This window comes from Roseobacter weihaiensis, from assembly GCF_020622345.1.
Classification (GTDB): domain Bacteria; phylum Pseudomonadota; class Alphaproteobacteria; order Rhodobacterales; family Rhodobacteraceae; genus Roseobacter; species Roseobacter weihaiensis.
The window spans coordinates 1-174,217 of record NZ_JACNMO010000011.1 but is presented as its reverse complement, the minus strand read 5'-3'; the positions used below and the strand labels follow the sequence as shown (position 1 = coordinate 174,217).

Below are 174,217 nucleotides of genomic sequence, written 5' to 3'. Positions count from 1 at the left end.
TCCACGTCCTTCACCTGCGTGAACCGCCGCATCCACGCCACACGATCCCCCTGCGCACCCCAAAAACCCTCAGAATCCGTCAGCGAGGTGGCGTACATCTCCTCATACTGATGCGCATTAACGTGGGGGGTATGTTTCGTGGTCATTTCGATCTCCTCCAATCGGTGACAAGGCAATCCTGTCGTTGGCCAGCAAAATTATTGCGTGGGTCTTTAGTTGAAGAAATGTTTACGACAGAATTGAAAAGAAATAACTATATATCTGATAAAACTAATTTATTTTGTAAAATTATTTTGCGATCATTTTAATTTTTGTAAACTTCAAGTGCGACAACACGCCAAAAGTTAACGAGTCCAATATATTGCCAGTCAAAGAGTGAAAGATAGTTGCGCGGCACTCGGGTCGCTGTTAGCGCCGGTCATCACAGGGCGCATTTCGCTTTTTGGTAGAAATTGGGCGAAGCCTGCACGTGCAACCGTGGCGTGTTGACGAGATCGGAGGCGGCGACTCACCTGTTTCAGGAGCCGTATTCTCATGAGTTTACACCGCCATCACATACATTGCGCCACAGCCCGCGCTTCTTTGCTGGTCTGAGCAACGCAGGCGGTAGAGCCTCCGTGTAAACCCGCAGACCACACGTATCGTCTTGGCGTGTTTCAGCGCCCAAAACCTGCGGTCGCATCTGAAAGGTAAGGATTTGTTAGCTTTGATTTACAGGCGTTTTGGATCGAAACGCTCTCATAACTATTTTGTGAAAACGATGTTTTTGCTAAGGCTTCGTGCGGAAGACCCGTAAATGCTAAAAGTGTGTAAAGTCATTTAGTTGGAGAGATCATTGAAACGTCGTCAGTTTTTGCAAGGTTCTGCATGTGGAATTGTGTTGTGTGGCGCTGCTGGGGCAGGGGCGGCCATTCCGACCACTTTGCCCGATTACAATATGCCGGAAGAGTTTTTGCCCCGTGAAGTGCGCATCAAGAATGAGCTCGCACCCTATGAAATTCACGTCGATCCGGGCCAGTACGCGCTTTATTGGACGCTGCCCAAGAAAATGGCCATCCGCTATGCGGTGGGGATCGGGCGAACGGATCTTTATGAGGCGGGGGAGTTCTACATCGGCGCCAAGAAAGAATGGCCCGGTTGGACACCAACGCCGGACATGATCGAACGCGACCCCGAAAGCTACGCCAGATTTGCGGACGGCATGCCGGGAGGGATCAACAACCCGCTGGGATCGCGGGGCCTCTATCTGTTTACGCGGGGGCGGGGCGACACATTTTTGCGTATCCACGGCACGAATGAGCCAAAAACCATCGGTCGGCGTGTATCCAACGGATGTGCGCGGCTCATAAACGATCAGATGATCGAGCTTTACGACCGCGTGCCGATGAACACCCGCGTGGTGCTTTACCCGATTGGTCAGGGATAATCAGGGGCACATGATCTGACAGATCGGGCAGCGATTGCACCGCTGCCCGTTTTACGTTTAGGTGCGCGGGCTGGACGTCTGCCAGCATCCAGACACAGGAAACCGCATCGTGACATCGACCGACGCTGACAGCCCGCGGGGCTTTGGGTTCGCGGTTTCAGCCTATTTTCTGTGGGGCTTTCTGCCCATCTACATGAAGGCGCTGTCCCATATCTCGCCGTTTGAAGTCCTGGCGCACCGGGTTCTGTGGTCGGTGCCCATTGCCGCTGTCGCCCTTATCGCCTTGCGGCGGACAAAAGAGCTTCGTGCGGCGCTGCTCTCTCCTGGGACGCTGGCGATGGGCTGCGTGACGGCCACCCTGATATCCATCAACTGGGGCGTCTATATCTGGGCGATCGTCTCCGGGCATGCCCTTGATGCGGCTTTGGGGTACTATATAAACCCGCTCTTCAGTGTTTTTCTGGGCGCCTTGCTCTTGGGCGAACGGCTCAACAGGCTGAAATGGGCGGCGATCCTGCTGGCGCTTGCGGCGGTGGTGATCCTGACGGTGGAGAGCGGGTCGGTGCCTTTGGTCGCCATTGCACTCACGGTTTCATGGGGTTTTTACGCCTATTTCAAAAAGTCGCTGCCCGTTGGGCCCAATCAGGGGTTCCTGCTTGAGGTGCTGCTGCTCACGCCACCGGCGGTCTTTTACGTGGTGTTTCTTGGTCTGCAGGACGGTGGCCATTTCATGACCGGAGAGGCCACTGACACCTGGTTGCTGCTGGGCTGCGGGCTGGTCACGGCGATCCCCTTGATGCTCTACGCAAACGGGGCAAAACTGCTGCGGCTGTCGACCATTGGCATGTTGCAGTACATTGCGCCCACGATGATCTTTCTGATCGCCGTCTTTGTTTTTGGAGAGCCTTTCGGACAGGCGCGCATGATCGCCTTTCCCCTCATCTGGCTGGCGCTTGTTTTGTATTCCTATGCGCTGTGGCGCGATGCGAAAGAGGTGCGCCGCACTGCGCGCCCGTGATCTAGGATAGGTCACGCAGGAGCGTCTGCGACGGCTGACCCGTCACGGGCAACCCGCGGTTCGCCTGGTAGGCGCGGATGGCACTCTCGGTGTTCGGGCCAATCACGCCATCGGCTCCTTGGGTATCAAATCCGCGCGCCGTCAGACCGCGTTGCAGCGCAATCCGATCGTCTTTCGTCAACCCATTGGCATCGGGCGGAAAGGGGGTGCGCAGGGGGCCGGCGCCCGCGATGCGGTCCGCCAGATGGCCGACACCAATCGCATAGGCGTCGGAGTTGTTGTAGCGTTTGAGAACCCGGAAGTTTTGCGTGACGGCAAATCGCGGCCCGTTTGCCTGGGGCTGAATGATCGTCCCCGCGCCCGCGCTGCCGACAACCTCGCTTCCCCAGCGCTGCCCCCGCACCCATCCGTTCCGCGCCAGATAGGCAGCGGCAGAGGCCAGCGCGTCGCTGGGGTCCTCCGACCAGATGTCACGCCGCCCGTCACCGGTGAAATCCACAGCAAAGGACTGGTAGGAGGTGGGGATGAATTGCGTGTGCCCCATGGCCCCCGCCCAGCTGCCGACAAGCCGGTCCGGGGTAATGTCACCGCTTTGCACGATCCTGAGGGCGGCCAGCAACTGGCTTTCGAAAAACGCCCCGCGCCGCCCGTCATAGGCCAGGGTCGACGTGGCCGAAATAACCGGCACATCGCCGCGCCGCTCACCGTAGAAGCTCTCGAGCCCCCAGATCGCCGCGATGATCTCGGCATCGACGCCATAGGTTGTTTCCAGGGCCGTGAAGACGTCGCGATAGCGGGCAAAGGCCGCCCGCCCCTTGCTCACCCTTTCATCCGAGACCGCGATGGACAGATAGTCTTCGAGTGATCTTTTGAATTCGGTCTGGTTGCGATCCCGCCGGACGACGCCGGGCAGATACCCTGTGCCGCGGAACGCCCGCGTGAGGGTATCCTGGGATATGCCTCGCGCTCTTGCGCGCCCCTGAAAGCTGTTGACCCAAGCGCTGTAGGCCTGATTTGCAACCGGCTTGAGGTCGTCCGGCAGGGCAGAACTGCGAGGGCTGACCAACGGGCTGCTTGCACAGGCAGACAGTCCGAACGCAAGGGCACCCATCCCAAAGTGGCGGCGTGTTATATGCATGAAGGGCTCCTGTTTGGCGCGTGGTTGCACTCTTTGACATAAGGCGTATCACAGCGTTCCGGCACAGGGCAGACTGAAAAGCGATGCAGTCAGTCAAACGCGCTGATGACCGCCGACACAAAGAAACGCGGACATGCATGGGCTTGGGGGGCCGGATGCCGGGTGTTGAGAGGTCCTAGCCGACCCCTTGCCGGATGCGTACGAGCCGTTGAACACCCATGTCCTTCAAATCGAATTGACGCCCCTTGACGCTTGGCTGTGTCCATGCCCCTTGTTTCTAATGCCCAGATATTTACCACTGATTTTCAAATGATTACGAAAGGAGCTGTGCCCCGAATGAGGCTGGTCTGCACGTCAGATCCGCCCCATATTGGCCGGCAGGACCGAGCCGCAAAGGAGCGTTTATGACCACGCCTTACTATGCCCCGAAAGGCGGGCACCCCGGTCAGAGCCAGCTTTTGACGGACCGCGCTGTTTTCACGGAAAGCTATGCGGTAATTCCGAAAGGCGTGATGCAGGACATCGTCGTCAGCTATCTGCCGTTCTGGGGCGACACACGGCTCTGGGTGCTGGCCAGACCGCTAAGTGGTTTTTCCGAGACCTTTTCCCATTACATCATGGAAGTCGCACCGGGCGGCGGTTCGGACGCCCCTGAGGGCGACGGCGGTGCTCAGGCGGTGCTGTTTGTCGTTGAGGGTGTGGCGTCTTTGACGGTGGGGGGGGCAGCCCACCGGCTTGAGCCGGGCGGATATGCCTATCTGCCCCCCGGCGCGGACTGGTCTTTGCACAATACCTCGGAGCAGATGCTGCGCTTTCACTGGATCAGAAAGGCCTATGTGCCCGTTACGGGGATTGCGCCTCCCGATGTGGTGATCGCGCGGGAGCAGGATATCGCCCCGGATGTCATGCCTGATACAGACGGCAAATGGGCCACCACGCGCTTTGTTGACGTCAAGGACATGCGTCATGACATGCATGTCACGATCGTGACGTTTGAACCCGGCGGTGTCATCCCGTTTTTGGAAACGCACGTGATGGAACACGGTCTCTATGTGCTCGAAGGCAAGGCGGCCTACCGGCTCAACACCGATTGGGTCGAGGTCGAGGCGGGGGATTACATCTGGCTCAGGGCGTTCTGTCCACAGGCCTGCTATGCAGGCGGGCCGGGCAAGTTCCGCTATCTGCTCTACAAGGACGTCAATCGTCATATGTCTCTTGCCCCGGTGATCGGGACCTAGAGGGCCGTAAACTCAGGGTTTTGCTGACACGAAGGGCCCGATCTGCGGATCGGACCCTTTCGCGGCATGGCCTTTGGTTTCAGCGGCGGTCGCGGCCGGGCAAAGACCCTTCGCCGTGACCCGAGAGGCCGCCTGAGACCTCTTCGGTTGCGGTGTCGGACAACTCTTCGGGCAGGATCAGATTGAGCACGATGGCGATCAGGGCGGCCGGCAGGATGCCGGAGGTCGCCAGCACCTTGGCGGTCTCGGGCAGGTGTTGCAGCGCACCCGGTTCCAGTTGCAAACCAAGACCGAGGCTCAGAGAGATGGCAAAGATCACCATGTTGCGCCGGTTCCAATGCACGTCCGACAGCATCGAGACGCCAGCCGCCACCACCATGCCGAACATCACGATCACCCCGCCGCCCAGCACTTCGATGGGGATGGAGGAGATCACCGCGCCGATCTTGGGGATTAGCCCGCAGAGGATGAGGAAAAGCGCCCCGATCGTCACCACACCCCGGCTCATCACGCCGGTCATCGCGATCAGGCCCACATTCTGGCTGAACGACGTGTTGGGCAGCGCCCCGAAAAAGCCCGATATCGCCGTGCCGACGCCGTCGGCGAAGGTCGCGCCCTGAATCTCGCGGTCGGTGGCTTCGCGCCCCGCCCCGCCCTTGGTGATGCCGGAGACATCGCCCACGGTTTCAACGGCGGAGACGAAAGACATCAGGCAAAACCCGAGGACGGCGGCCACGGTGAACTCAACACCGAAATGCAGCGGGTTGGGCAGGGCAAAGGAGGACGCCGTGCCCACGTTGCCGAGGCTGACCTCGCCCAACACAAAGGCAAAGGCGTATCCTGCCAGAAGGCCGATGAGCACGGCAGAAACAGACAGCATGCCGCGCGCAAAGAACTTCAGCCCGAGCGTGACGAGGATGACCACAACGGCCATGCTCCAGTTGATCAGCGAGCCGTAGGCCGGTGTCCCGATGGCAGGGACACCACCGGCGGCGTATTGCACGCCGACTTTCACGAGCGCCAGACCGATCATGGTTACCACCAGCCCGGTCACCAAGGGGGGTAGGGCAAAACGTAACCTGCCGATGAAAAGGCCGAGGAAAGCGTGGAAAAACCCGCCGGCGATGACGCCGCCCATCAAAACGGCAACCGCCTCGACGCCTTTGCCCGCCACCAGCGGGATCATGATCGGAATGAAGGCAAAAGAGGTGCCCTGCACGATGGGCAGGCGGGCGCCTACCGGGCCAAACCCGATGGACTGAAAGAGCGTGGCGATGCCTGCAAAGAACATCGACATCTGGATCATGTAGATCATCTGGGGAAAGTCGGGGCTGTTCGAGCCAAACCCGAAGCCCGCGGCACCGCAGACGATGATGGCCGGGGTCACGTTCGAGACAAACATCGCCAAGACGTGCTGGACGCCCAGCGGGACTGCTTTGACAAGTGGCGGGGTGTAATTGGGATCGCGGAGCTGCCCGGGTGTTCCAATGGATGTGTCAGCCATCTTGTGTCCTTCCTTCTGAAAGATGAGGCCGGTTTATGGGCCGGTGGAAGCAGATTGGTTCGTGATCGTGAACGGGGTTTCAAACCAGTGTTCTTCGAAGTTCGGGCCCGCGCCGATCCGGTCGACGATGGCAAAAAGCCCCGGCGCCTTCAGCGGCGTCAGCACGCCGTGCCACGTGCCCTTGTGGTAGTTCACGCCCTGTCCCGGCGCGGTCATGAAGGCCCTTGGCCGACCCGGTGCATCGTTTTCATCGGGGGCCACGACCACGACAAAGGGATCAAGGCTCATGGGCAGAAAGGCCTGACTGCCCAGCGGGTGCCGTTCCACCATGTCGAGCAGGATCGGCAAGGAGCGCGGTTCGGCCTGAAAGAGGCTGATCCCGGCGCGACCGTCGGTGATCTCGATCCGGGCGCGGTCGTGGAACCGTTTGCAGAGCCCCTGATTGATCATCTTATCCGGCGGGCCTGATACATCCAGCAGATCTCCGAAAGGTGCGAAAGCCTTGGCCGTCAGCGTCTCAAGAACGAGTGTCCCGCTCATGGGCCCAGTTTCTCGATCAGGCGCACTTCGGCGATGCGTTCGACCTGTCGGCAGGCCTCGGCAAATTCTGTGTCGCGGTCATTGTCGAGACGGCGCTGAAACGCCTCAAGGATTGAGGTCTTGCTGTTGTCCCGCACCGCAATGATGAAGGGAAAGCCGAACTTGGCCGTATAGGCATCGTTGAGCGCTGTGAACTGCGCGCGCTCGGCATCGGTCAGCGCGTCGAGCCCGGCCGATGCCTGCTCCGCCGTGGAGGCCGTCGTCAGCCGTTTTGCCGCCGCCAGCTTGCCCGCCAGGTCGGGGTGGGCGGTGAGCACGGCAAGGCGTTTTTCGACGGGGGCGGCCCGGAAGATACGGGTCAGTGCCTGATGCACGCCTGTCGCCCCATCATGCGTTGGGCCCAATTCCCGCCGATGGGCGGCCTCCGCAATCCAGGGGCTGTGCTCAAAGATGCCGCCGAATTCGGCGACGAAGGTCTCGCGGTCCATCTCGGACGGGCGCAGCTCTGTCCTGGGTGGATGGTGCCTGGCCCAATGCTCTGCAATTTCCAGCCGGGTGGCAAACCAGACGTCCTCATGGGATTTGAAGTGGTCGATCACGCGCTGTAGTGCGGCGGCCCGTCCAGGGCGCCCGGTGAGGCGGCAATGCAAACCGATGGACAGCATCTTGGGCAGCCCGGCCTGCCCTTCGGCGTAAAGCGTATCAAAGCTGTCTTTGAGGTAGTCTTCGAACTGGCCGCCATTGGTGAAACCGGCCTGGATTGCAAAGCGCATGTCGTTGCAATCGAGCGTGTAGGGCACGATGAGCTGATCGCGCTCGTCAAACTGCATCCAATAGGGCAGATCGTCGGCGTAGCTGTCGGCCACATAGGCAAACTGCCCCGTCTCCGCCGCCAGCCGCACGGTGTTGCTGGAACAGCGCCCGGTGTACCATCCGCGCGGCGCTGTCCCGACAACTTCGGTGTGCAATGTGATCGCCTTTGCGATCTGGCGGCGCTCTTCCTCCTCTGGCATGTCCTTGTGCTCGATCCACTTGAGCCCATGGCTTGCAATCTCCCAACCGGCGGCGGTCATGGCGGCCACCTGCTGAGGTGCGCGGGCGAGCGCCGTGGCGACGCCGTAGACGGTCACCGGCAGGTCCCGAAGCATCCGGTGCAGTCGCCAGAATCCGGCACGTGCGCCATATTCATAAAGCGATTCCATGTTCCAGTGCCGTTGACCGGGCCAGGGCTGCGCACCGGTGATTTCCGACAGGAAAGCTTCGGACGCGGGATCGCCGTGCAGGATGTTGTTCTCGCCGCCCTCTTCGTAGTTGAGCACGATCTGGACAGCAATTCTTGCGTTTCCGGGCCATTGCGCCCTGGGCGGCTTGGCACCATATCCGGTCATATCTCGGGGGTAGCGGGTCAAGCGATGTTCCTTTGCATGTCGCCCTTTAGCAGTAATCCAAAACAATCCGTTTGTTTTTCAAAAAAACCCAAAAGGAGTGTCTTGGCGCAGATCCTTTGCCTATACCGCGACAGTCTGCCTATAAAACCAGCATAGAAAAACGAGAGGCGCTATGACCGGCTATTTGACAACTCATGTGCTCGATACGGCACGCGGCTGCCCGGCAGAGGGGCTGCGCATTGACCTTTTCCGGGTCGCCGGAGACGAGCGCCAGCATCTCAAGACGCTGGTCACCAATGCCGACGGCCGCACGGACGCGCCAATCCTGTCCGCCGAGGTGTTCGAGACCGGCGTTTATGAGCTGGTCTTTCATGCAGGTGACTACCTCGATGCCTGTGGTATGCCGCCCGAAAGCCCCCGGTTTCTGGATGTGGTCCCGCTGCGGTTCGGGGTGTCAGCGGCGGCGCATTATCACGTCCCGCTTTTGCTGTCGCCCTTTGGCTATTCCACCTATCGCGGCAGCTAGGGCGGCAGTGCCTCGCCGCGGACGGCCCGCGCGATGCGGTCAATCACAAAATCCATGAAGAGCCGGGTCTTGGGGTCCTGACGCCTTCGATGGGTGAAAAGGCAGGCCATCTGGATCGGCTCCGGCGGGGTCTTTGTGGCCACGGGGACAAGCCGCCCGGCCTCGATATGCGCGCTCACTTCAAAGACCGGTTTCATCGCGATCCCCTGGCCGGACAGCGCCCAGTCGGTCAGCACATCGCCGTCGTCGGATTCGTAACGCCCGGTGACCGCGAACCGCTTGGGGCCATCTTGCGTTTGCAGCCGCCATTGGAATTCGGTCGCGCCGGGAAAGCGCAGGTTCAGACATTCATGGTGGCCTGTGACCAGCGCCTCCCCACACTCAGGGTGCCCACGCGCTGCGATATAGGCGGGGGCAGCGCAGAGCACGCGCGGTACATCGGCGATTTTCCGAATGCGCAGAGTGCTGTCTTCGGGCTGGCCCAGAAAAAACGCAAGATCAAGGCCCTCGGTCGTCAGATCAACCTTGCGATCCGTGAGCCTGAGCCGGATGCTGACCTCCGGGTATTCTTGCAAGAACGCGGGCACCTGTGGCGCGATCAGCCGCCGCCCGACCCCTAACGGGGCCGCGACATAGAGCGCCCCTCGGGGGTTTTCGGTGATATTGACCACCTGTGCCTCGGCGTTTTCGACCGATTCGAGGATCTGGCAGGCCCCGCCGTAAAACGCCTTACCCTGTTCAGTGGGCGTCAGGCTGCGTGTCGTGCGTTGGAACAGGCGCACGCTCAAACGGTCCTCAAGCTGCGATATCCGGGATGAGGTCACGGCTGGAGAGATCCGTAAATCCCGCCCCGCAGCGGACATGCTGCCTAATTCATAGACACGCACAAAGGTGCGAATGTTATCCAGATAAGACATTGTTCCGATTTTTTTGAGGCTGCTTGATAATTAATGACAATACCAGAACAATATCCTGCCGCCTAGACTGGCGGCATCGTTGAAACGTCGGAGGTGAGCCGTGTACGACCTGGCAATCGTTTGGGACTGGATCGCGTTTTCGGTTCGCTGGCTGCATGTCGTCACCGCCATGGCGTGGATCGGGGCATCGTTTTACTTCATCGCGCTGGATCTGGGGTTGAGAAAAGCCGCCAATTTGCCCGCCGGCTGCCACGGCGAAGAATGGCAGGTGCATGGGGGTGGTTTCTATCACATCCAAAAATATCTCGTGGCCCCCGAAAACATGCCCGAGCACCTGATCTGGCACAAATGGCAAAGCTATATCACCTGGTTGTCGGGGGCGGCGCTGCTGATGATCGTCTATTGGGTCGGCGGGGAGCTCTACTTGCTGGACCCGACGAGGGCGGATCTGGCGCTCTGGCAGGGTATTGTGATCTCCGGCGGGTCGCTGGCTGTCGGGTGGTTGCTCTATGATGCGCTCTGCCGGTCGAAACTGGGCGACAGCCCCACCCCCCTGATGCTGCTGCTTTTCGTGATCCTCGTGGTGATGGCCTGGGGGTACAATCAGATTTTCACAGGCCGGGCGGCGCTGTTGCACCTTGGGGCCTTTACCGCCACGATCATGACGGCCAACGTGTTCTTCATCATCATGCCGAACCAGCGCATCGTGGTCAAAGACCTCAAGCAAGGCCGTACGCCCGATGCCAAATACGGCAAGATTGCCAAGCTGCGCTCCACCCATAACAACTATCTCACGCTGCCGGTGATCTTCCTGATGCTGAGCAATCATTATCCGCTGTCCTTTGGCACCGAATATGCCTGGATCATCGCCAGCCTGATCTTCCTCACCGGGGTCACGATCCGACATTACTTCAATACCCTGCACGCCACCGGCGCCGGGCCGCATTGGACCTGGGGTGTGACGGTTCTGCTCATGCTGGTGATTGCCTGGCTGTCGACCGTCCCCGGGCATGAAACATGGGAAGAAGCCGAGACGCGCCCGCTGACATCCTACGAGCAGCGGTTCGCCGCCGCGCAAGGGTTTGCGGAGGTCTATGACACCGTGGTTGGAAACTGTTCGATGTGTCATGCGCGTGAGCCGGTCTGGGAAAACATGCAGTGGGCCCCAAAGGGGGTCTATCTGGAGACCGAAGCTGATGTGGCGCGGCAGGCCAGCCAGATCTATCTGCAAGCAGGTGTATCGCATGCCATGCCGCCTCCGAATGCGATCCGGATGGAGCCGGAGGCGCGCGCGGCCATTGTTGCCTGGGTGCGCGACGCACGTGCTGACTGACGCCCGGAGGGCTGACTGCGCGATGATATAGCCCTTGGCGAAGCCCGCATCCTGCCTGTAGGGTGCGCCAAACGGGGCGGGCCCAAAGGGTGCAAAAGCCGCAGAAGGCGCCATATCCCGCAACGCATTGAGGACCGCAGGTGCTGAGATTTCACAACAAGCACGCCAGCTTTGAAAAGCGCAACAAGCTGATTGCCGACCGCTTGCCGCACCGAAATTCATGGGTGCTGGATGTGGGCTCCAATACCGGGTTCACGACAAAATACCTCGGTGAGCTTGGGCATTTCGCCATTGGTGTCGAAAAGATGCAGGAGGAGTTCAACGCCGCACGCAAGATTCAGGGCGACACCTCGGCTTTCATGCGCGTGGGCGTTTCACCCGCCTTTTTTGAAAACAGCCCGCAGTGGAGCGCCATTCTGCTCTTGAGCGTACTGCACCGCATCTACGCCTTCGATGGAGAAGAGGTCATGCGATCCGTTCTGTCCGAATGCGGCAGGAAAACCGATACCCTCTTTATCGAAGGCAGCACGCGGCATGCGCGCTACAAGGATCAGGGACAGCCCGCCCCCGATTTCACCGAGCACGATGTGGAGGCGGCGGCGGCCTGGCATGAGGCGCTTTTTGCCTCTGTGCTGGGGGAGGATTGGACCGTTGAGGCAAAAGATGTGCTGGAGCATACCCGCAAGGAACCGCACCGCATCCTTTACCACCTGTGTAAAAAAAAAGCCTGACCGCGCCTGAGCGGAAGGGGGAGGCGCCTGCTTTGGTGCCGGGCCAGATCGTAGAGATGGACCCCGCCGCCATCGGATTCATTCAATTCCCGGAGTGGCACAAAGTAAGGCCGGGCGCTGCCGTGTCAGATCAGGGTTGGATCAGCGGGGATTGGGATGCGATCAGCGAAAAGGCCTGTTTTTGGGGCGCGCGTTATGAGGGCGGCAGGGGCCAGAGTACGGCCATGGTCCCGCTGGAGAATTATCACTTCCTGACCGCCCTAAGGGAGCATTTCCATCACGGCAAGGACTGGCGGGAGACGGCTTGGTATGCTTGGATGGTGGCCAAGGGACCCAGCCGCTACAACGCGGAGGACAAGGTCATACGGCGGCTGCGTTTTCTCGATCAGCTTTATGCGGACTGCCTGGCTGGGCGTTACCGGATGGACGCAAAGGATCCCCCATTGGTGAACATCGGACGGGAGGGGCGCATCGCGCTGGATGACGGTCGGCACCGGATTTGTGTGGCCAAAGTGGCTGGTCTTGGCCGGATCACCGTCAAGATTAACGTGGTGCACAACGATCTGAAGCCCAAGTGAGCATGGTGCGCCCGGAGCCGTAAAGACCCCGGCGCAGCCTCTGCACAGGGGTCTTAGCGTGCTTTTGAACGGCTTACATCGCCGTGTCTGGTTTGACGGAAAAGAACATGGTCTCACCGGAATGGTCGTCGACACCGTCATTGTCCATCGACACCCAGAATGTGCCGTCCTCCATGATCGCCAGGCCTTCGCTCTTGTCCAGAACATAGCCGCCCGTAGAGGTCAGATAGGGGATCAGATCTACGACCAGCTCATGCGTCACCACCGGCAAGGGGCCACCCAAAGCGGCGGGCTGCATTTCGTCCATCGCGACGCGGGTGATGATCTTGGTCACGGCGGCTTGACCGATCTGGTTGTCGCGCTCGATCAGGTAGATGTGATCGCCATGGGCCACGATCTCCGACAGGCCGACCCATCCGGTTTCGGGGACGGTGGTCTGATAATGCACGGCCCCCCATTCTTCGGTTTCGATGTTGTAGGCCACCAGTTTCACGGTGTTTTCCGGGTCATCCTGCCAGCTGCGCTGCACGGCCATCCAGAGTGTGTCGCCCACGCGGGTGATGCCTTCGAAGCCAAAGCGGCGTTCGACGGCCTGCAATTCTGCGGGCAGCGTCACGTAGTCGGTGATCTCCCCGCTGGCATCCACATGGTAGAGCGCATGGGGCACCAGCCGATCCGTGCGCCCTTCCGAGGCGATCCAGAAACCGCCCGCGCCATCGAGCGTGATGCCTTCCATATCAAGAAGCTGCGCCGGCTGGCCGCCGCGTGTCACCGGGGTGGCCTTGATGATGCGCGCCGGTTGCTGGCTGGGATCGATGGTAAAGATCGTCGGCTGCAGGGCATAAAAGCTGTCGTTGACCGCATAGATCAACCCGCTTTCGTCCTCCGCCACCATGCCGGAGATCGCCCCCCAACCGGTCAGGTTTTCCATCCCGGCGGAGGTCAGATGCGGGTAGGCAGCGGGGGCGTCCTGGTATTCGTAGATCATCACGTGGCTGCCGGCCGCGCCGTCTTGCCGACCGTCGACCTCATTGGCCGAGACGAGCAGACCGCGCGCGGGGATGGCCACATAACCCTCCGGGCCGATGCCCGAGGGCAGCAGTTGCTCCAGCACCGGGCTGGTCGGATCGGTGACGTCGTAGACGCCCACAATCGATGCCCGCTCGGCCCCGACAAAGACGTAGGGCGTGTCGCCATAGACCCCGAAGGTCACGGATTCCGGTTCCACGCCTTTGTTGGCTGACCTGCTTTCTGGATAGTGGCCGATCTCGACAATCGCATGCTCGAAGGAGACGCCGCTCTCGTAGACAACCGTGCCGTCCTGATGGAAGATCGTCCAGCCGCGGCTGCCGCCATCCATGTCTCCTTCGTTTGCGGTGGCAAAGTGATCGGCATCGATCCACGTGACCGCGTCGGGCTCGCGAACACGGCCCGGCTGGCGGGCCTCGAAGGTCAGCGCCCCCTCTTCATCAACGTCAATGCCCTCCAGATCCACCGACCCGGCAGAGAAATGGCTGAGCACCTCGCCTGCTGCGGAGAGCACAACCATGTGGTTGTTTTCCTGCAGCGTGACCACGATCTCACGCTCCGCATTGATGGAGACATATTCGGGCTCGGGGTCTTCGGGGGCAACCTCCGCCAGACCGGTGATATCTGCCGCAACAATGCCATCGCAGTCCAGACTGTTGTCGCTTATGGGCACGATGCTGACAAAGCCGCCGGGCATCTGGCCGACGCGGCCGTCACCGAGATCCTCATCGCGCTCATTCTCGATGGCGATCGCCACAAAGCTGCCATCGGGGGCGACGGCCACACTGTCGGGCTGCCCGCCCAGTTCACAGGCCGCCAGAACGGTTCTGGTGTTCATATCGATGGCCAGAAGCCGCCCGGAGGTGTTGATGTAATCCTCCGAGGTATTCACCCCGGCAAAGGCGGTCTGACCGATCACGGCAACAGATGTGGGCTCGCCCGGCATGTCAAAGACACCTGCGGCTGTCGGGTTGGCGGGGTCGGTGATGTCGATAAACCCCAATACCTCCGCCGGGCTGTCGGTGTAGACCAGTGTCATGCCATCCGCCGAGGTCGCGATGATCTCGGAGGAGGTTTCTGCGGCCTCCGGTGTATTCTGGGCCACTGGAAATGACGCGATGCGGTTGAAATTCATCTCTGCCAGGTCGGGGCCAGAGACAAGGGCCATGGCCGTGCTCAGCATCAGCAGGCGGTGCGACATAAGGAAATCTCCATCTGTTAAATTACCTCTGTCTGCCGTGGCGCAACGCCATGACATTTCTGCAAAGCTTCTGTGACAAGCTGGTGAAAAGTCCCTTCAGATGGTGCAGATGCGCATCCGGGTGCCAGATGGGCCGATTGGCCCCTTTCCAGGGTCTGACGCACAACACGCGCCTGACGCAGTGCATTTTAGATATGGCGGGGTGTTGGCAATTCGGCTACCATTTCGATCATGAACTGGCGTGCCGCTGTCCCTGTCTTAAAGCTTTTCACTGTCCTCGCTCTTGTCTTTGCGATGAGCGGTGTGGGCTTTGCGCATCGCACCGCCGTGCAAGAACTGGACCCCGCGTTGCAGGCCTACGTTCAGGCGGGTGGCGCGCTCTCTGATCTTTGCGGCGATCTTGCCGACGGCGGGACAGGCCCTGGCATTTGCGAAGCCTGTCTGCTCGTCAGCTCGGCGATGTTGCCGGCGTACACCAGCCTTGAGCGCACCCAGCCCATGGCCCGCCCAGCAGCTGCCGGACCCAGTGCTCCAAGGGTCTCGCTGTCCTTTTTGCTGGATCACGCGCATGCGTCGCGGGCCCCCCCGACGACCTGAGCCGCAGAGAATTTTTCACACTTTTCGTTGACCAGCTTAGCTCTGGTTCATCCAAGCATGGAGAAATGCTATGAAACGCACAGTTTTTGCGTTTTGTGCTGCACTGACGTGTGCAGGCACATCCCTCGTGGCCCACGAGTTCACATCGGGCACCCTAACCATCGACCATCCAATGGCCTTTGAAACCGCCCGGACCGCGATGTCGGCGGGTGGCTACATGACGATCACCAACAGCGGCACCGAAGCCGACCAACTGGTGGGCGTCGAGGCGGATTTTCCAAAGGTCATGCTGCACACCACCGAGGAAAAAGACGGCATTGCCCGGATGATGCATGTCCACACCATTGAAATCCCCGCAGGCGAGACCGTGGCCCTGGAGCCCGGCGGGCTGCATGTCATGTTCATGGGGCTGAACGGTGACCCCTTCGAGGTCGGCGAAGAGATCCCCGCAACGCTGATGTTCGAGCGGGCAGGCCCCGTCGAGGTCGTCTTCAAAGTGGAGGCGCGGGGCGCGGACGGCGCGGGCGACATCGACCATTCCAATCACGGTGTGGGTCAATCTGACCCCGCCGCGACAAACTAGAGGGCTCGGACCATGGTCTCGATTGACCCGACCCAAAATCCGCCCGCGACCGACAGCACTGGCCTGCAGAAGCTCTATTTTGCGGCCTGGCGCTGGCACTTCTACGCCGGCCTCTTCGTGATCCCGTTCTTTGCGCTTCTGGCCGTGACCGGCATGATGATGCTGTGGATCGCCTTCATCGATGGCCGCGACGGGGAACGTATTCCGGTTGTGCCGCAAGAGACTGCGCTGGCTGTCTCCATTCAGGCAGAAGCGGCCCTTGCGGCGGTGCCGGGCGGCACGCTGATCCAGTATGTGTCGCCCCGGCATGCGGATCTCGCCGCGATCTTCCGGGTGGACGTTGAGGAGGATGCCGTCATGGTGGCCCTGGACCCCTATACGGCTGAAGTCCTGCAGGCCTATCCCCGGCGGAGCGGGTGGTATGATTTCGCAGACGGGCTGCACAGTGATCTGATGCTGGGGGTGACCGGGGACCGCATGCTTGAAATTGCCGCCTCGCTCGGGCTCGTGCTGATCGCGACAGGCCTCTATCTATGGTGGCCGCGCGGGCAGGGTTGGCGTGCGGTGCTCTGGCCGCGCTTTGGTCCCGGACGCGCCCTGTGGAAGTCACTGCACGGGTTTCTGGGGTTCTGGCTCTCGCTGTTTCTGGTATTTTTCCTGATCTCCGGGCTGTCCTGGGCGGGGATCTGGGGCGGCAAGATGGTACAGGCCTGGAGCCAGTTTCCCGCCGAGAAATGGGACAACGTTCCGCTGTCGGACGAGACCCACGCCAGCATGAACCACAACCGCAAGGAGGTCCCTTGGGTGCTTGAGCAAACGCCGATGCCTGCCTCGGGCAGCCTGTCTGGCGTGGCGGTGCTGGAGGCCGGAACGCCGCTGACCCTCGACACCATCGATGCGCTGGCCCGCCAGATTGGCTTTGACGGGCGCTATCAGCTCAACCTGCCAGGGTCCGACGCCGGGGTCTGGACCATGAGCCGCGATTCCATGAGCAACGACAGCGTCAACCCGATGTCGGATCGCACGGTGCATGTGGATCAGTTCACTGGCAAGATTCTGGCCGATGTGCGCTACGAGGATTATTCATGGGCGGGCAAAGCCATGGCCGTGGGGATTGCACTGCACATGGGCACGCTGGGGCTGTGGAGCGTACTTGCCAACACGCTGGTTTGCCTGTCGGTGCTTTTTCTTTGCGTAAGCTCCGTGGTGATGTGGTGGAAACGGCGTCCCGAAGGGGCGGGTCGGCTGGCCGCGCCGCCGATGCCAAAGGAAATGCCGGTATGGCAGGGGGCCGTGCTCGTGGGCCTTGCCATCTCACTGGCCTTCCCGATGGCGGGGATCACCCTGCTGGCGGTGCTCGCGTTCGATACCTTGGTGCTCTCGCGGCTACCGAGGCTACGCCGTGCCTTGACCTGAGGTCTGCCGGGCCTGTCGCTGTCCCGGGGTTTTCTCCGGGCGGCGACGGATCACACCTTCAGGTTCAGCAGGCCCTCGACATCGGCGTGCTGCCGCAGATGTTCTGCCAGCCCGTCGAGGGTACGGTCCACGCTCTGCGCATAGGTCACCTGCTGTTTCACGCCAAATTCGGCCAACCAGAGCGCGCGAAACGCATCATCACTGAACATCCCGTGCAGATAGGTGCCGCTGACCCGGCCGTCGGGGCTGATGGCCCCGTCAAAGCGGGGTCCGACCTGGGCAAAGGGCCGGCTGCAATCGGCGCCTTCGGTCTGGCCCAGATGTATCTCGTAGCCGGTGAAGCCCTGACCGCTGGCGCAATGCGTGGCCGACGTGGGGCGGACCTGCTTGTCGGATGTCATCACCGTAGTGACGTCCAGAAACCCCAGCCCCGCATCCGTACCGGGGGGGCCTTCGATCCCGTCAGGATCTGCGACGGAAGTGCCGAGCATCTGGTAGCCGCCGCACAGCCCCAGCACGTGGCCGCCGCGGCGCAGATGCGCCTTGATATCCACATCCCATCCCTGCTGTTTGAGAAACCTCAGATCGCCCCGCGTCGATTTGCTGCCCGGCAGGATGACCACATCCGTATCGCCCGGCAGCGCCTGGCCCGCGCGGAGCATGGTCACGCGCACGCCGGGTTCCTGCACCAGCGGGTCGAGGTCATCGAAATTGGCGATCCGGGCCAGTTGCAGGCAGACGACATGCAACCCGTCTTTCCGCGCTTGGGTGCCGATGTCATAGGCGTCCTCGGCAGGCAGCTTCCAGGCCGTGTCAAACCAGGGGATCACGCCAAACCCCGGCCAGTCGGTCTGGTCCTGAATGAAGGCGTAGCCATCGTCAAAGAGGCTGGAATCACCCCGAAACTTGTTGATGAGGAAGCCCTGAACCAGTGCCGCATCCTCGGGCGTCAGCACCGCCTGCGTGCCCACGATCTGGGCAATGACACCGCCCCGGTTGATGTCACCACAGAGCACCACGGGCACCCCTGCCGCCTGCGCAAAGCCCATGTTGGCGATGTCGCCCGCGCGCAGGTTGACCTCGGCCGGGCTGCCAGCTCCCTCGACGATCACCAGATCGTGGCGGGCTTTGAGCCGCTCAAAGCTCTCCAGCACATGGGTCATAAGCTGCGGCTTGAGCTTGGCATAATCGCGTGCCCGGGCCGTTGCGAAACGCTTGCCTTGCACGATGACCTGCGATCCGGTCTCGGATTCGGGCTTGAGCAGGACGGGGTTCATATCCGTATGCGGCTTCAGACCGGCGGCCAGCGCCTGCAGCGCCTGCGCGCGCCCGATCTCGCCCCCATCCGGTGTGGCGGCGGCATTGTTGGACATGTTCTGCGGCTTGAACGGCGCGACCGACAGCCCCTGTTGTCTTGCCGCCCGGCAGAGCCCCGCCACCAGCACCGATTTGCCCACGTCAGAGCCGGTGCCCTGCAGCATGATCGCGCGGGTCATGAGGCCGGGGCGCTCAAAACTCGACGCCTTTCTGCGCCTTCACCCCGTCGCGGAAAGGATGTTTCACGAGGCTCATTTCCGTCACCAGATCCGCCGCCTCGATCAATTCCGGCTTGGCATTGCGCCCGGTCAGACAGACATGGGTCATACGGGGCTTTTCGTGCAGCAGAAAATCGACCACCTCGTCGATATCAAGGTAGTCGTAGCGCAGCGCGATGTTGATCTCATCAAGCAACACGAACTGGATTTCGGGGTCGAGGATCTGTTCCCTGGCGATCTTCCAGCCGTTCTGGGCCGCGGCGATGTCCCGCTCGCGGTCCTGCGTCTCCCAGGTGAAACCTTCGCCGGAGACGAAAAAGCGACACTCCTCGGCAAACCGTCCCCGCAAGAACGACTTCTCGCCCGTGTCCCAGTTGCCCTTGATGAACTGGACCACGGCACAGGGCATCTGATGCGCGATGCACCGCATGACCATGCCAAACCCCGAAGAGGATTTCCCCTTGCCCGCGCCGGTATGCACCATGATGAGCCCTTTTTCCTCGGTCTTGGTCTCCATCATCTTGTCGCGCGCGGCTTTGATCTTGCGCATCTTTTCGGCGTGGCGGGCGTTCTCGTCGGTCATGGGATGATCCTAACTGTGGGTTCGCCCTCAAAATGCATGCGCGCCGGGCAGCGTCAACCATTGACATCTGCCGCCGTGGCTGAACAATGCCTGCACGATTTGATGGTTGCCTTGGTTCGATCCCAAGGCGCAAAAGGGAACGCGGTGCAATGCCGCGGCTGCCCCCGCAACTGTAAGCGGAGAGCGCACCTGCACCATGCCACTGGTCCGATCCTTGGGCCGGGAAGGCGCAGATGGGCCGTGACCCGTGAGCCAGGAGACCTGCCATCCTGAAACGCAATGCTGGCCCGGGCGGGGTGTCCCGGAGGAGAGAGAGACGATGTTACTTGATGCTGTATCCACGGCAGCCCGCCTGGTGAATTCGGGGGTGCTGCATGCCTGAGCAAACCGAGATTCTGGTCTGTATCAAATGCAAACGCGGCACCGAGGTCACCGAGGAGGGTGAGCGCCCCGGTGCCCATCTGTTCGAGACCCTCAAGGCGCGCGCTCTGCCGCAGGGCGTTGCCGTACGCGCCGTCGAATGCCTGCAAAACTGCGATTACGGATGCTCGGTCGCCTTGCGCGGCGGGGCGCAAAAGTGGACCTATGTGTACGGAAATCTGCACGAGGTGTCGCATCTGGACACGCTGATCGAAGGCGCGGGTCTTTATCATCAGACCGCGGATGGTCTGATCCCGTGGCGCACGCGCCCGGAGCATTTCAAACGCAACTGTATCGCGCGCATTCCGCCGCAGGAGGACACCCCCAATGACTGATCTGGCAAAACTCCCCGTCACTGTTGTCACGGGTTTTCTGGGATCCGGCAAGACGACACTGATCTCTCATCTCATTCAGAACCCCGGTGGCAAGCGGCTGGCCGTTGTCGTCAACGAGTTCGGCGATGTGGGTGTGGACGGCGAAATACTCAAGGGCTGTGCGATCCCCGACTGCCCGGCGGAAAACATCATGGAGCTGGCCAACGGCTGCATTTGTTGCACTGTGGCGGATGATTTCATCCCCACGATCGAGGCGTTGATGGCGCTGGACCCGCGCCCCGAGCATATCCTGATCGAAACTTCCGGGCTGGCCCTGCCCAAACCGCTGCTCAAGGCGTTTGACTGGCCCGATATCCGCTCGAAAATCACCGTTGATGCCGTGATCGCACTGGCAGATGCCGAGGCCGTGGCGGCGGGCCGGTTTGCCATGGATGTGGCCAAGGTGGACGCGCAGCGGCTGGCGGATGACAGCATTGATCATGAAACGCCCCTGTCCGAGGTCTTTGGCGATCAGATTTCCTGTGCCGATATCATCCTGCTGACCAAGCCGGATTTGGCCGGGCCAGAGGGCTTGGCCAGGGCCAAGGCGGTGATTGCCGCCGAAAGCCCTCGGCCCATCCCGGTGGTCGAGGTTGCGGAAGGTCAGGTCGACCCGCGTGTCATTCTGGGGCTCGAGGCCGCTGCCGAAGACGATATGGACGCGCGCCCGTCGCATCACGATGGCCATGACGATCACGAACATGACGATTTTGAATCCGTGGTGATCGACATCCCGGAATTCACCGATCCTTTGGATCTTGTGGACCGGATCGAGCATCTGGCCAAGAGCCAGAACATCCTGCGGGTCAAGGGATATGCCTGCGTGGCCGGTAAACCCCTGCGCCTGCTGGTGCAGGCCGTGGGCGCGCGGGTGCGGCATCAGTACGACCGGCCCTGGGGCGCGGGTGAGCCGCGCGCCGGGCGGTTGGTCGTGATTGCGGAGCATGACGATATCGACGTCGAAGCGATCCGCTCCGTGCTGGCCCCCGCGCGGGAAGCGGCCGAGTAAGATCTCATGCATGTCGTCTTTCGCGAAAGCCACGGTCTGGAAGAGACCGAGACACCAACCGATCTGGGGCAAAGCCCGGCGGATCTGGTGGTGCTCAGCCTCTCGGATTCAGACCTCGGGGCTTTGGCGGAGGCCTGGCACAAGGGCGGCGGACCGGATGGCAAACTGCCGGGTCTCAGGCTGGCCAATATCGCGGCCCTCAAGCATCCGCTGTCGGTTGATACCTACGTGGAGCAAACCCTCAGTGGCACGCGCGGCATCCTGATCCGTCTCATTGGCGGGGTGCCCTACTGGCCCTACGGGCTGCAACAGATCGAAGCCTTGGCGCGGCAGCAAGGCATTGCCCTTGCCGTGCTGCCCGCAGACGGTCGGGTGGACCCCAGCCTGGATGCGGTCTCTACGCTGCCGGTCTCGACCCTGCGCCGGTTGCAGCACCTTTGCGACACCGGCGGGGTGGTGGCCTGGCAGGCGGCGCTGGCACAGATGGCGCTGGCGTCTGGCCTCTATGCCGGTCCGGTCAAGGGCGCCAAGAAACTGCCCTTTGTCGGCGGCTGGACGCCCGAACATGGGGTGAGCTGCCCGGTCCTTGCGGGCGGCCAAGTCAAGCCCCTGATTGCCGTGGTGTTCTACCGCTCCTATCTGGTGGCCGCAGACCTTGCCCCCATCAAGGCAATGTTTTCGGCCCTGCGCCAGCGGGGTTTCGAGGTCATGGGCCTCTTTGCACCCTCGCTCAAGGCACCGGGGGCCACGGAATGGCTGGCGCGCCAGCTCCGCCATCTGGATCCTGCGGCCATCGTGAATGCGACATCTTTTTCCGGGCAGGGGGCGCAAGGGGCCTCGCCGCTGGACGCCCCCGGCGTGCCGGTTTTCCAGATCGCGCTGGCAACATCCGGAGAGGCGGCCTGGGCCGCGGCGGATCGCGGCTTGTCACCTGCCGATCTGGCGATGCATGTGGTGCTGCCGGAGGTGGATGGTCGGCTCTTTGCCGGGGTCGCGTCCTTCAAGGAGCCGCAGGCGCGCGATCCGCATCTTGAGTTTTCCCGCTACGTCCACACCCCGCATCATGAGCGGATCGCGGCGGCAGCCGACCGCATCGCCGCCTGGCATCGCCTGTCCGTCACGCCGGTCTCTGAACGGCGGGTAGCGCTGGTGCTTTCCACCTATCCGGGGCGGGATTGGAACCTCGCGCATGCGGTGGGGCTGGACGCCATCGCCTCGGCAGATGCCATTCTCGATGATCTGAAGATGGCAGGCTATGATACCGGCGGCACGATCGCAGGCGATGACCTACAAGCCGCGGCAACGCCCTTGCCACTGGCGGACTACAAACGCGCCCTGGCTGCGCTTCCCGCCGCTGCGCAGGCCGATCTGATCGCCGCCTGGGGGCACCCGGAAGCGGATGCGGCATTTGAACAGGGCAGTCTCGCGCTGCCGGTCCTTGCCCGTGGCAAGGTGCTTGTCGCGCTCCAGCCGGAGCGTGGTACGCCAAAACTGCGGGACGCAGAATACCATGATCTGGCACGGGTGCCGCGTCACGGCTACGTGGCCTTTTATCTATGGCTGCAGCGCCAGGTCGATGTGATCGTGCATATCGGCGCGCATGGCACATTGGAGTGGCTGCCGGGCAAATCCGTTGCACTCTCCAAAAGCTGCTGGCCGGATCTGCTCACCGGCGCGAGCCCGGTGATCTATCCGTTTATTGTCAACGATCCCGGCGAGGCCGCGCAGGCCAAACGCCGCATCGGCGCAATGACCCTGGGGCACATCCCGCCACCGATGCGGCAGGCCGCAACGCCCGAAAGGCTGACCCGGCTGGAGGCGCTGCTCGATGAGTTCTCCAACGCGGACGGGCTTGACCCGCGTCGGCGCGACCGCTTGCAGGAAGATATCCGACAGGAGGCGCAGGCCCTGGGTGTCGAAAACGAGTTGGGGTTGGCGGGCGTGTCCTGTGCCGCCGAGGCGATCACCCGCATCGACCGTTTTGTCTGCGACGTCAAGGACAGCCAGTTCGGTGACGGGTTGCACATCTGGGGACGCGCCCCCGCCGGTCAGACACCTTTTGATGCGCAGGCCTCTTCGCAGGCGGAACGCCTGGCGCTGCTGGATGCGCTGGATGGCAAGCGGATTGAGGGCGGCCCCTCGGGGTCCCCTTACCGCGGGCGGCAGGACGTGCTGCCCACGGGCCGTAACCTCTACACCGTCGATCAGCGGGCTGTCCCGACACGGGCGGCTTACGCCCAGGGGCAGCGGCTGGCCGATGACTTCGTGCGCCGGTATCTGCAGGACGAGGGCGACTGGCCCCGCAGCCTCGTGGTCGATCTCTGGGGCTCTGCCACGATGCGCACGGCCGGCGAGGAGTTTGCCATGGCGCTCAGCCTGCTGGGGGTGCGCCCACGGTGGGATGCAAAATCCGAAAGGGTTTCGGGGATCGAAGTGCTGCCGATCACCGAACTGGACCGCCCGCGTCTGGACGTGACCCTTCGCGTCTCGGGGCTTTTCCGCGATGTCTTTCCAACCCTGACGGCCCTCTTTGCTCAGGCGGTGCGGGCGCTGGCAGCGCGCGACGAGGCCCCCGACTGGAACCCCTATGTCGGCCAGTCAGGTGCGAGGGTCTTTGGCCCCGCGCCGGGCCATTTCGGGGTCTCGATGGGCGCGCATATCGGTGACTATTCTGAGGATGCCCGCAAGGCGGCGGGGGAGGCGTGGCTGGCGGCGTCAAGCTGGGCTGTGGACGGGGATAACGCCGTGCAGGACGCGGCAGGTTTGCGCGCGCGAGTGGTCGGTGCCAAGGCCTTCCTGCACCTTCAGGATTTGCCGGAAACCGATGTGCTGCTGGCCGAAGATTACGCCACTCATGAGGCGGGCTTCGCTGCGGCCCAAGCGGTTACGGGCGGGCGCGCCGGGCTCTATCATCTTGACGCCACGGATTTCGACGCGCCGCGCACCCGCAGCCTGACCGAAGAAATCGCGCGGGTCGTACACGGGCGCGCGGTGCAGCCCGACTGGATTGCGGGCATGCGGCGGCACGGGTTCCGTGGCGCGGCGGAGATCGCCTCAACCCTGGAGAACATGGCGGCTTTTGCGCAGCTCGCGCAGGTGGTCCCGGACCATCTCTTTGATCTTTATTACGATGCAACCCTGGGTGATGCCGAGGTCGCAGCCTTTCTGGCCGATGCCAACCCGGAAGCCCATGCCGCCATGCGCGACCGCTTTGCCGCGCTGCATGCGGCCGGGCTCTGGACATCGCGGCGCAATTCCATCCTTGCCTCGCTGGAGGCGGCAGAATGACCGCCACACCTACGGTCAAGGGCTGGTGCCCCGGTGCGCATCGCCCGATGATGTCGGGGGATGGTCTGATCGTCCGGGTCCGGCCTCACATGAGCCGGTTTGACCGGACACAGGCGCTGACCCTGTGCCACCTGTCGCAGACCTATGGCAATGGCATTATCGATCTGACCTCCCGCGCCAATCTGCAATTACGCGGGGTGCGCGCGGCCGGGCATCCCGATTTGCTTGAGGCGCTGATGGCGGCGGGGCTGCTGGACGCCACCCCGGCGCAGGAGGCCCGGCGCAACATCCTCACCACACCCCAGTGGGGTCAGGACGACCTGACTGCGTGGCTCTACAAGGTTTTGTTGGCCAGTCTTGCAACGCTTCCGGACCTGCCCGCAAAAATGGGCATCGCGCTTGATACCGGCGCGCAGCCCCTGCTGGCAAAGGCGTCGGCGGATTTCCGGTTCGAACGCGGGCAGGAGGTCGGGCTGATCCTGCGGGCGGATGGCGCGGACACGGGCGTGGCCGTCACCGAGGACACAGCGCCCGAGATGTTGCGGGCGCTGGCGCTGTGGTTTGTGGACACGGGCGGCGCGCGCGCGGGCCGCATGGCGCGCCATCTTGCAACCCAAGATTTGCCCACCCGATTTCAGGGGGCGCGGCCGCGCGCGCCGGGCGCGATGCTGCAACCCGGAGTCCACGCGATCGGGGCGGTCTACGGTGTGCCCTTCGGGGCCATAGATGCCGCCGCGCTGGCACATCTGATATCGGAGGGTGCGGGGACCGGCCTCCGGCTGACGCCATGGCGGTTGTTTGTGCTTGAAGGGGCCGCGCCGCAACGGGTCGAGGCATTTGTTTGCGACCCCGGGGATGCCACCCTGCGGGTGCATGCCTGCCCGGGACTGCCCAAGTGTAGCCAAGGGCAGGCCGAGACCCGTGCGCTTGCCCTGTCGCTTTCAGGCAAGATGCCTACGGGGCAGACACTGCATGTCTCGGGATGTGCCAAAGGATGCGCGCATCCCGGTTCCGCCGATCTCACACTGGTCGGTGCCGATGGCTACTTTGACCTTGTGCGCAACGGCACAGCGTGGGATGCGCCATCCGTCCGAGGTCTGTCTCGTGACGATATTGCGAAAGAGATTGCCCGGTAGCTATGCCTTACGAATACGAAAAAGACGGTGCCGCCATCTATCTGGAAAGCTTTGCCACCATTCGGGCCGAGGCGGCGCTGGCTGGATTTGCGCCAGACGCGGAACAGGTGGTGGTGCGGATGATCCATGCGGCGGGGATGGTGGGGCTCGAACGCCATGTCAGGGTCGCACCCGGCATGGTGGCGGCGGCACGGGCGGCGCTTGAAAACGGCGCGCCGATTTTCTGCGATGCCCATATGGTCAGCGAAGGTGTCACGCGCAAGCGCCTGCCTGCCGAGAATGAGGTGATCTGCACGTTGCGCGACCCGCGTGTGCCGCAGCTGGCGGCTGATCTGGGAACCACCCGGTCGGCGGCGGCGCTTGAGTTGTGGCGCGACCGACTGGAGGGGTCGCTGGTGGCCATCGGGAACGCGCCGACCGCGCTGTTCCACCTGCTGGAGATGCTCGAAGACCCTGCCTGCCCGCGCCCCGCCGCCATCATCGGCTGCCCGGTGGGTTTCGTGGGCGCGCGCGAAAGCAAGGAGGCGCTGTGGGCGGCCAATCCCGCCCCGTCGATCATCGTGAAGGGCAGGCTGGGCGGCAGCGCCATCACGGTCGCCGCGATGAATGCGATAGCGAGTCGGACCGAATGACCGCGAAGCTCTATGGAGTGGGGTTGGGGCCCGGCGACCCGGACCTGATGAGCGTGAAGGCGAACCGCCTGGTGCGCAATACCCGCGACATCGCCTTTTTCCGCAAGGCGGGCCGGTCGGGGCGGGCCTGCAAGATCGTCGAGGGGATGATGCCCGAAGACGCCGCCATCTTTGCGATGGAATATCCCGTCACCACCGAAATCCCGCTGACCGATCCTCGGTATAACGAGGTGCTCTCGGCGTTTTACGCTGACTGCACCGCCCATCTCGAAGCCTTGGTGCGCAGTGGCAGGGATACGGTTGTTCTGTGCGAAGGAGACCCGTTCTTCTACGGCTCTTTCATGCATCTCTACACACGCCTCAAGGACCGTATTCCGGTCGAAGTTGTCCCGGCGATCACCGGCATGTCCGCCGCCTGGACAGCCTCGGGCGCGCCGATCACCTGGGGGGACGATATCCTCTCAACCGTGATGGGCACCCTGAGTGAGGACGCGCTCACCCGCGCCATGACGGAGGCGGATGCGCTGGTCGTCATGAAGATCGGGCGCAACCTGCCCAAGGTGCGCCGCGCTTTGGCCGCCGCGGGCAAGGCAGATCGTGCGGTGCTGGTGAAATACGCCAGCATGGAAGGGCAAGAAGTCTGCCGTCTTGCCGATTGCGATGCCGAAACGCTGCCTTATTTCTCGATCATCTTGGTCCATGGGCAGGGCCGCAGACCATGAAAGGGTGGCTTGCCATCGCAGGATTGGGGCCGGGGGCTGACGTCCTCGTGACCCCTCAGGTGACCGAGGCCATAGAGCAGGCCACCGATGTCGTCGGCTATATTCCCTATGTGCGCCGCATCTCCCCGCGTCCGGGGCTGACGCTGCATGAAAGCGACAACCGGGTGGAGCTTGAACGGGCCAGACACGCCCTGCAGATGGCAGAGGCGGGGCGGCAGGTTCTGGTGGTCAGCTCAGGCGATCCGGGTGTCTTTGCCATGGCTTCCGCGGTTTTTGAAGCGGTGGAGGCCGGGCCTGCCATCTGGCGCGCCCTTGATATCCGGGTGCTGCCGGGCATCACCGCGATGCTGGCTGCCGCCGCGCAGGCGGGTGCGCCGCTTGGGCATGACTTCTGCACGATCAACCTGAGTGACAACCTCAAACCCTGGTCGGTGATCGAAAAGCGCCTGCGGCTGGCCGCCGAGGCGGATTTCGCCATGGCGTTCTACAACCCACGTTCCCGCGCCCGGCCCGAGGGGTTTGGGCGCGCCCTGGATGTTCTGCGCGAGACCTGCGAGCCTGAACGTCTGGTGATCTTTGCCCGTGCCGTCTCGACCCCGGATCAGCATATGTGCGTCGCGACCCTTGCGGAGGCGACCCCCGAGATGGCCGATATGCGCACCGTTGTTCTGGTGGGATCGTCGCTGACCCGTCGGATCGAGCGCGAAGGCGACCCCATCGTCTACACGCCCAGATCGGTGCATGTATGAGCCAGCCACCGCAAAACGGCCTTGGGTGTTGCGACTTCCATCCGGTCCGGCAGGGCCGGGCGGTCGATCATGATGACCGGCAGCTTCAGCGCGCGGGCTGCCGCTATTTTGGCGTAGGCTCCGGTGCCACCTGCATTTTTCGACACGACGATCTCGATGCGGTGGTGTTGCATCAGGGCGCTGTCCTCGGCCTCCCGGAAAGGGCCGCGCGAGACGAGAACCTCGGTCCGGGGCAGCGGCAACGCGGTCTTTGGCGGATCGACCAGCCGCAACAGGTAGAAATGCTGCGGATTGGGCGCGAAGGCTGCCAGATGCATGCGCCCGACGGCGAGCATGACCCGCGCGGCGGGACGCTGCAGCGCCTCAACAGCCCCGGCGATATCCGCAACAGAATGCCAGATATCGCCGGTTTGCGGTACCCATGCCGGACGGGTCAAGGCCACCAGCGGCAGATCCAGTGCCTTGGTCGCAGCCACCGCGTGTCGGCTCATCTGCGCGGCAAAGGGGTGTGTGGCGTCCACCACATGGGTGATGCTCTGATCTTTCAGGAAGCTCATCAGTCCGGCCACCCCGCCAAAACCGCCAATCCGCTGCGGCAGCGGCTGGCGCACCGGGCGGTCCACACGACCGGCAAAGGACACGATACCGCGAAGACCCGCGTCGGCCACCGTTTTGGCCAGAGCCGTGGCTTCGGTGGTGCCGCCCAGTATCAGCAGGTTCGGCGTCATGGCTGAGGCCCCTTGGATCACGATCATCGGTCTGGGCGAAGATGGACCGGATGGCCTGTCCGGTGCAAGCCGCAAGGCGCTGGAGGCGGCAGAGGTGATCATGGGGTCCAAAAGGCATCTGTCTTTGCTGTCGGATGTGCGCGTCCCGCAGATCGCATGGCCGGTGCCCTTTGCCGATGGGATCGCGCGTCTGAAGACCCTCAAGGGACAAAGGGTGGCTGTCCTGGCATCCGGTGATCCGTTCTGGTTCGGGGCGGGCAGTGTGATTGCGCGTCATTTCGCGCCCTCCGACTGGCGGGCCTTTCCGGGACGGTCCACCTTTTCGCTGGCGGCAAGCAGGCTGGGCTGGGCACTGGAAAAAGTCGTGTGCCTCGGTCTGCATGCATTGCCACTCACGCAACTGCGGCCGCATCTGGCGGCGGGCAGGCAGATGCTGGTGCTGCTGCGCAACGGAGAGGCCGTTCAGGAACTGGCAGACTATCTGGAACAACAGGGCTTTGGACAAAGCACACTGACGGCCTTCGAAGCGCTCGGCGGGCTGCGCGAAAAGGTGACACGCCTGAGGGTGCAGGACGCGGACCAGCACAGCTTTGCGCACCCGGTCTGTGTCGCGGTGGAGGTGGCAGGCATCGGGCCGGCGCTGCCCTGTGCATCAGGTCTGGAGGATCGGCTTTTTGAAAGCGACGGCGTGATGACCAAGCGCCCCGTGCGCGCGATCACCCTGTCAAGCCTGGCGCCCAAACCGGGAGAGCTTTTATGGGACATCGGTGCGGGCTCGGGCTCGGTCGCGATTGAATGGCTGCTCTCGCACCCCGCGTGTCGGGCCATTGCCATCGAGCCCCGCGCCGACCGTGTGGCGCTCATCAAGTCCAATGCCCAGAACCTCGGCGCCGACCGGCTTGAGGTCGTCGTGGGGCAGGCGCCTGACGTTCTGGCGGGGCTCGCGGTTCCCGATGCGGTTTTCATCGGCGGCGGAGTATCCGAGGAGATGATCGGAGCGCTGAGCGCCTGTCTGTCTGCCGGAACCCGTGTGGTGGCAAATGCCGTGACACTTGAGGGCGAAGCGCTGTTGACGCAGCTTCAGACCGACCGGGGTGGGGGTTTGATGCGGATAGAGATTGCAACCGGACACCCGCTCGGGTCAAAACGGGGCTGGAAGCCTGCCTATCCTGTGGTGCAATGGAGCGGGGTGCTGTGATTGTCGCGGGCTTTGGATTTCGGCGCTCGGTCACCCGGGACAGTCTTGAAGATGCGTTCAGTCTGGCCTGCGCCGGGCTGCAACCGGATGGCGTTGCGACAGTTGAGGGGAAAGCCGTGGAAGATGTGTTTGTTGCCTTTGCAAAAGGGCACGACCTGGCGATGCTGGCCGTGACGCCCGCGGCCTTGGCAGCGCAGCAGACCGTGACGCAATCCGACGCGTCTCGGGCCGCCCACGGCACGGGGTCCGTCGCCGAAGCAGCAGCGCTGGCCGCCGCAGGCGCGCGGGCCCAGTTGCTTGTCATGCGGGTCATATCCACAGATGGTCGGGCGACCTGTGCCCTGGCCCAAGGAGAGGACAGATGACGGTTCATTTCATCGGCGCGGGGCCAGGGGCGGCGGATCTGTTGACGCTGCGGGGGAGGGACCTGATTGCGTCCTGTCCGGTGTGCCTTTATGCCGGATCGCTGGTGCCCGAGGCGGTACTGGCGCATTGCCCCAAAGACGCCCGTATCGTGAACACCGCGCCGATGGACCTTGATGCGATCCTCTCAGAGATCGCAGCGGCAACGGCGCAGGGGCAGGATGTGGCCCGCCTGCACTCGGGTGATCTGTCCGTCTGGTCCGCGATGGGCGAACAGATCAGACGGCTCAAGGCCCTGGACATCCCCTATACCGTCACCCCCGGTGTGCCGTCATTTGCCGCTGCCGCGGCCAGCCTGGGGCAGGAGCTGACCTTGCCGGGGCTCTCGCAGTCGGTTGTGCTGACCCGCACGCAAGGCCGCGCCTCCACCATGCCGGAGAGGGAAACGCTCGCCAATTTCGGCGCGACAGGCGCGACCTTGGCCTTGCATCTGTCGATCGGCAATCTGGCGCGGGTGGTTGAAGACCTTACGCCGCACTACGGTGCGGATTGCCCGGTGGCCGTTGTCTTTCGGGCAACCTGGCCTGATGAAAAGATCATACGCGCCACGCTTTGCACCATTGAGGTCGCGTTGGATCCCACAATTGCCCGCACCGCGCTGATTTTCGTGGGGCCGTCGCTCGCGGGCGAAGGCTTTGCCGATAGTAAGCTCTATGCGGCGGAGTATGACCGGCGGTACCGTCCGCAAACAGCGGATAGCCCCTGGTCTGAATGGAGGCATGGCGATGATTGAGACGCCCCCCGGTGTTCTGATTTCCGCGCCCTCTTCGGGGACCGGCAAAACCACAGTCATGTTGGGGCTGTTGCGCGCGCTGCGGGATGAGGGGTTGGTCGTGCAGCCCTATAAATCGGGGCCCGATTATATTGACCCGGCCTTTCATCGGGCGGCCTGCGGGCGGGCTTCGTTCAATATCGACACCTGGGCGATGGATGACAGGCTGCTGAATGGCATCGCCGCGCAGATGAACGGTGCGGATATCTGTATCGCGGAAGGGTCGATGGGGCTTTACGATGGCGTCGCGACAAAAGGTCAGACCGGCTTTGGCTCCAGTGCCGAGACCGCCAGACGGCTTGGCTGGCCGGTGGTGCTGGTTGTGGATGTGGGCGGACAGGCGCAATCGGCTGCCGCCACCGCTTTGGGGTTTCAGACCTATGCGCCCGATCTGCCTTTTGCGGGGGTTATCCTGAATCGGGTCGCAAGCCCCAGACACGAGCGTCTGGCGCGTCTGGGGATGGATCAGGCGGGGATCACGGTTCTGGGCGTTTTGCCCCGGCGCGGTGATCTGACGCTGCCGGAGCGGCACCTTGGTCTCATTCAGGCGGTCGAGCATCCAGACCTTGAAAGCGCCATCGCGGGCTATGCCGATTTCCTGCGCGAGCATGTCGATCTGGCCGCGATCCGGGCCGCTGCCAATTCTGTGCGCGGGGGGCAGACCGGCAGCTTGCCCTCCCCGCCTGCGCAACGGATTGCCCTGGCGCAGGATGCTGCGTTTTCCTTTACCTATCCGCATTTGCTCAAGGGGTGGCGCGACGCGGGGGCCGAGATCAGCCCGTTTTCCCCCTTGGCGGATGAGGTGCCGGACCCGACAGCAGATCTGGTCTGGTTGCCGGGGGGGTATCCTGAATTGCACGCAGGCAGGCTGGCCGCTGCGCAGTGTTTTCTGACCGCTTTGCGGCGTCATGCCGAGGCAAGACCCGTCCATGGGGAATGCGGCGGGTACATGGCGCTCGGGGAGGCGCTCATCGACAAGCAAGGCCACCGGCATGCGATGGCGGGCCTGCTCGGACTGGTCACGTCCTACGAAAAGCGCAAGTTTCACCTTGGCTACCGCCGCGCAGTCCTTGGGGCGGCCATGCCGGGATTTGACGCAGGCCAGGCGCTGCGGGGGCATGAGTTCCACTACTCCACGATTCTGGCGCAACCGGACGCGCCACTGGCGGAAGTCTTTGACGCCGACGGCCAGCCTGTGCCCGAGACTGGCTCTCATCGCGGCAAGGTCACGGGCACCTTTTTCCACCTGATAACGCCGGAGGCGGCATGAGCGGCTTTGTCTCCTTTGTCGGCTCCGGGCCGGGCGACCCGGACCTGCTGACGCTCAAGGCGGTGGACCGTCTGAAAAGGGCGGATGCGGTTCTCTTTGATGATCTGTCCTCCGGGCCGATCCTGAAGCATGCCCGCCAAGGGGCGGACCTGGTGGGCGTTGGCAAGCGGGCGGGGCACCCGTCGCCGCGCCAGCATCATGTGAGCCGCCTGCTGGTCGACTACGCGCAGGCCGGCGGGCGTATCGTTCGGTTGAAATCCGGCGATAGCGGCCTTTTCGGGCGTCTGGAGGAAGAGCTTGTGGCACTGCGCGAGGCGGGCATCGACTACGAGATCATTCCCGGCGTGCCCTCGGCCATCGCGGCGGCGGCGGCCTGCGGTATACCGCTGACGCGCCGTCTGACCGCGCGCCGGGTACAGTTTGTGACGGGGCACGATGCAAACGGAGACCTGCCGCAGGACATAGACCTCGCCGCGCTGGCGGATGCGACCGCCTGCACCGTGATCTTTATGGGCAAACGGACCTTTCCGGCACTTGCCGCCAGCCTGATCGCACGAGGGTTGCCCTCCGACACGCCTGCCATACTGGCCGAAGCGGTCGGCACGGATGAACAGCAGGTGACCCGCAGTACGGTCGGGGGCTTGTCCGCCACCTTGTCGCAGCAGATCGGATCAAAACCGGCGCTGATCCTTTACGGCCCTTTGGCAGAGGCCTGACCGCACCATGATCGAACAGCTCTGGCTCATCGGGATCGGCACCGGATCACCTGAACATATCACGCGGGAGGGGGCAAAGGCGCTCCGAGAGGCCGCTGCTGTTCTGTTGCCGCGCAAGGGGCCGGGCAAGGATGATCTGGCCACGCTGCGGCTGAACATCCTGCAAGATGTCGGCTCGCCAGCGCAGGTGCTGGATTTTGACATGCCGGTGCGGGACGAGACGCTGCCCTATCAGGCCCGCGTTGCCAAATGGCATGACGAAATTGCGCAGATTTGGGAAAGCACGCTGGCGGCGGCAGAGGTCGAAGGGCCGGTTGCCCTGCTGGTCTGGGGAGACCCCGGCCTTTATGACAGCACCTTGCGGATAGCGGGTCGGTTGTCGCCGAAACCTGCGCTGCGGGTGGTGCCGGGGATCACGGCACTACAGGCGCTGACGGCAGCGCATGCGGTGCCTTTCAATACCATCGACGGCAGTGTCTGTGTTACGACCGGCCAACAGTTGCGGGAAAACGGGATGCCTGCCGGGGTGGAGACGGTCCTGGTGATGCTTGACGGGCAATGCAGTTTCCAATCGCTGGAGGAGCGACCGCTTTACATCTGGTGGGGGGCTTTCCTCGGCATGGAGGAACAGCTTCTCAGGGCCGGGCCGCTCCATGAGGTCGGGTCCGGGATCGTCAAGCTGCGCGCCGAGGCTCGCGCTACGCATGGCTGGATCATGGATACATACATGCTGCGGCGGACCCCGGACTGACGCGCGGCGGCAGCCCCCCTCAACAGACCAACAAGAAGCCCCAACCGACGGACCGGGCCCAAGCCGAAGCGCGCGCGTCGAGGCCGGCGCAGGGGGTTTTAGCGCAAAGGCCGACCTATTTTTCGAAGACCATCCGCACTGTCACCGGTGCGACCCGCGTGATGCTGGGCAGGCTGGCCAGCTCCATCAGTTTGTCGATGCCCGGATCAATGCCGAGATCCGCCGTGGACAGCATGATCAAATCCGCGGTTGTCACCAGCACGCGGTCCTCAGCCAGACGCGCCACAAGCAGGTTCGCGTCCACATAGCTCTCAATGCCCCCAAAGGTGAGCGTACCTTCCATCTCGACGACCTTGGTGTCCCCGACCTCTATCCCGGTCACGGCGTCCAGATCCACCTGGCCGGTCAATACTGCCTCGGCTTCACCGTCCTGAAACACATGCTCCATCATCCGTTCATTGCGGATGTCGATGTAAGTTTCGACCGAGGTTACATCGATGGAGATTGAAATCTCGCCTGCGTCAGAGACAGTGCCGGACACGCTTTGGAATTGGTGAACCTCGCCCGTATCATCGCTTTTGATCGAACCGAAAGCGACGATGGATGCCTCATCAACGGACGTCCAACCGGTATCGCTGCCCGCAAGAGCAAACGTCGTCATCAAGGCTGTGGCACATAGAAAAGTGGTTATGAATTTCATTGTCGTTCCTCCCGAACAGTTGAGAACATCTCGTCCCGATCAGGACACCGTATCGCAAATGGAGACCAGAAGAGGCTTTTCTTTGCCACCTGTCCCCGCCTCTACAGCGGGGCAACCAGGCCGGGCTCATGCGAAAACATCTGTCCTTGCGTGAAAGATGTAGGGCGTCAGCGACATTTGGCGATGGGGGCGGCTCAGCTTTGCTGAGAGTCGCGCGCCTTGACCGAGCGTCGGAGCAGGCGCAGATCAACAGCCACAAGGGCCGTGACCAGCAGCAGGCTGCAACAGATAACCCATTTCGACAGATTGCCCATTGTGCCTTCGATCTGGAGGGCATGGATCACGGTCGACACGATCACGATGCTGCCGATGCCGTGGTGAATGACCTTCCACAAAGAATAGTCCAGCCCCAATCTGCGGCGGGCTGCCGCCAGCAGAGCGACGAAAACAGTGCCCCACATTGCGATGACGCCAAAGACCGAAAACGGTGTGGGCGATCTCAGAAAGAGCGCATCCAAGGTGTCCGGGGGGCTGGTCAGATACAGCCCGCCGACATGGACGAAAATCGCGATAACGATGCCCAGACCGACCCGGCGATGCCACCGGCGCGCTTGCATCCGCGCCAGTCCCGGCAGGTAGTGACCGGCCAGAAGGGGCTGAACCAGAAAGAGGCCGAGGCAGAGGATGCCTGCAAAACCGCTTGCGATATAGGCAAACTCTCTGCTTGGCAGATAAGGGCTCAGAGCGGCGACCAACATCGGGGTGATGACCAGCCCGGCAAGCCCGAGCCAGACGGCTGCCGTCACCAAACGCCCTTGAGGTTTCCGCATGTGGTCTAGGCGGGCGCCAGGTTGAAATCCGCTTGCAGGGATGTGTCACTGGCGCTTGGCATGACCGGGCGCAGGAAAACGGTCTCGAAGTCGTCATCATCATAGGCCAGATGGGCGTGCGGCTGGCCGAAATTCGGGACGATCTGCTCCATCTCCAGGGAATAGGACCCATCCGCCTGTGTCAGGACACTGCCGTGATTGCGCGGTTCTCGTTCGCCCCCCAGCGTTGTTGCGGCCCAGATCTGGATGCGGACGCCCTCCAGCGGCTCACCTGTCCCCGCGCGGCGGACGATCCCGGACATCTGAAAGCCCGAGCCGAGCCGGTCGACCAATGGCGCATTGGGTCTGTAGTTGTTGCTGCCGCCACGCATCGTCTGTGTTGGCGCAAAGCTCTGTGCCATCGCGGGGACACCGCCCGCCATCAATCCAAGGCCTGCAACCCCATATGAAGCCGTTCTCAGAAAGGACCGACGATTGTAGAAAGGTATTTTCATTTCCAATTCTCCTAATCTGTCTTCTTGCGGTTTCGGCTTTTGTCGATTGCGCGACTTTGTCAGCCTTGGATAAAACGTCCGGTTTGGTCTTTGGGGTGTGCGGCCCGTTGTGCATCCAACCTATGGCCATTGTCCGTTTTTTCCAACCGATCCTGCCCAATTTATCGTGAGCTCGGGCTTTGAAGGGGCTGCCGCGCTGGTCGATCGACTAAATCTTCCGCCGCGCTCTGTGTTGCGGATCGGGGCGCAGGCCTCGCCAAGAGGAGGTCAAAAAGCAAAACAGGCTGGCGTTCTGGGGCCATAGCGCGGGGCTGCAACTCCGCCAGGCCGACAAACTTGACGAGAAACCGTGCTGCAATTGACCAAGTGAGCCTGATAACTCTATACTAGAGCTATGCATGCTCTCACACATCAAAGTGGGGCGCACGCGCGGAACTGATTTTGCGAGGCAAATAGGTTGGCAAATTATTCATTTTGGGTTCTGGGTGAATCCAATATTTCGTTTACAGGTGGTGCCGAATTGGATGGCATCTTTCAGGGTGACGGTCGCAATATTGTCGGGGAGACAATGACGATCAATTCAACCAATTCCACCGAAGTTTTCATCCGCGATGCAGGAACTGAAACCAAGTTTGCCGACAATGACAGGCAGCAGAGATTGGATGGCGACACGACCATCGACGGCGTGACCTTTCGCGACAATACGATTGTCGAAGCCGAATATCAGTTTGTGGTGCAAGACGACAGAACGGGTCAGCAGTTTAAGATGCTCGCGGTCAATTTTGTCAATTCTTCCCGGACTTATGCCACGGATGAGGCGATCGCTTTTATCACAACGCCGCCCCCGGTGGGGGTCCCGCTGCGCGTTATCAGCGCAGAAGAGGGCCCGAAAAATAGTGGTCCGGACGCGATCGATGAAAGCCTGATCGTGCCTATTTGTTTTGCCGGGGGGACAGAAATTGAAACCGCGCGTGGGATAATCGGGATCGAGAACCTGCTGGCCGGAGATCATGTCGTGACCCTGGAGGGTAGGTTGAGTCTGCTGAAAAAGGTCTTCCGAACCCGCATCTGCCGGGCGCAGCTTGCGGAAAACCCCAAGCTTCGACCGGTTCGGATCGTGGCCGGTGCCTTGGGGCGCGGATTGCCGACGCGCGATCTGGTCGTCTCGCGCCAGCATCGGATGATGCTTTCTTCCGAGATTGCCCGACGCATGTTCGGTGCGCGCGATGTGCTAATTCCCGCGATCATGCTGACGCAGATCCCCGGTATTTTTGTGGAGGATGAGGCAGACTACGTTGATTACTTCCACCTCTTGTTTGACAGGCACGAAGTGATTTTCGCAAATGGAGCGCCCTCCGAAACGCTCTTTACCGGTCCGGAGGCGTTAAAATCTGTCTCTCCGCAAGCGCGGGATGAGATTTTGTCAATGTTTCCTGAACTGGCGCAGCCTGGCTACACACCAACGCCCGCGCTGCCGATCCCGGGGGCACAGCAGCAAAAGCAGCTCGTCGCAAGGCATTTGAAAAACCGCCGACAGTTGTTGGCGAGTTTTGCAGCCTGAGGATGCATGGCCTGCCCTGTCGCCTAGAATCCCAAAGCTGGCGGTCTGAGGCTCCCTCCTATTCGTTTCTTATCCGGCCAAAAGTAGACATGCGATTGATATGATCAAGTCGCTCAAGGTTGACGACGGTAGAGAGCATCAACCTGTCCTGGCTCCAGTCTGCTGGGCGCTGGATGGCCACTGCAAAGAGCGCAATTGCCGTGACCAGGGGCAGGACCAGCGCCAGAAAGACAATACGGGGGTGGGCGAGCTGCCGGGTGTTGAGAAGCGATAGAATGCGATTTTCCAGAAAGCTCCTTTTGCCCTCTCGCAAGGCGGACCTGTCGGCCGTGACCAGTGTTACCTTGGGGACGGCGATGACAAAATCCCGGTCTCGCCGCAGGGTTTTCTGACAGACCGACAACAGCGTGTCGCAGTAAACCCGAATGTCGATCAGGCCCCGTCCAAGGACCGCACTGTCGCAATTGAACTCGCGCAACTCTTCAACCTGCCGCTTCCAGGCGTGGTAGGCGGGGTTGAGAAAGAAAAAGGGTTTCAGCGCCTCCAGCAGAATTTCCCATTCCAGATCGCCCTGCCGGATATGTTGAAACTCATGCGCGATGGACACCTTCAACTCATGATCGTTCGCCAGCATATGAGAGGGCAACACAACGTAGTAGGTCCACAGACCACGTGTCGAAAAGGGCACCATTGTTCGGTCGGAAAGGCAAAGGCTGATGCGGCCAAACCGACGCCAGGCATAGCTGCCCGCCACAATCCTGTGCAGACAGAATACGGAAAAGAACAGCCGCACGGTGCCAATGGCAAAGCCAGCCAGAAAGGTGCCGATGACAGCCCAGGCCAGCCAGCCCACCCCGCTGACCACATTCAGCGTGAAGGTATTGCGCAGCGCGACCAGCTCTTCAAAGGCCGAGGCTTTCATTTCAAACCCGCCGTTCAGGTAGTAGGACACGACAAAGTCCGACAGATTGAGGTTGAGGCCCTTGGCAAGCCCGGCACTTTGCAGGCTGCCGAACGCTGCGGCGATCAGCGGCGCGCAAACGATGGTGACAAAGACGGTATTGAGCAGTTTGAGCTGCGTCGCAAATGCGTTCTTGAGCCCTATCCGGGCCAAGGTCACACGGGCCGCGACCCAGATGACATAGGCAAAGCAGAACAGGATATTGGCATTGATGAACGCATCGAGAACGGCATCAACCGGTATCATTTTTCAACCTCCGATCAACCAGTGCCCGGATTTGCCCCAATGCCTCTTCTGTCAGCTCATCGTCATTGACCAGACGCGCCACCAGCGAGGCGGGCGTGTCATCAAAGAGCTTCATTGAGAGATCTTTTAGTGAGCGGGATTGATAGGTGTCCTTGGCCAGAGACGGTTTGTAGACATGCTGCTTGCCGGATTTTCGACTGGTGACGAATCCTTTTTGTTCCAGGATGCGCAGGATGGTTGCAGCAGAGGTATAGGCCAGATTGCGGTCTTCGGGGAGTTGACTGAGCACATCGCGCACTGTTCCCTCCCCGAGGGCCCAGAGTTCGTTCATGAACTCCAGTTCAACTTCCGTCAGAAGCTCTCTTTTCTTTCTCTCTCTCATTCCCATTCCGTCCCCGGGCACCGCTCACTGGTTAACCCTGCTGAGTAAATACTATGACCGACAAGGTCCAAAGGCTTTTCTTACACCTTTCGGAAACAAAAGATCGCCCAGCACACGGATATGCCCAAGGGCCACCAGAGCGGCTGACCAATCAGCCCAAGCCAGGCCAGAAAGATATAGGCCGTGCCCAGCAGTGAGATAAAGAGCCGGTCGCCACGCGTGGTGGTCAGCCCCAGAATGCCGCGCCGCTCATCGCCGCCGGGGCGGCGTATCTCCAGAATGGTGAGGATGGCCATGGCGCCAAAAATCCCGCAAAAGAGCAGGAAGGTCGCCGGCGTCCACGCCATCCAGAACGCAGGCCAGAGGGGCTCTGTCCAGGAAAAGCCGGTTTCTTCTTCCTGTTGGGCGACATTTCCCCAGCCCTGTGCAAGGGCGGGAGTGGTCCAGAGGAGGCTGAGGGCCGCGAGAAGTCTTTTCATCACACCCTCCCCAGGGCAAAGCCCTTGGCGATGTAGTTGCGGACAAAGTAGATCACGATGGCACCGGGGATGATCGTCAGTGTCCCGGCGGCGGCCAGCAGGCCCAGTTCATACCCGGCCGATGATGCGGTTTTGGTCATCGTCGCGGCGATGGGCTTGGCCGCCACGGCGGTGAGGGTCTTGGCCAGCAACAGCTCCACCCAGGAGAACATAAAGCAGAAGAAGGCCGCGACCCCGACCCCGGCCTTGATCGTCGGCAGGAAGATCGTGACGAAAAACCGCGGGAAGGAATAACCGTCGACATAAGCCGTCTCGTCGAGCTCTTTCGGTACACCGCCCATGAACCCCTCAAGAATCCAGACGGCGAGCGGAATGTTAAAGAGGCAATGTGCCAGCGCCACCGCCAGATGCGTGTCAAAGAGCCCGACCGAGGAGTAAAGCTGAAAGAACGGCAGCGCGAAGACCGCCGCCGGGGCCATGCGGTTGGTCAGCAGCCAGAAAAACAGCTGCTTGTCGCCCAGAAACCGATAGCGCGAGAAGGCATAGGCTGCGGGCAGGGCCACGCAGATCGAGATCACCGTGTTCAGCGAGACGTAGATGATCGAGTTGATATAGCCCCAGTACCACGTCGGATCGGTAAAGATGACACGGTAATTGTCCAGCGTCACCGTCTCGGGAAAGAGGCTGAAGCCCGCCAGGATATCATTCGTGGTCTTGAAGCTCATGGCCACCAGCCAGTAGATCGGCAGCATCAGGAAGATGATGTAGAAAATGGGAATAAGCGCGCGTTTTCTCATTTCTGATCGTCCTTGGTCATGAGGGTGTAAAAGAGCCACGAGACCAGCAGCGTGATGGCAAAGTAGATCAGCGACATCGCGGCAGCAGGCCCGAGGTCGAACTGACCCAGCGCGATCTTGACCAGATCAATCGACAGCAATGTGGTCGAGTTGCCCGGCCCTCCACCGGTGAGCACGAAGGGTTCGGTGTAGATGTTGAAGCTGTCCATGAAGCGCAGCAGGATGGCGATGGTCAGCACGGTTTTCATCTTGGGCAGCTGGATGTAGCGGAATACTTTCCAGGGGCTGGCCCCATCGATTTTCGCAGCCTGATAGTAGGCATCCGGGATCGAGACGAGGCCCGCGTAACACAGCAGCACCACAAGCGACGTCCAGTGCCAGACATCCATTACGATGATGGTGATCCAGGCGGCCAGCGGGTCCTGGGTCATGTCGTAGCGCACGCCCAGCACGTCGTTCATGAAGTACCCCAGCATGCCCACCTTGGGCAGGGCAAAGATGTTCCACATCGCCCCCACGACGTTCCACGGGATCAGCATGGGCAGGGCCATCAACACAAGGCAGACCGACACCCAGATGCCTTTGCGTGGCATTGCAAGTGCGATGATGATCCCAAGCGGGATCTCAATTGCGAGGATCATACCGGTAAAGAGGAACTGCCGCCCCAAAGCGGCGTGAAACCGATCCGAGCGGAGGATCTGTTCGAACCAGTCCAGCCCCTGCCAGAAAAAGAGGTTGTTGCCGAAGGTCTCCTGCACCGAATAGTTGACGACCGTCATGATCGGCACCAGCGCATTGAAGGCCACAAGAAACAGCACGGGCAGCACGAAGAACCATGCCTTTTGATTTTCGGTCTTCATCTGCTTGCCTCCGTTGCGATCCAGCCGTCGCGGTAGAGCCGGGTCTGGTCGGTGCGAAAAGCCAGATGCACCGTGTCGCCCTGGGGCGGGACCTCGCCCTCGACGATGGCCTTGACGGGTGTGTTGCCGACCATCGCCTCGACCACCGCGTGTCGGCCCACGTCGGAGACCTTGCGCACCTGTGCGGGCAGGCCGGCGTCGGAGAGCGAGACGAACTCGGGACGGATGCCCACTTCGGTGTGGCCGCCGGTGCCTTTGACAGCCCCTTCAAAGGCGATCTGATGCCCCTCGAACAGGATCACGCCCTCCAGCTCCAGAGCGGGCAGTACATTCATGCCGGGTGAGCCGATGAAGTGGCCCACAAACGTATGCTGAGGGCGCTCGAAAAGCTCCACGGGGGTGCCGATCTGCACGATCTCGCCGTCTTGCATGACGACCACCTGATCTGCAAAGGTCAGGGCTTCGGTCTGGTCGTGGGTGACATAGATCATCGTCGCGCGCACCCGCTGGTGCAGTTCTTTCAACTTTGAGCGCAGCTTCCACTTGAGGTGCGGGTCGATCACGGTGAGCGGTTCGTCGAACATCACCACATTCACGTCGTCGCGCACCAACCCGCGCCCCATGGAAATCTTTTGCTTATTGTCAGGTGACAGATGTGCCGCGCGGGTGTCGAGCATCTCTTGCACATCCAGCATCTCGGCGATTTCGGCGACGCGCTCGGCGATCTTGGCCTCGGCCACGCCGCGGTTGCGCAGGGGAAAGGCGAGGTTGTCGCGCACGGTCATCGTGTCGTAGATCACCGGAAACTGAAACACCTGCGCGATGTTGCGCTGGTCGGGGGGCAGGTCGGTCACGTCGCGGTCATCAAACAGGATGCGCCCCTCGGAAGGGACCAGCAGGCCGGAGATGATGTTGAGCAAGGTGGATTTGCCACAGCCTGACGGCCCCAGCAAAGCGTAAGCCCCGCCGTCCTGCCAATCGAGGTCGATTTCCTTGAGGGCATAGTCTTCGGGACCTGCGGGAGAGGGCAGGTAGGAATGGCGCAGGTTGGAAAGCGTGATTTTAGCCATCAGGCGACAAGGCTCCCGTCAGGTGCGAAGTAAAAGGCCTTGCTGGCGTCCATGAAGAAAAGATGCTCTTCGCCGACTTCGTAAGGATGCACCCCGTGGGCCAGCGACACCCAGCCATCCTCGCCCATCTGGAAATGTGCGCTGGATTCCGACCCAGACAGTTCCGTGACCTGGACAATGCCGTTCAGGCGGACATCCTCGGCAGATCCTTCGACCGGTGAGACGTGATGCGGTCTGATGGCCACGGTATAAGGGCCATCGGGCAGGTTCGCGGCCTCTCCGGCCATGGGCCAGCTTACGCCGGTTTTGAGCTTTGCTTCACGACCGGTCTTGGTGATGGTGGCGGAGTTGATGGGCGGGTCCGAGAACACGCGCGCCGCCGTCAGCGTGGCGGGCTTGCGGTAAATCTCCGCCGTTGTGCCGAACTGGGTAACATGGCCGTTGTCCATCAGGGCGGTCTCGCCCCCCAACAGCAGCGCCTCTTCGGGCTCCGAGGTGGCATAGACCACCACGGTGCCGCGCCCGGCGAAAAGCTCGGGCAACTGTTCGCGCAATTCCTCGCGCAGCTTGTAATCCAGGTTTGCCAGCGGTTCATCAAGGAACACGGCCCGGCTTTCCTTGGCGATTGCGCGGGCCAGCGCGCAGCGCTGTTGCTGCCCACCGCTGAGCTCCTGCGGGCGGCGGTGGAGCATCGGTTTCAGTTGCAGGATATCGGCGGCTTCTTCGACGCGGCCCTCGATCTCGGATCGGGCCATGCCTGCGACCTTCAGGGGGGAAGCAATGTTGTCAAAGACGGTCATATGCGGATAATTCACGAAGAACTGATGCACGAGGCCGATGTTGCGCTTTTGCGTCGACTGGCGGGTGACATCCTCGCCGTCCATCAGGATCTTGCCGGAGGCCATCGGGTCAAGCCCGGCCATCAGTTTGATAAGAGAGGTCTTGCCCGCCCCGGTCTGTCCCAGCAGCACGTTGAAATTCCCGGTTTTCAAGACCAGCGATGTCGGTTTGATATGCGTGATGCCACGCACCACTTTTGTGGCGTCTACCAGTTCGATACTCATGGTGTCCCCAGCCTCGGGCCGTTGGAGTCAAAGCGGCGAATGCACTGCTTTGACCGGGTTTTGTGGCCCCGCGGTTCAGCGGGGCCACAGGTCAGTTTACTGGTTCCAGCGCGCGACCAGATCGTCGTAGTTGACGGTCTCGCCCTGTGGTTTTTCGTTCTCCAGCTTAGGCTTGGCACCGCCATTGGCGAACCAGAACTCCGCATCCTGCTCTTCGTTCAGGCGCGGGCCGCAGCCGCCATAGACGTTTGCCGCCAGATCCGCCTGCTCCATCCGGGCCATGGTAATGTCCATCTCCTCGGCCAGACGATCCATCGCTTCCTGCGGTGTGAAGGCACCGGAGTTCACATCACCGATCTGCTGCCACCAGATTTGCGCCAGCTTTGGATAGTCCGGCACGTTGATGCCCGTGGGGGACCACGCCACGCGATCGGGTGAGCGGTAGAACTCCACCAGACCGCCGAGTTTGGGCGCGCGTTCGGTAAAGCTCTCATGGTTGACGGTACTGTCGCGGATAAAGGTCAGACCGACGTGGGATTTTTTCACGTCAACCGTCTTGGACGTGACGAACTGTGCGTAAAGCCAGGCGGCTTGCGCGCGGTCCGACGGTGTCGATTTCAGGAAGGTCCAGGAGCCCACGTCCTGGTATCCGACCTTCTGGCCTTCTTCCCAGTAGGGGCCATGGGGCGAGGGAGCCATGCGCCACAGTGGATTGCCATCGGCATCAACTGTGTTGTTGCCTTCGGACTGCGGCTTGACCATGTCGGCGGTAAAGGCGGTGTACCAGAAGATCTGCTGGGCCACGTTGCCTTGCGCCAATGCGGGCAGGGACTGGTAAAAGTCATAGCTCGCAGCACCCGGAGGGGCGTAGTTGCGCAACCATTCATCCCACTTGCGGATCGCATAGACCGCTGCCGGGCCGTTCGCCGCGCCGCCGCGGGTGACGCTCGCGCCCGCCGGGTTGCACGAACCGGCCTCCATGCGGATGCCCCATTCGTCGATTGGCACACCGTTGGGTTCGCCCTTGGAGCCGGTGCCCGCCATCGACAGCCAGGCATCGGTCATCCGCCAGCCCAGGTCAGGCGCGCGTTTGCCGTAATCCATATGGCCATAGATCGTGACGCCATCGATTTCCTTGACGTCGTTGGAGAAGAAATCGGCGATATCCTCGTAAGCGGACCAGTTGATCGGGACGCCTAGCTCGTAGCCGTATTTGTCACGAAAGGCGGCCTTGTACTCTTCGTTGTCAAACCAGTCCTTGCGAAACCAGTAGAGGTTGGCAAATTGCTGATCGGGCAGTTGATAGAGGTTGCCATCGGGACCGGTCGTGAACTGAATGCCCATGAAATCGTCCAGATCCAGGGTCGGAGACGTGGTTGCAGCCCACTCACCGGCCATCTGCTCTGTCAGGTTGTAGGCCAGCTGCAACCGCGAGTGCGTGCCGATCAGATCGGAGTCGTTCACATACCCATCATAGAGGTTGCGCTGCGTCTGCATCTGCGTCTGCACCGCCTGAACAACCTCGCCTTCACCGAGGATCTGATGATTCACCTTGATGCCGGTGATCTCTTCAAAGGCTTTCGTGAGCACTTCCGATTCGTAGCCATGGGTCGGAATACCTTCCGACAACACATTGATTTCCATGCCGCTGAAGGGCTCGGCCGCTTCAATGAACCATTCCATCTCGGCCAGCTGCTCCTCCTTGGACAGCGTTGACGGCTGGAATTCCTGGTCAATCCATTTCTGAGCTGCTGCCGTGTCGGCAATAGCAAACCCAGACCCCGCGATGACGGCCGCAGCCGCAGTCGCGGAGAGCAGATACTTGCGCATCATTTCTCCTCCCAAATTTTTTGTCAGCCGACTTTCGCCGACGGCTTCACGCTAGCGTGAGAATTGCGAAGGTGTCAAACTAATTTATTAGTAGAATGATAAGCATATGTTTTATATAATTTATTGCGCGGTTTTCGCTTTTAAAAATCTGTTTCAGGAAATGCCTGAGGTCAAAGCTCGATACGCTTTGGGCGCAGGCGTTTTCCTGCTGACCGACACAGAGCCGTCAATAGGATCGGTGCGTACTAACGGTTGGTCGGGTGCGAAACCGTGCTGCCGGGGATCAGGCGGAACCCGATGTCCTTGCAGGGGTCTACAGGCTCATTCGAGAGCCGGGCGATCATCATCTCTGCGGCTGTCTGGCCCAGTTTCAGATGCGGGACATGCATGGAGGTCAACCGTTGATCCAAGACGGAGGCGATTGGCAAATCCCCCCAGCCGGCAATGCCGATGTCCTGAGGGACGCGCATCCCTTGAGCCGTGCAGTATTGAAGGCCGCCAAAGGCCATCGCATCGTTCTGATAGAAGATACATTCGATCCCGCTGCCCGCGGCCAAAAGCTGTTCTGTCCCGTAATAGCCCGGGTAATAGGTCGCCGTGTCATGCAGGCAGAGCTGCTTGGCGACCTGCCCGCCGCCGCCTTCCACCGCCTTGCAGAACCCGTCCAGCCGGGTTGTTGCGGCGCTGGCCGTGTCGTGTGACGTGCCCACATACCCGATCTTGGAGTAGCCGCAGCCGATCAGAAACCGGCCCATGTCAAAGCCGCTGTCAAAGTGGTTGATCCCAACACTCAGATCGAGCGGGCTGGAGTTCAGATCCCAGATTTCGACAATCGGGATACCCGCATTGCGCAGCATTTCGGTCGCGCGCTTGGAATGATATCGCCCGGTCAGGATGAGCCCCGCCGGTTGCCAGGACAGCACGGTGCGGATCCAGCTTTCTTCTTCCTCTTGCGTATGTTGCGTAAGACCCAGCACCGACTGATAGTCGAAAGAGCCGAGCTTGCGATCAATGCCCTCAAGCACATGCGCAAAGACTTCATTGCCGAGATCGGGAATGGACACCCCGACGAAGGTGGAGGTTTTGTCCCCCGCAAACACGGTCGCGAGACGATTCGGCAGATAGCCCAATTCGTCGACTTTTTGCATCACCAGTGTGCGTGTCTGCTCGGAATACCCACCCTCACCCCGCAAAACCCGGCTTGCGGTCATCTTCGACACACCCGCCGCCCTTGCCACCTGAAGCAAGCTTACCTTGTTGTTTTTGATTAGCTTTTCTTTCAAGGCAGGATCCTTACGTTACGGGTAACTTAGGGCTTGACAGGTGGCGTTCTTGGGACAAGCATTAGCGTAACGTTACGGGTAACTCAACTGCCCGGACGAGGGAGGGATTTCGCGATGCAGAACCTGACATCAGGTCTGTTTTTCGACGGCATAGATAAACATTTTGGCGGCACCTATGCGCTAAAGGACGTCTCGCTGTCGGTCGGGCGTGGTGAGATTGTCGCGCTTTTGGGCGAGAATGGCGCTGGAAAATCCACCCTCATCAAGGTTCTGGGCGGCATTCACGCACCGGACAAGGGGCGTGTCATGATCGACGGTGCGGCTTACCAGCATCGCCCTGCCGGATTTGGTGAGCGGCAGAAAGTGGCCTTTATCCATCAGGACCTGGGGTTGATCGAATGGATGACGGTGGCCGAGAACATCGCGCTGGCGCTGGGGTTTTCACGCAGGAAGGGGTTGATCCGCTGGGCTGACGTGGAGAAATTTGCCAACCGGGCGCTGGCCAAGGTGGATTGCGCCTTTGATCCGACAACCCGTGTCGAGGATTTGTCCCGGACCGAAAAATCTCTGGTCGCCATTGCCCGTGCATTGGCGGTCGATAGTGAATTCCTGGTACTGGATGAGCCAACCGCCTCACTGCCTGCTGATGAAGTGGAGCGTCTTTTTGCGGCCATTCGCCCCCTTCGGGACAGAGGAGTTGGCATGATTTACGTCAGTCACCGGCTCGATGAGATTTTTCAGATCGCCGACCGTGTGGCGGTGCTGCGCGACGGTGAAATGGTCGGGGTGCGCAGCATTGAACACACCACCCCCGAAGAGCTGGTCCAAAAGATCGTTGGGCGCAAAACCCGCAGCACGGTGAAGGCTGCGGAGGCACCGGGTCCTGTCGTCCTCAGCCTCGAGGGTTTCCATGTCGGGTCGGTCGGCCCCATGGATTTCGAACTGCATCGCAATGAAATCGTCGGCCTTGTGGGGCTGCGCGGGGCAGGGCACGAAGTGATTTCACGCGCTTTGTTCGGACTGGCGCGCTTTGAGGGGCGGGTCATGTTGGATGGTGTGTCGCCCAGGCTGACCTCTCCGCAGCAGGCGTTGGCCTCCGGGGTCGGTTTGGTGGCCAAGGACCGCACTGAGGAATCCGTCGCGATGAGCCTGTCGATCCGGGAAAACACTTTTCTCAACCCCAAGGGCATCGGACGAGCCTTGTTGGATTTGCTGTCCCCGAAGACCGAAGCCGATCAGGCGGCAGCAATCGGAGCAGAGCTCGGTCTCTCGCCAAACGACCCCAGCCTCGCGATCGAAGCGCTGTCGGGTGGCAATCAGCAGAAAGTCGTGATCGGGCGCTGGCTGGCCACCAACCGCCGCCTGCTGCTCTGCGAAGACCCCACCGCTGGGGTGGATGTCGGGGCCAAGGCCGAAATCTATGCCTTGCTGAACCGGGCCTTGGCCAAGGGCGTGGGGATCCTCCTCATCTCCACCGATTTTGAAGAGATCGCAACGATCTGCCATCGCGCCATCGTGTTCAGCCAGGGCGCGATTGTTGACGAGGTCAGCGGCACGCGGCTGACCACGGAAAACCTCATCCAATCGGCCTCTGCCGGAAACATTGCCGACAAAAAGGACGCGCCTCATGCAATCGCTTGACTCCGGTGCGCTGGAACCCACCAAGGCAGAGCTCAAGGGGCTCTCGTTTGGCCGTCGGCTCCTGCGTTTTATCCCGGTCTACGGCTTGGTCATTCTCACGGTTCTGCTGATTGCGCTGTTCTCGATCCTGCTGCCGAACACCTTCCCCACAATGTTGAACCTGCGGTCCATCGTGTCCGACAAGGCGATCATTGCCTTGCTGTCTCTGGGCGCGATGATCCCCATGGCGGCAGGGCGTATCGATCTGACGGTCGGCTACGGCATCGTGTTGTGGCATATTCTGGCGATCAGCCTGCAAACGCTTTTTGGCATGCCGTGGCCCTTGGCGGTGATGCTTGTGCTCTTGCTAGGGGCGCTGTCGGGCTTTCTCAATGGCCTGCTGGTCGAAGTTGCCAAGATCGACAGCTTCATCGCCACTTTGGGCACCGGCACCGTGCTCTATGCGCTGGCGCTGTGGCACACCGGCGGGCGGCAGATGGTCGGGGTCTTGCCCGACGGGTTCTACGCGCTCAACAATACCTTCGTTTTCGGCCTGCCGATCACCGGATATTACCTGATGGCGATCACCGTGATGATGTGGATCGTTTTGGAATACACGCCCGTTGGTCGCTACCTCTATGCCATCGGTGCGAACCAGCGGGCAGCGCAACTGAATGGAATCCCGACCCGCAAGTTCGTGATCGGCGCCTTTGTAGCCTCCGGCACGATGACGGCGCTGGCCGGGGTTTTGCTGGCGGCCAAGCTGCGCATCGGGCAGGCGTCGGTGGGTCTGGAATTCCTGCTGCCCGCGCTGGTGGGGGCGTTTCTGGGCTCCACCACGATCAAGCCGGGGCGGGTCAATGTCTGGGGCACCATTGTCGGTGTCGCGATCCTCGCGGTGGGGATTTCCGGCATCCAGCAGTTTGGCGGCTCGTTCTGGGTTGAGCCGCTGTTCAACGGGGTGACCTTGCTGATTGCCATCGGCATCGCAGGCTACGCCCAACGCAGAAAAGGCGCTGAAAAGCGCTGACGCATTTTACATCCACGGGAGGATTCACATGCTTAAACGAACATTTCTAGGTGCTTTGCTGGCGAGCACCACGCTGGCGGTCACACCGGGTCTGGCGGGGACCGCCTGGGACGGTCCGACCACCGGACCGGCCGCCGCCGAGGGCAAGTCCATCGTCGTTGTGGCGGGCGATCTCAAGAATGGCGGTATTCTGGGTGTTACCACGGGCGTGGAGGAGGCCGCAGCCACCATCGGCTGGGATTTGCGGGTGCTGGACGGCGCAGGCTCGATCCAGGGGCGCACGGCGGCCATCGGCCAAGCCCTGGCCTTGCAGGCGGACGGCATCGTGATCAACGGCTTTGACGCGGTCGAGCAGCAGGCCGCCCTTGAGGGGGTGGTGAGCGCGGGTATTCCCATGGTCGCCTGGCATTCCGGCCCCAAAATCGGCTGCGATGCACCGGGAGGTATCTTTGCCAATGTCTCAACCGATGCGATGACCGTTTCGGAAGTTGCCGCCGAGTGGGCGCTTGAGGATGGTGGCAAGGATATCGGGGTGGTGATCTTTACCGATTCCACCTATCAGATTGCCATCGACAAGGCCGACCGGCTGAAGGAAACCGTGGAGGCGGCGGGCGGCAAGGTCCTTGAATATGTGGATACGCCGATTGCCGATACCTCGACCCGCATGGGGCCTTTGACGACAAGCCTGTTGCAGAAATACGGCGACAGCTGGACCCACGCGCTGGCGATCAATGATCTCTACTTTGATTTCATGGGGCCCTCGCTTGCGGCCGCTGGCCTCTCGCCCGACAAGGGGCCGAAAGCGGGCTCCGCCGGAGACGGCTCCGAGGCCGCCTTTCAGCGGATCCGCTCCGGCGGCTATCAGTCGATCACCGTGGCAGAGCCGCTCAACCTGCAGGGCTGGCAGCTTGTCGATGAGCTGAACCGCGCGATGCAGGGTGAGCCCTGCTCCGGGTATATTACGTCGCCAGCGCTTGTGACCTCTGGCGGGCTGGAAAAGCTGGGCGAGAGCAACGCATTCGATCCCGACATCCCCTACCGCGCCGCCTATTCGGCGATCTGGGGAAAATAACGCTTCCTCCCAGGGGCCGGCGGGAGGGCTATCTTGGCGCCCCCCGCCGGTTTCATGATCCGTCCCTCTTGTGGGCCGCGATTGTGACCTCTTGGGCAACACCATTCTGAAAGGGCGATACGATGAGCGAGCCATTGGTCAAAATGCGCGGCATAACAAAACGCTTCGGGGGCGTGACCGCGTTGATAGACGTCGATCTGGAGGCCTATGCAGGCGAAGTCCTCGCCATTGTCGGGGACAATGGCGCGGGCAAGTCCACCCTGATAAAAATCCTTACAGGGGTCTATCAGCCCACCGAGGGCGAGATGTTTCTTGACGGTCTGAAAGTCGCCTTCTCCAGCCATGCCGACGCCATCGATATGGGGATCGATGCGGTCTACCAGACCCTGGCCCTGGCCGACCATCTGGACCCGGCCGCCAATATGTTTCTGGGCAATGAACTGACCCGCACGGTGCTGGGCATGACCTTTCTGGACAACAAGCGCATGCGGTCCGAGACCGAGCGGGTGCTGATGGAACGGCTGGGCGTGAGGCTCAAGTCACTGGATGCCCCCACAGAAAGCCTGTCGGGCGGCCAACGGCAGGCGGTCGCTATCGCGCGCGCCGTCTACCATGAGGGGTTGCGCGTGCTGGTCATGGACGAGCCGACCGCCGCCCTTGGCCCACAGGAGACCGCCCGCACCCTCAAACTCATCCAGACCCTGAAAGCGCAGGGGCTGGCGGTGATCCTGATCAGCCACTCGCTTGATGATGTCTTCGAGGTCTCCGACCGCATTCACGTCCAGCGACGCGGCCAGCGGGTCGGGGTGGTGGAGACCGCCAGCAGCAATACGCAAGAGGTCCTTGGCCTCATTGTCGGTGCCGAGGAGGCCGCCTGATGAACACAACCACACAAACCCGCACGACGACCGAGCGGCTGGAGCCCTATATCGCCATCATCGGCCCGATGGTGATGATCCTTGCGATCCTGCTCTTTATGGGCGTCGCCGAGCCCGCGCGCTATTTCCGGGCCACCAACCTGAACCTGATCCTGCTCGATGCAGCACTTTACATGCCCATGGCCATGGCGATGACCTTTGTCATCACCCAGCGCGGCATCGATCTGTCCATCGGGTCAATTGCCGCGCTCTCGGGTATCATGATGGCCTTTCTGATCAAGCAATACGGGTTTTCGGTCTATGTCGCGGTGCCCATTGCGCTGCTGTTGGGCGCCCTGATGGGGCTTATCAACGGTCTCATCATCACGCGCTTCAACGTACCTGATCTCATCGGGACACTTGCGATGGATCTGGTCTATCGCGGGCTCGCGCTGGTGCTGGCCAAGGGGCTGGTGCTGGCGCGGTTCCCGGATTTTCTGACCGACATCGGTCGGGGGCAGATCCCGGGCTTTGTCCCCATTCCCGTTCTGATCGGGATCGCCACGATGATCGCAGGCTATGTGCTGCTGACCCGCACCTATTTCGGGCGCTATACCATTGCGATTGGCTCGAACCCCGAAGCCGCAGAACTGACCGGCATCGCGGTCAAGCGCCACAAAGTCTATGCCTATGTGCTCTGCGGGGCCTGTGCCGCGCTGGGAGGCATCCTGCTCACAGGCAAGCTGAACGCGATTCAGGCCACTTCGGCCCCCTATTTCAACCTGCATGTCATCGCGGCAGTTGTGGTGGGCGGTACATCGCTTTTCGGGGGGCGGGCGTCGATGCTGGGGTCCTTTGCGGGCGTGCTGCTCTTGTCGATGATGATCAACGCGCTGGTGACCCTGCGGATCGAGTTTTTCTGGCAGTCCGTGGCCTCGGGCGTGGTGATTGTCAGTTCAGTCGCGCTCTATACCTGGATGCAGAAGAAGGACCGCGATGGGGCCGGGGGCTGGCTTGCCGGTCTCAAGACGCCCGATGGCCAGAAGATGATGCGCTTTAGTGCGGCACTCATAGGTCTGCTCATTGCCCTTTTGGCACTGGGGGGCTTGTTCGCCGGAACGACCAATCCAAGCGGTTGACCGGTTTTTGTGAGGCCACCGGAGCGGGCGTTTCAGCTCTGCGCTTTCCGGTGGCCTCATATTTTTGAAAGGGAGGAACTAACATGAAATACCTGATGACAACCGGACTGGTCGCAAGCCTTGCGCTGGCCGGCAGCGCCTTTGCCGACGGGCATCTGCCGCTGAAAGAACTGCCTGACATCGCGGACCGCAACTACTGGGTCCCCGATGAAGTCAACGCCGAAGGCAAACTGGAAGCGCTGCAAAGCGTTGTCGGCGCGGCGGCCGAGCCCTATGCGGGAACGCTGGAAAACCCGCTGCAAATCGCCCTGATCTACCCGTCCGCCGATACGTCGGATTTCTGGGCGCGCAATTATCTGGCGCTGACCAAACGGCTGGAGGAGTTGGGGATCGCTTTTGAAACCACCGAATTTGCCTCTCGGCAGATCGAACATTCATTGCAGGCGACCTATGCCAATCAGGTGGCGCAGGACGCGGACCTCTACGACTATGTCATCTTCGGCCCGTCGGAGCTGGAAATTCAGGCGGACAACATCGACAAGCTGTCGGGCAATGATGGCTTCACCACCTATGTCTGGGCGTTTCACACCCCGCTCAAGGATCTGGAGAATCAGCCTGATGTGTGGTTTGACTTCTCCTCTGCTGCGGGCGCGCTGGTGATGTGCGACTACATGCTGGACCGCTTGGGCGAGGGTAAGACCATGGCGCTGAACCGCGGCATTCCGGGGATCACGGACAACCAGCGCTCGGGGGATTTCAAGACCTGCATCGAAGAGAAGGGGGGCTGGACTACGGCCTATGAACACTATGGCGAGTATCAGCGCGAGGGTGGCTTTGAAGGGACCTCGCTGATCCTGCAGGCCTATCCGGAAGCGGAGATCATCCACAACGCCAACACAGCTATGGCAATGGGGTCTGTCGAGGCTCAGATCGCCATGGGCAAGGAAAAGGACGTCTTTTCCACCGGCTGGGGCGGCACCGGGCTGGAGCTTGAGGCCATCCGGCGCGGAGAGCTCAATGCCACCCCGATGCGGATGGGCGACGATGTGGGCGCGGCCACGGCCGAGGCGATCCGGGCGGATCTGGAAGGGCGCGCGGATGAATTGCCGCTGGTCTTTCTGGGCCGCATCACGGTGGCCCACGATCAGATGAGTGTCGAGGACATTGACGCATTGGAGCAGGAAGCCTTCCGTTTTTCCGGCGTCGGCGCGTTGTCGCGATAAAACCTGCAAGAGGTGCCACCCGCCGTGGCACCTCTTGATTACACGCTCGGGTTCCAGCAAGGTGTTACCGATAACACTTCTGGAGCATATGTGGCCGATACCCGGAAACCTCAGGTAACGATGCGCGACGTGGCGCGGGCTGCGGGTGTGTCGCGTATGACGGTCTCACGGGCGCTCAGGCAGGACAGCCCCGTTTCAAAGGAAACCCGCGACCGCATCCTCAAGGTCGTGCGCGACATGAATTACGTGCCCGACCAGATGGCGGGCAGCCTGACCACCAAGCGGTCCGGGTTCGTCGCCGTTCTGGTGCCCTCGCTCAACAATCTGCATTTTGCCGAGACTGTTCAGGCCCTGACCGAGGAGCTGGAAAAGATCGGCCAGCAGATCCTGCTCGGTTACACCGATTACTCCACCGCCCGTGAAGAAACCCTGGTCGAGACCATGCTGCGGCGCAGGCCGGAGGCGATCGTGCTCTCTTACGATGGGCATTCCCCGCGCACGATCGAGCTGCTCAAGGATGCCGCCGTGCCGGTCATTGAACTGTGGGAACGCCCCGAGACGCCCATCGGGCACACCATCGGCTTTTCCAACTGCGAAGCGGCAGCGGATATGACGCGCGCGCTGATTGCCAAAGGCTATCGCAACATCGCCTTTCTGGGGGAGGCAGAGGACGCCTGGACGCGCGGCGCGGCGCGGCGCCGAGGGTTTGTTCAGGCGATGGCGGCGGCGGGATTGCCGGCGCACCGGGTGCTGAAGATCGGCAAGCCGCCGCTCTCCATTGAGGATGGTGCCGCGGCGGGCAAGGCGCTTTTGGCACAGTATCCCGAGACAGATTGCATCTTCTGCGTCTCTGATGCGCCCGCGTTCGGCATACTGTCGGCGCTGCGCGCGATGGGCAAATCGGTGCCCGAAGATATCGGGGTTGCGGGCTTTGGCAACTTTGAGGTGTCGCGCTTTTCCACCCCGACCATCACCACCGTAAAGGTGGATCCGCGACGCATCGGGCAGTCGACAGGGCATCTGATCGCGGACCTTCTGTCAGGGGAGGGCAGCCTGAAACCGCGACATGTGACCGTTGATGCCGATCTGAGCTTCCGCGACAGCACCCGATAAAGGCGCCGTTAGGGGCGTCATAAACGCCCGAGATATTTCTTGTGTTACCGGTCACAAATGTTACTGTGACCGGTAACACGGGGGAATGGGAGGCCGCCATGCCAACAATTCAGCTGGATAACCTCATCAAAAGATACGGTGAGGTGGAGGTGCTGCACGGCATTGAGCTTGAGATGGCGGATAACGAGTTCACCGTGCTGGTCGGCCCCTCCGGTTGCGGGAAATCCACGACATTGCGCATGGTCGCGGGACTGGAAGATGTCACCGAAGGCGAGATTTACGTCGATGGCAAGCCCGTCAGCCATCTTGAACCCAAAGATCGTGATCTGGCGATGGTTTTTCAGGATTACGCGCTCTATCCGCATATGAACGTGGCGCAGAATATCTCCTTTGCGCTGCGGCTGGCCCGCCGTCCCAAGGCGGAGGTTCACGCCAAGGTCAAAGAGGTTGCCGATATGGTCGGCCTGACCGACTTCCTGCACCGCAAACCGGGGGCTTTATCGGGCGGGCAACGCCAGCGGGTCGCCATGGCGCGGGCGCTGGCAAAGGACAGCGGCATCTTTCTTTTTGACGAGCCGCTCTCCAATCTTGACGCCAAGCTGCGGGGTCAACTGCGGGCAGAGCTTGCGTTGATGAGCCAGCGGGTCGAGAAAAACATGATCTACGTGACCCATGACCAGATCGAAGCCATGACTCTGGCGGACCGGATTGTCGTGATGCACGGCGGGTACATTCAGCAACAGGGCTCCCCCGAAGCGTTGTTCAAAAGGCCGGTCAACAAATTCGTCGCAGGCTTTCTGGGCATGCCGCCGATGAACTTTCTGAACGGGGAGATCAAAGAGGAAGCGGGTGACGTTTTCGTCAAAGGCAACGGTTTTTCCCTGCGGTTGCAGGATGAAAAGGCGCAAGCCGCCAAGGCACATCGCGTGCGGGAGGTTGTTTTGGGGGTCCGGCCGTCGGATTTGGTTTTCGACGCGGAGGCTCCAAGCGATCAGGCGCTGACCCTCGATGTGATGGTGTCGGAATACGTCGGCGCGCAATCTGTATTGCTGTGCCAATGCGGGGCGGATCAAGTCACGGTCGAGATGAACTCCGAGACACCAATGGCGCTGGGGCAAACCTTGCGGTTCCGGATCACGCCGAACCGGGTGCATCTGTTTGATCGCGAAAGCGAAGACGCGATCCAAAGCAAATAAGTCAATCAATGGGAGGAATACATGTCTAAATCATTCAAGGTGACGGCGTTGGCAAGTGCCACAGCCGTCCTGATGGCGGGGACGGCACTGGCCAATCCTTATGCGGAGTACGAGGGCACGACACTGATTGTGAACTTCCCCGCGCATCCGCATTACGATGCGGCCATCAAGGTGCTGCCGGAGTTTATCAGGGAAACCGGGATCGAGGTAGAGGTCGACCAGTTACCCTACCTCAAGATGCGTGAACGTCAGACGCTTGAGCTGGCGCAGGATGAGGGCGAATATGACCTGATCTCCTACGTTGTGTTCTCAAAGGCAGACTATGTCTTTGCCGACCAGCTGGAAAACCTCGCCAGATATTTCATGGACCCAAAGCTGGCGGACCCCAATTATGACGCCGAAGACCTGATCGACGGCTATGTGCAGAATATCGGCGTGGCGGGGGGCGAGAAAGGCTACCTGCCGGGACCCACGGGGTCGCTTTTCGGCATTCCCTTCGGGTCGGAGACCTCGGTGCTGGCCTACCGCAAGGACATCTTTGAAAAGCACGGGCTGGCCGAGCCTGAGACCTATGAGCAACTGCTCGAAGCGGCCTGCAAGATCCCCGAGCTTGAGCCCGGTATGGGGGGCATGGCCTCGCGCGCGGCCTCGGGCCATCAGGCCAGCCACGCATTCCTGCTGCATCTGGCCCCGCTGGGCGGACGTGTCTTTGACGAGGCCTGGAACCCGATCATCAACAATGAGGCCGGTGTCGAAGCGGCCAATGCGCTGAAAACTATCGTTGAATGCGGCCCGGAGGGCGCGATGAGCTTTGGCCCCTCAGAGGCGGCGGCGTCCTTCTCAAATGGTCAGTCGGCGATGTTCCTTGATTCCATCGCCTTCATGCCCGGTTTCGAGAACCCGGACCGGTCCAGTGTGGTGGGCAAGGTGGGTTATGCGATGCACCCCAAGGGCGTGCGCCGGGGCAGCCAGACCGGCGGCTTTGGCATCGCGATTCCCAAGAATGCCGAAAACAAGGAGGCGGCTTTTCTGCTGATGCAGTGGCTCACATCAAAAAAGGGTGATCTCATGGTGGCGATGGAAGGCGGCAACCCTTCGCGGTTCTCGACCTATCAGGATGCCGGCCTGAACGAGAAATTCCCCTTTTCGGCCACCTTTGGGGAAGCGTTGAAATATGCCGACCCGGACTGGCGTCCGATCATCCCGGTCTGGGGCAAGATCAACGCGGACATCGGGACAACCATGTCCAAGGTGCTGACCGAGGGCCTCGATATCCAGGAAGCGCTGGACGGCGTGGCAGACCGGACCCGCGCCGTGATGGAAGAGGCGGGCTACTACACCTGGCAGTAACCCTGCCGTTGATCGGGGCACCCGTCGTGCGTGCCCCGGTCCCCTCGCTGGTCCAGCAATGAAAGAGAGTGTGAGCCCATGCGCATCGCCGTGGCCAACCGCCTGACCCCTTATCTCTTTATGGCACCTGCCGTCGTCATCATGGCCATCGCCCTGATGTACCCGCTGGGCTACATGATCTGGGGCAGCTTTCGCGACTGGTCTCCCAGCCAGACCATCGGCGAGGCCGAGTTTGTCGGGCTCAAGAACTACGTCACACTCTGGGGCGATCCGAATTTCTGGGAAAGCCTGTCGGTCACGCTGACTTTCGCCTTCTTTGTGGTGACGCTGGAGATGCTGATCGGTGTCGGGCTGGCGTTGCTGCTGGATCGCAATATTCGCGGTATGTCCGTGCTGCGGACGCTGTTCATCCTGCCGATGATGATCGCGCCTGTCGTGGTGGGCCTGATGTGGCGCTACATGTACCACCCGACGGTCGGCACCTTCAATCGCATGCTCGACAGCCTCGGCCTGCCAACGGTGGATTGGCTGGGCAATCACGCGCTGATGTCCGTCATCATCGCCGACATCTGGCAGTGGACACCGTTTATCTTCATTCTGGCGCTGGCCGCCCTGCAATCGCTGCCGCGCTCGGCGCTGGAGGCCGCTCGCATTGACGGTGCCACCGCCTGGCAGCAGATCTGGCACATCAAACTGCCGCTGATGATGCCGGTGCTGATCGTGACAGGTCTCTTGCGCCTGATCGACGCGTTCAAGGTGCTTGAGGTTATTCTGGTCATGACCGAAGGCGGCCCGGGCCTCTCGACCGAGATCCTCGCCCTGCGCATCTCTCGCACCGCCACCGAGTTCCGCGAGCTGGGCGTGGCGGCGGCGATGTCGAACTACCTGCTGATCCTGCTACTGGCGCTGACGCTCGCGATGTTTGCCTTTACCCGCCTTCAGGAAGCACGCGCCGCCCGCATCCGCGCCGCCGTCGAGGAGGAAAGCTGATGTCGCAGGCGCATGAAAAGCAAAATCCGGCCTTCTATGCCATCATTGCGCTTTTGGTGTTCATGTCGGTGGGGCCGGTTCTGTTGATGTTCGTCAACAGCTTCAAGCTCGACGTGGACATCATCTCGGGCACGACGGGGCTGATCTTTCTGCCGACCATCCAGAACTATGAGACAGCCCTTTGCGACATCCTTTGGTACGAGCCGGAGCATCTGGATTTCTGCGCCTTGAAATTCGGGGGCGCCTTCATCAACTCGCTGATCATCGCGCTGATCTCAACGCTGCTGACATTGGTGATCGGCTGCATGGCCGCCTACGCGCTGGTGCGGTTTCGGTTCATGGGACGGGACACGGTGTCGCTGACCACGCTGATGGTCCGCATGGTGCCGCCGGCGGTGCTCTTGGTTCCGGTCTTTGGTCTGTGGAACAACGAGTTCTGCCTGGACCGCGACGGCCTCATCGGCGGCTTTATCCGTGACACCTTTGGTGGCCGCGGCGATGTATGCCTCGCTGGAACCCATTCCGGCATCATTCTGGTCTATGTGGCGATGAACCTGCCCTTTGTCATCTGGATCTTGCAGAGCTTTATCGTGCAGGTGCCCCGCAGCCTGGAAGAGGCCGCCCGCGTCGATGGCGCGGGCCCGTTTCAGGTGTTCTTCAAGGTTGTCCTGCCGCTCATCAAGCCGGGTCTGGCGGCAGCGGCGATCTTTACCTTCCGGATTGCTTGGAACGAATACCTGCTGGCCTCTGCCCTCTCAGACCGCAACACAAGAACGGTACCCATTCTGATCGTGAACAACATGAGCGAGTTCAACGTCGAATGGGGGGTCATCATGGCCACGGGCATGTTGCTGGCCATCCCGCCCATCATCTTTACCCTGTTTGCCTCGCGCCAGATCATCACCGGCATGACCGCAGGTGCGGTAAAGGGCTGATATGTGGGAGTGGTTGCTTTCCCCCATCGACGCCCAACGCGCACATGACGTGGGGTTTGCGGTGTCATGGCATGCGCGCTCCATGGTGTTGGCATGGGGCGTCATCGCACCGCTTGCCGTTATCATCGCGCGTTACTTCAAGGTGTTGCCGGGCCAGGACTGGCCGCGCGTGCTGGATGTGCAGCTTTGGTGGCAGGTGCATTGGAAAGGGCAGGTTCTGGTCGTCGTGTTGTCGGCGATCGGTCTGGTGTTGGTGCTGCCTCCTGATCTGTCGCAGATGAGCCTGCACAACGGGTTGGGCTACGGCGTGCTGGCCGGGCTGGCCGTACAGGTGCTTCTGGGCATTTTTCGCGGCACCAAAGGCGGGCCGTCCGCTCCGGCACCGGATGGCAGCCTGCACGGTGATCACTATGACATGACCCTCTGGCGGCGCGTGTTCGAAGCGCTCCACAAGGCCATCGGGTACGGCGTGCTGCTTTTGGCTGCGGTCACAATTCTACTCGGTCTCTGGAAAGCGAACGCGCCCAACTGGATGTGGGTGATGCTGGCGCTCTGGTGGCCTGCGCTGGTCATTGTCTTTATCAGCTTGCAAAGACGCGGCATGGCGGTGGATACCTATCAGGCGATCTGGGGCCCGGACCCTGATCTGCCAGGCAACCGGCTGTCCCATCCGGGGTGGGGCGTGCGCAGAGATGGACCTTCACAGGAGAGAAAAGATGTACGGCATTCTCGACGGCACGGGATTTGAAGCGCTTGATCCGCAGTTCAACGACTGTCTGATCGGTCATGCCAGGGTCGAGCGGTTGTGGACCGGGGCGCGCTGGTCTGAAGGCCCTGTGTGGTTTGCGCCCGGCCGCTACCTGCTCTGGTCTGACATCCCCAACAACCGGATGCTGCGGTTTGACGAAACTGACGGATCGGTATCGACCTTCCGCCAGCCTTCGCAGAACGCCAATGGCCATACCGTCGACCGGCAGGGCCGACTGGTGTCCTGTGAACATCTGACGCGGCGCGTCACCCGGACGGAGTTTGACGGCTCGATCACAGTCATCGCCGACAGCTTCGAGGGCAAGCGGCTGAATTCGCCCAACGATGTGGTGGTGAAATCCGACGGCTCGATCTGGTTCACCGACCCGTCCTACGGCATTCTGATGGACTATGAAGGCGACCGCGCCGAAAGCGAAATAGGGGCCTGCCATGTCTATCGCGTCGCCCCGTCAGGAGAGATCACGCGCGTCGCTGACGACTACGTCAAACCCAACGGCTTGGCGTTTTCCCCGGACGAAAGCCATCTCTATATCGCGGATACCGGCGTGACCCACACGCCCGGCGGACCGGCCCATATCCGCAAGCACCGTGTTCACGCGGACGGAACGCTGTCGGGCGGCGCGGTCTTTGCCGAGTGTACCAGCGGTGTCTTTGACGGGTTCCGCCTGGACCGGGAGGGGCGGATCTGGAGCTCTGCCGCAGACGGGGTGCACTGCCTTGCCCCCAGCGGAGAGCTGATCGGCAAGGTGCTGATCCCCGAGATGGTGGGCAATGTCTGTTTTGGCGGGGCCAAACTGAACCGGCTTTTCATCTGCGGGACGACATCGCTTTATTCCGTGTTCCTCAATGTCAATGGAGTATCCCCCCTTAGGCCATGACTGAGTGTGATGCTCCGCTTGTTGAAAGCGTTTGACGCGGACGCTGCTGGGCAAGGAACATCACTTAGGTCTATGCTAATCCAGTTCGATTCGATTCAAACAGTCGGATGATTTTAGTGGAGAGTTTCGGGTCATGAAATTTTCGCTTGGGATGATCTTGGCCCTGTGCCTTGCCGGCCTGCAATTCGTTGCGGTCACATTTGTTGTTTTCTCATCTTTTCTAACCTCCGAGAAAGTCCTGCTGGAGCATGCGCGGGAGTTGTTGAGCGATGTCGGCACCAATACCATCGAGCACTCCAGAGGTTTTCTGAAACCGGCAAAAGGCGCGGCTGAACTTGCCACCCGTCTGGCCGAAAGCGAGGTGATCGCCAGCGATGATTTCGAACAGCTGGAAAAACTTCTGTTCCAGCAATTGCAGATTTCGCCGCAGTTCTCGGGCGTCTATTACGGCGATGAGGCCGGGAATTTTGTCTATGTGATGCGGAGTGAAGGCCCCGGCCCCTTCCGGTCGAAAATTGTCGCCCGCGACGGCGACGCGCGCACGACCGATCTGATCTGGCGAAGCGACCAATATGCATTGCTGGAGCAACGTGCCGACCCAAGCGATAGGTTCGACCCCAGAGAGCGCCCCTGGTATCAATCTGCCAAAACCCGGCTGTCCGGTATCTGGACCGACCCCTACATCTTTTTTACCTCACAGACGCCGGGCATCACGGCTGCATCTCCGGTTTTTAACTCCGATGGGCAGCTGCGGGGCGTCGTCGGAGTGGATATCGAGATCGATGCAATCTCTGAATTCCTGTCGCGCTTGAATATCGGTGATAACGGGACCGCGCTGATCCTGAACAGAAACGGCGATGTGATTGCGCACCCGAACAAAGAAATCATCCAAACACGCAACAATGACGGCACCTTCCGCTTTGTGCATATCGACGAAATTGAAGACCCCGTTGCAAATGCAGCCTTTGAAGGGTTTGTCTCGGGTCAAGAAGTATCGGTTGACAGAGAAATCGTGTCACGGTTTGATTTTGAGGGTGCCCCTTATGTGTCCACGATCATGCCGATGATCAGTGAAGAATTGCCGTGGACCATTGCCGTCTACGCGCCTGAGGCAGATTTCACCGGGGAGATCAGGGACAACCGGACCCAGAACGTCTGGATCGCGGCAATGATCGCAGTTGCGTCGGGCGTCTTTGGCCTATGGCTTGCCAACTTCATTCATAAACCGGTTCGGGCCTTCGCGGTGCGGGCGTCGCTGGTCTCCCAGGGGGAAGTCTCCGCGTCGGAACCGCTGCCTAAGACCTATAAAGAGCTTGCACGCGCCAATGAAACGCTGGTGCAGGCGATTGCGGAGCGTAAACAATCCGAGGCGGAATATGGTCGGACCTTCGATCTGGCATCCCGTGGCATGGCGCAGATTCAAGCAGCCACCGGCAAGGTTATCCGCGCCAACGGAAAATTCGCGGATATGCTCGGCTACACGCAAAATGAGATACTTGAGCTGACGGCGCAGGACATCTCCCATCCCGAAGACCCGGTCGCTGCGGTGTTCATGCAGAATGAAACAGACGCGGGGTCCGAATACGTCCACGAAAAGAGGTATATGCGCAAAGACGGCACCTTCATCTGGGTCAGTGAAAACGTCATCGTGATCCGCAATGACACCGGCAAACCGATCCACGCGGTTGTCACGGTCGATGACATCACCGACCGAAAGGCTGCGGAGCGAAAAATCCAGCAATTGAACCTCGATCTTTCGCATTCGGCGCGTGTCAACATGATGGGCCAGATGGCAACCGGTCTGGCGCATGAGCTGAACCAGCCACTCCTGGCAATCTCGCAGAATATGGATACGGCGCTCTACCTGCTGAAAAAACAGAATGAAAAGGTGCAGGAGCTGTCGGGGATCCTCGAGGAAACGGACCGCCATGCGCACCGGGCCGGTGACATCATCAAGGCGCTTCGAGGCTTTGTCAAAAAAGATGGTGTCGAGAAGGCAGAGTTCGATATCGCGGAGCTGCTGGAGCAGTCCTTGCACCTGGTGCGGCCCGAAGCCAAGGAATACGGGATCAGCATCAGGACAAGCGCAGATAAACTGGATTCGGTTTATGGCTCGCGGGTGCAGATCGCGCAGGTTCTGGTCAATTTGCTGCGCAACGCGATAGAGGCGATTGCCTGCGGCGATGTAGACAGACGGCTGATCCGCCTCAGCGCAAAAAACACCGAGTCCGGGGTGTTGATCTGCGTGACCGACAGCGGGCCGGGGCTTCCCCATGATGTCGATTTGTTCGAGCGTTTTCAGACGACAAAAAAGGACGGTATGGGGCTCGGTCTTTCCATTTGCCGCACAATCGTTGAATCGCATCGCGGTAAGATCTGGTATCAGCGCGATGAGAACGGCCACTCTGAATTCTGTTTCACCCTGCCGGCACTAGGTCCCAAAACTGACAAAGAAATGGTCGATGAATTCAGCGCCTGACCCGACCATATTCATCGTTGACGACGATGAGGATATCCGCACGTCCCTGTCCCGGGCCCTGCGCACGCGCGGCTATGAAACGGAGGTTTTTGCCTCGGCGCAGGCTTTTCTTGAGGGCTATGATCCCCAGCGCTCCGGCTGTTTGATACTGGATTTCGGCCTGCCCGAAATGTCGGGTCTTGAACTGCAACAGGTGCTGGTAAACCGGGGCAGGTCATTGCCGATCATCTTTATCACCGGCCACGGCGGCGTTCCGGAGGCGGTCGAGGCAATGAAATACGGCGCCGTCGATTTTCTGGAAAAGCCATTTCGACAGGACAAGCTGATAAAGCGGATTGATACCGCGTTGAGGCTGGATGCGCAGGCACGGCTAATCGATGATAAATCCAGAGATACAAGAGCCCGGTTCGACAGGTTGACCGGTCGGGAGCGTGAAATTGCGCAGTTTCTCGTCTCCAACCCCGCCAACAGCTCCAGCAAGGATGTCGCGCGCCATCTTGGGATCAGCCCCCGGACGGTTGACCATCACCGCGCCCGCATTCTGGAGAAAATGTGCATCAACTCGGTCGCGGAACTGGTGGATTTGTCGATCACCTGCAAGCTTTTTGCTGAAAGCGAGCCGGGCGGCGGCATAGGTAGAATTACCTAGGTATTCACGCGAATTTACGCAGCAGCCGGTTTATTGCATTGTTCTGCCAAGATGTGATTGTTGAATGACAGCTACATCGAGTGTGCTACCAATTAACGAGTTGTTGAAAGCGGAATTAGCCTGCTCTCGTTTGCCTATCTTCCCCTCCAGGATAAGACTTCAGGTCAGAAATGGTCTGGACGACTGGAATAGCGTTGCGGTCCGTTTTGCACTATGGGCCGCAACGCACTTTACCTCCACAGAATGGAAAATCGGTACGGGTCGCAGCCGATTTTTGTGCGAGGCCTGGTGTCGGTCAGGGTGCGCGTCTCCGCAGCAGCCAGATAAAGAAGAAACCGCCAATCAGGCCGGTCACAATGCCAATGGGCATGTCATCCGGGGCCATGACGGTGCGCGCCGCAATGTCGGCCCAGATCAGGAAAATCGCGCCACATATGGCACTGGCGGGCAGAACGCGGGCATAGTCTCCGCCCACGATCAGGCGGACGATATGCGGGATCATCAGGCCGACAAAACCGATCATGCCCGAAAACGCCACCATCACCCCGGTCACCAGCGCCCCGACAACAAAGATGACAAGCCTGAACCGCGCGGCCGCGATCCCGAGGGTTGTTGCGGTCTCATCCCCGACGGTCATGGCGTTGAGACGGCTCGCGCTCAGCCACAGAAAGGTACCGCAGAAGCCCAGAACGACAAGCGGATAGATAAGTTGCCCCCATTGTGCGAGACCGAGCCCCCCCAGCATCCAGAAGACAACCGTATGGGTGGCCCTGGGGTCGCCCAGAAAGATCAGCACGTTCGCGGCTGACATAACAATGAATGACACGGCGACACCTGCCAGTACCAGCCTATCAGCAGTCGTGGCGGTCGCGAATTGCGAAACGGCCAGCACCAGAAGTGTCGCTGCAAGGGCGCCCGCAAAGGCCAACAGCGGGACCGTCAGCAACCCCAGAAAGAGGCCCGTGTGCAGCAAGGCCAGGATCGCCCCGAAAGCGGCCCCCGCCGAGATGCCCAGCAGGTGGGGATCGGCCAATGGGTTCCGGGTCACCGCCTGCAGGCTCGCGCCCACCATGGCCAGCCCCGCCCCGACAAAAGCGGCCAGGATTGTGCGCGGAAACCGGATGTCCCAGACAATGGCCTCTCGTCCGGCCGACCAGTACGGTGCGATGCTTCCGGGGACGATCTTGTTGATGAGGATGCCCCAAACGGAAGCGAGGGGCACCTGAACGGCTCCCACACTGACTGCGGCAGACATCGATAGAGCCAGCAGGACAGCACCCACCGACAGGCTCACAAAGAGCGGCAGCCTGCGCGACAGCGGGAGTGTGGGATGGGCAGGCTGGTTTGCCAAGATCAGTTACTCGGCGCGCAGGGCCGTTGCCAGCTTCTTGACCGCTTTGATATTGCGCGGGCCGGGGGTGGCCTCGACATACTCCAGCGTAACAAAGCGGTCGTTTTTGACCGCATCGATCTCTGCAAAGGCCGGGTTCGACCGCAGAAAATCGCGCTTTTGCGCAGCGGTGACATCGCCGTAATTCACGATGACGATGACCTCGGGGTTGCGTTCGACCACGGCTTCCCAAGTGACGGTGGCCCAGCTTTTTTCGAAGTCATTCATGATATTCGCGCCACCTGCTGCCTCGATCAGCGCGTTTGGCATGGCATAGCGGCCCGCGGTAAAGGGTACGTCCTCACCGCTGTCATAGACAAAAACGCGCGGTGTCCCTTCCAGCGCTGGCTGGGTGGCCAGAAACGCATCAAGCTCAGCCTCATAACCCGCGATCAGCGCCTCTGCGGTGTCACTGACATCGAAAATCGCCCCCAGATTGCGCAGATCATTGTACATGTCCTCCATGCTGGCGGCGGCCTTTTCACCGATATGGATACAGCTTTCCGTCAACTCATAAACCTTGATCCCGAAGGGTTCGAGGGTTTCAGGTGTCACCTCGCCGCCGACCTTCATGCCGTAATTCCACCCGGCAAAAAAGAAATCCGCATCCGCCCCGATCAGCACCTCTTTGGACGGGTATTTCGAGGATAGCTCGGGCAATTGCGCCACATCGGCGCGCATTTCCTCATCCAGCGTCTTCCAGCCCGAGATACCAGTGTAGCCAACCATGCGGTCGGCAAGACCCAGGACCAGCATCATCTCGGTCAGGTTCACGTCGTTAGAAATGGCGGCCTGGGGCGGGGCGTCAAAAGTCACGGTGCGATTGCAGCTTTGCACGGTCGTAGAGGCCATCGCCACGCTGCTTGAAAGGATGCCGAAAGTTGTCAGGGCCAGAAGTCTCATGGGATGTGTTCTCCGGTGCGAAGGTGGAAAGTGAGATGGGGGATGTTGCTGGGCGACAGATGCTCACGCCGGGCCTCGACCTGAAACGTATCTGAGACCAACGCTTCGCTCAGCAGGGCCTCAGGGGGGCCAAAGCCACGCGGATGGCCATCTTGCAAGACCAAGACGTCGTCACAAAGGCCTGCTGCCATGTTCAGATCGTGCAAGGAGACGACAATCGTGAGATCCAGATCGCGAATAAGGGCCAGGACTTCGAGTTGGTGTCGGATATCGAGGTGATTTGTCGGCTCATCAAGGACCAGCACCTGGGGTTGCTGGACAAGGGCGCGGGCGACCATGACACGCTGCCGTTCGCCGCCCGACAGGGTGCCGAAGTCACGGTGGGCAAAGCCGAGCAATCCCAGCCGGTCCAGCACCCGGTCGACGATCTTGCTGCCGCCCGCAGTTGTTGAGGTCACCGCAGAGCGGTGGGGGGTGCGCCCCAGCATCGCAATCTCGCGGACGGTCAGGCCAAAAACCGTGGTTTGTTCCTGCAAAACGGCTGCGATCATCCGGGCGACCTCCTTGGGCCGGAGGGACCAGATATCGCGGCCTGCGACCGTGATAGAGCCCGTCTGTGGCGCCAGATAGCGGTAGAGCAGGCGCAAAAGGGTGGATTTCCCGGCCCCATTCGGGCCGACGATCCCTAGCACGCGCCCTGCAGGAACGTCAAAGCTTGTCGGGTGCAACACGGGCGCGGCCCCCCGACCGGGGTTCCAGCTGACGTCCCGAACTGCCACGTCCGCAGCCGTCACGACACAAGCGCCTGATCGTCTTCGATCGCGATGATGGCCGCAGGGACGCGGGCCAGCGTGGTTTGACGCAACTTGCCCGGCCGATCAACGGAGGAGCACCAGCCATCATGCAGATGCGCATATTGCCGGGCAAAGCTGACAAGGTCGTCGATATCCGTTTCGGGATCGATATCGCCAAACAAATAAGTGGCTTTGCGGGTGCCGTGATAGGCCACCGTGCAGGGCCTGCCGCAGCCGGCCATACAGGCCACGCCACTGATCTCGAAGCTTTCGGTGACGCTGTCGCCGGCGGTCTCTATGGCGTTGCGCAAGCGTTCGATCAGCTCATAGCCGGGGCGGCAGTTGGTGCCTTGGTGCTTGCAGGATGTGCAGATTGTAATTTTGTGGTTTGACGTCCGTTTCATGTCGCCCTCCGCGAATTTGACGGTGAGCGATCAGCAGATGTGTCACGGTGTTTCGACCGGCGGGCCTGTTCATCATGATCTCCTGACCGGGCACCCCGCCCGGGTTGAGTTGCAGCCAGCCCTCAAAAGGTGCTGGTGATGGCAGGTCTCCTGACTTGCGGGTCACCGCTCCCCCGATCCTTCCCGCACGAGACGTGCAGTGGTGATCATCGGGTTCGCTCGCCGCCTACAGTTGCGGGGGCAGTTACGGATTTGGTGCCTCGCGGCGCGTCCTCACCGTATTCCCTTTTCATCCTGAAAGACTGTCGCCTTCCAGAAACCATCGCCATTATCTGTTGGCGATTCTGGCCTTGCGGTCAAGCGTTATCGGTTGCGCTCTGCGCATTCCCACGCGCATGGCAAAAGTTGCCCTCGCCTTATGTTCACTGGCGTAAAAGCGTGGAATAGCAATGATTTGTCCTGTGGTAGGGGATTTTACTCGCCCGCATCAGTCGCAGCAAGAGGCAAAGGTGTAGGTCTCGGGCGTCAAGCCCGAAATCTCCAGAAACAGTTTGCGCCGCACGGTTTCCGCGAAAGTTGCGCGTCCTTCGGCTGTGACCATGAAAGCGCCGGGCCCGCCGATGATGCGGTTGGCGTATTCCTCTTCGAGGTTGGCCCCCGCCCGCCTGCCGTCTTCGGGTCGCAGGATCGGCAGCGCATTGATCGTGATCCCGGCTGCCAGAACTTCTTCGCGGGCCTCTTGAATGGACGGCCCCGAAGAATTGCCAATGCTGTCACCGGAAAAGTCGATCACCGCGCGCGGGGCGAAGATGTCATTGCTTTCAATCAGCCGCTTGCCGTCCAGCAGCGCGCCGCCGATCGCGTTGCTGCCGTAGGCTTGCCGGGGCGGGCCAGTCAGCGCATCGGCGAAGGCGCGGGCGGTCTCTGGGCCATCCACGATCATCCAATCCACGACAATGGCTGTATTCGTGGCCCATTCCACGTAGGTCACGGCAACATTGCCGTAAATAGAATTTTGAATCGCATCGATGACAAGCGGATCTGTCATCGCCAAGGCATAGCCCTGACGCTGAAAGGCAAGCTCTTCGGCGTCGATGGACCCTGATGCGTCGGCAAGCAGTACAAGCTCGAGCCCTGCTTCGCGCTGTTGCTGTGCGCTGGCTTGAGTGGCGAAGAGGCAGATAAGCAGAATACGTAAAAGGCGCATGGATCCTAAGGTACCCAAATTCTTCTGTCTGGCAATCCGACACCCTCATAAAGGCCGATAACTGTCGCGTGATATGCGGCGAGATGCCCGGAATTGTGGCGGCTTTCTCCTCTGCGGGAATATGGCTTGGGCACTGCGTGTTTCAGGTGGTTTGGCGTCGGGCGGCGGGCAGGATGTCGTCTTCGATCAAGCGCATCAGATCGCCGAAGTATCCGGCACTGCGCGCAGGCCGCGTCGGGTCGGATGTGATGGCCACCGTCAAGCGCAGGGTTGGCACGACGCAGATGATTTGTCCGCCATAGCCACGGGCGAGCGCATAGCCGTCCCGCCCCGCGCGGCCGAGAAACCATCCGTAGCCATAATCCAGCCCGGAAAAAAGCGAGCGTGTTCTGGGGGCGAAGGACTGGGTCACCCATGTTTCGCTGAGCACCTGCGTCCCGGCCCATCTGCCACCCTGGCGGTAAAGCTCCCCAAAGCGCACCATATCCGGCAGGCTGAGCGCCATTTCATTGCCGCCGAGATACCGGCCCTGCGGATCACGTGTCCAGGCCGGGATGTCGATGCCCAGCGGTTGCGCCAGACGGCTGCGCGCAAGGCTCAGCAGGCTTTGACCCGAGACCTCCGAGAGCACCGCGCTCAGAACATGGAACGATCCGGTGGAATAGAGCATCCGGCTGCCCGGCTCCGCCACAAAAGGTCTGCCGAGCGCGTCTGCCACCCAATCGCCGCTGCTGATCCAGCCGCCGTAATTTGACCCCGATGTTCTCTCCAAGCCGGCTTGCATGGTCACAAGATGCTCCATCGTCAGCGTGCCGACACGGGGGTCCGCCTCTGGGGGGATCAATTGCGGGGCCAGATCGCCGAGCGTGGATGTGATGGACGGGATCTCGCCCCGGTCAAGTGCTGCCCCGGTCAGAGCGGCCACGATGGTCTTGGAAACAGATTTGATTGGCACCGCGCGGCGGAGGCCCGGGCCGCGCAGGACCTGCGCCAGAACTTGCTGGCCATCGATTTGAACCACGACTGCGTGGCATTGGTCGAGGGTCCGGGCCTGAGCGATCACCCCCTGCCAGGGATCTGATTGCGCAATCGCGGGTGAGGCGAGCAGGGCCGCTGCACCGATGGCAAACTGTCGGCGGGTCAAATCTGGCATCAGGTCCCTTTTTTGCGTTGCTGGCCAAAGATAAGGCTGCGAATTTGCTTTGCCATTCAGGATTTTGTGATTGTGCGGGTGATCGGCGGGCTGACAAGGTGCAGTCTGTCGCGCAGGGACGGCATAATCGGCGAGGCCGTGCGTTGCGCTAGAGCGCCCCCTTTCTTTGCGGGTGGCTCAAAAAAGAAAACCGGCCGTTGCGGGTTGGTTTTCTTTATCAGGTCAGTATCGCGTCAGCGACAGGCCCTCGCGGAGGTTTGGTCCCATAGCCGGTCTCGGACCGGGTGTTAGGTGTCACTTTGGCCCAGCGTCTCTGTGGGTGTTTCTGCACGCATGTCGACTTCAATGACGGTGTTGCTGCCCTGAAGGGGGATAACCTTGCTGATCGGCACTCTTTTTTGCAAAATATGTAGACCGTCTGGTCCTGTTGCGAAAAAGTGAAAATGGATCGGGGCGCGATAGGTGCCGGTGTCGACAACCCCGGCGACAATCTCGAAAATGCCATTGGGTCGGTTGAGCGGGGCGGCAAAAAGACAGCTCCAACCGGGTGGCGTTACAATTGTCCGGAAGTTGTGAAACCTGCACGGCGGGTGTCTCCCTTTAGGATTGCCTTTGACCTGATGCATGCGGTGATTGGACGCCAGCGGGCGATCAAAGTCGCGGCCTGTTTCCACCGTGTTGCCCCCATCCGAAATCTCAATGCGCAGGGGGGCCGCCGGCGGGATGATCCAGCCTGTCGTCGTCGCGTCCAGAAACGGCATGCAGCAGGCGCGTGCCGGCCGGAGACATGCAGTCAGGCGTGACGGGGATGAGTTTGCGGAACCCGCCCGGCAAACGGCTCCTGGCCGGGACCGGTAGGGCGATCACGCCATCGTCTTCGGGTGCGCAAAGAAACGAAGGCTGCGGGCAGGCCGGTGAAACAACGTCTGACCTCCCCAATTCGGTTTCTGAAAGGAGAGCGCCGGGCCCGTGTCTTTATTCCAACAGGGCCGGTTCTGCGGAGGGTGTTCCGGCGCAAAGGGGCGCAAATTGCACAAGGCCTGCGCCATAAACCTCGTCGGGGCCTTCTTCTCCGAGGTCGAGCGCGGTCTCGCGCAGGAGTGCTTTCACCTCCTTGATTGTCATCTCCTGCTCGCCCGACATCAGAATGGCGGCGGCTGCGGTGGCAAAAGGTGCCGCAAAAGACGTGCCCGTTTTGGTGCGGGCGCCGCGGATGGATGCGGCTGTCCAGACCTCTACACCGGGGGCAGCCAGATCAACATGGGGCCCGCGACCGGCACGACGATAAATCTTGCCGGATGCATCAACCGCTGTGACGGTGAGAACAGGGTCATAAGCACCGGGAAACACCGGTTCTGCACGCGGGCCGCCATTTCCTGCCGCCGATACGATCAGAACCTGTTGCTCGCTCAACCGTGTGACCATGCGCTCCAGCAGCGTGTTGTGGGGGCCGGCCAGGCTCATGTTGATGACGTTGACACCCGCATTTGCCAGTCGATCCATTGCCTGCACCAGATCGAAAACATCGCTGCGTTCGTCTCTGCCCGCGCGGTGAAATGCGTCAATCGCCACCAGCTGCGCCTCGGGCAGCAGACCATGCGCCCGCCCCGCGCGCGACCCGATCAGCAGGGCTGCAACCGCGGTCCCATGTTGCGCGCCGGAGCCCGTCCGCTCCCCATGATCGAAATCCAGAACCGAAAGCTTGCTGCCGACAAAGGCTTCATGGTCGGGATTGATCCCGGTATCGATCAGGCCAATGCGCGCGCTGGGGGTCCCGCAACTGCTCCCCGTTGCGGTCGAGGGGGTCCAATTCACCAGATCGAAGGAGGCACAGTGCAGCCCCTCGCAGGGTGCGGTAATGCTCTGGTTGGTCCGGTAATAGTGGTTGAAATCCGAGGATTGACCGGAACCAAGCTGGCGGATCTCCTCCAAGGCCGCAGCGAGCGATATGTCGGCCGGAACCCGCAATCTGCGCACGGTCTCGCCGATGGCTCCGATCTGGGCTGTCTGAATTACTTCGTAGCCCCGCAGCGCCAGCGTTGTAAGGTCCTCCTGCGACAGATCAAGGACAACGATTTCGGCTGCGGCCCTCTCTGGCAAGGGCTGTGGGGCGGCCTGTTGTGTCGGTCTGGGGGCAGGCTGCGGCGCTCCGAACAACCGATCGAAAAAGTCACCGATCCGGTTGACACCCAGCGGGTTGCTCCCGGTGCCACGGTTTCCGCTGTTGCCCTCGCCCGTGCTGCGCCCATCGCGCTGGTCGTCATCATCGTCACGGTCATCATCATCACGGTCGTCGTCGTCACGGTCGTCGTCGCCACCGTCATCCCCGCCGTCATCCCCGCCCCCGTCATCGCCACCCCCATCGTCCCCGTCGTCATCATCGGCCCAGGCAACTGTCGACGTGAGGTGGTGCGGCAAGGTCAGCGGCACCACCACCACCAGCGTAAAGGTCAGTAGAATATGAGAAAGAAGCTTCTGCACGACGATTCTCCAGCTAGGCTACAATTTGCAAATTCAGGCCATTAACGGCCAGATATCGTTGCACCTTGCTTCAAAGGTGCCTTAATGATGACGCGTCACACCGAACTTTATTCCATTTACCACAACGAAAGAAATGAACGAAGATGTCAGACAGGTTTGCAGATGACATCATCGCTTTTCTGCCGAACTTAAGGCGCTTTGCGATTTCGCTGTGCCGATCTTACGACACGGCGGACGATTTGGTCCAGATCACCGTCGAACGCGCGTTTGCGTCGCGCGAACAGTTCGATCCCAGCTCCCGGCTTGAGGCCTGGCTTTTCCGTATCCTGCGCAATGCATGGATCGACATGGTGCGGCGCAACAAGACACGCGGGACACAAATCGACATAGATGATGCCCCCGATGTCAGCACAGTGGATGGGACAAAAGTCACCGAGGACGCACTGATGCTGGGGGCGGCACAGCGCGCCATCGAAACGCTGCCTGAAAACCAGCGTGATGTCATCATGCTGATCTGTGTCGAGGAGATGAGCTATAAAGAGGCTGCCGTCGTTTTGGATACCCCGGTCGGGACAATCATGAGCCGCCTTGCACGGGCGAGATTGGCAATTTCAGAAAAGTTGGGAATAAACCGCGAGATCACGCGTTCTCCCAGCAGTCATGGAGACAACTGAGATGCAAAAGACCGAATTTACAGATCAGGAATTGATGGCCTACGCCGACGGCGAGCTGGCAGAAGAACGCGCGTCAGAACTGGATCAGGCGCTTGCGAACGACGCAGACCTGTCGGAACGGCTGGCGCTGTTCATCGACACCCGGACGATTGCGCAGCAAGCCTTCGAGCCCATGTTGCAGCAGCCCGTGCCGGATCATCTCGTTCAGCATGTCCGCGCGCTGGAGGCGGCTCAGAAGCAGTCAACCGCTGCGGGGGATGACACCGTGGTCTCCTTTCCAACGCGGCAGGCACCACAACCCGCTGCGTCCTCGACATGGAAGCTGCCTGTGGCGGCAAGTCTGGCACTGGCCGTCGGACTGGGTACCGGGCTGATGTTCTCGACCACCGATAGCACTTCTGTCGGTATCGAAATTGCAACCCTGACCGATGCCCGGATCATCGCTGCACTGGACGCGGTCCCCTCGGGCGAGGACGTGTTGCTTGACACCGGTGAGCGGATCGCTCCGATTGCGACATTCTTTGATGGCGAGCAGACATTGTGCCGTGAATTCGAACTCGACCGCGCTGATGGCGTTACAGTCGTTTCCGTGGCCTGCCAACGGACAGGGCAGTGGGATGTGCAACTTGCAATTGCGGCGGCAGGGGCGACCGATACCGGATACGCGCCGGCCTCATCATTGGAAGCACTTGATGCCTACCTAAGCGCCAGCAGCGCCGGAGATCCGCTAGACCCGGCGGCAGAAGCAGCGGCTCTGGCGGCGCTTCGATAACCCAAAATCGACCGTACTGGAACCAACCCGCCGCATACCATGCGGCGGGTATTAATATTGTTTTATATCAATTAGTTAAGTGTTCATTTCCTGTTCATGAATTCTTACATGAGCATTCATCATGCCAACAGGAAGCTGACACGCATTCTTCCTAGGTTGATCCTCAGACACACAAACTCAAAAGGACGGCTGACATGACCATTCACACCCACGATTTTGACCTGACCATGCTGCATCTCAATGCCAAATGGGCTTTTACAACGCGCCGCGTCAATCATGATGATGTGGCTGGTCTGGACCCAACCGTCGCCCTCGCCGTGGCCGGTGATCTGGTGCTGTGCGAGATTACCGAGATCAACCAGCACCAGAAGATACAACTTGCCAGCGGGCGTGCCGCGACCAGCTATCTTGGCGACAAAGTCGTGCTCTGCGTCGGGGACCGCTATGCGCCGGATCAGTTTGAAGGCGCTGCCCGTATCACGGCGGACGGTGCTGATCTGCTGGCGGGCGGCGGCGTCGTCGGCACGATGGAAAATGCGCATGCCCGGATGGCAGAGCCGACAAAGCTGCGCCCCATCGGGCTTTTGACAGATCACGCAGGCGAGGTCATAAACATTGCCCGTTACGGGTTGCCGCAGACGCCGATCCCGGATCATGTGACCGTCATCGGCGTGTTCGGCGCCTCCATGAATGCAGGAAAAACGACTGCGGCCGTCAGCCTTGCGCACGGTCTCTCCCGCGCGGGCTTCAGCGTCGCGGGTGTCAAGGCAACGGGCACCGGTGCTTTCGGCGACTACAACGCTTTTCAGGATGCCGGCGTCTGCGCGATGGATTTCACCGATGCGGGTATGCCGACCACCTACCGGATGCCGATGGAGCGGATCGAAAAGGGTTTTGAGACCCTTGTCGGAACCGCAGCGGCGAATGGGGCAGACATTGCGGTTGTCGAGATTGCCGATGGTGTCTTTCAGCAGGAAACCCGCGAAATCCTCGCCGGATCAAGTATCCGGGATCGGTTGGACGCCATCCTCTTTGCCACGCCGGATGCCCTCGGTGCGGTGGGCGGCACCAAAGTCCTGGCAGATCACGGGCTCAAGCCTTTCGCGATGTCAGGCAAGCTCACGCAATCCCCTCTGGCCATGGCCGAAGCAAGGATTGCTACCGGCATCCCGCAACTGTCGCGCGAGGATCTTTGTACCCCCGCGGCGGTTATGGCGGTGGTGCGTTCCATCCTCCGTATTCCCCAGCGGAGGATGGAACCAGAACCCGTTTTGATCGGTTCGTTGACGGCAGCGTAGCTAGAACAGGCAGAGCAGGGGAAGGGGCCGTACATTTGTGCGGCCCCTTCTGACGTGCAGCTTTCCGCAGAAACACATGGCCAAGGTTTCAGCGGTTTTGTAGCGTGGTCAGACGTTGGTCGTGCTGCAACGACGTTTACCGGGATCGCCACGATGGAGGTTAAATGATGACGATTGCAAATCTGCTACGCGGGCTCGCAGCGATTATGTTGATCGTGGCCCTCGGAGGTACGACGCTGGCGTATTGGACTACCGAGCGGGCGGCGTATTTCAACGAACGTATCAACCTGGCGCATAAGTCCTACGAGGCGCATCTGCAGTTGAGCGGCAACACCTACCAGCTTTTCAAGCAGTACGGCGATGCGATGCTGATCGGGGATCGGGACGAGGGCCGGGGAGAAGCTGAATTGATCCGGCTGATTCAGGAAAATATCCGCTCCATCCGTAAACTGATCGGGCAGGAGATCGATCTGGTTGGCGATGAAGAGATCGAAGAGCTTGAATTGCTCTCTCAGATCGAGAGCAAGATAGGCGACCTGATCGTGCGCTTTGAATTAGTCCGCAAAGACACTGCAGTTGAGCAGTTCGGCCGGAACTGGACAGGGCTTTCGGTCATGCTGGATGACGATATTGACCGCGATTTTCATTCGATGATCGAAGCGGCCCTTGCAGAAGAGCTGGAAGAAGTGGAAGAAACCCGTGTGGCTGCGGCCCAGCATCTGCGGCTTGCAAATCAGATCTCTGTTTTTCTGGTGCTTCTGGCGCTGAGCGCTACGGGGGGGGCCATGTGGATCTACGCCCGTCAGATTGCCCGGCCCCTGCAGGAGCTGATGACGGGTGTGGCAGCCTTGGCCAACGGCCGGTTCGAGAAGCCGATGGCGATGCAGGGCCGCAGCGAGATATCACAGATTGCGGGCGTTATGGACACGATGGCCGCGATGGTGGAGGCGCGGACCAACTCGCTGACGACGCAGAATACCGCGCTCGAAGAGGCGGTTCAGGCGCGGACCGCTGATCTGGAGAACCTGCTTAAAAAGAACCAGTTGGCCGAGGAGGCACGCCGCCAGATGCTGGCCGACGTCAGCCACGAGTTGCGGACACCGCTCACCATCATCCAGGGTGAAAGCGATGTTGCTTTGCGCGGCGCGGATAAAACAACGGAGGAATACCGCGAGGCTTTGCGCCGCACGCGAGAGACCGCAAAGCATACAAACCTCTTGGTCAACGATCTGCTGTTTATCTCACGCGAAGAGGCCGGGCAAACGCGCCTGCGGCTTGAACGGGTTGATCTGAGGCAGTTGTTGCAAGACACAATCGCGGTTTTCGGTCCTGACATTCCGTTAAAAAGCGATTTGGAAGACGCCGTGGTTTCACTGGATGTCTCAAGAATCCGCCAATGCATCGCGGCAATGATTCAAAACGCGCGGCGGTACGGCGGGCCAGAGATCAGCGTGCGGCTGCTGCGATCCCCGACCGGCTACCGGATCAGTGTCGAGGACAACGGCCCCGGCGTGCCGGACGCGGAGAAGGAGCGCGCGTTCGAGCGGTTCTTCCGCGGATCGAACGCTGCGGACCAATATGAGGATGGCGCCGGGCTCGGGCTGCCGGTGGTGCGGTCTATTGCACGCGCTCACGGCGGAAATGCGCTGCTTAAAGACCGAGAGGGTGGCGGACTAGCGTGTGTTCTCGAGCTGCCTGCCGCGCCACCCTTGCGGACGGTGGCGCAATCCTGAATTTCTTCCCAAAGGATCCGGTTCTCGTCAGAATTTGGGAATAAGTTGCGCCGCGAACCGTTTGCCTTTCTGAAGGGTGCGAAGATTGCGCCCAATGACTAGCGAAGAGGCGCAAGGATCATGAACATTCTTTTGATCGAAGATGAAACACGGGTTGCAGATTTTATCCGGCGTGGGCTGAAAGCCGAAGGCTGGGTTGTTGAGCATGCAACCGATGGCGAAACGGGGCTGGAGATCATGCAGGACCGGGATTTTGATATCGTGATCCTCGATCTAATGCTGCCGGGCATCACCGGTCAGCGGGTCTGCCAGAAGATGCGCGCCCGCTCCAACACCACGCCGGTGCTGATGCTGACAGCCCTGGACAGCGCTGACGAACGGGTTGCCGGCCTGCGGCTGGGGGCGGATGATTATCTCCCCAAACCGTTTGACTTCGATGAACTTATTGCACGCCTCCACGCGCTGCACCGGCGCAACACCAGCTATGCGGATGATGCCGATGATGGCAAGCTTCGGCATGAGGGGTTGATCTATGACTACAGTGCGATGGTGCTGACAGTAGACGATGTGGTGGTTGACCTCTCCGCCAAGGAGCGCGAATTGATTTCCCTGCTGATGACGAGCGAGCGCAAGGCACTGAGCCGCGAGCGCATTCTGAATTCTGTCTGGGGCACGCACGAAGATCCGATGACCAACGTTGTCGATGTCTATATTGGTCGTCTGCGCAAAAAGCTTGGGCCCTACAGCGGGCTCATCAAGACCGTGCGTGGGGCAGGTTACCGCTTTGGCTGACCCTGCCACGGGCCATTGGGCCATTTAGGACCTCAAAAGACCTTGGAGCGATGCCCAAGGTCTTTTCATTTTCAGCAATCTCCCCCGACCAACAGATGATCGGGTGTGCCGGTTTCCACGATGCGACCGTCTTCCACCAGCCACAGCTCGTCCATCATCATGGCGATGTCCACGTTGTGCGTGATGAGAAGGGTGGTGGCATCGCTTCGTTCGATCAGGGTGCGGACAAGCTCTGGCCCTTTCCGGTCCAAGGCATCGTCGGGCTCGTCCAGCAACATGACCTGCGGCTTGGACAGGGCAGCACGGGTCAGCAGGATGCGGCGGATTTCACCAGCCGACAGATTGCGCCCGCCTTCTGAGACTGTCCCGTCCAGCCCGCCCAAGCGGTCAATCACCTTGCCCAGCCCAAAGGTGTTTGCCTCCTGCAGAATGTCATCATCATCAGGCCGGTGCTGCACGCCCATTGTCAACGCGCGCCGCAAAGAGCCTTTGAGAATGGGCGAGCGCGTACCGATCAGCGCGATCATCTCCCGTCGCTCGCGTGCGGTCAGCGCCGTGGGGGGGATGTCCCCCAGCAGCACGGATCCGCTCTGAGGGAACTCAAGCCCGGCAGCCAGGCTGAGCAGAGTGGATTTGCCTGCGCCGTTGCCGCCGATGATGCCGATCTTGCGACCCGGCAGGGCGGTTGCGTTGATGTCGGCAAGGGCCCCTGCGGCAACGTTGTCAAAGGTCAGTGCAGGCGGTGTTTTCGGTAGGGGGCGCTCGGCCATGCGCGCCCTCTCCAGCTTGGGCATCATGAGCAGTTCCGCACACTTGCGTCTCGCATTCTGCCAGGCCCGATGCCGGTCCCAGACGCCGGCAAGGTCCCGCATCGGTTGGATCATCAGGCCAACCGCAGCAAGGCACCCCGCCGCCTCTGCCGCCGGCAACCCGCCTTGCAAGGCAACCCAAAACACACTTGCCGCAGCAATGCCGGAAACCGCATCCGGTATCGCGCGTAAGATGGCCGCCCCCCGCGCACGCTCAAGCGCGGCGTCAACCAGTTTGTCGGTCCTGGCTCTGATCCGGCGGGTTTCGATCTGAATGCGTCCCAGAAGACGCAGTTCCGGTGCGTGGGGAATGCGCTCGCTCATGTCGGCTGCCAGCCGCGCGCGCCGGGACCTCAGGCGCTTGTGGACCGGGCCAAGGCGTGGCCCGAGCAGGGCCATGGCCAGCAACCCGACCGCAATCGGCAGGCTTGCAGCAAGGCCGATCACCGGGTTCATGTAAAACAGCACGGCGGTGGCGACGGGCAGGACAATCAGCGCCGAAATCAGGCGCGCCAGCCCAAGGCTGACCCAGCCGCGCACTGCCGACAGATCGCCCACAAACCGCAAAGCCAGCGACCCGTTTCTGCGGGACGCGATATCGCGTGCCGACACCTGCGTCATGTGCTTGAAGAGCCTGATCCGCAGGGAGGCCGCGTAGTGCTGCCCCACCTTTTCAGCCACCACCCGTTCGTAGAACCGCAGCGCCCCGATCAACAGACCTGCCGAGGCCACCAGACCGAGGGCGCGCAGCGGCAGAATGTCAGACGTATCGCGGAAGGCTGCAAAAACATCGCGGGTCGCAAAGGCGGCAATGCCTGTTGCAATTGCCTGACCCAGTGCAAGCCCTATCAACAGAGAAATGTGTCGACCGCGACCTTCGCTCATGATTTTTGGAAGCGTGCTCATTGTGGGGTCTCCAGGGCATGGGGCAACTCAAAGCTCTTTGCCAGGCGGCAGGCTTGCTGTTGTTGCAGATTACAGGTGCCGCGGCAGGTGGTGCGCTGGGGGCGGGGAATGACGATCTTGTCAAGCTCGCCCTTGTGAACACAGGCCTCGAAATCATGGCCACAGTTCTTCAGGACGTGGAGCGCAACGCGGGGTCTGATCCCCAGCGCCGTCGCAGCAGCGCGGATTGCAGCGCTCCACCGGTGCGCGCGCGCGTGACGATGCAGACCCTGTTGGGCGTCAATTGCATCACCGCTTCGGGTGTTCTTATCCGCCACGCAGTCCTGCTCGCCGATGCAGACATTCATCGGCAGGGCAAGGAACTGTCCGATGTTGGCGGGCAGCCGTCGGGCCCAGTTGGCGTCTCGATTTGCGGGGGGAGACAGGCCATAGGGATAGGGCGCATTGTCAGGAAAAGTGTACCACCCCGGCGATGCAATGCTGAGCTTTGCGACCCGCGTCGGATGCAACATGGCAAAGCGGTGAACGAACTGCGCGCCACCTGAAAAGCCAAAGAGGTCGAGCGTGTTGGCCCCTATCAGGCCCTCCCGCGCAAGCGATGCCATCAGATCAATCAACGCCAGATCGGCACGACCGCGCAAGGCTGCCTGCTGGTAACCGCCCCAGCGTTCTGCATCAAAAAGTGGCGCGATCACGGGACGACCCGATGCCGCCGCCCGTTTTGCGAAAAGACGGGCCTGAAGCTCTGCCCCGCGCCTTATGCCGTGAACGGCCACAACCGGCGGCAAGGTGGGGTCGATGTAGGGGGGGAGCGCCAGCCACGCGGCCAATCCGGTCAGGCCTGCGCCGGGTCGATAGCGCACGTCATAAGTGACATTGGTTGATGCCTCGGAGGATGAAAGGACGCACATGGTGACGCTCCCGTTTTTGAGTGGATTTAGGCCGCAGCCCCAAAGACTTCTTCGGCCAGATGGGCAGGCAGCATGTCAAAGATCACGTGAATGCGGTCTTGGTCGCCATCGTTGTTGGCCTCGTGCATCTGGTCGTTGTCAAACCACCAGAGCTCGCCCTGCTGCATGCGCACTTCCTCGTCACCCGCTTTCATCCAGGACCCATGCGTCGACTTCAGCACAAAGTGGTAGCGGTTGCGCACGCGGTAATAGAGACCACGATCAATGTGCGGATAGACCCGTTTACCGGCCGGCAGACAGACGATTTTTGCGCGCCCCAGAATACTGTCCTGTTCTTGCGCAAAGCTTTCCAGAAACGCCCGCGCGACGGGGTAGTTCTTTGATCCCGTCGTCCAGCGGCTTTCGTGGACATCGCGTCTTTTCCGGTTGCCGATGGCGGATTTGCGCAGACCCCGAAGCGGGATGGCCTTCGCTTCGCGCTGAACGGGGATTTTGTTCTGCCGTCCGGTGGCGTCGTCCCATGCGGTGGCGACCTGTGCGATCTCCTCGAGAAAGGGGGTCGGGTCCATCTCTGATTTAAGGCGTTTGAAGTACTTCATGATGATCTCCTTTAAGATTTCGCACCACGTTCAAAGGTGCCTTTGCCGTACCTGCTGATCGGGATTGAAGGGGTTTCAGCAGGTCTGCATCCAAGATGGCAAAATCACCGGCAGAATCAACCAACACATTGATATTTAATACGAAATATAAATTCAGATAACCGCGTATTCACCAGATATTCATCTGGTTTTCAGGACAGAACCTTTGGTATGTCAGGGCGGATGAACGGCTCAGCCAATTCGTGCTCGGTATGGGTCTGTCTTGGGGTGATATCCGGTGAACGCCCGCGTTTGTTGCAGATTGAATTACAGGTCAGCCGCAGCCCGAAATTTGTTCGGTCCAGCCGAGAAATGGCATTGCATATCACGTGGCCTCAGGCAACATGACGGGCGGTGGGCACAGATGTTTCGCGCTCTGTCAGATGGGGTTGCGGGCCCCGCGCAGCGCCCGTCAACAAGACGCGAAGGACAAGATATGGAAGACGCATCCATTTCATCTGCATACACCCAGCCGCCGGCGGGCGCGCGGTTGGCGGATAACCCGAACTGGATTTACCTGATGCGGGAGTTCGACGCGCTGTACCGCTATGGCTCAGCGGGCGGCAGCTCTGCGATCAGAAGCCACCGCAAACGCGTGCGCGACAGGCTGTCCGCGACCATGGCAAAGAACCCGGAGTTCCTGTCACGTGGGTGCGAGACAAAACCGGTCACGGCGCATCTGCCGCGTGCGCTTGACCTCGGCGAACGAGGGGCAATGCAGGGCATGGCCCGGGCGCTCAGAGAGATCAAGGACGAGCTGACATGGGAATATGGCTACGACAAGCTGCCCAAGTCGCTGGTCGCGAAATACGCCTATTGCGAAGTCATGGGGCCGCGCGGGCCGGTGCAGTCCGACCAGCTCATTCTCGGTTTTGTGCTCTTTGCCCCGAACACGACGTACCCGCAGCACAGTCATCAGGAAATAGAGGAAAGCTATATCTCGGTCTCCGGGGCGTGGTCGGAAAACAATGCCGCTGTTTATGCGCCGGGGTCGCTGATCCTCAATCGGTCCGGCGATGAACACCGGATCACCACCGGCGACCGGGATCCTTGTTTGCTGGCCTACGCCTGGACAGGGCCCACGGCACGGCTTGAGGAGCCATCGATGAAGATGTCGTCCCCAAAGCGCAAAAAGACGCAGTAGCTGCCCCATCACGGGGGGTGTGCGGCCCAATCCACCTGGCCGTACGGCCGGCTTGTTCAAGGTCAGTTGGCGCAACAAGGGGGGCTTCTGCGCCCCCCTTTTCGCTTTTCTCGGCGGACCGGTCAGTTGGTGGTTTCCTCCCAAAGGGAATTATCCCAATAGGGGTTCGGCCGCTCTGACCGGACCTCAAAGGTGATCCGGTCGCGGAATTCCCGCCCGTCCTGCATTGCGGCCGTGACCTCGATGACATGGGCACCTTCAGGCAGATCATCCGGCATTTCCACCCGCCATAGATGGGAGGAGCTATCCGCGATCATCCAGGTATCCGCTGGCTGCGGGCTGGCGGGACCGAATTGTGATCCTTGCCAGACCTCAAAGCCTTGCGCGCGCGGGTCGCCTGTCTCGGATGTCCAGGCGTAGCGCCCGATGGTCATCTGCCGCGGGATCGAGAAGGGATCCGCCCATTCCGCCCCTTCCAGGACATCCTCGCCCTCGCCGGGTTGGGTCCGGGTCATCGGCAGGCGAAGGTCATCGTTGATTGTGGCGACAACTTCGGTGTTCCGGGTGCCCGCCCAGATGTTGGCCGTCAGCCAGATTGTCTCGCCCAGTTCCTCCGGGGTGAAGAGCTTTTGGTCGGGCAGGTCGTTGACGGTCAGCGGCGGCTCGGAGCCTGCGGCCTCTTCCCGGGTGTCCGCGTAGTCATAGAGCGTCGTGAACCAGTCGCGGAACTGGGGCGTGTTGAACGACAGTGCCATCTGCCTGTCGGGGGCCTGATTGGCGGCATGGAAGTTGACGGTAAAATCAGCGCCGTCAAAGGCCACGATCATATAGCCGGGCGGTGTGCCGCCGCGGGCAAAGGACAGCGGTGTGCCATCAAAGCCGAGATCGCCCCAGAACCAGTTGCCCGAGGGCGCCCCCCCGACCACATGGTCAAAGGGCAGGCGTGTGATGCCGACCTGTTCCTCCCACCCCTGATACCACTCGCCCGCAGCGAGGTATTCGAAGGTATGGGTATGGCCTGAAAAGGACACCGCGGGCCGACCTGCCAAAAGCGCATGTATCTCTGCAAGATTGTCAGTCTGGTGCCGTCCTTCATTTGAATCCACAAAGGACACGAAAGGGATGTGGTGCATCATGACGATCAGGCGATCCTCTGGGATTTCCGCCAATGTCGATTCCAGCCATTGCATCTGGCGGTCGGTCACGCGGCCATTGTAGGCGAGCTCGTCCGGGTCTGCGCAGGCGTCGCGCCCGCCCGGGCCATCATCCTCGGGCCCGCAGGGATAGACGACGTTATCGAGCGCGATGAACGTCACCTGGCCGATGTCAAAGCTGTAATACGCCGGGCCGTAGATCTGCCGCCAACTGTCGGCCGAATGCTCATCGGTTGTGGCGTCAAAGTCAAAATCATGATTGCCGTGGACGTAGTATTGCGGCAGGCCGAGCACCGACCAGATATTCATGAAGCGCGGCAACAGCGACAGGTCGTCGCCCATGACATCCCCCAGCATGATCACACATTCCGAATCGCCCAGATCGCGGTCGAGCAGACTGTCGAGCACACCGTCGCGCACATAGCCGACTTCGGTATTCGAATAGGGCTGTGCATCGCCCATCATCACACAGGAAAACGTTTCGGTCGTGCCCGTGCGGATCATCGGAAAGTTGATCGCCTGCGGCAACGGGCCGGTGGCCTCAAGACCGCCATAGCGCAGCGTCTCGGGTGTGCCTTCGGGCAGGTGATGATAGAAAAACTGCGGCACACCATTCTGATCTGTGGGAACATCCCAGGCGGCGGGCTCATGAACCATGACGGTCATGTTCTCATAAACGGGCAAGGTGTAGCTGCCATCGGCTCCGCTGGTGGTCACATCACGGCCGTTGGAGACGATCACGCCATTGACGCCCGGTTCATCCTGCTGCCGGACACCGTCGCGGCTGAGATCGTGGAACACCATCCCGGTGATTGTCTCCCCGGTTCTGTCACCGCCCTGCACCACATCAACGCCGGCGATGTAGCCCGTGCGGGTCAGGCCGGGTGTTGCAATGAGTAATGAGACTGCCGCCAGCAATGCCGCGCGGCCCGTGAACGTGGTCGTCATAGTTGTCTCCATTCCGTTTTCATGCGCTTGTCGAACACTCTCGTCCAACTAAGGATCAGGTTAGACGAGTTGCGTAACGGGCCTATAGCGATCATGTCACAAGAACGTGACGCAGCAGAATTCTGCCAATACGGGCGCAGGCCTGAAGGTCGCTTGGATTCCGCGAGGCAACCGCCTCAGTCGGGTGGCCTGCCGGTGCGCAAGGATCATCGCAGCGTGGTGTCATTCGTGCTCAAGAGGCTGTTGTGACCGTTTTACCAGAACCTGCGGTTTGACGCTGACCCGGCCTGTTGAACTCCGCTCAAATCGCGACCTCTCAAAAAAATCATTGGACAACACCGTACATCGCTCCACAACAAGTGGGAACTAAATGACTTTTTCCACGAAGTGGGGTATTTTCTAGGTGAAAGATTTGGACGTTGCCGAAAGCTGGTCAGCCCGGCCAGTGGGACCTGAGATGTTGGACGCGGGGTCGCGTTGGATGACGATGTCCGTTGGCCGGCGTCGCTTCTGGGTTCTGCTTTTCAACATCATAACCGTTGGGATTCTCTTTGCCGGCATGTGGTTGATCCTCTCCGTGCAGGGATTCCTGCCGGCAGAGTATGTCATGCTGGCCGCCTATTTCCTCACGTTGCCGTGGCTCTCCATCGGTCTGTGTAACAGCCTGATCGGATACGTGCTTGATCGTCGCTTTAAAAAGAATGCTGCAAAGGTGGTGACACCGGCGCTCTGCCGGGCATCGGGGTCGGAACCGTTGAGCACCCGCATCGCGGTGGTCATGCCGTTGCGGAATGAGGATCCTGATGCCTCGATCGCGCGGCTGCAAAAGTTGGAGCGGGAAATCGCCGCAAGCCCCTGGGCGGGGCAGTTCGCCTTTCACCTGCTCAGCGACACGGACATCGACGCCATTGCAAAGCGCGAAGAGGCCCTGGTTGCACAGTGGCAGTCGACCTGGCCAAACGCCCGGGTGCAGTATCGCCGCCGCCGGGACAACGCCGGTTACAAGGCGGGGAACATTGCAGAGTTTGTGCAGCGCTGTGGTGCGGAGTTCGACTTCTTTCTGCCTTTGGATGCCGATAGCGAGATGGGGGCCGAGACGGTTTTTCGCATGGTGCGCGTGATGCAGGCCAGCCCCGAGATCGGCATGCTTCAAAGCCTGGTGACGGGGCTGCCGTCACGGACCTTTTTCACCCGCGCGTTCCAGTTCGGCATGCGGCATGGCATGCGCTCCTACACGCTGGGGTCGGCCTGGTGGCAGGCAGACTGTGGCCCGAACTGGGGGCACAATGTGCTGATCCGGATGGTGCCGTTTCGCGACACCTGCATGATGCCGGTGCTGTCTGGTCGCGGCCCCCTTTCGGGTCATATCCTGAGCCACGACCAGCTTGAGGCCGCGATGATGCGGCGGGCAGGATACGAGGTGCGGGTCATGGCCGAGGAAAGCGACAGCCGCGAGGAAAACCCGCCCAGCCTGGTCGATTTTATCCGGCGCGAGCTGCGCTGGATGAACGGAAACATGCAGTATTTGCGCCTTCTGGGCATGCCCGGACTGAAACCGGTGAGCCGGTTGCAACTACTGCTGGCCATCCAGATGTACCTCAGCGCGCCGGCGTGGATGGTTTTCATCCTGGTGGGGGCAGTCATGGCAGGCAATGATGCGCAGATGTCGGCGGTTCCGGTCTGGATGGGGCTGGGGTTTTTTGCGATCCTGATGACGCTGAACCTCATGCCGAAGCTGATGGGCATGGCACAGGTTTTGGCAGAGGATGAGCGGAGCGCAGCCTATGGTGGCCGGCGTCGCGTAGTACTGGGGGGCATGGTGGAAATCCTGTTTTCCATGCTGACCGCCCCAATCGTGGCGCTGGCCTTGACCCGCTTTATGATCGGGTTGTTTTTCGGCCGGCGGATCGGCTGGGACGCGCAGCAGCGCGACCGTGCGCGTCTTTTATGGCGCGAGGCGGCGGGGGTTCTGTGGCTTCAGACCGGCGTTGGTCTTGCGCTTCTGACGTGGCTTTTCGTTGCAGCGCCCTGGGCGCTTGCCTTTGGCGCGCCGATCCTGCTTTCGTTCATCTTGGCCATTCCGATTGCCGTGGCCTCCACGCTGCCGGCCCTGAGCCGATGGTCCATGGCGTGCGGCCTTTTTGATATCCCGGAGGATCGTGCCGGGACATGCTCCCCTGAAGCCATCGCGTCGGCCACCACACCCACCTTGCAAGCCGCCGATGGCAGCCTGTAGACAAGGATCAGCATAGGAGTCCTCACAATGCACCGCATCGCCACCGCAATCTGCGCCGCAGCCGCCATCACCTCCGCGACACAGGTCCGGGCGGAACCCGCCATCTGGGAAATCGACCCCGAGCATGTCGCCGTTGCCTTTTCGGTCATGCACATCGGCTACGCCAAGACCCTGGGCCGGTTCACGGATGTCAGTGGCAGCTTTGTCTACGACCCTGAAACGCAGGAGCTGGGCGAAGTGACCGCGACAATCGGGACCGCCAGTGTGAATACCGATCTGGAAAAACGGGACAACCATGTGCGGTCCGCCGATTTTCTGGATGCCGAGGCGCATCCGATGATTACCTTCACCGCAAATGGCGGCACTACCCTGTCGGACACCACGGGTCAGGTGACGGGCGATCTGACGATCCGCGGCGTTACCCAGCCCGTCACCCTTGATGTCACGCTGAACCGGATCGCGCCTTATCCTTTCGGACACGGCAAGGAAACCATGGGGATTTCGGCGACCACCAGCCTGCTGCGCAGCGACTTCGGCAGCACCTACGCCCTGCCGGAGCTGGTCGGAGATGAGATCGAGATCGTTCTCGAATTCGAGGCAATCCGGCAAGAGTGACAGCGGCTCACGGCACAAACTGCAGGCATAGGAACCGATCAAGGCGCATGGGTCACGTTGCGCGGGCGCGCATCACCGTTGAGGTGATCTGCAGCCTGTCGCTGCAATTTAATTTAAGATAAAAGATCAAAGGGAAAACTATGACACACACCCAATTCAATCGCCGTACCGCCCTGGCCTTGGGTCTCGGCGCGGTTGCCAGCGGTCTTACCGCCCCGCGCGCTTTCGCGCAGACGCAGGTAAACTTGCAGCTTTCCTGGCTGCATTCGGTTCAGTTCGCGGGCAGCTATATTGCGCAGGATCGTGGTTTTTGGGAACAATCCGGTCTCGAGGTAGCCCTGTTGCAGGGCGGCCCAAATGCCCCTGTTGAACCGCCCGTGGTCTCTGGCACCGCTCTGGTTGGCATTTCCGCGGCGGATTACACCGCCGCTGCGGTGGCCGAAGGCGCGCCCTTCAAGATCGTTGCCGTTGCGATGCAGAAAAACCCCTTTGTGGTCACCTCTCTGCCGGCCAACCCGGTCAATGCGCCTGCCGATCTGATTGGCAAGCGCATCGGCATGGCGCTCGCCAATACGCCGGTGCTGGAGGCGCTGTGCAAGCTGAACGGGGTCGATATGGCAGGGATCGACATCGTGCCCACGCAGTATTCGGCCCAGCCGCTTCTGGCCGGGGACGTCGATTGCCTGCTGAGCTGGGAGACCGACCTGCCGGTGGCCATGGCGGTGCAGGGGATCGACAGCCGGACGATGCTGATGGCCGATCACGGGTATGCCGTGCATTCGCAAACCTACATCGCAACAGAAGACAACCTGGCCAATCGCCGGGCAGAGATTGTCGGCCTGATTGCCGGTGAAGTCGCGGGCTGGGAGGCATACCGGCAGGACACTGATGCCGCCGCCGCGCTGACCGTCGCGCGTTTCCCCGACGCCGGACTTGATCTCGAAACCCAGAAGCTGCAGGCCGCCCGGCAGGTGCCGCTGATGTTTTCGGATCTGACAGATGCTTCCGGCTTTGGCTGGTGGACGGATGAAACAGTGCAGGCCAACATTGAAACGCTGGCGCTGCTTGGTCGCGATGTGACGCCCGATCTGTGGGATCGGTCCATCCTCGAGGAGGTTCATGGCACCTGACGCTCCAGCTTCCTGCGAGGTGATCTGTTCCGGCCTGGCCAAGCGGTTTGGCGCGACCGAGGTGGTGGCCCCGCTCGACCTGACATTTGCAGCCGGGCAAACCACCGCTCTGGTGGGTCCGTCGGGATGCGGCAAATCCACGGTTTTGCGGATGATCGCAGGGTTGGAGACGCCCAGCCTGGGTCAGATCACCATCGCGGGGGCACCGCCAGATAAGATCCTGCGCCGCGCAGGCCTGTCGATGGCGTTTCAGGACCCGTCGCTGTTGCCGTGGCGATCCGTGCACAGCAACATCGCCCTGGCGCAAAAGCTGGCGCGCCAGCCGGTGGATCGAGCCGCGATTGAGGAGCTCATCGCGCTGGTGGGGCTGCAGGGGTTCGGGGACACACGACCGGCGGCCCTTTCCGGCGGCATGCGGCAGCGCGCGGCGATTGCGCGGGCGATGATCACGAAACCTGCGCTTTTGCTGCTGGATGAGCCCTTTGGCGCGGTGGACGAGTTGACCCGCAAACAACTTGCCGAAGACCTGCCCCGTCTGTGGGAGGCGCGTGATACAACAACACTGCTCGTCACCCATTCGGTGAGCGAAGCGGTGATGCTCTCGGACCGGGTTATCGTTTTCTCCGCCCGGCCCGCGCGGGTGGTGGCCGATATTGAGGTGGCGCTGGAGCGTCCGCGTTTTGCCGGGCTGGTGACGGACCCGGATTTTATTGCCCTGAAGGATGCTGTCTCGGCAGCCTTGGCCGAGGGGATGGCCTCCCTGCGTCCGCTGGCGGCCCAGTGACCGCGACTGCAACTCTTGACCGACAGGGGGCGATGTTCAAAGCGGCCCCGCTCTGCGTTCTCCTCGGTCTTGCCGTCTTTTTCCTGCTGTGGGAGCTGTCGGCACGGGCCCTGGACGGCGCGTTCATTCTCGTCGGGCCGGTTGAGGTTTTGCGCTATCTCTTCGAAAACCAGACCCTTATGGCACGTGCGCTTTGGGTTACGCTGCAAAACGCAGCACTTGGTTTTGTTTACGGCAACCTTGCCGCCGTCTTGCTGGCGCTCATCGCGATCCTGGCCCCGCGGAGTGAACGGGTCGTGTCCGGGCTGGCGCTTTTGATGTTTTGCCTGCCGCTGGTGGCCACCGGGCCGATCCTGCGTGTGCTCTTTGGGCCGGGGCAGGGTCCGCAGATCACCCTGTCGGCGCTGGCGGTCTATTACACGACATATGTGCCATTGCTGGTGGGGTTGCGTGCAGCCCCTGCGACGTGGTTCGATCTGGTGCGCAGCTATGGACGCCAGAGGTGGAGCGAGCTGGTCCATGTACGCACAATGGCCTGCCTGCCCTATTTCTTTGCCGGATTGCAGATCGCAGCGCCTGCGGCCTTTCTGGGTGCGATGGTGGGCGAATTTACCGGGGCAGAGCGCGGCATGGGGGTGCTCACCGTTCGGGCGATCCGGGCCCTGGATGTTGACGCCAGTTGGGCCATCGCAACCCTTGCCGCAGGTGTCTCGATAGCGGCTTATGTGGGTATTGGCTGGGTCGCGCGGCTCTGCACCAGCGCGCCGCCACCGGTCATTCTGGCCTCAACCGCGGCATCGGCTGGCAGGGCCGGCGGCTGGCCGGACCGGGTGCTGACCCCGGTTTTGATCGCGGCCATCGCTCTGGTTGTCTGGTGGGCCGCGATGACGGTCTTTGACCTCAACGGTTTCTTTGCCAAGCGGCCATGGGATGTCTGGGCCGCTCTGGTGCTTGACGCAGACGCGGCAGAAACCCGCGCCGCCCTCACCACCGCCCTGGCAGAAACCGCGCGCTATGCGGTTCCGGGATATCTGGCGGGGCTGGCGGCGGGCGTCGGTCTGGCCGCTGTGATCGTACTGCTGCCGGGGGCGGCCCTCGTGGCGATGCCGATTTGCATTGCGCTGCGCTCAATCCCGATTGTCACCACGGCCCCCTTGGGTGTCCTGCTCTTGGGGCGTGGGTCTGCAGGCACGATTACGCTTGTTGCGGTCATGGTGTTTTTCCCGACCCTTGTGGCCTGCCTGCAAGGCATGCGTCAGGCCCCCGGCCAGATTGTCGATGTCTTGCGCAGCTATGCGGCGAGCCCTCTTGCCCGGCTCGTTCACGTGCAGTTGCCGACGATGCTGCCTGCCTTCTTTGCCGCCGCCCGCATGAGCGTGCCCGCTGCGGTTCTTGCCGTGACGGTGGTCGAATGGCTCGCCACCGGGCGCGGCATCGGTGCTTTGATGGCGCTCTCCGCATCGCTTTCGGATTACAACATGCTCTGGTCCGCGGTCGTCTGCGTCGCGGTGCTCTCCGTCATGCTTTACGGGATCGTCTCCGTGATCGAAGGCTGGGTCCTGTCGGTTTTTGCCCCGGAACAGGCCACGCGGTGATGCGACCGGCGGCCTTTGCCATCCCAGGTGATATCGCCACGCTGACCGGGGGCTATATCTACGAACGCCACTTGTTGGGCGGGCTGCGTGCTCTGGGCCACCCGGTGCAGCATTTGCAGCTGGCCGACAGCTTTCCCGACCCGACACCTGCGGAAATGGCCGATGCTGTTGCTCAGCTCAAGGCGCTCGACCCGACCTGTCCGATGATTGTGGACGGGCTTGTCTTTGGTGCCATTGACCCGACCGGTCTGGCAGAGACAGCCGCGCCGGTCATCGCGATGATCCACCATCCGCTGGCACTTGAAACCGGCCTTGATCAGGACCGCGCCCGGCATCTTTTTGACACCGAGAAAGCCAATCTGCGCCATGCCGCCCATGTGCTTGTTCCGAGTGCACACACCCGCGCAGTGCTGATCGAACGCTACGGTGCGGATCCGGAACGTATCACCATCGTCCCCCCCGGTGTTGCGCCTGCCACCGGCCCTCCCATCGCGCTGTCGCCCCCTTTGATCCTGTCGGTAGGTATCCTTCACCCGCGCAAGGGCCATGATACGCTTTTGGCGGCCCTTGCCCAGCTGCCGGGACGGGACTGGCAGGCGGTGATCGTCGGCAAGGAGCACGCCCCCGGAGAGCGCGCGCGGCTCACTGCTTTGCGGGACGCACACGGGCTGTCATCGCAGGTCCGTCTGGCCGGCAGGGTGCCCCGAGCAGAGCTCGACGTGCTCTATCGCAGCGCGTATCTCTTTGCGCTTGCGACGCGGTATGAAGGCTACGGCATGGTCTTTGACGAAGCGCTCGTGCACGGCTTGCCGATTGTGAGCTGTGATGTCGGCGCGGTCCCCATGACCGTGCCCAAGGCCGCGCGCCGCCTGGTGGCAGAGGGGGATGCCATGGCGCTTTCTGAGGCCATTGCATCCCTCCTTCTTGACGCAAAACTTAGGAACGGTCTCTCTGACGCGGCTGCGCGCGCTGGCGCTCAAAGACCCGGATGGGAGGCAACAGCAGCACAGGCCAGCATGGTGCTTGAACGTCTGTAGGCTCCGGTCCGACGTGCAAAGGGCGTCTTGCGCATTGCCTCTAGCCCGTTCCCAGTCCGGCTGATGCCGCGTCGGTCAGTGATCCTTGTTTGCATCCACGTCTTGGCCCCTGCGGTGGCGTGAGGTTAACGGAACGAAGGTCTTCAAGAAGGCCCTGGGCAGAGGTCCAGCATCAACGGCAATAGATCGCGAAATCCGGAGACTGGCTTGTTGTTCTCAAAGCCATATTTCCATTAGTTTTCAAGTATTCATAATGCACATGAGAGGACAATGTGGCTGATCCAGCACGAGACGATCTGGCGATCTAAGGTCGGGCGGCACGTGGCCGCCAGCGCGCTGGAGATCCGCCATGATGCGGGGCAGGAGAAGGGCGGCGCCCTGGCGATGCGCTGGGGTCGGCTGGAACAGTCGAGGACTTCGTACACGTGCTGTCGGAGGTGGCACGGGTGCTCAAATCGGGGACCTGTTCCTCTTTGATACCGTCGATCAGAATCCGATTTGCGCGCTTCGTTGTCATTACTCTGGCCGAAGCCAGGCTGAGGCTCTTGCCCAACGGCACATATGATCCAGATATGTCTATCAAACCGGGTGTGTTGCCGGATGGCATTGAGAAAGCAGGGTTTGTTGCGGAGCCGCTCACGGCCCTTGGCCCGCGGGGCATCGACCGGCGCGGAGATTTAATTTTTGGACCGCTTCCGCTTGGGTCCGAGATCTGAATGGGGATGGCGCGTTTGCCAGAATTGGAATGATTGACAGTATTGCTTTGTTGCTGACCGCGCTGCTTTTTGGTGGCATGACACTCTATTCATTTGGTTTTGCGGCCTTTGTCTTTTCCGCGTTGCCGGTGGAGACAGCAAGCCCGCTGCTACGCCGGGCCTTTCCACATTTCTATCTTTTTGTGTTGGGGGTGTCGGGGGCTTCTGGAGTGTTTTTCGCGTTCAAGGACTGGCTGAGCGCAGCCGTGATGTTCGGTGTCTTCGCCACAACCGTTTTGGCACGGCAAATCCTGATGCCGGCCATAAACGCCGCAACGGACAGCGGGACCAAGCGCAGGTTCAAGCTTTTGCACACCCTGTCCGTTTTGACCACGCTGGGCCATATTATTCTGGCGGCATGGGTGCTTTTGAGGACGATCTGACCCGATTTGCAGGGCGTATGAGCCGACTTGCAGGGCATTTCGAAGCTGTTCCGGTCAAGGCGTTGGGTGGCTTGGGGCCGGGCCGTGGTTTCTACGTCAGGTCAATCAGAGACTGAAGAATTGCAACCCCTCAATTGGATCAGAACCGGGAGCTTTACGCACTTAAAGAGCTGTTTTGGCGTTTTTCTTAAGAAATTCGGAACAATTTATTGAGATGATGAGCGTTATTCGTTGCTCAACTGGCGCTTTCGTCTATCAAGTTCGACAACAATGACAAAAAGCAGGCGTATGTTTCAAAAATCTGAGTCTCTTGAAGACGATACCGATGCAAAAGACGCGCGGGATTGGGTAAATAAACTTTCCAAATATCGAGAGCCGAGCGCCCTGCGCAGTTCTTTCGAACTTGCGGTGACACTGGGGCCCTTTCTGCTGCTTTGGGGGCTGGCCTGGTGGTCGCTTTCGATCAGCGGCTGGCTGACTCTCGCAATCTCATTGTGTAACGCGGCTTTTCTGGTGCGTCTGTTTGCCATTCAACATGATTGTGGGCACGGGGCGTTTTACAACAACCGCACGCTCAGCGATTGGCTGGGACGCGTGATTGGCGTGATGACGTTGACACCTTACGATGTGTGGCGGCGCTCTCATTCCATCCATCACAGCGCGTCCGGCAACCTTGGGCGGCGCGGCATGGGTGATATTCATACCTTGACCGTAGCTGAGTATCGCGCGTTGTCGCCCCTCAAGCGGATCGGGTACCGCCTTTATCGCCACCCGATCATTCTGTTTGGGCTCGGGCCGGGATATCTGTTTTTCCTGCAGAACAGGCTACCACTGGGGCTGATGGCGCAAGCCCGCTACTGGATCAGTGCGATGTGCACGAATGCGGCCATTCTGATCGTATTGGCGGTTATCCTTTACTTCGGGGGCGTAATGCCGATCCTGCTGATCTTTTTACCGTCCACCCTTCTTGCAGCAACGGCAGGGGTCTGGCTGTTTTATGTCCAGCATCAGTTTGAAACAACGCATTGGGATGCCGAGGAAGACTGGAACCTGCATCACTCGGCGCTGCACGGAAGCTCGCATTACGTGATGCCCTCCGCCCTGCAATGGCTGAGCGCAAATATCGGCATTCACCATGTCCATCATCTTTACAGCCGGATCCCGTTTTACCGCCTGCCCGAGGTTTTGAGGGACCATGCCGTCCTCGCAGAGGGCAATCGCCTGACGATCAGAGAGAGCTTTGCCAACGCGCGCCTGCATCTCTGGGATGAGAAGAGCAGAAGACTTCTTTCGTTTTCTCAGGCCAAAAACGTTCCCTGAGGCGTTACGCTGATCGCGTTACCTGTATCGGCCCAGCCAGCGCGACCCGCGCAACGGTTTTAGGTCCGGCGGGTGGGCGTTCAGGCAAGCTGTTTGAAACGCCCTGCGGTTTGCCCGCCTAGTTTACCGGCGTCACCAGCGGTTTGCCTGCAAAGAAGGCGGCGAGGTTTTCGCGCTGCAACTCGCCCATGACCTTCCGGGTTTCGATGGTGCCCGAGGACTGATGCGGCTGCAGCAACACATTGTCTGACGCCATAAACCGCGGGTCGATATGCGGCTCGTTCAGGAAAACATCCAAGGCTGCCGCGCCCAAGGCACCGGATTCCAATGCGTCCAGCAATGCGGCCTCGTCCACCGTCGTTCCCCGAGACGCGTTGACCAGCAACCCCTCAGGCCCAAGCGCTTCGATAACCTGCCTGCTGATGATGCCGGCCGTCTCAGACCCGCCGGACAAGCAGATCACCAGAATGTCCACCGCTTTGGCAAGATCTGCGATATCGTCGTGATGCGTCCAGCCGGGTGTGTCCTTCGGGGCGCGGGCAAAGTAGTGCAGATCGCAGTCAAACGGGGCCAGACGCTCTGCAACGGCTCGTCCGATACGTCCCAGGCCGACGATCCCGACCCGCTTGCCGGAGACCTTGCGTTGCAGCCTGAACGCACCGTCTTGCGCCCAGTTGCCTGAGCGGATCCAGTCGGAGGCCCCGACCATGCCACGCGATTGTGCAATGACCATGCCCACGGCCAGATCGGCGACATCTTCGGTCAGAACGTCCGGTGTGTTGCTGACTTTGATACCCTTGGCAGTCGCATGGGCCACGTCGATGGTGTCATAGCCGACCCCGTAGTTTGCGATCATCCTGAGGTTGGGTAGGGCGTCGATGATCTCCGCATCGAGCGTTGAATGCCCCCGGAAAGCCATGGCGGTGATCTGCGGGATGGTGTCGGGTGGTAAATCCGCGACCTTGCCGCTCTGTGGCATGGGCACCAGAGTGTAGGCTTCCTGCATGGGTACGATATCCCACTCATCCCAGCTCTCGAAGATCAGAAGATGGGGCTTGGTCATGATGTTTTTCCGTTTTTTGCCATCTTTGCGGCGTGATACCTGCGCCTCTCCGCTGCGGTCATCTACCCTTCGCGAAAGGCGCGCGTGAAGTAATCCGTGAGAGGCTTGGCGAGATAGTTCAGAGGGGAACGTTCTGCCGTTTTGATGAAGGCCTCGACGGGCATACCGGGCAGCAGAATCTGGCCGCCCAGCTTTTCCATTTCGCCCTCAACCGGAATGAGCTCCACCTGATAAAACGACATGCCCGTGGCGTCGTCGGTGAAAACATCCGCCGAGAGCTTGGTGACCCTGCCCAGAACCTCTGGTGTCATCCGCTGATCGAAAGCGGCAAAGCGCAGGGTTGCTTCCTGACCCACATGCACCTGATCGACGTGGATCGGATCGACCCGCGCGGAGACGACCATCGGCTGGTCCTGCGGGATGACATACATGATCGGTTCCGCCGGGGAGACAACCGATTGCAAGGCAAAGACCTGCGATCCGTAGACCACGCCGCTGACAGGCGCGCGCAGGTCCATCCGCATTAGAGTCTCTTTTGTGCTGAGCCGCCGCTGGACCAGTTCGACCTCCTGGAACTGAAGGTCGCGCAATGTCGAAATCGCCTCTTCTCGCAGGCGCGTGGTCAGCGCGATCCGCTCGATGTTGAATGCCGCGATCTGCCCGCGCAACTGCGCGATGCTGGCGGTGACGCTTCCGATCTCCCCCAGGAGTCGCGCCTGTTCGCGCTGCAGCGACGACACGCGAGACGCAGGGGTCAGCCCCTTTTCGCGCAGGGTCTGACTGTCTGCCAGTTCGGTTTCGATCAGCTCTCTTTGGGTCTCAAGTGCCGCGAGCTGCGCCGTGGCACCGTCGATCTGGTTTTCCGCCTGGGCGATTTGTTCTTGGATTTGTTCAGCGCTTTGACGCAGCGAGGTCGCCCGCGCCTCAAAAAGCCGCGCCTGCCCGTCAAGCAAAGCCTGGACAGCCGGGTTCGCGGCCGCGAGTTCCTGCAGCTCTTCGGAGGGGGTCAACGCCGCAAGACCGTCCCGCTCTGCCTCAAGACGCGCCTTGCGGGCCATGACTTCAAAGAGCTGGCCTTCGATGATCGCGAGCTCTGATCGCATCTGGGTATCGTCGAACTGCAAAACGATGTCCCCGGCAGACACATGATCCCCGTCCTTGACCGGGAGGGCCCCGACAACGCCCCCTTGCGGATGCTGGATAACCTGGCGGTTGGATTCAACCTGGATCATGCCTGAGGCGATCACGGCACCGGCAATCCGGGCCTGCACGCTCCAAAGTCCGAGCACGCCTACAAGCACGCCAAGTGCCGCCATCCCAATAAAAAGCGGTCCTGCCGCGTGCCACTTGCGGCTTTCCGGGGGGGACTGGTGGGTCATGAGGTTTTCGCCTGGCCGATAGATTTCTTTATGCTCTCGACATTGCTTACCATGGATTTGAGCACTTCGTCCCGGAGCCCGTCGGCCTTGATCCGTCCGCCGTCGATCACAATCAGCCGGTCGCATTCAGAAATTGCCGAGGGGCGATGGGTCATGATAACGACCGCACGATTGGCGGCCTTGAATTCGCGCATTGCAAGGTTCAGCGCGGCCGATCCTTCACTGTCCAGCGCTGAGTTTGGCTCGTCGAGGATCAGCAGGACGGGATCACCGTAAAAGGCGCGGGCCAGCGCGATACGTTGACGCTGGCCGCCCGAAAGCTGGCTGTCATCCCCCTGCACAACGGTCTTGTAGCCGTCTGGCAGCGAAAGGATGACTTCATGCGCATTGGCGCGTTTGGCGGCTTCGACAATCTTCGCGTCATCCGGGGTGGTGGACATCCGGGCGATGTTTTCTGCGATTGTTCCGGAGAAAAGCACGACGTTCTGAGGGAGATATCCAATGTAGGTGCCCAGCGTATCGGGATCGTACTGATCCAGCGTCGCGCCCCCAAAGCGGACCTCGCCGGCGGCAACATGTGTCAGACCTAAAAGGGTTTTCGCCAGCGTCGATTTGCCTGACCCGCTTTTGCCGATCACGCCGAGGGCCTCGCCTTCACCAAGGTAGAAGGAGACATTGTTCAGGGTTGGAAAGTTGGCCCCCGGTGCCACCACCGACACCCCCGCCATCGAGATATTGGCGTGTGGTTTGGGCAAAGCATGGGTCTGCGCCGGCAGCGGGGTCTTTCCCAGAAGCCCCCCCAGCGCCGACCAGGCCCCGCGCGCCCGTTGAACCATGCTCCATTGCCCGAGGGCCTGCTGCACCGGAGCCAGGGCGCGTCCCATCATGATGGAGCTGGCGATCATCGCGCCGGCGGTGACTTCGCCCTGCAGCACCAGATATGCCCCCAGCGCCAGCATTGCCGATTGCAAAAATAGCGTGAAGGACTTGGTCATCGCGGTGAAAATGCCCGTACGGTCACTGGATGTGACGGAAGTCTCAAGCGCTGCATCCCGCAGTTGATGCCAGCGGGTGGCGACAGAGGCGGCCATGCCTTGCGCGCGCACGACTTCCGCTGCTCTGCGGGCCTGTTCGGCAAACCCCTGCGCGCTGTTGGACACGGCCTGCGCTTCCATTGTCTTTGCGTGGGTCAGCCAGTTGTTGACCAGGGTCAGCAGGATCAGCACGGTACTGCCGGATACTGCCAGCCATCCAAGCCAAGGGTGAAACAGAAAAATGGCCGCAAGGAAAAGCGGCGTCCAGGGGATATCGAAAAGCGCCGTCATAACGGGTGACGTGAACAGGGTCCGGATCGTTTCGAGATCGCGCAATCCGCTGGACGGTGCTGCCCGCTCTTTCGGCACAATTGCGCGCCTCAGCACCGCGTCAAAAACCCGGTGGTCCAGCAGCGCCTGGAACCGTGCACCAAACCGCGCCAGAACCCGTCCGCGGGCATATTCAAGCAGCATCATCAGACCGTAGAGGGCCGCAACGAGTAAAAACAGGGCAAGCAGCGTTTCCTCGGACCGCGACCCCAGCACCCGGTCATAGACCTGCAGCATAAAGAGCGGCCCGGTCAGCATCAGAAGGTTCACGAAGATGCTGAACAGGAATACCGCCCATAGCAGCCAGACACCGGCGCGACGGGCCTTTTTCAATTCGGCTACACCTGTGATCTCTTTTGCACTCATCTAAAGAGAGGCCCTGCTTGTGTTCAAAAAGCTTTCGTCGCGCGGTCCGTACAAGTTCATGATGTGCACCAAAGGAAACTGTAATCCAAGCGAAACCTTCGCTGAGGCCAAAATTCACATAGAGCCGCGCAGTTGGATCGCCTTTGCCTGTCGCTGGACGGGTGACACCGCGTAGATAGGCACCCCATTTGGCCCCCCTTATCTTGCAGAAGAGAGCCTCGCGGGATGCGGGACCCTTGAAATGAATGGTTCATTGATGCCGCTGCATCTGAGGTGGCAACAAACGATCTCCGGCCGGTCGTCAGCCTCTTTTTGATAGGAATTCGTCTTTTTATCTGGATGGTTGCTGCCGATTTACCCTGAAAGCACCAGCGCGTTCTAGCCACATTCCATAAAGGTTTCGTCCGCGCCCTTATACCTTGGCAGTTGAGCCTCGGCAGTGGCGTTAACTCTGGCGGCACAGTCGTCAAAGATATCGCCGCTGCGGGTGAGCCAAATCCGGTCCCTGTGGGCGTTGATATGTGTCAGCGCGCGGCGCAGATGCCGCAACCGGTAAGGCTGGCCCACCAGGTAGGGATGCAGGGCAATGCCCATCACCAAAGGTTGCGCCGCTGATTGCTCAAGCATTTCATCGAAGTTATCGATGATCATATCGGCGAAATACACCGCCCCGTCCTTGCGCGCCACGATAGAGGGGATGTCATTGGCTTCCTGCGGGTAGGGGATCGACAGCACGGGCCCGTTCTCGGTGCGCATCCAGATCGGTTGGTCGTCCATGCACCAGTTCAGCGTATAGCGGTAACCTGCCCCCGTCAGCAGATCCGGCGTCTCAAGGCTTTCCGCAATCCACGGTGAAAGCCAGCCCTTGGGGGCCTTGCCCTCGGCCTCCGTCAGAATGCGCGTGGCTTCTGCAATCAGGTCGGTTTCAGCGCGCTTGTCGAGCGTGCTTTGTCGCTCCGAATTGGTGCGGCCATGGCCCAGGATCTCGTCCCCGCGCGCGCGGTGAGCCGCCATCAGCTCGGGGGCGTAGGCATACATCGCACTATTGGCGATGACACTGACCGGCATATCCAGCCTGTCGAACATATCAAGCATGCGCCAGGCCCCGACCCTGTTGCCGTAATCCCGCCAGGCGTAATTGAGGATATCGGGCGGTGGCCCCCCCGGCGCCAGTTCAGCCCCCAAGCCTTCACCAAAGGCGAAATGCTCAAGGTTCAGACCGATGTAGACCGCCAACCGCTTGCCGCCCGGCCACTGGTAGTCGGGTCTGTCGGTGATGGCGCTATAGTCGTAGCGACCGTGGTCTCTCAGCATGTGCTACAACTCCGCTTCGGCCAGACCGGCCTTGTGCAGCAAAACCTCCGCACTGTCGTTCCAGACGTCCGTGCCGATGATCTTGCCGTCCCGCACCACAAATCTGTCCATGTACCGGTTGGTCTCAAATGTGGTGCCATCGTGCCATGCGCCATAAAGATAACCGGTGTTGTAGACATGTACGTCGCCGGTCTCGATGTCCAGCGTCGCGTCCGTCCGCAGGAACCTTTTTTAACCCAGGTGTAGCGCTTGGCATTGAAGGCGGCACTTTCGGCGGGGCTGGCAAACTTGCGCCCGCCGGCAAAGACCAGTTGGAAATCGTCACTGACATAGGCGCTTGCGCCTTCGGGGTCCGGTATCATGGAACGTTCGAGATAGGCCTCGACAATGAATGGCTTTCGCTTCGGCGGTCGGATCGTCTTCGGCGGTCATGGGGCTTTCCTTTGCTGGTTCATGTTGCGGGCGCATTGCTTTTGACAAAAGCTCTGAACCACAGTGGCGGCGGCCTGGCACATCAACCTCGTGTCCTGATTGGCGTGATCCAGACGGCCTGCGGCGGCCTGTGCCCGTGCGGAGAGGGCGGTTTCGTCGATGGTCAGGACCTGACCCTCTGCAAAGACTGTCCGTCCGGCGATCATGACCTCGCGCAGGGCCGCCCCGTTTTCGGCCAGAACGATCTGGTCGAGCGGCGACCGCAAGGGCGTGTAGTGGCAGTATCCAAGATCCAGAAACACCAGATCGGCAGCCCAGCCGGGTGCAATCTTTCCCACGCGGTTGAGCGCCAGCAGCCTTGCGCTGCCCTCGGTCGCCATGCGGAAGGCGTCCGCCGTGCGCAGCCAGCGTGTGGGGTCGTCGTCCTGGGCGCGGCTCAGCGTCGCTGCGAGGCGCATCGCCTCGAACATGTTCTGCCCGTCAGAGGTGTTGCTGGCATCTGTGCCCAGGCCCATGCAGATCCCCGCATCCTGCATCCGCCGCACCGGAGCGATGCCGGAGCCGAGGCGCAGATTGCTCATCGGGTTATGACAGATGCCCGCGCCCTGCTGCGCCAGAAGGCGCATCTCTGTCTCCGCGAGCCAGACCCCATGCGCGCCGCTGAAATGCGACGACAGCATGCCCAGATCGTCAAGATGTTCGGTGAGGGACATGCCGAATTTCCGCTGGGCCATGATCTGTTGCAGGCGCGTTTCGGCAAGGTGGGTCTGCAGCGGCAGGCAGCCTTCGTGCGACAGCGCCGCGCAGGCTTTGAGGAAATCCTCCGAGCAATGCAGCGGAATGGTTGGCCCGATGCCGGGCCGGACGCGGTCGCTCACGGCGGGCCAGCGGCGCAGCGCCTCATGGCAGACCTGGAGGGTGTCTTGCCATTTCGGCATCCTCATCTGCCCGACCGCATCGCCCAAGGGGCCGTCGAAAGCGTCCAGCAAGCCCGGCAGCGCCTGATAGATCGTCTGATCCGCAATCATGGGGGCCACAACGGCGCGCAGACCAATGCTATCGTAGGCTTCGGCCACCGTGTGAATACCATCGACGCTGGGTCCGGGAAGCTCGATGAACATGTCGAAACAGGCGGTGCAACCCTTGCGGATCAGCTCGACCGCCGACAGCTCCGCGCAAAGCCGCAGATCATCGGTCTGACGGTTCATATTCAGCCAGGAGCTTTCAGCCAGAAAGGTCTCAAGCCGGGCGAGGTCCGACACACCCCCGCGTCCCAGTGCACCGTGCGAATGAGTGTGACCGTTGACCAGCCCCGGTATGATGAGCCTGCCGGAGGCGTCCAGCCTCTGGGCCTCCGCAACAGCTTCACCCGCAGGCATCACTGCCTCGATCACGCCCTGCTCAATCAGCAAGGACACCTGCGCGAATTGCGCGTTGTCAACGAGAACGAGCCCGCCTCCGATCAATGTTTTGTGCATGAAAACCTGAGCCACCGGCATCAATCACACCCCGTCCGGGACGGGGCGCTTTTGGGCGGCAGCCTAGTTGATCGTCACGTCGAACCCGCGCTCGGAGGCGGCGGGCAGGAAAGACCGGTCAAATATCTCGGAGGCCTCGGGCAGTCTTTCCAGCTCATACCCCTCCGCGACGATGGCGATGGACCGGGTCAGACGTTCGTCCACCAGATCGCCCATGCCGATCTCGGTGGTCTCAGGCGCGTTCATCAGGTTTGTCAGCGCAAATTCAAGCCGCGCGCGCTCGAACTCCGGATCCACCAGATTGTCGAAGGCCATGATGGCCTCAACGGCGACATCCTGATCCTTGGCGATCTCCAGGGTGGCTTTATTGACCGCCCGGACCATGCCTGCCACTGCGTCGGGGTTGTTGGCCAGCAGGTCGCGCGACACCATCATGCCATTGGAGTAGAGATCCATACCGTAGTCTTCAAACTGAAACCAGTTGAAGTCTTCTGCGGGGTTCTGCCGGTTGGCAATCAGGTTGAACCAGCTTGTGATCGTAAAGACGAAGGCCCCGTCGATATCGCCGCGGATCATCATCGGTTCCTGCAGGTTGGGCGCCATGTTTTCCTGAGACACCTTGTCGAGGTCGACGCCGTTGAGGCTGGCAAAGACCGGAAAGAGCCGTGTCGTGGGGGTGCCTTGCGCGCCACCGAGGGTCTTGCCCTCGAAGTCAGCGGGTGTTTCGATCCCAGAGGTCTTGGGCGTCACAATCGCGAAGGGCGGGCGGTTCCAAAGCTGATAAACCATCACCGGTGCCTCGCCGGGCCGGGCGGCGGCGTTCTGGATGATGGCGTTGATATCGCCAAAGCCCGCGTCATAGGCCCCGCCCATGATCCGGGTTACAGTGGCGGCGGACCCTTCGCCCTGATCTATGGTGACATTCAGACCCTCTTCTTCGAAATACCCCTTGCTGAGGGCCAGGAGAAACGGCGCATCGCTGCCTTGGGTTTTCCAGCCCAGCGTAAAGCGGATATCTGTCATTTCCGCCAGCGCGGGGACGGCCCCCAAGAGCAGTGATAGTGCAGCGCCAAAGAATGCGTGTTTCATGTGAATATTCCTTTTTTTAACTATTGGGAGGAAGGTTTCAAGTCATTGCAATGTCGTTGCCCCGGGTGGCCCAGCCAGTCACGCGGCGCTCTCTGACGGGCGCGGCAGGACCAGATCAGAGACGTTCAGCAGGATGCAGAGAACCTCCCACATCATGAAGAAGCCGATGATCAGTGAGGTGGACAGAAAGCGAATGCGCGTAGCTTCGGTCATCACCACCCTCCTAGGCGCTGCGGACTTGCGCGATCAACTGGCGCAATCCTTGGGTCATTTCGACGAATTCGGGGCTGTAGATCATGTCGATCTGACGGGGCTGCGGGATCTCCACCGCCTTGTCAGAGATGATGCGGTCGGGGCGCGCGCTCATGACACAGATGCGGTGGGCCAGAAACCCCGCTTCGCGCAGGTCATGTGTCACCAACAGCACGGTCGGTTTGCGGTCAAGGTAGAGATCCTGCAAGATCTGCCAAAGCTCTTCGCGGGTGAACTGATCCAGCGCGCCAAAGGGCTCATCCAGCAACAGCAGGTCCGGCTCATGGATCAGCGCCCGGCACAGGTTGGAACGTTGCAGCATCCCCCGGATAACTGCCAGGGACAGTGGTTGGCAAATCCCTTGAGCCCGACCTGTTCCAGCAACGCATGAACCCGGTCCCGAAACGCCCCTTTCCGGTCTTGGCGAAAGCTTTGCTTGAACGGGGCCACGATCTTGAGCGGCATCATCACATTCTGTTCGATCGTCAGCCAGGGCAGCGTGGTCGGGTTCTGAAAGGCCATCCCGATCCGCAGCGCTTTCGCCTTGGCCTCCTTACCGCCAACCAGAACCAGGCCGGAGGTGGGGTGCAGCAGGTTGCTGACCAGCTTGAGGATCGTGGATTTCCCGCAGCCCGAGGGGCCGACCAGCGCAAGGAAATCGCCGCTTTCCATCTTCAGCGTGGTGGGGGACAGCGCGGTGACAGCCCGCTCGCCCGAGCCAAAAACGACGGAGGCTGCGTCAAGCTCCAACGCGGGGCGGGAGTGTACGGGGCAACCGGTGGGCGTGCTCAGATCGGTCGCGGGCGGTTTGAAAGACATATCCCTGAAATATTCTAGACAAAAGCCATCTCCCGGCATGAACTGCTTTAAGTAAATGAAAAATTAATTAGTGAAGCGCTGCCTAAATTAGTAGCGGAAATGAACGCCATCGGTTAACGAATTGGCGTATTCGAAGGTATGCATGCCGTTTTTTCTCAGGCTGGTTTGCCTGATTCCCTAACGCCTAGGGCTTGTATGATCATGCTGACCGCGTGGGCGCGCCGGTCAGACCGCCATTGCGCGTCCGACAGATTCTGCCCGAAAGTCGCCGAGAGCGTGTGCCCGCTGTTGAGATGGTGGGCACTCAGCGCCACAATCGTCACGTAAAGCTGAAGCGGGTCGACCCGGTGGGTGAACGCGCCCTCGGCGTAGCCGCGCTCCAGCACCCCTTCGATTTTGGACAGCAGAGGGCGCGACATCTCTTGAATTGCGGGCGTCTTGGAAATGAAACGCCCCCCAAAAGGTTTTCATTCCGGGTTATTTTGACAAAGGTCGTATTGCTGTCGAAAAAGTCAAAGGTGAATTCAACCAGCGTCTGGATGGCCGCCAGGGGATCGCGCTGGTCGAGTTTGAGCTGCTGCTCCTGCTCGCGGATTTTGGCGTAGATGTGCTCTAAAGCGGCGAGGTAGAGCTTCTCCTTGTTGCCGTAGTAGTGGTAGATCAGGCGCGCGTTACACTCTGCCGCCCCAGCGATGTCTCCGATCTTGGCACCGTGATATCCGTGGGCCGCGAATGTTTCCACGGCGGCCTGCATGATCTGATTTTTCGTCCGCTGTGGGTCACGGGACCGCGTATTTTCGGGGGATTTGAGCGCTTTCTCCATGGCAGGCTGCCTAACATTGGCCGTCGCGCGGCGGCAATAGCAACAAAACGGCTCAGGCATTCGGAAAAAGTGCGATGACCCCGGTATTGAGAGTGCCTCCTACCTCCTGCCAAAGGGGATATCTGCGGGTCGTTTTTCTGCGCGACAAGGATCGTCATACCGGTACCCCGTGCATACCCCAGCTATTTTCGATGCCCCATGTCGTCTTGAAGCCATGACAGGTAATCCTCGATCGCGGCCTCATCCCGCCTGCAGTAAGACCATTTCTGATGCTTTTTGACTGTGATGAACCGGGCGCGTTTTAAGATGTCGAGATGCCGACTGACGGTTGGCTGGCTCAGGCCCAGAGCCTCGGCAATGAGCGTCATGCAGACCCCAAACTCCACCGGGTCCGCCGAGACCTGGGTGCCAAATTGCTTTTTGGGGTGTTTCAGCATGCGTAGAATCTGCAGCCTTGTCTCGCTTGCGGCGGCAGTGATTTGTATTGACCTATTCATCTGGCCAGACATATAGTAATTTAGCTAAATGTAAATATGAAGATGCTCATGCTGAACCTCCCAAACACATTCAATTCGGATTTTGGCGCAGTAAGGTGGGGGCACGCGGGCGACGGTCCGCCACTGGTCCTGGTGCACGGCACGCCCTTTTCGGCGCAGGTCTGGCGCCGCATTGCACCGTGCCTTTCCAGGTTTTGGACAGTCTATTACTTTGACCTGATTGGTTATGGCCAATCCGAGATGGCGAACGATCAGAATGTTTCCCTCGGCATTCAGAACACCGTATTTTCATCCATTCTCGCGCATTGGGATCTAGAAAGGCCCGACGTGCTGGCGCATGATTTTGGGGGCGCGACGGTTCTGCGCAGCTACTTTCTGGACGGGCTGCGCTATCGATCCCTGACGCTATTCGATGCCGTTTCCCTTGCGCCGTGGGGCTCGCCCTTTGTGCAACATGTGCGCCAGCATGAAGCCGCATTCGCGGGCATGCCCGCATATATGCACGACGCTCTGCTAAAGGCGTATCTCCAGACGGCCGCCCATGTGGCGCTGACCGATGACGCGCTTCATGTTTACATGCAGCCATGGCAAGGCCCCGTTGGGCAGCCTGCCTTCTACCGCCAGATTGCGCAGATGGACCAGTGCTACACCGATGAGATCGAAGAGAAGTACAGCAGGTTGGACTGTCCTGTTCAGGTACTCTGGGGTATGCAAGATCGCTGGATTCCAATTGAGACAGGTGAAAGGCTGGCCAAGCTTCTCTCTGACCGTCCTCTTGTTCGCGTTCCAGAGGCGGGGCATCTGGTTCAGGAAGACGCCCCAGAGGCGATCATTGCAGCCATGCTGGGGATAGCGGTTGAGCGTCGTGATGGTGCCTGTTGAAAGTGGCTTGGACGGTGTTGGTGGCGGGGGCTCTGAGGCCTGCCAGCTTTCTGGAAGTGACCGGTTCGGCAGGTTTTAGCATTCCTTTCTTCCCACAAAGATGTAGAAAGATTTACAAAAAGCTTCCGCGCGACAACTTTCATGAGGTATCGTAAAGTTTATGGTGCAATCGCTGCGCTCCTTTGCGTGCGCGACAGAGATTAGAAGCAGGCCTATGACAGATATCAAAATCAAGAACATGGAGCAATTTGCGACGATCAGCGGGTTGTCGCGACCAACTGTTTCCAAGTACTTCAATGATCCGAAAAGCGTGCGCGACAGCACGCGCGTGCGGATCGAGGCCGCGTTGAAGAAGTACGACTACCGTCCGAACATCTATGCGGTTAACCAGAACCGCAAGCTGACCAAGAACGTGGGCGTCGTGGTGCCCTACCTGGCCGATCCGTTCTTTGCCGAGATTGCCCGGAATATTGAACAGCGCTGCATTGATGCGGGCTATAGTCCCACGCTCTTCAGCTCGCACGGGGACGCCGATCTGGAGCGGGATATCCTCGACAACCTGCGCGCGCTAAAACCGGCGGGCGCGCTTATTGCGCCGCTTGGTCGGGGCACAGACCGCCGCGCGCTCGAGGTGTTCTGCGACGATGTGCCCACGGTACTTTTCGACAGCAATATTCAGGATGTCGGCCTGGCCTTTGTCGGGTCGGATAATCCCCAGTTTGCTGAACTCATTGTCGAATACCTCTGCAGAACCGGGGAGCCCCCATGTTTCTTCGAGATGAAACATCCCGCGAACCCCAACGCCAACAAGCGCAGGCAGGCTTATGTGCGCGCGATGGAGCATCTTGGCCATTCGCCTGTAATGGTGCAGGTGGAAGGTCGCGGCTGGGCGTTCGAAGAGATCGGGCGGGCAGGGGGCATCAAAGCACTGGAAACCGGGCAGTTTGTCACCCGGACAGTGCTGTGCAGCAATGACCGTCTTGCCATTGGGCTGCTGGCGGCGTGCTACCAAAAAGAGGTGCGTGTGGGGCGCGCAGAAGGCTGCGTGCTTCGGGTGGCGGGGTTGGACGATCACCCGTTCTCGCGGTTCACCTGCCCGCCCCTGACCACCATCGCGCAGGATTATGATGCGGTGTCGCGCCGCGCGGTGCGAACGCTCTTTGATGCGGTTGAGTCCGGAACCGAAACCACCACGCATGAAACCGTGCTGTTTGAAGGGAAACTCATCATGCGGGACAGTGCATAAATTTGCGCGCGTAAATTTATTTATTGACGCCGATAACAGTTTTAGCCTAGCGTTTACCTTTATAACATCCAGCTTAAGGGAGGATTCGGATGTCTATTAGGAGCGCACTTCGTGCGGCCACAGCGGTGTGTTTGATCACCACATGTGGCGCATTTGCCGATACCATTACAATTGCAACAGTCAACAACGGTGACATGATCCGGATGCAGGGGCTGACGGATGATTTCACGGCCAAGACCGGCCATGAAGTCGAGTGGGTCACTCTGGAAGAGAACGTCCTGCGCCAGCGTGTGACAACGGACATCTCAACGAGTGGTGGGGCTTTCGACATCATGACCATAGGGATGTATGAAACACCTATCTGGGCGGCGAATGGCTGGTTGGTATCGCTCGATGATTTGCCGGCGGAATATGACGTGGACGATATCCTGCCGGCGATGCGCGGGGGGCTGTCACACGACGGCACGCTTTATGCGGCACCATTCTACGGCGAAAGCTCGATGGTGATGTACCGAACCGACCTGATGGAAGCGGCTGGACTGGAAATGCCGGAAGCGCCCACGTGGGAGTTCATCGCCGAAGCGGCCCGCGCAATGACCGACAAGGACAACGAGATCTACGGTATCTGCCTGCGCGGCAAAGCGGGCTGGGGCGAAAACGCGGCCTTTATTACCGCCACCGCGAACTCATTCGGGGCCCGCTGGTTCGACGAAAACTGGACCCCTCAGTTTGATACACAGCCCTGGGCCGACACGCTGAATTTCTACATCGATCTGTTGAACGATGCAGGCCCTCCCGGCGCGTCGACAAATGGCTTTAACGAGAACCTCTCGCTCTTTCAGCAAGGCAAGTGCGGCATGTGGATCGATGCGACCGTTGCGGCGTCCTTTGTGACCAACCCCAACGATTCTACCGTTGCGGACAAGGTGGGCTTTGCCCTTGCGCCTGACACAGGTCTTGGAAAACGCGGAAACTGGTTGTGGGCATGGGCCCTTGCGATTCCGGCGGGAACCCAGAATGAGGCAGCAGCCAAAGAGTTCATCCAGTGGGCGACTTCGAAGGAATACATCGAACTGGTTGCCGAAAAAGAAGGCTGGGCAAACGTGCCTCCGGGGGCACGCGTTTCGCTCTACGAGAACCCCAACTACCAGGAAGTGCCTTTTGCGGAAATGACGCTCAAGTCCATCCAGTCTGCCGACCCTTTGAACCCGACGGTGGATCCGGTGCCGTATGTCGGCGTTCAGTTTGTTGCGATCCCTGAGTTTGCAGGTTTTGCGACCGAAGTCGGGCAGGAATTCTCTGCCGCCCTGGCGGGCCAGCAAACTGCGGAAGAGGCTCTTGCGAAAGCGCAAGCAATCACCTTGGACGCGATGGAAGCTGCGGGCTACTAGGCGAGCCTCCCTGTCGAGAGGCGGCAGATACAAGCCGTCGCCTCTCGGTATCTGGTATACTTTTTAAACAATCTGAAACCAGAAACGGCGCTGCCGTTAACGGAAAAGGTGCATCCAATGGCTACCCAGCATTCCCGATCCGCCGCCAGACTGATGATGGCACCTGCCGTTATCCTGCTCCTGGGGTGGATGCTTGTCCCCCTGACCATGACGCTGCTCTTTTCGTTCAAACAGTACCTGCCCCTGCGCGGTGGCGATCTTGGGTGGGTTGGCTTTGACAACTACGTCAGGTTCGTCAGCTCGAGCGCGTTCTGGCCTTCTGTGGTTGCCACGCTCACGATCGTCGGGGGTGTTTTGCTCATCACTATCGTTCTGGGGGTACTGCTGGCGCTGCTGCTTGACCAGCCGATGTGGGGGCAGGGTATCGTACGCATTCTTGTGATTGCGCCGTTCTTTGTGATGCCAACCGTCTCCGCGCTGGTTTGGAAAAACATGTTCATGGATCCGGTGAACGGTCTTTTTGCCCATTTATGGAAGTTTTTTGGGGCGGAACCTGTGCAATGGCTCAGTCAGGCCTCTCTGGAATCGATCATTCTGATTGTCAGCTGGCAGTGGTTGCCCTTTGCAACACTGATCCTGCTGACCGCGGTGCAGTCCCTCGACAGCGAACAGCTCGAAGCCGCAGAGATGGACGGTGCCCCGAAGGTCAAGCGGTTCTGGTTCATCATCCTGCCACACCTGTCGCGGGCGATCACGGTGGTCGTCCTGATCCAGACGATTTTCCTTCTGTCGATCTTTGCAGAGATCTTTGTGACCACACAAGGGTCCTTCGGCTCCCGGACACTGACCTACCTGATCTACCAGCGTGTGCTTGAAAGCCAGAATGTCGGGCTTGGGTCTGCCGGTGGGGTTTACGCCATTATTCTCGCCAACATCGTTGCCATTTTCCTGATGCGCATCGTCGGCAAGAACCTGGACAACTGAGGAGGAGAGATCATGGCACGTTCAGTTACATCTCGACGCAAAGCGCTCAATACGCTGGTGGCCTGGACCATCGGGCTGCTGATCTTCTTCCCGATCCTGTGGACGATCCTGACCAGCTTCAAGACCGAAGCGCAGGCGATCAGCGACCCGCCCGTCTTCCTGTTCTTCGACTGGACGCTGGAGAACTATGCCGTGGTCCAGGAGCGTTCCAACTATATGCGCTTTTTGTGGAATTCGGTGATCATTGCGGGGGGCTCGACAATTCTGGGGATCATCATCGCCATCCCCGCCGCCTGGTCGATGGCCTTTGTGCCCTCCCGGCGGACCAAGGACATCCTGCTGTGGATGCTGTCCACCAAGATGTTGCCGGCGGTTGGGGTCCTCTACCCGATCTACCTGATCTTCATTCAGTTCGGGCTGCTCGACAACCGCTTTGGTCTGGTCGTCGTGCTGATGCTCATCAATCTGCCGATCATCGTCTGGATGCTCTACACCTACTTCAAGGAAATTCCCGGTGAAATCCTTGAGGCGGCGCGTATGGACGGGGCCAGCCTCAAAGAGGAAATCCTCTATGTGCTCACACCGATGGCGATCCCCGGCATCGCCTCGACAATCCTGCTCAACTTCATCCTGGCCTGGAACGAAGCCTTCTGGACGCTCAACCTGACAGCGGTGAATGCCGCACCTCTGACAGCCTTCATTGCCAGCTATTCCAGTCCCGAAGGCCTCTTTTTCGCGAAACTCAGCGCAGCCTCAACGATGGCAATCGCGCCGATCCTGATCCTTGGCTGGTTCAGCCAGAAACAACTTGTCCGTGGCCTGACCTTTGGCGCGGTAAAATAAGGACCAAGAACATGGGACGCATTACACTCGATAAAGTAACCAAAAGCTTCGGTGAAACTCAGGTTATCCCGCCGTTGGACCTGACAATCGATGACGGAGAGTTCACCGTCTTTGTTGGCCCATCCGGGTGCGGCAAGTCTACGCTGCTGCGCCTGATTGCGGGGCTGGAGGATACCACAAGTGGTGAAATCCGCATTGATGGTACCGATGCAACCAATGTGCCTCCGGCAAAACGAGGGCTGGCGATGGTCTTTCAGTCCTATGCGCTCTACCCCCATATGTCGGTGCGCAAGAATATCGCGTTCCCGCTGCGGATGGCAAAGATGGATCAGGCAGAGATTGAGCGTCGTGTCGAGGGCGCAGCAAGTGTCCTGAACCTGAGCGACTACATCGAGCGCAAACCGGGCCAACTGTCTGGCGGGCAGCGTCAGCGCGTCGCCATCGGGCGGGCCATCGTGCGCGAACCTTCGGCGTTTCTCTTTGACGAGCCGCTGTCGAACCTCGATGCCGCGCTGCGCGTGGGCATGCGGCTTGAAATCTCCGAACTGCACAAGCGGCTTGAGACGACGATGATCTACGTAACCCACGATCAGGTCGAGGCGATGACGATGGCCGACAAGATCGTGGTGCTGCGGGCCGGACATATCGAACAGGTTGGCTCTCCGCTCGAGCTCTACCGCGCGCCGCGCAACCTCTTTGTGGCAGGTTTTATCGGGTCCCCGAAAATGAACTTCGTGTCGGGAGAAGAAGCCGGCAAGCACAACGCGCATACAATCGGGGTGCGGCCCGAGCACATCACAGTCTCCGAGAGTGAAGGCAGATGGCGCGGTGTTGTCGGTGTTGCAGAGCATCTGGGCTCCGATACCTTCTTCCACATCCACCAGACAGGTCTTGCGGAGACGATCACCGTGCGGGCGGACGGCGAGGTCGGGTTCAATCACGGCGATACCATTTATCTCACGCCCCGTGACGAGGTGATCCACCGCTTTGACCAGGACGGGTTGCGTATCGCATGAACCGTCTGCAGGGGAAAACAGCGCTCATCACGGGGGCTGCGCGCGGGATCGGGCTTGCCTTTGCACAGGCCTATGTAGCCGAAGGGGCCCGTGTCGCCATCGCCGACGTTGATATCGCGCGCGCGCGCAATGCGGCGCATGAGATCGGTGAAATGGCGCTTGCGGTTGAAATGGATGTGGCCGACCAGGCGAGCATTGACCGCGCGGTTGCGGAAACGGTGCAGGCCTTCGGGCCGATTGACATCCTTATCAACAATGCAGCGCTCTTCACGGCTGCCCCTGTGGTCGAGATTGATCGCGCCGACTATGCCCGTGTGTTTGACATCAATGTTGCCGGCACGCTGTTCACGATGCAGGCGGTTGCCCGGCATATGATCGCAAACTCCATACGGGGACGTATCATCAATATGGCCAGTCAGGCCGGTCGCCGGGGCGAGCCCCTGGTGGCGGTCTACTGTGCGACCAAGGCGGCGGTCATCAGCCTGACGCAATCGGCAGGTCTGAACCTGATTGAGCACGGGATCAACGTGAATGCCATTGCCCCGGGTGTTGTCGACGGCGAACACTGGGATGGGGTCGATGCGTTCTTTGCCAAACATGAAGGCAAAGCCCCCGGTCAAAAGAAGAAAGAAGTGGCAGCTGCCGTGCCCTATGGGCGGATGGGCACGGCCGCGGATCTCACCGGTATGGCCGTTTTCCTTGCCAGCGATGCGGCGGATTACATCGTCGCGCAATGCTACAACGTTGATGGCGGACAGTGGATGAGCTGATGGCAGATGGGGCAGAAAAGACCGGGCTTATGAAACTGAGCAACGCGGCATTGGGCCGTCTAGGCCGCAACATCGCGCAGCCGACATACGACCGCAGCGCCATCACACCCGGCATCGTGCATATTGGTCTTGGCAATTTTCATCGCGCGCATCAGGCATGGTATCTGCACCGGCTGATGCAACAGGGCGAAGCGCTTGATTGGGGGATCATCGGTGCCGGGGTCCGCGCCGCTGACGCCGATCAGCGTGTCCGGCTGCTGGAACAGGACTGTCTGACCACCCTGATCGCGCTGGACCCGGCTGCAAAATCGGTCGAGATCAGCGGACCAATGATCGATTTTCTGCCGGTAGAGGTCGGCAACGGGGCGCTGATTGCCCAGATGGCCGACCCTGTGATCCGGATTGTATCGCTGACGGTCACAGAAGGCGGGTATTATCTTGACCCCGCCACTGGCGGCTTCGATGCCGCGCATCCCGACATCGCGCATGACGCCGCGCATCCCGAGACGCCACGCACGGCCTTTGGCGCGATGATTGCAGCGTTGCGCCGACGGCGTACCGCCGGTGCCGGACCGTTTACCGCGCAAAGCTGTGACAACCTGCAAGGCAATGGCACCATATTACGACAGACCATTGTGTCGCTGGCCCGCCTGTCCGACCCGCAGCTTGCGGCCTGGATCGATCAGGAATGCACATTTCCCAATGCGATGGTGGATTGCATCGTGCCGGCGACGGGCCCGTCCGAAATTGCGCTGGCCCGCACTTTCGGCATTCAGGATGCAGCCCCGGTGACCCACGAAAACTATCGTCAGTGGGTCATCGAAGACGCCTTTTGCGCAGGCCGCCCGGCATGGGAAAAGGTCGGGGCGACGATGACCTCTGAGGTGCATGCGTTTGAAAAGATGAAGATCCGGTTGCTCAACGGGGGTCATCAGGTCATCGCCGATCCGGCTGAGATCATTGGCCTTGAGACGATCTCGGACGCGATGGCCCATCCGCTGATCAGGTCGTTTTTGCGCAAAGTGGCGGCAGAGGAAATTGCGCCGCATGTCCCGCCCGTGCCCGGGATGGCGCCGCTGGCCTATCTGGGCCTGATCGAGACGCGCTTTGCGAACCCCGAGATCAAAGACACCACGCGGCGCGTGGCATTTGATGGCTCCAGCCGTCACCCCGGCTTTATCGTGCCTTCGATCAGAGATGGTTTGGACGCGGGCACGCCGGTATCGGGGCTGGCACTTGTCTCTGCCCTCTGGGCCCGGTACTGCGACGGCACACGCGAAGACGGCTCTGCCGTTGCCGCCAATGACCCAAATTGGGACAGCTTGCAGCGTGTCGCCAAAGCAGCGCGGCATGATCCATCCAAATGGCTGGGTATGAAGCAGATTTACGGAGACCTCTCCGATCACCCGGAGCTTGCCGAGGCCTTCGCAAAGTGGCTGTCATCTCTCTACGCAAATGGCGTTGAGGCAACGCTTGACGCCTATCTGCGCAGTTGACTACGGCATCGGTCGATGGCTATGCGCCAGCGCTAATGACCTTGGCAATGGACGATGCGAGTTTTGTAACCAGCTCGTCGATCTGATCGTCTTCGATGATGAAAGGGGGGGCGAGCAACACATGATCCCCGCTGCGCCCATCCCGCGTGCCTGACATCGGATAGCAGATCAGCCCCTCGTCAAAAGCGGCAGCCTTGATCCTCGCGGCATACCCAAGGTTCGGGTCAAAGGGTGTCTTGGTCTCTCGATCCTGAACAATCTCGATGCCTCGAAACAATCCGCGTCCCCGGATATCGCCAATATGCGGATGCTGGCCAAGCTGTCTGTGCAAAGCGCCCGCAAGCACTTTGCCCTGGCGCGCAGCTCTGTCCGCCAGGTTTTGGCCGATGATCTTTTTGACAACCGCGAGCCCGGCGGCAGTGGCGACGGGATGTCCGATGTAAGTATGCCCATGCTGAAAAAAGCCACTGCCGCTCTCAATCGTCTGATAGATTTCGCCAGTGCAGAGCATTGCGCCGATCGGTTGATACCCAGCCCCCAATCCCTTGGCGATACAGAGAATATCGGGTGCGATCCCCTCCGCGTCACAGGCAAAGAGATCACCGGTCCGCCCCATGCCGCACATGACTTCGTCCAGTATCAAGAGCACGCCGTAGGTGTCGCAGATCTCGCGAATGCGCCTGAAATAGCCGTCCACTGCGGGAACAGCCCCCATGGTGGCTCCGACAATGGGTTCAGCCATAAACGCCATCACGGTATCAGGACCGAGGCGCAGTATCTCCTCCTCAAGCTCTTGGGCCGCGCGCTGCCCGTACTCTTGGGTGCTCTCGCTCGCTTCCCGCAGCATGTATTCATAACACGGCGGTATATGGCTCACATCGATGAGCAACGGGGAAAACTGCTGCCGACGCCACATGTTGCCACCCGCGGCCAACGCCCCAAGCGTATTGCCATGATAGCTTTGCTGACGTGCGATAAGATGGCGGCGTTGCGGCTGGCCGTTTTCAACATGGTATTGCCTTGCCAGCTTGATCGCGGCCTCGGTCGCCTCTGATCCGCCCGAGACGAAATACACTTTATCCAGCCCGCCGGGTGCCGCATCCACCAGCGTATTTGCCAGTTCTTCGGCAGGTTCAGAGGTGAAAAACCCGGTATGGGCAAATGCCAGCGCAGCGGCCTGATTTTGAACGGCTTCCACGATATCGGGATCGCCGTGGCCCAGACAAGATACTGCCGCCCCGCCGGACCCATCCAGATAGGCCTTACCCGTGCTGTCGTAGAGATAGCAGCCCTGTCCGCGCACAGCTGTTGGCGGTTCTGCTTTGCAGTGGCGGGGAAAGACATGCGACATCGGGGGGGCTCCCTGCATCAGTGGATGCACAAACTGAAATCATCATAGGTCTAGCGCCATCCGGGATTGAATTCCATGGCAATCAGGGCACTCTCAATCCGTTTCCGATATGTGCGAACAGAGGTACTGATCGGTGCCCGTACCTCATCAGCCTATGTGTGTACGGCCCCCCCCGTCCGGGGCAAAAGGCGCGCGTGCACCATTCTGCCGCTGACCGCCCGTCGTGGTTGTTGAGCCGCGGTCGACCCCCTGATATTCGTTTTGGACCTCGCCCTTGCGATCGACCGCCTTGCTTAACCCTTCAAGGACTTGGACAACCGCACAATGAAACGGCCGCCTTCGTGATAGCTGTCCTCCAGTTGCACATCGCCGCTGTGTGTGGTCGCGATCCTTTTGCACATGGCAAGGCCAAGCTCCGATCCTTCGATCTCGTCCTGTGTGTGAAGCCGTTGCATAGGCTCAAAAATCCGGCCGGCGTATCCGAACTGGATGCGGCCATGATCGACATCAGGACGCCGCCGCCTGCGTAAAACCCCGGTCAGATGGTGCGCCACCAGCCCCGGCCCAAAGCCGATCAACCCCTGAATGACGGGTGCGGTCAGACCATAGAGCACGTGGGCAAGCGCGGCTTTTCTCAACTCCGCCAGCCGTGACCGCGCCCAATGCCCATCACCACTGCACCCTGCATTGCATGCGCGTCCCGGCGTTGCGCGCTCATCCGGGCCAGAACAATGGCTGTGACCCGCGCTGCAATATCCATGAAGGGGTAGAGCGCGCCGATAAAGCCTTCGTAGAAAATGTCCTCTGCATCCGGCATCGCCATGCCTGCTGCCAGGGTCGAGGCTGACACGGCCCCAAAAAGCCCGACAGTTGCCATTGCATCCATGCGCGACACGCCGCTGAACCGCGCGAGGGACCGCCCCCAGCAGAACGATGGAAACACCGACAGCAGCGGCTGCAAAGGCAGGGACCGCAAGAGAGATAAAGTCCGCTTCGCGGATCGAGATGCCCGCGCCCAGGCCGACTTTGAGCAGCAGCAGGATGACAATGACCTTGTAGACCGGATCAGGGATTTCGATCTTGCTCCCCAAGGCTGCGAGCATCATGCCCCCCAAGCAAGGCTGCAAGGGTGGGCTTTTGCATCTGCGCCAGCATCGTGCCTGCGATTTCCGTCACGATGTCCATGGTTGTCCCTTTTATGCGTGCCTCCGGGAAATGGATCAGTCGCGGGAATAAGAAAAATATATCTTTACCTGCAAAATGTTCTATTTAAGAGAACCATGGACAATCTGAACTATCATCACCTGCGGTATTTCCGCGAAGTGGCCCACACAGGGCACCTCACCCGGACAGCCGATCGGGTGAACCTGTCGCAATCCGCCTTGTCGTCTCAGATACGCACGCTCGAAGAACGGCTTGGTCATGCGCTTTTTGATCGTGTGGGGCGGCAGCTTGTCCTCACGGAGGTCGGTCGGATCGTGCTGGACCATGCCGACCGGATTTTTGGCACGGGCGAAGAACTCATCGCGACCCTGCAGCGCAGCAATGCTGATGTACCGCCTTTGCGTGTCGGCGCGCTGTCGACCTTGTCGCGGAATTTTCAGCTGCGGTTCCTTGAGCCGATACTGGGCACGCCGGATGTCAATGTGATCCTGAAATCCGGGAGCGAAGAGGTCCTCTTTGATGGGCTCAGATCACTTGCGCTTGACGTGTTGCTTACGACAGAGCCGCCCAAGAGCGCCGAAGGATCGGAATTCACCGCCCACCGATTGGCAGAGCAGACCGTTGGGATTCATGGGGCTGCTGCACGCATGGCGCATGGCAGTTTGACCGAGCTTTTATCGAGCGAGCCGCTGATCGTGCCCACCGACAGTTCGATCCGGCGGGGCTTTGACAGCCTGATTGCGCGGTTGGATATCACGCCCCGCATTGCTGCCGATGTGGATGATATGGCGATGGTACGCTTGCTCGCCCGTGCAGACGCCGGGGTGGCCATTGCCCCGGATGTGGTGCTTGCGGATGAGATCGCCTCCGGCCGGTTGGTGACAGCGTCCTTCGACCTGAACATTGTTGAGAGCTTTTTCGCCGTTACCGTGCGGCGCAGCTTTCCCCATCCGGTATTGCAGCAATTGCTATCGGCATGATGCTTTCATAGCATCCAAGGCCTGCAGGTCGCCCGAAAGGTAGTGCCGGTTTTTCGGCGGCACACCCAAGAAAGTCCGCAGATTTCGGGCCCGGTAAGGCGGCAGGTGGGTTGCATTCCAGCGCGCTCGCAGAGATAAGAAAACTGCAACATGGATGTGCGCGCCCGACACGCGAACTCTGCACCGTGTCAGGTCAAAGTCTTGCAGTTTTTGCAGAAGTGTTCTGGCGTATGCCTAGATCTCCCCACGAAAGCCTCTGGATGACCATGCCAACCGAATTGAAAACTGAACTCAATACGCGCCGACGGGTTTCGTTGACTGACCGCTTGCAAGCCATGTGCCGGAGCGGGTGATCGCATGCCGGTTTTGCCGCAAATCATTCTGGGCAGTGCTATTTTGATCCTCTGCACGCTGATCCACATCGCGGTCAGCGTCTGGGTGATCCATCGGTTGCACGACAACGAGGCTCTTGTAAAGGCTCAGACGGGGGTGCGGGCGTTTGTCGTCGTTTCCCTTGTGGTGATGGTCTTTTTGGCCTCGCATACCGCGCATCTTTACATCTGGGCGATATCGCTGTGGCTGCTGGGCGCTTTGCCGGGCTATGAGGAGCCGATTTACTTTGCATTGGTGACCTACACGACCGTTGGGTATGGCGATGTAACGCTCGGCCCGGATTTTCGCATTCTGGGCGGGATGGCCTCTGTCAATGGTATTCTGGCCTTCGGGTTGACGACCGCGTTTCTGGTTGGGCTCTTTCCCGAGATCATTGGCGGGCTGGAAGATGACTAGAGGCCATTTGCGGTGAACCCCCGTTGCCCTTCTCTGCGCGTTTTGGGTGCGGGTTTCATTCGCGGGGTATCGGTCTGGATGAGTTTTCTACTGATCGGAAGCGCCGCAGCAGCACAGGAGCAGGTTTTGGAACTATCACCACGCTGGGAATACGTCTCCGACAGAGTTATGGGCGGTGTCTCAGAGGGACAGCTCCGCCTTGAGAGTGTCAAAGGCCAAAGATCGGCGCATCTGACCGGGCGTGTTTCACTGGATAACAACGGCGGCTTTGTACAGATGGCCTTTGATATCGCAGCGGACGGTCGCGTTTTTGATGCATCCGACTGGGCCGGCATTGCGTTGGATGTCCTGGGCAACGGTGAACGCTACGAGATCAGATTGCGCACCGCGCAGTTGACCCGGCCCTGGCAATCCTTCCGAGCCGAGATCGTCGCCATCGACAGATGGCAGACCCTCTATCTCCCGTTTGAGGTCTTTGAGGCGCACCGCACGCAGGTCGCCTTCGATCCTGCGGCTTTGCGTCGAATTGGCGTCCTCGGCATTGGGCGCGTTTTTGACGCGGATATTGCTGTAGGCGGTCTCCGGCTCTACCGATAATCTCTCGTTTTCTGATCGGTTTGAAAGGTTAATTCTTGAGCAAATCTCCGGTGTTTCCGGGATGTTAGCGAGCTGGGTTGCGGCTTGTGATAAACTTGGTTGCACCGCTGGTGGGGTTCGCTACGGTAAGCAGATGACAAAAAATCCCCAACACTTTTGCGAAATGTCACTCTCCGAGGGGGTCCGGACACCATATCAGAGATACCAGTCATGGTTCGACCAGCAAGACGTGGGTCGGCTGTCGAAAAAAGCGCAGGAAGCCGAAGCTTTCTTTCGCAGAACTGGCATCACCTTCAACGTCTACGGGCAGGCTGACGCGGAGGAGCGGCTGATCCCCTTTGACCTTGTGCCGCGGATCCTGTCGAACACCGAATGGACCAAATTGTCTAGAGGGATCGAGCAGCGGGTTCGCGCGATCAATGCGTTCCTGCATGATATCTACAACCGGCAGGAGATTTTGCGCGCAGGCGTCGTCCCGATTGAACTGGTGGCCAATAACGAGGCATTCCTGCCCGAGATGATGGATTTCAGCCCGGCAGGTGGCGTCTATACGCATATTGTCGGCACCGATATCGTCCGCACCGGTGAAAACGAATTCTACGTGCTGGAAGACAATGCGCGGACACCCTCCGGGGTGAGCTACATGCTCGAAAACCGCGAGACGATGCTGCAGATGTTCCCTGAGCTTTTCAGCAAGATCAAGGTGCAGCCGGTCAGTGATTATCCGAAAAACCTGCGACGGTCGCTGGAGGCGTCGGCCCCCGCAGGATGCAGCGGTCGTCCTTGCGTTGTTGTCCTGACACCCGGCATTCACAACTCGGCTTACTACGAACACAGCTTTCTGGCCGATCAGATGGGGGTGGAACTGGTTGAGGGTCATGATTTGCGCGTCATGGACGGTCACATCGCGATGCGCACCACCCGCGGCTACAAGGTCATTGACGTGATCTATCGCCGTGTCGATGATGAGTTTCTCGACCCGCTGACCTTTAACCCCAAGTCGATGCTGGGGGTGCCGGGGATCATGGATGTCTACCGCGCGGGCAATATCACGATTACCAATGCGCCCGGCACCGGCGTGGCGGATGACAAGGCAGTTTATAGCTATGTCCCAGACATTGTTGAATTCTACACCGGTGAGAAAGCTATTCTGAAAAACGTGCAAACGCATCGCTGCGCCGAGAAGGACACCTTGCAATACGTGCTGGATAACCTCGCCGACCTGGTGGTCAAGGAGGTGCATGGCTCGGGCGGCTACGGCATGCTGGTCGGGCCCGCTGCCAGCAAGAAAGAGCTGTCTGCCTTTGCCGCCAAGCTCAAGGCGCGCCCCTCCAACTATATCGCGCAGCCTACGCTGTCGCTGTCAACCGTGCCGATCCTGACAGAGGCGGGGCTGGCCCCGCGCCACGTGGATTTGCGCCCCTTTGCGCTTGTTTCACCCAATGCGGTGGACATCGTGCCGGGCGGGTTGACCCGTGTCGCCCTGACCGAAGGCAGCCTGGTGGTCAACTCCAGCCAGGGCGGTGGCACCAAGGACACCTGGGTTTTGGAGGGCTGACATGCTGGGCAAGACCGCAGGGGGCCTGTTTTGGATGTTCCGCAATCTTGAGCGGGCGGGCAACACGGCGCGCCTGATCGAGGCGGGATTTCGCATCGCGCTGACCCGCTCCAGCGACCCGGAATCCGAATGGAAGTCCGTCATCGTCACCTCTGCCAGCCAAATGGCCTATGATGCCAAACACGACGGATATGACAGCGCGCGGGTCACGGACTTTTTGCTGCGCGACCCGGGCAATCCGAACTCTGTCCTGTCGGTCATCAAGTTTGCGCGGGACAATGCCAGGCTGGTGCGCACCGCCCTGACCACAGAGGTCTGGGGGGCGGTCAATGAGACCTGGATGGTATTGAGCAAAGTGCTCAAGGAGCCGATCCCCGAAACCGACCTGCCGGATGTGCTGGCCACGATCCGCCAGCAGGGTGCGCTGGTGCGCGGCGCCCTGCACGGCACAATGCTCCGCAATGATATCTATGATTTCTGCCGCTTGGGCACATTCATCGAGCGTATGGACAGCACCGCCCGGATCATTGACGTGAAGTATCACGCGCTCCTGCCGGCCACGTCTTTCGTGGGCAGCCGGATGGACAACGTGCAATGGGAAATGGTGCTGCGATCCGTGTCCGCGCACGCCTCCTTTCGATGGGCGCTGGATGGGGAGTACAACGCCCCGAACATCGCGCAGTTTCTGATCCTCGACCGCAGGTTGCCGCGGTCGCTGGCCTTTTGCGCTTCGCAACTGGTAGATAACCTGAATTATCTCGCAGAGGACTACGGCACACGACCCGAAAGCCTTGCAATGGCCGAGGCGCTTAACGTACGTCTGAAAAACCGCGACATCGGTACGATCTTCGAGGAAGGGCTGCACGAGTTCCTTCAATCGGTCATAGGTGATGGGAGGGCTTTGGGCTTTCAGATCGAACAAGATTACAGGTTCAACGCATAATGCAACTCAACATCCGACATGTGACCGAATATGCCTATGATGCCCCGGTGGATTTTGCATTGCAAAAGCTGCGGCTGCATCCTCTCGCCTCGCAGGTGCAGACGGTGCAGGATTGGTCCGTGGACGTCAGTGGCGGCAAGATCGAGACCAGCTACACCGACCACTACGGCAACCACGTCGATCTGGTCAGCGCCGAGGCGGGGACCCAGAAGCTGTCGATTATGGCCTCGGGTCGGGTCGAGACCCGCGATACCGCTGGAGTTCTGGGCAAGTTCTATACCCGTGCGCCCCTTTGGCATTTCGCGCAGCAAACGACCCTGACCGAGCCGGGCGATGGGGTAAAGGCGCTCTCGGAGGCGATTGGGACCGAAAAAGACGTGCTTGACGGGCTGCACGCGCTAAGTGCTGCCATCCTCAAAGCTGTGCCCTACGAGACCGGCACCACCAATGCCACGACAACGGCGGAAGGGGCCATCGCTGCCGGAAAAGGTGTGTGTCAGGATCACGCGAATATCTTTGTTGCGGCAGCCCGGATAGCGGGCCTGCCTGCACGCTATGTCAGCGGATATCTGTTGATGAACGATCAGGTCGATCAGGATGCCAGCCACGCCTGGGCCGAGGTGCATCTGAACGACCTCGGCTGGGTTGGCTTTGACGTCTCAAACGGTGTCAGCCCGGATGAGAAATACGCCCGCATCGCCGTGGGGCGCGATGCGCATGACGCCGCGCCGATTTTCGGGCTGCGCACTGGCGCCGGCAACGAGAGTATGATTGTATCTTTGCAAGTTCAGCAGTAAGCCTGACTGCAAGACCCCCCTCATCTAGTGGATGACCATGACTTACTGCGTCGGCATGCGCCTCAACTCCGGGCTTGTCTTTATGTCCGATACCCGGACCAATGCCGGTGTCGACAACTTCTCGACCAGCCGCAAGCTGTTCACCTGGGCGGTGCCGGGCGAGCGGTCGATCACGATCATGACGGCGGGCAATCTGGCCACGACGCAAGCCATGGTGAGCCTGCTTGCGGAGCGCTCCTCGGCGGTTGAGGAACGGGACCCGGGTATCCTGAACCAGCCTTCGATGTTTCAGGTTGCGCGTCTGGTTGGCGCGACCCTCAAGGAGGTGATCGCCTACAGCAGCCCAGATGCGCCGACGGCCAACGACCAATTCAGCGCCTCCGTGATTGTCGGGGGCCAGATCAAAGGCGGCCAACCCACGATCTTTCTGGTCTATCCGCAGGGAAATTTCATCGAGGTCACCGATGACACGCCGTTCTTTCAGATCGGCGAGGCAAAATACGGCAAGCCGATCCTGGTGCGGGCCTATGATCCGGACCTCAGCTTTGACGAGGCGCTCAAGCTCTTGCTGGTCTCCTTTGATTCGACCATCAAATCCAATCTCTCGGTCGGTCTGCCCTTTGATGTTCATGTCTATGAGAACGAAGCGCTGCATGCAGATCGCCAGATCCGCATCGACGAAAGCGATGAGATCTACCAGTCCATTTCCTCCGGGTGGGGGGAGGCTTTGAAGTCGGCCCTGGACTTGCTTCCGAACTATAAGACCTAGATAAAGTTGTATGTCTCGGGTCGGAAAAATTGCCCGTCGCGGGTTTCTGGTTGGATCGGCTGCGATTGCCGGCGGGGTCGCCTTTGGCGTCTACAAGCTTGTCCAGACACCTGAAAACCCTCTGCGTGAAGGCCTGCGGCCCTCTGAGGCCAGCTTCAACCCCTGGGTCAAGATCAGCGCGGATCGCATCACGCTGATCACGCCACATGTCGATGTGGGGCAGGGTGTCGTGCATATGCAGGCGCTGCTTCTGGCCGAAGAGCTTGATCTTGAGCCGGGCCAGTTCGAGACGGCGTTCGGCCCGCCCGCGCCAGCCTATTACAACACCGCCATGGCGGCTGAGGGGGTGCCCTTTGCCACCACTGATCGCGGCATGCTGGCGGAAACCTCACGTGATGCCCTCGGCGCGCTGAGCAAGGTCATCGGGCTGCAGGGCACCGGGGGCTCCAGTTCGGTGCCGGACAGTTTCGTCAAGCTGCGCGTGGCGGGCGCTGTGGCACGTGAAACGCTCAAACGGGCGGCTGCACTGGCGTACGGCGTTGAGCCTGCGGACCTGCGCACCCAAGCTGGGTCCGTGATTTTAGCCGATGGCACTGCGGTGCCCTATCAGGCGCTTGCCGAAGAGGCAGCTCTGCTTGAGCCCGACCAGGATGTGGCCCTGCGCGACCCGGCTGACTGGAAGCTGATCGGCCAGCCGACGCTGCGGCAGGATGTGGTCGCCAAATCCACCGGGATGCAGAGCTACGGCATCGACATCCGGCTCGATGGCATGCTTTTTGCAGCCATCCGCCTGTCGCCCTATCGCGGCGCGGTGGGCGACGCGGATCTGAGCCTCGCACAGGACATGCCGGGCGTGGTCTCGGCCCTGCGGATCAGCAAGGGCTTCGCGGTTGTCGCCGACAACACCTGGACGGCGATGCAGGCGGCTTTGGCGCTGGAGCCTGCCTGGGGCCCGGCCCCTTACCCCGCCGAGCAGGCCGCGCATTGGGAGGCGCTTGCCGCCTCCTTTACCGACGCGCGGTGGGATGCAACCTGGCGCGACGACGGGGATGTTGAGGCGGCGTTGTCGGCTGAGGTGATCGCGGCGGAGTACCGCGCGCCCTATGTGGCCCATCAGCCGCTTGAGCCACTCAACGCGACGGTCAGGGTCACGGAAGACCGGGTGGAGGTCTGGACCTCGACCCAGCTGCCCCCCTTCGTGCAACGCGCGGTGGCGCGGATCACGAACCACCGCAAGGATCAGGTGGTGCTGCGCAACCAATACGCCGGCGGCAGCTTTGGTCACCGGCTGGAGATGGATCACGTGCTGCATGCCGCAGAGATTGCGGTTCAGATGAAGGGCACCCCGATCAAACTGACCTACAGCCGCGAAGAAGACTTTGCCCAGGACTATCCCCGTCACATGGGGATGAGCCGGGCGCGCGGGGCTGTCGCGGGGGGGAAGGTGCAGGCGCTTGCGCTCGACATTGCGGCGCCAGCGCCGATTGCCTCGCAGCTTGACCGGCTGGGCTATCCGTTTCTGGGCCCCGATATCCAGATTGCTGCGGGGGCCTGGAATGCGCCTTATGCGATCGATAACTTTCGGGTCAGGGCGTTTCGGACGCCGGGTCTCGCCCCGACCTCCAGTTGGCGGGCGGTCGGGGCATCCTCTTGCGGCTTTTTTCTGGAAGGGTTTCTGGACGAATTGATCCACGCGGCCGGGGCGGACCCGATGGAAGAGCGTCTGCGCCTGTGTCGCTGGGATGCCGCACGTGGCACGCTGGAGGCGGTCGCGGAGATGTCAAACTGGGGCAGCCCGCTGGCGTCGGGCAAAGGGCGTGGCGTCGCGCTCGTGGAAAGCTTCGGGGTGCCTACCGCAGAGGTGGTGGAGGTGAGCGCCACGCCGCAGGGCATTCGGATCGACAAGGTCTGGGTGGCGGCAGATGTGGGCCGTGTCATCGACCCGGTCAATTTCGAAAATCAGGTGCAGGGGGGCGTCATCTGGGGCCTCGGCCACGCCATCAATTCAGAGATCACCTATGCAGAGGGTCAGGCCGAACAGAGCAATTACCACGATGCCGAAGGCCTGCGCTTTGATCAAAGCCCGGAGATTTTCGTGCGCGGGCTGGAGACGCATTTCACCGTCAAGGGTGTGGGTGAGCCGCCGGTGCCGCCAGCAGCCCCCGCTCTGGCAAACGCGATTTTTGATGCCACAGGCCAGCGGTTGCGGGAAATGCCATTTTACAAACACATTGATTTCGCCTGAGCACCAACGGCCCGGTGCAATAGATCAGGTGTTGATGAGTTCCGACAACTCATGTGCTGCATCCTTTAACAGATCGACCTTGGCGACGAGGTCGCTCAACCCGAGCCGTTGCAGCGGCGCATGGACCGAGAGTGTCGAAACCAACCTGTGCTGCATGTCATAGATCGGCACGGCGACCGCTGCCATGCCATCCATGAATTCCTCCGCATCGGTCGAATAACCGCGCTTGCGGGTCGTCTCCAGCTCCGCTTTCAGGAGGGTTTCGTCGGTAATGGTCCCCGCGACGCGCTCGTCCAGGGTCGCGTTGGCCAGAAACCGGTCCAGGTAGGCAGGACGCAGGGAGGCGAGATACATCTTGCCACTGGCGGTGCAGTGAAACGGCACCTGTGAGCCCACAGGGAGTTGGATGCGCAACGGCCAGTGGGTTTCGACCCGGTCAAGGTAGATCATTCCATCGCGGTCGGGCGTGGCGATATTGCAGGTCTCGCCAATTTCCTCGGCTACCCGGCGCAGGATGCTCAGGCGGACCATGCGGACGCGCTGTGACGACAGCGTATTGACCGCCAGTCGGCGCAGCCGAGGGCCGGGGCTGTAGGACCGGCCGTCGAGATCGCGTTGCAGATAGCCGGCCTCCTCTGCTGTGTGAAACAAACGGTGGAGCGTGGGTTTCGGCAGGTTCAGCGTATCTTTGAGCGCTGAGGGGGTAACCGGGACCCCGGCCTTGGCGACCCCTTCCAGTAAGTACAGCAACCTTAAGTTGGTTGGTATCTGTCCTTGTTTATCCGAAGTGAGGTCGTCAGGCATGGGGTCTCGTCTTATCTATCAGGCAATAGGAATAGCGCAGTTTCCGGTGTCAAAGCCACAAAAAACCAGATCGCCATCAGTGATACCAGATACATTGTAGAGTACTTGAGCAACCGGAAATACGGCACCCCGGTCACGCCTGATGCAACGTAGAGGTTCAAACCATAAGGCGGTGTGATGAAGCCGATCGAGGCCCCCACGAGGAAGATCACCGAGAAGTGCACCGGATCGACCCCGACGCTGGCTGCAATCGGTGCCAGGATCGGCGCGAGGATGATCGTGACGGGCAGGGATTCCAGCACCATGCCCGAGACGAATACGATCAGCATCGCCGTCGCCAGTACCGCATAATAGCCGCCCATGGAGATCACGAAATCGCCAATCACCTGCTGTGCACCCAGCAGCGACAGGATCTGCTGCATCACTACGGAGATCGCGATAAGAGGTGCCAGAATTCCCGTGATCTGGGCAGAGCGAACCACGATGCCGGGGATTTGCGGGATGGTGAAGCCTTCCACCAGCAGCATTTCGGCGTAGCTCTTTTCCGTCCAGTCCTTGTCTGGCTTGATCCGGAAAAGGCGGCTCAGCGCCCAGCTCAAGAGACCTGCGATGACGCAGAAGCCCACCGTCACGCCAGCGGCTTCGGTTGGGGAGAACTTGCCGGTGTAGATGCCCCAGAGTACCAGACCGATGGCAAAGAACCCCAGCCAAGCGCCAAAGGCCATCTTCAGCACACGGGTGAGTTGCAGCGGGATCAGGTAGCCCCAGCCGTTGATCCGGCAGATCACCCAGCAGGCGAACTGCATGGCAAAGACCATCAGCGCGCCCGGAATGATACCGGCCACGAAGAGGTCCGAGATCGGCAGGTTCATCAAGAAGCCATAGACGATGAAGATGATCGAGGGCGGGATAATGATCCCGACCGTGCCGCCCGCCGCCGCCGTGGCCGCAGAGAAGCGCTCGTCATAGCCGCCCTTGACCATTTCAGGATGCAGCATCGACCCGATGGTGGCCGTGGTTGCGGAGTTCGACCCGGAGATCGCGGCAAAGAGCCCGCAAGCCCCCAGGGATGCCATCGCCAGACCGCCCCTGAGCCAACCCAGACAGGCGTAGGCAAAATCAGAGAGCCTTCGCGCAATGCCAGATTTGTTGATCAAGTCCCCGGTCAGAATAAAGAGCGGCATCGCCAGCAGGGCAAAACCCTTGTTGAAGACGTTCATCAGCTCGGCGCCCATATTGTCGAGCGTCAGACCCAGAACGAAGGAGCAGCCAATCACCCAATAGGCGATGACCAGAAGCACCGGCACACCCAACATAAAGAGCATGGTGACGGCCAGAGAGATAAGAGTAATCCAGGAACCATCAGCCATTACGCATCTCCCCCGATGACAGCTTGTTCGATGAGCGGCTCGCCGGAGCGGTATTTTCGCATGTCATCGGCAATGTTCTGAAAGGCGCGCCCGGCCATCAGAAGGGCCGCGAAGGGTGCGGTGATGAGGAACCACCATTGCATCGTGTTATCCGTGCCCAGCACGATCTGAAAGTTGGCGGCTGAGTTTGCCGTCAGTCGGCTGGTTGTGACAAAAAGGATGAGCGCAAAGCCGAACCACAAAAAGAAGTCGAGCCACAGGCAGGAAATCTGCCCGATCCGTGGCATCTTGGTGCGAAACTCCGAAAAGCTCAGGTGCGTACGTAGGCGTATGTTATAGGCCGCGCCAAACCATGCCATCACCATAAACAGGAACGGCGGGATCGTGGTGGACCAGGGCTGCTGGTTGTTAAAGACAAAGCGGTCCACAACACCCCAGAAAATGATGAAGGCAATCGCCAGATAAGAATACACCATGATCGTGCGTTCCAGATGACGCTCGACAAAGGGTAGTTTGCGATAAACAAGGGAGACCAGATATCCCCCTATCGCAACGGCAATGACGCCCAGATACCACTTGGCGTCCGAGCGCATCGAATTGGTGATCTCAAAGCTGTCCTGCGAAGCAAGCGCTGAGAGGATCGTTCCCATATCAGAAAGTATCGACAAACCCTGTCCCTCCCAAAGGTTTGGTCCACGCCCCGATTTGCACTGATGTGTTGCGTGCGGATATGCGCCCAGATCAGTTTTTCGCAGCTGCGGAAAAAATACCGGCCCCCCTTAGGGAACCGGCTGTTGATGTGTCAGCCTGTGGCTCAGGCCTTCCACCACCGGCGTGGCTCGACGTTTTCGGCCAGCGTGTGCGGGTTGTTGCGCACGTCGTTGTAGATGTCCTGGTAGGTGTCGATGCCACCGGCCCAGCCGTTGATCCGCTCGCGCCACTGTTCCCAGAGCTGGGGCTGGAACTCGGGCGAGCACATCTCTTCGGCTTTCTTGCGCTCTGCATCGGACAGCATCGCCATGCGCACGTTGTTCTCGGCAAAGATTGTGCCGGGAAGCTGCGGATCGGTTGCACCAACGGTGTTGACCAGGGCCGCTTCGTTGGCCGCCTGCACGTGCACCTGTGCGAGGTAGGACGATTCCATCACTGCGTCCTGCAAATCGCCGCCGAGGCTGTCAAAGACAGAGGCCGACATCGCTGTGTGCTCAGTACCGCAGAAGAAGCGCAGGTCAACGGATTGGCTGACCACGGGCGACATGTTGGCATATGCCACAGCCGAGGCCCATGTTTCCGCCCCATCGATCAGACCCTGCTTGAGGCCGTCGAGCGTTTCCTCCCAGGCGATCGGCACCGGGTTCAGGTTGAGAGCGTTCATCGCGATGCGGCCGAGCTGCGTGCCCGTGACGCGGTTCTTGGAGCCGAACAGCTCTTCGATGCTGGTGACGGTGGGCCGGTCTTCCCAGGCCAGACCGAGTTGGATGCCGCGCAACTCAGCGTGGCTGAACAGGAACTTCAGACCGTGACGCTGCTCGAAAGGCTCGCGCAGGATACGCTGCGATTCCGGGCTGTACATGAAATAGTACTGGTCCGCGCGGGACCGGAACATATACGCATAGTCCAGCACGTTCAGATAGGGTGCACCGCCGGCAGAGTTCTGCGTGGACGCCGAATACATGTCGACGATCCCCTGCTGCGTTTTCTCGACGCAGGAGAGCTGGTTACAGATCTGGTTGTTGCCGATGAATTCGACACGAATCTCACCGTCGGTCCGGCTTTCCAGATCGCGTGCGAACTCCAGAACACCGGCGCGTTCAATCAAGAGGTTTTGCGGGTTAAAGCCCGCGGCCCCCAACTTGAGGGTAAATTTGGCTTCTTTTGCAAAGCGCTTTTCGTAACTCGACTCAGCCGCGGCGGCCAGATTGGCGACGCTCATGGCCCCGCCGAAACTGCCTGCGGCCAGCAGCGTTGAACTCAGGCCATAACGGCCCGCAATCCGGAAAAGATCCCGGCGTGATATACCCTTGATATTGTTCTGTACTTTCATGTGTTCCTCCCTGAACGTCGATTATTGAGACTTATTGTCCCAAAAAACTCTAGTATGATTAATCGTTTTTGCATAGAGTTTTCTCATACTACATGGAGGTTGCGCGCGTGGAAGCAGATTTTATCGTCATTGGTGCAGGTTCTGCGGGATGTGTTCTTGCAAACCGACTGAGCGCAAACCCAAAGCACAAGGTGATCTTGCTCGAGGCCGGGGGCCGTGACCTGAACCCCTGGATCCATATTCCGGTCGGATACTTCAAAACAATCCATAATCCGGCCGTGGACTGGTGTTACAAAACGGAACCGGATCCCGGCCTGAACGGGCGATCCATTGAGTGGCCGCGCGGCAAGGTGCTGGGAGGCTCGTCCTCTCTGAACGGTCTTCTGTATGTGCGGGGACAGCCACAGGACTACGACCGGTGGCGCCAGATGGGGAACACCGGCTGGGGCTGGGACGATGTGCTGCCGCTCTTCAAACGGGCCGAGTGCAACGAGCGCGGCGCTGACGCGTATCACGGCGATCAGGGGCCACTGGCAGTGTCGAACATGCGCATCCAGCGTCCGATCACGGATGCCTGGGTCGCAGCAGCACAGGCGGCGGGCTATGCCTTTAACCCTGACTACAACGGCGCGGTTCAGGAAGGTGTCGGGTTTTTCCAGCTGACGGCCAAAAACGGGCGGCGATGCAGTTCGGCGGTGGCGTATCTCAAGCCTGCCAAAACGCGTCCGAACCTGACCATCATCACCCATGCGCAGGCAGACAGGATCGAGATTGCCGATGGCTGCGCCACGGGTGTGACCTATACCAATCGCAGCGGGCAGCAGCAGACGGTGACCGCACGCAGGGAGATTGTGCTCTGCGGGGGGGCGATCAATTCGCCCCAGCTCTTGATGTTGTCGGGCATTGGCGAGCCCGAGCAACTGGCGGCCAATGGGATCGAGGTGGTGAAATCCTTGCCGGGTGTCGGCAAGAACCTGCAAGACCACCTGCAGGCGCGCCTTGTCTACAAATGCAATGAACCCACGCTCAACGACGAGGTATCGAGCCTGATGGGACAGGCGCGGATCGGGCTGAAATACATCCTTTTCCGTGCAGGTCCCATGACCATGGCGGCAAGTCTTGCCACTGGCTTCCTCAAGACGCGCGATGATCTTGAGACGCCGGATATCCAGTTCCACGTGCAGCCGCTGTCGGCGGAGAATCCGGGGAAAGGGGCAGATAAGTTTTCCGCCTTCACCATGTCGGTTTGCCAATTGCGCCCTGAAAGCAAGGGCGAGATTCGCCTCGCGTCGTCGAACCCGCGCACCTACCCCAAGATCGTGCCGAACTACCTGTCGACGGAAACCGATTGCCGCACGATCGTCGCGGGCGTCAACATCGCCCGCAAGATTGCGCGTCATGCGCCGCTGACCTCCAAGATTTCGGAGGAGTATCGCCCGCACGCGGATCTCGATATGGAGGATTATGACGCCACGCTGGATTGGGCCCGCAGCAACACCGCCTCGATCTACCACCCCACGGGCACCTGCAAAATGGGCGATGATGCGGATGCCGTTGTGGACAGCAAGCTGCGGGTGCATGGCATCAAGGGGCTGCGGGTGGCGGATTGTTCGATCATGCCGGAAATCGTATCGGGCAACACCAATGCCCCTGCGATCATGATTGGCGAAAAAGCCTCCGATCTCGTGCTCGAAACGGTCTGACGCGCTTTTGATCCGGTTGGCGCGGTGGCGTTGACCGTGCGGCATTGTCTTTGCCCCCGTTTTTCATCAAGCTTGGGTCACCCCTTTTGCCCGAGCGACGTGCAAGGCGTTTTGGAGGATCAAAGCAGCACCCATGACCGTCAGGTTCTTTTCGACCAAAAACCGTGCGCCGCATCTGGGACCTTACCCGATGGAGCGTCTGGTGCGCGGTGACATGCCGGATTTGACACAGGTGCCCTCGATGCAACCGCTCGTGTTTCGTCGGGAGGATAACCCCTTGTCCATTGTGCCTGCCATGGCGGAATATCAGGCCACGATGGATGCGCTGCGCGACGGTTTGGTCAATCGCACCCGGGCGACCTGTCCGGATGATCCGGCGGAGCGGGCGGCCCACCTGAAATCCTTCGGCTATTTCTGCGATGCGTCGATGGTTGGCGCGGGGCCCCTGCCGGAAACGACCGTGCTGGCGCGGCCCCGGCGCAACCCGGATATCGACCGGCTGGCGCAGGAGTTGAAATCGAAACAGGTGAAGACGCTGGCATCGGGTATTGATACGATCATGGCCGACCTGCGCGACAGTATGGAAGCGCCGCCCACAACCATTGTGGATCACGCCCACGCGCTTGTCTTTCTCTACGAGATGCCGCGCGATCCGCGCCCGGATGAGCCCGGCTACGACTGGATCGAGGGGGCGCAGGCCCACCGCGCCTGTCTGCGCGCCTCCGAAACCGCTGTTGTGCTTGCGAACTACATCAGGTTGCTGGGCTGGGACGCCAAGGCCCATACGGCCACCAGCACGGATGTTGACCTGAACCGGTTGGCCGTGGCGGCGGGGCTTTGTGTCGTGGAAGACGGGCGTTTGCAGACCCCCTACCTTGGGGACCGGTTCGGGCTCGCAGTGGTTACCACGACACTGGAAATCGCGCACGACCGTCCACTGGCCCCGAGACCCGCGCAAACCGCCTGGGCCACCAATGCCCCTGCCTGGTGGCTGGGGGTGGGGACAGTGAAATCCGCGCTCAACCGCGATCCCTTTGCGCGGCGTGACTTTGCGTCGGGGCCCCATCCCTTCGAGACGCTCAAACGGGTGGAAACGCCCACAACCTATATCGATGAAGCGCGGGTGGCGCGGGTGCCAAAGCGCACGGATATGTTTGCCCGCGCCCAGTTCGGCGATATGGGCAAGGCCGTTCAGTCGGCAGCGGCGGGCGGATACTATGCCCGTAAATCAGCGCCCTCCATGGCGCAGCGCCGCATGCTGGGGGCGCTGATCCTGTTTCAGGACGGGCCGTCTGCCAGGCCAAAACACGCAGGCACCCCCGAAGAGAACGCCGCCGCAATCAAGGCTGCGAGTTATTTTCTGGGGGTCGATGCGGTGGGGCTCAGCCGCTGCCCGGATTGGACCTGGTACAGCCATGATGCCACCGGCGCGCCGATCACGCCACCGCACGATCAGGCCATCAGCATGATCATCGACCAGGGTTTCGAGACGATGGAGGGCGCATCGGGTGATGACTGGATCAGCGTGGCACAGTCGATGCGCGCCTACCTGCGCTTCTCGCTGCTCGGCGGGGTAATCGCCAGCCATATCCGGCGGCTGGGATACAAGGCCAAGGCCCACACCGTGATGGACGGCGAAGTCCTGCAGCCGCCCTTGCTGCTGCTCTCTGGTCTGGGGGAGGTCAGCCGCATCGGCGAGGTCATCCTGAACCCGTTTCTGGGGCCCCGCCTGAAATCGGGGGTCGTCACCACGGACATGCCGATGGCCCACGACAAGCCCATCGATTTCGGGCTGCAGCGCTTTTGCGAAAGCTGCAATAAATGCGCTCGGGAGTGCCCTTCAGGGGCGATTTCCGCCGGTCCGAAACTGATGTTCAACGGCTATGAGATCTGGAAATCGGACAGCCAGAAATGTGCCACCTACCGCATCACCACGTCCGGCGGGTCGATGTGCGGACGCTGCATGAAGACCTGCCCGTGGAACCTCGAAGGTCTCTTTGCGGAAAAGCCCTTTCGCCGGGTGGCCATGACGATCCCGCAGGCGGCCCCGGTGCTGGCGCGTCTTGACGACAGGCTGGGGAACGGCGGTCTCAAACCGATCAAGAAGTGGTGGTGGGACATCGAGCTTTATGAGGACGGCGGATACCACCCCGCCCGCGCGCCGGTAAATGCCCGTGATCTGCAAACCGATCTCGATCTGAGGTACGAAGACCAGACACTTGCGGTCTACCCCGCACCTTTGGCACCGCCGCCCTGGCCGTACCCCTTTGCGATGGATCGTGAGGCGGGCATCAAGGCCTACCGCGAGATGATCGCCGCGCCCGAATACCGGCGCCGCCGGGCCGCGGGTGAGACAGGAGACTGGGATCACACCTACCAGCCCTCAACCGATAACCCTGTCGTGCAGGTTGAAATCGAAGCGGCGGAGGTGCTGACGGATAAGGTCACGCGTTACACATTCCGGGCGGTGGAGGGCACGGAACTGCCTGTCTGGGAGGCGGGTGCACATATTGATATCGTGGTGACCCCGGACCTGCTGCGCCAGTATTCCCTGATGGGCGACCCGGCGGACCGGCGCAGCTACCAGATCGCGGTGCTGCGGGAAGAGGCGGGCAAAGGCGGCTCCGCCATGCTCCACCGCCTCTTTGAAGTGGGGCGCAAGGTCTTTGTGTCCAAACCGATCAATCACTTCCCGCTGCATGCGGAGGCCACCCGCAGTTTTCTGATGGGCGGCGGGATCGGGGTGACGCCCATGATCGCGATGGCGCACAGGCTCTCCCAACAGGGGGCCCACTTTGTGCTGCACTATTCGGTCTCCACGCGCGCGGAAGGGGCCTTTATCCCGGCGTTGCAGGGCATGCCGTGGTCTGATCGCGTAAAACTGCATGTATCCGACGAAGGCGGACGCGCCGATCTGGGTGACATCTTCCAGGACCACAGGGCGGGGGACCATGTCTATACCTGCGGGCCCGATCCCTACATGGCGGCCGTGCTGCGTGCGGCAGAGCGTGCAGGCTTTCCGCCGGACGCGCGGCATCTGGAGTATTTCTCCGTTCCCGATGCACCGGACTATGAAAACCACCCCTTCACAGTGGTGCTGCGCAATGGCCAGCGCGTGCCGGTCGAGGCCAGCCAGTCCGCAGCCGAGGCGCTGATCGCGGCAGGTGTGCCTGTCGATCTGAAATGTTCTGACGGGCTGTGCGGTGTCTGCAAGTGCGCGGTCTTGTCCGGCAGGGTCGAACACCGCGATTTTGTGCTCTCCGCAGCGCAGCGCCAAGGTGCGATGATCCTCTGCCAATCGCGCGCGGCTGAACCCGGTGGCGAGATCGCGCTCGATTTGCCACAAGAGACCTGACGCTTGCGTCTTGTCGCCAAAGAGAGGCGACTGCGAGGAAATCGGCCACCGTTGCTCAGGGCCCGCGATACTTATCCACAGATGCAAAATTTCGCTCACGTGACCCTTCACTCTTGGGGTACCATTTTTGGAAAGGGAATCGCTGCAGTCCGGGGGGACGATATGAAGCACTATACCTTGAACGACGTTTCGCCAGCGGCTGGAGTCTTGGTCCTTGAGCAGGCGGAGGTGCCGCCTTTTGTGAGAAAATGCGTGCAAGACCGCTCGCTGAGCACCCTGGTGTCAGAGCTGAATGATGCCCTGCTTTTCGGCACCGCCGAGCAAAAGGAAGAGGCAGGTAAAGCCTTGAACCATCTGGGTTTTCTTTAAATTCTCAGGCCGGACCGACCAGATCAAACCGCCGGATGAGGTGAAACATCCCATCCGGTGCCTCAGCGGCGAGGCTGAGGCTCGTTATCGAAAAAGGCTTGGGCAGGCAGGGCGCGAAATGTGACTTGGCCGCCCGGGCTGCCGCCTGTCTTGAGGATCTGTCCAATGGCCCGGTAAGGGTCATGTGGAACCGAAACGATTCCATCGCATGCGGGTACCCCCACCGCTCCAGATTTTGTCGTAACTGCGGTGTCATCTTCGGCTTTGTTTTCCTTTGCCTTTCGGCCTCGGTGAGGGGGGCGCGGAACCGGTCAAGGTCTGTCACACAGCGCGCAGCCAGGACTTTGAGCGCCGAAGGGTCGCCCAGGGGCGTGAGTGCCAGAAAGGACCCAAGGCGGCTCACCTCCAGCCCTGCAAGCACCACCGGTGAGAGCTTTGCACAAAGGGCGCTGACCGCGTCCTCCAGCTCTTGCGGTGTGGTTCCACTGGCAAGCGTAAAAGGCGCTTTCAGAGTTGCGTGAAAGCCGTATCTCCGGGGGCGCGACACCAGAGAAAGATCAGGCTCGCCAAGAGCTTCCCCTTTGTCGATGTCCCAGCCAAGCCAGCTTGCACCCGCCGTCGCAAAGGGTCCGGGGGAGGGGGTGTAATAAAGACCGTAGCGGGTGTAATTCACAAACCTGTCCCTTGGGTCGGATCGGGCGCACCCTAACGCAGGACCATCCGCGGACACCATCCCCTGATCGCCCCCGGCCCGAACAAGCCCACCCTGCATGCTGTGGACGCACAGCCGATCTGCCATCAGAACCACCGCCATCAGGTCGGCCCCTTGCCATTCCGCCAATGCTCTGGGCAGATTGCGGCAACACAGCTCAACGAAAGGACGCCGCCCATGCGTGCGATGCAAGTCACCGAACTCGGCCAGCCCCTGCGTCTGCAGGACGTTCCAAAGCCCACGGCAGGCGCCGGTCAAGTGGTGGTCAAGGTCCATACCTGTGGTCTGAACTTTGGCGATTTGCTCATCATCAAGGGCACCTATCAGGAAAAACCGGACCTGCCATTCACCCTCGGCATGGAGCTTTGCGGGACCGTGACGGAGGTGGGGGACGGCGTGAGCACGCTCGTCGTTGGCCAAAGGGTCGCGGCCTATTGCGGCTTTGACGCGCTGGCGGATTATGCCGCCATTTCCGCCGATATCTGCGTGCCGATCCCGGAGGTCATGACCGATGAACATGCGGCGGCCTTTCTGATTACCTATGGCACCAGCCATGTGGCGCTGGATTACAAAGCGCATTTAAAGCCTGCGGAGCGGTTGCTGGTGCTGGGGGCTTCCGGGGGGGTCGGTTTGACGGCGGTTGAGTTGGGCAAACTGATGGGGGCGGAGGTCATTGCCGTGGCCCGCGGGGCGGACAAGCTCGCGGTGGCAAAAGCGGCCGGGGCGGACCACCTCATTAATTCGGAGAGCGATGACATCCGCGCGGATGTCAAGGCGCTGGGCGGCGCGGATGTGGTCTATGACCCGATTGGCGGCGATCAGTTCAAGGCCGCCTTGCGTGCCTGCCGGCCCGAAGCGCGTCTGATCCCGCTGGGGTTTGCAAGCGGAGAGGTGCCACAAATCCCGGCCAACCATCTTCTGGTAAAGAACCTCACGGTGATCGGTTTTTACTGGGGCGGATACACACGGGTGAACCCCAAGGTCCTGACGGATAGTTTCGCGGTGCTGATCGACTGGTATGCGGCGGGCAAACTCAAACCCCATGTCAGCAAAGTGCTGCCGCTTGACCAGGCAAACGCGGCGCTCGATCTGCTGCGCACCCGGCAGGCGACGGGCAAGGTCGTGGTGCGGATTGACTAGGGCACAAGGGCGCTGGTGATGCAGGTCTTCGAGGCGATCATCCGCGATCGCGGGTCCAAATATGCAGTCTCGGGGGGCGTTTGCCGATCCGAGGGTGAGGCCAAATCCTTCATCCAGACGCTCAAGCGCCGCAAGAAATTCGCCAGGGCGACACATCATTCCTGGGCGCTTCTGACCCCGGACGGTGCGTTGAAGGGTGATGACGGCGAGGCTGGCGCGGGCGCGGTGATCCTGCGGATGCTGGAGCGGGAGGGCCTGCAGGATGAAATCGTCGTGGTGACGCGCTGGTATGGCGGCAAACATCTTGGCGGCGACCGCTTTCGTCACCTGCAGGACGCGGTGCGCTACTATCTTGGTCACCGCTCCGGCTAGCTGCGGCGTTTGACCGGCGCACGGGCAAGGATGCGCGATTTGCCCCGTTCGCGCCAAAATACAAAAAGCCCTGAGCTGAGGATCAGCGCGATACCGGCCCAGACCTCCCAGACCGGCAGTTCGGCAAAGATGGCCCAGCCCCAAAAGACAGCCAGCGGCAGGCCAATGTATTCAAACGGGGCGACCGTTGCGGCATCGGCAAGACGGTAGGCCTGGCTGAGGCAATAGCCGATGATCGCAGCATTGACGCCCATCCCGATCAGCCCCCACCAGTCTGCAGCACCCGGCCATACCCAGGCGCGCAGCAGGAACTGCAGCGAGGGGTTGTCGACCCCCTGCGCAAAGCGCCCGTCCCCCGCCACAAGGTAGAATATGACCGACACTACGATGAAGGCACCGTGACTATAAAAAGCCAGTGCAGAGGCCTTGCTCTCGAACCCCAGTTTGCGGGTCATCAACTGGTTAAAGGCATACATCAGCGCGGCAAAAACCGGCAGCAGCAAGACAAGGCGCGAGGCCTGCAGGTTTGCATCATCCGCCCAATGCCGCTGCATGATGACCACCCCCAGAAAGCCGACAATCACGGCGGTCATGCGCATCGCCCCGACTCTTTCGCCGAGGATCGGAATGGAAAGCACGGTGATAAACAGCGGCGCTGCAAAGAAAAGAGCGGTTGCATCCGCCAGCGGTAACGCTGCGAGGGCGGCAAAATAGCTCATGTTTGCGGTGACGATCAGCAAACCCCGGAGGGTGTGCAAAATAGGCTGACGGGTTTTCAGAATGCGCCAGCCGCCTTCCATCTGCACCAGCAGCAGCGTAAAGGCCAATCCAATGGCAGACCGCAGGAAAACGATCTGGTGCAAGGGATACGCCCCCGACAGCTCTTTGATCAGCATGTCATTGACTGAAATCGCCAGAACGCCGCCCAGGACAAACAGAATGCCCAGGGTTGGTCGGTTATGTGGTTGCGCGCCCATGCCCCAGCCCTAGCACGCGGCCTGGACCTGTCGAGCCCAGATACGACATCGGCCCTGATCTGCTGCCGCACAGGCGGCGCGGGTCTTTGTGCATTTCTGCTCTGTCCTTCTGGGCCGCGCGGATTTATCCATTGGACGAAGGGGCAGGGAGACCACAGAATGTCAGCAATCCTGGAGATAGAGAGCCTGCGCAAAGTCTACGCGGATGGGTTCGAAGCGCTCAAAGACGTGAACCTTGAGATCAAGACAGGAGAGATTGTTGCCCTGCTTGGGCCCAACGGCGCCGGCAAGACCACTTTGATATCGACAGTATGCGGCATTACGCAGGCGAGTGCGGGTCATGTGCGGGTCGGTGGCTACGATATCCTGCGCGACTTTCGCCAGGCCCGCAGCATGATCGGTCTGGTCCCGCAGGAGATCAACCTTGAACCCTTTGAGAAGGTCATCAGCACCGTGCAGTTTTCCCGTGGTTTGTTCGGCAAGCCGCGCGATGATGCCAAGACCGAGCAGATCCTGCGGCAGCTGTCGCTCTGGGACAAGCGTGACAGCCAGGTGCGGGAACTGTCCGGTGGGATGAAACGGCGCGTGCTGATTGCCAAGGCGCTCAGCCATGAGCCAAAGCTTCTGTTTCTGGACGAGCCCACTGCCGGGGTCGATGTGGAACTGCGCAAGGACATGTGGGAAATCGTGGCCGGGCTGAAAGCTGCAGGTGTCACCATCGTGCTGACGACGCATTACATCGAAGAAGCCGAAGCCATCGCGGACCGGGTCGGTGTGATTGCCAAGGGTGAGATGCTGTTGATCGAGGAAAAGGCACGGCTGATGGACAGGATGGGTCAGAAGCAGCTCGAAGTGCAGCTCTCCGCGCCCATCACGGAGATTCCGGCAGCCCTAGAGACCTACGCGCTGAGCTTGAGCGAAGACGGGTGCGCTCTGACCTATTCCTACGATACCCGGCGTGAACGCACCGGCATCACCAAGCTGCTCTCGGATGTTTCGGCGGCCGGGCTGGTGCTGCGTGATGTTGTCACCCGGCAAAGCAGTCTGGAAGACATCTTCGTCGGTCTTGTGCACGCCGGAGAGGAGGATGCGACATGAACCTCACGGCTGTTCGCGCGATCTTCAAGTTTGAAATGGCACGGTTTTTCCGTACCATCGCGCAAAGTCTGATCTCTCCGGTTTTGTCCACATCACTTTACTTCGTGGTCTTCGGCGCGGCCATCGGCAGCCGGATCGAAGAAGTCGAGGGCATCAGCTATGGGGCCTTCATCGTGCCGGGTCTCATCATGTTGTCGGTCATTACGCAGGCGATTTCAAACGCCTCTTTCGGGATCTATTTTCCCAAATTCATCGGCACCACATACGAGCTGCTCTCGGCCCCGGTCAGCTTTCTTGAAATCGTGGCGGGCTATGTCGGGGCAGCGGCGACCAAGGCGATGTTTATCGGCGTCATCATCCTGGCCACATCTTTCGTCTTTGTGGACATTCAGATCGCTCACCCCGTGGCGATGGTGCTGTTTTTGATCCTCACCTGTCTGAGTTTTTCACTCCTCGGCTTCATTATCGGTATCTGGGCCAGCAATTTCGAGCAGCTGCAACTTGTGCCTTTGCTGGTGGTCACCCCCTTGGTTTTTCTTGGGGGATCGTTTTATTCAATCACCATGCTGCCGCCCATTTGGCAGACAATTTCACTTTTCAACCCAGTCGTCTATCTGATCTCGGGTTTTCGGTGGTCGTTTTTTGGCAGCGCGGATGTGCCCATCGGCCTGTCTTTGTTGGCGATTGCGGCCTTTACCGTGTTCTGCCTTGCGGTGATCTGGTGGATTTTTAAAACCGGCTGGCGGCTCCGGCAATAAAGGCGCAGGATGAAATCTCTTGCCCTCCGCGCCTTGTTTGCGCGGTACCCCCAATCTACATGAGCACACATGAAACGCTGGATACCCTTTCTCAAATCCGATCCGACCGTCGCAGTGATCCGCCTCGCGGGCGTCATCAGTGCATCTGGTCGCGGTGTGCTGAACAACGCAAGCCTCGCGCCTGTCATCGAAAAAGCCTTTGTGCGCGGGAAGCCTGCTGCCGTGGTGCTGGAGGTCAATTCTCCGGGCGGCAGCCCGGTTCAGTCGTCGCTCATCGGTGCCCGTATCCGGCGGCTCGCCGAAGAAAAAGAGGTACCTGTCATCGCCTTTGTCGAGGATGTGGCAGCCTCCGGTGGGTATTGGCTCGCGGCGGCAGCGGATGAGATCTATGCCGACGACAGTTCGGTGGTCGGGTCCATCGGGGTGATTTCAGCGTCTTTCGGTGCCCATGAATTTCTGACGCGACAGGGCATTGAGCGCCGGGTCTATACGGCAGGAAAGTCCAAGTCGATGCTTGATCCTTTTCGGCCCGAAAACGCCGAGGACGTTGCGCGGCTGAAAGGGCTGCTGGAGGACATCCACACGAACTTCAAGCACCACATCTCGACCCGGCGGGGCGGTAAATTGCCCGAGGATCAGGATCTCTTCACCGGCGAGATATGGCTGGCCCGGCGGGCGGTCGAATTGGGGCTGATCGACGGGATTGGGCATCTCAAGCCAATGATGAAAGAACGGTTTGGCGACAAGGTGAAGTTCCGTCGCTACAGCGTGCGCAAGCCCTTCCTGTCCCGCTTTGGCGCACGGGTTTTCGATGACGCCCTGCACGCCGTTGAAGAGCGCAGCGCCTTTGCGCAGTTCGGCTTGTAGGGCATGATTTTCAAGATCGTCACGCTTTTTCTGGTCATCATGGGCGTGTTGGCCATGTTCGGCAAGATGCATTGGCTGGGCGGCAAACGCCTGGCGTCCGCCAAATGCAAGGCCTGTGGCCGCTACCGGATCGGGCGGGGCCCCTGCGGCTGCGGCAAGAGCGGTGACAGCTCATGACGCCTTGGCTGCTGTCGGGCCTCGGGCTTCTGATCTTGCTGCTCGCCGGAGACTCTCTGGTCAGAGGGGCGGTGAACCTCAGCTTGCGACTGGGCGTGCCGGCGTTGATTGTCAGCCTTACAATCGTGGCTTTCGGCACCTCCGCGCCAGAGTTGCTGATCTCGGTTCAGGCGATCCTTGACGATGCGCCGGGGTTGGCCCTTGGGAATGTTGTTGGCTCGAACACCGCCAATATCCTGCTGGTGCTGGGCGTGCCCGCGCTGCTTGCGACGATGCACACCTCCGAATGCAACTCTCGCAAGACCTACATTTACATGATCCTGGCGTCGTTCCTTTTCATCGGTCTGGCGTTCCGCGGGGTCTTTGACTGGTACGCCGGGATTATTCTGCTGACGGCTCTGGCCGCTGTGCTGGGGGATGCTTTTCGGGATGCCCATCTGCACCGCAAAGCCGGTCAGGAGAACCCCGGCGACGAGGAAGAACCCGAAGGCGCCGATCCCAGTTTGCCGATGTGGCGTATCCTGATTTTCCTGGTATTGGGCCTTGTCGGTCTGCCGCTGGGCGCGAACCTTCTGGTCGAGAACGCAACGGTCATTGCAAAGCAATATGGTGTGTCCGACACGGTCATCGGGCTGACGCTGGTGGCGATCGGAACGTCCCTGCCGGAGCTTGCGACAACGGTCATGGCAGCCTTGCGGCGTCAGGCGGATGTGGCGCTGGGGAATGTCATCGGGTCGAATATGTTCAACCTTCTGGCCATCATCGGGATTGCAACTCTGGTTGGCCCGATCCATGTCGATCCGGAGTTCCTTCGGCTGGATCTTTGGGTGATGTTGGGCGCCTCCATTCTGCTGTTCCCGTTTGTGTTTTTGAAATGGAATATCACGCGGTTCTGGGGCGTGCTCTTGTCTGCGCTTTATGTGGCCTATCTGGTCTTCTTGTTGGTGTGACAAGCAGCGGGAGACGCCAAGTATGACGAGAGCTTTGGTAACCGGCGCGGGCCATCGGCTGGGTCAGGCGATGGCGGTTTATCTGGCCAAGCGCGGCTATGACGTGGCGGTCCATTATGCATCGTCCAAAGAGGGTGCGGATGAAACTGTCGCGCTTGTTCACGAGGCCGGCGGACGCGCGGTCTCGCTTCAGGCCGATTTGCTGGACGATGCGCAAACCGAAAAGCTCTTTGCCCAAGCAAGAGAGGGCCTTGGCGGCGATATCACCTGTCTGGTCAACAATGCGTCGATCTTTGAACATGACACGGTGCACTCCGCGACGCGGGCGCTTTGGGATCGCCATATGCAAAGCAATTTGCGCGCCCCTTTCGTGCTCACGCAGGCCATGGCGGCCCAAGGTCTGGAGGCCAAAACAGACGAGCGCGGCGAGCCTCTGGCCAGCGGTGTCATCGTGAACATGATCGACCAGCGTGTGCGCAAACTGACGCCCGAGTTCATGACCTATACGATTGCCAAGATGGGCCTCTGGGCGATGACGAAAACCACGGCGCAGGGCCTTGCCCCGGCCATCCGTGTCAATGCCATCGGCCCCGGGCCAACTCTTCAGGGCGGCAGGCAATCCTCAGCCCATTTTGCAAAGCAGCGGGCCAATACGGTGCTGGAGCGCGGCGCGAATCCACAGGACATCACGGCTGCTTTGGGCTTCATCCTCGATGCGCCTTCCGTGACGGGTCAATTGCTCTGTATCGACGGCGGACAACACCTGTGCTGGCAGACACCGGACGTCCTTGGGGTTGAATAACCGCGCGCCCGGCTAAAGTTTTGCACTGCACCTTTCGCTGTCACAAAAGCGTTACGAAAATGTCTTTATTTTCAGAGCCTTGAACAACCCAAAAGAAAGTTTTGAATGAAATCAAGGCGTTGCAAACACGCCTAAAAAACAGGCAAATCTTGGAAATCCTGCGAATACAAGGAAAAATTCCCGCTGGCGGCAAGTTATCATCAGAGTTGTCCACAGCTTTGGTGGACACCTTAAGGCTTGCAGCTACCCACGCTACAGTGCAGCCAGCCTGGGAATCATGTAAAGCACCCTATGACCGATTTGACAGAAACTCACCCTGAACGTGCAACGCACGGATATGAGGTTATCCAAGGTTATCTGAAGACCTTGGACACGTCGCCCGGCGTTTACCGCATGCTCGATGCTGAGAGCCGTGTGCTCTACGTGGGAAAGGCCCGCAATCTGCGGGCGCGGGTCTCGAATTACGCCCGGCCCTCGGGTCATTCGCCGCGTATTGCGCGCATGATTTCCATGACCGCGTCGATGATGTTTCTGACCACAAAGACAGAAACCGAAGCGCTGCTTCTTGAGCAGAACCTCATCAAACAGCTCAAACCGAAATTCAACGTTTTGCTGCGGGACGACAAGAGCTTTCCCAACATTCTCGTCACGGCGACCCATGCGTTTCCGCAGATCAAAAAGCACCGTGGGGCAAAGAAGGAAAAAGGCAGCTATTATGGCCCCTTCGCTTCTGCTGGCGCGGTGAACCGGACGCTGAACCAGTTGCAGCGGGTTTTTTTGCTGCGGGATTGTTCGGATGCGATGTTTGAGAGCCGCACACGGCCCTGCCTGCAATATCAGATCAAACGGTGCTCAGCGCCCTGCGTGGGCAAGATTGCCCCCGAGGAATATCGCCAGACCGTCAAAGATGCCGAGAAATTCCTGACCGGGAAGACCACCGATATTCAGGCGCGGCTGGCTGCGGAGATGACGGCCGCCTCCGAGGCGATGGAGTTTGAACGCGCCGCTGCCCTGCGCGACAGGATCAAGGCACTGACGCAGGTGCAGACCGCACAGGGCATCAACCCCAAGGGGGTCTCGGAGGCAGATATCGTCGCCCTCCACCTGGAAAACGGCCAGGCCTGCGTGCAGGTGTTTTTCATCCGCGCCAATCAGAACTGGGGCAACCGGGATTACTACCCCCGTGTGGGGCCCGACGTGGATGCGGCAGAGGCGCTCGAAGCCTTTCTGGGGCAGTTCTACGATACCCGAGAACCGCCCCGTCAGATCATTCTGAGCAACGAGATCGAGAACCCCGATCTGATGGCGGAGGCCCTATCCGGGAAACTCGGTCTCAAGGTCGATCTGGTGGTGCCGCAGCGGGGCGAAAAGGCCGAGTTGATTGACGGGGCGCTGCGCAATGCGCGCGAGTCGCTGGCGCGCAAGATGGCCGAAACGGCGACGCAGGCACGGCTGATGAAAGGGCTTGCGGAGGCCTTTGACTTGCCCGCGCCGCCCAAGCGGATCGAGGTCTACGACAACTCGCATATTCAGGGCGCTTTTGCCGTCGGGGCGATGATCGTCGCGGGGGCCGAGGGCTTCATGAAGAACCAGTACCGCAAATTCAATATCAAGGGCGACGATCTGACCCCCGGCGATGACTTTGGCATGATGAAGGAGGTGCTGACCCGCCGCTTCAAGCGTCTCATCAAGGAAGACCCCGGCCGCACGGAGGGGCACTGGCCGGATTTGCTGCTGATTGACGGCGGCGCCGGGCAGGTGAGCGCTGTGGCCTCGATCATGCGCGAATACGGCGTCGAGGATATCCCGATGATCGGTGTCGCCAAAGGTCTTGAGCGCGATGCCGGCAAGGAGGAATTCCACCGGGTGGGCAAACGTCCCTTTGCCCTGCGCCACAATGATCCGGTGCTTTACTACGTGCAGCGGATGCGGGATGAGGCGCACCGCTTTGCCATCGGCACCCACCGGGCCAAACGGGCAAAAGCGGTGGGCGCAACCCCGCTGGATGAGGTGCCGGGCGTGGGGGCGGCCCGCAAACGCGCGCTGCTGGCGCATTTTGGATCTGCCAAGGCCGTGGCGCGCGCCAATCTCAACGATCTCAAGGCGGTGGACGGTGTCTCGGGCGCGCTGGCTGAAAAGATCTATGACTTCTTTCACGACCGCGGCTGATGGTGGCCGAGTGGCGATGCACGATACTCCGCGCAGGCCCGCCGGTCAGCGGGTCGCGTCAGGTTTCGCCCGGATGAACGCTTGCCGCTTTCGCCCGCAAATCGGGCGATGTAAGGTACGCGCATGCGAATGACTTTGCCTAATGTTCTGACCATCATCCGTCTGCTCGCGGCCCCCCTCGTCGCGGTGATGTTTCTTTATTTCGAACGGCCCTATGCCGATTGGTTCGCGCTGGTGCTCTTTGTCACGGCGGCGATCACAGACTGGTTTGACGGCTATCTCGCGCGGGCGTGGAAGCAGGAAACCAAGCTGGGCACCATGCTCGATCCCATCGCGGATAAGGCAATGGTTGTCATCGCCCTGATGGTCATCATCGGCTTTTCCAGTTGGTCCCCCTGGCTTGTACTGCCCGCCACGGTCATTCTGTTTCGCGAGGTCTTCGTGTCGGGGCTGCGCGAGTTTCTGGGCGAGACCGCCGGCACACTCAAGGTCACCAAGCTGGCAAAATGGAAGACAACCTGTCAGATGATTGCCATCGCTGTGCTCTTTTCCCATGGCGTGTTTGAACACTATCTTGGCATGTCGGCCTGGGGCATGGATCAGGCGATGGTTGATGCGGTCTTTGCGGGGACTGTGCCCGACCTGCAGGGCTTGCGCTGGAAACATGCCGCGATGGAATGGGCCGGGACCATCGGGATGTGGCTGCTTTGGCTTGCCGCGACCCTGACACTGCTGACAGGTGTGGATTATCTGATGAAAGCCATGCCGTTTCTGAAGGACGAGAAATCATGAATGTGCTTTATTTCGCCTGGGTGCGGGAGAGGATCGGCGTACCGAGTGAAAGTGTCGAGACCCAAGCCGCCACCGTGAATGACCTTGTGGAGGAGCTGCGCGCGCGCGAGGATCGCTACGCGGCGGCCTTTGCCGATACCTCTGCGCTGCGGGTGGCGGTTGATCAGGAGCTCACGGATTTCGACGCCCCGCTCGCCGGGGTGAAAGAAGTGGCCTTTTTCCCGCCAATGACAGGGGGATAGGACGTGCGGATCATTGTGCAGGAGGCGCCGTTTGATTTTGGTCAGCAGGCGCAGGCGTTTGCCTCCGGGCGTCAGAACATGGGCGCGATTGTCACCTTTACCGGTGTCGTGCGCGATGATGCGTCCGGGGCGCTGACGGCGATGGAGATTGAACATTACCCCGGCATGACCGAAGCGGCGCTGACCGCGATCGCCAATGACGCCTGCGCGCGCTGGTCGCTGGGGGATGTGCTGATCCTTCACCGGTATGGACGGCTGACACCCGGCGAGATGATCATGATGGTCGCGACCGCCGCGCGGCATCGCAGGGACGCTTTCGAGGCGGCGGAGTTTCTGATGGATTACCTTAAGTCGCGCGCGCCGTTCTGGAAGCGCGAAGTCACGGCAGAGGGGGCCTCATGGGTGGCGGCAAAAGATGAGGATGAAGCCGCACTCGACCGCTGGTAAGGTCTGAAACGGGCGTTGATCCAAATCATATCGTACGCCCATGCCGTTCTTTATTGTCCTTCTATCAAAGGAAAGGGAGAGACTAAAATGTTCAAGACGATTTGTGTAGGGTACGACGGATCAGAACCCTCCGACAACGCGGTACGGATGGCCTGTGACCTGGCGGAAAAGTACAATTCATCAGTCCATATTGTGCACACCCCGCATCCCGAGACCGTCACCTTCGCCTTGGGCGCGGTTGCAGGATATCACGTTGCGACCACCATGCCGTCATCGGAAGAAACCGCGAAAGCAGCGGCGATCATGCTCGAAAAGGCAAAGGCAACGGCTGCGGACGCAGGTCAGGCGTCTGTCACGGCACATATTGGCGAAGGTGAGGCTGCGCAGTCTTTGATCGATTATGCAAAAGAGGTCGATTCAGACCTGATTGTGACGGGCCGTCGGGGCTTGGGTAATCTGTCGGCGCTTGTGCTGGGCAGCACATCCCAAAGTGTCGGGCATCTGGCAAGCTGTGCACATCTGACCGTCAAATAGCACGCTAGCCGGCGTGTTTCTGGCGCGACAGATGCGCCCTGAGTTCTTCTGCTTCGTGGCGCGCGTCACGAAGCCCATCCATCGCGGCGCGTAGCTCTGCCTCTGTCTGGGCGAGCTGATTTGTCAGTTCCGCCTCGCGCTGCTGCAGGTAGGTGATCGCCTGATCGCGCGTTTCTTCGGCTTCATGCAATTCCTGGCTCATCCGATCCAGCTGCGCCACATCGTCGGCGGCCACGCGTGAAAAGCGATGGACCAGCCAGTTGGCGAACCATCCTAGACAGAATGCGACAAAAAGCATGATCGCGGTCGCCACCACAAACTGCGGGCTGGTCATTGCATGTTCCTTTCGTGCCGACCAAAAGTCGCTGTTATTGGTCTTCTGTCCCTGTATCACTGTTTTCAGCGATGCTTTCCAGAGCAGAGTCGCCTTCCGGGATACTTGGTTCCGGTCGGATCAGGCGGAATTCGATGCGGCGGTTCGCTTCGCGGCCCGCTTCTGTGTCGTTGTCTGCAATCGGGTTGGCCTCACCATAGCCTTTCGCGACAAAGCCGCTGGTCAGCACCCGGCGGGCGCGCAGTTCGTTCAGGACTGATTCTGCTCGCGCCTGGCTCAGCGACAGGTTCATTTCCTCGCGGCCCTGGCTGTCGGTGTGTCCTTGGACCTCGATGCGCAGGTCGCCGCACTCCTGCAGCAGTTCCGCAATCTGGTCCATCGAGCTCAGGGCACTCTCGTCAATGGTTGCGGAACCGGGCTCAAAGCTGATCTTGCCGCCCGCGACGATGGCCGCAATGCGGGCTTCACATTCGTCAGCCGTCGGTTTGGCGGCCACCGGGTCCAGCGCTTCGACATAGCTGACGTCAATCTCGAACGCGCCACCATTGCCCAGTTTATCCACCATCAGCCGCGAGATCACCTCATTTGCCGCCGGGTTGCCGGACCGCCCCGACAGCAAGACCTGCTCCGGGGTGACGGTGACCGCGCCGTTGTTGAGATAGCCCAGGGCCTCGATCCCCGTCAGCACCCGCGACGACCAATCTCCCGGCAGATCCGGGACGATCCGTGTTGCGGTGTAGACATTGTCATAGCCGAATTTCGCCTTGGCAAAACTATCGGCGGCGTCGCGCATGACTTCCCCTGCAATCCGGCCCCTGAGCTGCACTTGCCCCTCAGGGCTGAGGGTGGCGACGAATTCCGGTGGCCCCACGGCGTCATCCTGCGAGACGGGGAGATCGGCCTTAAGGGCAAAGACGTCCGGCAGATTGTTCTCCAGCTCTCCCACAACGCGGTCAAAGAGGGCTGCATCCGTGCCCTCGGCAGCGGCGAGGGTAATATCCGCGTCCGAGAAGGTGACCGTGCCCTGCCCGATCTGAGCCAGGGCGTCTATCGACTGTTCGGCGGCCTCGGCCCAGTTCGGGCTGGGCACGCCCATGCCCACGGTGCAGCGCCCCAGCCCACTGAGGCCCGCACGGAACGCAGCGTCCAGAATGCGGGATTTGCTGGCCTCGGTATCCGCTGAGCAGGCGTCAAAGCGAACGCCGGCCTCATCCATCACAAACCGCAGGGTGAAAGGGGTTATGACCGGCCGTGGCGCGGTTATGTTGAGAGAGACCCGCAAGGCGGGCGGGGCACTGCGGCGCAGCCGCGCCTCCATCTCCGCCTTGTCCTCTTCGCTGTCGGCAATTGCGGTGATCTCGACCCGTCCGGCGTCGACCGAAGCTTTGGCGCGCGGCAGGTCCTGTATGGCGTTGGTGGCAAAGGCTAAGGCGTCCTCCCAGCCGCTTGGGGCAGGGTAGTCTGCGGTCTCAAGCAGGTCCGTCACCGGCAGGTCGCTCATGTCGGCAAAGCCTTCGATAATGGCGGCGCGGTCGCTGCTGGCCGGGATCAGCCCGATGATTGACAGACCGGATGTATTGCGCAGCACTTCGGCGGAGAAACGGGGCGCCTCCAAACCGGCTTCCGCCGTGACATCCATCTCATCAATCACGCGTGCTGCGTCCACCATCGAGCCGGCAAGGCTCAGCGCGCGAAAGCGCAGCGCTTCGGTCGGCGCGGTCCCGGCCATGATGACACGCAGCCCGTCTGCCTGAACCTCGGCCCAGGTCAGCCCGTTTCGATCCAGGATATAACGGACTTCGGTCTCTGTCTTGTCTTCGATCAGCTGCACGGAAAAACTTGCGGCCAGTAGGGAAACGCCACCGGCAATGGCAAAGGCACTGGCAACAAGATGAAGACGGGACAGGGGCATGGCACTCTGAAACTGTTGTCTACTGGTTCCGTGATACGCCGCTCAGCGGCGGGTTTCAATCACAGCAGCAATGCCGCCCCAAAAAACACAAGCGGGATCACGCCAGTATCGCGGTTGGCGCGAAAGAGCTGCAAGAGCTTTGCATTATCCTCCGTATCGAACCCGCGCAATTGCCAGGCCATGTGCCACCCCATGGCCCAGGGACCGCCCAAGGCAACGACAAGTGCCAGGACGCTGGCCTCGGGTTTCACGGCATAGATCACCGCCAGCCCCATCAGGCCCACCGTGGCCATCAGAAACCGCCGCAACCAGGCCGCCGTCTTGTCGCCAAAGAGCCGTGCCGTGGATTTGATGCCGATGAGCGCGTCATCTTCGGTGTCTTGATGGGCGTAGATCGTGTCGTAGAACAGCGTCCAGGCGATACCGGCCATGTAAAGCACCACGGCGGGGGCCTCTAACCTGCCGCTATGGGCGGTCCAGGCCAGCAGCGCGCCCCAGTTGAAGGCCAGCCCCAGAAACACCTGTGGCCACCAGGTAAAGCGTTTGGCGAACGGGTAGATCGCCACCGGCAGCAGCGCCAGAACACCCAACCCGATCGCCGCCCAGTTGAAGGTGAGCAGAATGCCAAACGCCAGCAGCGACTGGGCACACATCCAGATCACGGCCCCCCGAACCGTGACCTGACCCGCAGGGATCGGGCGCGACCGGGTGCGTTCCACCTGACCGTCAAAACCGCGGTCCGTGATGTCGTTCCAGGTACAGCCCGCCCCCCGCATCAGCCAGGCCCCGATGGCGCACCCCACCGCGATCCATAGATCGTGCAGGCCAGCGCGTTGGTCATGCAGCATCGACAGCGCCAGACCCCACCAGCAGGGCAGCAGAAGCAGCCAGGTGCCAATGGGCCGGTCCGCCCGGCTCAGTCGCAGATAGGGGCGCGTCCAGGCGGGGGCGTAGACATCCACCCAGTTGTCTTTCACCGCATCGGCGACCTGACCGTCTGGCGTTGGGGCTGGCTCTTGCATATGTATCTCCGCATGGACCGTGTGATGACAGCCAAAATCCGCCTTTATGTAGAGCACCCCTTGGGGGAGGGGCAATCGGTTCCTCTGTCGCGGGAGCAGGCACACTATCTTTTTGGCGTCATGCGGCTGGGTGCGGGAGCGCTGGTGTTGGCGTTTGACGGGCAAAGTGGCGAATGGCTGGCCGAGGTCACGCAGACAGGCAAGCGCGGTGGGCTTTTGGAGGTGAAACACCAGACGCGGCCTTTGCATATGCCGCCCGATCTGTGGTTGATGTTTGCACCGATCAAAAAGGCGCGCACGGATTTCATTGTCGAAAAAGCGGCCGAGATGGGGGCCGCGCGGATCATGCCGGTCCAGACGGAGTTCACCAACGCAGGCCGCATTCAGCGCGACCGGTTGCAAGCCCACGCGGTCGAGGCGGCAGAGCAATGTGGCGGCACCTATGTGCCGCAAGTGTCCGAGCTGGCGCGGCTCGACCGCCTGCTGGCGGGGTGGGACGACGCGCGGCAGATCATGTTCTGTGATGAAGGTCTGGCGGGCTCGACCCCGACGCGGCCGACGGGGGGCGGTCCCTGGGGCATTCTGATCGGGCCGGAGGGCGGGTTCTCGGATCGGGAGCGCGGGCGTCTGCACGCCATGGAATGCGCACAGGCGGTCTCTCTGGGACCGCGCATCCTGCGTGCGGATACGGCTGCGGTTGCGGCCCTGACCTTGTGGCAGAGCACGCTGGGGGATTGGCGGTGATCCGGCCCGAGGCCAAGGCGCAGTTGCTGCGCTGGCGCGAGGTTCTTGCCGGGGCTTTTGCGTTTCTGCTTGGGCTCTGGTGGCTTGTCGGGCCGGGCAACCTGCTGATCCTGCCCGGTGTCGCGCTGATGGTCGCGGGGGCGGCGTTGATCTGGGTCGGCGCGCAACGGGCGCGCTTTCGCAGCGCGGGTCAGGGTCCGGGGGCGGTGCAGGTCGATGAGGGTCAGATCACTTATTTTGGTCCGCTGACCGGTGGCGCAGTAGACTTGCGCGATCTGGACCGGGTTGTCCTTGACCCGACGCTGCACCCGACCCATTGGCGGCTGCGCCAGCGTGGCCATCCTGAACTGCTGATTCCGGTCAATGCAGAAGGGGCAGAGGCGCTTTTTGATGCTTTTGCCACGCTGGAGGGGCTGCGGATGGCTCAAGTCCTCTCTGCGCTTAACAGCTTGGAAAACCTGCCCGTTGTGGTTTGGCAGCGCGACCTTGTTATTTCTGCACAGGCCACTCTACATTGACACCGGGCGCATTACGGCCCATCCCTCGTGGACCGCAAAGAATACACCACAAACGGAGCCTCCCCCATGTCTATTCCACAATCCGGCGGTGGCCCGATCACCTCTTACGACCAGCTGGTGGGCTACCTTGAGAGCGGCTGCAAGCCTAAAGCGGACTGGCGCATCGGGACCGAGCACGAGAAATTCGGCTATTGCAAGGACACGCTTTTGCCACTGCCCTACGAGGGGGACCGGTCGATCCGTGCCGTATTGGAGGGGCTGCGAGACCGCTTTGCCTGGGCCCCGGTGCTGGAAGACGGCAAGATCATCGGCTTGGAAAAGGACGGGGCCAATGTGAGCCTTGAGCCGGGGGGCGCGCTGGAACTCTCGGGTGCGCCGCTGGAGACCATCCACGAGACCTGCGATGAGGTGAATGTACACCTGCGCGAGGTCAAGGATGTGGCGGATGAAATCGGTGTGGGCTTCATCGGGTTGGGGGCGGCCCCGGTCTGGACGCACGAGCAGATGGATCTGATGCCAAAGGGCCGCTACAAGCTGATGAACGACTACATGGCCAAGGTGGGCACGATGGGCCGGGTCATGATGCGGCGCACCTGCACGGTGCAGGTCAATCTCGATTTCGGGTCCGAAGCGGACATGGTGCAAAAGATGCGCGTGGCGCTGGCGCTGCAACCTGTTGCCACGGCGCTTTTTGCCAATTCGCCGTTCTTTGAAGGCAAGGTGAACGGCCATAAATCCTGGCGCAGCCGGGTCTGGCGCGACTTGGATGCCGCGCGCACGGGCATGCTGCCCTTCGTGTTCGAGGAGGGTATGGGGTTTGAGCGCTGGGTGGAATATGCGCTCGATGTGCCGATGTATTTCGTCTATCGCGACGGATCCTACATCAATGCGCTGGGGATGTCGTTTCGTGACTTTCTCAAAGGGGAATTGCCCGCACTGCCGGGAGAAATCCCCACGCTGTCAGACTGGGCGGATCACCTCACCACGGCCTTCCCGGAAGCCCGCATGAAGAAATACATCGAGATGCGCGGGGCCGATGGCGGCCCCTGGCGCAGGCTCTGCGCGCTGCCTGCGTTCTGGGTTGGACTGATGTACGATCAGACCGCGCTGGATGCGGCCTGGGATCTGGTCAAATCCCTTGATGCCGACGCCCGCGAAGCCCTGCGGGTTGCCGCTTCCGTTGACGGTTTGCAAGCACAGGTTGGCGACGTCAGGATGCACGATCTGGCCCGCGAAGCCGTTGCGATCAGCCAGACGGGCCTGCAAGCGCGGGCAAGACCCGGCGCGGGCGGCATGGTCCCGGACGAGACGCATTTCCTGAATGCGCTGCACGAAAGCGTCGAGACCGGCAAGACCCCGGCCGACGAGCTTTTGGACCGCTATCATGGCAGCTGGAACGGCGACTTGAGCCGGATTTACGCCGAGTACTCCTACTGATCGCCCAAGCTCTTCTACCGCAGAATATGCACGCCACATTTGGCGTGTCTGACGACACGTGCGGCTGTCGAGCCCAGAAAGTAGTCTTCGAAACCGGGCTTGTGCGATGCAATAACGATGCAGTCGTTTTCGTGTTTCTTGGCATATTCAAGAATGCTGGAATAGGCATGCCCCTGCACAACCGCGATCTCGGTCGAGACACCAATCGTCCCCGTCATGTCACGCAGCGCTTCCACGGCCTCGGTATGCTGGCGTTTTGCCAGCCCCTCGGGCAGGTAGGTCGTGGCGTAGGACGGTATCTCCTCCATTACATGCAGCAGCGTGATCTTGCCACCGTCGTCAAGCAGCTCCTTGGCAACTTTCAGCGAGTTCTCTCCGTGATTGCCATGCTCAAAGACGACGGGAACGAGGATATTGGTATACATTTTCAGTCTCCTTGGTGTTGGCGGTATCGTAGTTCCCCGACCGGAGGCCTGCTTTGATCAGGATCAGTCGCGTCGCCGGTTTTTGGCAGGCCTTAAAAGGGGCCCGGACGCCCACCCTGCGGAGCAAAAGAAAGGCCCCGGCGAGGATCACCGGGGCCATGTGTTTTTTGCACTGTGGGAGAGTTTATTGTGGGATTTCTCCAGTGATGCCTTCCACATAGAAGTTCATGCCGGCAAGTGTCCCGTCGTCAGCCACTTCGCCCTCTGCCAGCCATGCGGACCCGTCCTGCTTGTTGATTGGTCCTGTGAACGCATGGTAGCTGCCATCGGCCAGCGCGGCTTTCATCGCCATGGCCTCTTCCGCGACATTTGCGGGGACAGCGTCCGTGATCTCGCCGATACCGACCATGCCATCGCCGATGCCATGCCAGGTGTCCACGCTCTCCCACGTGCCGTCCATGACCGCTCTGGTGCGGGCGATGTAGTAGTCGCCCCATTCGTCAAGGATCGCACTCACCCGCGGGAAGGGCGCATAGGCGGACATGTCAGAGGCCTGTCCGAAGGTGACCACATTGCCCGCTTCCTGTGCCGCCGCGTGAGGCGCCGTGGAATCGGTGTGCTGCAGGATCACATCCGCGCCCTGATCGATCAGGGTCTTGGCGGCATCCGCCTCTTTTGCCGGATCAAACCAAGTGTAGACCCAGATGATCTTGAATTCGACATCCGGGTTCACCTTGCTGGCATGCAGGTAGGCGGAATTGATGCCCCGGATGACTTCGGGGATCGGATAAGAGGCGATGTAGCCGATGATATTGCTCTCGGTCATGTTGCCCGCGATGTGCCCCTGAACGGCACGTCCTTCATAGAACCGGGCGGAATAGGTCGACACATTGGGGTGCAGGCGCTTGTAGCCTGTGGCATGTTCGAATTTCACGTCCGGAAACTTGGCCGCGACGTTGTTGGTGGCATCCATATAGCCGAAAGAGGTCGTAAAGATCAGATCCGCGCCGTCGAGCGCCATTTGGGTCAGCACGCGCTCGGCGTCCGGGCCTTCGGCAACACTTTCGACAAAAACGGTCTCGACCGCATCGCCGAATTCGGCCTCGACGGCCTGGCGCGCCTGATCGTGCGTGAAGGTCCAGCCGCCGTCACCGACGGGCCCCACGTAGACAAATCCGACCTTGGTGGTGTCTTCGGCCACCGCAGCCGTTACCAAGCCAAGTGCAATTGCCGCACTGGCAAGAAGGGTTGTTATTCTCATGTCAGGTCTTCCCCCTGTTGAACCGCCCCTGTGCCGGGGCGCTGATTGGCCTCTAGTTTGAGGCGTGGAATGTCCGACCCAGTGAGCCGGGGGCCGCGCTCTTATCCGCAGACAGGATAACGAGCACAACGATGGTGATCACATAGGGCGACATTGCCAGATATTCGACGGGAATGGCAACGCCGGCCCCTTGCAAATTCAGCTGCAACTGCGTGATGCCGCCAAAAAGATAGGCACCCAGCAAAACCCGCCAGGGCTTCCAGCTGGCAAACACCACCAGCGCGAGCGCAATCCAGCCCACACCGGCTGTCATCCCTTCGGTCCATTGCGGCACCCGAATGAGGCTGATGTAGGCCCCGCCCATCCCCGCGCAGGCGCCGCCGAACATGATCGCCAGCGTGCGGATGCGCACAACCTTGTAGCCAAGCGCGTGCGCGGCATCGTGATTTTCACCCACCGCCCGCAGGACGAGGCCGACACGGGTGTATTTCAGCATCGCCCAGACAGCAGCAACAAGGGCAAGGCCAAAGTACAGGATCAGGTTGTGGGAAAAGAGGACCGGTCCGATGATCGGGACATCGCCCAGAAGTCCGAAATTCAGATCGGGCAGCCGTGGCGGTTTGATCCCGACGTAGCTCTGGCCGATCAGCGCCGAGAGGCCAAGCCCAAAGAGGGTCAGGGCAAGCCCGGAGGCCACCTGATTGGCCAGCGTCACCTGCGTCAGGAACGCAAAGAGCAGGCTCAGGAGCGCGCCGCCCACCGCCGCGGCGAAAAAACCGAAAAGCGGTGATCCTGATTCCACCGCGATGGCAAAACCACAGATCGCCCCCACAATCATCATCCCCTCCACGCCGAGGTTCAGCACGCCCGCGCGTTCCACCACCAGCTCGCCCGTGGCGGCCAGCAGGATCGGGGTGGCGGCACTCATCAAGGCGGCGATGAGCAGGATGGGGTTGATCACCGATAAATCCATTATGCCACCTCTGCTTGGCCAAAACGCAGCCGGTAGTTCGTCAAAAGGTCCAGCGCCAGCAGGAAAAACAGCAGCATGCCCTGAAAGACCTGAATGGCGGCAGCGGGCAGCCCCAGCTGACTTTGCGCGATATCGCCACCGATATAGGTCAGCGCCATCAGCAGACCCGCCAGCACGATGCCGATGGGATGCAGTCGGCCCAGAAAGGCCACGATGATCGCGGTGAACCCGTAGCCCACGTTAAAATCGATGCTGACCTGCCCCGCCGGGCCCGAGACCTCGAACAGGCCGGCAAGCCCTGCAAGCAGGCCCGACATGCCAAGACAGAACAGGATCAACCGGCTTGGATTGACGCCCGAGAAGCGGGCCGCCCGCGGGGCCTCGCCGGTGACGCGGATGGCAAAGCCCAGCTTGTGGCGCGCCAGCAGCACATAGGCAAAGATCACCGCAATCATCGCCGCGACCACCCCCCAGTGCATGCCAGACCCGGCAAAAATTTCGGCGTTATGCGCTGAGGCGTATTGTTGCAGATTGCGACTGCCGGGGAACCCGAAGCCTTCGGGGTTTTTCAGCAAGCCCAGGGACATGGAGGCCAGAAACTGTTCGGCCACATAGACCAGCATCAGGGAAACGAGGATTTCGTTGGTCCCGAACCTGACCTTGAGCAGGGCCGGGATAATGGCCCAGACCCATCCTCCAAACGCCCCTGCCAGGATCATCGCGGGGAAGATCAGAGCGCTTTCTGCGGGGTAGAAGGCAAGGCCCACGCCCGCGCCGAAAAGCGCGCCCATGATGTATTGGCCCTCTGCGCCGATGTTCCAGATCCCGGCCTTGAACCCCAGGCTGAGACCGATGGCGATGAGCACCAGCGGCGCTCCTTTCACCAACAGTTGCGGGCGGTAAAAGAAAGCGAACTCGCCGAAAAGCGGCTCCCAGAAGATCGTCACGATGGACTGGACCGGGTCCTTGCCCAAGAGCGCGAACAGCACCCCGCCAAAGAAGAAGGTCGCCAACACGGCGAGCACAGGCGTTGCGTAGGCGAATACCGTGCTGGGCTGGGGGCGTTTTTCAAGCCGGATCATGGAGGCGCTCTCCGGTGTTGCGGCGCAGGCTTAGACATGGGCGACCTCCATGCCATGCGCCCCGCCCATCATCAGGCCGATCTGCTCCACCGTCAGGCCTTTCGTGATGCGCGGCTCAGACAGGCGCCCTTCGTTCAGGGCGGCGAAGCGGTCTGAGATTTCCATCAACTCATCAAGGTCCTGGCTGATGACGATGACGGCGGCCCCCTTGGTCGCAAGGTCGAGCAGGGATTGTCGGATGGCCGCTGCGGCGGAGGCGTCGACCCCCCAGGTCGGCTGGTTGACCACAAGCACATCAGGGCGCTGCAAGACCTCGCGCCCGATCACGAATTTCTGCAGATTACCCCCCGAAAGAGACCGCGCCGCATTGGCCGGGCCCGGCGTGCGCACGTCGAAACTGGCAATGATGCGGTCAGCAAAGGCGCGCGCGGCAGGCCATTTCAGAAACCCGCCCTGTTCGAGGTCTTCGCGCACTGCCCCGGTGAGCATGGCATTTTCCGTCAGCGACATGTCGGGTGCTGCCGCATGGCCGAGACGCTCCTCCGGCGCTGCCAAAAGCCCCATGCCGCGCCGCCGGTTGGGCCCCGCGGGACCGATGTCCTGACCCTTGAAGGTGATCATCCCCGCGCGGGCGGGGCGTTCGCCCGACAGGGCGGCGAGCAATTCGTCCTGACCATTCCCGGCCACCCCGCCGATGCCGAGGATTTCACCTTCGCACAGGGTCAGCGAGATGTCCCGCAGCGGCATGCCGAACGCCGAGGGAGAGGGCAGCGACACGCCGCTAAGCTCGAGAATGGGATTGCCGGGGGTCACACCGGATCTTTTTGGTGATGTCAGCACTTTGCCCACCATCATCTCGGCCATATCGCGGGCGGTGGTTTCACGCGGTATGCAGTGCCCCACTACTTTGCCCAAGCGCAGGATCGTGGCTGCGTCACAGAGCGTTCTGATCTCTTCAAGCTTGTGCGAGATATAGAGGATCGAGGTGCCCTCGCCGCTGAGCTTGCGCAGGGTCTTGAACAGAATCTCCACTTCCTGCGGTGTCAGGACAGAGGTCGGTTCGTCCATGACAAGCAGTTTGGGGGCCTGTAACAGGCAGCGGATGATCTCGACCCGCTGGCGCTCACCGGCAGAAAGGTCGCCCACGATCCGGTCGGGCGACAGCGGCAGGCCGTAGGTGTCTGAGACCTGGCGGATCTGCTCTGACAATTCGCGCATCTTGGGGGCGTCTTCCATCCCAAGCGCGATGTTTTCCGCAACGCTGAGCGCATCAAAAAGCGAGAAATGCTGAAAGACCATCCCGACACCGGCGGCACGTGCGGCGCGCGGTTCCGGCGGGGCAAAGGGGGCGTCATGGAGCCGCATCTCGCCGCTGTCCGGTCTGACGAGCCCGTAGATCATCTTGACCAGCGTTGACTTGCCCGCCCCGTTTTCCCCCAGTAGCGCATGCACCTCACCCGGCTCGATATGAAGCGACACATTATCGTTCGCAACGACGCCAGGGTAGGCCTTGGTCAAACCCGTCAGGGATAACAGATGCGTCATGGGGTAACGACCGGTCCGGCTGTCACCTCCAAAAGGCTGCGTCCGGCGCGGGGCGCCCGCAAGATGGGTAGTTGATCGGGGCACCCTGTCCGATACGGCCTCGGGTCGCCGCCGTCAGCGGGCAGCGCGCCGCTTTCTTGCACACCGGAATGGGCGTTGCGGCAAAACGTGGTCTTCATGCAGTCTATTCCGCCGCGGTACCCCAGACCTTTCGAGGCCATGCGTTCGATGCGGCGCAGAACGACAGGCGGTCAATAACGGGCTTCACGCTATGCGGCGTGCCCCACCGTGGCAAGGAAAAATGCGCCTGCCTGCGGGTCACCGGGGGGAGGCGCCAAAAAAATGCGCGTGGATGACGTGCGTGCTCTGGCGGGGGCGTCTGTGCTCGCCTAGGGTCGGCGCATGAGCACATCTCCTCGATTCATTCACCTGCGCAGCCATTCCGAGTATTCCCTGCTGGAAGGAGCCTTGCGCCTCAAGAAACTGCCCAGTCTGTGTCGCGATGCCCAAATGCCGGCCTTGGCGCTGACCGACACCAACAACATGTTTGCAGCCCTTGAGTTTTCGATTGCCATGTCGGGCGCCGGGGTTCAGCCGATTCTGGGGTGTCAGGTGGATTTGGCCTATATCACACGGCAACCGGGAGAGCGCCCGCGCGATCCGGCCCCGGTTGTATTGCTGGCACAATCAGAGGCCGGCTACGAAAACCTCATGAAGCTGAATTCGTGCCTTTACATCGACAAGGGCGGGGCGCTGCCCCAGATCACGCTGGAGGAGCTGGAGACGCATGCGGGGGGCGTTATCTGTCTGACCGGCGGTCCGGACGGACCCGTGGGCAGGCTGTTGCAGGCAGGCCAGTTGCCCGCCGCACAAACCTTGATGGATCGGCTGAAGGCTGCGTTTCAGGACAGGCTCTATGTCGAGCTTCAACGTCATCCGGGCGAAGATGGCCAGCCTGAAAACGAACGCCTGACCGAGCGTGGCTTTGTCGAGATGGCCTATGCCATGGAGTTGCCGCTGGTGGCGACAAACGATGTCTATTTCCCAACGTCGAAGATGTATGAAGCGCATGATGCGCTGATCTGCATCGCCGAAGGGGCCTATGTGGATCAACAGGATGCGCGCCGGCGTCTGACAAACCAGCACTATTTCAAGAGCCAGGCCGAGATGGTGACCCTGTTTGCGGATCTGCCTGAGGCCATCGACAATACGGTCGAGATCGCCAGGCGCTGCGCGTTTCAGGCCTACCGGCGCGACCCGATCCTGCCGAAGTTTGCCGATGACGAGGTGCAGGAATTGCGCCGCCAGTCGCATGAGGGGCTCAAGGCGCGTCTGGCGGTCATCCCCCATGCGGCCAGCGTTGAGGACTATACCAAACGGCTGGATTTTGAACTGGGCATCATCGAGGGCATGGGCTTTCCCGGCTACTTTCTGATCGTGGCGGACTTCATCAAATGGGCCAAGGACGAAGGCATCCCGGTGGGGCCGGGGCGGGGGTCCGGGGCGGGTAGCCTTGTGGCCTATGCGCTGACCATCACCGACCTTGATCCCTTGCGCTACAACCTTCTGTTCGAGCGGTTTCTGAACCCCGAACGGGTGTCGATGCCCGACTTCGATATCGATTTCTGTATGGATCGGCGCGAAGAAGTCATCCGGTACGTTCAGGAAAAGTACGGGCGGGACAAGGTGGGACAAATCATCACCTTTGGTGCGCTTTTGTCAAAGGCTGCGGTGCGCGATATCGGCCGCGTGCTGCAGATGCCTTACGGTCAGGTGGACCGTCTCTCCAAGATGATCCCGGTCGAAGGCGTCAAACCCGTTTCCATCGAAAAGGCACTGGCAGATGAGCCGCGCCTGCGCGAGGAGGCCAGATCCGAAGAGGTCGTCGCGCGCCTGCTGGAGTATGGCCAGCAGGTCGAAGGACTGCTGCGCAACGCCTCGACCCATGCGGCGGGGGTGGTGATCGGCGACCGGCCCTTGGATGCGCTGGTGCCGCTCTATCAGGATCCGCGCTCGGACATGCCTGCGACCCAGTTCAACATGAAATGGGTCGAGCAGGCGGGGCTGGTCAAGTTTGACTTTCTGGGTTTGAAGACATTGACCGTGATCCAGAACGCGGTGGAGCAGATCAACGCAGCAGGACGTCCCTTGCATATGACGGCGGATGGGACGGAGTTGTATGTGCCCGCACCCGGCACCGAGAATGACATCAACGCCATCCCGCTGGATGATGAGGCCGCGTATAAGCTCTATGCGGCAGCCAAGACAGTGGCCGTGTTTCAGGTGGAAAGCTCAGGGATGATGGATGCCCTCAAGCGCATGAAACCCACCTGTATCGAAGACATCGTGGCGCTCGTGGCGCTCTACCGGCCTGGCCCGATGGAGAACATCCCGACCTATTGTGAGGTGAAAAACGGGCTCAAGGAGCGCGCCTCCATCCACCCGCTGATCGACGACATACTGGAGGAAACGCAGGGCATCATCGTCTATCAGGAACAGGTGATGCAGATCGCGCAGGTCATGGCGGGCTATAGCCTTGGCGGTGCGGACCTGCTGCGCCGGGCGATGGGCAAGAAGATCGCGGAAGAGATGGCCAAGGAGCGCCCGAAGTTCGAAAAGGGCGCTGTCGCCAATGGCGTTGATGCCGACAAGGCGCGCGAGGTTTTCGACCTGCTGGAGAAATTCGCCAACTACGGGTTCAACAAATCCCACGCGGCGGCCTATGCGGTGGTCAGCTATCAGACCGCCTGGCTCAAGGCGAACCACCCGGTGGAGTTCATGGCCGGGGTGATGAACTGCGATATCCATCTGACCGACAAGCTGGCGGTCTATTTCGAGGAGGTGCGCAAGCGGTTGGAGCTGCCCTGGGCGCCGCCCTGCGTGAACCGTTCGGATGCAACCTTCAAGGTTGTGGATGGGGCGCTGGTCTATGCCTTGGGCGCGTTGAAAAACGTCGGGGTTGAGGCCATGCGGCTGGTGACAAGCGGCCGAAAAATGGATGGAAAAGACAAGCCTTTTGCGACGCTTTTTGATCTGGCCCGCCGGGTGGATCTGAAACGCGTGGGCAAGCGCCCGTTGGAGATGCTGGCCCGATCCGGCGCTTTCGACCAGCTCGATGCCAACCGCAGACGGGTGTTCGGCGCGTTGGATGCGCTGGTCAATTATTCCGCGGCCATCCACGAGCAAAAGGCTTCCAATCAGGTCTCGCTTTTTGGCGAGGCGGGCGAGGATCTGCCGGAGCCCCGCCTGCATCCGGTGGACGACTGGCTGCCCGCCGAACGGCTGAGTGAAGAGTTCAAGGCCGTGGGCTTCTACCTCTCCGGTCATCCGCTGGACGACTATATGGGTCCGCTCAAGCGCAAATCGGGCAATGACCGCGGGGTGCCCTTCCTGACGCTGGACGAGCTGACGGAAAAGGTGACCGAACGCGGGGCCATGAACGCGCGGCTGGCGGGCATCGTGGCGGGGCGACAGGAACGCAAATCCGCCCGCGGCAATCGCTTTGCCTTTGCGCAGATGTCGGACCCCACGGGCGCGTATGAAGTCACGCTCTTTTCCGACACGCTGGAGGCGGCCCGCGAACACTTGGAGACAGGCTCCAAAGTCGTGGTGACCGTCGAGGCGACGATGGAGGCCGATCAGCTCAAACTGCTGGGCCGGTCCGTCGGCCTCATTGATGCCATGACGGCGGATGTGGGCGGGATGGGGCTGAAGGTCTTTGTGGAGACGCCAGAGGCCATCGGGGCTGTGGCCACGGTGCTGGAAGGGGCGCGGCAGGCGGTCAAGGGGGCCGGGCGCGGCCCGGTCCAGTTCTGCCTGATGGACCCCAGCCTGCCCGGCGAGGTCGAGGTGGACCTGGGGCAGGAGTTCGCAGTCAATCCGCAGATCAAGGGGGCGATCAAGTCGCTCAGCGGCGTTCTGGAGGTTGAGGATATCTGATCAGTAGTGCGGCGGTCTTTCATCGCCCACAACGATGCCGCCGGAGGCCTGTGCCTCGCGTTCGCCTTCGCGTTGCATCAACATGACCACGCGCCGGGTCAGGGTCGCGATCTCGGTTTCCTGACGGGCCACCACATCGGAGAGCTCCTCGACCGTGCGGGTCAGATGGGCGATCTTTTCTTCCAACTCTTGCATGGCGGGCTCCCCAAGGCTGCTCGGTGGCTCCTAGCATGAGTGTTTTGCGGGCGAAAGAGGCCGCAGCCGCGCCTTGTCTGTCACGCGTGCATCCGCTAGACCGCGCGCGACAGATCACGCCAGAGGGACAACCATGGCCAAGCCCAAGAAAACCCCCCGCCCCAAGGCCCAGACGCCCAAGGGGTTCCGCGACTATTTCGGTGCCGAGGTGACGCAGCGCGCCGAGATGCTGCAGGCGATTGCCGGGGTCTATCATCGCTACGGGTTTGATGCGCTCGAAAGCTCGGGGGTGGAAACCGTCGAGGCGCTGGGAAAGTTCCTGCCCGATGTGGACCGTCCGAACGAGGGCGTGTTCGCCTGGCAGGAGGATGCCGAGGGCGACAAGCCGGGCGACTGGCTGGCCCTGCGCTACGACCTGACAGCGCCGCTGGCGCGGGTTTACGCGCAGCATCAGAACGACCTGCCCAAACCCTACCGCCGCTACGCGATGGGTCCGGTCTGGCGCAACGAAAAACCGGGGCCAGGACGGTTCCGCCAGTTCTATCAATGCGACGCGGATACCGTCGGCGCGCCCTCGGTTGCAGCGGATGCTGAAATCTGCGCCATGCTCGCCGATTGCCTCGAAGAGGTCGGCATCCCGCGCGGCGACTACGTGATCCGCGTGAACAACCGCAAAGTGCTGAACGGCGTGCTCGAAGTCGCGGGCCTCGCGGGCGACGACAAGGAACGTGAGCGTGGCATTGTGCTGCGCGCCATCGACAAGCTGGATCGCTTGGGTCCAGAAGGTGTGCGCGCCCTGCTCGGTGAGGGCCGCAAAGACGAGAGCGGAGATTTTGCCGAAGGTGCAGGGTTGGATGAGGCTGCAAGTGCCGCAATCATGCGCTTTGTTTTGGCTAACGATATCATCAAACAGAAGCTACAGGACGGGCCTGCGGAATACAGTCAGACTGTGCCCGGCGGTATTGGGTTCTTGATCAAGGATCCTCAAAGTCGAGACGCCAACATCGCGAAAATCTGGAACGAAGAGATCCTTGCCCAGCTTCTCAGCATCGTCCAACCATCGAAGATTGGTGTAGAGGGTCTGCAAGAGCTGTCCACAGTTTCGAAGCTCCTTGCCGCCCAAGGCTACGGCCCCGACCGCATTGTCATCGATCCCTCCGTCGTCCGCGGTCTCGGCTACTACACCGGCCCGGTCTATGAAGCCGAACTGACCTTCGACATTCAGGACGAGAAAGGCCGCACGCGCAACTTTGGCTCGGTCGCGGGCGGCGGGCGCTATGACGATCTCGTCAAGCGCTTCACCGGGCAGGAAGTGCCTGCCACAGGCGTCTCCATCGGGGTCGACCGGCTGTTGGCGGCGCTGCATGCCAAGGGTCGGATGCAGATCATGGAACAGGGTCCTGTCGTTGTCACCGTGATGGATCGCGACCGCATGGCCGATTATCAGACCATGGTTGCGGAGCTGCGTCAGGCGGGCATCCGGGCGGAGGTCTATCTGGGCAACCCCAAGAACTTCGGCAACCAGCTCAAATACGCCGACAAGCGCGGCAGTCCCGTCGCCGTGATCGAAGGCGGCGATGAAAAGGCCAAGGGCGTTGTGCAGGTCAAGGATCTGATCCTCGGGGCTCAGATTGCCGAAAGCGCGACGCTGGAGGAATGGAAAGACCGCCCCAGCCAGTTTGAGGTGCCGCGCAGCGATCTGGTGGCCAAGGTGCGCGAGATCCTTGCCCAGCACGGGATCGGCAAATGACACTGCGGGCCAAGGCGCTGGCGCGTGCGGCAGAGCTGCGCGCGGGCTTCGAGGCAGCGGGCGCGCTGCCTGTTGAGACGCCGATTTTGCAGCCTGCCGACATCCTGCTGGACCTTTATGGCGAAGACATCCGCGCGCGCGCCTATGTGACTTCCGACGCGCTGCGGGGCGAGCAGATGCTGCGCCCGGATTTCACCGTGCCGGTGGTGCAGATGCATATGGCGCACGGGGCGGAACCGGCGCGCTATACCTATGCTGGCGAGGTTTTCAGGCGGCAGGAGCATGACCCCAGCCGGGCAAACGAATACATTCAGGTCGGATACGAGGTCTTTGACCGCGCGGCCCCGGCGGCGGCAGATGCTGAGGTCTTTTCGCGGCTTACGGCGGCTGTTGCCCCGTTGAACCTCAGAGCGGCAACCGGAGACATCGGTGTTCTGATGGCGGCCGTGCGGGGGCTCAAAACCTCCCAGGCGCGCAAAACCGCACTCTTGCGGCATATCTGGCGCCCGCGCCGCTTCAAGGGCCTTTTGGAACGCTATGCGGGTCGCGTCCCGCCTTCGAAAGAGCGGGAGGCTCTGATCGCGGGCGAGACACCGCAGACGGATGCCCCGTTGACCGGCAAACGCCGTCAGGCCGAGATTGACGCCCGCATTGCGCGCCTGCGGGAGGATGCGCAAACAGACCCCCTGAGCGGGACCGAAGTGGCGTTGCTGGAGGCCTTGTTGAGCGTGCGGGAAACCATGCCCTACGCCCTGGCGCAGCTGCGTGATCTGGCGGTTGATCTGCCCAGTATCGCCGCCGCCGTCGAAGGGATCAGCAAGCGCGCGGAGGCCCTGGCCGCCCGCGGCGTGGATGTGGATCACCTGCCGTTCGAGACAAGCTACGGCCGCACCTCGATGGAATACTACGATGGTTTCGTCTTTGGTCTTTACAGCCCGGACCGGCCAGATCTGCCACCGATCGCCACGGGCGGTCGCTACGACGCGCTGACCCGGCGTTTGGGGCAGGGGGCAGAGATCCCCGCAGTAGGGGGGGTTCTGCGTCCGGACCTGATCTTGCAGCTGGAGGGTGCGGCATGACGCTGAAGCTTGGTGTGCCCTCCAAGGGTCGGCTGATGGAAAAGACCTTTGACTGGTTTGCCCAGCACGGCATCCGCTTGTCGCGCAGCGCGTCGGATCGTGAATACGCGGGTGTGGTCGATGGCATCGAGGGGGTGGCGTTGGTGCTGCTCTCTGCCGGCGAGATGCCCCGCGAACTGGCACAGGGGCGTATCCACTTTGGGGTGACGGGAACGGATCTCATCGAGGAGAAACTGCCGCTCTGGGAGCAGCAGGTTGAACCGGTCCGGACGCTCGGGTTTGGCTTTGCCGATCTCGTTCTGGCGGTCCCGAAAGCCTGGGTGGATGTGGACACGCTGGAAGATCTTGACGCGGTGGCCGCGAGCTTCCGGCAGACCCACGACATGCGTTTGCGGATCGCCACGAAGTATCACCGTCTGGTGCGCGAATACCTGCGTCATGGGGGCGTGGCGGATTACGCGCTGGTGGACAGCCAAGGGGCGACGGAGGGCACGGTCGCCAATGAAACGGCGGAGGCGATTGCGGATATCAGCTCCAGCGGCGAGACATTGCGCGCCAATCACCTCAAGGTGCTCAGCGACGGGCCTATTCTACGCTCGCAGGCAACGCTGTGGCGCAGCCGTGTGGCGGAGACCGATGATGCAGAGCGCGCGACCGCGTCGAAACTGCTGAATGCCCTGGCCGCCGATTGACCGCTCAGCGCACGCCGATCTCTGCCAGCGCGCGGTTCAACTCGACCGGTAGCGGGTCTTCGGACGCGCGGCCTTTCGGCAGATCAGGCGGCGCGTCAGACACAGGCAGATAACGCCACCCTTGGAACGGGCGTTTCAGGCTGGATTGCGTGCGGATGATCTGCGGGTCGAGCACAATGGCACAGCGTCGGATGCCGTCCTGCCCGATGTATTCGTCGAGGCGTTCGATTCTTTGGCGGCACTGGATGACGCCCTTGATGACCCAATAGATCGAGCCGCCCTTCAGTATTTCAGCCTCGCGCCGGGGCCACATGCGGGTCACGTGCCGGGGCAGACCCTCTGGCGTCTGGGCACGTTTGGTGGCCTGCCAGGCGGCAAGATCGTCGACAGTCTCTGTTCCGACAGACAGCTTTATCAGATTGACCAACTTATCCACAGACTTCCCCACGGAGATAACCCCAGAATCCATTGCATAGCACATATCGTAGTTTAATTGCCGAAAGCTTCAATAGGTGGTAGTCTGGCGATCTCCTGATCGTCAAATGAGAATCATGTTATGACCCGCTTTGCTGCCCCCATTGCCGAACAGATCTGGGATATGAAATACCGGTTTAAAGAGGCAGACGGCAAACCAAAAGACGTGACCGTCGAGGACACATGGCGGCGGATCGCACGGGATCTGGCTCAGGTGGAAGAAGAACCGGATCTTTGGGAAGACAGGTTTTACGCAGCCCTGGAGGATTTCAAGTACCTGCCAGCGGGCCGGATCACGGCCGGGGCAGGGACAGCGCGTGCGGTGACGCTCTTTAACTGCTTTGTCATGGGCACAGTGCCTGACAGCATGGGCGGTATTTTCGACATGCTGAAAGAAGCCGCACTGACCATGCAGCAGGGGGGCGGTATCGGGTACGACTTCTCCACCATCCGGCCCAAGGGCGCTGATGTCAAAGGGGTGGCGGCGGATGCCTCCGGGCCGCTGTCGTTCATGGACGTCTGGGACGCGATGTGCCGTACGATCATGTCCGCAGGCTCAAGGCGCGGGGCGATGATGGCGACGATGCGCTGCGATCACCCGGATATCGAGGACTTTATCTCGGCCAAGTCCGACGCGGCGCGGCTGCGCATGTTCAATATGTCCGTGCTTGTCACCGACCCCTTCATGGAGGCCGTCAAAGCGGATGGGTCCTGGGATCTGGTGTTTGATGGTCAGGTCTACCGCACGGTCGAGGCGCGCGATCTGTGGAATAGGATCATGCAGGCCACCTATGACTACGCCGAGCCCGGCGTGATCTTTATCGACCGGATCAATGCGGCCAATAACCTGCGCTATTGCGAAACCATTGCCGCGACCAACCCTTGTGGGGAGCAGCCCCTGCCCCCTTACGGGGCCTGCCTTCTGGGGTCGATCAACCTGGCGCGGCTGGTTTCAGACCCTTTTGAGGAAGCCGCAGCCCTGGACGAGGCCGCCTTGGACGCATTGGTGGCGACGGCGGTGCGCATGATGGACAATGTGGTCGACGCGTCCAGGTTCCCGCTCGAGGCGCAGGCGCGCGAGGCAAAGGCCAAACGCCGGATCGGGCTTGGGGTCACCGGACTGGCCGACGCGCTGCTGATGGTGGGCCTGCGCTATGGTTCAGACGAGGCGGCGCGTCAGACGGAGCGCTGGCTGCGCGCAATCGCCCGCGCCGCATATCTGGCGTCGGTGCAGTTGGCGAAGGAGAAAGGGCCGTTTCCTCTCTTTGATGCGGAGGCGTATCTGGCGTCCGGCACGATGCAGGCCATGGATGAGGATGTGCGCGAGGCCGTCAGGACGCATGGTATCCGCAATGCGCTGCTGACCTCCATCGCGCCGACCGGTACGATCAGCCTTTATGCCGGTAATGTGTCTTCCGGGATTGAACCGGTCTTTGCCTATGCCTACACGCGCAAGGTCTTGCAGAAGGATGGCAGCCGCACCGAAGAAGAAGTTGTCGACTATGCCGTCCGGCTTTGGCGCGAGAAATTTGGCGATGCCGCACTGCCCGCGTATTTCGTGAACGCCCAGACTTTGGCCCCGCTTGAGCATGTGAAGATGCAGGCCGCGGCACAGAAATGGGTGGATTCGAGTATCTCCAAGACGATCAACTGCCCCGAAGACATCAGCTTTGATGCCTTCAAGGATGTCTATATGGAGGCCTGGGATACCGGCTGCAAAGGCTGTACCACCTACCGGCCCAACGCGGTGACAGGCTCCGTGCTGAGTGTTCCAGAAGACAAGAAAGACGCCCCGGAAGTCATAACGTCGGAGGAGACTGAACCCCAGCAACCCCATGGCGACGTCATCTATATGTCAGAGCCACTGGACCGGCCTAACGAGTTGGAGGGAAATACTTACAAGGTGAAGTGGCCCGACAGCGAACATGCGCTCTACATCACGATCAACGATATTGTTCTGAATGGGCACCGGCGCCCGTTTGAGGTCTTCATCAATTCCAAGAATATGGAGCATTTTGCCTGGACCGTTGCGTTGACCCGGATGATATCGGCCGTGTTCCGCCGCGGCGGGGATGTGTCCTTCGTGGTGGAGGAGTTGAAGGCGGTTTTCGATCCGCGGGGCGGTGCCTGGATGCAAGGCAAGTACATACCGTCCATTCTTGCCGCGATTGGCGGCGTGATCGAGCAGCATATGATCGCGACCGGCTTTATCGCAGGTGAGGGCATGGGGTTGAAATCAGACCCGCAGGCGCAGGTGGTCGGTCTCGAAAACCAACGTGGTCAAGCCTGTAGCAGCTGTGGTCAGTTTGATCTGCGCATGATCGAAGGCTGTATGACCTGTGGCTCTTGTGGGTATTCTAAATGTAGTTGACTTAAAGGAAATGTAATGTGGATGCACCCATAGTCTTGCCATTTTGACCCCAAAAATTGCCATTTAGGACCCAAAGAATTGCCATTGGCGGATCTGGGGTTCCTTTTGTTGGTCTCCTTCAGTTTCTTGCAGAATCGGGAAGCGGTCATTCGCTGCGGGTGCAAGAGGATACTACCCGCTGCAGCAAACCCGACATTCGAAATCAATGAGAGGGTGCGGTTCCGGAGATCAAATATGTTGAGCTTTTAGCAACGCGCTTGCTTTTCCGAGCCTTGGCCAGAGTTCGGGTCGAAGATCCAGAAACTCTTCTAGACATGCTCCTAGATGGGAACTCTGTTCATTTGTAAGGCGACAAAGAGAAAGAAAATCAATCATCTCGATAAGCTTGTTGTCACGCCTGTCGCCCTCATAGACCGTAGACAATGTTGTCGGGAGTGAGAAAAGAGTCTCGCACTCCAATGCCTCAGGCTTTCGTCGCATTACTCGCCCAATCAAATGCCAGATCTCCTCTGCAAGCTGCTCATTTCTGTAGACGGCTGCGACTCGCCCCAGACCGCCTACGAAGGCACCAACTGAAAAGTTTTCGTCATTGTCGGTGGCGAGATCGATACGTCTGAGTGCAGCCACTGATAGTGAGACTATTTCTGCAGGAAGTTTGAACACGGCGCCACCATTCACGAGGCCGTTGAAACCTCCGACACCAGGAGGGTCTTTCTTCAGCTCTGCCTCAATAAGGTTTTTCCAATCTTCGGGTAAGCTAGCAGGTTGCTCCGCTCCACCTTCAAGCGGACCTGGGAGGAATGAGAAGGGAAACTTCAACTTATCCGAGAGCCGTGTATCGGACCCATCCTCAACGAATTTCTCCAGAGGAGTGCCCTTAAGCGAAGTCTTTTTGGTTGTGATTGCGTTGCTCAGCCGAGAGATAAACTCTGCCTTGAGTTGGTGTGGAGTAGCAAACTCTGGCATCCATCTGGCTTCCGAATGAGCATCGAGATGCCCTACCACAAATGCGCGGCGCGCAACCCGTTGCGCCAGATCGAAAGCAGCGGTGGTAGGATCGACCCTTTCAGAAATGAGGATTTCTTCCAGAAACGAGGCGTGTGAGAATTCGACTAGGCGCCTAGCAAAGACGGGTGATCCGTTGAAGCATGATGACAGGCTTAACCGTCCGCTTACAAAGAAAAACAGATTGCTCAGCAATCCAAAACGACCGTCTTCCGGTTCATTCAGAAAGAAGTCGATGATGCCAGCGATCCGTTCTTGCATTGAAATGCTCACATCATCTCGGGCTAGCAGTGCCTCGACGAACCCCAGCTTCGAAAACATAGAACCTGATTGTTCCACATGGTCAGCCAGTTTCGTGAAATCATCACCCGACAAGCTCTCGTTTCCAATCACCGTGGCAACAGAGCTATGAATGCAGAGCCTCAAGGCTTCTGGATAAAACTTCACTCCATAAGCCTTTGTGCCAGCGACAATGCGAGGCTTTACCTCTTGTTCTATGAACTCAACGAGCGCAAGAGCGTCAGTTGTAGTTGGATATGCTAATCGCCAAAACAATGGATCGCTTGGTACCAGCGTTTGCAACTTACTGCTTCCAGTCTCGATCTCTCGGCGGATCCGCGCGGTAGCGGCTACAAACGATCTTTCAACATCCTGTTCTAGCAAAACAAGCTCTGGGCAGCTCAACTTGCTTGCTTTGACTCTTGCGGACCAGTGCTCGACAAGATTGCGCGGAAGTCGAAACTTGGAGGCGAGGTTTTCGAAACTTCTTAAGCGCTTATCTGGATCGACTTGTAGTGGCCAGTACCCGTCAATAGAGATTTCGGACTTTCCATTTGTTAGAAGGAAAGTTGCTTGCTCCGGGTCATATCTGTCCACAACCCAAACAGCATCAGTGTCGGCTTCCTTAAGCTCGACGCGTTTTGCGCCGTCGAACACAGACCGGGCACAATCATACAGGTCTTCGACCACGAATTTGTTGCCGTCTGGAAGAAATGTCACCGTTGTTGAGACCGGCAGCCCAAACAGGCTCATGAAACTGTGCTCAGCAATGATCGCTTGGCGGATCGACTCTGGAAATAGCTCCAAAGTCACCGCAGCTGACAAGGCGACCTTTCGATCAGTCATACGTCAGCAGCTCTCTCTTGCGCTGTAAGCATGTTCTCCATTAGCTCTTTCGAATAGCTGACCACCTTTTGGAAAACTTGTGGATGCCGGTTTTTCAAGGGCTGAACAATGTCTTCTTCTACCCAAGCGAGATAGGCTTCTCGGTCTTCTTTGGATGCACCTTCAGGCGTCGCCAATAAGCCTACTATGTTCGCAATCAAAAGACCTTCGACGCCGCTATTTTGAGCATCCGAACCGTTATCACCTGCCCAAAGCCTCAGATCGACAAGGTCGAACAGCCAGCTAGAGATTGCCCTACTGAGTTGGAGGTCCTCGGCACCTTTCCATTGTTCTCTAATGATATCGTTCACAGCCCGGTTTGACCGCAAAAGCCAGTGCATGTCGTCTGGAACAGTGAGACACTCAGAAAATCTAGAAAAGAGGTAATATGCCTGGATCTGGAGTAGGTTCCTGCCGACCCGCAACTGCCCTTCATTGACCTTCACCTCGCTGACATAAGCGCGCAATTCTTCCATCTCTAGCGGAACAAACAGGTGCCCGCGTTGCCTCAAGTCATTTAAAGCTCGAAAGTAATCGCCGTCGCTAATTCCCTTGCTTGCCTGAAGTGTTTTGAGGATGTCCAAGGTCGAGTAGACCTTGCTCCGGCCGTTGCTTCTGTCCGCCGTTGCATGCCTATTCAGGAATCTGTCGTCTACTACGATGGCATCAGGTGAAGTCAGGGAGCTAAAAACTGACATCGTAGGATGTGACCACAACCGTCTATTATCGTCGAATTCATCTTCGCCACTGTCATTCGCGAGGACAGTTGCTCGACCCGCGGAAATCTTGCGTGACAATGTCTGACGAAGTTCTACCAAAGAAGTCTCAACCTTCGACAAATGTTGCTTGTGTTTTCGTAGCGCCATTGCTTCAGATTGAATTGCCTCGTCAATTATCACGTTCACTCCACAACCACAGAAGAGATCGAGCAAATCGAGATGCTGCAAATGGGAGACGGTCAAATCGTCTAGATAGCAGTTACTACCACTATTGATGGCAATTTCCTCGGGCCAAGACGCTTCTTGTAGGGCGAGATACTCAAGAGCGGTATCGCGTGTTTTGGTTGAGATCCGACCTTCCTGGTAAAGAAATTCAACTGCAGAAGAAGTTGATACAAAGAGATGATCCCAACCTGACAAGTTGGCGGTTTCATCGCCCAAGCTGCCTACCTTTGAAATCGGGAACCCTCGAACGACGAACGCCTGACCACCTTTTGAGCGATCACTGTCAGCATTCCCCACCAAAGTTGCCAATTCGTTTCCAATCTCTTGTTCGAGTTTGGTTACGCGAAATGGGTGTGCGGAGCGAACCGTGACCTTGCCATCCAAGATAAGTTGGCACAGGGACTCGGCCCGTTCAATCCTGCTCGGTTGATGATATCTTACTTCTGAAATCTCCTCCAATAGCCAGCTCATAGTTGAATGAGGAAGTTTAACTTGTTCAAAATGCTCAAAGACCGCGTCAAGCATATGTAGGCTCTGCAGTGTCATCAGCGATGTGGCGTCAAGACCGACGTCAGTTTCGCCGACAGAGAGTGGTTGCCTCTTTCCGCTAAAGCTAGGAATAGCTATGATATTAGATCGCTTGTCCTCGCTTTGATTTGCTTCCGATCGACTGAGGGTGAAGTCGACTAGGTGCCGATTGAGCGCTTCTGCAGCCATAAAAATCGGGCATTGAGAGGCGCGAAAAGTGTCTACAGTACGAGTGGCGTGCTCATTCCAGCCCAGCTGTTTGTCTACGATTTCTCGTAAGTCAGCTCGATACATCGGACCATTGTCGTCGGACAACGAAATTGCCTTGTGCAGCCATGACGCGACTTCATCACTTTCCTCCCAACCGCCCTTGGACGCCAAAAAGTAGGCACCTGCAAACGCAAAGCCATCCGTCTCGGATTTGGCAACGGCGGCCCTTACAAGCTCCTTTTCACGACTATGTCCTGTTACTTGTGCCAGTTGAGCGGCTTGCAGAAGCTCTCGGGCAGAAAGCTGGACGCGATTGTCCCAAGTGTTTTCGATCTGTTGTGGCAGCTTTTCCCAGTCTCCCTTCGCAACATATGCATTCGTCAACATTCTAGACAGCTCAGGGTCATGCTCTTTAGAGTATGCGTCCGGTCTAGCCGCGTTGTGAACCTGTTCCTGCTGGGGACCTGATGTCACTGCATCGCGGCAAGGCTATCTAGGAAGATGCGACCAACCGTAAGCGATTTCGGTTGTGGAACAACCACGGTGGTTGTCAGTGCGTTCTTTGAACGCGACACCACCATGCTGTTCGTAGAACTTTCGGGCATGTATATTCGTGCCCAAAACCCACAGGCTCGCGGCATCTACCCCGGTTCCAACAAGGTGTTTTGCAATGCGATGGAAGATTGCTGAACCGAGGCCGCAGTTTTGAAAGGGCTTAAGGACGTACAAAGTGCTGATCTCGCCCTTGTATCCTGCGGCGACACATTCTTTAGAATGTCCTAAACCACATGACCCAAATCCCACAATCTCGCCCGCAGAGTCAGCCACGAACTGTGCATTCGATGGATAATGGCCGTTCGAGGCGATGATCTTACTCCATAGTTCGGCTCGATCATCTTGCCGCAAGCTATCCAAAAGCTCGTCGGGTAATAGCCCTCGGTAGGTCTCACGCCATGAAGTGATGTGGACTGTCGCAATAGCATCCGCGTCCTCAGCCTTGGCAGGTCTGATGTTGATGGTCATTGTTACAAAACTTCCGGGAGATTGCCGAGGTGCCTCGTTCTCTCCCACTCCCACGGCATGAGTTCATCGATACGGTTGATCTTGTGATCCGGAAGGCGTTCGAGCACCCAGGTTAGCCAAGTCTCGGGATTGACGTCGTTCATCTTGGCGGTTTCGATGAGGGTGTAGGCGATGGCAGCGGCCTTGCCGCCGCCGACGGACCCCATGAACAGGTAATTTTTGCGACCCAGGGCAATTGGGCGAATGCTGCGCTCACAGATGTTGTTGTCGAGTTCCAGCCGCCCGTCGCTGAGATAGGCGCGGGCTTTGGGCATGCGGTTCAGGGCATAGCGGATCGCCTCGGCCAGTTTGGTTTTGCCCGAGATTTTGGAGAGCTGGGCTTGTAGCCAAACCTCAAGTTCATCAAAGATCGGCTTGGCCTTCTCCTGGCGCAGGGCGACACGTTCCTCCGGTGCCTTGCCCCTAACTTCCTTCTCAACAACATAGAGTTCTGCGATCAGCTTAATGGCGTGTTTGGCGATGGCCGCGTCAGTTCGTTCTGCCTCTTCAACGAATTTGCGACGCACATGCACCATGCAGGCTTGTTCGCCTGCTTTGTCGTCACCGAAGAGGCCATTGAAGCCCGCAAAGCCGTCCGCGTGCACGGTGCCGGTATAGCCGGAAAGGTGATTGACCGGGTGTTCACCCTTGCGGTCTGTGCTGAACTGATACCACGCGCAAGGCGGGGCTGTGCCATTCCGCGGGCGTTCATCCCGCACATAGCTCCAGAGCCGTGCGGTCTGGGTCTTCTTGGGCTTCAGCTTGCTTTGTAATTTGATCGGCGTGTCATCGGCAAAAAGTGCGGGGCCTGCCCTGACCAGTTTGCCAATATGATCGGCCAGTGGTTCCAGCAAGGCCGTGCTGCGCCCCACCCAATCGGTCAAGGTCGAGCGGTGTAGATCGACCTTCTCCCGCGCAAAAATTTTGGACTGCCGATCCAGCGGCAGGTGATCACAGTATTTGCCAACCAGCACATGGGCCAAAAGCCCTGGCCTGGGGCGGCCGCGTTCAATCGGGCGGGATGGCAGTGGAGCCTGGGCAAAAGCCTCACAGCAGGTGCAGACCATCCTTGGGCGGATGATCCGATGAACAACAAAGCGACCGGGGATAAGGTCAGGAAAGAGGGTGGCGGTGGCTTATCGCCCCGAGAAACGCGCCAAGGCAGAGTACCGCAGTGAGCTACGCAAATTGGCGGAGCAAATGCCGGCGGACTATGCCGACAAGCTCATGCTTGTCACTGATCGCAGCTTCACGCGGGAACAGGCTTACAATGCCGACCTTTTTCACAAGTTTCGCCGGTTTCCGGATCCTGAGGCTGATCATGCCTTAGACGACGCGGAGGGTAGCGCCGTCGCAGTCTTAAACCATAACCGGGTGATGGCGTATCTCGTGCCAGCGGACACCTATGAGGCGATGCTGGATCGTTTGGACGACCTTGACCTTCTTGAGACCGCTCGAGCACGCGCCAATGAGCAGCCCGCAGATGTGAGCATTGATGAGCTCTGAAGCCGAGTCATGCCGTTCAGGCAGCATGAATGCTGGTGATTACAGCACTCAACTCTAGGGCGGTTAACATAACACCCGTTCAGCGACGTTCACGGTTCGTTACGACACATGGTTTCTGCCAGGGGTTGTCTGCGCGTACTCCCAATATGAAGAGTACGCACAGACGGGTTGGAACAGAATTGGCCGGGCATGTGGCCCGACGCGATGGGCCCCGGCGGGTCCGCCGCCATCCCCATCACCGCACTTGATCCGCCCCGTCTTGCGGCGTCTCCTGCGGTCCCCGCGCTTCAAGGGTCCGGGTCCCCAAATCGTCACGACCAATGAAAGGCGGTCAGGACGCGAAGGCCTCCGTTTCAGTGATCTTTTCAAATGCGG

160 protein-coding genes, 3 pseudogenes and 2 riboswitches are annotated in these 174,217 nt (G+C 60.4%); of the genes and pseudogenes, 95 read left to right on the top strand and 68 right to left on the bottom strand.

Translation table 11 applies throughout. The annotated features are described in order from the left end of the window. A partial coding sequence (locus H7847_RS14585; RefSeq protein WP_227270220.1) for an acetyl-coenzyme A synthetase N-terminal domain-containing protein occupies positions 1–98 on the bottom strand: 98 nt, incomplete at its 3' end. A 737-nt stretch (positions 99–835) separates the two neighbouring features. On the opposite strand from H7847_RS14585, the gene H7847_RS14580 reads away from it, so the two are divergent. Both H7847_RS14580 and rarD read left to right on the top strand, forming a co-directional pair. Further along, positions 836–1,426, top strand: coding sequence for a L,D-transpeptidase (locus tag H7847_RS14580; RefSeq protein ID WP_406676003.1), 591 nt, complete (start codon positions 836–838; stop codon positions 1,424–1,426). 109 nt (positions 1,427–1,535) lie between these two features. Next, the gene (gene rarD / locus H7847_RS14575; protein ID WP_227270213.1) at positions 1,536–2,444 is read left to right on the top strand and encodes an EamA family transporter RarD; all 909 of its coding nucleotides are present in this window, start codon (positions 1,536–1,538) and stop codon (positions 2,442–2,444) included. A 1-nt stretch (position 2,445) separates the two neighbouring features. On the opposite strand, the gene H7847_RS14570 is transcribed toward rarD, so the two are convergent. Beyond that, a complete protein-coding gene (locus H7847_RS14570; protein ID WP_227270212.1) occupies positions 2,446–3,582 on the bottom strand; it encodes a lytic murein transglycosylase in 1,137 nt (378 codons plus the stop codon). A 404-nt stretch (positions 3,583–3,986) separates the two neighbouring features. On the opposite strand from H7847_RS14570, the gene H7847_RS14565 reads away from it, so the two are divergent. Next, positions 3,987–4,820, top strand: coding sequence for a bifunctional allantoicase/(S)-ureidoglycine aminohydrolase (locus H7847_RS14565; RefSeq protein ID WP_227270211.1), 834 nt, complete (start codon positions 3,987–3,989; stop codon positions 4,818–4,820). A gap of 79 nt (positions 4,821–4,899) precedes the next feature. Here the strand turns inward: H7847_RS14565 and H7847_RS14560 are convergent, their stop codons facing one another. The 3 genes from H7847_RS14560 to puuE are packed head-to-tail and all read right to left on the bottom strand — an operon-like array spanning position 4,900 to position 8,273. Continuing rightward, positions 4,900–6,324 carry a uracil-xanthine permease family protein gene (locus H7847_RS14560; protein WP_227270210.1) on the bottom strand — a complete coding sequence of 475 codons (1,425 nt, stop codon included), beginning with the start codon at positions 6,322–6,324 and terminating at the stop codon, positions 4,900–4,902. Positions 6,325–6,357: 33 nt separating this feature from the next. Further along, positions 6,358–6,864: an ureidoglycolate lyase gene (locus H7847_RS14555; RefSeq protein WP_227270209.1), complete on the bottom strand. Its 507-nt coding sequence runs from the start codon at positions 6,862–6,864 to the stop codon at positions 6,358–6,360. Then, positions 6,861–8,273: an allantoinase PuuE gene (gene puuE, locus H7847_RS14550; protein ID WP_227270208.1), complete on the bottom strand. Its 1,413-nt coding sequence runs from the start codon at positions 8,271–8,273 to the stop codon at positions 6,861–6,863. The genes H7847_RS14555 and puuE overlap by 4 nt, the downstream gene beginning before the upstream one ends. Before the next feature lie 151 nt (positions 8,274–8,424). Here puuE and uraH point away from each other — a divergent pair, with 151 nt between their 5' ends. Further along, the gene (gene uraH / locus H7847_RS14545; RefSeq protein WP_227270207.1) at positions 8,425–8,778 is read left to right on the top strand and encodes a hydroxyisourate hydrolase; all 354 of its coding nucleotides are present in this window, start codon (positions 8,425–8,427) and stop codon (positions 8,776–8,778) included. Here uraH and H7847_RS14540 read toward each other — a convergent pair. Further along, the gene (locus H7847_RS14540) at positions 8,775–9,695 is read right to left on the bottom strand and encodes a LysR family transcriptional regulator (RefSeq protein ID WP_227270206.1); all 921 of its coding nucleotides are present in this window, start codon (positions 9,693–9,695) and stop codon (positions 8,775–8,777) included. The two genes, uraH and H7847_RS14540, sit on opposite strands and share 4 nt — an antisense overlap. Positions 9,696–9,795: 100 nt before the next feature. Between H7847_RS14540 and H7847_RS14535 the strand changes: the two genes are divergently transcribed. From H7847_RS14535 to H7847_RS14525, 3 genes are all read left to right on the top strand, one after another. Further along, complete coding sequence (locus tag H7847_RS14535; RefSeq protein ID WP_227270205.1) at positions 9,796–11,028, top strand: urate hydroxylase PuuD; 1,233 nt, start codon at positions 9,796–9,798, stop codon at positions 11,026–11,028. A 140-nt stretch (positions 11,029–11,168) separates the two neighbouring features. Further along, positions 11,169–11,759 carry a methyltransferase domain-containing protein gene (locus tag H7847_RS14530; RefSeq protein ID WP_227270204.1) on the top strand — a complete coding sequence of 197 codons (591 nt, stop codon included), beginning with the start codon at positions 11,169–11,171 and terminating at the stop codon, positions 11,757–11,759. 35 nt (positions 11,760–11,794) lie between these two features. Further along, on the top strand, positions 11,795–12,337 hold the full coding sequence (locus tag H7847_RS14525; RefSeq protein ID WP_227270203.1) for a hypothetical protein: 543 nt from the start codon (positions 11,795–11,797) through the stop codon (positions 12,335–12,337). A 73-nt stretch (positions 12,338–12,410) separates the two neighbouring features. On the opposite strand, the gene H7847_RS14520 is transcribed toward H7847_RS14525, so the two are convergent. Further along, the gene (locus H7847_RS14520; protein ID WP_227270202.1) at positions 12,411–14,567 is read right to left on the bottom strand and encodes an esterase-like activity of phytase family protein; all 2,157 of its coding nucleotides are present in this window, start codon (positions 14,565–14,567) and stop codon (positions 12,411–12,413) included. A gap of 231 nt (positions 14,568–14,798) precedes the next feature. Between H7847_RS14520 and H7847_RS14515 the strand changes: the two genes are divergently transcribed. The 3 genes from H7847_RS14515 (at position 14,799) to H7847_RS14505 (ending at position 17,163) form a co-directional block, all read left to right on the top strand. Beyond that, complete coding sequence (locus tag H7847_RS14515; RefSeq protein WP_227270201.1) at positions 14,799–15,164, top strand: hypothetical protein; 366 nt, start codon at positions 14,799–14,801, stop codon at positions 15,162–15,164. Positions 15,165–15,234: 70 nt separating this feature from the next. Next, on the top strand, positions 15,235–15,747 hold the full coding sequence (locus H7847_RS14510; protein WP_227270200.1) for a copper chaperone PCu(A)C: 513 nt from the start codon (positions 15,235–15,237) through the stop codon (positions 15,745–15,747). Positions 15,748–15,759: 12 nt separating this feature from the next. Next, on the top strand, positions 15,760–17,163 hold the full coding sequence (locus tag H7847_RS14505) for a PepSY-associated TM helix domain-containing protein (RefSeq protein WP_227270199.1): 1,404 nt from the start codon (positions 15,760–15,762) through the stop codon (positions 17,161–17,163). A 50-nt stretch (positions 17,164–17,213) separates the two neighbouring features. Here the strand turns inward: H7847_RS14505 and H7847_RS14500 are convergent, their stop codons facing one another. After that, entirely contained in the window at positions 17,214–18,659 is a 1,446-nt protein-coding gene (locus H7847_RS14500) for a cobyric acid synthase (protein WP_227270198.1), read from the bottom strand. A 13-nt stretch (positions 18,660–18,672) separates the two neighbouring features. Then, positions 18,673–19,281 carry a cob(I)yrinic acid a,c-diamide adenosyltransferase gene (gene cobO / locus H7847_RS14495; protein WP_227270197.1) on the bottom strand — a complete coding sequence of 203 codons (609 nt, stop codon included), beginning with the start codon at positions 19,279–19,281 and terminating at the stop codon, positions 18,673–18,675. A gap of 88 nt (positions 19,282–19,369) precedes the next feature. Then, positions 19,370–19,564, top strand: a riboswitch (cobalamin riboswitch). Between the two features lie 91 nt (positions 19,565–19,655). Between cobO and H7847_RS14490 the strand changes: the two genes are divergently transcribed. Genes H7847_RS14490 through cobJ form a run of 7 tightly spaced genes read left to right on the top strand, consistent with a single transcriptional unit; the run spans position 19,656 to position 27,611 of the window. Beyond that, the gene (locus H7847_RS14490; RefSeq protein WP_227270196.1) at positions 19,656–20,036 is read left to right on the top strand and encodes a DUF1636 family protein; all 381 of its coding nucleotides are present in this window, start codon (positions 19,656–19,658) and stop codon (positions 20,034–20,036) included. Beyond that, positions 20,029–21,084 carry a cobalamin biosynthesis protein CobW gene (gene cobW, locus H7847_RS14485; RefSeq protein WP_227270195.1) on the top strand — a complete coding sequence of 352 codons (1,056 nt, stop codon included), beginning with the start codon at positions 20,029–20,031 and terminating at the stop codon, positions 21,082–21,084. The genes H7847_RS14490 and cobW overlap by 8 nt, the downstream gene beginning before the upstream one ends. Positions 21,085–21,090: 6 nt before the next feature. After that, positions 21,091–24,372, top strand: coding sequence for a cobaltochelatase subunit CobN (gene cobN, locus H7847_RS14480; RefSeq protein ID WP_227270194.1), 3,282 nt, complete (start codon positions 21,091–21,093; stop codon positions 24,370–24,372). Further along, positions 24,369–25,508: a precorrin-3B synthase gene (locus H7847_RS14475; protein ID WP_227270193.1), complete on the top strand. Its 1,140-nt coding sequence runs from the start codon at positions 24,369–24,371 to the stop codon at positions 25,506–25,508. The genes cobN and H7847_RS14475 overlap by 4 nt, the downstream gene beginning before the upstream one ends. A 2-nt stretch (positions 25,509–25,510) precedes the next feature. Beyond that, complete coding sequence (locus H7847_RS14470; RefSeq protein ID WP_227270192.1) at positions 25,511–26,140, top strand: precorrin-8X methylmutase; 630 nt, start codon at positions 25,511–25,513, stop codon at positions 26,138–26,140. Further along, entirely contained in the window at positions 26,137–26,862 is a 726-nt protein-coding gene (gene cobI / locus H7847_RS14465; protein ID WP_227270191.1) for a precorrin-2 C(20)-methyltransferase, read from the top strand. Before H7847_RS14470 ends, cobI begins: the two co-directional genes overlap by 4 nt. Beyond that, positions 26,859–27,611, top strand: a complete 753-nt coding sequence (gene cobJ / locus H7847_RS14460; protein WP_227270190.1) for a precorrin-3B C(17)-methyltransferase — start codon at positions 26,859–26,861, stop codon at positions 27,609–27,611. Before cobI ends, cobJ begins: the two co-directional genes overlap by 4 nt. Here cobJ and H7847_RS14455 read toward each other — a convergent pair. Beyond that, a complete protein-coding gene (locus H7847_RS14455) occupies positions 27,584–28,339 on the bottom strand; it encodes a cobalt-precorrin-6A reductase (RefSeq protein ID WP_227270189.1) in 756 nt (251 codons plus the stop codon). The two genes, cobJ and H7847_RS14455, sit on opposite strands and share 28 nt — an antisense overlap. On the opposite strand from H7847_RS14455, the gene cbiE reads away from it, so the two are divergent. The 6 genes from cbiE to cobF are packed head-to-tail and all read left to right on the top strand — an operon-like array spanning position 28,338 to position 33,469. Continuing rightward, positions 28,338–29,537: a precorrin-6y C5,15-methyltransferase (decarboxylating) subunit CbiE gene (cbiE, locus tag H7847_RS14450; protein ID WP_227270188.1), complete on the top strand. Its 1,200-nt coding sequence runs from the start codon at positions 28,338–28,340 to the stop codon at positions 29,535–29,537. The two genes, H7847_RS14455 and cbiE, sit on opposite strands and share 2 nt — an antisense overlap. Continuing rightward, positions 29,519–29,902 (top strand): cobalamin biosynthesis protein, encoded by a 384-nt coding sequence (locus H7847_RS14445; RefSeq protein ID WP_227270187.1) that lies wholly within the window; start codon positions 29,519–29,521, stop codon positions 29,900–29,902. The genes cbiE and H7847_RS14445 overlap by 19 nt, the downstream gene beginning before the upstream one ends. Continuing rightward, on the top strand, positions 29,899–30,693 hold the full coding sequence (gene cobM / locus H7847_RS14440) for a precorrin-4 C(11)-methyltransferase (RefSeq protein WP_227270186.1): 795 nt from the start codon (positions 29,899–29,901) through the stop codon (positions 30,691–30,693). The genes H7847_RS14445 and cobM overlap by 4 nt, the downstream gene beginning before the upstream one ends. After that, positions 30,686–32,002: a cobyrinate a,c-diamide synthase gene (locus H7847_RS14435; RefSeq protein WP_227270185.1), complete on the top strand. Its 1,317-nt coding sequence runs from the start codon at positions 30,686–30,688 to the stop codon at positions 32,000–32,002. The genes cobM and H7847_RS14435 overlap by 8 nt, the downstream gene beginning before the upstream one ends. Continuing rightward, positions 31,999–32,718 carry a uroporphyrinogen-III C-methyltransferase gene (gene cobA / locus H7847_RS14430; RefSeq protein WP_227270184.1) on the top strand — a complete coding sequence of 240 codons (720 nt, stop codon included), beginning with the start codon at positions 31,999–32,001 and terminating at the stop codon, positions 32,716–32,718. The genes H7847_RS14435 and cobA overlap by 4 nt, the downstream gene beginning before the upstream one ends. Before the next feature lie 7 nt (positions 32,719–32,725). Next, positions 32,726–33,469, top strand: a complete 744-nt coding sequence (gene cobF, locus H7847_RS14425; RefSeq protein ID WP_227270183.1) for a precorrin-6A synthase (deacetylating) — start codon at positions 32,726–32,728, stop codon at positions 33,467–33,469. A 115-nt stretch (positions 33,470–33,584) separates the two neighbouring features. Here cobF and H7847_RS14420 read toward each other — a convergent pair whose 3' ends face one another. The 3 genes from H7847_RS14420 to H7847_RS14410 form a co-directional block, all read right to left on the bottom strand. Beyond that, positions 33,585–34,169: a YceI family protein gene (locus H7847_RS14420; RefSeq protein WP_227270182.1), complete on the bottom strand. Its 585-nt coding sequence runs from the start codon at positions 34,167–34,169 to the stop codon at positions 33,585–33,587. 194 nt (positions 34,170–34,363) lie between these two features. Then, positions 34,364–34,975 (bottom strand): ferric reductase-like transmembrane domain-containing protein, encoded by a 612-nt coding sequence (locus tag H7847_RS14415; protein ID WP_227270181.1) that lies wholly within the window; start codon positions 34,973–34,975, stop codon positions 34,364–34,366. Positions 34,976–35,004: 29 nt separating this feature from the next. Beyond that, positions 35,005–35,493 carry a peptidase associated/transthyretin-like domain-containing protein gene (locus tag H7847_RS14410; RefSeq protein ID WP_227270180.1) on the bottom strand — a complete coding sequence of 163 codons (489 nt, stop codon included), beginning with the start codon at positions 35,491–35,493 and terminating at the stop codon, positions 35,005–35,007. Between the two features lie 568 nt (positions 35,494–36,061). Between H7847_RS14410 and H7847_RS14405 the strand changes: the two genes are divergently transcribed. Beyond that, positions 36,062–37,054, top strand: coding sequence for a Hint domain-containing protein (locus tag H7847_RS14405; protein ID WP_227270179.1), 993 nt, complete (start codon positions 36,062–36,064; stop codon positions 37,052–37,054). A gap of 58 nt (positions 37,055–37,112) precedes the next feature. On the opposite strand, the gene H7847_RS14400 is transcribed toward H7847_RS14405, so the two are convergent. The 9 genes from H7847_RS14400 to H7847_RS14360 all read right to left on the bottom strand — a co-directional run bounded on the left by H7847_RS14400 (position 37,113) and on the right by H7847_RS14360 (position 46,026). Continuing rightward, a complete protein-coding gene (locus tag H7847_RS14400) occupies positions 37,113–38,261 on the bottom strand; it encodes a M56 family metallopeptidase (RefSeq protein WP_227270178.1) in 1,149 nt (382 codons plus the stop codon). Continuing rightward, positions 38,248–38,643, bottom strand: a complete 396-nt coding sequence (locus tag H7847_RS14395; RefSeq protein ID WP_227270177.1) for a BlaI/MecI/CopY family transcriptional regulator — start codon at positions 38,641–38,643, stop codon at positions 38,248–38,250. The genes H7847_RS14400 and H7847_RS14395 overlap by 14 nt, the downstream gene beginning before the upstream one ends. Positions 38,644–38,723: 80 nt before the next feature. Beyond that, positions 38,724–39,122, bottom strand: coding sequence for a DUF2160 domain-containing protein (locus H7847_RS14390; RefSeq protein WP_227270176.1), 399 nt, complete (start codon positions 39,120–39,122; stop codon positions 38,724–38,726). Continuing rightward, complete coding sequence (locus tag H7847_RS14385; protein WP_227270175.1) at positions 39,122–39,919, bottom strand: carbohydrate ABC transporter permease; 798 nt, start codon at positions 39,917–39,919, stop codon at positions 39,122–39,124. Before H7847_RS14385 ends, H7847_RS14390 begins: the two co-directional genes overlap by 1 nt. Continuing rightward, positions 39,916–40,779: a carbohydrate ABC transporter permease gene (locus H7847_RS14380; protein WP_227270174.1), complete on the bottom strand. Its 864-nt coding sequence runs from the start codon at positions 40,777–40,779 to the stop codon at positions 39,916–39,918. The genes H7847_RS14385 and H7847_RS14380 overlap by 4 nt, the downstream gene beginning before the upstream one ends. Further along, entirely contained in the window at positions 40,776–41,849 is a 1,074-nt protein-coding gene (locus H7847_RS14375) for an ABC transporter ATP-binding protein (RefSeq protein ID WP_227270173.1), read from the bottom strand. The genes H7847_RS14380 and H7847_RS14375 overlap by 4 nt, the downstream gene beginning before the upstream one ends. Then, a complete protein-coding gene (locus tag H7847_RS14370; protein WP_227270172.1) occupies positions 41,849–42,913 on the bottom strand; it encodes an ABC transporter ATP-binding protein in 1,065 nt (354 codons plus the stop codon). The genes H7847_RS14375 and H7847_RS14370 overlap by 1 nt, the downstream gene beginning before the upstream one ends. 96 nt (positions 42,914–43,009) lie before the next feature. Further along, positions 43,010–44,743, bottom strand: a complete 1,734-nt coding sequence (locus tag H7847_RS14365; RefSeq protein WP_227270171.1) for an ABC transporter substrate-binding protein — start codon at positions 44,741–44,743, stop codon at positions 43,010–43,012. A 245-nt stretch (positions 44,744–44,988) separates the two neighbouring features. Then, positions 44,989–46,026 (bottom strand): LacI family DNA-binding transcriptional regulator, encoded by a 1,038-nt coding sequence (locus H7847_RS14360; protein WP_227270170.1) that lies wholly within the window; start codon positions 46,024–46,026, stop codon positions 44,989–44,991. A gap of 114 nt (positions 46,027–46,140) precedes the next feature. Here H7847_RS14360 and H7847_RS14355 point away from each other — a divergent pair, with 114 nt between their 5' ends. The 15 genes from H7847_RS14355 (at position 46,141) to H7847_RS14285 (ending at position 63,325) form a co-directional block, all read left to right on the top strand. Beyond that, complete coding sequence (locus tag H7847_RS14355) at positions 46,141–47,667, top strand: sugar ABC transporter ATP-binding protein (RefSeq protein WP_227270169.1); 1,527 nt, start codon at positions 46,141–46,143, stop codon at positions 47,665–47,667. After that, a complete protein-coding gene (locus tag H7847_RS14350; RefSeq protein WP_227270168.1) occupies positions 47,654–48,676 on the top strand; it encodes an ABC transporter permease in 1,023 nt (340 codons plus the stop codon). Before H7847_RS14355 ends, H7847_RS14350 begins: the two co-directional genes overlap by 14 nt. Before the next feature lie 28 nt (positions 48,677–48,704). After that, positions 48,705–49,748: a substrate-binding domain-containing protein gene (locus H7847_RS14345; RefSeq protein ID WP_227270167.1), complete on the top strand. Its 1,044-nt coding sequence runs from the start codon at positions 48,705–48,707 to the stop codon at positions 49,746–49,748. 122 nt (positions 49,749–49,870) lie between these two features. Then, positions 49,871–50,626: an ATP-binding cassette domain-containing protein gene (locus H7847_RS14340; protein ID WP_227270166.1), complete on the top strand. Its 756-nt coding sequence runs from the start codon at positions 49,871–49,873 to the stop codon at positions 50,624–50,626. Further along, complete coding sequence (locus H7847_RS14335) at positions 50,626–51,744, top strand: ABC transporter permease (RefSeq protein WP_227270165.1); 1,119 nt, start codon at positions 50,626–50,628, stop codon at positions 51,742–51,744. The genes H7847_RS14340 and H7847_RS14335 overlap by 1 nt, the downstream gene beginning before the upstream one ends. An 83-nt stretch (positions 51,745–51,827) precedes the next feature. After that, positions 51,828–52,967: a substrate-binding domain-containing protein gene (locus tag H7847_RS14330; RefSeq protein ID WP_227270164.1), complete on the top strand. Its 1,140-nt coding sequence runs from the start codon at positions 51,828–51,830 to the stop codon at positions 52,965–52,967. 24 nt (positions 52,968–52,991) lie between these two features. Continuing rightward, on the top strand, positions 52,992–54,080 hold the full coding sequence (locus tag H7847_RS14325; protein ID WP_227270163.1) for a LacI family DNA-binding transcriptional regulator: 1,089 nt from the start codon (positions 52,992–52,994) through the stop codon (positions 54,078–54,080). A gap of 98 nt (positions 54,081–54,178) precedes the next feature. Further along, positions 54,179–55,276, top strand: coding sequence for an ABC transporter ATP-binding protein (locus tag H7847_RS14320; protein ID WP_227270162.1), 1,098 nt, complete (start codon positions 54,179–54,181; stop codon positions 55,274–55,276). Between the two features lie 21 nt (positions 55,277–55,297). Continuing rightward, complete coding sequence (locus H7847_RS14315; RefSeq protein ID WP_227270161.1) at positions 55,298–56,626, top strand: extracellular solute-binding protein; 1,329 nt, start codon at positions 55,298–55,300, stop codon at positions 56,624–56,626. Positions 56,627–56,704: 78 nt separating this feature from the next. Next, positions 56,705–57,616 carry a carbohydrate ABC transporter permease gene (locus H7847_RS14310; RefSeq protein ID WP_227270160.1) on the top strand — a complete coding sequence of 304 codons (912 nt, stop codon included), beginning with the start codon at positions 56,705–56,707 and terminating at the stop codon, positions 57,614–57,616. After that, a complete protein-coding gene (locus H7847_RS14305) occupies positions 57,616–58,551 on the top strand; it encodes a carbohydrate ABC transporter permease (protein WP_227270159.1) in 936 nt (311 codons plus the stop codon). The genes H7847_RS14310 and H7847_RS14305 overlap by 1 nt, the downstream gene beginning before the upstream one ends. A gap of 1 nt (position 58,552) precedes the next feature. Beyond that, entirely contained in the window at positions 58,553–59,299 is a 747-nt protein-coding gene (locus H7847_RS14300; RefSeq protein ID WP_227270158.1) for a cytochrome b561 domain-containing protein, read from the top strand. After that, positions 59,268–60,197 carry an SMP-30/gluconolactonase/LRE family protein gene (locus H7847_RS14295; protein ID WP_227270157.1) on the top strand — a complete coding sequence of 310 codons (930 nt, stop codon included), beginning with the start codon at positions 59,268–59,270 and terminating at the stop codon, positions 60,195–60,197. Before H7847_RS14300 ends, H7847_RS14295 begins: the two co-directional genes overlap by 32 nt. A 133-nt stretch (positions 60,198–60,330) precedes the next feature. Continuing rightward, positions 60,331–62,676 (top strand): cache domain-containing protein, encoded by a 2,346-nt coding sequence (locus H7847_RS14290; RefSeq protein WP_227270156.1) that lies wholly within the window; start codon positions 60,331–60,333, stop codon positions 62,674–62,676. Then, on the top strand, positions 62,660–63,325 hold the full coding sequence (locus tag H7847_RS14285) for a response regulator transcription factor (RefSeq protein WP_227270155.1): 666 nt from the start codon (positions 62,660–62,662) through the stop codon (positions 63,323–63,325). The genes H7847_RS14290 and H7847_RS14285 overlap by 17 nt, the downstream gene beginning before the upstream one ends. Before the next feature lie 295 nt (positions 63,326–63,620). Here H7847_RS14285 and H7847_RS14280 read toward each other — a convergent pair whose 3' ends face one another. From H7847_RS14280 to H7847_RS27025, 8 genes are all read right to left on the bottom strand, one after another. After that, the gene (locus tag H7847_RS14280) at positions 63,621–64,643 is read right to left on the bottom strand and encodes a FecCD family ABC transporter permease (protein ID WP_227270218.1); all 1,023 of its coding nucleotides are present in this window, start codon (positions 64,641–64,643) and stop codon (positions 63,621–63,623) included. Between the two features lie 39 nt (positions 64,644–64,682). Next, a complete protein-coding gene (locus tag H7847_RS14275) occupies positions 64,683–65,618 on the bottom strand; it encodes an ABC transporter substrate-binding protein (RefSeq protein ID WP_227270154.1) in 936 nt (311 codons plus the stop codon). Further along, complete coding sequence (locus H7847_RS14270; RefSeq protein ID WP_227270153.1) at positions 65,615–66,412, bottom strand: ABC transporter ATP-binding protein; 798 nt, start codon at positions 66,410–66,412, stop codon at positions 65,615–65,617. Before H7847_RS14270 ends, H7847_RS14275 begins: the two co-directional genes overlap by 4 nt. Next, the gene (locus tag H7847_RS14265; protein ID WP_227270152.1) at positions 66,409–66,816 is read right to left on the bottom strand and encodes a DUF1636 family protein; all 408 of its coding nucleotides are present in this window, start codon (positions 66,814–66,816) and stop codon (positions 66,409–66,411) included. Before H7847_RS14265 ends, H7847_RS14270 begins: the two co-directional genes overlap by 4 nt. 123 nt (positions 66,817–66,939) lie before the next feature. Then, a riboswitch (cobalamin riboswitch) is annotated at positions 66,940–67,155 on the bottom strand. Between the two features lie 148 nt (positions 67,156–67,303). Then, positions 67,304–68,023 carry a DUF1194 domain-containing protein gene (locus H7847_RS14260; protein ID WP_227270151.1) on the bottom strand — a complete coding sequence of 240 codons (720 nt, stop codon included), beginning with the start codon at positions 68,021–68,023 and terminating at the stop codon, positions 67,304–67,306. 142 nt (positions 68,024–68,165) lie between these two features. Further along, positions 68,166–69,176: a serine hydrolase domain-containing protein gene (locus H7847_RS14255; RefSeq protein WP_227270150.1), complete on the bottom strand. Its 1,011-nt coding sequence runs from the start codon at positions 69,174–69,176 to the stop codon at positions 68,166–68,168. Positions 69,177–69,463: 287 nt separating this feature from the next. Beyond that, positions 69,464–69,937, bottom strand: a complete 474-nt coding sequence (locus H7847_RS14250; RefSeq protein WP_227270149.1) for a hypothetical protein — start codon at positions 69,935–69,937, stop codon at positions 69,464–69,466. Positions 69,938–70,151: 214 nt separating this feature from the next. Then, positions 70,152–71,657 carry a S8 family serine peptidase gene (locus tag H7847_RS27025; protein WP_227270148.1) on the bottom strand — a complete coding sequence of 502 codons (1,506 nt, stop codon included), beginning with the start codon at positions 71,655–71,657 and terminating at the stop codon, positions 70,152–70,154. Between the two features lie 143 nt (positions 71,658–71,800). On the opposite strand from H7847_RS27025, the gene H7847_RS14240 reads away from it, so the two are divergent. The 5 genes from H7847_RS14240 (at position 71,801) to H7847_RS14220 (ending at position 76,926) form a co-directional block, all read left to right on the top strand. After that, positions 71,801–72,331, top strand: a complete 531-nt coding sequence (locus H7847_RS14240; protein ID WP_227270147.1) for an RNA polymerase sigma factor — start codon at positions 71,801–71,803, stop codon at positions 72,329–72,331. A gap of 1 nt (position 72,332) precedes the next feature. Beyond that, positions 72,333–73,103, top strand: a complete 771-nt coding sequence (locus tag H7847_RS14235; RefSeq protein ID WP_227270146.1) for an anti-sigma factor family protein — start codon at positions 72,333–72,335, stop codon at positions 73,101–73,103. 194 nt (positions 73,104–73,297) lie between these two features. After that, positions 73,298–74,401, top strand: a complete 1,104-nt coding sequence (locus tag H7847_RS14230; RefSeq protein ID WP_227270145.1) for a P-loop NTPase family protein — start codon at positions 73,298–73,300, stop codon at positions 74,399–74,401. Positions 74,402–74,565: 164 nt separating this feature from the next. Next, a complete protein-coding gene (locus tag H7847_RS14225) occupies positions 74,566–76,134 on the top strand; it encodes a HAMP domain-containing sensor histidine kinase (RefSeq protein WP_227270144.1) in 1,569 nt (522 codons plus the stop codon). A gap of 120 nt (positions 76,135–76,254) precedes the next feature. Beyond that, entirely contained in the window at positions 76,255–76,926 is a 672-nt protein-coding gene (locus H7847_RS14220) for a response regulator transcription factor (RefSeq protein ID WP_227270143.1), read from the top strand. A gap of 71 nt (positions 76,927–76,997) precedes the next feature. Here the strand turns inward: H7847_RS14220 and H7847_RS14215 are convergent, their stop codons facing one another. The 3 genes from H7847_RS14215 to H7847_RS14205 are packed head-to-tail and all read right to left on the bottom strand — an operon-like array spanning position 76,998 to position 80,151. Beyond that, entirely contained in the window at positions 76,998–78,641 is a 1,644-nt protein-coding gene (locus H7847_RS14215; protein WP_227270142.1) for an ATP-binding cassette domain-containing protein, read from the bottom strand. After that, positions 78,638–79,552, bottom strand: coding sequence for an alpha/beta hydrolase (locus H7847_RS14210; RefSeq protein ID WP_227270141.1), 915 nt, complete (start codon positions 79,550–79,552; stop codon positions 78,638–78,640). Before H7847_RS14210 ends, H7847_RS14215 begins: the two co-directional genes overlap by 4 nt. 26 nt (positions 79,553–79,578) lie before the next feature. Next, positions 79,579–80,151 (bottom strand): aspartyl/asparaginyl beta-hydroxylase domain-containing protein, encoded by a 573-nt coding sequence (locus tag H7847_RS14205; RefSeq protein ID WP_227270140.1) that lies wholly within the window; start codon positions 80,149–80,151, stop codon positions 79,579–79,581. Positions 80,152–80,626: 475 nt separating this feature from the next. Here H7847_RS14205 and H7847_RS14200 point away from each other — a divergent pair, with 475 nt between their 5' ends. Then, positions 80,627–81,334 (top strand): dimethylsulfonioproprionate lyase family protein, encoded by a 708-nt coding sequence (locus H7847_RS14200; RefSeq protein WP_227270139.1) that lies wholly within the window; start codon positions 80,627–80,629, stop codon positions 81,332–81,334. A gap of 122 nt (positions 81,335–81,456) precedes the next feature. On the opposite strand, the gene H7847_RS14195 is transcribed toward H7847_RS14200, so the two are convergent. Then, positions 81,457–83,436, bottom strand: coding sequence for a calcineurin-like phosphoesterase C-terminal domain-containing protein (locus H7847_RS14195; protein ID WP_227270138.1), 1,980 nt, complete (start codon positions 83,434–83,436; stop codon positions 81,457–81,459). Positions 83,437–83,839: 403 nt separating this feature from the next. Here H7847_RS14195 and mdoH point away from each other — a divergent pair, with 403 nt between their 5' ends. From mdoH to H7847_RS14150, 9 genes are all read left to right on the top strand, one after another. After that, on the top strand, positions 83,840–85,672 hold the full coding sequence (gene mdoH, locus H7847_RS14190) for a glucans biosynthesis glucosyltransferase MdoH (RefSeq protein ID WP_227270137.1): 1,833 nt from the start codon (positions 83,840–83,842) through the stop codon (positions 85,670–85,672). Positions 85,673–85,699: 27 nt separating this feature from the next. Continuing rightward, positions 85,700–86,287, top strand: coding sequence for a YceI family protein (locus tag H7847_RS14185; protein ID WP_227270136.1), 588 nt, complete (start codon positions 85,700–85,702; stop codon positions 86,285–86,287). 140 nt (positions 86,288–86,427) lie between these two features. Beyond that, positions 86,428–87,417 (top strand): ABC transporter substrate-binding protein, encoded by a 990-nt coding sequence (locus H7847_RS14180; protein WP_227270135.1) that lies wholly within the window; start codon positions 86,428–86,430, stop codon positions 87,415–87,417. Further along, entirely contained in the window at positions 87,407–88,201 is a 795-nt protein-coding gene (locus H7847_RS14175; protein ID WP_227270134.1) for an ABC transporter ATP-binding protein, read from the top strand. The genes H7847_RS14180 and H7847_RS14175 overlap by 11 nt, the downstream gene beginning before the upstream one ends. A gap of 32 nt (positions 88,202–88,233) precedes the next feature. Further along, complete coding sequence (locus H7847_RS14170; protein ID WP_227270217.1) at positions 88,234–89,796, top strand: ABC transporter permease; 1,563 nt, start codon at positions 88,234–88,236, stop codon at positions 89,794–89,796. After that, a complete protein-coding gene (locus tag H7847_RS14165; protein ID WP_227270133.1) occupies positions 89,796–90,833 on the top strand; it encodes a glycosyltransferase family 4 protein in 1,038 nt (345 codons plus the stop codon). The genes H7847_RS14170 and H7847_RS14165 overlap by 1 nt, the downstream gene beginning before the upstream one ends. A gap of 572 nt (positions 90,834–91,405) precedes the next feature. Then, complete coding sequence (locus tag H7847_RS14160; protein WP_227270132.1) at positions 91,406–91,549, top strand: hypothetical protein; 144 nt, start codon at positions 91,406–91,408, stop codon at positions 91,547–91,549. A 32-nt stretch (positions 91,550–91,581) separates the two neighbouring features. Continuing rightward, on the top strand, positions 91,582–91,971 hold the full coding sequence (locus H7847_RS14155; RefSeq protein WP_406676004.1) for a DUF4149 domain-containing protein: 390 nt from the start codon (positions 91,582–91,584) through the stop codon (positions 91,969–91,971). Between the two features lie 288 nt (positions 91,972–92,259). Next, positions 92,260–93,291 (top strand): fatty acid desaturase, encoded by a 1,032-nt coding sequence (locus H7847_RS14150; RefSeq protein ID WP_227270130.1) that lies wholly within the window; start codon positions 92,260–92,262, stop codon positions 93,289–93,291. A 118-nt stretch (positions 93,292–93,409) separates the two neighbouring features. Here the strand turns inward: H7847_RS14150 and H7847_RS14145 are convergent, their stop codons facing one another. From H7847_RS14145 to H7847_RS14095, 11 genes and pseudogenes are all read right to left on the bottom strand, one after another. Then, a complete protein-coding gene (locus tag H7847_RS14145; protein WP_227270129.1) occupies positions 93,410–94,354 on the bottom strand; it encodes a 2-hydroxyacid dehydrogenase in 945 nt (314 codons plus the stop codon). Between the two features lie 62 nt (positions 94,355–94,416). After that, positions 94,417–95,733, bottom strand: a complete 1,317-nt coding sequence (locus tag H7847_RS14140) for an HlyD family type I secretion periplasmic adaptor subunit (RefSeq protein WP_227270128.1) — start codon at positions 95,731–95,733, stop codon at positions 94,417–94,419. Continuing rightward, positions 95,730–97,463 (bottom strand): type I secretion system permease/ATPase, encoded by a 1,734-nt coding sequence (locus H7847_RS14135; protein WP_227270127.1) that lies wholly within the window; start codon positions 97,461–97,463, stop codon positions 95,730–95,732. The genes H7847_RS14140 and H7847_RS14135 overlap by 4 nt, the downstream gene beginning before the upstream one ends. Before the next feature lie 378 nt (positions 97,464–97,841). After that, positions 97,842–98,777, bottom strand: coding sequence for a polysaccharide deacetylase family protein (locus tag H7847_RS14130; RefSeq protein ID WP_227270126.1), 936 nt, complete (start codon positions 98,775–98,777; stop codon positions 97,842–97,844). Between the two features lie 428 nt (positions 98,778–99,205). Continuing rightward, positions 99,206–100,687 (bottom strand): amidohydrolase family protein, encoded by a 1,482-nt coding sequence (locus tag H7847_RS14120; protein WP_227270125.1) that lies wholly within the window; start codon positions 100,685–100,687, stop codon positions 99,206–99,208. 63 nt (positions 100,688–100,750) lie between these two features. Next, entirely contained in the window at positions 100,751–101,776 is a 1,026-nt protein-coding gene (locus H7847_RS14115; RefSeq protein WP_227270124.1) for an ABC transporter substrate-binding protein, read from the bottom strand. Between the two features lie 78 nt (positions 101,777–101,854). Next, positions 101,855–101,989 (bottom strand): hypothetical protein, encoded by a 135-nt coding sequence (locus H7847_RS26755; protein WP_264479575.1) that lies wholly within the window; start codon positions 101,987–101,989, stop codon positions 101,855–101,857. 10 nt (positions 101,990–101,999) lie between these two features. Then, positions 102,000–102,350 carry a hypothetical protein gene (locus H7847_RS14110; RefSeq protein WP_227270123.1) on the bottom strand — a complete coding sequence of 117 codons (351 nt, stop codon included), beginning with the start codon at positions 102,348–102,350 and terminating at the stop codon, positions 102,000–102,002. Then, on the bottom strand, positions 102,317–102,847 hold the full coding sequence (locus H7847_RS14105; RefSeq protein ID WP_227270122.1) for an ATP-binding cassette domain-containing protein: 531 nt from the start codon (positions 102,845–102,847) through the stop codon (positions 102,317–102,319). The genes H7847_RS14110 and H7847_RS14105 overlap by 34 nt, the downstream gene beginning before the upstream one ends. 155 nt (positions 102,848–103,002) lie before the next feature. Further along, positions 103,003–103,601: pseudogene (locus H7847_RS14100) on the bottom strand (TetR/AcrR family transcriptional regulator). 251 nt (positions 103,602–103,852) lie between these two features. Next, positions 103,853–104,107, bottom strand: a complete 255-nt coding sequence (locus tag H7847_RS14095) for an ArsR/SmtB family transcription factor (protein WP_406676001.1) — start codon at positions 104,105–104,107, stop codon at positions 103,853–103,855. A 108-nt stretch (positions 104,108–104,215) separates the two neighbouring features. Between H7847_RS14095 and H7847_RS14090 the strand changes: the two genes are divergently transcribed. The 8 genes from H7847_RS14090 to H7847_RS14055 all read left to right on the top strand — a co-directional run bounded on the left by H7847_RS14090 (position 104,216) and on the right by H7847_RS14055 (position 112,795). Next, positions 104,216–105,049: an alpha/beta fold hydrolase gene (locus H7847_RS14090; protein ID WP_227270120.1), complete on the top strand. Its 834-nt coding sequence runs from the start codon at positions 104,216–104,218 to the stop codon at positions 105,047–105,049. Positions 105,050–105,263: 214 nt separating this feature from the next. Beyond that, positions 105,264–106,295 carry a LacI family DNA-binding transcriptional regulator gene (locus tag H7847_RS14085; RefSeq protein WP_227270119.1) on the top strand — a complete coding sequence of 344 codons (1,032 nt, stop codon included), beginning with the start codon at positions 105,264–105,266 and terminating at the stop codon, positions 106,293–106,295. An 89-nt stretch (positions 106,296–106,384) separates the two neighbouring features. Continuing rightward, on the top strand, positions 106,385–107,686 hold the full coding sequence (locus tag H7847_RS14080; protein WP_227270118.1) for an ABC transporter substrate-binding protein: 1,302 nt from the start codon (positions 106,385–106,387) through the stop codon (positions 107,684–107,686). A 117-nt stretch (positions 107,687–107,803) separates the two neighbouring features. Then, positions 107,804–108,670 (top strand): carbohydrate ABC transporter permease, encoded by an 867-nt coding sequence (locus H7847_RS14075; RefSeq protein ID WP_227270117.1) that lies wholly within the window; start codon positions 107,804–107,806, stop codon positions 108,668–108,670. Positions 108,671–108,682: 12 nt separating this feature from the next. Next, positions 108,683–109,513 (top strand): carbohydrate ABC transporter permease, encoded by an 831-nt coding sequence (locus H7847_RS14070; protein WP_227270116.1) that lies wholly within the window; start codon positions 108,683–108,685, stop codon positions 109,511–109,513. A gap of 11 nt (positions 109,514–109,524) precedes the next feature. Further along, complete coding sequence (locus tag H7847_RS14065) at positions 109,525–110,529, top strand: ABC transporter ATP-binding protein (protein ID WP_227270115.1); 1,005 nt, start codon at positions 109,525–109,527, stop codon at positions 110,527–110,529. Then, a complete protein-coding gene (locus tag H7847_RS14060) occupies positions 110,526–111,299 on the top strand; it encodes an L-iditol 2-dehydrogenase (RefSeq protein ID WP_227270114.1) in 774 nt (257 codons plus the stop codon). The genes H7847_RS14065 and H7847_RS14060 overlap by 4 nt, the downstream gene beginning before the upstream one ends. Next, complete coding sequence (locus H7847_RS14055) at positions 111,299–112,795, top strand: mannitol dehydrogenase family protein (RefSeq protein WP_406676000.1); 1,497 nt, start codon at positions 111,299–111,301, stop codon at positions 112,793–112,795. Before H7847_RS14060 ends, H7847_RS14055 begins: the two co-directional genes overlap by 1 nt. 19 nt (positions 112,796–112,814) lie before the next feature. Here H7847_RS14055 and H7847_RS14050 read toward each other — a convergent pair whose 3' ends face one another. From H7847_RS14050 to H7847_RS14040, 3 genes and pseudogenes are all read right to left on the bottom strand, one after another. Then, a complete protein-coding gene (locus tag H7847_RS14050) occupies positions 112,815–114,146 on the bottom strand; it encodes an aspartate aminotransferase family protein (protein ID WP_227270113.1) in 1,332 nt (443 codons plus the stop codon). A gap of 293 nt (positions 114,147–114,439) precedes the next feature. Continuing rightward, on the bottom strand, positions 114,440–114,784 hold the full coding sequence (locus H7847_RS14045) for an ATP-binding protein (RefSeq protein WP_227270112.1): 345 nt from the start codon (positions 114,782–114,784) through the stop codon (positions 114,440–114,442). Then, positions 114,781–115,249, bottom strand: a pseudogene (locus tag H7847_RS14040) (sodium-dependent bicarbonate transport family permease). The gene H7847_RS14045 and the pseudogene H7847_RS14040 overlap by 4 nt, the downstream one beginning before the upstream one ends. 177 nt (positions 115,250–115,426) lie before the next feature. Between H7847_RS14040 and H7847_RS14035 the strand changes: the two are divergent. From H7847_RS14035 to H7847_RS14000, 8 genes are all read left to right on the top strand, one after another. Next, positions 115,427–116,290 carry a LysR family transcriptional regulator gene (locus H7847_RS14035; RefSeq protein ID WP_227270111.1) on the top strand — a complete coding sequence of 288 codons (864 nt, stop codon included), beginning with the start codon at positions 115,427–115,429 and terminating at the stop codon, positions 116,288–116,290. 357 nt (positions 116,291–116,647) lie between these two features. Next, on the top strand, positions 116,648–117,079 hold the full coding sequence (locus H7847_RS14030) for an ion channel (protein ID WP_227270110.1): 432 nt from the start codon (positions 116,648–116,650) through the stop codon (positions 117,077–117,079). Between the two features lie 126 nt (positions 117,080–117,205). Beyond that, on the top strand, positions 117,206–117,676 hold the full coding sequence (locus H7847_RS14025; protein ID WP_227270109.1) for a CIA30 family protein: 471 nt from the start codon (positions 117,206–117,208) through the stop codon (positions 117,674–117,676). A 133-nt stretch (positions 117,677–117,809) separates the two neighbouring features. Then, positions 117,810–119,234: a circularly permuted type 2 ATP-grasp protein gene (locus tag H7847_RS14020; RefSeq protein WP_227270108.1), complete on the top strand. Its 1,425-nt coding sequence runs from the start codon at positions 117,810–117,812 to the stop codon at positions 119,232–119,234. Between the two features lies 1 nt (position 119,235). Then, a complete protein-coding gene (locus H7847_RS14015) occupies positions 119,236–120,177 on the top strand; it encodes an alpha-E domain-containing protein (protein ID WP_227270107.1) in 942 nt (313 codons plus the stop codon). Further along, positions 120,177–120,974, top strand: a complete 798-nt coding sequence (locus H7847_RS14010) for a transglutaminase family protein (RefSeq protein ID WP_227270106.1) — start codon at positions 120,177–120,179, stop codon at positions 120,972–120,974. The genes H7847_RS14015 and H7847_RS14010 overlap by 1 nt, the downstream gene beginning before the upstream one ends. Positions 120,975–121,011: 37 nt before the next feature. Next, entirely contained in the window at positions 121,012–121,743 is a 732-nt protein-coding gene (locus tag H7847_RS14005) for a peptidase (protein ID WP_227270105.1), read from the top strand. 10 nt (positions 121,744–121,753) lie between these two features. Further along, a complete protein-coding gene (locus H7847_RS14000) occupies positions 121,754–123,988 on the top strand; it encodes a xanthine dehydrogenase family protein molybdopterin-binding subunit (RefSeq protein ID WP_227270104.1) in 2,235 nt (744 codons plus the stop codon). Between the two features lie 24 nt (positions 123,989–124,012). Here the strand turns inward: H7847_RS14000 and H7847_RS13995 are convergent, their stop codons facing one another. The 4 genes from H7847_RS13995 to H7847_RS13980 all read right to left on the bottom strand — a co-directional run bounded on the left by H7847_RS13995 (position 124,013) and on the right by H7847_RS13980 (position 128,206). After that, positions 124,013–124,792 carry an IclR family transcriptional regulator gene (locus H7847_RS13995; protein ID WP_227270103.1) on the bottom strand — a complete coding sequence of 260 codons (780 nt, stop codon included), beginning with the start codon at positions 124,790–124,792 and terminating at the stop codon, positions 124,013–124,015. Positions 124,793–124,803: 11 nt separating this feature from the next. Next, positions 124,804–126,162: a TRAP transporter large permease gene (locus tag H7847_RS13990; RefSeq protein WP_227270102.1), complete on the bottom strand. Its 1,359-nt coding sequence runs from the start codon at positions 126,160–126,162 to the stop codon at positions 124,804–124,806. Then, complete coding sequence (locus tag H7847_RS13985) at positions 126,162–126,830, bottom strand: TRAP transporter small permease (RefSeq protein ID WP_227270101.1); 669 nt, start codon at positions 126,828–126,830, stop codon at positions 126,162–126,164. The genes H7847_RS13990 and H7847_RS13985 overlap by 1 nt, the downstream gene beginning before the upstream one ends. Positions 126,831–126,976: 146 nt before the next feature. After that, positions 126,977–128,206, bottom strand: a complete 1,230-nt coding sequence (locus H7847_RS13980) for a TRAP transporter substrate-binding protein (protein ID WP_227270100.1) — start codon at positions 128,204–128,206, stop codon at positions 126,977–126,979. A 92-nt stretch (positions 128,207–128,298) separates the two neighbouring features. Between H7847_RS13980 and H7847_RS13975 the strand changes: the two genes are divergently transcribed. The 3 genes from H7847_RS13975 to H7847_RS13965 all read left to right on the top strand — a co-directional run bounded on the left by H7847_RS13975 (position 128,299) and on the right by H7847_RS13965 (position 133,633). Continuing rightward, positions 128,299–129,909, top strand: a complete 1,611-nt coding sequence (locus H7847_RS13975; RefSeq protein WP_227270099.1) for a GMC family oxidoreductase — start codon at positions 128,299–128,301, stop codon at positions 129,907–129,909. Between the two features lie 133 nt (positions 129,910–130,042). Next, positions 130,043–133,264 (top strand): reductive dehalogenase, encoded by a 3,222-nt coding sequence (locus tag H7847_RS13970; protein ID WP_227270098.1) that lies wholly within the window; start codon positions 130,043–130,045, stop codon positions 133,262–133,264. A gap of 162 nt (positions 133,265–133,426) precedes the next feature. Beyond that, positions 133,427–133,633 (top strand): hypothetical protein, encoded by a 207-nt coding sequence (locus H7847_RS13965; protein ID WP_227270097.1) that lies wholly within the window; start codon positions 133,427–133,429, stop codon positions 133,631–133,633. 4 nt (positions 133,634–133,637) lie between these two features. Here the strand turns inward: H7847_RS13965 and H7847_RS13960 are convergent, their stop codons facing one another. Then, positions 133,638–134,447, bottom strand: coding sequence for a DUF1045 domain-containing protein (locus H7847_RS13960; RefSeq protein ID WP_227270096.1), 810 nt, complete (start codon positions 134,445–134,447; stop codon positions 133,638–133,640). 75 nt (positions 134,448–134,522) lie between these two features. On the opposite strand from H7847_RS13960, the gene H7847_RS13955 reads away from it, so the two are divergent. Further along, entirely contained in the window at positions 134,523–135,485 is a 963-nt protein-coding gene (locus tag H7847_RS13955) for an NADPH:quinone oxidoreductase family protein (RefSeq protein WP_227270095.1), read from the top strand. An 18-nt stretch (positions 135,486–135,503) separates the two neighbouring features. Beyond that, positions 135,504–135,857, top strand: coding sequence for a YigZ family protein (locus H7847_RS13950; protein ID WP_227270094.1), 354 nt, complete (start codon positions 135,504–135,506; stop codon positions 135,855–135,857). On the opposite strand, the gene H7847_RS13945 is transcribed toward H7847_RS13950, so the two are convergent. Next, entirely contained in the window at positions 135,854–136,834 is a 981-nt protein-coding gene (locus H7847_RS13945; RefSeq protein ID WP_227270093.1) for a DMT family transporter, read from the bottom strand. The two genes, H7847_RS13950 and H7847_RS13945, sit on opposite strands and share 4 nt — an antisense overlap. Before the next feature lie 159 nt (positions 136,835–136,993). Between H7847_RS13945 and H7847_RS13940 the strand changes: the two genes are divergently transcribed. The 11 genes from H7847_RS13940 (at position 136,994) to H7847_RS13890 (ending at position 145,670) form a co-directional block, all read left to right on the top strand. Next, positions 136,994–137,932 (top strand): ABC transporter ATP-binding protein, encoded by a 939-nt coding sequence (locus tag H7847_RS13940; protein WP_227270092.1) that lies wholly within the window; start codon positions 136,994–136,996, stop codon positions 137,930–137,932. After that, on the top strand, positions 137,929–138,690 hold the full coding sequence (locus H7847_RS13935) for an ABC transporter permease (RefSeq protein WP_227270091.1): 762 nt from the start codon (positions 137,929–137,931) through the stop codon (positions 138,688–138,690). The genes H7847_RS13940 and H7847_RS13935 overlap by 4 nt, the downstream gene beginning before the upstream one ends. Positions 138,691–138,759: 69 nt before the next feature. Continuing rightward, entirely contained in the window at positions 138,760–139,557 is a 798-nt protein-coding gene (locus tag H7847_RS13930) for a S49 family peptidase (protein ID WP_227270090.1), read from the top strand. 3 nt (positions 139,558–139,560) lie between these two features. Then, positions 139,561–139,734 carry a hypothetical protein gene (locus tag H7847_RS13925; protein ID WP_227270089.1) on the top strand — a complete coding sequence of 58 codons (174 nt, stop codon included), beginning with the start codon at positions 139,561–139,563 and terminating at the stop codon, positions 139,732–139,734. Then, positions 139,731–140,684, top strand: a complete 954-nt coding sequence (locus H7847_RS13920; RefSeq protein ID WP_227270088.1) for a calcium/sodium antiporter — start codon at positions 139,731–139,733, stop codon at positions 140,682–140,684. The genes H7847_RS13925 and H7847_RS13920 overlap by 4 nt, the downstream gene beginning before the upstream one ends. Further along, the gene (locus tag H7847_RS13915; protein ID WP_227270087.1) at positions 140,653–141,486 is read left to right on the top strand and encodes an SDR family oxidoreductase; all 834 of its coding nucleotides are present in this window, start codon (positions 140,653–140,655) and stop codon (positions 141,484–141,486) included. The genes H7847_RS13920 and H7847_RS13915 overlap by 32 nt, the downstream gene beginning before the upstream one ends. Before the next feature lie 291 nt (positions 141,487–141,777). Continuing rightward, complete coding sequence (gene uvrC, locus H7847_RS13910; RefSeq protein ID WP_227270086.1) at positions 141,778–143,655, top strand: excinuclease ABC subunit UvrC; 1,878 nt, start codon at positions 141,778–141,780, stop codon at positions 143,653–143,655. 123 nt (positions 143,656–143,778) lie between these two features. Then, positions 143,779–144,447 (top strand): CDP-diacylglycerol--glycerol-3-phosphate 3-phosphatidyltransferase, encoded by a 669-nt coding sequence (gene pgsA, locus H7847_RS13905; RefSeq protein ID WP_227270085.1) that lies wholly within the window; start codon positions 143,779–143,781, stop codon positions 144,445–144,447. After that, positions 144,444–144,689, top strand: a complete 246-nt coding sequence (moaD, locus tag H7847_RS13900; protein WP_227270084.1) for a molybdopterin converting factor subunit 1 — start codon at positions 144,444–144,446, stop codon at positions 144,687–144,689. Before pgsA ends, moaD begins: the two co-directional genes overlap by 4 nt. A 3-nt stretch (positions 144,690–144,692) precedes the next feature. Continuing rightward, complete coding sequence (locus H7847_RS13895) at positions 144,693–145,136, top strand: molybdenum cofactor biosynthesis protein MoaE (RefSeq protein ID WP_227270083.1); 444 nt, start codon at positions 144,693–144,695, stop codon at positions 145,134–145,136. Between the two features lie 87 nt (positions 145,137–145,223). Continuing rightward, positions 145,224–145,670 (top strand): universal stress protein, encoded by a 447-nt coding sequence (locus H7847_RS13890; RefSeq protein ID WP_227270082.1) that lies wholly within the window; start codon positions 145,224–145,226, stop codon positions 145,668–145,670. Positions 145,671–145,674: 4 nt separating this feature from the next. On the opposite strand, the gene H7847_RS13885 is transcribed toward H7847_RS13890, so the two are convergent. Genes H7847_RS13885 through ubiA form a run of 3 tightly spaced genes read right to left on the bottom strand, consistent with a single transcriptional unit; the run spans position 145,675 to position 148,938 of the window. Then, the gene (locus H7847_RS13885) at positions 145,675–146,004 is read right to left on the bottom strand and encodes a hypothetical protein (protein ID WP_227270081.1); all 330 of its coding nucleotides are present in this window, start codon (positions 146,002–146,004) and stop codon (positions 145,675–145,677) included. 34 nt (positions 146,005–146,038) lie between these two features. Next, a complete protein-coding gene (locus tag H7847_RS13880) occupies positions 146,039–147,916 on the bottom strand; it encodes an OmpA family protein (protein WP_227270080.1) in 1,878 nt (625 codons plus the stop codon). Positions 147,917–147,975: 59 nt separating this feature from the next. Beyond that, positions 147,976–148,938, bottom strand: coding sequence for a 4-hydroxybenzoate octaprenyltransferase (ubiA, locus tag H7847_RS13875; protein WP_227270079.1), 963 nt, complete (start codon positions 148,936–148,938; stop codon positions 147,976–147,978). A 24-nt stretch (positions 148,939–148,962) separates the two neighbouring features. On the opposite strand from ubiA, the gene H7847_RS13870 reads away from it, so the two are divergent. The 3 genes from H7847_RS13870 (at position 148,963) to H7847_RS13860 (ending at position 151,637) form a co-directional block, all read left to right on the top strand. After that, the gene (locus tag H7847_RS13870) at positions 148,963–149,682 is read left to right on the top strand and encodes a 16S rRNA (uracil(1498)-N(3))-methyltransferase (protein ID WP_227270078.1); all 720 of its coding nucleotides are present in this window, start codon (positions 148,963–148,965) and stop codon (positions 149,680–149,682) included. After that, on the top strand, positions 149,673–150,200 hold the full coding sequence (locus H7847_RS13865) for a hypothetical protein (protein WP_227270215.1): 528 nt from the start codon (positions 149,673–149,675) through the stop codon (positions 150,198–150,200). The genes H7847_RS13870 and H7847_RS13865 overlap by 10 nt, the downstream gene beginning before the upstream one ends. Before the next feature lie 66 nt (positions 150,201–150,266). Next, positions 150,267–151,637 carry a glutamate--cysteine ligase gene (locus tag H7847_RS13860; RefSeq protein ID WP_227270077.1) on the top strand — a complete coding sequence of 457 codons (1,371 nt, stop codon included), beginning with the start codon at positions 150,267–150,269 and terminating at the stop codon, positions 151,635–151,637. A gap of 14 nt (positions 151,638–151,651) precedes the next feature. Here the strand turns inward: H7847_RS13860 and H7847_RS13855 are convergent, their stop codons facing one another. The 5 genes from H7847_RS13855 to H7847_RS13835 form a co-directional block, all read right to left on the bottom strand. Continuing rightward, positions 151,652–152,062 carry a universal stress protein gene (locus tag H7847_RS13855; RefSeq protein ID WP_227270076.1) on the bottom strand — a complete coding sequence of 137 codons (411 nt, stop codon included), beginning with the start codon at positions 152,060–152,062 and terminating at the stop codon, positions 151,652–151,654. A gap of 184 nt (positions 152,063–152,246) precedes the next feature. Then, positions 152,247–153,323 carry a BMP family ABC transporter substrate-binding protein gene (locus H7847_RS13850; protein WP_227270075.1) on the bottom strand — a complete coding sequence of 359 codons (1,077 nt, stop codon included), beginning with the start codon at positions 153,321–153,323 and terminating at the stop codon, positions 152,247–152,249. Positions 153,324–153,375: 52 nt separating this feature from the next. Continuing rightward, positions 153,376–154,296 (bottom strand): ABC transporter permease, encoded by a 921-nt coding sequence (locus H7847_RS13845; RefSeq protein ID WP_227270074.1) that lies wholly within the window; start codon positions 154,294–154,296, stop codon positions 153,376–153,378. Continuing rightward, the gene (locus H7847_RS13840) at positions 154,296–155,378 is read right to left on the bottom strand and encodes an ABC transporter permease (RefSeq protein WP_227270073.1); all 1,083 of its coding nucleotides are present in this window, start codon (positions 155,376–155,378) and stop codon (positions 154,296–154,298) included. The genes H7847_RS13845 and H7847_RS13840 overlap by 1 nt, the downstream gene beginning before the upstream one ends. A gap of 30 nt (positions 155,379–155,408) precedes the next feature. After that, positions 155,409–156,923: an ABC transporter ATP-binding protein gene (locus tag H7847_RS13835; protein WP_227270072.1), complete on the bottom strand. Its 1,515-nt coding sequence runs from the start codon at positions 156,921–156,923 to the stop codon at positions 155,409–155,411. 402 nt (positions 156,924–157,325) lie between these two features. On the opposite strand from H7847_RS13835, the gene dnaE reads away from it, so the two are divergent. Then, positions 157,326–160,862, top strand: a complete 3,537-nt coding sequence (gene dnaE / locus H7847_RS13830) for a DNA polymerase III subunit alpha (protein ID WP_227270071.1) — start codon at positions 157,326–157,328, stop codon at positions 160,860–160,862. Here dnaE and H7847_RS13825 read toward each other — a convergent pair whose 3' ends face one another. Then, the gene (locus H7847_RS13825; protein WP_227270070.1) at positions 160,863–161,057 is read right to left on the bottom strand and encodes a SlyX family protein; all 195 of its coding nucleotides are present in this window, start codon (positions 161,055–161,057) and stop codon (positions 160,863–160,865) included. It lies immediately after the preceding gene. 133 nt (positions 161,058–161,190) lie between these two features. On the opposite strand from H7847_RS13825, the gene hisS reads away from it, so the two are divergent. Genes hisS through hisG form a run of 3 tightly spaced genes read left to right on the top strand, consistent with a single transcriptional unit; the run spans position 161,191 to position 164,578 of the window. Next, entirely contained in the window at positions 161,191–162,807 is a 1,617-nt protein-coding gene (gene hisS / locus H7847_RS13820; protein WP_227270069.1) for a histidine--tRNA ligase, read from the top strand. Then, on the top strand, positions 162,804–163,886 hold the full coding sequence (locus H7847_RS13815) for an ATP phosphoribosyltransferase regulatory subunit (RefSeq protein ID WP_227270068.1): 1,083 nt from the start codon (positions 162,804–162,806) through the stop codon (positions 163,884–163,886). Before hisS ends, H7847_RS13815 begins: the two co-directional genes overlap by 4 nt. After that, positions 163,883–164,578, top strand: coding sequence for an ATP phosphoribosyltransferase (gene hisG / locus H7847_RS13810; RefSeq protein WP_227270067.1), 696 nt, complete (start codon positions 163,883–163,885; stop codon positions 164,576–164,578). Before H7847_RS13815 ends, hisG begins: the two co-directional genes overlap by 4 nt. A 4-nt stretch (positions 164,579–164,582) precedes the next feature. Here the strand turns inward: hisG and H7847_RS13805 are convergent, their stop codons facing one another. Further along, positions 164,583–165,014: a DUF1489 family protein gene (locus tag H7847_RS13805; protein ID WP_227270066.1), complete on the bottom strand. Its 432-nt coding sequence runs from the start codon at positions 165,012–165,014 to the stop codon at positions 164,583–164,585. Positions 165,015–165,134: 120 nt separating this feature from the next. On the opposite strand from H7847_RS13805, the gene H7847_RS13800 reads away from it, so the two are divergent. Next, positions 165,135–167,423, top strand: coding sequence for an adenosylcobalamin-dependent ribonucleoside-diphosphate reductase (locus tag H7847_RS13800; RefSeq protein ID WP_227270065.1), 2,289 nt, complete (start codon positions 165,135–165,137; stop codon positions 167,421–167,423). A gap of 228 nt (positions 167,424–167,651) precedes the next feature. On the opposite strand, the gene H7847_RS13795 is transcribed toward H7847_RS13800, so the two are convergent. The 4 genes and pseudogenes from H7847_RS13795 to tnpC all read right to left on the bottom strand — a co-directional run. Continuing rightward, a complete protein-coding gene (locus H7847_RS13795; RefSeq protein ID WP_227270064.1) occupies positions 167,652–169,553 on the bottom strand; it encodes a hypothetical protein in 1,902 nt (633 codons plus the stop codon). Next, on the bottom strand, positions 169,550–171,661 hold the full coding sequence (locus H7847_RS13790) for an HTH domain-containing protein (protein ID WP_227270063.1): 2,112 nt from the start codon (positions 171,659–171,661) through the stop codon (positions 169,550–169,552). Before H7847_RS13790 ends, H7847_RS13795 begins: the two co-directional genes overlap by 4 nt. 102 nt (positions 171,662–171,763) lie before the next feature. Continuing rightward, positions 171,764–172,297 (bottom strand): GNAT family N-acetyltransferase, encoded by a 534-nt coding sequence (locus tag H7847_RS13785; RefSeq protein WP_227270062.1) that lies wholly within the window; start codon positions 172,295–172,297, stop codon positions 171,764–171,766. A 2-nt stretch (positions 172,298–172,299) separates the two neighbouring features. Beyond that, positions 172,300–173,451: pseudogene (gene tnpC / locus H7847_RS13780) on the bottom strand (IS66 family transposase); the annotation flags it as partial. Between the two features lie 16 nt (positions 173,452–173,467). On the opposite strand from tnpC, the gene H7847_RS13775 reads away from it, so the two are divergent. Beyond that, entirely contained in the window at positions 173,468–173,842 is a 375-nt protein-coding gene (locus tag H7847_RS13775) for a hypothetical protein (RefSeq protein ID WP_227270061.1), read from the top strand. Positions 173,843–174,217 lie beyond the last annotated feature (375 nt).

Excerpts from the sequence above, each read along its gene's own strand:
- H7847_RS14570 (WP_227270212.1), bottom strand. The coding sequence starts at position 3,582 with ATGCATATAACACGCCGCCACTTTGGGATGGGTGCCCTTGCGTTCGGA.
- H7847_RS14565 (WP_227270211.1), top strand. The coding sequence starts at position 3,987 with ATGACCACGCCTTACTATGCCCCGAAAGGCGGGCACCCCGGTCAGAGC.
- H7847_RS14560 (WP_227270210.1), bottom strand. The coding sequence starts at position 6,324 with ATGGCTGACACATCCATTGGAACACCCGGGCAGCTCCGCGATCCCAAT.
- H7847_RS14555 (WP_227270209.1), bottom strand. The coding sequence starts at position 6,864 with ATGAGCGGGACACTCGTTCTTGAGACGCTGACGGCCAAGGCTTTCGCA.
- uraH (WP_227270207.1), top strand. The coding sequence starts at position 8,425 with ATGACCGGCTATTTGACAACTCATGTGCTCGATACGGCACGCGGCTGC.
- H7847_RS14540 (WP_227270206.1), bottom strand. The coding sequence starts at position 9,695 with ATGTCTTATCTGGATAACATTCGCACCTTTGTGCGTGTCTATGAATTA.
- H7847_RS14520 (WP_227270202.1), bottom strand. The coding sequence starts at position 14,567 with ATGTCGCACCGCCTGCTGATGCTGAGCACGGCCATGGCCCTTGTCTCT.
- H7847_RS14515 (WP_227270201.1), top strand. The coding sequence starts at position 14,799 with ATGAACTGGCGTGCCGCTGTCCCTGTCTTAAAGCTTTTCACTGTCCTC.
- H7847_RS14510 (WP_227270200.1), top strand. The coding sequence starts at position 15,235 with ATGAAACGCACAGTTTTTGCGTTTTGTGCTGCACTGACGTGTGCAGGC.
- H7847_RS14505 (WP_227270199.1), top strand. The coding sequence starts at position 15,760 with ATGGTCTCGATTGACCCGACCCAAAATCCGCCCGCGACCGACAGCACT.
- H7847_RS14500 (WP_227270198.1), bottom strand. The coding sequence starts at position 18,659 with ATGACCCGCGCGATCATGCTGCAGGGCACCGGCTCTGACGTGGGCAAA.
- cobO (WP_227270197.1), bottom strand. The coding sequence starts at position 19,281 with ATGACCGACGAGAACGCCCGCCACGCCGAAAAGATGCGCAAGATCAAA.
- H7847_RS14490 (WP_227270196.1), top strand. The coding sequence starts at position 19,656 with ATGCCTGAGCAAACCGAGATTCTGGTCTGTATCAAATGCAAACGCGGC.
- cobW (WP_227270195.1), top strand. The coding sequence starts at position 20,029 with ATGACTGATCTGGCAAAACTCCCCGTCACTGTTGTCACGGGTTTTCTG.
- cobN (WP_227270194.1), top strand. The coding sequence starts at position 21,091 with ATGCATGTCGTCTTTCGCGAAAGCCACGGTCTGGAAGAGACCGAGACA.
- H7847_RS14475 (WP_227270193.1), top strand. The coding sequence starts at position 24,369 with ATGACCGCCACACCTACGGTCAAGGGCTGGTGCCCCGGTGCGCATCGC.
- H7847_RS14470 (WP_227270192.1), top strand. The coding sequence starts at position 25,511 with ATGCCTTACGAATACGAAAAAGACGGTGCCGCCATCTATCTGGAAAGC.
- cobI (WP_227270191.1), top strand. The coding sequence starts at position 26,137 with ATGACCGCGAAGCTCTATGGAGTGGGGTTGGGGCCCGGCGACCCGGAC.
- cobJ (WP_227270190.1), top strand. The coding sequence starts at position 26,859 with ATGAAAGGGTGGCTTGCCATCGCAGGATTGGGGCCGGGGGCTGACGTC.
- cbiE (WP_227270188.1), top strand. The coding sequence starts at position 28,338 with ATGGCTGAGGCCCCTTGGATCACGATCATCGGTCTGGGCGAAGATGGA.
- H7847_RS14455 (WP_227270189.1), bottom strand. The coding sequence starts at position 28,339 with ATGACGCCGAACCTGCTGATACTGGGCGGCACCACCGAAGCCACGGCT.
- H7847_RS14445 (WP_227270187.1), top strand. The coding sequence starts at position 29,519 with ATGGAGCGGGGTGCTGTGATTGTCGCGGGCTTTGGATTTCGGCGCTCG.
- cobM (WP_227270186.1), top strand. The coding sequence starts at position 29,899 with ATGACGGTTCATTTCATCGGCGCGGGGCCAGGGGCGGCGGATCTGTTG.
- H7847_RS14435 (WP_227270185.1), top strand. The coding sequence starts at position 30,686 with ATGATTGAGACGCCCCCCGGTGTTCTGATTTCCGCGCCCTCTTCGGGG.
- cobA (WP_227270184.1), top strand. The coding sequence starts at position 31,999 with ATGAGCGGCTTTGTCTCCTTTGTCGGCTCCGGGCCGGGCGACCCGGAC.
- cobF (WP_227270183.1), top strand. The coding sequence starts at position 32,726 with ATGATCGAACAGCTCTGGCTCATCGGGATCGGCACCGGATCACCTGAA.
- H7847_RS14420 (WP_227270182.1), bottom strand. The coding sequence starts at position 34,169 with ATGAAATTCATAACCACTTTTCTATGTGCCACAGCCTTGATGACGACG.
- H7847_RS14410 (WP_227270180.1), bottom strand. The coding sequence starts at position 35,493 with ATGAAAATACCTTTCTACAATCGTCGGTCCTTTCTGAGAACGGCTTCA.
- H7847_RS14405 (WP_227270179.1), top strand. The coding sequence starts at position 36,062 with ATGACGATCAATTCAACCAATTCCACCGAAGTTTTCATCCGCGATGCA.
- H7847_RS14400 (WP_227270178.1), bottom strand. The coding sequence starts at position 38,261 with ATGATACCGGTTGATGCCGTTCTCGATGCGTTCATCAATGCCAATATC.
- H7847_RS14395 (WP_227270177.1), bottom strand. The coding sequence starts at position 38,643 with ATGAGAGAGAGAAAGAAAAGAGAGCTTCTGACGGAAGTTGAACTGGAG.
- H7847_RS14390 (WP_227270176.1), bottom strand. The coding sequence starts at position 39,122 with ATGAAAAGACTTCTCGCGGCCCTCAGCCTCCTCTGGACCACTCCCGCC.
- H7847_RS14385 (WP_227270175.1), bottom strand. The coding sequence starts at position 39,919 with ATGAGAAAACGCGCGCTTATTCCCATTTTCTACATCATCTTCCTGATG.
- H7847_RS14380 (WP_227270174.1), bottom strand. The coding sequence starts at position 40,779 with ATGAAGACCGAAAATCAAAAGGCATGGTTCTTCGTGCTGCCCGTGCTG.
- H7847_RS14375 (WP_227270173.1), bottom strand. The coding sequence starts at position 41,849 with ATGGCTAAAATCACGCTTTCCAACCTGCGCCATTCCTACCTGCCCTCT.
- H7847_RS14370 (WP_227270172.1), bottom strand. The coding sequence starts at position 42,913 with ATGAGTATCGAACTGGTAGACGCCACAAAAGTGGTGCGTGGCATCACG.
- H7847_RS14365 (WP_227270171.1), bottom strand. The coding sequence starts at position 44,743 with ATGCGCAAGTATCTGCTCTCCGCGACTGCGGCTGCGGCCGTCATCGCG.
- H7847_RS14355 (WP_227270169.1), top strand. The coding sequence starts at position 46,141 with ATGCAGAACCTGACATCAGGTCTGTTTTTCGACGGCATAGATAAACAT.
- H7847_RS14350 (WP_227270168.1), top strand. The coding sequence starts at position 47,654 with ATGCAATCGCTTGACTCCGGTGCGCTGGAACCCACCAAGGCAGAGCTC.
- H7847_RS14345 (WP_227270167.1), top strand. The coding sequence starts at position 48,705 with ATGCTTAAACGAACATTTCTAGGTGCTTTGCTGGCGAGCACCACGCTG.
- H7847_RS14340 (WP_227270166.1), top strand. The coding sequence starts at position 49,871 with ATGAGCGAGCCATTGGTCAAAATGCGCGGCATAACAAAACGCTTCGGG.
- H7847_RS14335 (WP_227270165.1), top strand. The coding sequence starts at position 50,626 with ATGAACACAACCACACAAACCCGCACGACGACCGAGCGGCTGGAGCCC.
- H7847_RS14330 (WP_227270164.1), top strand. The coding sequence starts at position 51,828 with ATGAAATACCTGATGACAACCGGACTGGTCGCAAGCCTTGCGCTGGCC.
- H7847_RS14320 (WP_227270162.1), top strand. The coding sequence starts at position 54,179 with ATGCCAACAATTCAGCTGGATAACCTCATCAAAAGATACGGTGAGGTG.
- H7847_RS14315 (WP_227270161.1), top strand. The coding sequence starts at position 55,298 with ATGTCTAAATCATTCAAGGTGACGGCGTTGGCAAGTGCCACAGCCGTC.
- H7847_RS14310 (WP_227270160.1), top strand. The coding sequence starts at position 56,705 with ATGCGCATCGCCGTGGCCAACCGCCTGACCCCTTATCTCTTTATGGCA.
- H7847_RS14305 (WP_227270159.1), top strand. The coding sequence starts at position 57,616 with ATGTCGCAGGCGCATGAAAAGCAAAATCCGGCCTTCTATGCCATCATT.
- H7847_RS14300 (WP_227270158.1), top strand. The coding sequence starts at position 58,553 with ATGTGGGAGTGGTTGCTTTCCCCCATCGACGCCCAACGCGCACATGAC.
- H7847_RS14295 (WP_227270157.1), top strand. The coding sequence starts at position 59,268 with ATGTACGGCATTCTCGACGGCACGGGATTTGAAGCGCTTGATCCGCAG.
- H7847_RS14290 (WP_227270156.1), top strand. The coding sequence starts at position 60,331 with ATGAAATTTTCGCTTGGGATGATCTTGGCCCTGTGCCTTGCCGGCCTG.
- H7847_RS14285 (WP_227270155.1), top strand. The coding sequence starts at position 62,660 with ATGAATTCAGCGCCTGACCCGACCATATTCATCGTTGACGACGATGAG.
- H7847_RS14275 (WP_227270154.1), bottom strand. The coding sequence starts at position 65,618 with ATGAGACTTCTGGCCCTGACAACTTTCGGCATCCTTTCAAGCAGCGTG.
- H7847_RS14265 (WP_227270152.1), bottom strand. The coding sequence starts at position 66,816 with ATGAAACGGACGTCAAACCACAAAATTACAATCTGCACATCCTGCAAG.
- H7847_RS14260 (WP_227270151.1), bottom strand. The coding sequence starts at position 68,023 with ATGCGCCTTTTACGTATTCTGCTTATCTGCCTCTTCGCCACTCAAGCC.
- H7847_RS14255 (WP_227270150.1), bottom strand. The coding sequence starts at position 69,176 with ATGCCAGATTTGACCCGCCGACAGTTTGCCATCGGTGCAGCGGCCCTG.
- H7847_RS14250 (WP_227270149.1), bottom strand. The coding sequence starts at position 69,937 with ATGCCGTTTCTGGACGCGACGACGACAGGCTGGATCATCCCGCCGGCG.
- H7847_RS14240 (WP_227270147.1), top strand. The coding sequence starts at position 71,801 with ATGTCAGACAGGTTTGCAGATGACATCATCGCTTTTCTGCCGAACTTA.
- H7847_RS14235 (WP_227270146.1), top strand. The coding sequence starts at position 72,333 with ATGCAAAAGACCGAATTTACAGATCAGGAATTGATGGCCTACGCCGAC.
- H7847_RS14230 (WP_227270145.1), top strand. The coding sequence starts at position 73,298 with ATGACCATTCACACCCACGATTTTGACCTGACCATGCTGCATCTCAAT.
- H7847_RS14225 (WP_227270144.1), top strand. The coding sequence starts at position 74,566 with ATGATGACGATTGCAAATCTGCTACGCGGGCTCGCAGCGATTATGTTG.
- H7847_RS14220 (WP_227270143.1), top strand. The coding sequence starts at position 76,255 with ATGAACATTCTTTTGATCGAAGATGAAACACGGGTTGCAGATTTTATC.
- H7847_RS14215 (WP_227270142.1), bottom strand. The coding sequence starts at position 78,641 with ATGAGCACGCTTCCAAAAATCATGAGCGAAGGTCGCGGTCGACACATT.
- H7847_RS14210 (WP_227270141.1), bottom strand. The coding sequence starts at position 79,552 with ATGTGCGTCCTTTCATCCTCCGAGGCATCAACCAATGTCACTTATGAC.
- H7847_RS14205 (WP_227270140.1), bottom strand. The coding sequence starts at position 80,151 with ATGAAGTACTTCAAACGCCTTAAATCAGAGATGGACCCGACCCCCTTT.
- H7847_RS14200 (WP_227270139.1), top strand. The coding sequence starts at position 80,627 with ATGGAAGACGCATCCATTTCATCTGCATACACCCAGCCGCCGGCGGGC.
- H7847_RS14195 (WP_227270138.1), bottom strand. The coding sequence starts at position 83,436 with ATGACGACCACGTTCACGGGCCGCGCGGCATTGCTGGCGGCAGTCTCA.
- H7847_RS14185 (WP_227270136.1), top strand. The coding sequence starts at position 85,700 with ATGCACCGCATCGCCACCGCAATCTGCGCCGCAGCCGCCATCACCTCC.
- H7847_RS14180 (WP_227270135.1), top strand. The coding sequence starts at position 86,428 with ATGACACACACCCAATTCAATCGCCGTACCGCCCTGGCCTTGGGTCTC.
- H7847_RS14175 (WP_227270134.1), top strand. The coding sequence starts at position 87,407 with ATGGCACCTGACGCTCCAGCTTCCTGCGAGGTGATCTGTTCCGGCCTG.
- H7847_RS14170 (WP_227270217.1), top strand. The coding sequence starts at position 88,234 with ATGTTCAAAGCGGCCCCGCTCTGCGTTCTCCTCGGTCTTGCCGTCTTT.
- H7847_RS14165 (WP_227270133.1), top strand. The coding sequence starts at position 89,796 with ATGCGACCGGCGGCCTTTGCCATCCCAGGTGATATCGCCACGCTGACC.
- H7847_RS14160 (WP_227270132.1), top strand. The coding sequence starts at position 91,406 with ATGTCTATCAAACCGGGTGTGTTGCCGGATGGCATTGAGAAAGCAGGG.
- H7847_RS14150 (WP_227270130.1), top strand. The coding sequence starts at position 92,260 with ATGTTTCAAAAATCTGAGTCTCTTGAAGACGATACCGATGCAAAAGAC.
- H7847_RS14145 (WP_227270129.1), bottom strand. The coding sequence starts at position 94,354 with ATGACCAAGCCCCATCTTCTGATCTTCGAGAGCTGGGATGAGTGGGAT.
- H7847_RS14140 (WP_227270128.1), bottom strand. The coding sequence starts at position 95,733 with ATGACCCACCAGTCCCCCCCGGAAAGCCGCAAGTGGCACGCGGCAGGA.
- H7847_RS14135 (WP_227270127.1), bottom strand. The coding sequence starts at position 97,463 with ATGAGTGCAAAAGAGATCACAGGTGTAGCCGAATTGAAAAAGGCCCGT.
- H7847_RS14130 (WP_227270126.1), bottom strand. The coding sequence starts at position 98,777 with ATGCTGAGAGACCACGGTCGCTACGACTATAGCGCCATCACCGACAGA.
- H7847_RS14120 (WP_227270125.1), bottom strand. The coding sequence starts at position 100,687 with ATGCACAAAACATTGATCGGAGGCGGGCTCGTTCTCGTTGACAACGCG.
- H7847_RS14115 (WP_227270124.1), bottom strand. The coding sequence starts at position 101,776 with ATGAAACACGCATTCTTTGGCGCTGCACTATCACTGCTCTTGGGGGCC.
- H7847_RS26755 (WP_264479575.1), bottom strand. The coding sequence starts at position 101,989 with ATGACCGAAGCTACGCGCATTCGCTTTCTGTCCACCTCACTGATCATC.
- H7847_RS14110 (WP_227270123.1), bottom strand. The coding sequence starts at position 102,350 with ATGCTGCAACGTTCCAACCTGTGCCGGGCGCTGATCCATGAGCCGGAC.
- H7847_RS14105 (WP_227270122.1), bottom strand. The coding sequence starts at position 102,847 with ATGTCTTTCAAACCGCCCGCGACCGATCTGAGCACGCCCACCGGTTGC.
- H7847_RS14095 (WP_406676001.1), bottom strand. The coding sequence starts at position 104,107 with ATGCTGAAACACCCCAAAAAGCAATTTGGCACCCAGGTCTCGGCGGAC.
- H7847_RS14090 (WP_227270120.1), top strand. The coding sequence starts at position 104,216 with ATGCTGAACCTCCCAAACACATTCAATTCGGATTTTGGCGCAGTAAGG.
- H7847_RS14085 (WP_227270119.1), top strand. The coding sequence starts at position 105,264 with ATGACAGATATCAAAATCAAGAACATGGAGCAATTTGCGACGATCAGC.
- H7847_RS14080 (WP_227270118.1), top strand. The coding sequence starts at position 106,385 with ATGTCTATTAGGAGCGCACTTCGTGCGGCCACAGCGGTGTGTTTGATC.
- H7847_RS14075 (WP_227270117.1), top strand. The coding sequence starts at position 107,804 with ATGGCTACCCAGCATTCCCGATCCGCCGCCAGACTGATGATGGCACCT.
- H7847_RS14070 (WP_227270116.1), top strand. The coding sequence starts at position 108,683 with ATGGCACGTTCAGTTACATCTCGACGCAAAGCGCTCAATACGCTGGTG.
- H7847_RS14065 (WP_227270115.1), top strand. The coding sequence starts at position 109,525 with ATGGGACGCATTACACTCGATAAAGTAACCAAAAGCTTCGGTGAAACT.
- H7847_RS14060 (WP_227270114.1), top strand. The coding sequence starts at position 110,526 with ATGAACCGTCTGCAGGGGAAAACAGCGCTCATCACGGGGGCTGCGCGC.
- H7847_RS14055 (WP_406676000.1), top strand. The coding sequence starts at position 111,299 with ATGGCAGATGGGGCAGAAAAGACCGGGCTTATGAAACTGAGCAACGCG.
- H7847_RS14050 (WP_227270113.1), bottom strand. The coding sequence starts at position 114,146 with ATGTCGCATGTCTTTCCCCGCCACTGCAAAGCAGAACCGCCAACAGCT.
- H7847_RS14035 (WP_227270111.1), top strand. The coding sequence starts at position 115,427 with ATGGACAATCTGAACTATCATCACCTGCGGTATTTCCGCGAAGTGGCC.
- H7847_RS14030 (WP_227270110.1), top strand. The coding sequence starts at position 116,648 with ATGCCGGTTTTGCCGCAAATCATTCTGGGCAGTGCTATTTTGATCCTC.
- H7847_RS14020 (WP_227270108.1), top strand. The coding sequence starts at position 117,810 with ATGACAAAAAATCCCCAACACTTTTGCGAAATGTCACTCTCCGAGGGG.
- H7847_RS14015 (WP_227270107.1), top strand. The coding sequence starts at position 119,236 with ATGCTGGGCAAGACCGCAGGGGGCCTGTTTTGGATGTTCCGCAATCTT.
- H7847_RS14010 (WP_227270106.1), top strand. The coding sequence starts at position 120,177 with ATGCAACTCAACATCCGACATGTGACCGAATATGCCTATGATGCCCCG.
- H7847_RS14005 (WP_227270105.1), top strand. The coding sequence starts at position 121,012 with ATGACTTACTGCGTCGGCATGCGCCTCAACTCCGGGCTTGTCTTTATG.
- H7847_RS14000 (WP_227270104.1), top strand. The coding sequence starts at position 121,754 with ATGTCTCGGGTCGGAAAAATTGCCCGTCGCGGGTTTCTGGTTGGATCG.
- H7847_RS13995 (WP_227270103.1), bottom strand. The coding sequence starts at position 124,792 with ATGCCTGACGACCTCACTTCGGATAAACAAGGACAGATACCAACCAAC.
- H7847_RS13990 (WP_227270102.1), bottom strand. The coding sequence starts at position 126,162 with ATGGCTGATGGTTCCTGGATTACTCTTATCTCTCTGGCCGTCACCATG.
- H7847_RS13980 (WP_227270100.1), bottom strand. The coding sequence starts at position 128,206 with ATGAAAGTACAGAACAATATCAAGGGTATATCACGCCGGGATCTTTTC.
- H7847_RS13975 (WP_227270099.1), top strand. The coding sequence starts at position 128,299 with ATGGAGGTTGCGCGCGTGGAAGCAGATTTTATCGTCATTGGTGCAGGT.
- H7847_RS13970 (WP_227270098.1), top strand. The coding sequence starts at position 130,043 with ATGACCGTCAGGTTCTTTTCGACCAAAAACCGTGCGCCGCATCTGGGA.
- H7847_RS13965 (WP_227270097.1), top strand. The coding sequence starts at position 133,427 with ATGAAGCACTATACCTTGAACGACGTTTCGCCAGCGGCTGGAGTCTTG.
- H7847_RS13960 (WP_227270096.1), bottom strand. The coding sequence starts at position 134,447 with ATGGCGGTGGTTCTGATGGCAGATCGGCTGTGCGTCCACAGCATGCAG.
- H7847_RS13955 (WP_227270095.1), top strand. The coding sequence starts at position 134,523 with ATGCGTGCGATGCAAGTCACCGAACTCGGCCAGCCCCTGCGTCTGCAG.
- H7847_RS13950 (WP_227270094.1), top strand. The coding sequence starts at position 135,504 with ATGCAGGTCTTCGAGGCGATCATCCGCGATCGCGGGTCCAAATATGCA.
- H7847_RS13945 (WP_227270093.1), bottom strand. The coding sequence starts at position 136,834 with ATGGGCGCGCAACCACATAACCGACCAACCCTGGGCATTCTGTTTGTC.
- H7847_RS13940 (WP_227270092.1), top strand. The coding sequence starts at position 136,994 with ATGTCAGCAATCCTGGAGATAGAGAGCCTGCGCAAAGTCTACGCGGAT.
- H7847_RS13935 (WP_227270091.1), top strand. The coding sequence starts at position 137,929 with ATGAACCTCACGGCTGTTCGCGCGATCTTCAAGTTTGAAATGGCACGG.
- H7847_RS13930 (WP_227270090.1), top strand. The coding sequence starts at position 138,760 with ATGAAACGCTGGATACCCTTTCTCAAATCCGATCCGACCGTCGCAGTG.
- H7847_RS13925 (WP_227270089.1), top strand. The coding sequence starts at position 139,561 with ATGATTTTCAAGATCGTCACGCTTTTTCTGGTCATCATGGGCGTGTTG.
- H7847_RS13920 (WP_227270088.1), top strand. The coding sequence starts at position 139,731 with ATGACGCCTTGGCTGCTGTCGGGCCTCGGGCTTCTGATCTTGCTGCTC.
- H7847_RS13915 (WP_227270087.1), top strand. The coding sequence starts at position 140,653 with ATGTGGCCTATCTGGTCTTCTTGTTGGTGTGACAAGCAGCGGGAGACG.
- uvrC (WP_227270086.1), top strand. The coding sequence starts at position 141,778 with ATGACCGATTTGACAGAAACTCACCCTGAACGTGCAACGCACGGATAT.
- pgsA (WP_227270085.1), top strand. The coding sequence starts at position 143,779 with ATGCGAATGACTTTGCCTAATGTTCTGACCATCATCCGTCTGCTCGCG.
- moaD (WP_227270084.1), top strand. The coding sequence starts at position 144,444 with ATGAATGTGCTTTATTTCGCCTGGGTGCGGGAGAGGATCGGCGTACCG.
- H7847_RS13890 (WP_227270082.1), top strand. The coding sequence starts at position 145,224 with ATGTTCAAGACGATTTGTGTAGGGTACGACGGATCAGAACCCTCCGAC.
- H7847_RS13885 (WP_227270081.1), bottom strand. The coding sequence starts at position 146,004 with ATGACCAGCCCGCAGTTTGTGGTGGCGACCGCGATCATGCTTTTTGTC.
- H7847_RS13880 (WP_227270080.1), bottom strand. The coding sequence starts at position 147,916 with ATGCCCCTGTCCCGTCTTCATCTTGTTGCCAGTGCCTTTGCCATTGCC.
- ubiA (WP_227270079.1), bottom strand. The coding sequence starts at position 148,938 with ATGCAAGAGCCAGCCCCAACGCCAGACGGTCAGGTCGCCGATGCGGTG.
- H7847_RS13870 (WP_227270078.1), top strand. The coding sequence starts at position 148,963 with ATGACAGCCAAAATCCGCCTTTATGTAGAGCACCCCTTGGGGGAGGGG.
- H7847_RS13860 (WP_227270077.1), top strand. The coding sequence starts at position 150,267 with ATGTCTATTCCACAATCCGGCGGTGGCCCGATCACCTCTTACGACCAG.
- H7847_RS13855 (WP_227270076.1), bottom strand. The coding sequence starts at position 152,062 with ATGTATACCAATATCCTCGTTCCCGTCGTCTTTGAGCATGGCAATCAC.
- H7847_RS13850 (WP_227270075.1), bottom strand. The coding sequence starts at position 153,323 with ATGAGAATAACAACCCTTCTTGCCAGTGCGGCAATTGCACTTGGCTTG.
- H7847_RS13845 (WP_227270074.1), bottom strand. The coding sequence starts at position 154,296 with ATGGATTTATCGGTGATCAACCCCATCCTGCTCATCGCCGCCTTGATG.
- H7847_RS13840 (WP_227270073.1), bottom strand. The coding sequence starts at position 155,378 with ATGATCCGGCTTGAAAAACGCCCCCAGCCCAGCACGGTATTCGCCTAC.
- H7847_RS13835 (WP_227270072.1), bottom strand. The coding sequence starts at position 156,923 with ATGACGCATCTGTTATCCCTGACGGGTTTGACCAAGGCCTACCCTGGC.
- dnaE (WP_227270071.1), top strand. The coding sequence starts at position 157,326 with ATGAGCACATCTCCTCGATTCATTCACCTGCGCAGCCATTCCGAGTAT.
- H7847_RS13825 (WP_227270070.1), bottom strand. The coding sequence starts at position 161,057 with ATGCAAGAGTTGGAAGAAAAGATCGCCCATCTGACCCGCACGGTCGAG.
- hisS (WP_227270069.1), top strand. The coding sequence starts at position 161,191 with ATGGCCAAGCCCAAGAAAACCCCCCGCCCCAAGGCCCAGACGCCCAAG.
- H7847_RS13815 (WP_227270068.1), top strand. The coding sequence starts at position 162,804 with ATGACACTGCGGGCCAAGGCGCTGGCGCGTGCGGCAGAGCTGCGCGCG.
- hisG (WP_227270067.1), top strand. The coding sequence starts at position 163,883 with ATGACGCTGAAGCTTGGTGTGCCCTCCAAGGGTCGGCTGATGGAAAAG.
- H7847_RS13800 (WP_227270065.1), top strand. The coding sequence starts at position 165,135 with ATGACCCGCTTTGCTGCCCCCATTGCCGAACAGATCTGGGATATGAAA.
- H7847_RS13795 (WP_227270064.1), bottom strand. The coding sequence starts at position 169,553 with ATGACTGATCGAAAGGTCGCCTTGTCAGCTGCGGTGACTTTGGAGCTA.
- H7847_RS13790 (WP_227270063.1), bottom strand. The coding sequence starts at position 171,661 with ATGTTGACGAATGCATATGTTGCGAAGGGAGACTGGGAAAAGCTGCCA.
- H7847_RS13785 (WP_227270062.1), bottom strand. The coding sequence starts at position 172,297 with ATGACCATCAACATCAGACCTGCCAAGGCTGAGGACGCGGATGCTATT.